Annotated in this window: 193 protein-coding genes, 1 other RNA gene and 1 riboswitch (1 of these 195 cut by a window edge); of the genes, 108 read left to right on the forward strand and 86 right to left on the reverse strand. The window is 46.5% G+C overall.

All coding sequences use genetic code 11. The features are described 5' to 3' along the window. From BUR42_RS00005 to BUR42_RS00015, 3 genes are all read left to right on the forward strand, one after another. Nucleotides 1-3,510 (forward strand): Calx-beta domain-containing protein (locus BUR42_RS00005; protein ID WP_074237052.1); only part of this gene is annotated, 3,510 nt, incomplete at its 5' end. Between the two features lie 10 nt (nucleotides 3,511-3,520). Then, on the forward strand, nucleotides 3,521-4,438 hold the full coding sequence (locus BUR42_RS00010) for a PorP/SprF family type IX secretion system membrane protein (protein ID WP_074237053.1): 918 nt from the start codon (nucleotides 3,521-3,523) through the stop codon (nucleotides 4,436-4,438). 922 nt (nucleotides 4,439-5,360) lie between these two features. Further along, nucleotides 5,361-5,573 carry a hypothetical protein gene (locus BUR42_RS00015; RefSeq protein WP_143197287.1) on the forward strand — a complete coding sequence of 71 codons (213 nt, stop codon included), beginning with the start codon at nucleotides 5,361-5,363 and terminating at the stop codon, nucleotides 5,571-5,573. On the opposite strand, the gene BUR42_RS00020 is transcribed toward BUR42_RS00015, so the two are convergent. From BUR42_RS00020 to rplU, 5 genes are all read right to left on the reverse strand, one after another. After that, the gene (locus BUR42_RS00020; protein ID WP_074237055.1) at nucleotides 5,570-6,259 is read right to left on the reverse strand and encodes a PrsW family intramembrane metalloprotease; all 690 of its coding nucleotides are present in this window, start codon (nucleotides 6,257-6,259) and stop codon (nucleotides 5,570-5,572) included. The two genes, BUR42_RS00015 and BUR42_RS00020, sit on opposite strands and share 4 nt — an antisense overlap. Next, on the reverse strand, nucleotides 6,259-7,941 hold the full coding sequence (locus BUR42_RS00025; RefSeq protein WP_074237056.1) for a PHP domain-containing protein: 1,683 nt from the start codon (nucleotides 7,939-7,941) through the stop codon (nucleotides 6,259-6,261). Before BUR42_RS00025 ends, BUR42_RS00020 begins: the two co-directional genes overlap by 1 nt. A gap of 116 nt (nucleotides 7,942-8,057) precedes the next feature. Continuing rightward, the gene (locus BUR42_RS00030; RefSeq protein WP_200798192.1) at nucleotides 8,058-8,336 is read right to left on the reverse strand and encodes a hypothetical protein; all 279 of its coding nucleotides are present in this window, start codon (nucleotides 8,334-8,336) and stop codon (nucleotides 8,058-8,060) included. A 68-nt stretch (nucleotides 8,337-8,404) separates the two neighbouring features. Beyond that, nucleotides 8,405-8,683 (reverse strand): 50S ribosomal protein L27, encoded by a 279-nt coding sequence (gene rpmA / locus BUR42_RS00035; RefSeq protein ID WP_074237058.1) that lies wholly within the window; start codon nucleotides 8,681-8,683, stop codon nucleotides 8,405-8,407. 35 nt (nucleotides 8,684-8,718) lie between these two features. Beyond that, entirely contained in the window at nucleotides 8,719-9,021 is a 303-nt protein-coding gene (gene rplU / locus BUR42_RS00040) for a 50S ribosomal protein L21 (protein ID WP_074240352.1), read from the reverse strand. A gap of 323 nt (nucleotides 9,022-9,344) precedes the next feature. On the opposite strand from rplU, the gene BUR42_RS00045 reads away from it, so the two are divergent. The 5 genes from BUR42_RS00045 (at nucleotide 9,345) to BUR42_RS00065 (ending at nucleotide 14,675) form a co-directional block, all read left to right on the forward strand. Then, nucleotides 9,345-10,844, forward strand: coding sequence for a GH3 auxin-responsive promoter family protein (locus BUR42_RS00045; RefSeq protein ID WP_074237059.1), 1,500 nt, complete (start codon nucleotides 9,345-9,347; stop codon nucleotides 10,842-10,844). Between the two features lie 113 nt (nucleotides 10,845-10,957). After that, complete coding sequence (locus BUR42_RS00050; protein WP_074240353.1) at nucleotides 10,958-12,121, forward strand: 1-deoxy-D-xylulose-5-phosphate reductoisomerase; 1,164 nt, start codon at nucleotides 10,958-10,960, stop codon at nucleotides 12,119-12,121. Between the two features lie 53 nt (nucleotides 12,122-12,174). Beyond that, nucleotides 12,175-13,509, forward strand: coding sequence for an RIP metalloprotease RseP (gene rseP, locus BUR42_RS00055; RefSeq protein ID WP_074237060.1), 1,335 nt, complete (start codon nucleotides 12,175-12,177; stop codon nucleotides 13,507-13,509). Between the two features lie 25 nt (nucleotides 13,510-13,534). Next, nucleotides 13,535-13,907: a transfer-messenger RNA gene (gene ssrA, locus BUR42_RS00060) on the forward strand. A 177-nt stretch (nucleotides 13,908-14,084) separates the two neighbouring features. Further along, the gene (locus BUR42_RS00065; protein ID WP_143197288.1) at nucleotides 14,085-14,675 is read left to right on the forward strand and encodes a hypothetical protein; all 591 of its coding nucleotides are present in this window, start codon (nucleotides 14,085-14,087) and stop codon (nucleotides 14,673-14,675) included. On the opposite strand, the gene BUR42_RS00070 is transcribed toward BUR42_RS00065, so the two are convergent. Next, nucleotides 14,672-15,028 carry a DUF4345 domain-containing protein gene (locus tag BUR42_RS00070; protein WP_084185230.1) on the reverse strand — a complete coding sequence of 119 codons (357 nt, stop codon included), beginning with the start codon at nucleotides 15,026-15,028 and terminating at the stop codon, nucleotides 14,672-14,674. The genes BUR42_RS00065 and BUR42_RS00070 overlap by 4 nt on opposite strands. Nucleotides 15,029-15,072: 44 nt before the next feature. Beyond that, entirely contained in the window at nucleotides 15,073-15,861 is a 789-nt protein-coding gene (locus tag BUR42_RS00075; RefSeq protein WP_143197289.1) for a hypothetical protein, read from the reverse strand. Nucleotides 15,862-16,013: 152 nt separating this feature from the next. Here BUR42_RS00075 and BUR42_RS00080 point away from each other — a divergent pair, with 152 nt between their 5' ends. Then, nucleotides 16,014-18,434, forward strand: a complete 2,421-nt coding sequence (locus tag BUR42_RS00080) for a TonB-dependent receptor (RefSeq protein WP_074240355.1) — start codon at nucleotides 16,014-16,016, stop codon at nucleotides 18,432-18,434. A 119-nt stretch (nucleotides 18,435-18,553) separates the two neighbouring features. Here the strand turns inward: BUR42_RS00080 and BUR42_RS00085 are convergent, their stop codons facing one another. Both BUR42_RS00085 and BUR42_RS00090 read right to left on the reverse strand, forming a co-directional pair. After that, nucleotides 18,554-20,338, reverse strand: a complete 1,785-nt coding sequence (locus tag BUR42_RS00085) for a toll/interleukin-1 receptor domain-containing protein (RefSeq protein WP_074237063.1) — start codon at nucleotides 20,336-20,338, stop codon at nucleotides 18,554-18,556. Between the two features lie 208 nt (nucleotides 20,339-20,546). Beyond that, on the reverse strand, nucleotides 20,547-20,879 hold the full coding sequence (locus tag BUR42_RS00090; RefSeq protein WP_074237064.1) for a HopJ type III effector protein: 333 nt from the start codon (nucleotides 20,877-20,879) through the stop codon (nucleotides 20,547-20,549). 85 nt (nucleotides 20,880-20,964) lie between these two features. On the opposite strand from BUR42_RS00090, the gene BUR42_RS00095 reads away from it, so the two are divergent. From BUR42_RS00095 to BUR42_RS00105, 3 genes are read left to right on the forward strand one after another with little or no spacing between them, the layout of a single operon-like run. Further along, the gene (locus tag BUR42_RS00095) at nucleotides 20,965-21,417 is read left to right on the forward strand and encodes an SRPBCC family protein (protein ID WP_074237065.1); all 453 of its coding nucleotides are present in this window, start codon (nucleotides 20,965-20,967) and stop codon (nucleotides 21,415-21,417) included. After that, nucleotides 21,398-21,721, forward strand: a complete 324-nt coding sequence (locus BUR42_RS00100; RefSeq protein ID WP_074237066.1) for an ArsR/SmtB family transcription factor — start codon at nucleotides 21,398-21,400, stop codon at nucleotides 21,719-21,721. The genes BUR42_RS00095 and BUR42_RS00100 overlap by 20 nt, the downstream gene beginning before the upstream one ends. 2 nt (nucleotides 21,722-21,723) lie before the next feature. Further along, complete coding sequence (locus BUR42_RS00105; protein WP_074237067.1) at nucleotides 21,724-22,389, forward strand: NADPH-dependent F420 reductase; 666 nt, start codon at nucleotides 21,724-21,726, stop codon at nucleotides 22,387-22,389. A 209-nt stretch (nucleotides 22,390-22,598) separates the two neighbouring features. Here the strand turns inward: BUR42_RS00105 and BUR42_RS00110 are convergent, their stop codons facing one another. Continuing rightward, entirely contained in the window at nucleotides 22,599-23,363 is a 765-nt protein-coding gene (locus tag BUR42_RS00110) for a MerR family transcriptional regulator (RefSeq protein ID WP_074237068.1), read from the reverse strand. A 141-nt stretch (nucleotides 23,364-23,504) separates the two neighbouring features. On the opposite strand from BUR42_RS00110, the gene BUR42_RS00115 reads away from it, so the two are divergent. The 9 genes from BUR42_RS00115 (at nucleotide 23,505) to BUR42_RS00155 (ending at nucleotide 35,744) form a co-directional block, all read left to right on the forward strand. Continuing rightward, on the forward strand, nucleotides 23,505-24,971 hold the full coding sequence (locus BUR42_RS00115) for a hypothetical protein (RefSeq protein WP_074237069.1): 1,467 nt from the start codon (nucleotides 23,505-23,507) through the stop codon (nucleotides 24,969-24,971). A 25-nt stretch (nucleotides 24,972-24,996) separates the two neighbouring features. Further along, complete coding sequence (locus BUR42_RS00120; RefSeq protein WP_074237070.1) at nucleotides 24,997-25,830, forward strand: isocitrate lyase/PEP mutase family protein; 834 nt, start codon at nucleotides 24,997-24,999, stop codon at nucleotides 25,828-25,830. Between the two features lie 94 nt (nucleotides 25,831-25,924). Next, nucleotides 25,925-26,335, forward strand: a complete 411-nt coding sequence (locus BUR42_RS00125; protein WP_074237071.1) for a fasciclin domain-containing protein — start codon at nucleotides 25,925-25,927, stop codon at nucleotides 26,333-26,335. 215 nt (nucleotides 26,336-26,550) lie between these two features. Then, on the forward strand, nucleotides 26,551-27,762 hold the full coding sequence (locus tag BUR42_RS00130; RefSeq protein WP_074237072.1) for a hypothetical protein: 1,212 nt from the start codon (nucleotides 26,551-26,553) through the stop codon (nucleotides 27,760-27,762). Nucleotides 27,763-27,881: 119 nt separating this feature from the next. After that, nucleotides 27,882-28,454 carry an RNA polymerase sigma-70 factor gene (locus BUR42_RS00135; RefSeq protein WP_159442181.1) on the forward strand — a complete coding sequence of 191 codons (573 nt, stop codon included), beginning with the start codon at nucleotides 27,882-27,884 and terminating at the stop codon, nucleotides 28,452-28,454. A 66-nt stretch (nucleotides 28,455-28,520) separates the two neighbouring features. Continuing rightward, a complete protein-coding gene (locus BUR42_RS00140) occupies nucleotides 28,521-29,600 on the forward strand; it encodes a FecR family protein (RefSeq protein WP_074237074.1) in 1,080 nt (359 codons plus the stop codon). 202 nt (nucleotides 29,601-29,802) lie between these two features. Further along, nucleotides 29,803-33,147, forward strand: coding sequence for a TonB-dependent receptor (locus BUR42_RS00145; protein WP_159442182.1), 3,345 nt, complete (start codon nucleotides 29,803-29,805; stop codon nucleotides 33,145-33,147). Between the two features lie 27 nt (nucleotides 33,148-33,174). Continuing rightward, nucleotides 33,175-34,728, forward strand: coding sequence for a RagB/SusD family nutrient uptake outer membrane protein (locus tag BUR42_RS00150; protein WP_074237076.1), 1,554 nt, complete (start codon nucleotides 33,175-33,177; stop codon nucleotides 34,726-34,728). Between the two features lie 2 nt (nucleotides 34,729-34,730). Next, complete coding sequence (locus BUR42_RS00155; RefSeq protein WP_074237077.1) at nucleotides 34,731-35,744, forward strand: DUF6528 family protein; 1,014 nt, start codon at nucleotides 34,731-34,733, stop codon at nucleotides 35,742-35,744. A gap of 18 nt (nucleotides 35,745-35,762) precedes the next feature. Here BUR42_RS00155 and BUR42_RS00160 read toward each other — a convergent pair whose 3' ends face one another. Genes BUR42_RS00160 through BUR42_RS00190 form a run of 7 tightly spaced genes read right to left on the reverse strand, consistent with a single transcriptional unit; the run spans nucleotide 35,763 to nucleotide 40,884 of the window. After that, on the reverse strand, nucleotides 35,763-36,740 hold the full coding sequence (locus BUR42_RS00160; RefSeq protein ID WP_074237078.1) for a GlxA family transcriptional regulator: 978 nt from the start codon (nucleotides 36,738-36,740) through the stop codon (nucleotides 35,763-35,765). 58 nt (nucleotides 36,741-36,798) lie between these two features. Continuing rightward, the gene (locus tag BUR42_RS00165; RefSeq protein ID WP_074237079.1) at nucleotides 36,799-37,209 is read right to left on the reverse strand and encodes a VOC family protein; all 411 of its coding nucleotides are present in this window, start codon (nucleotides 37,207-37,209) and stop codon (nucleotides 36,799-36,801) included. Between the two features lie 9 nt (nucleotides 37,210-37,218). Then, nucleotides 37,219-37,974 (reverse strand): helix-turn-helix domain-containing protein, encoded by a 756-nt coding sequence (locus tag BUR42_RS00170; RefSeq protein WP_074237081.1) that lies wholly within the window; start codon nucleotides 37,972-37,974, stop codon nucleotides 37,219-37,221. Between the two features lie 58 nt (nucleotides 37,975-38,032). Then, entirely contained in the window at nucleotides 38,033-39,469 is a 1,437-nt protein-coding gene (locus BUR42_RS00175; protein WP_074237083.1) for an aspartyl protease family protein, read from the reverse strand. 11 nt (nucleotides 39,470-39,480) lie between these two features. Then, nucleotides 39,481-39,894: a hypothetical protein gene (locus tag BUR42_RS00180; RefSeq protein WP_074237085.1), complete on the reverse strand. Its 414-nt coding sequence runs from the start codon at nucleotides 39,892-39,894 to the stop codon at nucleotides 39,481-39,483. Between the two features lie 22 nt (nucleotides 39,895-39,916). Further along, nucleotides 39,917-40,348, reverse strand: a complete 432-nt coding sequence (locus tag BUR42_RS00185) for a hypothetical protein (RefSeq protein ID WP_074237087.1) — start codon at nucleotides 40,346-40,348, stop codon at nucleotides 39,917-39,919. Continuing rightward, nucleotides 40,345-40,884 (reverse strand): RNA polymerase sigma factor, encoded by a 540-nt coding sequence (locus tag BUR42_RS00190; RefSeq protein ID WP_074237089.1) that lies wholly within the window; start codon nucleotides 40,882-40,884, stop codon nucleotides 40,345-40,347. The genes BUR42_RS00185 and BUR42_RS00190 overlap by 4 nt, the downstream gene beginning before the upstream one ends. Before the next feature lie 78 nt (nucleotides 40,885-40,962). Here BUR42_RS00190 and BUR42_RS00195 point away from each other — a divergent pair, with 78 nt between their 5' ends. The 5 genes from BUR42_RS00195 to BUR42_RS00215 are packed head-to-tail and all read left to right on the forward strand — an operon-like array spanning nucleotide 40,963 to nucleotide 51,851. After that, on the forward strand, nucleotides 40,963-42,606 hold the full coding sequence (locus BUR42_RS00195; protein ID WP_074237091.1) for a glycoside hydrolase family 9 protein: 1,644 nt from the start codon (nucleotides 40,963-40,965) through the stop codon (nucleotides 42,604-42,606). A 16-nt stretch (nucleotides 42,607-42,622) separates the two neighbouring features. After that, a complete protein-coding gene (locus BUR42_RS00200; RefSeq protein WP_074237093.1) occupies nucleotides 42,623-43,558 on the forward strand; it encodes an ABC transporter ATP-binding protein in 936 nt (311 codons plus the stop codon). A gap of 19 nt (nucleotides 43,559-43,577) precedes the next feature. Next, nucleotides 43,578-45,326, forward strand: coding sequence for an exodeoxyribonuclease V subunit alpha (gene recD, locus BUR42_RS00205; RefSeq protein WP_074237095.1), 1,749 nt, complete (start codon nucleotides 43,578-43,580; stop codon nucleotides 45,324-45,326). Continuing rightward, entirely contained in the window at nucleotides 45,326-48,493 is a 3,168-nt protein-coding gene (recC, locus tag BUR42_RS00210; RefSeq protein WP_074237097.1) for an exodeoxyribonuclease V subunit gamma, read from the forward strand. The genes recD and recC overlap by 1 nt, the downstream gene beginning before the upstream one ends. Continuing rightward, the gene (locus tag BUR42_RS00215; RefSeq protein ID WP_074237099.1) at nucleotides 48,486-51,851 is read left to right on the forward strand and encodes a UvrD-helicase domain-containing protein; all 3,366 of its coding nucleotides are present in this window, start codon (nucleotides 48,486-48,488) and stop codon (nucleotides 51,849-51,851) included. Before recC ends, BUR42_RS00215 begins: the two co-directional genes overlap by 8 nt. On the opposite strand, the gene BUR42_RS00220 is transcribed toward BUR42_RS00215, so the two are convergent. From BUR42_RS00220 to BUR42_RS00230, 3 genes are read right to left on the reverse strand one after another with little or no spacing between them, the layout of a single operon-like run. Next, on the reverse strand, nucleotides 51,828-52,241 hold the full coding sequence (locus BUR42_RS00220; RefSeq protein WP_074237101.1) for an SWIM zinc finger family protein: 414 nt from the start codon (nucleotides 52,239-52,241) through the stop codon (nucleotides 51,828-51,830). The two genes, BUR42_RS00215 and BUR42_RS00220, sit on opposite strands and share 24 nt — an antisense overlap. After that, nucleotides 52,241-53,128: an SMP-30/gluconolactonase/LRE family protein gene (locus tag BUR42_RS00225; protein WP_074237103.1), complete on the reverse strand. Its 888-nt coding sequence runs from the start codon at nucleotides 53,126-53,128 to the stop codon at nucleotides 52,241-52,243. Before BUR42_RS00225 ends, BUR42_RS00220 begins: the two co-directional genes overlap by 1 nt. 50 nt (nucleotides 53,129-53,178) lie before the next feature. Continuing rightward, nucleotides 53,179-54,048 carry an AraC family transcriptional regulator gene (locus BUR42_RS00230; protein WP_074237105.1) on the reverse strand — a complete coding sequence of 290 codons (870 nt, stop codon included), beginning with the start codon at nucleotides 54,046-54,048 and terminating at the stop codon, nucleotides 53,179-53,181. Nucleotides 54,049-54,190: 142 nt separating this feature from the next. Here BUR42_RS00230 and BUR42_RS00235 point away from each other — a divergent pair, with 142 nt between their 5' ends. From BUR42_RS00235 to BUR42_RS00305, 15 genes are all read left to right on the forward strand, one after another. Beyond that, nucleotides 54,191-54,913 (forward strand): RraA family protein, encoded by a 723-nt coding sequence (locus tag BUR42_RS00235; RefSeq protein ID WP_074237107.1) that lies wholly within the window; start codon nucleotides 54,191-54,193, stop codon nucleotides 54,911-54,913. A 2-nt stretch (nucleotides 54,914-54,915) separates the two neighbouring features. Next, nucleotides 54,916-56,973, forward strand: a complete 2,058-nt coding sequence (locus BUR42_RS00240) for a glycoside hydrolase family 2 protein (RefSeq protein WP_074237109.1) — start codon at nucleotides 54,916-54,918, stop codon at nucleotides 56,971-56,973. 24 nt (nucleotides 56,974-56,997) lie between these two features. After that, nucleotides 56,998-57,711: a hypothetical protein gene (locus tag BUR42_RS00245; RefSeq protein ID WP_074237110.1), complete on the forward strand. Its 714-nt coding sequence runs from the start codon at nucleotides 56,998-57,000 to the stop codon at nucleotides 57,709-57,711. Nucleotides 57,712-57,719: 8 nt separating this feature from the next. After that, nucleotides 57,720-60,527: a glycoside hydrolase family 2 protein gene (locus BUR42_RS00250; RefSeq protein ID WP_159442183.1), complete on the forward strand. Its 2,808-nt coding sequence runs from the start codon at nucleotides 57,720-57,722 to the stop codon at nucleotides 60,525-60,527. Between the two features lie 14 nt (nucleotides 60,528-60,541). Next, complete coding sequence (locus BUR42_RS00255; protein WP_074237113.1) at nucleotides 60,542-61,708, forward strand: mandelate racemase/muconate lactonizing enzyme family protein; 1,167 nt, start codon at nucleotides 60,542-60,544, stop codon at nucleotides 61,706-61,708. Next, nucleotides 61,701-62,585, forward strand: a complete 885-nt coding sequence (locus BUR42_RS00260) for an SMP-30/gluconolactonase/LRE family protein (RefSeq protein WP_074237115.1) — start codon at nucleotides 61,701-61,703, stop codon at nucleotides 62,583-62,585. Before BUR42_RS00255 ends, BUR42_RS00260 begins: the two co-directional genes overlap by 8 nt. Next, nucleotides 62,576-64,228, forward strand: a complete 1,653-nt coding sequence (locus tag BUR42_RS00265) for a sodium:solute symporter family protein (RefSeq protein WP_074237117.1) — start codon at nucleotides 62,576-62,578, stop codon at nucleotides 64,226-64,228. Before BUR42_RS00260 ends, BUR42_RS00265 begins: the two co-directional genes overlap by 10 nt. An 8-nt stretch (nucleotides 64,229-64,236) precedes the next feature. Further along, entirely contained in the window at nucleotides 64,237-64,416 is a 180-nt protein-coding gene (locus tag BUR42_RS00270; protein WP_074237119.1) for a hypothetical protein, read from the forward strand. A 7-nt stretch (nucleotides 64,417-64,423) separates the two neighbouring features. Beyond that, the gene (locus BUR42_RS00275) at nucleotides 64,424-65,152 is read left to right on the forward strand and encodes an SDR family NAD(P)-dependent oxidoreductase (protein ID WP_074237121.1); all 729 of its coding nucleotides are present in this window, start codon (nucleotides 64,424-64,426) and stop codon (nucleotides 65,150-65,152) included. 252 nt (nucleotides 65,153-65,404) lie between these two features. Continuing rightward, nucleotides 65,405-68,635 carry a SusC/RagA family TonB-linked outer membrane protein gene (locus BUR42_RS00280; protein ID WP_234979581.1) on the forward strand — a complete coding sequence of 1,077 codons (3,231 nt, stop codon included), beginning with the start codon at nucleotides 65,405-65,407 and terminating at the stop codon, nucleotides 68,633-68,635. A 21-nt stretch (nucleotides 68,636-68,656) separates the two neighbouring features. Further along, nucleotides 68,657-70,579 (forward strand): RagB/SusD family nutrient uptake outer membrane protein, encoded by a 1,923-nt coding sequence (locus BUR42_RS00285; RefSeq protein ID WP_084185232.1) that lies wholly within the window; start codon nucleotides 68,657-68,659, stop codon nucleotides 70,577-70,579. A 27-nt stretch (nucleotides 70,580-70,606) separates the two neighbouring features. Further along, nucleotides 70,607-71,782 carry a DUF5000 domain-containing lipoprotein gene (locus tag BUR42_RS00290; RefSeq protein ID WP_074237123.1) on the forward strand — a complete coding sequence of 392 codons (1,176 nt, stop codon included), beginning with the start codon at nucleotides 70,607-70,609 and terminating at the stop codon, nucleotides 71,780-71,782. A 22-nt stretch (nucleotides 71,783-71,804) separates the two neighbouring features. Continuing rightward, the gene (locus BUR42_RS00295; RefSeq protein WP_159442184.1) at nucleotides 71,805-72,854 is read left to right on the forward strand and encodes a DUF4998 domain-containing protein; all 1,050 of its coding nucleotides are present in this window, start codon (nucleotides 71,805-71,807) and stop codon (nucleotides 72,852-72,854) included. Nucleotides 72,855-72,955: 101 nt separating this feature from the next. Continuing rightward, nucleotides 72,956-74,098 carry a methionine aminotransferase gene (locus BUR42_RS00300; protein WP_074237126.1) on the forward strand — a complete coding sequence of 381 codons (1,143 nt, stop codon included), beginning with the start codon at nucleotides 72,956-72,958 and terminating at the stop codon, nucleotides 74,096-74,098. 29 nt (nucleotides 74,099-74,127) lie between these two features. Continuing rightward, nucleotides 74,128-74,916: a DUF5995 family protein gene (locus BUR42_RS00305; protein WP_074237127.1), complete on the forward strand. Its 789-nt coding sequence runs from the start codon at nucleotides 74,128-74,130 to the stop codon at nucleotides 74,914-74,916. Here the strand turns inward: BUR42_RS00305 and BUR42_RS00310 are convergent, their stop codons facing one another. From BUR42_RS00310 to BUR42_RS00330, 5 genes are all read right to left on the reverse strand, one after another. Continuing rightward, a complete protein-coding gene (locus BUR42_RS00310; RefSeq protein ID WP_074237129.1) occupies nucleotides 74,917-76,872 on the reverse strand; it encodes a gamma-glutamyltransferase family protein in 1,956 nt (651 codons plus the stop codon). It abuts the gene before it with no gap. A 223-nt stretch (nucleotides 76,873-77,095) separates the two neighbouring features. Beyond that, on the reverse strand, nucleotides 77,096-78,628 hold the full coding sequence (locus tag BUR42_RS00315) for a T9SS type A sorting domain-containing protein (RefSeq protein WP_084185234.1): 1,533 nt from the start codon (nucleotides 78,626-78,628) through the stop codon (nucleotides 77,096-77,098). Continuing rightward, nucleotides 78,625-79,803 (reverse strand): hypothetical protein, encoded by a 1,179-nt coding sequence (locus BUR42_RS00320; protein ID WP_074237133.1) that lies wholly within the window; start codon nucleotides 79,801-79,803, stop codon nucleotides 78,625-78,627. Before BUR42_RS00320 ends, BUR42_RS00315 begins: the two co-directional genes overlap by 4 nt. Before the next feature lie 73 nt (nucleotides 79,804-79,876). After that, nucleotides 79,877-81,238: an autotransporter outer membrane beta-barrel domain-containing protein gene (locus BUR42_RS00325; protein ID WP_074237134.1), complete on the reverse strand. Its 1,362-nt coding sequence runs from the start codon at nucleotides 81,236-81,238 to the stop codon at nucleotides 79,877-79,879. Nucleotides 81,239-81,579: 341 nt separating this feature from the next. Then, entirely contained in the window at nucleotides 81,580-82,449 is an 870-nt protein-coding gene (locus tag BUR42_RS00330; protein WP_074237136.1) for an acyl-CoA desaturase, read from the reverse strand. Between the two features lie 382 nt (nucleotides 82,450-82,831). On the opposite strand from BUR42_RS00330, the gene BUR42_RS00335 reads away from it, so the two are divergent. From BUR42_RS00335 to BUR42_RS00345, 3 genes are read left to right on the forward strand one after another with little or no spacing between them, the layout of a single operon-like run. Further along, entirely contained in the window at nucleotides 82,832-85,951 is a 3,120-nt protein-coding gene (locus BUR42_RS00335) for a SusC/RagA family TonB-linked outer membrane protein (protein WP_074237138.1), read from the forward strand. Nucleotides 85,952-85,962: 11 nt separating this feature from the next. After that, nucleotides 85,963-87,444 carry a RagB/SusD family nutrient uptake outer membrane protein gene (locus BUR42_RS00340; protein ID WP_074237140.1) on the forward strand — a complete coding sequence of 494 codons (1,482 nt, stop codon included), beginning with the start codon at nucleotides 85,963-85,965 and terminating at the stop codon, nucleotides 87,442-87,444. Further along, nucleotides 87,441-88,415 (forward strand): TlpA disulfide reductase family protein, encoded by a 975-nt coding sequence (locus tag BUR42_RS00345; RefSeq protein WP_074237141.1) that lies wholly within the window; start codon nucleotides 87,441-87,443, stop codon nucleotides 88,413-88,415. Before BUR42_RS00340 ends, BUR42_RS00345 begins: the two co-directional genes overlap by 4 nt. Nucleotides 88,416-88,482: 67 nt before the next feature. Here the strand turns inward: BUR42_RS00345 and BUR42_RS00350 are convergent, their stop codons facing one another. From BUR42_RS00350 to BUR42_RS00360, 3 genes are all read right to left on the reverse strand, one after another. Then, the gene (locus BUR42_RS00350) at nucleotides 88,483-88,683 is read right to left on the reverse strand and encodes a hypothetical protein (protein WP_074237143.1); all 201 of its coding nucleotides are present in this window, start codon (nucleotides 88,681-88,683) and stop codon (nucleotides 88,483-88,485) included. A 94-nt stretch (nucleotides 88,684-88,777) separates the two neighbouring features. After that, nucleotides 88,778-89,824 (reverse strand): agmatine deiminase family protein, encoded by a 1,047-nt coding sequence (locus BUR42_RS00355; RefSeq protein WP_074237145.1) that lies wholly within the window; start codon nucleotides 89,822-89,824, stop codon nucleotides 88,778-88,780. Beyond that, entirely contained in the window at nucleotides 89,821-90,699 is an 879-nt protein-coding gene (locus BUR42_RS00360; protein WP_074240358.1) for a carbon-nitrogen hydrolase, read from the reverse strand. The genes BUR42_RS00355 and BUR42_RS00360 overlap by 4 nt, the downstream gene beginning before the upstream one ends. A 127-nt stretch (nucleotides 90,700-90,826) precedes the next feature. Between BUR42_RS00360 and BUR42_RS00365 the strand changes: the two genes are divergently transcribed. The 3 genes from BUR42_RS00365 (at nucleotide 90,827) to BUR42_RS00375 (ending at nucleotide 94,271) form a co-directional block, all read left to right on the forward strand. Further along, on the forward strand, nucleotides 90,827-92,332 hold the full coding sequence (locus BUR42_RS00365; RefSeq protein WP_074237147.1) for a sensor histidine kinase: 1,506 nt from the start codon (nucleotides 90,827-90,829) through the stop codon (nucleotides 92,330-92,332). Continuing rightward, nucleotides 92,329-93,492, forward strand: coding sequence for a DUF4407 domain-containing protein (locus BUR42_RS00370; protein ID WP_074237149.1), 1,164 nt, complete (start codon nucleotides 92,329-92,331; stop codon nucleotides 93,490-93,492). The genes BUR42_RS00365 and BUR42_RS00370 overlap by 4 nt, the downstream gene beginning before the upstream one ends. 77 nt (nucleotides 93,493-93,569) lie before the next feature. Next, nucleotides 93,570-94,271 (forward strand): LytR/AlgR family response regulator transcription factor, encoded by a 702-nt coding sequence (locus BUR42_RS00375; RefSeq protein ID WP_200798193.1) that lies wholly within the window; start codon nucleotides 93,570-93,572, stop codon nucleotides 94,269-94,271. A gap of 54 nt (nucleotides 94,272-94,325) precedes the next feature. Here the strand turns inward: BUR42_RS00375 and BUR42_RS00380 are convergent, their stop codons facing one another. Continuing rightward, nucleotides 94,326-94,760 carry a hypothetical protein gene (locus BUR42_RS00380; RefSeq protein ID WP_074237151.1) on the reverse strand — a complete coding sequence of 145 codons (435 nt, stop codon included), beginning with the start codon at nucleotides 94,758-94,760 and terminating at the stop codon, nucleotides 94,326-94,328. Between the two features lie 127 nt (nucleotides 94,761-94,887). On the opposite strand from BUR42_RS00380, the gene BUR42_RS00385 reads away from it, so the two are divergent. After that, nucleotides 94,888-95,364 (forward strand): DUF4920 domain-containing protein, encoded by a 477-nt coding sequence (locus tag BUR42_RS00385; protein WP_074237152.1) that lies wholly within the window; start codon nucleotides 94,888-94,890, stop codon nucleotides 95,362-95,364. A 57-nt stretch (nucleotides 95,365-95,421) separates the two neighbouring features. On the opposite strand, the gene BUR42_RS00390 is transcribed toward BUR42_RS00385, so the two are convergent. Further along, nucleotides 95,422-96,114: an alpha/beta fold hydrolase gene (locus tag BUR42_RS00390; protein ID WP_074237153.1), complete on the reverse strand. Its 693-nt coding sequence runs from the start codon at nucleotides 96,112-96,114 to the stop codon at nucleotides 95,422-95,424. 221 nt (nucleotides 96,115-96,335) lie between these two features. Beyond that, the gene (locus BUR42_RS00395; RefSeq protein WP_074237155.1) at nucleotides 96,336-96,722 is read right to left on the reverse strand and encodes a VOC family protein; all 387 of its coding nucleotides are present in this window, start codon (nucleotides 96,720-96,722) and stop codon (nucleotides 96,336-96,338) included. 182 nt (nucleotides 96,723-96,904) lie between these two features. Here BUR42_RS00395 and recQ point away from each other — a divergent pair, with 182 nt between their 5' ends. From recQ to BUR42_RS00410, 3 genes are all read left to right on the forward strand, one after another. After that, the gene (gene recQ, locus BUR42_RS00400; RefSeq protein ID WP_074237156.1) at nucleotides 96,905-99,070 is read left to right on the forward strand and encodes a DNA helicase RecQ; all 2,166 of its coding nucleotides are present in this window, start codon (nucleotides 96,905-96,907) and stop codon (nucleotides 99,068-99,070) included. A gap of 111 nt (nucleotides 99,071-99,181) precedes the next feature. Beyond that, complete coding sequence (locus BUR42_RS00405) at nucleotides 99,182-100,210, forward strand: sugar phosphate isomerase/epimerase family protein (RefSeq protein WP_074237158.1); 1,029 nt, start codon at nucleotides 99,182-99,184, stop codon at nucleotides 100,208-100,210. Between the two features lie 11 nt (nucleotides 100,211-100,221). Then, complete coding sequence (locus tag BUR42_RS00410; protein WP_074237160.1) at nucleotides 100,222-100,560, forward strand: hypothetical protein; 339 nt, start codon at nucleotides 100,222-100,224, stop codon at nucleotides 100,558-100,560. Between the two features lie 52 nt (nucleotides 100,561-100,612). On the opposite strand, the gene BUR42_RS00415 is transcribed toward BUR42_RS00410, so the two are convergent. Continuing rightward, entirely contained in the window at nucleotides 100,613-101,395 is a 783-nt protein-coding gene (locus BUR42_RS00415; protein WP_159442185.1) for a FecR family protein, read from the reverse strand. Between the two features lie 115 nt (nucleotides 101,396-101,510). Then, nucleotides 101,511-102,086 (reverse strand): RNA polymerase sigma factor, encoded by a 576-nt coding sequence (locus BUR42_RS00420; protein ID WP_074237164.1) that lies wholly within the window; start codon nucleotides 102,084-102,086, stop codon nucleotides 101,511-101,513. Nucleotides 102,087-102,249: 163 nt separating this feature from the next. Between BUR42_RS00420 and BUR42_RS00425 the strand changes: the two genes are divergently transcribed. The 4 genes from BUR42_RS00425 (at nucleotide 102,250) to BUR42_RS00440 (ending at nucleotide 110,089) form a co-directional block, all read left to right on the forward strand. Then, the gene (locus BUR42_RS00425; RefSeq protein WP_074237166.1) at nucleotides 102,250-103,257 is read left to right on the forward strand and encodes a FecR family protein; all 1,008 of its coding nucleotides are present in this window, start codon (nucleotides 102,250-102,252) and stop codon (nucleotides 103,255-103,257) included. A gap of 241 nt (nucleotides 103,258-103,498) precedes the next feature. Further along, nucleotides 103,499-106,888: a SusC/RagA family TonB-linked outer membrane protein gene (locus BUR42_RS00430; protein ID WP_200798194.1), complete on the forward strand. Its 3,390-nt coding sequence runs from the start codon at nucleotides 103,499-103,501 to the stop codon at nucleotides 106,886-106,888. A 21-nt stretch (nucleotides 106,889-106,909) separates the two neighbouring features. Continuing rightward, nucleotides 106,910-108,727: a RagB/SusD family nutrient uptake outer membrane protein gene (locus tag BUR42_RS00435; RefSeq protein ID WP_074237169.1), complete on the forward strand. Its 1,818-nt coding sequence runs from the start codon at nucleotides 106,910-106,912 to the stop codon at nucleotides 108,725-108,727. A gap of 183 nt (nucleotides 108,728-108,910) precedes the next feature. After that, nucleotides 108,911-110,089: a proline dehydrogenase family protein gene (locus BUR42_RS00440; protein WP_074237172.1), complete on the forward strand. Its 1,179-nt coding sequence runs from the start codon at nucleotides 108,911-108,913 to the stop codon at nucleotides 110,087-110,089. Between the two features lie 56 nt (nucleotides 110,090-110,145). Here BUR42_RS00440 and BUR42_RS00445 read toward each other — a convergent pair whose 3' ends face one another. Beyond that, nucleotides 110,146-111,444, reverse strand: coding sequence for a RagB/SusD family nutrient uptake outer membrane protein (locus tag BUR42_RS00445; RefSeq protein ID WP_074237174.1), 1,299 nt, complete (start codon nucleotides 111,442-111,444; stop codon nucleotides 110,146-110,148). A 28-nt stretch (nucleotides 111,445-111,472) separates the two neighbouring features. Continuing rightward, nucleotides 111,473-114,439 (reverse strand): SusC/RagA family TonB-linked outer membrane protein, encoded by a 2,967-nt coding sequence (locus BUR42_RS00450; protein WP_074237176.1) that lies wholly within the window; start codon nucleotides 114,437-114,439, stop codon nucleotides 111,473-111,475. 593 nt (nucleotides 114,440-115,032) lie between these two features. Between BUR42_RS00450 and BUR42_RS00455 the strand changes: the two genes are divergently transcribed. Further along, the gene (locus BUR42_RS00455) at nucleotides 115,033-115,827 is read left to right on the forward strand and encodes a thymidylate synthase (RefSeq protein WP_074237178.1); all 795 of its coding nucleotides are present in this window, start codon (nucleotides 115,033-115,035) and stop codon (nucleotides 115,825-115,827) included. Beyond that, nucleotides 115,824-116,327, forward strand: coding sequence for a type 3 dihydrofolate reductase (gene folA / locus BUR42_RS00460; RefSeq protein ID WP_074237180.1), 504 nt, complete (start codon nucleotides 115,824-115,826; stop codon nucleotides 116,325-116,327). The genes BUR42_RS00455 and folA overlap by 4 nt, the downstream gene beginning before the upstream one ends. 33 nt (nucleotides 116,328-116,360) lie before the next feature. On the opposite strand, the gene dnaG is transcribed toward folA, so the two are convergent. After that, nucleotides 116,361-118,376: a DNA primase gene (gene dnaG / locus BUR42_RS00465; protein WP_074237182.1), complete on the reverse strand. Its 2,016-nt coding sequence runs from the start codon at nucleotides 118,374-118,376 to the stop codon at nucleotides 116,361-116,363. Between the two features lie 367 nt (nucleotides 118,377-118,743). On the opposite strand from dnaG, the gene BUR42_RS00470 reads away from it, so the two are divergent. Together BUR42_RS00470 and BUR42_RS00475 are read left to right on the forward strand one after the other, a co-directional pair. Continuing rightward, nucleotides 118,744-119,916: an acetyl-CoA C-acyltransferase gene (locus BUR42_RS00470; protein WP_074237184.1), complete on the forward strand. Its 1,173-nt coding sequence runs from the start codon at nucleotides 118,744-118,746 to the stop codon at nucleotides 119,914-119,916. A 79-nt stretch (nucleotides 119,917-119,995) separates the two neighbouring features. Next, on the forward strand, nucleotides 119,996-120,979 hold the full coding sequence (locus BUR42_RS00475) for a pyruvate dehydrogenase complex E1 component subunit beta (RefSeq protein ID WP_074237185.1): 984 nt from the start codon (nucleotides 119,996-119,998) through the stop codon (nucleotides 120,977-120,979). 258 nt (nucleotides 120,980-121,237) lie between these two features. On the opposite strand, the gene cysM is transcribed toward BUR42_RS00475, so the two are convergent. Then, complete coding sequence (gene cysM, locus BUR42_RS00480) at nucleotides 121,238-122,122, reverse strand: cysteine synthase CysM (RefSeq protein ID WP_074237187.1); 885 nt, start codon at nucleotides 122,120-122,122, stop codon at nucleotides 121,238-121,240. A 1-nt stretch (nucleotide 122,123) separates the two neighbouring features. Beyond that, nucleotides 122,124-122,924 carry a serine O-acetyltransferase gene (locus tag BUR42_RS00485; protein WP_084185238.1) on the reverse strand — a complete coding sequence of 267 codons (801 nt, stop codon included), beginning with the start codon at nucleotides 122,922-122,924 and terminating at the stop codon, nucleotides 122,124-122,126. Nucleotides 122,925-123,146: 222 nt separating this feature from the next. Here BUR42_RS00485 and BUR42_RS00490 point away from each other — a divergent pair, with 222 nt between their 5' ends. The 3 genes from BUR42_RS00490 to BUR42_RS00500 are packed head-to-tail and all read left to right on the forward strand — an operon-like array spanning nucleotide 123,147 to nucleotide 125,174. Then, nucleotides 123,147-124,331 (forward strand): sigma-54-dependent transcriptional regulator, encoded by a 1,185-nt coding sequence (locus BUR42_RS00490; protein WP_074237191.1) that lies wholly within the window; start codon nucleotides 123,147-123,149, stop codon nucleotides 124,329-124,331. A gap of 14 nt (nucleotides 124,332-124,345) precedes the next feature. After that, a complete protein-coding gene (locus BUR42_RS30135) occupies nucleotides 124,346-124,525 on the forward strand; it encodes a helix-turn-helix domain-containing protein (protein WP_074237193.1) in 180 nt (59 codons plus the stop codon). Continuing rightward, a complete protein-coding gene (locus tag BUR42_RS00500; protein WP_074237195.1) occupies nucleotides 124,518-125,174 on the forward strand; it encodes an alpha/beta hydrolase in 657 nt (218 codons plus the stop codon). Before BUR42_RS30135 ends, BUR42_RS00500 begins: the two co-directional genes overlap by 8 nt. On the opposite strand, the gene BUR42_RS00505 is transcribed toward BUR42_RS00500, so the two are convergent. After that, nucleotides 125,169-126,062: a MerR family transcriptional regulator gene (locus BUR42_RS00505; RefSeq protein ID WP_074237197.1), complete on the reverse strand. Its 894-nt coding sequence runs from the start codon at nucleotides 126,060-126,062 to the stop codon at nucleotides 125,169-125,171. The genes BUR42_RS00500 and BUR42_RS00505 overlap by 6 nt on opposite strands. 167 nt (nucleotides 126,063-126,229) lie before the next feature. Here BUR42_RS00505 and lepB point away from each other — a divergent pair, with 167 nt between their 5' ends. The 3 genes from lepB to BUR42_RS00520 all read left to right on the forward strand — a co-directional run bounded on the left by lepB (nucleotide 126,230) and on the right by BUR42_RS00520 (nucleotide 129,069). Continuing rightward, on the forward strand, nucleotides 126,230-127,405 hold the full coding sequence (gene lepB, locus BUR42_RS00510; RefSeq protein WP_074237198.1) for a signal peptidase I: 1,176 nt from the start codon (nucleotides 126,230-126,232) through the stop codon (nucleotides 127,403-127,405). Nucleotides 127,406-127,513: 108 nt separating this feature from the next. Further along, on the forward strand, nucleotides 127,514-128,011 hold the full coding sequence (locus BUR42_RS00515; protein ID WP_074237200.1) for a cytidine deaminase: 498 nt from the start codon (nucleotides 127,514-127,516) through the stop codon (nucleotides 128,009-128,011). Between the two features lie 47 nt (nucleotides 128,012-128,058). Next, the gene (locus tag BUR42_RS00520) at nucleotides 128,059-129,069 is read left to right on the forward strand and encodes a tetratricopeptide repeat protein (RefSeq protein WP_084185242.1); all 1,011 of its coding nucleotides are present in this window, start codon (nucleotides 128,059-128,061) and stop codon (nucleotides 129,067-129,069) included. 3 nt (nucleotides 129,070-129,072) lie between these two features. Here BUR42_RS00520 and BUR42_RS00525 read toward each other — a convergent pair whose 3' ends face one another. Next, the gene (locus BUR42_RS00525; protein WP_074237203.1) at nucleotides 129,073-131,004 is read right to left on the reverse strand and encodes an arginine--tRNA ligase; all 1,932 of its coding nucleotides are present in this window, start codon (nucleotides 131,002-131,004) and stop codon (nucleotides 129,073-129,075) included. A 135-nt stretch (nucleotides 131,005-131,139) separates the two neighbouring features. Between BUR42_RS00525 and BUR42_RS00530 the strand changes: the two genes are divergently transcribed. Then, nucleotides 131,140-131,817: an HAD family hydrolase gene (locus BUR42_RS00530; RefSeq protein WP_074237205.1), complete on the forward strand. Its 678-nt coding sequence runs from the start codon at nucleotides 131,140-131,142 to the stop codon at nucleotides 131,815-131,817. Here the strand turns inward: BUR42_RS00530 and BUR42_RS00535 are convergent. The 3 genes from BUR42_RS00535 to BUR42_RS00545 form a co-directional block, all read right to left on the reverse strand. Then, nucleotides 131,814-132,371, reverse strand: coding sequence for a porin family protein (locus BUR42_RS00535; RefSeq protein ID WP_074237206.1), 558 nt, complete (start codon nucleotides 132,369-132,371; stop codon nucleotides 131,814-131,816). The two genes, BUR42_RS00530 and BUR42_RS00535, sit on opposite strands and share 4 nt — an antisense overlap. A 98-nt stretch (nucleotides 132,372-132,469) precedes the next feature. Continuing rightward, nucleotides 132,470-133,051, reverse strand: coding sequence for a porin family protein (locus tag BUR42_RS00540; protein ID WP_074237209.1), 582 nt, complete (start codon nucleotides 133,049-133,051; stop codon nucleotides 132,470-132,472). A gap of 110 nt (nucleotides 133,052-133,161) precedes the next feature. Next, nucleotides 133,162-134,526, reverse strand: a complete 1,365-nt coding sequence (locus BUR42_RS00545; protein ID WP_074240360.1) for an OmpA family protein — start codon at nucleotides 134,524-134,526, stop codon at nucleotides 133,162-133,164. Between the two features lie 209 nt (nucleotides 134,527-134,735). Here BUR42_RS00545 and dnaK point away from each other — a divergent pair, with 209 nt between their 5' ends. Next, nucleotides 134,736-136,652: a molecular chaperone DnaK gene (gene dnaK, locus BUR42_RS00550; RefSeq protein ID WP_074237211.1), complete on the forward strand. Its 1,917-nt coding sequence runs from the start codon at nucleotides 134,736-134,738 to the stop codon at nucleotides 136,650-136,652. 52 nt (nucleotides 136,653-136,704) lie between these two features. On the opposite strand, the gene BUR42_RS00555 is transcribed toward dnaK, so the two are convergent. Then, nucleotides 136,705-137,997 (reverse strand): amidohydrolase, encoded by a 1,293-nt coding sequence (locus BUR42_RS00555; protein ID WP_074237212.1) that lies wholly within the window; start codon nucleotides 137,995-137,997, stop codon nucleotides 136,705-136,707. A gap of 55 nt (nucleotides 137,998-138,052) precedes the next feature. Continuing rightward, nucleotides 138,053-138,583, reverse strand: a complete 531-nt coding sequence (locus BUR42_RS00560) for an ester cyclase (RefSeq protein WP_074237214.1) — start codon at nucleotides 138,581-138,583, stop codon at nucleotides 138,053-138,055. A 212-nt stretch (nucleotides 138,584-138,795) separates the two neighbouring features. Between BUR42_RS00560 and aspT the strand changes: the two genes are divergently transcribed. The 3 genes from aspT to BUR42_RS00575 are packed head-to-tail and all read left to right on the forward strand — an operon-like array spanning nucleotide 138,796 to nucleotide 143,236. After that, a complete protein-coding gene (gene aspT, locus BUR42_RS00565) occupies nucleotides 138,796-140,490 on the forward strand; it encodes an aspartate-alanine antiporter (RefSeq protein WP_074237216.1) in 1,695 nt (564 codons plus the stop codon). A gap of 26 nt (nucleotides 140,491-140,516) precedes the next feature. Then, a complete protein-coding gene (aspD, locus tag BUR42_RS00570) occupies nucleotides 140,517-142,163 on the forward strand; it encodes an aspartate 4-decarboxylase (protein ID WP_074237218.1) in 1,647 nt (548 codons plus the stop codon). Nucleotides 142,164-142,186: 23 nt separating this feature from the next. Further along, on the forward strand, nucleotides 142,187-143,236 hold the full coding sequence (locus tag BUR42_RS00575; protein WP_074237219.1) for a type II asparaginase: 1,050 nt from the start codon (nucleotides 142,187-142,189) through the stop codon (nucleotides 143,234-143,236). Nucleotides 143,237-143,283: 47 nt separating this feature from the next. Here the strand turns inward: BUR42_RS00575 and BUR42_RS00580 are convergent, their stop codons facing one another. Continuing rightward, the gene (locus BUR42_RS00580; RefSeq protein WP_084185244.1) at nucleotides 143,284-144,762 is read right to left on the reverse strand and encodes a discoidin domain-containing protein; all 1,479 of its coding nucleotides are present in this window, start codon (nucleotides 144,760-144,762) and stop codon (nucleotides 143,284-143,286) included. Between the two features lie 384 nt (nucleotides 144,763-145,146). Here BUR42_RS00580 and BUR42_RS00585 point away from each other — a divergent pair, with 384 nt between their 5' ends. The 3 genes from BUR42_RS00585 (at nucleotide 145,147) to BUR42_RS00605 (ending at nucleotide 150,780) form a co-directional block, all read left to right on the forward strand. Further along, on the forward strand, nucleotides 145,147-147,234 hold the full coding sequence (locus BUR42_RS00585; RefSeq protein WP_084185246.1) for a cellulase family glycosylhydrolase: 2,088 nt from the start codon (nucleotides 145,147-145,149) through the stop codon (nucleotides 147,232-147,234). Nucleotides 147,235-147,309: 75 nt separating this feature from the next. After that, nucleotides 147,310-149,727, forward strand: coding sequence for a 4-alpha-glucanotransferase (locus tag BUR42_RS00600; protein WP_074237223.1), 2,418 nt, complete (start codon nucleotides 147,310-147,312; stop codon nucleotides 149,725-149,727). 33 nt (nucleotides 149,728-149,760) lie between these two features. Next, nucleotides 149,761-150,780, forward strand: coding sequence for a dipeptide epimerase (locus BUR42_RS00605; RefSeq protein WP_074237225.1), 1,020 nt, complete (start codon nucleotides 149,761-149,763; stop codon nucleotides 150,778-150,780). Here BUR42_RS00605 and BUR42_RS00610 read toward each other — a convergent pair. The 3 genes from BUR42_RS00610 to BUR42_RS00620 form a co-directional block, all read right to left on the reverse strand. Continuing rightward, complete coding sequence (locus BUR42_RS00610) at nucleotides 150,777-151,310, reverse strand: hypothetical protein (RefSeq protein WP_074237227.1); 534 nt, start codon at nucleotides 151,308-151,310, stop codon at nucleotides 150,777-150,779. The genes BUR42_RS00605 and BUR42_RS00610 overlap by 4 nt on opposite strands. Before the next feature lie 112 nt (nucleotides 151,311-151,422). Further along, on the reverse strand, nucleotides 151,423-151,701 hold the full coding sequence (locus tag BUR42_RS00615; RefSeq protein ID WP_074237229.1) for a hypothetical protein: 279 nt from the start codon (nucleotides 151,699-151,701) through the stop codon (nucleotides 151,423-151,425). Then, nucleotides 151,688-153,184, reverse strand: a complete 1,497-nt coding sequence (locus tag BUR42_RS00620; RefSeq protein WP_074237231.1) for a hypothetical protein — start codon at nucleotides 153,182-153,184, stop codon at nucleotides 151,688-151,690. Before BUR42_RS00620 ends, BUR42_RS00615 begins: the two co-directional genes overlap by 14 nt. A gap of 102 nt (nucleotides 153,185-153,286) precedes the next feature. Here BUR42_RS00620 and BUR42_RS00625 point away from each other — a divergent pair, with 102 nt between their 5' ends. Beyond that, nucleotides 153,287-154,510 carry a DUF6807 domain-containing protein gene (locus BUR42_RS00625; RefSeq protein WP_084185248.1) on the forward strand — a complete coding sequence of 408 codons (1,224 nt, stop codon included), beginning with the start codon at nucleotides 153,287-153,289 and terminating at the stop codon, nucleotides 154,508-154,510. On the opposite strand, the gene BUR42_RS00630 is transcribed toward BUR42_RS00625, so the two are convergent. From BUR42_RS00630 to BUR42_RS00645, 4 genes are all read right to left on the reverse strand, one after another. Beyond that, complete coding sequence (locus tag BUR42_RS00630; protein WP_074237235.1) at nucleotides 154,474-155,259, reverse strand: polysaccharide deacetylase family protein; 786 nt, start codon at nucleotides 155,257-155,259, stop codon at nucleotides 154,474-154,476. The genes BUR42_RS00625 and BUR42_RS00630 overlap by 37 nt on opposite strands. 1 nt (nucleotide 155,260) lies before the next feature. After that, complete coding sequence (locus tag BUR42_RS00635; RefSeq protein WP_074237237.1) at nucleotides 155,261-156,040, reverse strand: glycosyltransferase; 780 nt, start codon at nucleotides 156,038-156,040, stop codon at nucleotides 155,261-155,263. A 9-nt stretch (nucleotides 156,041-156,049) separates the two neighbouring features. Beyond that, nucleotides 156,050-157,213, reverse strand: a complete 1,164-nt coding sequence (locus tag BUR42_RS00640) for a glycosyltransferase family 87 protein (RefSeq protein WP_074237239.1) — start codon at nucleotides 157,211-157,213, stop codon at nucleotides 156,050-156,052. 146 nt (nucleotides 157,214-157,359) lie between these two features. Further along, nucleotides 157,360-158,715 carry an NAD-dependent succinate-semialdehyde dehydrogenase gene (locus tag BUR42_RS00645; RefSeq protein WP_074237241.1) on the reverse strand — a complete coding sequence of 452 codons (1,356 nt, stop codon included), beginning with the start codon at nucleotides 158,713-158,715 and terminating at the stop codon, nucleotides 157,360-157,362. Between the two features lie 65 nt (nucleotides 158,716-158,780). Here BUR42_RS00645 and BUR42_RS00650 point away from each other — a divergent pair, with 65 nt between their 5' ends. Next, a complete protein-coding gene (locus tag BUR42_RS00650; protein ID WP_074237243.1) occupies nucleotides 158,781-159,956 on the forward strand; it encodes an MFS transporter in 1,176 nt (391 codons plus the stop codon). A 17-nt stretch (nucleotides 159,957-159,973) separates the two neighbouring features. Here the strand turns inward: BUR42_RS00650 and pyk are convergent, their stop codons facing one another. Next, entirely contained in the window at nucleotides 159,974-161,464 is a 1,491-nt protein-coding gene (pyk, locus tag BUR42_RS00655; protein WP_084185252.1) for a pyruvate kinase, read from the reverse strand. A gap of 10 nt (nucleotides 161,465-161,474) precedes the next feature. Beyond that, nucleotides 161,475-162,455, reverse strand: coding sequence for a 6-phosphofructokinase (pfkA, locus tag BUR42_RS00660; protein WP_074237245.1), 981 nt, complete (start codon nucleotides 162,453-162,455; stop codon nucleotides 161,475-161,477). 142 nt (nucleotides 162,456-162,597) lie between these two features. Here pfkA and BUR42_RS00665 point away from each other — a divergent pair, with 142 nt between their 5' ends. After that, nucleotides 162,598-164,727: a prolyl oligopeptidase family serine peptidase gene (locus tag BUR42_RS00665; protein WP_084185254.1), complete on the forward strand. Its 2,130-nt coding sequence runs from the start codon at nucleotides 162,598-162,600 to the stop codon at nucleotides 164,725-164,727. Nucleotides 164,728-164,791: 64 nt separating this feature from the next. Continuing rightward, nucleotides 164,792-165,697 (forward strand): SDR family oxidoreductase, encoded by a 906-nt coding sequence (locus BUR42_RS00670; RefSeq protein WP_234979582.1) that lies wholly within the window; start codon nucleotides 164,792-164,794, stop codon nucleotides 165,695-165,697. A gap of 65 nt (nucleotides 165,698-165,762) precedes the next feature. On the opposite strand, the gene BUR42_RS00675 is transcribed toward BUR42_RS00670, so the two are convergent. From BUR42_RS00675 to BUR42_RS00685, 3 genes are read right to left on the reverse strand one after another with little or no spacing between them, the layout of a single operon-like run. Beyond that, a complete protein-coding gene (locus BUR42_RS00675; RefSeq protein ID WP_074237247.1) occupies nucleotides 165,763-166,683 on the reverse strand; it encodes an HU domain-containing protein in 921 nt (306 codons plus the stop codon). A 34-nt stretch (nucleotides 166,684-166,717) separates the two neighbouring features. Continuing rightward, nucleotides 166,718-168,364, reverse strand: coding sequence for a TonB-dependent receptor (locus BUR42_RS00680; protein WP_074237248.1), 1,647 nt, complete (start codon nucleotides 168,362-168,364; stop codon nucleotides 166,718-166,720). A gap of 19 nt (nucleotides 168,365-168,383) precedes the next feature. After that, nucleotides 168,384-171,452, reverse strand: coding sequence for a tetratricopeptide repeat protein (locus BUR42_RS00685; protein ID WP_084185256.1), 3,069 nt, complete (start codon nucleotides 171,450-171,452; stop codon nucleotides 168,384-168,386). A gap of 319 nt (nucleotides 171,453-171,771) precedes the next feature. Here BUR42_RS00685 and BUR42_RS00690 point away from each other — a divergent pair, with 319 nt between their 5' ends. The 4 genes from BUR42_RS00690 to BUR42_RS00705 all read left to right on the forward strand — a co-directional run bounded on the left by BUR42_RS00690 (nucleotide 171,772) and on the right by BUR42_RS00705 (nucleotide 175,313). Beyond that, entirely contained in the window at nucleotides 171,772-172,182 is a 411-nt protein-coding gene (locus tag BUR42_RS00690) for a DoxX family protein (RefSeq protein ID WP_074237252.1), read from the forward strand. 87 nt (nucleotides 172,183-172,269) lie between these two features. Then, a complete protein-coding gene (locus BUR42_RS00695) occupies nucleotides 172,270-172,677 on the forward strand; it encodes an acyl-CoA thioesterase (protein ID WP_074237254.1) in 408 nt (135 codons plus the stop codon). Nucleotides 172,678-172,698: 21 nt separating this feature from the next. Continuing rightward, nucleotides 172,699-173,946 carry a CinA family nicotinamide mononucleotide deamidase-related protein gene (locus tag BUR42_RS00700; RefSeq protein WP_074237256.1) on the forward strand — a complete coding sequence of 416 codons (1,248 nt, stop codon included), beginning with the start codon at nucleotides 172,699-172,701 and terminating at the stop codon, nucleotides 173,944-173,946. 50 nt (nucleotides 173,947-173,996) lie between these two features. Then, nucleotides 173,997-175,313 carry a dihydrolipoamide acetyltransferase family protein gene (locus BUR42_RS00705; protein ID WP_074237257.1) on the forward strand — a complete coding sequence of 439 codons (1,317 nt, stop codon included), beginning with the start codon at nucleotides 173,997-173,999 and terminating at the stop codon, nucleotides 175,311-175,313. A 157-nt stretch (nucleotides 175,314-175,470) separates the two neighbouring features. On the opposite strand, the gene BUR42_RS00710 is transcribed toward BUR42_RS00705, so the two are convergent. Continuing rightward, nucleotides 175,471-175,800 (reverse strand): RNA recognition motif domain-containing protein, encoded by a 330-nt coding sequence (locus BUR42_RS00710; RefSeq protein WP_074237259.1) that lies wholly within the window; start codon nucleotides 175,798-175,800, stop codon nucleotides 175,471-175,473. A 247-nt stretch (nucleotides 175,801-176,047) separates the two neighbouring features. Here BUR42_RS00710 and BUR42_RS00715 point away from each other — a divergent pair, with 247 nt between their 5' ends. Beyond that, complete coding sequence (locus BUR42_RS00715; protein WP_074240364.1) at nucleotides 176,048-176,767, forward strand: hypothetical protein; 720 nt, start codon at nucleotides 176,048-176,050, stop codon at nucleotides 176,765-176,767. A 118-nt stretch (nucleotides 176,768-176,885) separates the two neighbouring features. On the opposite strand, the gene BUR42_RS00720 is transcribed toward BUR42_RS00715, so the two are convergent. The 8 genes from BUR42_RS00720 to BUR42_RS00755 form a co-directional block, all read right to left on the reverse strand. After that, complete coding sequence (locus tag BUR42_RS00720) at nucleotides 176,886-177,500, reverse strand: DUF4230 domain-containing protein (RefSeq protein WP_074237261.1); 615 nt, start codon at nucleotides 177,498-177,500, stop codon at nucleotides 176,886-176,888. Beyond that, the gene (locus BUR42_RS00725; RefSeq protein WP_074237263.1) at nucleotides 177,497-177,958 is read right to left on the reverse strand and encodes a GNAT family N-acetyltransferase; all 462 of its coding nucleotides are present in this window, start codon (nucleotides 177,956-177,958) and stop codon (nucleotides 177,497-177,499) included. The genes BUR42_RS00720 and BUR42_RS00725 overlap by 4 nt, the downstream gene beginning before the upstream one ends. A 73-nt stretch (nucleotides 177,959-178,031) precedes the next feature. Then, a complete protein-coding gene (locus BUR42_RS00730; protein ID WP_143197290.1) occupies nucleotides 178,032-178,679 on the reverse strand; it encodes a DUF6597 domain-containing transcriptional factor in 648 nt (215 codons plus the stop codon). Between the two features lie 193 nt (nucleotides 178,680-178,872). Beyond that, the gene (locus BUR42_RS00735) at nucleotides 178,873-181,770 is read right to left on the reverse strand and encodes a S9 family peptidase (RefSeq protein WP_074237267.1); all 2,898 of its coding nucleotides are present in this window, start codon (nucleotides 181,768-181,770) and stop codon (nucleotides 178,873-178,875) included. 72 nt (nucleotides 181,771-181,842) lie between these two features. Beyond that, complete coding sequence (locus tag BUR42_RS00740) at nucleotides 181,843-182,727, reverse strand: DMT family transporter (RefSeq protein WP_074237268.1); 885 nt, start codon at nucleotides 182,725-182,727, stop codon at nucleotides 181,843-181,845. Continuing rightward, nucleotides 182,724-183,443 (reverse strand): polyprenol monophosphomannose synthase, encoded by a 720-nt coding sequence (locus BUR42_RS00745; protein ID WP_074237270.1) that lies wholly within the window; start codon nucleotides 183,441-183,443, stop codon nucleotides 182,724-182,726. Before BUR42_RS00745 ends, BUR42_RS00740 begins: the two co-directional genes overlap by 4 nt. 72 nt (nucleotides 183,444-183,515) lie before the next feature. Beyond that, on the reverse strand, nucleotides 183,516-184,292 hold the full coding sequence (locus BUR42_RS00750) for a 3'-5' exonuclease (protein ID WP_074237272.1): 777 nt from the start codon (nucleotides 184,290-184,292) through the stop codon (nucleotides 183,516-183,518). Between the two features lie 12 nt (nucleotides 184,293-184,304). Then, nucleotides 184,305-185,663, reverse strand: a complete 1,359-nt coding sequence (locus BUR42_RS00755) for a UDP-N-acetylmuramate--L-alanine ligase (protein WP_074237273.1) — start codon at nucleotides 185,661-185,663, stop codon at nucleotides 184,305-184,307. Nucleotides 185,664-185,991: 328 nt separating this feature from the next. Here BUR42_RS00755 and ytxJ point away from each other — a divergent pair, with 328 nt between their 5' ends. The 3 genes from ytxJ to aroQ all read left to right on the forward strand — a co-directional run bounded on the left by ytxJ (nucleotide 185,992) and on the right by aroQ (nucleotide 187,413). Beyond that, nucleotides 185,992-186,315: a bacillithiol system redox-active protein YtxJ gene (gene ytxJ, locus BUR42_RS00760; protein ID WP_234979583.1), complete on the forward strand. Its 324-nt coding sequence runs from the start codon at nucleotides 185,992-185,994 to the stop codon at nucleotides 186,313-186,315. Between the two features lie 66 nt (nucleotides 186,316-186,381). Continuing rightward, the gene (locus tag BUR42_RS00765) at nucleotides 186,382-186,942 is read left to right on the forward strand and encodes a UbiX family flavin prenyltransferase (protein WP_074237275.1); all 561 of its coding nucleotides are present in this window, start codon (nucleotides 186,382-186,384) and stop codon (nucleotides 186,940-186,942) included. A 51-nt stretch (nucleotides 186,943-186,993) separates the two neighbouring features. Next, nucleotides 186,994-187,413 carry a type II 3-dehydroquinate dehydratase gene (gene aroQ, locus BUR42_RS00770; RefSeq protein ID WP_074237276.1) on the forward strand — a complete coding sequence of 140 codons (420 nt, stop codon included), beginning with the start codon at nucleotides 186,994-186,996 and terminating at the stop codon, nucleotides 187,411-187,413. A gap of 4 nt (nucleotides 187,414-187,417) precedes the next feature. Here the strand turns inward: aroQ and BUR42_RS00775 are convergent, their stop codons facing one another. The 5 genes from BUR42_RS00775 to BUR42_RS00795 form a co-directional block, all read right to left on the reverse strand. Beyond that, nucleotides 187,418-188,101 (reverse strand): CAAX protease, encoded by a 684-nt coding sequence (locus BUR42_RS00775; protein WP_074237277.1) that lies wholly within the window; start codon nucleotides 188,099-188,101, stop codon nucleotides 187,418-187,420. A gap of 305 nt (nucleotides 188,102-188,406) precedes the next feature. Continuing rightward, nucleotides 188,407-189,381, reverse strand: coding sequence for a biotin synthase BioB (bioB, locus tag BUR42_RS00780; RefSeq protein ID WP_074237278.1), 975 nt, complete (start codon nucleotides 189,379-189,381; stop codon nucleotides 188,407-188,409). Between the two features lie 126 nt (nucleotides 189,382-189,507). Next, nucleotides 189,508-190,611: a M42 family metallopeptidase gene (locus BUR42_RS00785; RefSeq protein ID WP_074237279.1), complete on the reverse strand. Its 1,104-nt coding sequence runs from the start codon at nucleotides 190,609-190,611 to the stop codon at nucleotides 189,508-189,510. 52 nt (nucleotides 190,612-190,663) lie between these two features. Continuing rightward, nucleotides 190,664-191,512, reverse strand: a complete 849-nt coding sequence (locus tag BUR42_RS00790) for a UbiA family prenyltransferase (protein WP_074237280.1) — start codon at nucleotides 191,510-191,512, stop codon at nucleotides 190,664-190,666. 410 nt (nucleotides 191,513-191,922) lie between these two features. Continuing rightward, on the reverse strand, nucleotides 191,923-192,492 hold the full coding sequence (locus BUR42_RS00795; RefSeq protein ID WP_074237281.1) for an NADPH-dependent FMN reductase: 570 nt from the start codon (nucleotides 192,490-192,492) through the stop codon (nucleotides 191,923-191,925). 96 nt (nucleotides 192,493-192,588) lie between these two features. Between BUR42_RS00795 and BUR42_RS00800 the strand changes: the two genes are divergently transcribed. Together BUR42_RS00800 and BUR42_RS00805 are read left to right on the forward strand one after the other, a co-directional pair. After that, on the forward strand, nucleotides 192,589-192,993 hold the full coding sequence (locus BUR42_RS00800; protein WP_143197291.1) for a hypothetical protein: 405 nt from the start codon (nucleotides 192,589-192,591) through the stop codon (nucleotides 192,991-192,993). 38 nt (nucleotides 192,994-193,031) lie between these two features. Next, nucleotides 193,032-194,981 carry a TonB-dependent receptor plug domain-containing protein gene (locus BUR42_RS00805; protein WP_084185260.1) on the forward strand — a complete coding sequence of 650 codons (1,950 nt, stop codon included), beginning with the start codon at nucleotides 193,032-193,034 and terminating at the stop codon, nucleotides 194,979-194,981. Between the two features lie 119 nt (nucleotides 194,982-195,100). On the opposite strand, the gene BUR42_RS00810 is transcribed toward BUR42_RS00805, so the two are convergent. Next, entirely contained in the window at nucleotides 195,101-196,639 is a 1,539-nt protein-coding gene (locus BUR42_RS00810) for an acyl-CoA carboxylase subunit beta (protein WP_074237283.1), read from the reverse strand. Between the two features lie 24 nt (nucleotides 196,640-196,663). Further along, nucleotides 196,664-197,128: a hypothetical protein gene (locus tag BUR42_RS00815; protein WP_074237284.1), complete on the reverse strand. Its 465-nt coding sequence runs from the start codon at nucleotides 197,126-197,128 to the stop codon at nucleotides 196,664-196,666. Nucleotides 197,129-197,247: 119 nt separating this feature from the next. On the opposite strand from BUR42_RS00815, the gene BUR42_RS00820 reads away from it, so the two are divergent. The 3 genes from BUR42_RS00820 to BUR42_RS00830 all read left to right on the forward strand — a co-directional run bounded on the left by BUR42_RS00820 (nucleotide 197,248) and on the right by BUR42_RS00830 (nucleotide 200,027). Continuing rightward, a complete protein-coding gene (locus BUR42_RS00820) occupies nucleotides 197,248-198,216 on the forward strand; it encodes a LuxE/PaaK family acyltransferase (protein WP_074237285.1) in 969 nt (322 codons plus the stop codon). A 37-nt stretch (nucleotides 198,217-198,253) separates the two neighbouring features. Further along, nucleotides 198,254-199,105, forward strand: coding sequence for a hypothetical protein (locus BUR42_RS00825; protein ID WP_143197292.1), 852 nt, complete (start codon nucleotides 198,254-198,256; stop codon nucleotides 199,103-199,105). A gap of 286 nt (nucleotides 199,106-199,391) precedes the next feature. Then, the gene (locus BUR42_RS00830) at nucleotides 199,392-200,027 is read left to right on the forward strand and encodes a YceI family protein (RefSeq protein WP_074237287.1); all 636 of its coding nucleotides are present in this window, start codon (nucleotides 199,392-199,394) and stop codon (nucleotides 200,025-200,027) included. A 34-nt stretch (nucleotides 200,028-200,061) separates the two neighbouring features. Here the strand turns inward: BUR42_RS00830 and BUR42_RS00835 are convergent, their stop codons facing one another. Next, complete coding sequence (locus BUR42_RS00835) at nucleotides 200,062-202,260, reverse strand: B12-binding domain-containing radical SAM protein (RefSeq protein ID WP_074237288.1); 2,199 nt, start codon at nucleotides 202,258-202,260, stop codon at nucleotides 200,062-200,064. Nucleotides 202,261-202,355: 95 nt separating this feature from the next. On the opposite strand from BUR42_RS00835, the gene BUR42_RS00840 reads away from it, so the two are divergent. Next, nucleotides 202,356-202,910: a TetR/AcrR family transcriptional regulator gene (locus BUR42_RS00840; protein ID WP_074237289.1), complete on the forward strand. Its 555-nt coding sequence runs from the start codon at nucleotides 202,356-202,358 to the stop codon at nucleotides 202,908-202,910. A gap of 5 nt (nucleotides 202,911-202,915) precedes the next feature. Continuing rightward, nucleotides 202,916-204,157: a beta-ketoacyl-ACP synthase II gene (gene fabF / locus BUR42_RS00845; RefSeq protein WP_074240365.1), complete on the forward strand. Its 1,242-nt coding sequence runs from the start codon at nucleotides 202,916-202,918 to the stop codon at nucleotides 204,155-204,157. Nucleotides 204,158-204,218: 61 nt separating this feature from the next. On the opposite strand, the gene BUR42_RS29710 is transcribed toward fabF, so the two are convergent. Next, nucleotides 204,219-204,380, reverse strand: coding sequence for a hypothetical protein (locus tag BUR42_RS29710; RefSeq protein WP_159442186.1), 162 nt, complete (start codon nucleotides 204,378-204,380; stop codon nucleotides 204,219-204,221). Nucleotides 204,381-204,448: 68 nt separating this feature from the next. On the opposite strand from BUR42_RS29710, the gene BUR42_RS00850 reads away from it, so the two are divergent. The 5 genes from BUR42_RS00850 to BUR42_RS00875 all read left to right on the forward strand — a co-directional run bounded on the left by BUR42_RS00850 (nucleotide 204,449) and on the right by BUR42_RS00875 (nucleotide 212,232). Continuing rightward, a complete protein-coding gene (locus BUR42_RS00850; RefSeq protein WP_074237290.1) occupies nucleotides 204,449-205,363 on the forward strand; it encodes a glycoside hydrolase family 43 protein in 915 nt (304 codons plus the stop codon). Nucleotides 205,364-205,387: 24 nt separating this feature from the next. Beyond that, entirely contained in the window at nucleotides 205,388-205,924 is a 537-nt protein-coding gene (locus tag BUR42_RS00855; RefSeq protein ID WP_084185262.1) for an RNA polymerase sigma-70 factor, read from the forward strand. A gap of 58 nt (nucleotides 205,925-205,982) precedes the next feature. Continuing rightward, the gene (locus tag BUR42_RS00860; RefSeq protein WP_074237291.1) at nucleotides 205,983-207,122 is read left to right on the forward strand and encodes a FecR domain-containing protein; all 1,140 of its coding nucleotides are present in this window, start codon (nucleotides 205,983-205,985) and stop codon (nucleotides 207,120-207,122) included. Nucleotides 207,123-207,205: 83 nt separating this feature from the next. After that, on the forward strand, nucleotides 207,206-210,721 hold the full coding sequence (locus tag BUR42_RS00870; protein ID WP_200798195.1) for a SusC/RagA family TonB-linked outer membrane protein: 3,516 nt from the start codon (nucleotides 207,206-207,208) through the stop codon (nucleotides 210,719-210,721). An 11-nt stretch (nucleotides 210,722-210,732) separates the two neighbouring features. Then, nucleotides 210,733-212,232: a SusD/RagB family nutrient-binding outer membrane lipoprotein gene (locus BUR42_RS00875; protein WP_074237292.1), complete on the forward strand. Its 1,500-nt coding sequence runs from the start codon at nucleotides 210,733-210,735 to the stop codon at nucleotides 212,230-212,232. A 38-nt stretch (nucleotides 212,233-212,270) separates the two neighbouring features. Here the strand turns inward: BUR42_RS00875 and BUR42_RS00880 are convergent, their stop codons facing one another. Next, nucleotides 212,271-212,711, reverse strand: a complete 441-nt coding sequence (locus BUR42_RS00880) for an Hsp20/alpha crystallin family protein (RefSeq protein ID WP_074237293.1) — start codon at nucleotides 212,709-212,711, stop codon at nucleotides 212,271-212,273. Between the two features lie 194 nt (nucleotides 212,712-212,905). Continuing rightward, nucleotides 212,906-213,007, forward strand: a riboswitch (TPP riboswitch). A gap of 65 nt (nucleotides 213,008-213,072) precedes the next feature. Between BUR42_RS00880 and BUR42_RS00885 the strand changes: the two genes are divergently transcribed. From BUR42_RS00885 to BUR42_RS00910, 6 genes are all read left to right on the forward strand, one after another. Further along, the gene (locus BUR42_RS00885) at nucleotides 213,073-214,128 is read left to right on the forward strand and encodes a serine hydrolase domain-containing protein (protein WP_159442187.1); all 1,056 of its coding nucleotides are present in this window, start codon (nucleotides 213,073-213,075) and stop codon (nucleotides 214,126-214,128) included. 164 nt (nucleotides 214,129-214,292) lie between these two features. Continuing rightward, nucleotides 214,293-214,625 (forward strand): four-helix bundle copper-binding protein, encoded by a 333-nt coding sequence (locus BUR42_RS00890; RefSeq protein ID WP_074237294.1) that lies wholly within the window; start codon nucleotides 214,293-214,295, stop codon nucleotides 214,623-214,625. A gap of 141 nt (nucleotides 214,626-214,766) precedes the next feature. After that, nucleotides 214,767-215,300, forward strand: a complete 534-nt coding sequence (locus BUR42_RS00895) for an RNA polymerase sigma factor (protein ID WP_074237295.1) — start codon at nucleotides 214,767-214,769, stop codon at nucleotides 215,298-215,300. Between the two features lie 61 nt (nucleotides 215,301-215,361). Next, nucleotides 215,362-216,297, forward strand: a complete 936-nt coding sequence (locus tag BUR42_RS00900) for a FecR family protein (protein WP_074237296.1) — start codon at nucleotides 215,362-215,364, stop codon at nucleotides 216,295-216,297. A 12-nt stretch (nucleotides 216,298-216,309) separates the two neighbouring features. Continuing rightward, nucleotides 216,310-218,979, forward strand: coding sequence for a TonB-dependent receptor (locus BUR42_RS00905; protein WP_084185619.1), 2,670 nt, complete (start codon nucleotides 216,310-216,312; stop codon nucleotides 218,977-218,979). Between the two features lie 2 nt (nucleotides 218,980-218,981). After that, on the forward strand, nucleotides 218,982-219,866 hold the full coding sequence (locus BUR42_RS00910) for a DUF4249 domain-containing protein (protein ID WP_084185266.1): 885 nt from the start codon (nucleotides 218,982-218,984) through the stop codon (nucleotides 219,864-219,866). Between the two features lie 2 nt (nucleotides 219,867-219,868). Here BUR42_RS00910 and BUR42_RS00915 read toward each other — a convergent pair whose 3' ends face one another. Beyond that, nucleotides 219,869-220,651, reverse strand: coding sequence for a mechanosensitive ion channel family protein (locus BUR42_RS00915; protein WP_074237299.1), 783 nt, complete (start codon nucleotides 220,649-220,651; stop codon nucleotides 219,869-219,871). 244 nt (nucleotides 220,652-220,895) lie between these two features. Between BUR42_RS00915 and BUR42_RS00920 the strand changes: the two genes are divergently transcribed. Continuing rightward, entirely contained in the window at nucleotides 220,896-221,183 is a 288-nt protein-coding gene (locus tag BUR42_RS00920; protein WP_234979584.1) for a hypothetical protein, read from the forward strand. Here BUR42_RS00920 and BUR42_RS00925 read toward each other — a convergent pair. After that, nucleotides 221,180-221,815: a class I SAM-dependent methyltransferase gene (locus tag BUR42_RS00925; protein WP_074237301.1), complete on the reverse strand. Its 636-nt coding sequence runs from the start codon at nucleotides 221,813-221,815 to the stop codon at nucleotides 221,180-221,182. The genes BUR42_RS00920 and BUR42_RS00925 overlap by 4 nt on opposite strands. 96 nt (nucleotides 221,816-221,911) lie before the next feature. Here BUR42_RS00925 and BUR42_RS00930 point away from each other — a divergent pair, with 96 nt between their 5' ends. Then, nucleotides 221,912-222,619, forward strand: a complete 708-nt coding sequence (locus BUR42_RS00930; protein WP_074237302.1) for a Crp/Fnr family transcriptional regulator — start codon at nucleotides 221,912-221,914, stop codon at nucleotides 222,617-222,619. Here BUR42_RS00930 and BUR42_RS00935 read toward each other — a convergent pair. From BUR42_RS00935 to BUR42_RS00955, 4 genes are all read right to left on the reverse strand, one after another. After that, nucleotides 222,612-223,358, reverse strand: a complete 747-nt coding sequence (locus tag BUR42_RS00935) for a YoaK family protein (RefSeq protein ID WP_074237303.1) — start codon at nucleotides 223,356-223,358, stop codon at nucleotides 222,612-222,614. The two genes, BUR42_RS00930 and BUR42_RS00935, sit on opposite strands and share 8 nt — an antisense overlap. 39 nt (nucleotides 223,359-223,397) lie before the next feature. Continuing rightward, nucleotides 223,398-223,994 carry a methyltransferase domain-containing protein gene (locus BUR42_RS00940; RefSeq protein ID WP_074237304.1) on the reverse strand — a complete coding sequence of 199 codons (597 nt, stop codon included), beginning with the start codon at nucleotides 223,992-223,994 and terminating at the stop codon, nucleotides 223,398-223,400. 236 nt (nucleotides 223,995-224,230) lie between these two features. Further along, complete coding sequence (locus BUR42_RS00950) at nucleotides 224,231-225,511, reverse strand: hypothetical protein (RefSeq protein WP_074237306.1); 1,281 nt, start codon at nucleotides 225,509-225,511, stop codon at nucleotides 224,231-224,233. A gap of 39 nt (nucleotides 225,512-225,550) precedes the next feature. Further along, nucleotides 225,551-225,967: a winged helix-turn-helix transcriptional regulator gene (locus tag BUR42_RS00955; RefSeq protein ID WP_074237307.1), complete on the reverse strand. Its 417-nt coding sequence runs from the start codon at nucleotides 225,965-225,967 to the stop codon at nucleotides 225,551-225,553. A gap of 65 nt (nucleotides 225,968-226,032) precedes the next feature. Here BUR42_RS00955 and BUR42_RS00960 point away from each other — a divergent pair, with 65 nt between their 5' ends. Beyond that, nucleotides 226,033-227,211, forward strand: coding sequence for an MFS transporter (locus tag BUR42_RS00960; RefSeq protein ID WP_074237308.1), 1,179 nt, complete (start codon nucleotides 226,033-226,035; stop codon nucleotides 227,209-227,211). A 27-nt stretch (nucleotides 227,212-227,238) separates the two neighbouring features. Then, nucleotides 227,239-228,888 (forward strand): tetratricopeptide repeat protein, encoded by a 1,650-nt coding sequence (locus BUR42_RS00965; protein ID WP_074237309.1) that lies wholly within the window; start codon nucleotides 227,239-227,241, stop codon nucleotides 228,886-228,888. Between the two features lie 130 nt (nucleotides 228,889-229,018). Here BUR42_RS00965 and BUR42_RS00970 read toward each other — a convergent pair whose 3' ends face one another. Further along, nucleotides 229,019-229,447, reverse strand: coding sequence for a hypothetical protein (locus BUR42_RS00970; protein WP_074237310.1), 429 nt, complete (start codon nucleotides 229,445-229,447; stop codon nucleotides 229,019-229,021). A gap of 108 nt (nucleotides 229,448-229,555) precedes the next feature. Here BUR42_RS00970 and BUR42_RS00975 point away from each other — a divergent pair, with 108 nt between their 5' ends. Beyond that, nucleotides 229,556-229,915: a winged helix-turn-helix transcriptional regulator gene (locus BUR42_RS00975; RefSeq protein ID WP_074237311.1), complete on the forward strand. Its 360-nt coding sequence runs from the start codon at nucleotides 229,556-229,558 to the stop codon at nucleotides 229,913-229,915. Here BUR42_RS00975 and trhA read toward each other — a convergent pair. Beyond that, nucleotides 229,904-230,542, reverse strand: coding sequence for a PAQR family membrane homeostasis protein TrhA (gene trhA / locus BUR42_RS00980; RefSeq protein WP_074237312.1), 639 nt, complete (start codon nucleotides 230,540-230,542; stop codon nucleotides 229,904-229,906). The two genes, BUR42_RS00975 and trhA, sit on opposite strands and share 12 nt — an antisense overlap. Before the next feature lie 116 nt (nucleotides 230,543-230,658). After that, nucleotides 230,659-230,686 carry the final stretch of a hypothetical protein gene (locus BUR42_RS00985; RefSeq protein WP_074237313.1) on the reverse strand. 209 nt of this gene lie beyond the right edge of the window, so the window shows 28 of its 237 coding nt (coding positions 210-237); its start codon lies off the right edge, out of view; the stop codon is at nucleotides 230,659-230,661.

Below are 230,686 nucleotides of genomic sequence, written 5' to 3' on the forward strand. Positions count from 1 at the left end.
GGCACAGCTACCGGCTTTACTGTAACAGGTGCCACGGTGAACATCACGGATGCTACAGGCACCTCCGCCAACAAACAGCTGACCCTTACCCCTGATGCCTCCACGGTGGCAGAAGGTGGCAGTATCCAGGTGAAAGTAAGTTTACCAACAAACATCATCACCTCAGAAGCCCAAACCATCAGCTTAACCAGTGGTGCAGGAACCGTAGCCACTTTGCTGGGCACAGAATACACCCTGCCAGCAACCGTTACGATCCCCGCAGGCGGTAATGACGCTACCTTCACCCTTACAGCGAACACTGATCAAATTATAGAGCCCAACGAAACATTAGAGATCAAAGCCACCGCCACCATATTCGGTGAAGCGGTGACCACATCTTCCAACATAGCTATTACAGATGTAACAGCCAGCAAGTTGATCACGATCACCGGCGCTACCACGGTAACAGAAGGTAACAGTGTAACGATCACCTTCAGCCTGCCAGCAGGTACCACTACTGCAGAAGCCATAGAAATTAACCTGGCTCAGGGAACAAACACTCCTGCAGTAATTGCGGCTGACCTCAATGGTGGTATCCCTGACAAAGTGATCATCCCTGCCGGCGGCAACGATGTTACTTTAACAATCCAGGCAAATACAGATGGTGTGATAGAAACTGTAGAGAAACTGCACCTGATCCCATCCGCTGCCGGAGGATTTACCTTCAGCCAGGATGTATTATTGGATGTATTGGACGAAACACACAGCGGTACCATTACTTTCACGAGCAACACAGCGTCTATCCTTGAAGCAGATGGTGTTGCCACAATAACAGTTAGTCTCCCCGGAGTACTGACTGCAGGTAGTGATATCCAGGTGAACATCACCAAAGGATCTTCCACAGCAAGTCTTTCAGATCACAGTGCTTTACCAGCATCTGTAACTATCCTTTCCGGCCAGCATGAAACAACTTTCACTGTTTCTGCTCCATTGGACCTGATCCTGGAAGGCACTGAAAGTCTTGTACTCGAAGGTTCTGCATTGGGATATGGAGTAAGTGGCACAACCATACAGATTGAAGATTCTACACGCAGGGACCCGCTGAATACGGTGATATCATTGCATCCAAACGGAGGTAGCATCGCAGAAGGCACAACAGGACATTTCTATGTTAGCCTTCCGCCAAATGTTGAATCCGGCACACCTATAGTGGTGCAACTGGCTAAAGTAGGTGCATCCTCTACAGCTGCGGATACAGATCACACAAATATTCCGGCAAGTATTACTATTCCTGCGAATAATAATACCAGCGCTAATTTTGATATTTCCGCAGTGATAGATGGTATTATTGAACCAGTGGAAACAGTGCTGGTGGATGGTGTTGTTCCTGCAGGATTCACCTTTGCAGGTGCCAGCATTGATATCACAGATGCCACCGGTCTTACCCTGGCAAACAGGCAGATCAGCATCACAATAGATTCAACTATCCTGCATGAGGGTAATACCAGTAAAGTAACTTTTGCATTGCCAGGCGGTATCACGTCTGCAACAGACATAGCTATCAACGTAAGTGCTTATAGTGGGTTCTCTGCTGGTTCAGCCGACTTCACCCTCACACCTAATACTGTGATCCTGCCAAAAGATGTGAATGAGGTAACGGTGATACTGGAAGCAATAGCAGACAACACAGATGAGCCGGATGAACAATTGAAACTCACGGGTACTGCTACGGGCTTTACCGTGTTGCATAGCAATATTATGACTATTCCGGGCTCAGGTGCTCCGGCAGTTACGGTAACCGCTGTTAAAACAACAGATGCCGCAGAGCCTTCCACACCGGGTGTGTTCACCATCAAACTTCCAGGGAGTGCAGCTGCACCTGCAGATATTACGGTGAATTATACGGTAACAGGAACAGCGGTTTCTAACGAAGATTACGAACCTCTTTCCGGTGTGGCTATTATCAAAGCCGGAGATAACGGCATCACTATTCCGGTAGTCGTAAAAGATGATCAGATCATAGAAGGAGATGAAACCCTGCAATTGACGCTTCAATCTGCCAGCTTCGTTCATTTTGGTAATACCATTGCTGCAAGCGTTGATAATACTGGTGGAGCAGGTATGCTGATCCTGGATGATGAAAACATTGCAGAGGGACGTAAGATCTTAATCGAGAAAGTAAGCGATGCTTCCGAACCATCCAACAATGGAAGTGTAAGGATACGTTTTGCAGATGCGCAATTTACCGCTACTGTTCCTGTAACAGTTACTTACACAGTATCCGGCACAGCAACCGCCGATATTGATTATAATGCTTTATCTGGTACAGTAACAATCCCTGCCGGTGATCACGACATGATCATCCAGATTGTACCGAAAGATGATACCGATCAGGAAGGAACAGAAACCATCATTATTCAGTTAACAGGTGCCAGCGCAGGACTTCCGCTTGCAACCCAGCAGCAGGCCACAGTGAACCTGGCTGATAATGATATGATGACGGTGGAAGTATCTGCACCAGCCAGTGTAACAGAAGGTACTGTTATCCCGGTAAAAGTACGTGCATCACAAATCACCCCGGTAGATATGCCGGTGACGATCAGTCTGCAGCATGATGCCTTCAGGACGGTAACTACCAGTGCAATATTTACCATTATAATACCGGCTAACCAGCAGGAAGCCACCTTAAATGTGGTACTGGATGATAATGATATCAATGATAACAATGGTTTTGTCAACCTGGCCATTCAGCCATTTGCCGGCGTGGGACAACCATATGGAATAGGTACTAAGGCAACGGCCGCAACAATAGTTACAGACAACGATCCATTAGAGATCTCATTCAAGGTGGATACTGCCAGGGTGAAAGAAGGAAATACCGGGATCACTCCATTAGGCTTCACCGTTAAACTGAATCGTATGAGCAGCCGCGTGATCAACCTGAACTACCAGTTTGCAGATGCGTTTGAAGGAGCAGGAGCAGATAAGGATCCGATGAGGGCAAGGGCAGGAGAGGACTTCCAGTCTCACATCACCAGCCTGGCGATTGCACCCATGCAATTGGAGGCAGAGATTGTAGTGCCGGTGATCGGAGATGTGGATTCAGAAATAGACCAGCTCTTTGCTATCCGGTTGACCACAGCTACAGTGGCCTCTTCAGAAAATGCGCCCTCGGTTGTGAATCCGCTTATCGCCATAGGCATTATACAGAATGATGATCAGCCGATTGAAATGGAGATCAGAGTGAATAAAGGCTTATCGCCGAATGGTGATGGCAAGAACGATGTACTCATCATTGAGAACCTGGAAAAATATGTACAGAATGAGATCGTGATCGTGAACCGTTGGGGTGGAACAATTTATAAAACAAGTAATTACAATAACCAGTCAAACAATTTCAGCGGTCGCGCTAATACTGGCGGTGGTTCCGGAAGTAATCTGCCGGATGGTTCTTATTTCTATGTTCTGCATGTGTGGGACAGTAATGGAAATATGACACGCCACACAGGATACATAGTATTGAAACGATAAACTTATCACTATGAAAAAGAGCCTCAGAAAGCTGTTCGTAGTCGGGATGTTTTGCAGTTGCGCTTTTGCTCAACAGGTAGCCGCACAGCAGCAACCCGTATTTGCCCAATACCTCTTCAATGGTATGGTTGTAAACCCCGCTTATCCGTCTATGGACGAATTCAGCAGCGCAACCGTTGTTGCCCGTAATCAGTGGGTAGGAATGGAAGGTGCCCCCAAAACAGCTGCATTTTCTTTTTATACGCCCATCAATGCTTCTAATACAAGTATTGGTTTTATGGCTATGAAAGATCAGATCACCATCTATTCACAAACGGGTTTCCGTTTCAATATTTCCCAGAAAGTGAAAATGAATGAGAAGTTATTCCTGTCGCTGGGATTGAATGGAGGGATGGAGCAATTCTCTGACGACAATACACACCTGGGAACAGATGATCCCGTATTTGCCACTAACCAGAAATACTGGAAGTCTGACGTGGGCTTCGGAATGATATTATTCTCAGAGAAATTCTTTGTTGGAATAGGCGCCCCGGTCTTTAAAAGTTTCAACCTGGGAAGTCCTGCCAATAAAGTAGCGTTCAAAAGACATTTGTATTTGCAGGCTGGCATTATAAAAGATGTAAGTAAGGATATTAAATTCAGGCCGGGACTTTTATTAAGACAAGTTACAGGAGCAGGGCTGCAGCTGGATGTAAGTGCGGTATTCCTCATTAAGGATATTGTTTGGGCAGGAGCTACCTGGCGTACAGAAAAAACGGCCAGTGCAATGGTACAGGTACAGATACTGAAGAATTTCATGCTGGGTTATTCATATGATTTTGCATCTGCCACACATCTCAAAGGAATGCAGTCCGGTTCTCACGATCTGATGCTGAATTATCGCTTTTCCTTTAAGAAAGGGAAGACCCTCACCCCACGTTTCTTTTAGATTATCAATAGAAAACATATTATATAAAGAAATATCCGGATATGGAAATCCGGATATTCCTTTTGTACGTATATACCTCCTCAAAGAGGTACATATTTCAAAAACAGATTGAACATTTGTACCGTATATGTGTTAAGTTTAGAGATGCAGGTGAGTATGAATTTGATGTGTGATCTTTGAAAGGAATGGGATAGCGATTAACTGATGGATACGCCTGGAAGTACTAATGGCAAAAGGCTTGAGACTAACAGCCATGTGTTTTAGTTAATAGTTAGTTATCCTAACATAGAAATGTTTGTTTCTTCATTTTTTTCATATAGATTTGATTAAACGTATTTGAGAAGCAACCTTGCCAATCAATAAGTTCTTTCTAAACAAATTGAGAATACACCACTGTAAGATATTCAGTAAACTGAGGGGTTTACACAACTTTTTGTCTTAAGCTAAATTGGAGAAAAAACCGAGCCTGATGTTCGTGTCGGGCTCTTCTTTTTTTAGTAGGTCTAACTACTCATTTAGCCACAAGAAATTTAGGGAATAAGGGATTTTTGTCTTAAACTAAATTGGAGAAAAACGAGCCTGATGGTCGAATCGGGCTCTTTCTGTAAAGGGAATGAATATAATGACATTACATATATAAAAAGCCCGGGTCTATCCCGGGCTTTTTCGTTTATAACTGTAAAAAATAGTAGTATTCCTAACATAGTAAATATTTTTTTGTAGATTTAAAGCGTGAATGCTGGCCTTTGTGTGAATAATTAATCATTATCTCCCTGATATATAACTCTTTTATCCACTTTGCATTACTAGTTAATTTGGAGGATGGGCCTGATTGTCAAGTCGGGCTCTTTTTTTGCTTATATAAGAAGGCAGATTACCTACTTATACGGAAATTTCGTAAATTTCAGTAAAGCATTATCGGATGGATCTATTAATGAAAGAGGCTTTTATTACCTTATTTGCTATGCTGCATCTCTGGCTGGTAGTGAGGTTTTGCGTGCAGCATACCTTTAAGCAGTCCGATAATCCACGTCCTTACCACCTCAAATGGCTGATCCTCGTATTTTTCCTCCCTTTTGTAGGATATGGCCTCTATCTTTGGTTAACAAGAGGTTATGTAACTGAAGAGAATTAAGGTTCCTTATTCCAGCGCCGTGATATTTCCCTTTGGTGTTTTATAGCCCGGATAGACAAACGTACGGCTATATAGAAGCATAGGAGGGAAGCCAGCATCAGGTAAACACTATCTCCTATAAAGAGGAAGAAATCATAGGCCCCGTGAAACAATACAGCCCAGAAAAGTCCCGTGATTAACAAAGTTCCGCGATGTTGCGGAATGAATTTAGCCAGGCCGGTATAATATCCCATTAAAACAGCAAAGGCTGCGTGTGCAGGTACGGAAGTGAACATGCGCACCAACCCTGTTCCTATACCATATTGCGCTACATAGGTGATATTTTCTGCTGTGGCAAATCCCATCCCTATCATTACGGAATAAACAATCCCGTCAAAAGGTTCATCAAATTCGGCTTTGGGATAAGCATAGAAACGTAATACAAGGAATTTACCCAGTTCTTCACTCAGGCCTACAACACCAAATGCATATATAGCGGTATTGAGCAATCCAGGCATGGAAGCAGTCCAGCCCCGGGAGGCTGCGAATATCTGGACCGCCAGCGGGAAAGATACACTCAGTACACCCAAAAGGAAAGCGCGGATCAATAACCGCGCCGGTTCACGGTCGCGACTATCCAGGAAATAGATAAGCAGGGAAATAGCAACACCAGGTGCTACTGCGATGGCCAGAATGTGTAAGATCATCAGATCCCTTTTTGTTGTTTACGTTGTGCCAGGAAAGATTCCAGCTCATCCCGTGTTAAGCTGCTCAGGTTCTTTTCTTTCGTCAAACCTCCTTTTTGAGCAGCCAGTGTACCATATTTGATATCGTGATATCCGCTGATAGTATGGGCATCCGGGTCGATGGAGAGCAGCGCGCCTTTTTTAATGGCAGAAGGGATCCATTCCCAATCTATATCCAGCCGGCGGGGATGCGCATTTAATTCTATCACCACATGATGGGCCACGCAGGCATCGATGATCTCTTCATGATTAAGTGGATAACCGTTCCTGCTCAGCAATAGTCTGCCGGTCATATGACCGAGGATGGTGGTATAAGGATTTGAGATGGCTTTCAGCACGCGCGCCATCGCTTTTTCTTCTGTCATTTTAAGATTGGAATGCACAGAAGCGATCACCAGGTCAAAGCTGGCAAGGACCTCATCCGGATAATCCAGGCTGCCATCGTTGAGGATATCTGCTTCAATACTCTTAAATATCTTAAAGGGAGCCAGCTGACGGTTTAATTCATCTATCTGTTGATGCTGGGCAATGATCCTTTCAGGATGTAAGCCGTTTGCGTAAAAAGCGGAACGGGAGTGATCACTGATCACCAGGTATTCAAAGCCTTGTTCTTTGGCGGCTTTGGCCATTTCCTCCAGGCTCTGCAGGCCATCGCTCCATTGGCTGTGGGAGTGAATGATACCCCTGATATCAGTGGTTTCTATGAGTTTTGGCAAAGCATTAGCGGCGGCCAGCGCTACTTCTCCTTTTCCTTCACGCAGGCAGGGGAGTATGTAGGGAAGGTCTGCTTTTTCAAAGATGGCTTCTTCCGTAGCTTCGTTTCCGCCGGATGCCTGGCCGGCGTGCGCAAAAAACTGGTCCAGGAAAGCTTCCGAACCTGTGGTAACAAAAAGTTTGGTAGCAAAATGCTCCGGTTGTACCCCGTATATTTTAAGTTTGATGTGCTCTTTATATTGCATGATAACGGCATCGTCCGTATTGTCCAGCCGGGTGAACCCTTCCACTGTTTTAAGCTTTTCTGCCACCTGGTCTATAGGCACGGCTACTACGAACTCCAATTCATCGATAATGGGTTGCTGACGACGGAAATTACCTGAAACAGCTGCTTTTGCAGGAGAGAACACCTGCTGCAGTATGCCTTCCATTTCTCCCGCGAAAGCCTCTACTTCTGCATAGAGATAACGTTCACGGTTAGACAAAAAGAACTCGATGCTTTGTTTGATACTGTCCTGCGTTTTTTGTCCAAACCCTTTGAACAGGAGCAGGCGGTTTTCGTTGCAGGCATAGAGCAATTCCCCCAGGCTTTCTATTTCCAGCTCCTTCCAGATGGTGGCGATCTTTTTTGGGCCGAGGCCTTTGATCTTCATCATTTCCAGGATGCCCGCCGGGGTTTTCTGGATATAATCTTCCAATACCCCGAATCTGCCGGTCTGGAGCATTTCTATCACACTTTTCCCGGTGGATTCACCAATTCCTTTGATCTTGAAAATAGCGTCATGCGGTGTTTCCGCCAGGGGAACAGTTAATTTTTCTATCTGGAAAGCTGCATTAGCGAAGGATTTGGCTTTAAAGGAGTTATCGCCATGAATATCCATGAGCTTTGCGAGCAGGGAGAAGTTATCTGCAATGATATAGTTGTCCATAGATGGCGTAAGTTAGGGGATTCGGCCGGAATGAGCAAAGGGGAGAGGGGAGTTTACACAAAAAAAGAACCCCGATTTTCATCGGGGTTCTTATGCTACAGTTAGTAAATTCGAAATTACATGGCCGGAGCTGATGGTGCAGAAGGAGCAGCTTTTTTAGCGGCTTTCTTCTTTGGAGCTGCTTTCTTTTTAGGAGCGGCTTTTTTAGCAGCAGCTTTCTTTTTAGGAGCAGCTTTCTTAGCAGCAGCTTTCTTTTTAGGAGCAGCTTTCTTAGCAGCAGCTTTCTTTTTAGGAGCAGCTTTCTTAGCAGCAGCTTTCTTTTTAGGAGCAGCTTTCTTAGCAGCAGCTTTCTTCTTAGGAGCCGCTTTTTTAGCAGCTTTCTTAATTGTTGCCATTGTTTTTTGAATTTTTGGGTTAGTAATTAAAATTGGGTATCAAAAAAAACTTTATGGCTAACACTGCATTAAGCTTCCGCCTGTGCAGTGGTATCAAATGACTTTACGGAAACGTAGGTTCTGTCTTTCTGACCTTTTCTAAATTCCACCAGACCATCTGTAAGAGCGTAGATGGTAAAATCCTTACCAATACCTACGTTAGAACCTGCATGATAAACTGTGCCTCTTTGACGGATAATAATATTACCTGCTACCGCCACCTGGCCACCGAAGATTTTAACTCCCAGCCTTTTGCTGTGGGAATCACGACCGTTCTTAACACTACCTTCACCTTTTTTATGTGCCATTGTATTAGTACTTTATAACTTTTATCAATATAAAATTAAGCAATTTCGTTGATCTTGATACGGGTAAAATGAGTACGGTGACCCACTTTCTTTCTGAAGCCTTTTCTTCTCTTCATTTTGAAAGCGATCACTTTATCACCTTGAACGTGAGCCAGGATCTCTGCTTTTACTACTGATTTTACATCAGTGCCAACGGTTATCTTGCCGTCGTTGTCGGTCAGCAGAACTTCTGCGAATTCTACTTTATCTCCGATATTACCAGTCAATTGCTGTACAAAGATCTCTTGATCCTTAGCTACCTTGAATTGCTGACCTGCGATTGTTACAACTGCGAACATAATATTCCAAAAATAATTTCCTGCAAAGGTATTACTTTGTTTTTTAATCAACAAAGAAATTAATACTTATTGCAGTACATCGCCCCAGCGAACCGGGGCAGTACATTGAAAAATAGCTTTTTACATATCAAAGATACGGAGTTTTTAGTATTTTAGTTTTTTTTAACAATTGTTTAGCATCCCTGCTCCCCCGCGCCCTACCCTGTTATACCCCAATTTCCGCTACAATGCCCGGCTGTAGCCACTCCGAAAAACAACTATCTTGCGTACAATTTTTATACTTTTGTTCTTCACGTTGATCATTAAATTTAAAATATCGGGGCATGAAGTTTAAATCACTGCTGGCCAAACCATTTGCTTCCATTATCGCAAATAAGGTAAAGAAGGAAATGCAAAGGGCGGTGGAAGATCAGGAATCAATCTGGCAAGAACTGATAAAAACCGGCAGGAAAACGGAATTTGGCAAAGATCACCAGTTTGAGAATATACAATCCTACGAGGCCTATAAGCAGGCTGTTCCCGTTAGGGATTATGAACAATTCAAACCTTATATTGAGAAGATAAAGGAAGGAAAGCATAATATATTATGGAAAGGGCAGCCGATCTACTTTGCCAAAACCTCAGGAACTACCAGCGGGGTTAAGTATATCCCCATCACAAAGGAATCAGTAGACCACCATTTTAATACTTCCCGCAATGCGGTTTTTTGTAATGTGGTGGAAACCGGCGATACCAGTGTGTTCGATGGGAAACTTATTTTCCTTTCCGGCTCTCCTGAACTGGAACGTGTGGGTGGGATCCCCACAGGCAGGTTGAGCGGTATTGCCAATCACCAGATCCCCCGTTATCTCCGCACCAACCAGTTACCCACCTACGAAACCAATTGTATTGAAGATTGGGAAACAAAGCTGGGCAAGATCGTGGAGGAAACCATTAATGCCGATATGCGCCTGATCAGTGGGATTCCACCGTGGATGCAGATGTATTTCGACAGATTGATGGCACAGAGCGGCAAAACAGTGGGGGAACTGTTCCCGAATTTCAAATTACTGGTGCACGGTGGTGTGAACTTTGAGCCATACAGGGCTAAACTCATGGATTCTGTGGGCCGGAAAGTGACCACCATTGAAACTTTCCCCGCTTCTGAAGGTTTCTTTGCCTTCCAGGACTCGCAGGAACAGGAAGGATTGCTCCTGAACACCAATGCCGGTATCTTTTTCGAATTTATACCCGCAGCCGAAATATTTAATGAGAACCCTGCCCGTATTCCGCTGAAAGAAGTGAAAACTGGTGTGAACTATGCCATGATAGTGAGTACCAATGCAGGTTTATGGGCTTATAACATAGGAGATACCGTTAAGTTCCTGTCCACCAACCCTTACCGGATAGTGGTAACCGGCCGTACGAAACATTTTATTTCCGCATTCGGGGAACATGTGATCGGAGAGGAGGTAGAACAAAGTCTGATGGGGGTTGCCGATACCAGCGGCGTGCGGATCACCGAATTTACGGTAGCCCCGCGCATCCAGGTAAATGGGGAATTGCCCTACCATGAATGGTTTGTGGAGTTTGAGCAGATCCCGGATAACCTGGAAGCATTTGCACTCCAGGTAGACCGGCAATTGCGGAACAAGAACATTTATTACGAAGATTTGTTAACCGGTAATATATTACAACCTTTAAAGATCAGGCCCGTACGCAAAAATGGGTTTATTGACTACATGAAATCCATCGGTAAGCTGGGAGGGCAGAATAAAGTGCCCCGGCTCAGTAACGACAGGCGAATTGCTGACGAACTGGGCAACTACCTGGCAGGACGCTAATCATATTATTACGCATGGACCGGCTTCTTCAATAACAAATGCAGAAGCCGGTTTCCGCACGCATATTGAAAAAACTGTTTAAATTTAACCATAGGAGTCATTCTTGTCTGATCATGAGTAAAAAACGTATTGCAATATTTGGTTCAACCGGGTCTATTGGTCGCCAGGCTTTAGAAGTGATTGCGGCGCATCCGGATAAGTTTGAGGTGGAAGTATTAACTGCTCAGCAGAATGCTGAACTCCTGATAGAACAGGCTTTGCAGTTTTCTCCCAATGCCGTTGTGATCGGTGATGAGAGCAAATATGCTGCTGTTAAAGAAGTGCTCTTTGATAAAGGGATCAAAGTGTTCGCAGGCCCTGCGGCCATGGTGGAAGTGGCTGCCTGGGATTCCATAGATTTTATGCTGGCGGCCATTATGGGCTTTGCCGGTCTGGCTCCTACCTTGTCTGCCCTGGAACAGGGAACACCTATTGGTTTAGCCAATAAGGAAACACTGGTGGTAGCCGGAGATATTGTGATAGCCACGGCCCGTAAGAAGAATGTACCCATTATCCCCGTTGATTCTGAGCATTCTGCCATCTTCCAGTGTTTACAGGGAGAACCTTTGGCTAAAGTGGAGAAAGTGATCCTCACCGCTTCAGGTGGGCCTTTCCTGGGAAAAAAGACCAACTTCCTTTTTAATGTTAAGAAAGACCATGCCCTGCAGCATCCAAACTGGAGCATGGGGGCAAAGATCAGCATAGATTCTGCCACCCTGATGAATAAGGGCCTGGAAATGATCGAAGCCAAATGGCTGTTTGGCCTTGCCGCTGATCAGATTGAAGTGATCGTACATCCGCAATCCATCATTCATTCCATGGTGCAATTCGCAGATGGCTCCATGAAAGCACAGATGGGCCTGCCGGACATGAAATTACCCATTCAGTATGCCCTGGGATATCCTGACCGTTTGTCCAATGATTTCCCCCGGTTTTCTTTTAAGAATTACCCCTCACTTACTTTTGAGCAACCAGATACCAAAACTTTCCGTAACCTTGCTATTGCCACAGAGGTATTGAAAAAAGGTGGAAATGCCGCCTGTATCATGAACGCAGCCAACGAAGAGGTAGTGAACGCTTTTTTAAAGAACCGCATAGGCTTCCTGCAAATGACGGAGGTGATCGAGGAAACGCTGGTAAAGATTCCTTTTGTTGAAAAGCCATCCTTACAGCATTATTATCAGGCTGATGCAGCTGCCCGCGAGCATGCCGCAGAGTTAATCCATAGCCTGACCTGATACTTGTCACCTTAATTATCTACATTAGCTTAAAAGTATATATTCAATAATACATGACAACACAGGAAATATTTGTAAAAGCAGGACAGTTGATCTTGTCGCTGTCGATTTTGGTGGTCCTGCATGAATTAGGGCATTTTATCCCGGCCAAGTTATTTAAGACCAAAGTAGAGAAGTTCTACCTGTTCTTCGATCCCTGGTTCTCTCTTTTTAAATTCAGGAAAGGTGATACCGAATATGGTGTGGGCTGGTTACCCCTGGGTGGTTATGTGAAGATCTCCGGGATGATAGACGAGAGTATGGACAAGGAGCAGATGAACAAACCTCCCCAGCCCTGGGAATTCCGTTCCAAACCAGCCTGGCAAAGGCTGATCATCATGATCGGCGGAGTAACCGTGAACCTGATCCTCGGATTCCTCATTTTTACCATGCTGCTTTGGTACTATGGAGAGCAATACCTACCTAATACCGCTGTAAAATATGGTATTGTAACAGATTCCCTGACAAGGAGCATCGGTCTGAAAGATGGAGATAAGATTCTTACAGTAGCCAATAAACCTGTTGAAAACTTTGAAGGCCTTGCAGGTGAAATGATCCTGAGAGAAGCGCAAAGCATAGAAGTAGAAAGGGATGGGCAAAAGATGGAGATCAAACTGCCGGAAGGTTTTGTAAGGCAATTGATCAAGCGGAAAGGACAGTTTGCAGAACCCCGTATCCTGGCTGTTTTTGATACCGTGTACAAAGAAAGGGAAGGTTATAAAGCAGGCTTCCGCCAGGGAGACAAGGTGTTAAAGTTTAATGATACGGCTATCAGCTATTTCCATGAGTATTACAAAGCCTTACGCAGGGATACCGGCAAAGTAGCCACTATTACCGTATTAAGGGGAGCAGATACTATTCCGATCACGGCTAAGATACCTGCTGAAGGATTTGGGATGAATGTGAGGCTCAGCAAACAATTCGACATTGTAACAAAGCATTATACCTTTGGCCAGGCTATCCCTGCAGGTTTCAACAGGGCGGTAAGCACACTGGTGAAATATGTACAGCAGTTACGCCTGATCTTTGTTTCCAAAGAAGTGAAAGTAACAGAATCCCTGGGTGGATTTATGAGCATTGGCAACCTGTTCCCTTCAGAATGGGATTGGCAGAGCTTCTGGACGTTCACTGCCTTATTGAGCATTATCCTCGCCTTTATGAATATCCTGCCTATTCCGGCATTGGATGGCGGACACGTAGTATTCCTCACGTATGAGATGATCACCGGCCGCAAGCCAAGTGAGAAATTCATGGAGTACGCACAGATCGTAGGGATGGTGATCCTGTTCAGTTTGTTACTGTTCGCGAATGGATTGGATGTGTGGCGTTGGATCACTTCGAAATTTTAGTGTATCTTTGCATTCTGTAAAACATGGGGCCGACCGGTTTTGACAGCATAGGTCTTTGAAAGTGTAAGCATGTCGTGCGTTGGATAATTAGCACGTAAATCTGAATACCCAAACATCAAAAGGCGAATCTAACTACGCCATGGCTGCCTAATTAAATTAGCGCACCCATTATGGCCGCTGTGAGTTGCTGTCTGCTGTGACTTCAGCCGCTGAATCAAACCAATAGCGGAATAGGTACTCATGGTTTCTGTGAGTGGGTACCGAAACTCAAACGGATAAGGACGAGGTTGGTTTGTTTTGCCCCTGCCGAGTTCCGACAAACCAATGCAAAAATAAACATGTAGAAAGCTTTCGGTGAATATGTTTGGACCCGGGTTCGACTCCCGGCGGTTCCACCAGGAAATATCATTTCTTTAAAATATCTATCTCGAAAGAGGTAGATATTTTTTTTGCTTAAAAACTGAAGCTATCCCCTGCATTTCAATACTATTTGGCTGAATAATTTACTTTTACCAACGGGGCCTGTGTTTTTCTTTTTGTAACCAACAGCCTTCTTTCTAACGTTTTGGACAGATATGAATTCCTATCGCTTCCGTTTTAATAATAGCAGGAAAACCTCAACTATTCTGTTTTGGTTTTTTACCACCTTGCTGACGGTTTCACTAACAACCACCGTTTTACTGGCACATTCGCACCCGCTTTTCCCCGCCTGGCTATTGCTGATCTCCTTGCCATTAATGTTTATGGCCATTTACAGGCTGTTTAAAGTGGCCTCCGAAAGGCAGTCGGCAGAAATTGTTTCACTTAATAAAGAAGGCTTTACCAGTTCCTGTTTCGGGTCTGTTTTGTTTTCGGAAATACACGCCATCCGGGTTCCGGTAAGGGAAATAGGGCTATTGGGGGGACTACAGCCCGACTATTATAAAAAAACAGATGCTGATATTCCTTACCTGGAATTTTCGATCACCACCCGGGATGGAAAAATGTTAAAATGGATATTGAATGAGTGGGGCGGGCTTTATAACTCAAAAGAAGACTTTTCAATTTTCTTTAACTTTCTTACAGCGCTAACCGATCAGTTGTATCAACTCTATCACGCCAACGAACCACATAAGAGCTATCTGAAAATTCTTGACGAAAAAGGTTCCTGGGAAAAGCGAGGTTAAGTTCCATACTTCTTTAAGTTTATCAAACCCCATACAGCAAGACACAACTCTACTATAAATCCAATCAAAAAATAAATACCAGGTACTCCGTCTATAGCCATGCTTACTAACCTCCCCAGCGCAAGGCCTCCCATAAAGGCAATATTGGTAATAGTTGCGGTGACCCAGAACCTGGATTTAATAATGCCCGCAATCCAGATCAGCGACATGCCCAGGTATAAACCCATCATGGCCCTGAAAATACTTGCCAGGTTGATAGCGTCTGCATTAAAATCAAACAGCAAAGGCAGGGTCTTTTGCGGGCATAAACCATAGGCCAGTGCAACGGGAATGATAATAAGTACGGATACCATCAAATGCAGATTCCTGTAAGATGTGTGTATCAATGGTTGAAAAATTAAGGGTACAGCAGGTTTTCCCGTCCTGCAAATAAATGTTTAACAAACCCCAGCAATGCTTCACCGGCAAAGGTCACCGTCGACTCATGCGACACATATACCAGCCATTCATAATTACGATCGCAAAAAACCGTTTCATAACAGTCCAGGTGAAAATCACCGGAGGATATCTCCGTAATAATTCCTTCTTCCGTTGTTTCCAGCAAATGCGCCGCCTGGCTGCTGATAAAACCGGTAATAGCCTGAAGGTCGGCGGATGTGATGGCAGCTTTAGCGAGATATACAATTTCTACAGGAGACAGGTTGTCGATCGGATCCCAATACCCGCCATCATAATTCCAACGTTCCAGCAGCACCTGGTAAACATCGCTTTTTTCGGCATCCTCCAGCCTTCTGCGATAGGGAAGCGGCACTGTTTTTTCCAGTATTTCAGGCGTAGCCGTGTCTATAAATTGAATGAATTTATCACGTTCCTGTTGAATAGCAGCGCTTTCAATGAGATTATCCTTGCGATCGGTCAGTGAGGAGTTCGCAGACCGGCCAATTTGTATTAACGAGGTGCGGCAGTCTGTCAAAGAAGGGAATGATTTACCCACCAGTGTTTCTATTTCTCCTAACATGGCGGCAAGGATATTATACCGCGGAAACAGATCATAATCATTGTCAGAATAAGAGTATGTGGGGTAATCCTGCCCGGTACGTTCCTTTGAATACCGGGTGGCCCAGTAATGATAATGTTCCATGCAATACCGCCGTGCTTCAGTGATAAGTGCTTCTGTTGACGTCATGCTGCAATGATAGGAAATTAATGGTTTGCTTTAAAGGATTTGGCCGTTCCGAATTTCCTATCCTCACATTTCCGCATTGCGCAACTTCTTTTCCCGATTCGATTAACGGGAATGTAGCCGCCGCTATACCTTTGCCGCCAGAATTTAACAATATGCGTATTCAACTTAAAAATCTGATAGCCATTTTCTTCGCTATCGTTTGCTCCCTGCCTGTTTTGGCTGGTGTAGAACCTCTTTCCGCTATTAAGGGAAAGGTGGTTACCAACGACGGGTCGCCCGCAGCCTATGTAACTGTACAATTAAAAGAGAAGAACAGGGGAGGAATGACCAACGAAAAAGGCGAATTTGTATTCAGGAAACTGAATGCGGGCCGCTACACCGTACAGGTTTACCTGATCGGTTACAAAAAAGTTGAGAAAGAAGTAGAACTGAAAGATGATGAGATCGTAAGCGTAAACATTCAGCTGGAAGCCACCCATGCAGAATTGCAGGAAGTTGTGGTGAATGGAGAAAGGAATAAATATAAAGTAGACAAAGTATCCGGCTCCCTGCGTTTACAAACACCTATCCTGGAAGTTCCTCAGAACATACAGGTAGTATCATCTACAGTACTGGCCGATCAGCAGGTGTTTGATGTGGTAGACGGAATTACCCGCAACGTAAGTGGTGCTACCCGTACCGGGCACTGGGATAATCAATATGCTAATATTCGTATGCGCGGCTCCAAAATTCCCGCTTTCCGTAATGGTATGAACATCGAACAAAGCTGGGGGCCAACTGCGGAAGACGCTTCCATGATCGAACGTATCGAGTTCGTAAAAGGTCCTGCAGGCTTCATGCTGGCTGCCGGCGAACCAGGTGGTTTCTATAACGTAGTGACCAAAAAGCCTACCGGCATGACCCGCAGTTCCGTAAACCTGAGCATGGGTAGCTTCAGCACTTACCGTGCTGCACTGGACTTTGACGGTAAGCTCAGCAAAGACGGTAAATTGCTTTACAGGCTCAACCTGGCCGGTCAGCAAAAAGACTTCTTCACCAAATACAACTACAACAACCGTTATGTAATTGCTCCGGTATTGAAATACCTGTTTGACGAGAAAACATCGGTTACACTGGAATATACCTACCAGGCATCTAAGTACCTCGGTAATGGTAATTATACTTTCTCACGCAAAAAGCTGCTGGATGAAGATATCAAGAACGACTTCTTCTACCAGGACCCTTCCCTGGAGCCCAGCACCCTGAAGGATCACAGTGCATACCTGTATTTTGATCATGAGTTTAACGATAAATGGAAAGCGCATGCGCAGGTGGCATACTTCAATTTTGCGATGGAGGGTAGCAGCATGTGGTTGTCCAGCATTGAACTGAATGGTGATATGAAGCGTTATGTGAGCCAGGGCGATGAGGCTGGCGAAAACAGGTTCGGCCAGTTCTCTGTTAGTGGGGAAGAATATACAGGTAGCGTACGCCATCGTATCCTTGCTGGTGTGGACATGGGTAACAAGAAGTTCTGGGGCGATTTCCGTACACTGAAGAACGATATCAGACTGGCTGGTGGTGAGATCTTTAATGTCTACAATCCCAAGTATGGCATTCCTTTTGATTCCATGCCCAAACTGGACCGTAGCAGAAGTGTAAGGCAACGTGCAGCCAACTCAGCTTACATCAGCTCTGTAAACTATGCTTCTGCATATGTTCAGGATGAACTGGGCTTCTTTAATAATACCCTTCGTCTGTCGCTGGCGGGCCGTTTTACACATGCCACCATGACTGGCCGCGACCGGGCTACGGATAAAGTAGACGATGTTTTCTCACCCCGTGTAGGTTTAAGCTATTCTATCGATAAGAACACCAGCACCTATGCGCTGTACGATCAGTCATTTGTACCTGTTACCGGTGTAGACTCTTCAGGCAACGCATTTGATCCTGTGAAAGGTAACGACATAGAGTTTGGTATTAAAAGAGATTGGTTCAACGGCCGCCTGAGCACCTCTGCTACCGTTTACCAGATCAAAAGGGTGAACGACAAGGTGAACACCGGCCTGTTCGACAGCCGGGGCCAGGCTGTGATGATCCAGTTAGGGGAAACTACCACTAAAGGTATCGAGATTGATATCAATGGCGAGATCACTCCTGGTTTGAATGTAACTGTGAACTATGCGCTCACGGACTCTAAGATCTCCAGGGAGTCACCTACCATTGTTGACGAAACTAAAAAGACTGTTGGGAATATTACACCCAACACTGCCAAACACATCACCAACGCATGGCTGAACTACCGCCTGATCAATGGTAAGCTGAAAGGTTTTGGTGTATCAGGAGGTATTCAGTGGCAGGCCGAACGTGCAGTAGGTACTACCAAAACAGCTAACATTCCCAATTACTTCAGGGTAGATGGCGGTCTGAACTATCAGCTGGGTAAATACAATGTTGGGTTTGTTGTGAATAACCTGCTGGACGACCGCAAACTGCTTACACAGGCAACACTGGCTGCAAACGCCGCCGGTTATTATACTTACATCGTAGAAGCGCGCCGGAATTTCCGGATAAGCATCGGCTACCGTTTCTAGTAGATACTATTTAATAAAAAGGCGGTCTGCGGCAGCGGGCCGCCTTTTTTATGTGATGGTAACGCTTGAGTTACAGCACATCTGCCGGGCAAGCCATCTGAACCTGTACTACGTTTATGTTAAAACTTCGTTTTTTTACCTATAGCTGGTTTCTTGAATTTTGGCTCTTCGTGAATATCTCTCAATAATTCATGAATGAACTTTTCGTCAAATTGGGTATCGTCTCTCATATCAACATACTTTCTCCCTTTCAATGCAGTTGGGATTGCGTCCGCATCGGTACCACTCCTAAACAGCGGTATAAACTTTGAAGTATTGATATTGTCAGTAAATATTTCGGCAGTTATAATTGAGTACTCGTAACCAACACCTCCTGTAAGATTTTCTGTTTTCTTTTTATAGTTGGGTGTCATTACACAAATAACTCTATGCGATTTGAAGATAGATGTTTCCATAAAATGTGGCAATAGCTTGCCGAGAAACCCTATATCCCATTTATCTAAAATAGCGTCAACACCATTTTCACGAAGTTTGGTTGCTAAATTGAGAATCCAATCTTCATGTTCCGGGCTATCCCAGGAATAAGAAATGAAGACAATGGGGATTGTATCTTCTGTTTGCGTTGGCTTAATTATTGGATCAGGTACTTTTTTTACGTGCTGTCCGGGCATGCGGCTCAACGAATGCCTGAGATGTTTGATAAGGTTGATCATGGCACGATATTCGGCAATATGCGGAGCCATGGCACGGAAGGACAAGGTTACCAGTTTAGCCGGGGTGTCGGCAAATCGCTGGGCAGCATAGTAAAGCGATCGTAACCGCCTGTCTGCCTTCCATACCTTGCTCACTTCATCCGGGACGAATCGAACAGGTTCATATCTGCTACTCAAAGGTTTATTGCGCATCAGCAGTTCGGGGCGGAGCCACATGGATTCAATATAGGCTTCCACTTCAGTAATGACCTCCCGTATAAACGCCGGCGGATCGCGATGGAGGGCTAGCCGTTGGTGATAACCTTTTGATTCAAGCCAGCTTACTTCAAACCCCTTGATTAGTAAATTAAAGCTCCGCTCATCGAGAGGATAGCGTTGCGCTTCTTTTGGTACAGGCCAGTTCCAATGCCATGCCTTGGCGCTGTAGTATTTGTGTTTGATCTGTTTTTTTGGGGAAGAGAGCTGTTGTGCGGAGCGAACCGGAGGTGGTTTAGGGGGAGTATGAGACGTTTGCGTTACATCAGGTCTGCTGGCAGGTGTTTTGAAAGGTTGATGTGGCACAGCCGCTGGCTGCAAGAAGGAATTTAGCGAAAGTGCCTTCCATCCTCCCTTTGCGAAGAGAACAATGGGAACCACCAGCAACAAGCCGATGCTTATCAGGAGTATAATAATCGTAACCGTATAATTCTTATGAGCGAAGAAGCCCATGGCTATGATGGCGGCAAAAGCACCCAGGTTGGGGAACAACTTGAGAAGGGCAGAATTGCTTGAATTGCTCTTTAGCCTGGCGGCTATCTCAGCAGGGGAGGCAAACGTAAGTCTATCCAACGGCGGCATCAGCCAGGCTACAGCAATCAGTGAGAGAATGCCGCAACTGAATTGAAGCTCCAAAAAATATTCTCCCGTCATTATGCCTATGATAAAGGCCAACGCCCATCGGCCGAAAGTGAAAAACCGTCTGCCGGTGAATGATCTTGCCGTAGGTATTCTGGCAACCACGTTTCTGCTTTTGGCTTCTGCAATTACAGGCCATAAATAAAGAGTGACCAGAAAGAGCATAGCCACAGTAGCTACGGAATTGGCATGCCAATCCGGGTTAGTCTTGGATATGGTAGGGTCTATCGACATTCCAACCATGAACACAAAGACCAGGCCTGCGGAAATACGTGAGAGGAATATAATTAGGTTCATAGACAAAGGTAACAGTGATCGTAAGGTTGCCACCAAATATACATGCTATATCAACATCAAAAAATACCCCGGGAGGTCGTACGATACTAAATGAAAGTTCACAAATTTGTTTGTGGGCGTTCAGCCCTCAGCCCTCAGCCTCATTTCCCCGCCTCTTTTCACTAATAAAAAGAAGCCAGGAATCATAAATTCCTGGCTTCTTAAATAACTACTTAGCCTGTAAAGCCTGCCCTTCAAAAACAATCCCCGGCCAGCCATGCTTCATAAATTGCCTGATATTCTGGTGATCTGTCCCCTCCGGGTTAGCTAACACCGATTGATAGTGTTCAGCAAATAAGTATAATGTATCCTCCGCGCTTAGATCATTTAATTGAGCGAATGCAAATACCTTAGCACTCCCCTGGTTTTGAGTGGCCTCATTATATGCTTCCCCGTTTTTAAAAGCTGTCGGTTGATGTTGGTATTGCGTTTCAATGAATTCAATCACTTCCTTGAAAGTGAGAGCGTTGTCTTTTAGTTTTTTAATCAGTTGCTCTTTCATGCAGGCAAAAATAGGAATCTTGGGAAAAATATTTGGGTAACTTGAAAGTTACCTATATATTTGTGTAACTTAAAAGTTACTTATTATGGCAAGAAGCATAAAACACCAGTTTTTCTTCCCTCATCCACCGGAAACGGTTTGGGAATACCTGACAAGATCAGAATTAATGGAATTATGGCTGATGAAGAACACCTTTCAGCCAGTTGTAGGCACTGATTTTCAGTTCAGAACAAATCCTATCCCCAGCCTGGATTTCGATGGTATCTTTTACTGCAGGGTATTAGAGATCGTTCCCTTTAAAAAACTTTCTTATTCCTGGCAAAGCGGCCCGGGCAACGGGGAGATCACACTTGATTCCGTTGTTGTATGGAAGTTGGAGGCAACTGATAAGGGCACAGAACTTTTCCTGGAGCATAGTGGTTTCGCGAAAGAAGAAAACCTGAACTTCTATAAGGGTTTAACGAATGGCTGGTTAGAGAAATTCACAAAGATCGAGGAACTTTTAAACGCTGCACAACATGCCCACCCCAACACTTGATGTATTCCAGGTCATAGGGGACCCCAGCAGGAGAAAGATGCTGATGTTGCTCTCGTCTGATAACCTTACCATCAATAACCTGGCAGATCATTTCGAAATGAGCCGTCCTGCTGTTTCAAAGCATATTAAAATACTGTATAACGCAGGATTTATCTCTATCCAGGACATTGGCAGGGAGCGCTATTGCACACTGAAGAAAGATGGTTTTGAAGAACTGCAGGCCTGGATCTCTTACTTCGATGAGTTCTGGAAATTTAAACTGAAAAAGCTGGAAACCTTATTAAATAAAAAGCTATCCAATTAACTATGAACATAGGAATTATCGGTTCCGGTGAAATGGGAAGTTGCCTGGCGTCAAAACTCACTAAACTGGGGCATACTGTTTCGGTCGCTAATTCCCGGGGGCCTGCCCTGGAAGAGCTTGTGAAAGATAAGGAAGTCGTTATGGTGTCTATTCCGCAAAAGAACATACCACTTCTTCCTAAAGCACTGTTTAAAGATCTTCCGGTGGTTATTGACACCGGAAATTATTACCCGAACCTCCGCGACGGAAATATACCAGCCCTTGACCAGGGTGGCGTAGATAGCTTATGGGTGCAGGAGCAATTAGGCATTCCTGTAGTTAAGGTCTTTAATTCTATTCTTGCTACCAGCCTGAAAGATAAGAGCAAACCCAAAGGCGAAAAAGACCGTATTGCCTTAGCCGTATCCGGTGATGATGCAAAAGCAAAAGAGATAGTGTTTAAGTTGGTGGATGATCTGGGCTTTGATCCATTTGACTTAGGTACTATTGCGCAATCATGGAAGCAGCAGCCGGGTGCTGTAATTTATTGCAGGGACCTTAACCTGGAAGAATTGAAAAGGAGAGTGGATACGATGCCTGATTTACAGTCCGTTATCACAAAACGAAAAGCAGATGAGGTATTGATGAAAGCGGATTATCCGGCTTATCTGAAGAGCTTGCAGCACTAAAAAACTTCAGTACCTATGCTTTATCTATGCTTAATCCTTGCTTTATCCTTGCTTCATCTTGCCTGCCAGCGCGGGTTTAAGCAAGGATGGAGCAAGGATAAAGCAAGGATTACACAGAATTTGTAGTGCCATGGCGGGTTTTAGCTTTTTAGATATTGTAATTGATTGATAATCAAATATAAAGGGGCCAACCACGGCCCCTTTAACATTTATTCCAGCGTTTTAACATAATAGTCTGTGGCCTCTTTCAGAAAAAGCGCCAGTTCCTTGCTGGGCATGCCATTCACGGGCGTATAGCGGTTATCCGCTACATATAGCTCACCCAGTTTCCTGAAATACTCCAGTTTGCCCATTTCTATTTTTCCACCGCTCAGCCGGAGGATAATTTGATAGCGGCGGGCTATATGTTGCTGTACTTCCGGGCTTTTGGGATCGCCGCCCATGAGGGCCGTTAATTTGATGGATATCTCATTCAGCTCGTTCTTCAAGGCATCCATTTCGTCTTTACTGAATCCGCGCAGGGTATCCTCTGCATTTAAAATAGTATCCTTGCCCCATTTGGCCATGGCTTCCGCGCGATAGGCTTCCATTTTATCCTGGGGGATGCCTTCGTATAAATCTTCTACCTGTAACATAGTGTTGTTTTTAATTGTTACCAATGTTTTGTCTATGGTACCAACCAATGTGTTTATCCTTTCCTTCTTTGCCAGCAGCGCTTTCCTGTGCCCTTCCAAAGCCTGCTCCAGATCAAATGCAGGATCATCCAGAATGGCGCAGATGTCTTTCAGCGGAAAATCCAGTTCCCGGTAAAAGAGGATCTGCTGCAACCGCAACAGTTCTTTTTCGCTATACAGCCGGTACCTGGCCTCGGTACGTACAGAAGGTTTTAGCAAGCCCATCTTATCATACAGATGTAAGGTGCGCACACTTACACCCGCCAGTTTAGAGAGCTTTTTTACAGAATAGTTGTCCATCGTTTGGATTTATACCTTGTCGGAGCAAATATAGGGTATGACGTAAGGGGAGAGTCAAGAGAAAAGCCAACTTTTTTTTTCAGGCTTCTCCCTGTCCGAAAAGTACAATTTCCCTGCCTGCCACTTTGCTTTCTTTGTAATATGAAGCGCCGGATCACCTTTATCTTTTTATTGATATCCTGTATGCCTGTGTTTGCACAGACGGAGAGCAGGGAAAAGTTATATTCCAATATTCTAAAGGATACTGTTTATTATAACGTTGTTGTGCCGGAAGGCCGGGATATTAATGAACCTTTGCCGGCGTTATATGCACTTAAATACGGAATGATCGATGGTCCGTACATAGCTTCCCAATTACGGTATTTCAAAGGCGCCAGGTATCCGGTACTCAATATGATAGTGGTAACAGTGTTGGCCGATATGGATAGGATCGGTTTTGTGTACGAGACGGGCCTGCTGACAGAGACGGGTAAAAAGTTCCTGGCCTGCCTGAAAAATGAGATCATAGCAGATGTGGAACGAAAATATCATGTGGCTGATTTCAGAGCTTACGTGGGGCATTCTTATGCCGCGAGTTATGCAAATTATCTTTTTCAACATGAACCCGGCATATTTAACGGATACATTTTACTGGCTCCGGAAAAGGTAAATGCTCCCTTCGTATTTGATGCAAGAACGATTCACAGGAAAACCTTTTACTACGCAGCAGTAGGAGAGTTTGATCTGGAAAGGAGGCATGTTTATGCGAAAAATATTTGCAACCAACTGAAATCTGTGGATAGCAGTCGCCTTTTTACGCAGTACGACAGTATTCCACGTGGGGATCATAGTAATATTTTGACAATGGCCATTCAGCCCGCGGTTGAATTCATCTCACAATGTTATGATCCAAATGCCGATGTCGATCCCGGAAAGAATGCATGGGATGCATTTGCAAACATAGGGGAACGTATCACAAAAACATACGGCGTTAATGTAGAGAAGAACTATGTCTGGTATAGCCGGTTTGCACAGTTAGCCATCAGCCGGAAGGATTCCGCCAGCCTGATAAAACTCCTTGACCATTTCAGTTCAGATAAGTTGAAAGGATATGATACAAGAACTTTCGGAGATTATTGTGCCCGGCTGGGTCTTATGAAAAGAGCGGAACACTATTATTTATCAACTATACAAAAAGTATCAGCCATCAGGGAAAAGGAAGGATGGGAATTCTTTGTATTGAGTGATTGTTATCGTGGTCTGGCAATGGAGGTTGAAAAGAACGATCATGAAAAAGCATGGGAGTACCTGCAAAAAGCCTTGCAGGTTGCTGATGCTACCAGTAAATACGGCAGTACACCACTGGATACATATTTTGAGGTTGGACGATTTTTAATTGATAATGGCTATCGTGTGAAAGAGGGGGTTGGCTATCTGTTGAAATACCTGCAATTGAGAAGTAATACACTGGATGAAATTCACTGGGGATATGGGAAGATCCACACCAATCTTGGCAAAGGCTACTATTTACTAAAGGATTATGCCAATACACGTCTTTACCTGCAGAAAGCTTTAGCGATCGATCAGGATAATAAGGAGGCAAAGGAGTTGCTGAAGAAATTAAATTAAGCCCATGATTCCGTAACTTTCAGGAATGGAACCATCACAACACACCAAAGCTACAACCCTCAAAGCCCTCCACGGGCGGGAAGGTATTTTTGTGATACCCAACCCCTGGGATGCAGGCTCTGCAAAATTACTGGCCCACCTCGGATTTGAAGCGCTGGCCACTACAAGTGCCGGCCTCGCCTTTATGCTCGGAAAACCTGATGGAGAAGGAGCCGTAACCCGGGAAGAAACATTAAAGAATGTACAGGATATTATAGCAGCAACCACACTGCCTGTTTCTGCCGATCTGGAAAACGGATACGGAGATGAACCGGAAGCATGTGCCGCCACTATTCTGCAGGCAGCAAAAGCGGGGCTTGTCGGAGGTTCCATCGAAGACGCTACCGGGCGTCCGGATGATCCCATCTATCCATTTGAACTTTCGGTAGAGCGTGTACGTGCTGCTATAAAAGCGGCCCGCAGCTTACCGTTTCCTTTTACCTTCACAGCAAGGGCGGAAAATCTTATATACGGACGCATAGATCTGAAGGATACAATAAAACGTTTGGTAGCCTATGCAGAAGCCGGTGCAGATGTACTGTTTGCACCCGGTTTGAAATCGCGGGAAGAAATTGAAAGCGTGGTAAAAGCAGTGGCGCCAAAACCAGTGAGTGTGGTAATGGGATTAGGTAATGTTGTTTTCTCACTGGAGGAACTAAAACAAATGGGTGTAAAAAGAGTAAGCCTTGGTTCTTCACTTTCACGTGCAGCATATGGCGGTTTCTACCAGGCCGCACAGGAGATCCGGGAAAAGGGTACTTTTTCTTTTGCAAAAGATGCTATCCCATATGCAGAACTAAATAAGATCTATCACATGTAGTATTCCTGACCTATATAACATTTCCGGTAGTTACGTTTAATTAAGCTTACCTTTCCATGTTGCCGGCCATACTGCCGGCAGGTAAATCAACAAAATGTCAAACATTACACAGGTTGTTAACACAGACAAATACCTGAAAACTTTAAAGAAAGGTGTACACGCTTCAGACCTGGACCAGTTACTGAGCAGCAGAGGCCCCTTCACTTTTTTTGCACCGAATGATATCGCTTTTGAGAAATTGGAAAACGGGATGATGGAAGGTCTTCTTGAAAAGGGAAACAAACAGCAACTTACTGACCTGATGAATAATCATATCGTGAATGGAAAGATCCTTTTCAAGGACCTGAAAAATGGCGATAAGTTAAATACGCTGGGTGGCACGGTGCTGGCAGTAGAAGTGCAGAATGGAAAAGTGAGCATCGGCGGCGCTGTTATCCTGGAGCGTGAAGCAAGGATAACAAACGGTACGATACATTCCACTGATACAGTATTTGTGAAAAGCTGATAAATTCAAAAGAAGGTCAAACAGACCTTCTTTTTTTTAATTAATTCTTTCTGCCCCGCTCCACACTTTTAATATCTTCCTCCCTGTTCTTTTTAAAGCCAAAATGTTCAAAACCTGTATAACTATCCGGTACTACATGCCAGGAAAGGGATACGGATAACTCGCATGTTATTGATATGTTTCGCGGAGTAAATATAAATCATTAATTTTCAGCATTGAACTGGAAACTGCTCATATGGCTTATGTTGTTAACCGGCACTGTAAAGGCACAGGCTGAAAAATGGACCGGTACCTGGCAAATGAGCAGCAAGCCCTGGCCCCATATCCCCGCCATCATCCTTGATTTACAAATAGGCGTTCCTGAACAGGGCGTGCTTTATCCTGCAAAGATCAAGTTACAATACGGATCATTCACCGGTATTTACGAAGTACTGCTGGCAAAGAAAAACGACCAGCAACTGGGGATCGGCCGTGCTAAATACCCTTTGCTTCAATCCCCCTTCAAGCTGGGCATCTGGATGTGGTACCTGAACGGCACCCTGGACTTCCATGATGCAAAGCTCACCCTGAACCGTATGTGGATAGATGGTTTTGGCATCTGGATGCGCGGATTATATGATGATGATGAACTCTTTGTGAACACTAAAGTGATGTTGCGGGATTTCCTGTACCACGATTCCATTACCCTGAAGAAGATCAATAATCAGCCCCTGACTGATTCTTCCGTGAGGCGAATACTGCGTAAAGAAACTTCCGATATCTACTACGGCATCTATGACCGTATCTTCTCTTCAGATAGTGTGATCACCATGCAGGTGGAAGACCAGGAGAAATATGATAAGGATACCGTTACGCTGCTGCATAACAACAGGACCATTTTCAGCCGGCAGGAAATAAATGACCAGAACCGCCGCCAGCAGATACAACTGGATACAGGCCGGAACCTCTTTGTATTCTTTGCAGATAACTACGGCCGCCTTCCTCCCAATACCGGAAACCTGTACACGAAGATCGGGGAGAAGGAGTACAGTTTTGATTTCAGCCACCGGGCGAATGCCTTCGCTACTTTTGTGGTAGCAGATATTTATTATAAACAAAGAGAAGCAATCCCTCTTGCCACAATTAATGTAGACACTGCCAATATTGTACTTGAGCTATGGGATAGTGCAAAAGAGGATGGTGATAGTATTTCCCTGCGCCTGAACGGACAATGGATCATGACTGGTTTTCCTGTAAAGAATGCCCTGCAAAAGATCCCCATTAAACTGCAACAGGGAGAAAATACCCTCTTGTTTATAGCCGATAATCTTGGGTCTATCCCTCCGAATACGGCAGAGCTAAGGATCCGGTACGGAACAAAAAGTAAAACCCTGCGTCTTAGCACAGATATGAAAAAGAATAATGAGATCAGGCTGATACTCGAATAAAAGAAGTTTACTTTTATATAATACGGTTAATTAGCTATTTCTTTAACTTTATAGTAAAGTTGTGCTCCCGTCAATAATGGTCCAAATTGCCAAACGAAGTAACACATAGGGATAAGATCTTGCTTCAACGTCTCAGCGCTGGGGACGAGCGTGCCTTTACGCAATTGTATAACACCTATAAGGATGAATTGGCGCAGTTCATCGCCAGGTTCGTAAAGCTCCCCCAGATAGCAGAAGATATCAGCCAGGAAGTATTTATAAAGATCTGGCAGAACCACACCCAGCTGCAGGAGGTGGACTCCTTTAAAGCCTATCTGTTCATTGCCGCCAGGAACCATACTTTAAATATCCTGAAACGTATTGCCAAAGAGGATAGTGCCAAGGCAGAGATCATCCGCCACATTCAAAGCATCCGGATCAACAATAAAGAGGATGATCTGATCTCCGGCGAATACCAGGCATATTTAAGGAAGGTCTTAAATTCCCTGCCACCGCAAACACAGCAGGTTTTTCAACTATGCCGTACGGAGCAGAAAGGGTATGAGGAAGTAGCTGCCCTGCTGGGCATATCCCGGAATACGGTCAAGAAGCACATGGTCCGTTCTATGAAAACATTTCGCCAGGCCCTGGAAAATGGGCTTGGGATCCCCCTTCCGCTTATCATTATTCATATCCTTTCCGGTAAGCTCTGAAAAAATCTTTCACCAGGGGTACCCTCCCCATTCATTTTATTGTCTTTATAGTTGTAAGCCGGGTTTATGGACGAGAATTCATTTTACAGACAGCTGGTTCAGCGTTATAAGAACAATGAAGCCTCTGATGAAGAGATCACCCTGTTTTTCCATTTACTTGAAAATGGGAAGCTCGATGCATTTCTTTCAGAGGCCATGGACGCCGAAGTACCTGACATCAAACCAGTCCGCCGCATGTATGCCAGGTGGTGGATGGCTGCTGCAAGCATCCTTATAATCTTTTGTACAGCCGCATATTTCATTACCTCCAGGCCGGCTAAGGAGGAGATCGTAAAAAACAACGTGATTGTTCCTGGTGGCAACAAAGCTGTGCTTACGCTGGCCAATGGCTCATCCATAATACTTGAAGATGTAGAAAATGGTAACCTGGCCTCACAGGGTAATGCCCATGTCGTAAAAACAGGGGATGTTTTAGCCTATAATACAGCCCATGCCGATGCCGGCAGCATTGTGTACAATTCCGTGACCACTCCCAGGGGCGGACAGTACAGGATAGTACTTTCAGACGGAAGTCATGTGTGGCTGAATGCAGCTTCATCCATTCGTTTCCCCGCCACTTTCCCCCGCAATGAAAGGGTCATTGAATTGAAAGGAGAAGGATATTTTGAGATCGAAAAGAATGCAGCCGCACCTTTTAAAGTGAGATTGGAAGATGGTGCAGAAGTGGAAGTGCTGGGCACACACTTCAATATCATGGCCTATAAGGATGAAGTAGAAAACAGAACAACATTGCTGAAAGGAAGTATACGGGTATCAAAGAATGGGTCAAGTGAGTTACTGGAACCCGGGGACCAGGCGGTGTTAACTGGTGAAGGAAAGATATTGCTTAAGAAAGGAGCAGATATAGCAGAAGCAACTGCCTGGAAGAATGGCCTCTTCTTATTCAGAAGCGCCGATATAAAAACGCTCATGCGGCAGGCCGCCAGGTGGTATGATATAGAAATTATTTATGAAGGTGGTATCACAACCGACCGCTTTTCAGGGAAAATATCGAGGAATTCCAGTCTGCAGCAGTTTTTGAAAATACTGCAATTAAGTGACGTAAACTATAAAATCCAGGACAGAAAACTGATCATCACACCATAAAATACCACGTGTAAAAAAAAGCCTGTAATAAAAAACCGGAAGTGGTGACAACACTCCCGGCGGATTATTTAGGTCAATCAATGTACAATTTGGGATAACTGCTATCGCTGAACCTAAACAAAACAAAACTATGCAATTGACTGCAATCTGCAAGGGCTCATTTATTAAATGGGCTCCCCTAACTGCTAAAAGTTTGCTTATCATGAAACTTCTTGCCGTTTTCTTATTAGCAACCTGCCTTCAGGCCAGTGCCACTGCTTATGCGCAAAAGATCAGCCTTCGTCAGAAGAACGCATCGCTGCAATCTGTATTAGAGGAAATTGAAAAGCAAACCAGCTATCAGTTCTTTTACAATGAAAGGCTGATCAAAAGTGCGAGAAAGGTAAATGTAGCCATTCAGAACGCTTCCCTGGAAGAAGCACTGAAATTGTGCTTTAAAGACCAGCCTTTCACTTATACTATTCTTGACAAGACCATTATTATCAATAAAGAAGAAACACCTGCACAGCCTGCTGCCAACCTTATCGATATCACCGGCCGTGTTACGGATGAAACAGGGAAACCACTCAGCAGAGCCTCCGTTACTGTAAAGGGAACAAATATTCGCACTACCACCAATGAGAATGGGGAATTCAGGTTGAGTGGGGTGGAAGATAACGCTGTATTGGAAGTAACGTACGTAGGGTACACACAGAAAACAGTAAATGTAAATAGTAAAACATCGCTGACCATTGCCCTGCAGCAACAATCCAGCAACCTGGAAACCATTGTTGTAACGTATGGTAATCAGCGGAAAAAGGAAGTAGTAGGTGCCGTTTCGCAATTAAAAGCCAGCGATATCAAAGATCAGCCTACAGGAACTTTCGCAGAAAGACTGCAGGGCAAATTCCCCGGCGTACAGGCTGCACAGGTAACCGGCAGGCCAGGTCAGAGTATGGATATCCGTATTCGCGGAGCTGCATCCATCAGCGCCAGCAACCGGCCTTTAGTAGTGATTGACGGTATCCCCGTATTAGGGGACCCCGATGCCATCAATAACATTAACCCGGATGAAATTGAAACCTTCTCCGTATTAAAGGATGCAGCAGCTACTTCTCTGTATGGTTCCCGTGCTGCAAACGGGGTGGTGCTGATCACCACAAAACGAGGAAAAGCAGGGCTGCCGAAAGTTGATTTCAATGCCTATTACGGCGTGGCTACTTTAATGAAGGAGTTGAAACCGGAAGTGATGAATGCCACAGAACTGGCTACTTACATGAAAGGGTTCTATGAAGATAAAATAAGGTATGAAGGATATACCGGCGGTATTCCTGTTGAGTATCAGAACCCCGCTCAATATGGTAAGGGAACAGATTGGTATGACCTGGTGATGCAGAATGCGCCGGTACAGAACTACAATATCTCCGTTTCCACCGGAAATGAAAAGTCCGCACTCAGTATTATAGGTGGTTACTTTAACCAGGAGGGGATCATGAAAAATACAGGGTATAAAAGATATTCCCTGCGCATCAACGGCGATGTGAACATCAATAAGAACATTAAAGTGGGAGCTAACTTAGCGCCATCATTACAGGAGGAGCATAACAACCGCCAGGGCAATGGCTTCAATATTGATGGCCAGCGGAACATCCTGGCCAGCACTTTAATGATGCCGCCGATGGCTTCCGCCTATAATCCCGATGGCTCCTTAACATTGGGGTATGCAGGCGGATTTTCTAATTTATTTGTATGGCCTAATCCTTTAAGACAATTACTGGAGATCAATGATAATTCAACCAGGCTGAGATTACTCGCCAACCTGTTTACGGAGATATCTTTCCTGGAAGACTTTAAGTTCAAAACTTCCATCAGTACGGATGTGAATGGCTTTACCCGTAAGAAGTTTGTTCCTTCCACATCGAGAGGTGGATTCAACGTAGTGCCCATTGATAATGCTCCCCCGGGTAATAAGTCAGCTTATGGAGAAGCTAATATGAACAATAACTATTCCTGGATAAATGAAAATACGCTTAGCTATGAAAAAACTATACATGATCATTCAGTGAGAGCCCTGGCGGGCCTCAGCGCACAGAGGTGGAACGATTATCGTTCTAATATTGTGGGGGAAGATTTCCCGGATAACTCCATAGAATATTTAAATACCGCCGCCAGGTTCAGTACTGTGAACAGCACTTCCACCGCATGGTCCTTATTATCACTGTTCGGAACCGTGAACTACAATTATAAAGGAAAGTATTTCCTGCAGGGAAGTATCCGCCGCGATGGTTCTTCCCGTTTTGGATTTGATAACAGATGGGGTACTTTTCCTTCCGTTGGCGCAGGCTGGGTAATAAGTGACGAGCCTTTTATGAAGGGCCTTTCTTCCACTGTCAGTTTCTTAAAGATCAGGGGTAGTTATGGTTTAACGGGTAATAACGAGATCGGGGACTACACTTCCATCTCCACCGTCGGCGCCAGCAATTATGCATTCAGCAGCGGCCTGGCATCCGGTAAGGCACAGACCAATTTCGGTAACTCTTTGTTAAGCTGGGAAAAGAACAAGCAGCTGGACATCGGTTTGGAGATGAACCTCTTTAATGACCGTATTACCATCAGCTACGATTACTACAAAAAGAAAACAGATGGTTTGCTCTACCAGGTGGCAGTGCCGAGGGCTACCGGTTTTTTAAATGCATGGGCTAACATTGGTACCATCCGCTTCTGGGGCCATGAGGTATCCGTTAACTCAAAAAATTTAACCGGCACTTTCAAATGGAACACCAGCTTTAATATCTCGTTCAACAGGAACATTGTTGAAAAGTTAGGTGCCAACAATGCGCCTATCGGAGCCACGCCTACTACTGCACTATCTGACTTCACCGACTGGAAAACCGTAGTTGGCCAGCCGCTGGGTCAATTCTTCGGGTACATTTTTGATGGCGTATTTATGAACCAGGCAGAATTTGATGCAGGGGCCAAATATCCTGCAGCCAGGGTAGGAACGGTAAGAATGAAAGACCTGAATGGCGATAAGATCATAGATGCTGCCAACGACCGTACTTTCATCGGTAATCCCAACCCGGATTTCATCTTTGGTATTTCTAATAACTTTCTCTACAAAAACTTTGATCTCTCTATTGCCGCTTCCGGTACTTATGGTAATGAGATGAAGAATAGTATGACGGAAAGTCTTTATAATATGGATGGTGTGTTCAATGCGCCGAAAGAATTGATGTACCGCTGGCGTTCTGAACAGGACCCTGGTAATGGAAGGATACAAAGGACGCTTGCCGGCTCTACTGTACTATCCCGTTCGGACAATTCTTTTTTCATTTATGATGCCTCTCATCTGACCATCAACAATATTACGTTGGGCTACACCTTCAAAATGCCGCATGTTAAAAGCCTGCGCATCTACGGAGGTGTACAGAATGCTTATATCTTCACCAGTTATAAAGGCAATCCGGAAACCAGCAGCAACGCGTTGAATGGTGTGTCCCAGGGAGAAGATATAGGAGGTTACCCGGTTCCACGCACCTATACATTAGGGATCAACCTGGGCTTATAATTTACACAACGAAAAAAGATCGCTATCATGAAAAAGATATTAATACCCGTTTTTATATTCCTGTTCTTCTGTTCCTGTGATAAGTTCCTGGTAGAAAATCCGCGGACCTCATTAAGTACATCAGAATTCTTCAAAACAGAATCAGATTTCAACCTGGCCGTAAATGGCGCTTATGCAGCACTCAGGGGGATGTACGGTTCAAGAAGTGCATGGACGATGGGGGAGATGAGATCGGATAATACGCATTACGATTACAAACCTTCTGATGCGGCGCTGGCTATAACGCAAAGGAATGATGTGGCCAATTTTATGAACGATCAGTTCAGCGCGCAAACCAGCGATAAATGGAATACGGCCTATGTAACCATTTCCCGGGCAAATGCAATTATTGATCAGATCGCCGCCGCCAAATTCTCAGATTCCAGTAAGAACGCCATCGAGGGGCAGGCAAAATTCATGCGTGCATTATCTTATTTTGAATTAGTACGATTCTATGGAGATGTTCCGCTTTATCTGCATGTGGTGAACAGTACGGCAGATGTAACAAAGGCCAGAACATCCAAACAAGAGGTGTACGACCAGATCATTGCAGATGCCAGGGATGCTTCGGATAAGCTCAGGGTCCCTGTTTTTCCACAAACAGGCCGTGCTACAAAAGGTTCAGCACTTACCTTGTTAGCGGATGTGTATATCACCCTCAAAAGATTTGCAGATGCTGAACCCTTACTAAAACAGGTAACGCAGCTCAATTACCAGCTGATGCCCAATTATGCGGATGCTTTTGATCCTGCTAAGAAAATCAATATTGAATCAATTTTTGAGATACAATACAACGCCAGTCTTGCCGTACCACAGGCCAGCGAATTCATCTACAATTTCATTCCCCGGATGAGCAATTCAACCGGTATCACCGGTCTTAACCAGAATACAATCACTGACCTGGGTGGCTTCAATACACCTACGCAGGACCTTATCAGTACTTATGAAGCCGGTGATAAAAGGCTGGATGCCTCCATTGCCATTGCAGAAGGAAGCTTTAATGCCAGTAATGATTTTGTACCTTCCGTGAATACAGCCGGCGGCGCCGTAAAAAGCATTGTGGGTTACACAGCTCCCGCCGGAAAAGTAGGGCGGCCTTTTCCCAGGAAATACCTGCATACGCATACACAACCAAGGCAAACAAACGATAACTGGCCTGTTTACCGCTATGCAGAGGTATTACTGATGCTGGCAGAATGTTTGAATGAATTGAACAGATCTGCGGAAGCACTGCCTTATCTGAAACAGGTAAGGGAGCGTGCCGGTCTTGCCGCTTCTTCTGAAACAAACCAGGTAGCCCTGCGGGCCATCATTTTACATGAACGCCGCGTAGAACTGGCTTTTGAAAATAAACGCTGGCTGGACCTTGTAAGAACTGGTAATGCGGTATCCGTGATGAAGGCTTATGGTATTGCCATAAAAGCCCTCTATACCTACCTTCCCGCTAATTCTTATAATGTGGATGAGAACAGCCTGCTGTTCCCTATACCGTATGCTGAAATGCAATTAAACCCATTGTTAACGCAAAACAAAGGGTATTAACGATGAAAAGATCAGCGTTACTATTACTCGTAGTATTTGCTTACTGCGGTAAGAAAGATACGCCCTCCGCCCCGCCTCCTGTTGATGAAAAAATTGAACCGGAAGGTATGATCGTAGCAACAAACGATGCATCTAAAAGACTGGAAGTATTTGATGCCGCTGTGACCGACTGGAATAGCAGCAGTGCCATGACATGGTCGTGGAGGCCACTGGTAAGCCTGGGATTCACTACAGCAGAAGTAAATGCCTTTGGTGGCGGAACGGATGCAAAGCTCCGGAATATAGGAAATGATGCTTTTCTTGCTATAACAGATAACCGCATGGCAATCCTTATTTCTTATCCTGCAGGAGAAAAGAAATGGTCGCAGATCATAGATGGCAACCTGCATTCAGTGGAATTACTGCCCAACGGCAACCTGGCAGTTGCAGCATCCGACGCTAACTGGATCAGGGTATATGCCACGTCGCAGGGACCCGCTGCTACACGGTTTGCATCATTTTACCTCGTGGCGGCGCATGCCGTATTATGGGACCCTGCTTTGAACCTCTTATGGGTGACAGGCCAGGTACCGGGAGGCCCGCATGTACTCACAGCGCTTACGGTAAGTGGTACAGCAGCAGAACCGGTTATCGCGGAAGACCTTTCCAGGAGAAGTGAATTGCCCAGCCTCTGGGGCCATGATGTATCCCCTTACTACGGAGATGCTAATAAATTATGGGTGAGTACCAATGGGGGCACTTATGTGTATGATAAGCAGTCTAAACGATTTTCCGGAGCCCCGGGCGGTTCCAACCGGACGTTTGTAAAAGCTGTCAGCAACCTGCCATCCGGCCTCATTATCCAAACACAACCGGATGCCAATAAATCCCCAAGGCCCGCAGCTTCCTGCAGCCTGAACGATTGGAGCACCAGCACGGTGGACATTTATTCTCCGAAAGGTACCTTACAGGAAAGCAGGATCATTGCAGGCGCCTGTTTCTATAAAGCAAAAGTGCTCAGCAATAAGTATCAATAAAAATAACGGCAGGGTGTATCACATCTGATGCACCCTGTTATACTTACTCCGGTATTCTTTAGGCAGCAGTCCGGTTACCATTTTGAAAGAAGTTCTGAAAGTTTTGGTATCAGAATAACCCACTTCATACATGATGTCCGTGATCTTTTTACTGCTCATTTCCAGGTGTTTTTTAGCCGCTTCAATTTTCACCCTTTGCGTGTATTCATTGAGCGTATTGGCGGTTGCTTTTTTAAATCTCCTTTCAAGGCTTCTCTTTCCAACCGCCAGCATACCTGCCAGCTGGTCTACTGTTATTTTCTGCTGGAAATTATTCTCTATATAGATCTGTGCCTGTTTTACGGGCTCATCGTTGTGATCTTTCTGCCCCTGGAAAATGCTGAATATGGATTGGGTATGGCGGTCTGCATCCACCTGGAAGAATTTCGCACAATAGATGGCTGTATCTTTTCCGGCATATTTTTCAACCAGGTATACGATCAGGTTAAGGAATGAAATACCACCGCTGCTGGAATAGATGCCCGCTTCATCTATAATGATCTTATCTACTACCAGGTTTACGTCGGGGTACATGCTCCTGAATTCATTGGCAGCTTTCCAGTGCGTTACACATTTCCTTCCGTTCAATAATCCTGTACCGGCGAGTAAGAAAGCGCCTACGCAAAGGCTGGCCAGCTCAGCTCCTTTAATGTATTGTTCCTTCATCCATTGGATCAGCTCATGGTTGTTTTTCACCTGTTCGGCCATATCGCCATACACGGCCGGGATAATGATCAGGTCGCTTTGTTGTGCTTCTTTGATGGTGAAGTCCGTTTGGATGGTGAATAGCCCGTCATTTAATTGAATGGACTTTGACACGCCTACAAACTGGATCTTAAATATGGGAGCCTTCCCCTGGCTTACCAGGTAATCATTGATCTCCGTAAATACCTGGCGGGGAAATTCTATGTTGGATAATGCCCCGCCAGCCGGAACAACTATGGATATTAGCTTCATTCACTAAAAATACAAAATTGCCCAATACCCTTGGTTGTTGTTGGTAGGTTGGAAACGGTTATTCACCGGCATGAACCGCCACTTTGTTCCCTTCCGTATCAATGAATACAGAAATATAACCAGCGGGGATCTCAGTTCTGGGAAGTATCACTTTCCCACCTGCGGCTTCGATCTTATCGATCACGGTCTGAATAACAGGATAGGCGTTCAGGTAAACAGTAGTGCCTTCTGCTGAAGGCTTGTGGCGGGCAGATTTTACAAGCGCACCGGATACCCTGCCTGAAGAAGCCTGGATCACACCTGGAATGGCAGGGAAAAAGGTCAGCTCTTCACCTGTTTCCGGAAATGCCTGTGTTCTCATTTCAATGTCCAGGATCGTTTCATAGAATTTTTTTGCTCTCGCTGTGTCCAGCACAGGAATTTCGAACCATGTTATAACATTGGTTTCAGCACTTAATTTCTTTATCATGATGTAAAATTACTTCTTCGGGAGAGTGGATAATTGAATAAATCGGCCGTTTTTATTCTCGGCCAGTCTTTTTGGCGTAACCCCACCTGAATACTTTTTTACATCCCTGATAAAATGTGCCTGATCTGCATAACCTTCTTCCGGATACAGCTGTTGTTCTTTAAGATGATCAAACGATGCCCTGTACCGGAGGATATTACTGTAAGCTTTTAATGAAAGACCGAACCTGCTCTTAAAATACCTGCTGATCTGCCGGTTGCTCCAATGCGTGGTCTGAGAGATAGTTTCCGCAGAAACATTACCGTGGGAAGCATACAGGATAGAAAATAGTTCCTGTTTTCTTGGATCAATATCTTTTTGAACGGCGGCCCCTATATGCAGCAATGCCTGTGTTACAAAATGATCGAAATCAAAATTATCTGTCAGCGGGATATCCCAGAGTGTACCGGGTAAAGTTTCTTCTTTGTCTACTAATGCGGCAATAGGATGTTTGAAAAGATAATCCACTGCCAGCAGTTTGAAACTGATCCCGATTGATAAGCTGTGAGCAGGTACAATAACCGGCATTTCTTTTGTCCATAATCCGGAGAAGAGAACTTTATAGGGTTGATGAGAAAGTGCATGAAATATTACATCAAAATATCCATCAGGAAGAATGGAGTATGCCTGGTCGGTATCTGTAGGATTTTGTACAGACCAAAAGCATTGAATGATATCTTCCAGTGGTTTACCGGGAAGTGCATTCCTATAGATGTAACGGGCCATGGTTGCAAATATCGATGAAATTCAGCCTTTGACCAAGCCTGCGTACTTTACATTCCTCCTATGGTCTCACCTTCCTGCCAGACATCTGCTGACCATTTTGAGAAAGCTGCAGCCTGTTCACCTGCCCGGCTTTATCCAACTCAAATTGAAATGTAAGGTCCTCATCTTTCAAAAAGAACCTATGTTGCCCGATAGCTCTCAATACTCTTTTTCCGCCATTTTTTGGTCGTCCCGTCAACTGTCCGTTCTCCACTGATATCTCTACTATTGACTGGTCTTCCAATTCATATGTGCCCGTGTATACCTGCAAATGTGATATGCCTGTTTGCGGATTTGATTGCCGGAAAGCGGTTTTGATCAAAGTATTCGGCTGAAGGTAGATGTAGCTGTTTTGATAATCAATGATCGTATTAAACCGTTTCAGCACTTCATTCCCGATAAGGCTGAATGGAATATTTTCCGCACGGGAGGGAAGTTCAAGGTGGGTAGGGATGCCGGTTAAAGTATGCTCTCCGATCTGCAGGGAGGGTAACAGGGATAGCACATTTCTGATAGTATTAGGTCCTGCACCTTTAGCCATTCCATCCCCGATCTTTTCCAATGCAGCGTACAGATCATGCTGTATGGAAAATTCATCGTCCAGGCTCAGGCATCCGGCATTGCCGGTATCAAAGCAGAACCAATCTGTGATATGATCATTTAAAGTGACTTTAATATAGGGTAGCCGCCCCCTCATCTGCATATCCAGTTGGGTATAACCTGAAGGTACGGGAAATGCAGTGCCATGGATCACCATGAATTGCTGATCGTAATTGATCTCCACGATCTTGTTCTCGAATACTTTGAACCCGATAACGCCGGATGAACTTTCCCGTTCATTATATGATACGGTTACATTATCCCATTTCATACCGGCGATGGATAGCTGATTATGGCTGCTGGTAGAATCCGTATAAGTACCGCCATATCCAAGCGCTTTATAGACACCGTCAAATGAGAGGTTTACCTTATTCCTGGCAGATGAGGAAAGTATAACACCATAGGCCCCTGTATCAAACAGGAGGTCCAGTGCTTCGGAATTGTTGATGTGCCCGGTAAGATGTATCCTGTTATCTGCTCCAAGCTTAAAAGGGATAGTATCCTGTGAGGGAGTATATTTCACCGGGGCTGGCCAGCAGATCTGGGTGTAACAGGAATCTTTGCCGTTTAACAGGATGATAAAATCATAAGTATTACCTGGTTTTACCTGGAAGGATATAGAATCGATATCGGTGTAGAAGGTCATTTTTCTTTCTCTCTTAGGACCGATAGGATAAAAGCGGTCCGGCCTGATGGAAGGAGAGAGGTCCCATATTCCTTTCCGGAAGAGATCACCGTCTTTAATGTTTACGCTGGTGGAGGTAGCTTTAATAATGGGCAACTGTGCCATCAGCGAATGGCTGAGCAGGAGCAAAAGAATGCCTGCCCATGTAGGGTTGAGTGTAAAAGCAGTCATATAGGAGGATTTTATTTTTTCAGGTAAAAGAAATAAACGAGATAACTAAGCGCGATGCAGAATGCCATGATAGCCATGGAATGAATGCCAATGGGAAGTGTATAATATACCAACGTTAATCCTATGCCTATACCGGCTAATAACAGGAAGCTCCTGAAAGCCTGTACTCTGTCATCTTTATCGTTTTGCTGAAAAAATTGTTCAGGGATACCTTTCTCGAGCATTTTGGATTTAAGCCGGTGATCAAGATTTGTTTTGATAAGCTTAAGGATAAAAGAGGCAATGAGGTACATTGCCAGTAAAGTTGCCGGCAGTGTAACGAATTGCTGGGATACATAACTGTTATCCGGAAGGCGGTAGTAATCCTGCCCATGAACAAGGATAGGCAAAAGTGTTACGGCAAATATGGAAAGTATCTTTTTCATCTTTATAATGTTTGAGTAGAGTTTAATATCGGTCCAGCTGCATCATTTTCTGCTGGTAACCTTTATACATATCGGCCAGCAGGAATAAGGCCACTGCGCCTGTGGAAATAATAATAAAATAAAGCAGGAGGGGAGGAATGCCGGAAAACAAATGGGCTATATCGTTCCGGAAAAAATAAGATCCTCCTGCGCAAAGGATACTAAGTAAAATAGTTAAAACAGGGACCGGCTTTCGCGTTCTTTCAGGCACCTGTATTTTTTCCAGTACCAGCTCGCTCAGTTCAAAGTCAAAAACCGCGTCCGGCTGTGCCCTGATCCCGGCAAACAGGATCTCGTATGCAGCCGCTGCTTCTTTACAGGTATCGCAGCTTTGCATATGTGCTATGATCTGCGTACTGCATGCATTCCTGTCCAGCACATATTCCTGTATCTCTGTATCTGTCAGGTGTATCATAAGTCTTCTTTTTTATAGTGAAACGTCAGGTATTCTCTCAACGCTTTCCTGGCCCTGAATAAATAATTCTTTACTGTTCCATCCGGCAATCCTGTTATCTGGCCTATTTCTTCATAGCTCAGTTCCTCCTGGTGGTATAAAGTGATCAGGGTCTTATAAACCGGCGATAACTGATCGATGGCGGTATTTAAAATGAGCGTAACATCTTTTGAAAAAATAAACGTCTCACTTCCTTCCGGCATAACCTCCCCGGGCAGGAGCAGCTTTTTCTTCCTGAGATGATCCATGCAGGAATTATAACTGATCTGTGCTATCCAGGTGGACAGTTTGGACTGGTGCCTGAAATTAGGTAGCTGTTTATATACTTTTAAATAGATATCCTGTGCCAGGTCTTTCCTGTCTTCCGGGTCGCTGATCATCCTGCAAACAATCCCGGCTACCAGTTTCTCCGTATTTTTGATGATAACGCCAAATGCCTGCGTGTCTCCACGTAATGCCATATTGACCAGGTGATTGTCTGCCGGATTCGGATTCATTGCTTATTTGACGGATGAGGGCTGGAAATGTTGCAATAAATCTAATTTAAAAGCAGGACCTTTTTACTATATTGGTACATGTTATCGCTATTCCTCTCCATCATGCTCAACCAGGCCGGGTTTTACCCACATGCGCCTAAAGTAGCCGTAGTTACAAACTGCCCCGCAGCATCCAGATTCTACGTGATCACCGCAGATAAAAAAGACACCGTTTTCTCCGCCAACCTGGGTGAGGAAAAACAATCCACTAATTCCGATACGAAAACCCGGATAGCAGACTTTACCCAATTTAGCACAAAGGGTAGCTTTTTTATACATGTGCCGGGTGTTGGAAACTCTTCTGTTTTTAAGATCAGCGATGATGCGAACAGGGAGGTAGCCATTGCCACACTGAAGGGATATTACTACCAAAGGGTATCTATGCCCCTGGAAGAAAAGTACGCAGGAAAATGGCATCGCCCTGCAGGGCATCCGGATACAGCAGCATATATCCATCCCTCTGCAGCAGATGAACACCGTCCTGCGGGAACGATCATATCTTCCCCGGGTGGATGGTACGATGCCGGGGACTATAATAAGTACATTGTAAATTCAGGTATCACCATGGGCACGCTCTTATCTGCCTACGAAGATTTCCCTGCTTACTTTTCAAAGTTCCATACCAATATCCCTGAAAGTAATGATGCCATCCCTGATATCCTGGATGAAGTGATCTATAACCTCCGCTGGATGCTCAGTATGCAGGACCCCAACGACGGAGGGGTATACAACAAATGCACCAACGCTTCTTTTGATGGCATGGTAATGCCGGGTGTTACAAAAGCCCCGCGTTACGTAGTGCAAAAAGGAACCGCTGCTGCATTGGACTTCGCAGCAGTAACCGCACAGGCAAGCCGTGTATTAAAACAGTACAGCAAAGGTCTGGCAGATACCTGCCTGAAAGCAGCTGAGAAAGCCTGGGAATGGGCAAAACAGCACCCTGCCATGGAATACAACCAAAAAGATTTTCAACCACCTATAACAACAGGCCCATATGGTGATAAGTACTTTAAAGACGAATGGTTCTGGGCTGGGGCGGAGTTGTACATTACAACAAAGCAGGAGAAATACAAACCGGAAATCATAGAAGCCGGTCTGCCATCATGGAATAATGTGGGTATGCTTGGTTATTACACGCTGCTGCGTTTCAATAAAGAGCCGCAGCTCAGGGAGAAAGTGATCAGCATGGCCGATAGGTACGCCGCAAACTTAAGCGCGTTCCAAACCCCCATGGGCCAATCTGTGAGAGATTTTAACTGGGGATCTAATTCGAATGCAGCTAACCAGGGCATTTTGCTGATCAACGCCTACAAATTAACAGGAGATAAAAAGTACATAGACCTTGCCTTGTCCAACCTCGATTACCTGTTGGGCAGGAATGCCACGGGCTATTGTTTCGTTACAGGCATCGGCAGTAAATCTACCATGCATCCGCATCACCGCCCATCGGTAGCAGATGGTATTAAAGAACCTGTACCCGGTTTACTGGCAGCAGGCCCCAACCCCGGCATGCAGGATAAATGTAAATACGAATTCACAGCCCCCGAATTAGCTTATGCAGATATTGAATGCTCTTACGCCTCAAACGAGATTGCGATCAACTGGAATGCCCCCATTGTTTACCTGGCCAATGCTTTGGAGGCCCTGAAGCGCAGGGTAGGGTATACTCAGCCTAAAAAGTAGTATTTTTATCACCGAAATGAACTTACTAACAGTATCAGACATACAAAAGAAGGAAGGAGAGGATTTTGCACTGAAAGGGATCAGCTTTACGCAACAGCCGTTCTACAACATCGCTATCACCGGCGAATCCGGCTCCGGCAAAAGCACTTTAATGAAGATCATTGCAGGGTTGGCGCAACCTGATGCCGGCGAAGTGTATTTCGAAGGTCAGAAAGTAAAAGGCCCCAATGATAAACTGATACCCGGCCATCCGGGCATCGCCTACCTGTCACAGCACTTTGAACTAAGGAACAATTACAGGATAGAAGAACTCCTCTCTTACGCCAACAAATTATCAGACGAAGACGCCCAATCCCTCTATAAAATAACCCAGATCGATCATTTCCTGAAAAGGAAAAATGACCAGTTATCCGGCGGAGAAAAACAACGGATAGCACTGGCGCGCCTTTTGGTCACTGCACCACGATTGTTAATCCTGGATGAACCATTCTCCAACCTGGACCTCATTCATAAGAACACCCTTAAATCCGTGATCCACGATATCGGAGAAAAGCTCAGGATCTCCTGCCTCCTGGTGTCCCACGACCCACTGGATACACTTTCCTGGGCCGATGAGATCATTGTGATGAAAGATGGCGCTGTAGTACAACAGGGAAAACCGGAAGAGATCTACCAAAGGCCGGCAAACGAATATGTGGCGGGGTTGTTTGGAAAATATAACCTGGTAGGCCCCAAACGTTTATTTGTACGCCCGGAGAACTTCAAGATCGTAAAAGGCGGCAGCCTGGCGCTGGAAGGTACCGTAGAAAAAGTGGCCTTCCTGGGAAGCGCCTGGGAACTAACGGTACAATTAAGGGAACAGCGCATCACTGTGCAAACAAATCAAAATGGCATAGTCAAAGGAGATACGCTCTATATAGCCGTACCACAGGAAGGTGCCTGGTTCCTGTAAAAAGTTCTTATATTAGAATATGTTCACCATAAACGACGTTCATCAACAGTTCGCAGAATATTTTGATATCCCCGTCTTAAAGCCTTATGCTTATCTCTTATCCAAAAAGATCAGCGAGGGACATATCTGTTTGCACCTGGATGATCTGCAGGGCCAGTCGGAAGAATTACCTGCCTACTGCGCAAATATGGTACCGGGTGCAGCGGCATTGGATACAGTCAGGCTGGTAGCAAAAGATGGGAAGGATGATCAGCCTTTTGTGCTGTTTCAGGACAGGCTGTACCTGCAAAGATACTTTCGTTACGAAACCACCTTCCTCCGCCGCATTTACCAGTTCCTGGAAACGGAGAAAGTGTTGGAAGAAGAAAGGCTGGCGCAACTGGAAGAACATGCAGACCTTATAAAAACACAATTCCCATCATCCGGCAACATAACGCCGGATTGGCAACTCGCCGCAGCTATCACAGGCGTACTGAATAATTTTACCATTATTACCGGCGGCCCCGGTACAGGGAAAACTACTACGGTGGCAAAGGTCCTGAACATATTATATGGCATAGATCCTGCTCTGAAAGTGGTGCTGGCAGCCCCCACAGGTAAAGCCGCTGCCAGGCTGGCGGAAAGCCTCCGTAACTTTAAGAATGAAAAGTTTCAATCACTCAGTCCCGGTACTATTCACCGTTTGTTGAAATCAAAACGGGATAGCCCTTATTTTCATCACAATGCATCCAACCCACTCAACTACGACGTAGTGATCGTGGATGAATGTTCGATGATAGACGTAGCGCTGTTTGCCAAACTACTGGATGCCATCGGCCCTAAAACGCGCCTGATCTTACTGGGAGATAAGGATCAGCTGGCCTCTGTGGAAGCGGGCAGTTTCTTTGGAGATCTTTGCCAGGCGCAGGGTGCTATTAACCTGTTCACGCCTCAGCGCATTAAAGTAATGAATATGTTCGGTGCAAACCTTCCCCCGGAGCAGGAAAGCCAACATGACAAACATCCGCTTTTCCAGCACCTGGTGGAATTAAGAACAAGCCACCGTTTCTCAGATGACAAAGGCATCGGGAAATTCAGTAAAGCCATTATTAAGAACGACAAAGCAGCCATCCTGGAATTCCTGCAACCCGGCGCTGACGAACAGGTGGTAATAGATCAGGTATATTCAAAAGAATTATTCGAACAGTTCATTGCAGGATATGAAGCATTCATCACTGAACCGAACATCCTCCCTGCGCTGAAAAAAATGAATGCCCTGCGCGTATTATGTGCTGTAAGGCAGGGAGAACAGGGACTGTATGCTGTCAATAAAGCTATTGAGAAATACTTACACGATAAAAAACTGATCAGGGCGAATGTGGAGTTCTATGAGAACCGCCCTATTATTCTTACGAGGAATTATTACGAGCATAATTTGTTCAATGGCGATACGGGGATTATTCGTTCGGATGCAAACGGGGTATTGATGGCCTGGTTTGAAGACGGGCAGGGCGAATTAAAAGCTGTACTGCCCGGATACCTTACCGATGCAGAAACCGTATTTGCCATGACCATTCATAAAAGCCAGGGTTCTGAGTTTAACGAAGTGCTGGTAGTACTTCCGCAAACAACGGAAGTAGCTATCTTAACACGGGAGTTATTATACACCGCAGTTACAAGGGCCAGGTCAAAAGTATATGTACAGGCTTCGGAAGCTGTATTGCTCCTGGCCGCACAACGTTTTGTAGAAAGAGCATCCGGTATCGCAACAAGATTTATTGAAAGCTGATGGCATTATATCTCAAAGTTTCAAATTCGCTGGAAAGCCTGGCACAAGTGCTTTCGCAGGACCTGCAAAGGTCTGGCAACAGTGTGTTTGAGCCACACCTGATTGTTACACAAACGGAGGGGATGAACAACTGGCTCAAGATGCAGATCGCAGAACACCACGGGATTGCTGCCAACTGTCGCTTTCTGAAACCCAACGATCTTATTCATCAGTTATATTTCCTGCTGGGAGGGCCTTTTACAGAATTGCTCTCCGCGCAGAACCTAACCTGGCTGTTGTTTAAGCTGCTGGGAGAAAAAGAATTCATTAAACGTTTCCCTTCAGTATCTGCCTATTATGAGAAAAGTGGGCCCGATAAAGACCTGAAACGCATGGCGCTGGCAGAGAAAGCGGCTGACCTGTTCGACCAGTACCAGGTATACCGCCCGGAAATGATCCGGGAATGGAACAATGAGAATTTGCAAACAAAGGAATGGCAGGAGTATCTCTGGGCTAAAGCAAAGATCGCCTCCAAAAATAGCCTGCCGGATAAAACGGTCATAGGTCATTACATCCTGGATGCCTTAAAAGACCCTCATAAAAGAGAAGCCCTGCGTGAACGGATGAAAACTGTTCACCTCTTCGGGTTATCCATCATCACTGCCTATCACGTACAGATCCTGCATGAGGTATCTTCTTTCATCGATATACATTTTCATATCATCAACCCTGCGCCCGCTGTTTATTGGTTTGAAGACAAGAGCGAAAAACAACTGGCCCGCTGGAAGGATAAACTAATAGACGAAGCAGCAGGTAACCCATTGATCACTGGTTGGGGAAGAGTAGTGCAGGATACTTTCGGCCTGTTCTTTAAATACGATGCCTTTATCAATGCCTATGATGACCAGGAGATCGTAGAGCCGGTGCCGGATAGTTTATTGCATAAGATCCAGCACGATGTATTTGTAAGTGCTACGGCAGACAGGCATCCGGTCACGGCAGAAGATATCCATGATGGTTCCGTTACCATCAATACCTGTTACACAGTAGCAAGAGAAGTAGAGGTGCTTTACAATTACCTGGTATACCTGGTAGATAAAAGAAAGGAATCACTGTCACCACGGGATATTGTAGTGATGGTAAGCGATATAGACAGTTATGCACCTTACATCAAAGCAGTATTCAACAATGCACCTTATAAGTTTCGTTATACGATAGCGGATGAAAGTTATGCAGACAGTGATAACATCTTCAATGCTATTCATGCCATCCTGCAGGTGACAGAAGAAAATTTTAAAGCCGAAGAGGTATTGCAGCTGCTGGATTCCTCTTATATCCGCAACAGGTTTCAGATAGAAGATATATCCCTGATCAGGAGAGTGGTGGATGCTGCTAATATCCGTTTTGGGATGGAGGGAGAGCTGGAAGATGAAACCTACCTGATCAGCTGGAAGTATGGTCTTAAAAGGATCATGTATGGTATTTGCATGAGCGGGGGAGAAGAGTATGGGGAAGGTGCGGGCAGCTTTTACCCCATCGATGTACTGGAAGGCAGTGCCACACAGGAAGTGGTGCGTTTCTGCCATTTTGTGGAAGTATTGATGGATGCGGTGAAAGAAAGAAAACGTGCCCGTACGATCAATGAATGGGTATTGTATGTGGAAAGTATATTACACAACCTGGTATACGAACCGCAGGAAGATATTGATGAGGATTACAACGCCCTCATGCAGCAGCTTACAGATTATAACCTGCTGAATGAGTATATGAGCGACGCTGTTGCCTTTGATGTATTTGGCCATAGTTTCCTGCAAACACTTACCGGCAATACCCGTTCCGGTTTGTTTGTGAATGGTGGTATCACTTTCTGTTCGCTGATCCCTATGCGAAGTATTCCTTTTAAAGTAGTGGCTTTACTGGGCCTTAACTATGATAAGTTTCCCAGGAAGGAACAACCCGCAGGCTTCAACCTCATGGAAAAGGACCGGCAGCGAGGGGACCGGAATGTGAAAGAGAATGATAAACACCTCTTCCTTGAAACGATCCTCTCTGCAAGAGAGTATCTATATATCAGCTATGTAGGCCAGAGCGTGAAGGACAATACACGTATGCCACCTTCAGCACTCGTAGATGAACTGATCGATTATATTGCATCCGGTACTACAGAACCGGAAGAGGTAAGAGAAGAGCTGGTTACTTTACATCCCCTGCAAAGCTTCAGCCGGAAGTACAGCACTGACAAACGTTTGTACAATTACCTCAATAACAGGTCTGCCGGCCGGAAGAAGATCACGAATGATACAAAAGAGATAAGTTCCTTCGGCTTTGAAGAGATAGACCTGGAAGACCTTGTACGTTTCTTCAAGAACCCTTTTAAAGCATACTACAATAAAGTACTGGGTATTTATTACAGCGATGAACAGATCCTGCTCAACGAAACAGAGATCTTCAACCTGGACAGTTTGCAGGAATGGGTATTGAAGAATGAACTATTGCCTTTACGGGAAGAAGATAAGCCCATGCTCAGGATGCACCTGGTGAAAACAGGCGGTTTACCTTTGAAGAACATGGCAGAAGTAGCCCTTCAGCAGGCCGAAGAGAAAGCTGCGCCGGTAAGGATCATGTTCGAAGATGTTACCCGTGGCAAGGAGCCCGTGATAGTACCGGTGGAGCTGAATATTGGAGACAGCATTATAAGAGGAAATATTCAGCAGGTATACGATGGCCGGTATGTACAGGTATCCTGGTCAAAGAATGAAGCAAAATACCTGGTGGAAGCATATATCCGTTATCTCGCAGGAGCAGCGGCCGGCGTATTGAATGGCGTATGCCTGATCTCCGGTGCTAAAAGAAAAGCCGTGTATGAAGGAGAACGTTTAACGCAGCGGGAAGCGCTGCAACGCCTGAGCACCCTGATCAGTATCTACAAAGATGGCTTCAACCTGATCGCACCCTTCTCTCCTGATTTTGATATCAAACCAGAGATGGTGGAGGAACTGGATTTCCAGACCTTTACAAAGATAGTGGACAGGAAGCTGAGCGGATTTGCCTCATTCAGCGAACCCTATATCCTAAGAGCATACAACGATGGTTTATTTGCCGATCCCACAGTGCTGGAATCCTATAAATTCATTTGCACCCATTTGATCGTACCATTAGTAGAATTATTCCCCGGCTATCATGAATAGTAAGAATACATACAAGGAATTTGATGCGGCCACGGTAACGCTTGAGGGAAGTAACCTCATAGAGGCCAGCGCCGGAACGGGCAAAACATACTCTATTGCTATACTGGTATTACGCCTGGTACTGGAGCAGCAGCTTTCTGTGAAAGAAGTATTGATGGTAACTTTCACGAAAGCAGCCGTAGCAGAACTGGAAGAAAGGATCCGTTTGTTTATCCGCAGCGCGTATAAAGTAAGCACGGGCAAAGCCATCAAAGATGATAACATCACCAGCCTTGTGCAAAAGGCAATTGCTGCTTCTGATGCAAAACAGGTAGAACAGCGGCTGAAAGAAGCAGTACTATTCCTGGATGAGACCTCTGTGTTAACCATCCACAGTTTCTGCCAGCAGACCCTGAATGAATTCGCCTTTGAAACAGATCAGCTCTTTGGCGCGGAAATGCTGGAAGATCCGCAGCAACTCGTAGAGGATGAAGTACAGCGGTTCTGGCGCAAATATGTGACCACCCTCAAAGTAGAGCTGCTGCAGCATATATGGAGCAAAGACCTGATGGATAATATCGTCAAAGCATCCATAGAACACCTGAGCGGTAAGAAATACCTCAGTTATGACGATGCGAAAGACTATTCCATCACGGAAGCAGATCAGGATGAATGGATAACGGAATTAACGGCAACCACTCAGAGGAAAGAAGAAGCGGCCACTGCAGTACTGGAATACATTATCACGCACGCGGCCCGGTTAAAAACGCTCAGTGAAAGCAATGGCTACGCTAAAAAGTCATTGCTGCTCTTAATAGATACACCTGCTGCTTTCTTAAGCGAGATGCTGAAGAAGAGAACTTCCGCCTATATCCCCAAACTATACCAGGATGTACTGGACCTCGCAGACCAGGCACAAATGGCAGAAGAAGCCCATAAAGCGATCAGCAACGCCATTCACATCCGCCTGCAATGTTTTGCGATCAGTGAGGTGGCTGCCGGAGTGCAGGAGTTTAAGCAACGGAACAACCTGCTGGGATATGATGATATGATCAGTAACCTGCACAGCGCATTGGTGGAAAGGGATAACCCTGCATTGATGGCTGCCATGCAGCATAAATACAAAGCTGTTTTCGTAGATGAATTCCAGGATACAGACCGCCAGCAGTTCGAGATCTTTGATAAAGCATATGGTGCAGGCACCATCCTTTTCTATATCGGTGATCCCAAACAAAGCATTTATGCATGGCGCAAGGCAGACATCTTCACGTATTTCAAAGCCAGGGATGGTGTAAGCAACCTGTACAGCATGAACAGGAACTACCGTTCTTCCGCTCCGCTCATCAGTGCTATGAACAACTTCTTTCTCCCTGCACCAGACTTCGATACTTTTTATTTTAAGGGGGAAGAAGATGTGATAGATTACCAGGAAGTGGAGAGCCCCGCACAAAATACCAAAGGGCTTTTCTACAAGAACAATGTGGCAGATGCCCCCATTTCTATCTATAAATTACCCAATACAGAACAACTGGTAGAAGCCGTAGGCGCACAGGTAGCCCTGTTGTTGCAGCCAGGATCATACCGCATAGAAGATGAACCCATCCGCCCCTCTGATATAGGTATCCTCGTAAGGAGCCGCAGGCAGGGTATGGACGTAAAAGCAGCATTGGCCAGGTTAGGCATCCCTGCTGTTACAATAGACGATGCCAAAGTATTACAAACAGAAGAAGCTACTTACCTGCTCTACCTGATGGAGGCGATGACGGACCCGGACCGTTCTTCTATCAATCGTGCATTATTATCTCCTTTCACCGGTCTTGCAGTAGCAGAGATCCTGATCCTGGACGATGAAGCAACATTAGGCCTGTTCAGCAACTACAAGAACCGCTGGACGCAGGATGGTATCTACACAGCCCTTATGGATTTTGTGGCAGACTTTGATGTACGGAGTATCCTGTTACAATCAGAGAACGGAGAACGCATCATGACCAATCTCTTTCAGCTGATAGAACTGGTGCATCAGGCTCAGAGCCGTAAGAACCTGTCCATGGCTGAACTGATCTCCTGGTTAAAGCGCGGCATTGACGGTATGGCTACAGATGGGGATGAATACATGCTGCGGGTGGAAAGCGATGAAGAAGCCGTGAAGATCGTTACCATCCATAAAAGCAAAGGGCTGGAGTATAAGATCGTACTGGCTCCCTTCCTGGATTTTGCAGAAAGCAGGAACATTGAACTGGTGAGTTACCGCGATCCTGAAACGGGGGAGTATGTAGCTGCAGAAAAGAGCAAACTCACAGAAGATCAGGAGAAGTGGTACAAACAACAGGCTGAACAGGAAAACCGCCGTTTGCTCTATGTTGCTATCACCCGCGCAGTGTATAAATGTTACATCTTCCGTAACAGCCATTATTATGTTTCTACCTTACTGGAATTCCTGAAAGCCATCACACCGGATGATGTTTTAATAAAAGCAGAAACAGAAACGCCTGCAGCCCCGGGATACCGTTACAGGGAAAACATCCCGGCACCTGCACGTGTCAATCCTGTTCCGGTACATTTCAGCCTGAAGGAACAGTACTGGCGGAAAATGAGTTACACCATGCTGGCGGCAAAACATGAGATTGTTCCGAGAGAACGTGCACTGCCACAGGAGAATGAATACGATACATTTATTTTCAATACCCTGAGAAGAGGCGCCAAAACCGGTAACCTGCTTCACTTTATATTTGAGAAAGTAGATTTTACAGATGATACCCGCTGGGGTAAATGGCTGGAAGAAGCTGTGCGCCGTTTTGCACCAGGCCAGCAGGAATTGTATCTGCCCATGCTCCGCCAGCTGCTGGACCATGTATTGAATGCTGTGATCAATATCGAAGGAGAAACTTTCTCTTTATCCTCCGTTGCCCCCAGAAGGCGGATCACTGAGTTTGAATTTGATTTCCCTGTAGCCGCATTTGAAACAGCGCAACTGAACAACCTCTCTGATACAGCTGCCACCGTAGCGGTGAAGCTGAATAACGGAGAACTGGAAGGGATCATGAATGGGAAAATGGACTTATTCTTTGAACATAACGGAAGGTATTATATCCTGGACTGGAAATCCAACTACCTGGGTTTCTCTATGCCGGATTATTCACCGGAAGCCCTGGTTGCTGCGTTGAACGAGAACAATTATCACCTGCAATACCTCCTTTATACGGTGGCGGCAAAAAAATACCTGGAAACGCGTCTCCAGGCATTTGATTATGATACACAGTTTGGCGGTGTGATCTATCTCTTTGTAAGAGGTGTAAGGAAAGAAGGGGATACCGGCATCTTTGTTACCAAACCAGCATATGAACGTATCCTGGCATTAGAGGGCATCCTTGCCGGATAAAGGGCCGGATGCAAAATGCGCCAGCAGGATGTTCTTAAACCCTTCATAGTTACTGCCATGTGCAATAACGAATTGCCTTAATTCCGCTTCCGGAATACTGTTCACCAGTTCAATAAAATTTACTTTGCCGGACCTTCCTTTGATAGCATATAGAACACCTACCACATGTTTGCAATGTAATGCCTCATGTGGGCAGGTACAGGAAACTGCCAGTACCTCCTTTTCTTTCAGTGTAATGTTCACACGATATACTTCAGACCCCGCAATGGTTGCCTGCCAATTGCCGGGTTGTTTTTCTTCCAGGTGATGCACGGATCCTTTGCTGTAAAAAGCTAATCCTTTTTGCAGTTGCTGAAGTTCTACATGTTGTTCAAAGTTCTCTATCGTCATTATTCTACTCCTTTCACCTTCATTTGTAAGGTATACACCGTTTCAGATGCTGTTATAAAAAGTGTTTTCCTGTCCTTTCCGCCGAAGCAAAGATTGGCAGTCCATTTTTCTGGTACATCAATATGCAGGATCTGTTCTCCTTTTGGATTAAATACAAAAATACCATTACCTGCAATATACAAATTGCCTTTTTCATCCAGCGTGATGCCATCTCCGCCCTTGTTGCAGAAGAGCGCCGGATCAGAGAGGCTGCCATCTTTATTGATCTTGTATTTATATACCTTATTATCACCGATATCTGCCACATACAATGTTTTGCCATCTTTAGAACCCACAATGCCATTAGGCTTTTTAATGTTATCAGCCACCATCACCGCCTGGTTTTTACCCGGTGCCAGGAAGTAAACCCTTTGGGAATCTATCTCCGGTTTCTTACGCTCCCAGTATTTACGCTGGTAATAGGGGTCGGTGAAATAGATGCCATTTTTAGCAGTGATCCAGAGGTCATTAGGGCCATTCATTTTCTTTCCCTGGTAATCTTTCATGATCACCGTTACTTTACCGGAAGGAGTGATAGACCAGAGCTCATTGTGATCATCCGCACAGGCAATCAGGTTCCCCTTTTTATCGAAGTACAAACCATTGGAGCGGCCGGCACTGTCCAGGAAGAGAGAGAGCTTGCCATCCGTATCGTATTTCCAGATCTGGTTATTAGGCTGGTCTGTAAAGTAGATATTCCCTTTTTTATCAGGGGTAGGCCCTTCTGTAAAGGAGAACTGTTTCGATACCAGCACGGGTTTGGCATTATCAGCAACAAGATCAGGGTTTTGCTGCCCGTAAGTATAAGCTGCTAACGTGGAAAGGAGCAGTGTAATGATAATTTTCATAGCTTATTACTATTTTAGAGGACGATTTTGACTAAAATAAGCAATAAACCTTATTTATTCCGGAGGTTCTTTCTGTATTCTGAAGGGCTCAGGCTTGTGATACCCTTAAAACATTTGTTGAAGTTCACCAGGTTGTTATAACCACTTTCCAAAGCGATATTCATAATAGACAGGTCGTCCTGCCGCAACAGCTTGCAGGCATGGGAAATACGTATTTCATGCAGGAACCCTACAAAAGACTTTTGCGTTCTGTCCTTAAAATACCGGCAAAAAGCCGTGGGAGACATTTTTGCCACGCCTGCAATTTCATCCAACGCAATCTCCCGGTGAAAGTTTGTGATCAGGAACTGGTACACATCATTAAAGCGTCCGGCATCTTTTGTTGTCAGTGCATTTTTATAACCATCGCTGGCCAGGTAGTCATAATCTGCGGAATGGCAAAGCAGGTCAATGATATCCAGCAGTATAGATACCTTTTTCAATCCCTCCGCTATGGAGATCTCCCGGAGCCTGCTCAACAATACCCGGTGTGTATCGTTTTTGATCAAAAGCCCCCTGCAGGCTTTGGTGAACAGCATATCCACCTCCCGGGCGGCTTCTGTACCCGCAACGAGGTTAAGTACCATAGAGGGTGCAAAGTATAATACTGTTGCCTTTACCCGGTGATCTTTCTTTTTCTGGAAGAACATATTGTCGTTCTGCCAGATGTGGGGAAGGTTAGGCCCCATCAGCACAAGGTCTCCTTTATCAAAGTCATCGATATGATCTCCCACGATCCGTTTTCCATATCCTTCCTCTATGAGCACCATCTCACAGGTATCATGAAAATGAAAGGGGGAGTTCAGGTAATACTCATCCACGAGTTTTACCCGGAATGGCCTGTCTGCATGCAAACCGGTATCCAGTAATCTTGCTTTCATATCTACAAGGTAAATATTATTGCCATTTGTTGGTGCTTGATGTCCTATTTATGTTAATATATCTTATGTTTTTGTTAGGATCGTTATAAAACCCGGGGTTAAAGTGATCTAATTTGCCGCTACTTTAAGCTAGAAAAGATATATGGAAAAAGTAAGCGAAGGCAAGGTAGCAGGCCCTTTATGGAAAAATGACGATGAGTTGTTTTTCATAGCCAGGAATGAATTGTATACAGCCGTAGTAGGGGATATTATGGACAAGATGGGGTTGCTCTGCCAGTTCCTCCCTCCTGAAATACAGCCACTCCATACGGATATGTTTGTAGTGGGGCGTGCCATGACCGTATTGGAAGCAGATGTATTCACAGAACATGCAGAAGAAGGTCAGAACCCAATTTTAAAGAAGCCATTTGGCCTTATGCTGGAAGCGCTGGACGATCTGAAGAATAATGAGGTCTACATTTGCACAGGAGCTTCCCCTTCCTACGCATTATGGGGAGAGCTCATGAGCACCCGGGCAATGAAGCTGGGAGCAGCAGGGGCCGTAGTAGATGGTTATTCAAGAGATACAAAAGGCATTTTGCAACTGGACTTCCCTACTTTCTCCTATGGCCGCTATGCGCAGGACCAGGCACCACGGGGAAAAGTAATAGATTTCAGGGTGCCGCTGGAGATCAGGGGTGTGCGCATCATGCCGGGAGATATTGTACTGGGGGATATGGATGGTGTTTGTATTATCCCGCGTGCAGCAGAAAAAGAAGTGTTCACAAGAGCTGTCGAGAAAGCAAGAGGAGAAAAGATGGTGCAGCAGAAAATACTGGAAGGTATGAGCGCAGGGGATGCATTTGAAAAATATGGAATTATGTAATTATGCGTAAACAAGCAATGATCATACTGTTTGCTTTGCTATACCTGTCCGCCCATGCACAAACCCAACGTTTATCTCCCCGGCCGGATCATGTAGTATCGCTGAACGGCAAATGGAATTTCCAGGAACAATACCAGATCAATGTACCGGGAGAATGGGTAATGCAGGGTTTTACAATAAATGAAGGAGAAACAGCTGTATATAAACGTTCACTGGAAATACCGGTGGAATGGAAGGGACAGCAGGTGAAGTTACGCTTTGATGCAGTAAGCTCCCATGCCATTGTAAAAGTGAACAACGTAAAAGTAGGTGAACATGAAGGCGGCTTTGTGCCTTTTGAAATGGATATCACCAATGCGCTCAAGGAAAATAACAACATACTGGAAGTGGCTGTACAGGCTGGAACGATCAGTGACCGCCTCGCCTGCACTTCACAATACGCTGCACACACTGTTGGGGGGATCTTACGCAAAGTGAGCATGTTTGCCCTGCCGCCGGTGAACCTTGCAGATATCACTGTCAATACCGTGTTTGACAAACAATACAGGAATGCATCATTACAGGTGCGTACAGTCATTGCCAATGAATCTGCAGGTAATGCTGCCGTGGCTTACCGGTTCATCCTGAAAGACCGGGAAGGGAAGATCGTGCTGCAGCAAAAGACCTCTCAATACACAGTAGCAGCGCAAAGTACAGTGAACCATGAACAGCCGCTGCCCATACGTGCACCACACCAATGGAATCCGGAACAGCCTTACCTGTATGAATTGCAGGTGGAACTATTGCGGAACGGGCAACCTGTTCAGTCCGCAAAACAGCAAACAGGTTTCCGGCAGGTGACCATTAAAGGAAATGAATTACTGGTGAATGGAAGGCCTGTTAAACTCCGTGGGGTGAACAGGCACGAAGTACATCCACTTAGCGGCAGAAGTATTGCGCCCGAACTGCATAGGCAGGATGCCATCTTATTCCGTGATGCTAATTGCAACTATATCCGTACCTCTCACTATCCACCCTCGGAAGAATTCCTGCAGGCAGCAGATGAGCTGGGGCTTTTTGTAGAAAGTGAAGCCGCCCTCACCTGGATAGAACACGGGGCTTCTCCCATCTGGAGATTATGGAATTACCAGGATGAAAAATTCCTGCCCCTGATGATACAAGCCAATGCAGATAATATCATGATGGGGAAGAACCATCCCTCTGTTATTATCTGGTCACTGGGCAACGAATCGCGCTGGAGCCCTTTATGGGAAAAGGTGAATACGTTTGTAAAGAAAACAGATCCGGGAAGGCCCACTACCTTTCATGATCAATGCTGGGGAGGTTTTAATAATGCCGGCAGTAAAGCAGATATTGCCGTGTACCATTATCCTGATATCAATGGGCCTGCAGCGGCCGCAGCATCTGAACGGCCTGTGCTGTTTGGCGAATACGCGCATCTTTCCTGTTACAATCGCAGAGAGTTGATCACAGATCCCGGCGTACGCAGCGCATATAACGCACCGCTGGTCACTTTTTATGATTCCATCCACCACTATAAAGGTTGTCTTGGAGGTGCCATCTGGAGTGGCATAGATGATATATTTCATCTGCCGGACGGACGTATTGTGGGATATGGTCCCTGGGGGCCAATAGATGGGTGGAGAAGGCCCAAGCCGGAATATGCAGGTATGAAAAAAGCATATGCCCCGGTGAAGATCACCTCCGTAAAAGAGGCAGGAGATCACCTGGAAGTAGGTATAGTGAACAGATACGACTTTATTTCGTTAAAGGATATAAAGATCACGGCAAATGGTAAACCATTGACGGCGGAGAATGGAATTTTACGTGTACCTAAAAAAGCACATCTTGTTTTCAATGACCCCCGTGGTTTTGTGGCGAATGAAGAAGTGTTCGGAGAGCCTGAGGCAAAGGAAAAGGAACAACGTAACTGGGAGGTTTCCTGGTCTGAGAACGACGGAGCTATCTTTGTAAAACAAGGGCCAATCACCTACACGATCAATAAGATCAGGGGTGTAATTGAAAGTGTGCGAAAAGGCACAGATACATTAATGACGTAAGGCCCTGTGTTCTGCGTAGTGCCAATGAACAGTGAAGATGGTGGTAAACCGAATGTAGCTGGCGAAACATACCAGAACAATATTTATCCGCTGAAAACATATCCCCAGTACACGCTTTTTTCAAAGGACCTCAAAATAAGCAAAGATGCAGCGGGGGTAAAGATCAGCATGAATGTAACCTATACTACCGGCAGGGCACAACAGTCATACCTGTTTAACACATCAGGAGAACTTGTAACAACATACGAAGTGAATTACAGGGGTAATGATTCCATTCCTTATCAGTACGGCCTGCTTATGCAATTGCCACGCAGGTTCGATCGCCTGCAATGGGAACGAAAGGGGGAATTCTCTGTTTACGCCGCATCAGACATTGCGCGTAATAAAGGAGCAGCCAGGCTGAATGCGAAACAACTGAACGCAGTGGAAGAACATGGTGTTGTGCCCGTATGGCCATGGAAGGATGATGCCAATGAACTGGGATCAAATGATTTTCGTTCCACTAAACACTTTATACGGCAGGTAACACTCACAGATGCAAAGGGCAACGGCCTTGAAGTGATCTCAGATGGTAAACAGGCTTCCCGCAGCTGGCTGCAGGACGAAGGAGTGCAATGGCTGATAGCAGATTATAGTAATAACGGATCAGAACCATTTTATGGAACACCACATGCAGATGGTAAGATCAACATCAGAAGAAAAAGTATTAAAGGAACCGTAACTGTAAAGATGCCATGATAAAAAAAATGAAGTTTATCATAAGTTTATTGAGTCTTCCCGCCATGCTGCCCGCACAGGATTATATGGCTGGTGGCAGAAAAGCACTGGCGCCGGTGCCTGTAGCGGTAAGTGGTATGAAACAACCGGTGATCAGCCTTAATGGTACCTGGGAGATCAGCCTGGATGCCAATAACTGGAAACAGGTTCTGGTGCCGGGAGAGCCTGTTATGCAGGGTGTAGAACTAAAACATGACCAACCATTTAATTACCGCCGTAAACTTACTATCCCGGCAGACGCCGCTGGTAAAACACTGGCTATCCGTTTCAATGGCGTATACAGTTATGCCCGTGTATGGGTAAATGGCCATTTCATCAGGGAACATTATGGCGGTTTTACTGCCTGGGAATGTGATATCACACCTTATGTGCAACCCGGAAAGGAAGCGGAACTTAAAGTGGAAGTAACAGATCGGCTGGATGATATTTCATTTGCCTCCGGATACGCCCATCACCCTATCGGAGGCATTCTCCGGGAGGTACAGCTAATTGCGCGCCCATCTGTGCATATACAAAGATTGTATGCACATGCCACATTGGTGGATGACCTGAAAAACGGAGAGCTGGCATTGGATATTCTGTTGAACACGCCGAAAGAAAATGTGACCGTAGCCTGTACACTCACATCACCCGATGGTAAAAAGATCACTTTCCCGCAGGGAGGAACCAGGACAAAACTGATCAACCCGGAACCCTGGACGGCAGAACGACCCCGGCTTTACCGGCTGGATGTTGCTGTTACAGAGAATGGTAAGATCACTGAAAAGATCACGCAGCAAATAGGTTTTAGAAAGGTAGAAATAAGCAACGATAAACAATTACTGGTGAATGGGAAACCTGTGAAGCTCAGAGGTGCCTGCCGCCATGATATGCATCCATTGCTGGGCCGCAGCACCAACAGGCAGCAGGATAGCCTCGATGTTATCCTTGCGAAAGAAGCCAACCTGAACTTTATCCGTACATCCCACTACCCGCCTTCACAGGATTTTCTTGAATTCTGCGACCGCTATGGCATTTATGTACAGGAAGAAACAGCCATCTGTTTTGTTGGGCAGGATCGTGGTGGAGAATATAATAAACATACCTCCACCCAGAACGATACAGCATATACCAGCCGTTACCTGGGCCAGCTCAGCGAAATGATAGACAGGGATCGTAATCATGCCGCCATCATCATGTGGTCCATCGGAAATGAAAGTAACTATGGTGCTAATTTCCAGCAGGAGTATGATTTTGTGAAAAGAACAGATGCCAGCAGGCCCGTATCATGGTCATGGCCCGGCACTGCATTAAAAGACGGTAAACGTTGTTTTGATATCGCAGTATCGCATTACCCGGTATACAGCGGAAAGGGGAGTGATATGGGCGGCACAGAGAGAGATATGGTTCATCCCGATTATCCCGTGCTTGGCGATGAATGGGCACATGTGGCATGTTATAATACAGATCTCCTTAAATACGATCCGAACGTAAAGGACTACTGGGGCCGTAGTTTGGACACCATGTGGCTGAACCGTTTCGATGTGCGTGGAAATATTGGTGGCGCCATCTGGGGAATGATCGATGAAACCTTCCATACGCCTGCGAAAGTAACCGGATATGGCCCCTGGGGTTTTATAGATGTCTGGCGCAGGAAAAAAGCAGAATTCTGGAATACTAAAAAAGCCTATTCTCCTGTCCGCATCCTGCAAACACATTTTAGTACTGCGGAAGTACTGAAGATACCCGTAAAGAACAGGTTTGATCACACATCCCTTTCTGCTGTGAGCTGTAAATTAACGGCTGAGGGTAAAACTACCACATTAAAGCTTCCTGCCATAGCTCCGCATGAGGAAGGTATGATCAGTCTCAACGTTAAACAATACCGGGAATCATCCCTGCTATTGCAATTCTTTGATGAAAGAAATAACCTCATAGATGAAGAAAAGATCACCTGGGGAACGCGGCATACCCCGCAGGAAAAAATGCAGAAAGCCAGGCTAACCATTGATGAGAATGGGGAACAGGGTACTTTATCTGCGGCCATTATAAATGGAGTGCCTGTAATGACTGGCATGCCGGAGGTAGCGATCAACAGACCTGAACAAGGTAATGCCTTTAAGAACACAGCAGGCAACTTTTCAGAGAACATGAAGATCTCCGGTGTAAACGTTACACGTTCCGGCGATAAGACCATCTATCATCTAAAAGGGCAAACAGGCAACTATCCGGTGTCCTTAAGTGTTACTTTATTTCCAACCGGCCTGGTGGAAGTGAAATATGAAGCAGACAGCATCCCCCGGCACACCTGGGAAATAGGGATTAAGATCCCCGTATCTGCTGAACTGAACAGGATTGAATGGGATAGAGAAGGTTACTGGACAACCTATCCGGAGGGGCATCTTTCCGCCACCCAGGGAAAAGCAGACAGGAAATCAGGAGCTGTGGCGCACTATCGGGAAAAACCTTCCTATAACATTGCGCAATCCACAACAGACTATTACCTCGCAGGCACCACAGACGACAGCAAAGCATCAGTAGATGGTACCGAAGCATACAGAGCAAAAAAGGAGAACATCTATTCCTTTATCCTGGGCAATACTCAAAAGAAAGGCCGCATCCGTGTGATCTCAGCAGGAGATCAGGCAGCAAAAATGAATATAGATGCTGATGGAAAGCAATGGCTTGTGATCAGTGATAAATGGGACTATTGGAGCCTTTCCTGGGGCAATTACCAGGGCACCGTGAACAGATCAAAAAAGGTGAGCGGCACCGTGCGGTTCATCATTGAAGAATAAAACCAAAACAAACAATGAAGATCACAGATGTAAAAGTATGGCTGGTAGAAGGTGTAAAGTATAACTGGACCTTACTGAAGATCTATACAGATACAGGCCATACAGGAATAGGGGAAGCCACCAACTGGCCCGGTAGCCCCATTGTATATCATGCAGCAAAACACGTGGGAGAAAGGATCATTGGCCTGGATCCTATGAAAACAGATTTCATCTGGACGAAATTATATCGGGACCTCAATTGGATGGGCCCCTATGGTGCCAGCCTTTGCGCGATCAGTGGAATAGACATGGCCCTGCTGGACCTTAAGGGGAAAGTGCTGGGAACACCTTGTTATGAATTACTGGGAGGCGCTTTTCGTAAAGAGATACAATTATACGCCAACTACTGGTTCACCGGTGGCGGTCATAATGCGGCAGACTATGCCACACAGGCAAAGAAAGTGAAAGAGGCTGGTTTTACAGGACTGAAGTTTGATCCCTTTGCGCATACAAACTATTTGTACGGAGAAGACCTCTCTTCCAATCTTACCTTAACACCTGCGCAGCAGGACCTTGCATTTGATGTGAGTAAAGCTGTGCGGGATGCTGTTGGGCCAGACTTTGATATCATGATAGAAACACATGCCATGCTTAATTTCAGAGTGGCGGTAAAAATGGCGCAGCGCCTGGCAACATTGGATATCACCTGGTATGAAGAACCAGCAGGCCCTGAAAGTGCCGATACATTGCGGGCCATGAGAGAGCGTATCCCGTCCAGTGTTTCTATCTGTGTAGGCGAGCGGCATTATACACGTCATGGTATCCGGCCATTGCTGGAAAAGAATGTCTGCGATATCATGATGCCTGACATTACACGTTGCGGGGGACCATCTGAAATGAAAAGAATGGCCACTATGATGGAAGCCTATAACGTGTTGCTAGCCCCGCATAATCCCAACGGACCTTTGTCAACGCTGGCATCCGCCCATGTCTGTGCATCCGTGCCTAATTTCTTCCGGCAGGAATTTATGTTCAATGATGTTCCCTGGAGAGATACAGTGATAGATCATCCCATTGCTGAAATGGTTAAAGATGGTCATCTTCATTTGAATAACCGCCCGGGATTAGGCGTGGACCTGGTGGAAGCGGAAATGGAAAAACATCCCGGCATCCTTCAACCACGTTCCGGATTTTATGTATAGGGAATGGCAGGCAGCAGTGCTGCACAGAAGCAATACTATGCTCGGAGAAGGGCCTTTCTGGGATAGCGGAAAGAAAACGGTCATGTATGTAGATATTGAAGGAGAAAAGATCTGCGCTTTACGTACCGAAACAGCGGCTTATGGTGAGATGAAAGTGAACCGCAGGATTGGGATGATCATACCCGCCGGGCGAAATAAACTACTAATGGGTTTGCAAGGCTCAATTGATCTATTGGATACAGCATCGGGTGAACAGTGGATGGTTGCTCCTGTAGAATGGGATAAACCAAGGAATCGTTGTAATGATGGTAAATGTGATGCAGCCGGCCGGTTATGGATAGGTACCATGCATATGGATGGAGAACTTCATCAGGGTGCATTGTACCGCTATGATGGAACACTTCGGAAAATGCTTGATAATATCAGCGTGTCTAACGGTATCTGTTGGTCTGCAAACAACAGTAAAATGTATTATATCGATTCCATGGACTATAATATCAAAGCTTTTGATTTTGATCTGGCAAATGGAGAGATCAGCAATGAAAGTATCATCGCCCAAACCGGATTTATACCAGACGGGATGTGTACAGACGAGGAAGGTATGTTGTGGGTAGCCATGTGGGGAGGCGGGTGTGTACACAGGTATCATCCGGAGAGCGGAGAGATCATAGGCAAAATACTGGTAGATGCTCCGCATGTAACCTCCTGCGCATTTGGAGGCCCTGATATGAACCGCTTATTTATCACCACCGCAAGAAGCGGGCTTACCCAAAGTCAACTGGCACAGTTCCCGGACAGCGGATCTTTATTTGTGGCGGAATTGCCTGTAAAGGGAATACCTGCCCATTCATTCTCCAGTACTACGTTATGCATTTAGAACTGATAGATTACGCGATCATTGCCCTTTACTTTGTTTTTGTAGTGTCCATTGGGTTGATGCTGAAAAAGAAGGTGAGAACAGGCAACGATTTTCTCATGAGCAACCGGAGCATCCCGCTCTGGATCACCAGCCTTGCTTTTATCTCTGCCAACCTGGGAGCGCAGGAAGTATTGGGGATGGCAGCCAATGGAGCCAAATACGGTTTGTACACTGTTCACTTTTACTGGCTGGGTGCTGCCCTTGCCATGATCTTCCTGGGCGTTTACATGATGCCTTTCTACTATGGCAGCAAGGCGAGAAGCGTCCCTGAATACCTGAAGCTCCGCTTCGATGAAAAAACAAGAACTTTTAATGCACTCACTTTTGCAGGTATGACGGTATTTTCATCCGGTGTTTCCCTTTATGCATTGGCCATGCTGATGCAGGTAACGCTGGGGTGGGATTTTGATATGTCTGTCTGGCTGGCTGCAGGCATTGTACTGGTCTATATCTTCCTGGGAGGGCTCACCAGCGCGGTGTACAATGAAGTGTTACAATTCTTCCTCATTGTATTAGGCATTGCTCCGCTTGTATTCATAGGCCTGCAAAAAGCCGGTGGCTGGGAAGGTATTGTACAACATGTGGATGATGCAAAATTACACGTATGGAAAGGGCTCTCATCGCCGGAGAATAATCCCATGGGCGTGGATGCAATAGGTATGGTGTTCGGCCTTGGGTTTGTACTGGCCTTTGGTTATTGGTGTACAGATTTCCTTGTAGTGCAGCGCGCAATGATCAGTCGTAATCTGAATGATGCCAGGAGAACACCTGTAATAGCGGCTATTCCCAAAGTACTGATGCCATTGATTGTTATCCTGCCCGGTATCGTACTGCTGGCATTGCAACAACAGTTCGCAGGATTTCAGCTGCCGGTGAATGCGGCAGGCGAAACGGATTATAATATGGCATTACCGGTGATGTTGAAACAATTATATCCCAGCGGTATGCTGGGGGTAGGTATTACTGCTCTCATCGCTTCTTTTATGAGTGGCATGGCCGGAAATGTGACCGCCTTCAATACTGTTTGGACCTTTGATATCTATCAGTCCCACATCCGTAAGGATGCTTCAGAGAAACATTACCTGTATGTAGGCAAGATCACTACGGTTGCAGGTATTGCAGCATCTGTGGCCACTGCTTATGTGGCGCGTGGTTACAATAGCATTATGGACCTGCTGCAACTGGTGTTCAGCTTTGTGAACGCACCGCTCTTTGCTACCTTTTTCCTGGGTATGTTTTGGAAACGAACCACCGGGCATGGGGCTTTCTGGGGATTGATAGCGGGTACACTTACTGCTGCTTTTGTTCACGGTATTTCCGTAGCGGAAGGGAAAGGGGGATGGATAGTGCCGCTTACCGGTTTTTATTCCGGTACCAGCCAGGCGTTCACCATTGCGTGGATCGCCTTCCTGGTATGTTTGGCAGTTACCATCCTTATCAGCCTGTTTACTGCCCCAAGGGAAGAGAAAGAGCTGGAAGGCCTGGTGTACAGCCTTACGGAAAGGATAAAGGATACAGAGAAGCGCTGGTATAAGAATCCCTTGTGGTTAGGAGTGATCGTATTGGTGATAACAATTGTTTTCAACATAATTTTCTTTTAATTGCATCTATGAACAGGTTCCTGGATCTGCGTTTTGTAATAGGGCTTTTCTTTTTGCTGACAGGTACCATCCTGCTGCTGCATAAAGTATTTCACCCGGAACAGCCGGACGTCAATCTATGGTGTGGCGGGCTGTTTGTATTGTTCGGGCTGCTTATGACAATGTTGTCAAAGAACGAAAAAGAATAACATCCATATGGCACTTGCAATTGATTTAAAAGATAAAATTGTGATCGTTACCGGATCTGCATCCGGGATTGGTGCCGGTATTGCAGCTATGATGGAACAGGCTGGTGCTGTGGTGGAAGGCTGCGATATCAATGCTCCCCGATCAGTGGATGTAACGGATTTGAATGCCCTGGAAACATTTGTTGCAGATGTGATAAAAAGACGGCAGCGGATAGATATATTGGTTTCCTGTGCCGGAGCCAATGTTTTTGAAGGAGTTGCGCAATGTACCACCGCACAATGGGATAACAATATACAATTGAACCTCAGTTCCCACTGGCAGGTAGCAAAGTTATGTAAACCTTACCTGGAGCAAAACGGCAACGGTGTGATCATCATTATCACCTCCAATCATGCATATTCAACCATACCCGGTTGTTTTCCCTATAATGTAGCTAAAACAGCATTAACAGGCCTCGTTCGCAGCCTGGCCATAGAATGGGCTCCTGCCATTCGTACTGTGGGTATTGCTCCTGGTTTTATTGATACGCCCGGCAACCAGGAATGGTTCAATGCACACGTTACGCCCGATGAAGAAAAAGCCCGTACCGTAAACCTTCACCCCGTAAAAAAGCTGGGCACGCCGGAAGAGATAGGTGCATGGTGTGTGTTTCTTGCCAGCCCTTTCGCATCCTTTAGTACAGGTACTACCTATGTGATAGACGGCGGCCGTTCTGCATTGATGCAGGATAGTTGAGAATTGCTGGAAAATGCTAGGATTATTATGAAACTTGCTAAGATCGTTTATATCTAAGCTGCCGCTTCTCTTACTTTTGTTGAGCTGGTATAACTGGCAATTACTGATCAACAAATATATTCAACCAAATTAATTCAAGGCTATTGCTGTACACCTGTATGAGGTGAATGTTCTGGTATAAATATGCCAGACCTACTCTTTATTGTTTCCACTACTACCAGCTAAAATAATTCCATCGTAAACAACACATGTATGAAGAAAATGGCTACTAATTACCTATGCAAGTGGCATTTGCGCAAACACAATTTTTATCAGGCCCTGCTAATCCCATTCTTTCTGTTATTCAGTTCCGGACTGCATGCTCAATCCGCCCGGAGCATCCAGGGTAATGTGACCGATGAAAATGGCACAGGTATTCCAGGGGTAACAGTTCTGATCAAGGGAACCAAAACCGGTACCAGCTCAGATGAAAAAGGGCATTACATAATACAGGTGCCGGCAGGGAAAGATACACTCAGCTTTACCTTTATTGGTTACGTAGCTAAAGATGCAGCTATCGGCAACCGCAGCACCATTAATATGCAACTGGAACCCGCTGCTTCCACCCTGAGTGATGTGGTGATCGTGGGGTTTGGTACACAAAAGAAAACAAGCCTCGTGAGCTCTGTTACCAGCATCAATCCTAAAGAGCTGAAAGGGCCCACCAGTAACCTGACTACCATGCTGGCCGGCCGCCTGGCCGGTGTTATATCCTTTCAGCGTTCTGGTGAGCCGGGTGCTGATAATGCTCAGTTCTTTATTCGCGGTGTAGGTACTTTCGGTACCGGTAAAGTAGATCCGTTGATCATGATCGACGGTATTGAAAGTGATAATACTTCATTGGCAAGATTGCAGGCGGATGATATTTCCGGATTCTCCATTCTGAAAGATGCCACAGCCTCCTCCATATATGGTGCACGTGGGGCGAATGGAGTGATATTGGTGACCACCAAACAAGGGGAATCCGGTAAAACCCGCTTTAATGTACGGGTAGAAAATTCCACTTCTTCCAATACAAAGAATTTTCAACTGGCAGATAATATTACATACATGCGCCTGGCCAACGAAGCATCGTTAACAAGGAACGCATTAGGTGCAGCACCTTATTCCCAGAATAAAATAGATCATACGGCTGCAGGCGATGATCCTTTGCTGTATCCAAATAACAACTGGGTTAAACAGATGATCAAGGATTACACCAATAACCAGCGTTACAATATGAATGTAAGCGGCGGGGGTGATAAACTGCAGTACTATCTTGCCATGACGTATAATGTGGACAATGGAGTGCTGAAAATTGCACCCCTCAATGATTTTAACAGCAACATTAAATTGCGCAATTATTCCGTACTGTCAAACGTAACACTCAATCTTACCAAAACAACAAAAGCACTGGTAAGCCTGAAGGGGCAGTTCGATGACTATAATGGACCGGTGGGTGGCGGTGCACGTATAATATCCAGCGTATTGACGGCTAACCCTGTTTCTTTTCCAGCCATTTATCCGCAATCTTATCTCCCTTATGCCAAACATCCGCTTTTTGGCAATGCGCTTATTCCCGGAACTACCAGGGACCTGTTTATCAATCCTTATGCGGAAGCAGTGCGTGGTTATCAGCAAAGTAATACAAGTACACTCACAGCACAGTTGCAGTTAACGCAGGATATGAGCGGCATCACACCCGGCCTGAATGCAAGGCTGATGGGTTATACCACCCGCTATTCCAGCTTTGATGTGGCTCGGCAATACAATCCCTTCTATTACCAGGTATTTACGGAGGATGGAAAAACACCAGCGGGCATTTCTCACCTGAATAATAATATTCCAGGTATTGGACAGATTGGAGGTCAGGCGCCTACTGAGTACCTGGATTATCGCCCGGGGGAACGCAAGCAGAACACAACTACTTATACGGAGCTGCAATTGAACTATGGCCGCACCATAGGCCAGCATAATGTAACCGGCATGCTGATCGGGCGGATGTTCAATTATCTCACAGGCGGGGCTACCGATCTTCAGTTATCATTGCCTAAAAGGAACCTTGGCGTAAGCGGCAGGTTCACCTACGGCTTCGATGACCGTTACCTGTTTGAATTTAACTTCGGATATAATGGCTCTGAAAGATTTGCTACTAATAATCGTTACGGCTTTTTCCCTTCTGTAGGTATCGGTTGGGTAGTTTCCAATGAACAGTTCTTTAGCGGCCTGAAAGATCAGATCAGCAATCTTAAATTCAGAGCTACCTACGGTCTCGTAGGGAACGACCAGATCGGCAGAGACGCGGATCGTTTCTTTTTCCTGTCGCAGGTGAACCTTAATGATGCCAGCAGGGCAGCGATCTTCGGAGAACGATTTGGCTACATCCGCCCCGGTGTTTCCACTTCCCGTTATGGGAATAACAATGTTACTTGGGAAAGGTCCAAACAACTGAACTATGGAATGGACCTTACTGTGTTTAAATCATTGACGCTGATAGTGGATGGTTACAGGAATAAAAGAAGGAACATTCTCATGACACGGGCAGATATACCTTCCACAGTAGGCCTGCAAACAATTCCACAAGCCAATACCGGCGAAGCAGAAAGTAATGGGATAGACCTTGCACTGGATTATAAGATCGCACGCGGCAGTGATTTCTGGCTTACTGCCCGGGGCACCTTTACCTACGCCACCAGCAAATTGCTGGTGAACGAAGAGCCAGCATTTGGCCCTGACCAAAGATATCTCTCCCGAGTTGGCTGGTCGCTGAGGCAACAGTTTGGTTTCATCGCAGAACGTTTGTTTATTGACGAGAAAGATGTAGCGAATTCGCCCAGGCAATTTGGTGACTATATGGCCGGCGATATCAAATACCGTGATATTAGCGGAGATGGCCAGATCACCAACGACGACCTTGTGCCGATAGGTTTACCTGATTATCCGGAGATCCTTTATGGATTTGGTTTTTCACTCGGGTTCAAAAACTTTGATCTGAGCATGTTCTTTCAGGGTTCTGCCCGTAGTTCATTCTTCGTCAATCCTTCTGCTATTTCTCCCTTTGTGCTGAATCCTGTTAACCCGCTTAACTCTAACCAAACATTAGGTACAGGTTATCAGAGCGGCTTGCTGGATGTGATCGCAAAAGATCACTGGTCTGAAGATAATCGTAATTCATATGCTTTCTGGCCAAGGCTCAGCAATACTTATGTTCAGAATAACCTGCCCGCATCCACATGGTGGATGCAGGATGGCGCATTCCTTCGCCTGAAAACAGCAGAGCTGGGCTATAATTTCCCTAAGAACCTCACCCGCCGTATAGGATTGAACAGCGGCAGGTTATACATGAACGGATTAAACCTGCTTTCTTTCAGCAAATTCAAATTATGGGATCCAGAAATGGGTGGCAATGGGCTGGGGTATCCTATCCAGCGTGTATTCAACGTAGGTGCCCTGATCGGGTTTTAATTATTCCAAAAAGTTATTGACATGATAAAGAAGAAATATAAACACTTTATATACGGATTGGCCGGGTTGTGTTTTGTAACACTTTGGATCCCCGGATGTAAAAAAGCATTCCTGGATGTAACACCGGATAATATAGCCACGGTAGAACTTGCATTTAATTCACAGAGCGAAGCGGAAAAATACCTGTTCACCTGTTACTCCTATTTACCTAATGACGGAGAAGTGCAGGAGAATCCTGCATTTATGGGCGCAGATGAAATGTGGATGGAATTTCCTACAGTAAGGATCAGCAGCTATGTCTGGAACATCGGGAGAGGTAATCAGAACAAGGCTGCCCCATTTGTAGATTACTGGGGAAGCAACACTTCGCTTTACAGGGCTATCAGGGATTGTAATGTTTTCCTGGAAAATGTGCAGGACCTCAGTAAAGTACCTGATCTTGGGATAGATATGCGTACGCGATGGATAGGTGAAGCGCAATTCCTGAAAGCATATTACCACTATATCTTATTAAGGAACTATGGGCCTATTGTGATCGTAGATAAGAACCTTCCTATCGATGCACCCATTGCTGAAATGCGTGTAAAACGCATGCCGGTTGATTCCGCAGTAAATTATATCAGCGCACTCCTGGATACAGCATCCACAAGATTACCGGAGCGTATCCAGAATAATGCTACTGAAATGGGGCGTATCACCAAAGTAATTGCAGCCGCGGTAAAGGCTAAGTTATTACTCATGGTGGCCAGCCCTTTATACAATGGCAACCCGGATTTTGCCACCTTCAAAAATAAAGACGGGTCTTTATTATTTAACCCCACTTTTGATATCGCTAAATGGCAGCGTGCTGCGGATGCCTGCAAGGCTGCTATCACAGCTGCGGAAGCAACAGGCAGTGCCTTATATGTGTTCCCACCATCTCCTGAGTTTAATATTAAAGATACTACCAGGATACAAATGAGCCTGCGGGGAGCTGTTTCAGAACCCCTCAACAAAGAAGTGATCTGGCCGCTCACCAATTCCACCACATTCAACTTACAGGCATTCTCAATGGCACATACAGACCCTGCACAGTCTTCTAACACAGGCTCTATTGCCGTAATGGCACCTACAATGAAAATGGTGTCCTTATTCTATACAAAGAACGGTGTACCTATCGCAGAGGATAAAACACTCAGCTTTGTTAATCCAACCGAATTGAGAACGGCCGTAAGGGCGGAGAAATATAATATCATCGAAAACTATAGAACTGCCCGGATCAATTTCGACAGGGAACCCCGCTTTTATAGCTCCCTTGGGTTTGACGGTGGCGTTTGGTACATGTCTAACAGTACCTCCAACTCAGATGATAACACATGGACGGTGCAATCCAAAAAGGGACAGTTTGGTAGCGGCCTGGCAACTCCTATTACAGGGTATTATCCCAAGAAACTGGTGAACAGGAAATTCATCTGGCAGGCGAACAATGCCATATTTGTGGAGAACTACGCATGGCCGGCAATTCGCCTGGCAGATATGTACCTGATGTATGCGGAAGCGCTGAACGAAGCGCAGGGGCCTGTAGCAGATGTGCATGAATATATCAACAGGGTGAGAACAAGAGCAGGCCTCAGATCGGTAGCAGAATCCTGGAGTAACTTTTCATCCAACCCCTCCAAGTATTCCTCAAAAGAAGGCATGCGGGCTATCATCCGCCAGGAACGTACAATTGAACTGGCATTTGAAGCCAACAGGTTCTGGGACCTGAGAAGGTGGAAAGAAGCAGGGCAGCAGCTGAACGGGAATATACAGGGCTGGGATGTGAACCAGTCAGACATCAACCTCTATTATAAAACACAAACATTCTTTACACAAAAGTTTGTAGTACCACGTGATTACTTCTGGCCCATCGGAGAAGCGGATATGCGTGTGAATCAAAACCTGGTACAGAACCCTGGCTGGTAATTATTCTTTCTCAAAAACTTTAATCACATGACCAAATATATCTTAGTACTAATGTTCCTGCTGGCCATATCCTGTAAACAGGAAGTGTTGCATGAGCCGGTAGAAAAAGGGCAGGGCGCACCCGGAGAGGTTTCTAAAGTAGAGGTGCTGAATAAGAATGGGGTGGCTGAGATCACTTATACTTTGCCATCCAACCCGGACCTGTCTTATGTGAAAGCAGTATATGAAGTTGGTAAAGGTACCAAACGGGAGATCAAAGCCTCTTATTATACCAATCGTATGGTGTTGGATGGCTTTGGTGATACGCTTGAACACAAGGTGGAGCTCTATGCAGTGAACAGGGGAGAACAGGTATCCAAGCCTGTTGTTGTTACAGTGAAACCATTGGTGTCTCCTATGACGCTGGCATTCCGGGACCTGCGTGTAGTGGCAACTTTTGGCGGTATCAATATCCAGGCGCTTAATAAATTCCGTTATCCGCTGGTGATCATGCCTATGAGAGATACAACAGGAAATGGAGCCTTTGCCAATCTGGATAACATATACACGGAAGATTCCATTATCAACCGCAGCATCCGCGGGCTCGATACTGTTGCTACTAAATTTGCATTCGCTATCCGGGATCGTTTCCTGAACTATACAGATACCCTGTATGCAACGCTCAAACCGATCTTTGAGCAAATGCTGAACCGCCTGGATTTTTCAGCCGTTAAATTGCCCAATGATGCTGTGTACGTATATGGCACCAACCAGGAAATGATGTGGGATGGCCGCGCCGGTAACGGATGGCCCAGCGCATTCACAGATGAGGCAGCCGGTTCTCCTCAGTCCATCACCATGAACCTGGGAAAAGCAAGTGTGCTGAGCCGCCTGCGGATCCGGCCCTACCTTGAAATTGGCAACAACTTTTATATCAGGGGTAACCCACGCTATTTTGAGATCTGGGGTTCCAACAATCCTAACCTGAACGGCGATTGGGCCAGCTGGACAAAACTGCTGGATTGTGAAGTAATAAAACCTTCAGGTCAGCCCTATGGTACAGAAACAACGGCAGACCAGGAAAAGGCCAGGATCGGTTGGGAGTTTGATTTTCCTCCCGGAACACCCGCCTACAAATATCTCCGCATCAGGGTATTGCGCACCTGGCAGGGGCAGTTCGGCTTCTGTATTTCCCAATTGCAGATCTGGGGTGCACCATTGTAATGCTTAATTAAAAAGAATGTACATGAAACAAAAATATATAAGGCGCTCATTGTTCATCTTAGTAGTTATACTGGCTGCTGCCTGTACAAAACGGGATGATTACAAAAAATACCAGGTGAACGGGGAAATCTCTTACCCCGGTATTATGGACTCTGTAAAAGTAATGGCCGGAAAGAACAGGGTACTCGTAACAGGGCTTTTTACTTCTGATCCCAAGATCACTATGTACCGCATGTTCTGGAACAGCAGGCAGGATTCCATAGAAGTACCTGTTGTCAGAAAGGGGGATGTGGACACTACGAGAACAATCCTCAGCAACCTGGTAGAAGGAGCCGTGACAGTGGAGATCAGAACTTACGATGCTAAAGGTAACAGGTCTATTCCTGTGTTCACTGTCGGCAATGCATATGGCGTACAATATGAATCCGCTATTAATAACCGCAGTGCTACTGCCATGACGGTCACAAAAGCAGGATTGAATATTACCTGGGCAGCGATTGCGACCAACAGTCCTTTCACCAGGCTCACCTATGCCAGTACTGATGGAAGCACAAAAATGATCAGGGTGCCCGGAGCAAATGTGAATACGCTCGTGGCAGATTACAGGTATGGTACAAAAATACTGGTGCATTCCGGGTATCTCCCGGAACCCACTGCCATTGACACATTTTTTGCCACAAAACCAGATACACTTAAAAAAGAGAACGCTCTGGCCGGTGTATATGTGAGCGGGGGGCTTAGAACAAACTATACAGGCGCCGTGGCTAATAACGTAGTAGCAGGTACTACTGTGCTTTCCGGTGATAAGACCAGTACAGAACTCAGTGCAGATAAAATAGAGGTAGATTATGCGAACCTGGGCGGCAGTGGCTGGAAATATGTGTTCACTTACGATGGTACCACTATCTCAGTAGCGCCTAATGCCACCATGATGGCAGGCATTGCTCCCGGTTCTTTCATCATACAGGGCCTTACATTTAATAGGGCTACAGGTATTATAGATGTTAAGACCGTTTATACCAATACCACTGGTGATGCAAGAAAAGTAGAAGAGACTTTGACTATGAAATAATATACTGTACACTTTCAATAAAGGCCGTCTCATTTTTGGGATGGCCCTTTATTTTTATTGTTATTTTAGCAGAAGATTTTGACTAAAATAAACAATATACCTTGCAGATTTCTTCAAAACTTCCAAATACCGGCACCACCATCTTCAGTGTAATGAGTGCCCTGGCAAACGAGTATAAAGCAGTCAACCTGGGTCAGGGGTTCCCGGACTATCCCATGAATGAAGCCCTGGTGGCAAAAGTGAATGAAGCCATGCAGGCAGGGTTTAACCAGTACGCCCCCATGCAGGGCTATCTTCCTTTGCGTGAAGTATTGGCAGAAAAGGTACATTTCCTCTACGGCACCACTATTAACCCGGATACCCAGATCACCATTACCCCCGGCGGTACTTATGGCATCTATACTTCACTTACCACCGTATTGCAACCCGGTGATGAAGTGATCATCTTTGAACCGGCATATGACAGCTATGTGCCCAATGTACTGGTGAATGGTGCCATACCCATACTGATAGAACTGAAATTCCCTGATTATAAAATAGATTGGGAAGAGGTACGCAGAAAGATAACGCCCCGCACAAAGTTCATTATGCTGAACACCCCGCATAACCCTACAGGCGCTGTATTGGGTGAAAGTGATGTTCGGCAGTTAAGGTCCATTGTGGAAGGCACGAATATATTTATACTCAGCGATGAGGTATATGAACACCTCATCTACGATAATATCCCCCACCAAAGCATACTCCGCTATCCGGACCTGCTGGAGCGTAGTTTTGTGACTTTCTCTTTCGGGAAGTTATATCATTGCACCGGCTGGAAGATGGGCTATTGCATCAGTTCACCTGCCTTAATGCAGGAGTTCAGAAAAGTGCATCAGTATAACTGTTTCTCCTGTCATACCCCTTCGCAGGTGGCACTGGCAGGGTTTCTGAAAGACAAAGACTCCTATTTGCAGTTAAGCGGTTTTATGCAGGCCAAACGTGATTATTTTCACCGGCTGATGTCCGGCACCCGTTTTTCTCCAATGCCGAGTTACGGCAGTTATTTCCAGTGTTACCAATATGACAGGATCAGTGAAGAAGGGGATGCGGATTTCGCAGTGCGCATCACAAAAGAATTTGGTGTAGCCACGGTGCCTGTATCTGCATTCTATCAATCAGGCAGGGATCATAAAGTGATCAGGTTCTGTTTTGCGAAGAAGGAGGAAACATTGGAAATGGCTGTAGAGCGCCTGGTTAAAGTATAGTTTTCATTCACCCCAAAAGCACCAATTAAATGGCAGCTAATACTATTGATGAAGTCATCCTTCAACTGGAACAGTTAATTGAAGAATGCATTGATACGAACAGCCGCATCGGTTTTTTCGCTTCCCTTTATTACAAAGTAACGGTAAGAGTGAAGGAAGGGATCCTCAATAATGAATTTGAGGATGGCGCGCGTATGGAAAGACTGGATGTTTTTTTTGCCAACCGCTACCTGGAAGCAGTACAGCAATGGAAGGCAAAAAAGCCTACCTCCGGCCCATGGGCATCTGCATTCAGTGGTACAAAGAAACCCACCGTGATACTCCTGCAGCAATTGCTGCTGGGCATGAACGCACATATCAATTATGATCTGGGCATAGCGGCCGTGGATGCAGCAGCAGGGCAGGATATACAGTCTTTGCATAAAGACTTCATCAGTATCAATACCATCATCGGCTCTCTCACCTTTGAGGTAACGAATGCCATCAGCCGGATCTCTCCTTTGTTATCGCTGGTGGGTATGCATGCCAATAACGGAGAATCCATCCTTATTCAGTTCAGTATTTCCAATGCACGGGATGGGGCATGGAGTTTTGCAGAGGAGTTGGCTGGTAAAACAGGAGAGGAGAGAGCAGCATGTTTGGCCGCCAGGGACCAGAGCATCACAAAGTTGGCTGATGCCCTGAAAAGCCCTAAAGGTTTTGTGAAGATCACCACCTTTATCATTTTCCTCTTTGAATGGAAAAGCCCCCGCAAGATCATACGGGTCTTATATGATTATAAGAAGAAGTTCTTTCATTATAATAAGAAAGCGGCATAACTACCAGCCTATGCCATAATCTTCCCCATGATTACTGCTGCCTCCCCAGAGACTGCCATGTACCCTGTCGAAGAAGATGGCATTGATGGGGCCGCTGCTCCGTGCTACAAAATTGAGCTTATACCCCATGTTCTGTAAAGCTGTTCTTGTTGTTTCCGGCGTATTGGTATTGAGCAGAATGCTGCCCGGTTTTGGCTGTCGTTCTTTGATGGTCATACCACCCAGGGAGAGCCATAACTGATTGCTGTTGATATTTGCTGCTTCCGTAGCCTGCTGAACCGTCATACCAAACTCTACCATGTTCAGGAAGAACTGTAAAAGATTTTGGTCCTGTGTATCGCCGCCTTGTACCGCGAAGGAGAGGAAAGGTTTTCCATCCTTCAATGCCATGGAAGGCGTTAGGGTAACACGGGGTCTTTTGCCTGGTGCCAATACGTTAAAAGGGCTTAAGGCAGAATCCAGAACAAAGCTCTGCAAACGCTGGCTCATGCCAACACCTGTGCGTCCTGCAATGCAGGCCGGCATCCATCCGCCGCTGGGTGTAATGGATACTACCCATCCCTCTTCGTCTGCTGCTTCCACACTGGTAGTGCCGCGCCACAAACGGTCCATGTAGAGACTGTCTGCCTGTTGCTGATAGGCCATTTCATCATTGGCACTGCTGCGATGCAAATGTTCTGCTACAGCATCATGTTTTGGTACAAAACCATCCGGCTTTTTATTCCCTGTAGAATCAGTGAAGGAAGCTCTTTCCGGCAGCAGGTACAACACAGGATTCTTTTTGCCCTCAAAAGGATAGGGATCCCCTGGTTGCGCATCCGGATTGTTTTTAGCAGGGTCGATGAGCTTAGCCCTTTCTTTTGCATAGGCTTTACTCAGTAATCCTTTGATAGGCGGCTTCTTCAGTGAAAAATTAGGATCACCATAATAGAAATCCCTGTCCGCGAAGGTCAGGTTCATGGTTTGGTAAAGGGTATGAATATAGGCCGGTGAATTATAGCCCATGCCTTTCAGATCAAAGTTCTCCAGGATATTCAGGCTTTGCAGTAACATGGGGCCCTGCGTCCACTCCTGTAACTTATATACTTCAATGCCTTTGTAATTTACATGCAGTGGTTCCTCTTCAATGGGTTTCCATTTAGCGAGGTCTTCCATGGTGATCAGCCCTCCCTGTTCTTTACTGCCTCTTACAAATTCAATGGCGATATCTCCTTTGTAGAAACGATCGTAAGCAGCCATGATCGCTTCTTTACGGCTCTTTTTTTGCTTCAGTGCATTTTGTTCTGCCTCCACCATTTTAGTGAGTGTGGCCAAGAGGTCCTTTTGCACAAAGATCTCTCCTGCATCAGGGGCTAACCTTTCCCTTTCCGGATGCGTAAAGAAAACTTTTTTACTGTAAGGCCATTCCTGGATATATTTCCTTTCACGTTGTATACTGTTGGCTGTTTGTGCTTCTATGGGATAACCTGCTGCCAGTTCCATGGCAGGTGCCAGTACTTCTTTCAGGCTCAGTGTTCCATACTGCGCCAGCATATAACAAAGCCCGCCGGGTGTACCTGGTGTGGTAGCTGCCAAGGGGCCATATTCCGGAGGAAAACTATATCCTTTCTTTTTAAAGAATTCAACGGTAGCGCCTGTTGGTGCAACACCCATGGCATTGATCGCAATTACCTTCCCGGTTTTAGGATGATAGATGAGCGCCTGTGTTTCCCCTCCCCAGCTCAGTACATCCCACATGGTACAGGTTGCAGCCAGCATGGCGCATGCAGCATCTACTGCATTGCCTCCTTTCTGAAAGATCATAGCACCAGCCGTGGCAGCAAGTGGTTTGCCGGTAACGGCCATCCAGTGTTTACCGTGTAATGGTGGTTTCTGGGTTTGGGTTTGCGTCTGTTGGGCATTACTGGCTAAAAAAGCAGGTAAAAGAACCAGGATAAGCAGGAAGCAGCGGTACATGTCAATTTAGATAATGATTGGTACTAAATTAAGAAAATACCAGCCGATTATCAGTAAATTTTAAAAGCCTTCAATTCCCGCAGTCCTGTTGATCCTTCCAGGGAAGAGGTACCCGTTTGGGTAGTTGGTTTACAGGAATTGGCTGTAACCATTTTCAGGAGTAGGGAACGCAGTGGCAAACCGACTCAGGTTCATGTTAGTAAATATTAGATGAACAGGCAAATTATTTCAATATCACCACCTTGCTCTTGTGGATGATCATTCCCGTTTCCTTATGGAAGATCACCAGGTAATAGGTAGCAGCGGGTAATCCGGTAACATCTACATTCAGCTCCTGGTCTATATCATATTGATATAGTACCTGCCCCCAGGTATTGGTGAGCTGCATGCCCTGTTTGCTGAGATATCCATTCACCCTTACCTTGAACCTGCCATGGTTTGGATTGGGGAAAACCTGCACATCGCGTTGCGGTGGCACCGGCCTGATCTCTGAGTACACAATGGACCCATCTCTCAGCATTGCTTTAATACGGTAATAGCTCCATCCCCGGAAATCATTGAGATCGATCGTGTTGTAGTCCAATGCCCGTAATTCAATATTGCCAATACCTTTGGATGGCATTTCGCCCACCTTTTTGAAAGTGGTTTCATTCTCCAGTCTTCTTTCAATTTCAAAACGAAGGTTGTTCACTTCATACCAGGTAGTCCATAACAAGCCTACAGAAGAAGGATTGAGCCGGTCTGCCGCAAAACGGAGGAACATTAATTTTGTTCCTTCCAGGTTTTTGCGTGTAGCCTTGGCAAAGAATTCGCTGGCACCGGCATTTAATTGCACTGCATGTTTTGTAGCTGCCTGCTGCATAGTGGCGGTACTGAGATCACCGGTGGAAGTAGTGGTGAGCTGTTGTTCCCATGCATTGTTAACAAAATGGTTCACGAAACTGTTTGCACGGTTAGCCATATATATGGCAGATTCTGTGGCATTCATATGTTGAAAGGATAGGGAAAGAGGACTACTGTTCCTCCCGCTGATCCTGCCTATATTCCATGTTTTATAAATAAAGGTATCCGGCATGGCATTACCGGAAACGGCGTATTGATATACATTATCAAACACCCTTGCGCGGAAGGTTTCTACCCCCTGGTTTTGCAGGGCGGCAGGCGCATAATTGTTTTCATCCGTACCTATCGGGAAAGTAAGCGTATCGCCGCGGAGGTAAAGATATCCGCCTGCAATGTCTGTTCCGGTTACCACAAACCGCCGGTCGCTGTAACCGGTAATATTTCCGGCTGAAAGGTTCCAGCCATTTAAAAAGAAATGTCCATTCTGAAAATGAAGTGTATTGCGTATGCTGGCATCTTCCAGGTCTCCCAGTTCAACACCTGCTGCGTTATCTATCACCAGGTTAGGAAAGCTGCTGCCTGTATTGCCCGCAACATTATAACCTCCATACAATGTTTGCCGGCCGGTATTTGCTGCAAAGCGGAACATACCGCCTGTACCGGTAAAGCCGCCTGCGCTTTCATCTGTTAACACGGCCCCTGCACCATTCGTCCATTGCTTTCCCAGGAAATAAAGATTGGAACCGGGAATGGATCCCAGCAATCCATCATTGCGTGTATTCTGCCAGAACGTTACCGGCAGCACACCTGATATAGCCACCTTGCCTCCGGCGGGGATATAGATCCCCTGCTGGGCGAGGCTGCTTTGCAGGCAGCAGCAGATAAAAAACATAACAGACAGAATGTACCTCATAAAGCAGTCGTGGAGTTTACAAGGATGATCCAGCGGGTGCCGATTGATTGTACTTTTAATACGGCATTGGCGTTATAGGTGATGGGGCTGCCTCTCAAAGCATCACCACTACCTATGGCTACTACAACGTTGCCACTGCCACCTGTATATTCTCTTACAATAGTGTATTCTCTGCCTATGCAGGTAGAAGCTAAAGGAAGTGTGACAGTCATATTTCCGCTACCGCTGGCCCGGCGGAAAACCACCACATTGTGTGTTTCGTTCAATGTAACATTACCAGGGGTAAGAACGGTTACGTTGGTGGCAAACGAACCGCCTGCATGTAACGTGCTGGTAGGAGCATTGGTACCCACTCCTAAGCGGTCATTGGGATTATCCCAGAATAATTTATCTGCCTGCTGTTTTACTTCTGTATTGGAGTCGAATGATTTTTCTGCAAATAGCAACCCGCCCTGGACGAAATTAAGGTCCCCGTTCATCGTCACTACTTTGTACCAGATATTACCGTCTTTGTGTGTTACGGGAGCGTTGTTGCCCACCCATTCTTTAACAGCCAGAGTACTCTTATCAAAATAAAGCTGCGTAGTATATCCTGCTCCTCTGAATGCCAGCACGTTCCAGGAGTATGCATCTGTACCCAGCGGCCCGCTCAGAACAGTGCCTGTACCCGGACTGGCCCAGATCTTCATCCTGGCGTCATCATCAGGGGTATCAGCATTATAGGCATTATTATCAGGCAATGTAGCATAGGTAACCCCGAGACCATTATCCATGGTAGGTTCCCAGAGATTGGTAACACCGTTCCATTTTAATACATCTCCCGTAGCAGGTGCTGTATTTGCGATATTGCGGTTCTGGATCTTATTGGCATTCCAGATATTGTTGGTGTAATCACCTACCTTTTCCCATACGCCGTTGCGTTTATTATACATGATCTGTTCCCCGGCGTCTGTAACGTAAACCAGCATGCCATTATCAGCATTAAATAATTTACCGCCAGATAAGATCTGTGATTTCAATACACGTGGTAAGAGTAATCCCTGGTTGGTGCTATTCAGTTCCAGCACCGCGTCTTTTTTCACAACAGAGGGATTGTCACCTAATTTCAATTGCTGGGCAGCAGCGGGAAGGGATAGTAATAACAGGCCACAACTCAGGGCTGTAAGGAATTTCATAGTGAGAATGTTAGATCAAAAGGAATAAATAAACAAGGGGGTTGGCCAAAGGAGTTTGGCCAACCCCTGTTAATTATTTTCTGATGATATACCAGTTAGTTCCGTCTGATTGAATAGTAATAAATGTCCAGTCGTTGTAGATAACAAAGTTAGCGCCGCCTTCGATCAAAGCAGTGCCGGCAGGTGTTACCGTTACATCATGATCGATACCACCGGTGCCTATTTTTTTGATCGTGTACATCCGGCCAACGGCTGCCGCTGGTAAATTGATGACCAGGGAAGAAGCCGTAGCATTTGCCAGGATGGTATTGTCTTTATCATTCAGGGTATAACCTGAAGTGGCAACAGTTTTAATGGCCATGGCAACAGAACCGTCTACGTTCAGGGTAGAGTTACCGGTAGTTGTATTACCTACAGTTACATTCGCGGCAAAGTTCTTATCACCGCCAAAAGCCTGGGTGGCAGTAGATACACCTCCCGGGTTGGTGGCATCTGCAGCATGCAGGATGATCTCGTTATTGTCTGTTCCACCAATACTTAAACCTTTTGCATCAGCAGTGGTAGAGAATACACCTGCTACCATTTGTTTCTGTGCATCCTGCAGTTTTTCCCAGTCAGCCAGGGAGAGCAAACCGCGGGTGATACCCGTACCTGCTGTCGGGATATTGACGGTATGCTCACCGGTAGCGGCATTAGTGGCAATATTGAGGTCAGTACCACCGGAGCCTGCTACCAATGTTTGCGCAGCTATGGAAGATCCGTTAAAGCTGGATACAACAGTGTTAAAGGCTGCGGCAGACATGGTTCTGCGGTTCACTGCACCGGTTGCCTGATCTATCACCAGTACTTCTACCAATGTGGTGCTGGCAGCTACGTTGTGAAGGTTCACATTGTTGGCAATATCCAGGCTGTTAGCTGTAACGGAACCGCTTACTTTGGTATTACCGGTTACATCCAGTTTTTCAGTAGGCGCTGTATTACCAATACCTACCCTGCCGTCTGCAGCTACACGCATAGCCTCTACGTTATTTGTTTTCACAATAACGGCAGCGGAGTTGGTGGACCCGATGAAATCAGTAGCTTCGTTCACTGCGTTACCAGCGCGATTCCAGTTCAGGGCAGATTCATCCAGGGTAGCGAGCTTTACCCAGGTGCCGTTTTTACGCAGGTATAATACCTGGTTCTGTTTGGCGGCATCTTCCACTACCACCACCATACCATCAGGCGCCGTATTCAACGGAACGGCCGTTAGCATGGCAGGTTGTACGCGCGGAAGTAAGAGACCCTGACGGTCACTTTCCAATTCCAATACAGATGCTTTGTTGATTGAGTAGGGTTTGTCACCCACTTTCATTTGTGCATTAGCTTTAGATGCCACAATGAAAAGGCCGGCCGCGAAAGTTACGCGCGCGGCAATACGTAGAAAACTATTCATAGGAACAGAATAAGGGATAAATAGGATAAATAAAGAAACGAAAATGTATGTCTTAACTGAATTGTTCACCCATGCGGGAAGGCTGCCAACCTCCTAAATGCTTAAGAACCAAGTGATCTCTTACAGAATACAAATATAGAAAAATATAATATATTAAGAATGCTACTTATGTGTTATTTCTTGAGAAGAAGATATAAAAAGAAAAGTCCCAGCCCGTGTTTGCAAGGAAACTTACGGCTGGGACCAGGAATATTTAAAAGCAATATTTACAATATCAATTTGTGTCTGGTAAGTTTAGAGAACTGCAAGGGATAAATTATTCCACATGAAGATAGAAAACCCTATGCTACTTTATTGTTGTCTTTTACTTTCTGTGGTACACCCCGAATGTCCCAAACTATACCAAATAATCCCAGCATACGGAGAATGTAATAAGTGATGTCGATCTCCCACCAATAGAAGCCCTGCCGCGTTGCGCTCTGGTAATAGTGGTGGTTATTATGCCATCCTTCGCCAAGTGTTATCAGGGCCAGGATCAGGTTGTTTTTGGATTCATCGCCCGTTTTGTAGCGCGGTTTGCCGATCTTATGCATCAGGGAGTTAATGGTAAAAGTACCATGGAATAATAAGATGGTACTCAGGAAGAAACCGATGAACAAAGTAGAGAGACCAGCCTGCCAGTCGAACCAACCTGCGCCATTTACTTTATTACCAACAAAATATACCAGGGCAGCCAGGATCACCGGCGGTACCCAATGGTATTTATTCAGCCAGAACAATTCTTTTTCCTTTACATCCTTGATGAGGTCGAAACGGGTAGGTTTATGTTCAGGTCCCATGATCCAGCCGATGTGCGCATACCAGAATCCATAGATCTTAGCAGAATGCGGATCTTCAGGCGTATCACTGTGCTTATGGTGAATGCGGTGATTGGCTGCCCACCAGATAGCACCCTTCTGAAAGCTCGATTGTGCGCCAAATGCCAGGATGAACTGGAAGAATCGCGAAGTCTTATACGATCGGTGAGAAAAATACCGGTGATAACCACCCGTTACAAAAAACATGCGTACCACATACAATACAGCACATAGGATCCAGTCGAATGCCGTTACATGCGTAAAAAAGGCCAGCAGGGGAACGAGGTGAATACCAATGAAATCCATTTCGTGCAGCCAGTTTATTCTTTCTCTTTTTGCCAGGTTAGTAGTCATAACCCAAAAGTATAACCCTATTTTTAATTGACCAATGATTTAAGTCAATGTAAAAGCTGCTAAAGTTCTTGCTGGAGAACGAATTAGGCGTTTTTTAACATTAAGTTAACGATTGCAGCACAGGATAAAGTCCGTTTATCACTTTTAAACGCACTTTAAAACATAAGTCTACAAAATTCATAGACTAACTTGGTTATATTGTTAAACGTCTATACATTTGCATCGTAAACAAGGTGTATTCCCCGGCATAGGGGGATGTGCATCAACTATGCTGTACCGGAATGAGCCAACCACTCTTCCTCTTCTTTCTTTCATAATACATACAGGAAAAATTTGCGGTCAGCAAACCGCCAGGAAATCTATTGCCTAAAAAGAATCTAAAATGAGAACATTTACATGCTTAATGACATTGCTGTTTGCATTGCAATGGGCACATGCGCAGGATAGACGTGTTCAGGGAACTGTCCGCTCCGGCGACAATGTTGCACTCCCCGGCGCCAGCGTTCGCCTGAAAGGCACACAAACCGGAACTGTAACGGATGCTTCCGGCCGTTTTTCCATACAGGTACCCGGTAAAGGAGCTGTATTAATATTCAGCTACACCGGTTTCCAGACCCAGGAAGCCCCGGTATCTGATACCTCAGTAAATATCACACTGTCCGGTGCAGCTACACTCAACGAAGTGTTAGTGGTAGCATATGGTACCGCTAATAAAATATCTTATACAGGATCCGCTTCTACGGTGAGCGCGAAAGACCTGGAACGGCAGCAGGTATCCAGTATCAGCAGGGCTTTGCAGGGTACGGTACCCGGTGTGCAATCTGTTTCTTCCGCAGGGCAGCCTGGCAGTAATGCCACAATCCGCATCCGGGGGATCGGTTCTATCAATGCATCGAGCGACCCTTTATATGTGGTGGATGGCGTGCCTTTCTCCGGAAATATCAATTCTATTAACCCGGCCGATATTCAATCTATCAGTGTGTTGAAAGATGCAGCCGCCAGTGCATTGTATGGTTCACGTGGTGCAAACGGTGTGATCATCATAGCTACCAAACAGGGCCGCCTCAATTCCAAACCCGTAGTAACGCTGAGTGCCAGCACAGGATATTCCAAACGTGCGGTGAAAGACTATGAAAAACTGGATGCGAAAGAATATTTCGAATTACAGTGGGAGGCATTGCGTAATAAACAACTGGACCTTGGCAGAACTGCTGCAGTAGCGGCACAGTATGCTACAGATAACGTAGTGAGCAGCTTAAAGATTAACCCTTTCGGCTCTCAATATCCTAATCCCATTGGTACAGACGGTAAATTAGTAGCCGGTGCAAAACCTTTCTGGACAGACGATTGGGGAGAATCTACCCAGCGTACCGGGATCCGCCAACAGATAGATCTGAATGTAAGCGGCGGCAGTGAGCAAAGTAAATATTTTGTATCTGCAGGTTACCTGAATGATGATGGGTTTATCATCGGATCAGGTTATACGCGTTACAATGGCCGTGTGAATTACACAACCAAAGTGAACAGCTGGTTTGAAACCGGTGTGAATGTTGCTATCAGTTCGGCCAAACAGGATGCACCACCACAAAGCGACAGCGACCAGGGCAACCTTGCTAACTTCGGCAGGATCGTAGCTAATATCTATCCTATCTACGAAAGGAACCCTGATGGTACGTTGAAGCTGGACCAGAACGGCAATAAAGTATATGATTTCGGTAACTACCGCCCCAGTGCTGCAGCTACCGGTAACAACCTGCTCGGTTCTTCTTTGTTGAACAAATACCTGAGCCGTTTGGATAACCTTACTTTCCGTGGTTATATCCAGATCAATGTGCTCAGGGACCTGAAACTGAAGAGCAGCATCAATGCTGATTACAACAATACGCTTACGCATAACTACACCAATCCTGTATTCGGTGGAGGTATAAGTACCCGCGGTTCTGTCAGCAAAGGAGAGACACGTTTTCTGGCTTACACGGTGAACAATATCCTGGATTATACTTTTGCTTTCCGGCAACATCATTTTAATGTACTGGCAGGGCAGGAGGTATACATCCTGAATACATCTTCTCTCTCAGGCAGCAAAAGTAATTTCGGCTTCCTGGGTAAAGATGAACCTAACGCAGCTTCTTTGCTGACTGGTTTCAGCGGTAGTTCCGATAACTACAAGCTGGCCAGCTACCTCGCCAAAGTAGATTATGATTTCGCAGATAAATATTTCCTCTCCGGTAGTTTCCGCCGGGATGGTTCTTCCCGTTTCCACCCGGATTCCCGCTGGGGTAACTTCTGGTCTGTAGGTGCATCCTGGAATGTAACAAAGGAAGAATTCTTCCATGCACCTTCCTGGCTGGATGTACTGAAACTCCGTGCCAGTTACGGTGCGCAGGGTAATGATAACTTAGGAGGTTATTATCAGTACCAGGACCTGTATTCCATTTATAACAGTCTGGGTGAAGCAGGTGTGATCACTTCCCGCCTTCCAACACCGGGCCTTAAATGGGAAACCAACCTGAACTTTAATGCCGGCGTGGATGTGGCATTCCTGAAGAACAGGATCATTCTCTCTGCCGAATATTTTGATCGTAGTTCAAAGGACCTGTTATATCAAAGGCCGCTTGCACCATCACTGGGTTTCCCGGCCATTGACGATAACATCGGTTCACTTACCAATAAAGGATGGGACCTGCAATTGCAAACCACACCTGTGTTAACGAAGGATTTCAAATGGGATGTGGGTGTGAACCTCAGTCATTTCAACAATGAGATCACTTCCCTGCCTGCAAAGGAAATTGTACCGGCTAATACTTCTGTAATAGGCCCCACCAAAAAACTTACCGTAGGCGGTTCTGTATACGACTTCTTTATCCGCGAATGGGCGGGTGTTGATCAGGCAACAGGTTTGCCTTTATGGTATAAGAACACTTACGAAACATTGCCTAACGGAGAAAAGAGAGTTACGGGCCGCACTACTACCAGTGTATATGCACAGGCAGACCAGTATATTGTTGGTACTTCCTTACCTGACCTCACCGGAGGAGTGAACACCGTGCTGAACTACAGGGGCATTGAACTGAGCGCACTGCTGGCCTTCAGCATCGGTGGTAAAATACTGGATTACGACGAGGTGATGTTATCTCATAATGGTAACAGCGCAGGCCGTACCTGGAGCAAAGAAATACTGGACCGCTGGACGCCTGATAATAAGAACACCAATGTTCCCCGCCTCACTACGGATGCAACCAGCTGGAACAGTGCTTCCACCCGTTTCCTGTACGATGCTACCTATGCAAGGCTCCGGAACATTGGATTAAGTTATGCTTTACCCGCTAACTGGACCTCCCGTTTACGTTTGCAGCAGATCAGGGTATATACACGCGGAGAGAACCTGGTTACTTTTTATAAACACAAAGGGCTGGACCCTGAGCAGGCCTTGGATGGTGTAACCTTCTACCGCTACCCTGCACAGAAAACTATCTCCTTCGGTTTTGATGTTTCATTCTAAAAGACAGTACGATGAAAAGAGTTTATATATTACTTACAGGAGCTGTGATATTACTGGCCGCTTGTGGTAAATCATTCTTCGAAACTTCTCCTTCCGGCAGTTTAACCGGTAAAGAGTTGTATGCATCTACCAAGAACATAGACGCATTGGTGAACGGCACCATCCGTTACATCATGGAGAGTTCCACCTCTCAGGATAACCCCGGTTATTCTGCTATCATCCTTTCACAGGAAGCAATGGGCGGAGATGCCGTATTACGCGATGGTGTATATGGTTTCCTGGCCACCTACGGTTTCCTGGATCCTTCTGATAATACTACCCGCCGTGCGCTTTTCTTCTGGACCTTCCAGTATAAAGTGATCGACAACTGCAATAACATCATTGCTAATGTGGATGCGGCTTCCGGTACAGACAGTGAGAAAAAGTTCCTCAAAGGCCAGGCGCTTGCACTGCGTGCTTTCACTTATCTGAACCTGGTACGTCAATACCAGTTCACTTATGCGAAAGACAAAAATGCGAAAGGTGTGCCTTTATACACCACTCCTACCAATCCTGATTCCAAACCACAGCCAAGAGCTACGGTAGGTGCCATCTACGACCAGGTGATCGCAGACCTGAGAGAAGCAGATGGATTGCTGCAGGGCTTTAACCGCACCGTAAAGAACCGCCCTAATCAACAGGTGGTAAGAGGTTTGCTGGCACGTGCCTTCCTCACACAGGAGAACTGGGATTCTGCTGCGGTACGTGCAAAACAAGCCAGAACAGGTTTCCCTGTCATGGAGCCGATAGAATACCTCAAAGGGTTTAGTGATGTAAGTAATGTGGAATGGATCTGGGGCCATCCGCAGGCTACCGATCAGAACCTGGGGGGCGCATCTTATTTCGGTTATATTGATGTAACGCCGCCAACGGGTTACAGAAGTGTAATGGCAGACCCTCACTTCAGAGAACTCTTCACAGATGGTGATATCCGTAAAACATTGTTCAAACCCGTAGCTGATACTACGGACCCGCTGTTAGGATGGCTGAAGTATACCAAGTTCGTGAACAAAACAGATCAGTCCGGGCACATTGTATTAATGCGTTCCGCTGAAATGGTATTGATAGAAGCGGAAAGTAAAGCCCGGCTCAATAACATTGGCGGTGCTTTTGATGCACTCAATGAATTAAGGGTGAAAAGAAGTTTGCCCGCCCTGCTGAATGGCTCACTTACACAACCACAATTAATAGAAGAGGTCCTGAAAGAAAGAAGAAGGGAATTGTGGGGTGAAGGATTTGCACTGCCTGATATCCTGCGTTTGCAACGTACGCTGGTGCGTATACCTTCTACAGAAATACTCAGGGTGCCAAGGGCAGACGGCACGTTCAGGGATGTTCCTTTAAAAGGGCATCATCAGCTGAAGTTCCCGGATAAAACAGACTTTGTTCCGAACAGTCAGTATTATCTCTTCTCCATTCCCATTAATGAAATAAACGCTAATCCAAATCTATGATACGTTCTCTTTTAAGCATCGTATTGCTCTCCGGCACTTTATCTGCCAACGCGCAGAACTTTGCCATCACGGGTACCGTAAAAGGTGTGAGTTCAGGAAAGGTTTATCTGCAGCGCTTTACGAATAAAATGTTCTTTACCATAGATTCCAGTAATATCACGGATGGTAAGTTCCATTTTGCAAAGAAGCCCAAACTGCCTGAACTGTACGGCATCACGCTGAATCCTTCAGCCAGCCCCTTATTTATCTTTTTAGAAGATAAAAAGATAGAGGTAGAACTGGATTCAGCGGTCTACTACAGCAAGTCTGTGGTAAAGGGCTCTGATGCGCAGGACCTGTTCACCACATACAGGAACAGCCGGAATGTAAAAGTGGATGAATTCATTAAAGCGAATCCATCTTCCATTGTAGCCGCTTATGTACTGTACCGAGATTACTCTTACCGTTTAACACCGGATGAGATTGATAATAATGTAAAACTGTTAAGCCCTTCATTGCAAAAGACACAATATGTGAACGTGCTGAGGGAACTTTCCCCCACTTTGCGTAAAGTAGGCATCGGTGAAGTAGCACCAGAATTTACATTGGCAGATACAGATGGCAAACCGGTGAAGTTTTCCGGCCATTCAGGTAAATACCTGCTGCTGGATTTCTGGGCAGGATGGTGCGGCCCTTGCAGAAGGGAGAATCCCAACCTGGTAAGAGTATACGAAAAGTACAAAGGAAAAGGCTTTGATATTTTTGCAGTGTCGCTGGACAAGCAGAAGGAACAATGGGTAAAAGCGATAGCAGATGATAAGCTCACCTGGACGCATGTTTCAGATCTCAAATTCTGGGACAGTGCGCCCGCCAGGTTATACGGTGTAAGGGCTATTCCTTCCAACGTATTGATCGGCCCGGATGGGAAGATCCTGGCGCGGAACCTGAGAGGGAAGGAATTAGAAGAAAAACTGGCAACGCTGTTACAATAGAAAAAAGAAAGGGGCTGTATCAAAATGATACAGCCCCTTTCTTATATGTTGACTGATGCGAAATTTTTTAAGCCAGTTGCTCCTGCACCATATGATTAGCTCTTCTGCCAGCCTTTCTTGCCTGCTTATCCATTTTACGGTATGCGTTCCTTGCCGCATCCTTAATATCATTGAGTGCGGACTCTGCACGGCTGCGATTCTTCATTAACCAGAATGCACCTGCTACGGCTGTTCCTACTATGGAAGCTGCGATGATTATCTTCTTCATGACTCTTTGATTTGGTTCATGTATAGTAAAACAATGGTCGTGCCAAAAAAGGCCGCCCCTTGAGAGACAGCCTTTTACTTTTTTTAATATTTTGTTAAACAGCCGGTTCCTGCTGGCTCAGGCAATGAAAACTCCCCAATCCCCAGATGATCTCCGTAGAGTCGATGCCGATCACCTCCCTGTCTTTAAAACAACCGGAAATGATCTGCAGTGCTTCATCGTCCTTTTTGCACTGGAAGGTGGGCACAATCACATATTTATTGCTGATATAGAAATTTGCATAAGAAGCGGGTAAACGCTGCTCATCGTAAATAACCGCATCTGGCATGGGCAGCTCAATGATATTCAGCTGTTTGTCATTGAGAAGGCGCATTTGCTTCAGCTGGCGCAGGTTCTGTTGCAGCAGTTCGTAATTGTCGTCCTGCTTATCCGTTTCCACCACCGTGAGTACGGTATCTTCATTCACAAAACGGATGGTATCGTCTATATGGCCGTCTGTATCATCTCCTACAATACCGTCTTCTACCCATAATACCTGGTCTGCTCCGTAATACTGGTGCAGGTATTCTTCCACCTGGTCCCGGTTCAGATGCGGGTTACGGTTCTCATTCAGGAGGCAGCAGGTAGAGGTGAGAATGGTACCTTTTCCGTTGAACTCCACGGAACCGCCTTCCATAATAATTCCGGGGTGAAATACCGGCAGTTTATAATGATTGGCAATGAGGGTAGGGATCACATCGTCCTGCTCAAAAGGAGGGTATTTACCGCCCCAGGCGTTGTAATTCCAGTCTACCACTACCTTCTTTTCAGCCGCAGCGGGATTGATCAGGAATGCAGGGCCATGGTCCCGGCACCAGGCGTCGTTGGTAGGGTGCAGAAAGAATTCCACATTGGCGAGGTTCACGCCTTCCGCCTGCAAATGCCCGGTGGCAAATGCTTTCATCGCTTCATCCAGTACATTGATCCGTACTTTCTCACTATCCGCCAGGTATTTTACAAAACGGCTGTAGTAAGGGAAGATGGTATGGATCTTTCCCGGCCAGCTGGCTTCTTTATGCGGCCAGCTTAACCATGTGGCAATATGTGGATGAAATTCTGCGGGGAAATAATAGCCAAGTTGCTTGGGAGTAGGTTGCGTCATGCTTCGTCGTCAATATATCTTTTGGTAATAGGTTGGTAGGAATCGATCCTTCTGTCGCGCAGGAATGGCCAGTGCGTGCGGTACCTGTCTGTTTTGGAAAGGTCCAGTTCCAGCACCACGGTTTCTTCCTGGTCGTGCGGGCTGAGGTGCAGCAGGGAGCCAAAAGGATTGGCAATGAAAGAGCCCCCCCAGAACTTCATCAGTCCATCCTGTTCCAGACCTACGCGGTTCACGCTCACTACGTGAATGCCGTTGGCTACAGCATGGCTCCGCTGGATGGTCTGCCAGGCATTGTATTGTTCCACATTGGTGGCTTCATCCTGGCTGGTAGCCCAACCGATGGCGGTAGGGTAGAAGAGGATCTCTGCACCCATCAGGGCCGTGATACGGGCTGCTTCAGGGTACCATTGGTCCCAGCAGATCAGTACACCTATCTTCGCGAACTTCGTCTGGAATACCTTGTAACCCAGGTCGCCCGGTGTGAAATAGAATTTTTCGTAATAGGCCGGATCGTCCGGGATGTGCATCTTGCGGTATTTGCCGAGATACTTTCCATCCGCATCCAGCACGGCAGTAGTATTATGATATAAGCCTTCTGCTCTCTTTTCGAACAGGGAAGCAATGATCACTACCCCCAGTTCAGCAGCTACCTTACCCAGGGCCTCTGTGGAAGGGCCTGGAACAGGTTCTGCCAGTTTGAAGTTCTCGTAATCTTCTACATCGCAGAAGTAAAGAGAAGTGAACAACTCCTGCAGGCAAATGATCTGTGCGCCTTTGGCGGCGGCCTCTCTTACTTTTTCGATGGCTTTTGCCAGGTTCTGCGCTTTGTCTGCAGAACAGCTCATCTGTACGATTCCTGTTTTTACTTTTGCCATGATACCCATTATTAAACGGGTACAAAGGTATAAAAAACCAACCTTCATCCCATATTCCTGCATTTTCGTACCATTTAGCCCCACTGGCCCCGGTTGTTTATTAATATTGCATCAAATAATAGTATTCATGGAAAAATTCAGGAAGGCAGAGTTTTGGATCGCTACGGGGTTTTATCTCCTGGTAGTGGTGGCAGTACTCTTTCCCTTTTTATTAAGCGGCGAAGAATCCGGAACTTACTGGATAGCAAGGACTTTTGAGAATAACAACATGCATTTCGATGTATTCATACACGTGCTGCTGCCTAAGCTCACCATCGCTACCTTCAGTTACTTTGCATTCCTGATAGTCAATAACTGGGTAGTGCCTTCCTTCCTGGAAAAGAAACATTACTATGCGGGGGTACCTTTAGTTATCGCGGCATTTGGACTATTGTTCCTGTTTACGATGATTGCTTTTACTTATCGTTACGGCTATCAGCTGGGTTATAAAGAGATGCATGCATTCCATGTTGCTTGTGCCAGGAGGGCTTTGGGTGCTACGCTGGTTTGTGCTATCGCCTACGCCTTTTATTATGCGCTCAAATATCTTTATTTCACTTATTTGCACGGATGGTTCCAGAAGAATAATATATGGCGTAAAATAACAGTAGAGATCGTGTTGTTCTTCCTGGTCTGGATCGTATCACTGGTGATGGTGTCGCAGGATAATAATGGTACGATGTTCGTGTTCATCCTCTTTACAGGATTTTTCTATCAGCTCACCTATATTGTTGCTTACTACTTTGTTTTCCCTCCCTTCCATAATAAACGCCATGGATGGGGCATACTTTGGAGAAATTTACTCATCACAATAATGTTATCATGCGGCCTTACCATCTTCATGGTGGGGATTAGTGCCAGCTCGAGATCAATGGAGGCGCTTGCCTTCATGATCCTGCTGGGAGAGGTGATGTTTGTATTTCCTATTGCATGGTGGCTGTCGAAATTACGTTCAAAGCAAAAAGATGAGGTGTTAGTTTTGGAGAAAGCATTGGGTCGTTCTTCCGCCAATCTGGACTTTCTGCGCTCCCAGATTAACCCTCATTTTCTTTTTAATGCACTCAATACCCTGTATGGTACTGCCTTGCAGGAGAATGCTCCCCGTACCAGTGAAGGTGTACAGAAACTGGGTGATATGATGCGCTTTATGCTGCATGAGAATCACCAGGAAAAAATAGAACTTAGCAAAGAAGTAGGTTACCTGCAAAACTATATTGCCCTGCAGCGCCTGCGGATCCAGGAATCCAATGATATTAAGATCGCCGTGAACATTACTGAGGATGAATGTGATCACCCCATTGCGCCGATGCTGCTGATCCCTTTTGTAGAGAATGCTTTCAAACATGGTATCAGCCTCCGTAACCGTTCCTGGATAGTGGTATCCCTTTCCTGCGATGCCAATCATATTTACTTTGATGCTTACAACAGCGTGCATGTGAAACCAGAGAATGATCCGGAAAAAACAAGCCTGGGTATTGGGTTGAATAATGTGAAGAACAGACTGGCCTTGCTCTACCCGCGTAAGCATGATCTGAGCATCCGCCAAACCGCCACCGAGTTTTTTGTACACCTCACAATAGAGATCAATAAATGAGTCAACAGCAAAAGGAACCGGATGGTTTCAGTAAATTCCTGTGGTGGCTGGCTACCGCAGACGCAGAGATCTTAAAGGATTGTAAAGTAGATAAGGAAAGGTATCGCATAATAGGTATAGCCGTGCTCGTTACCTGGTTGTTTGCCACACTTGCCTGGGGATATTTCTTCTCCACCGTAGTGAAAGACGACCTGGTGATAGCGGGCCTGGCGCTGTTCTTCGGCTTCGCCATATTGTCTATAGACAGAAGCCTGATCGCTGCTATGAGCCGTAATGGCAGCAAACCGCAGTTCCTGCCGGTGGCCTTTCGCCTGCTGCTGGCTATTACCATTGGCCTCTTCATTTCACAACCTGTGGTATTGATGTTGTTTAAAAAAGACATCGATGCACAGATGGTGCTGGACAGGCAAAGTAAACTGGACCATTTCCGGAAGGAACAGGCTGATCTGAACCTTGTACGTACCAAAGAGCTCAGGCAACAGCTCAATACCCTCAACAGCCAGCAAACGCAAAAAGAAGAACAGGTAAAAGAGTATAAAGACGGATATATCCGGGAAACAGATGGTACCGGCGGTTCCGGCAAGATCGGGGAATCTGCCATCGCGAAAGTAAAGAAAGGGGAGTACCTGAAATCGGAAGAAGAGTTGCGCAAACTTAAAAAAGAACTGGAGCCTGCGCGCCTTGAAAAAGAAGCACAGCTGGCCACCATGTTCTCTGAAGATAGCCTGAAAGAACAGGCCTATATGGCTACCTTAACAGATGGTTTCCTTTCACAGACAGAGGCCCTCAACACCTTAACAGAAGAGCATCCACCGTTAAAACAACGTTACCGCCTGATCGTATTCATTATTACATTGATAGAGATCATGCCCCTGCTTACCAAACTGATGATGCCCAAAGGAGAATATGAAGAAAAACTGGCAGCGATCACAGCAGGCAGTACCAATGAATCCAAAGTGCAGCAGGGGTTACAGGAACATTACCAGGCCGGTGCTGCTGTAGCAGATGGGCAGGTAATAGATCATCTGTTCAATCTGACAGAAGTCCAGCGCAGGAAAGAAGCAGAGAAAGTAGTGAAGGACTGGGAGGCTGCAGATGGCCGTAGTTTTAAGAATTTATGGGCTAGTGCAAGGAGATTGTTGTTGCTGCATAAGGTGTGATCAGTTCCAATAAAAAAACACCCCTCCGGCACCGGAAGCTTTATACTGATAAACCGTAATTGACGTATCTTGTTTATATGAAGATGACCGCCATAGCGATCGATGATGAGCCTGTAGCCCTTTCCGTAATAAAGGCACACGCAGCCAAAGTTCCTTTTATGGAATTAAAAGGCACATTCACCAATGCCTTTGACGCCATGGAACTATTACGTAAAGAAAAAATAGACCTCCTCTTCCTGGATATTAAAATGCCCGATATCTCCGGACTGGATTTCCTTTCCAGCCTGCACGAACCACCCATGACCATTTTCACCACTGCCTATTCAGAACACGCCGTACAAAGCTTTGAACTGGACGCAATCGATTATTTACTCAAACCTTTCTCACTGGCCCGTTTCCTCAAAGCATGCAATAAAGCACACAGCTTATTACAGCTGAAACAGGAACGCCCGCAGAACCCCGGATACATCTTCATCAAATCCGGTTATGAACAGTTTAAAGTGCAGCTGGATGAAGTACTCTACCTGGAAAGCGCCGGTAACTACGTAAATTTTGTACTGCAGGATAAAAAAGTAATGTCCCGCCTGTCCATGCAGGAAGCCATGGCATTATTACCCATAGCTAATTTCACCCGCGTACACCGTTCCTTCATTGTAGCCAATCATAAAATAGACCGGATAGACCGCAGCTGCATTTATATCAGGCAAGTCGTGATCCCTATCGGCGCCGCATTTGGGGAAGCTGTGAACAGGATCTCCGGTGGAGGGGAAGAGGAATAAAAAAACAGGCGCCGCAAATGCAGCACCCGTGTCCTGTATGTGTATTCGTTAACACTACTTCTTAAAGATGGTCGCCACCGTTGCCCTGGTAGTAACCCCATGCACCACAATGATCTGCGGCTCAGAAAAACTCATTTCTCCCGCATGGATATAATCTATCCTGAAATCATCGCTTCCTGCACCGGTACAGCTGGGATTAGGTGAAATCACAATGGAACGCCCATTGATCCTGTAAAAATTCACCTCCGCCGCCTGGCCATGATCTACAACATAGACGGTATCACTTTCCCGGAAAGCAACGTAATCGCCTTCCACAAGGATGTTAGTGGTATCTCTGATGATCTGACCTTGAAAAGTGGCTGTAGTGACCTGGTAAGTGGCTTTCCATTGACCCGCAATAGGGCCAAGGGTTCCCTGGTCTTCTTTTTTACAGGCAGTAGCAAACAGCGCCAGGCATAAGGCGCCAGCCAGCAGTTTGGTGATTTTCATAGGAAGGGTAATTTCTACGGTAAATATACATTAAAATATAATACAAATTAAAATAATATTAATGTGTGTGGTCAGAGAGGCCCGCGATAGCCGTAATTGCTTATATTTGAGGCAATAAAATCTAATTATGAGAAAAACGTATTTGCTGTTGCTGGCTGGTTTATTTGCTGCCACAGCCTCCATTGCCCAGACAAACATCACCCCTGCCCAGGCGGGTGTTACTTACGGAAAAGCCATCAATGCAGAACAGGCTATTGAAATGGCAGACCTTCATCAGAAATTACAGTCAGACACTATTTATACCGGTAAAGTAGAAGGAAAAGTAGTGGAAGTATGCAAAAAGAAAGGCTGTTTCATGAAATTGGAAAGAGCTTCAGGCGAGCCTGTGATGGTAAAGTTCACGGATTATGCCTTCTTTATGCCACAGAACATTGTAGGAAAAACAGTGGTGGTAGAAGGTGTTGCCAAAGTGAATGAAACCTCCGTAGAGCGTTTAAAACACTTTGCGGAAGATGCCGGTAAAAGCAAAGCAGAAATTGCAAAGATCACCGCACCCAAGAAAGATATCGTGATTGTGGCAGATGGTGTGGTAGTTGTAAAATAACTATAGGAAGCGTTCTTTTATAAAGGGCCTGCCTGGTAAACGGGCAGGCCCTTTACTTTATAAGTTAATGGCGGACCGGATAGCCTGTACCAATACCCCGCAATCTACCTTTTCCAGTGGATGTTTCACCCCCGGCAATATGGTCATAGACCCACGGGGCAGACTTTTAAAAGCAGCATTGGTTTCTTCTATGCTGACCATTGTATCCAGCTCTCCCACCATTACCCTCACGGGTATGGTTATGTTTTTTAAGGTCTTATTTGTTAATGGAGGATCGTCTCCCAACTGCTGCATCAGGGAAGCTGTACCCGCCAAAAGCAGTTCCCAGCCCGGTTCACCGTGTAATGTTTTCAATTGTTCTGCAAAAGCAGGCACCTTTTCCTGTAATATTTTTGCATCCAGCATGCGGGTTTCTTTTGCGGCTGTTTCCGGCGTCCAGTTGAATTTGGTGGCCAGTGTGCCCACTTTCAGGAAAGCATCCGGCTGCCGCAATGCCGCAGCTAATGCTACATAGCCACCCATACTATACCCGAATACGGCAACAGGCGCTAACTTGTTTGAATGGATGTAATCCAGCAGCTGTTGTGCAAAAGCGGCGATACTAATACCTTCTGCAGGGTATTCAGTACGTCCGTGACCGTAAAAATTGAATTGGTGAATGCTGTACTGCTCACTTAGTGCGGGTGTTATGGTATCAAACTGCTGTGATGCTCCCAGGGCACCGTGCAAGAGAAGTAAGGTCGGTTTCATTTTTTTAATGGGGTATAAAAGATCGAAAAATATTAGCGAATTTAGTTTATATTTAGACTCTGAACCTTTGCTTCTAACAAGACTACGCCGAATCTTATTTTCTATAAACTTATTATCGTCTAAACAAAATTGTCCTCGAAAACCCAGTTGTCGCAGCAGGAAAGTGAGTAAAAATGGATAATAGCCGCAGCACAAAGTGCTGCGGTTTTTTTTGTATCGTATCAGGCAGAGATCTGCTGGCCGAATTGCAGCAGGTAGCCGTTGTTATCGTAGATGCCGAATTCACGCATGCCATAGTCGAAATCCTGCACAGGAAAACATACTTCGGCTTTGTCTTTTACCTTCTCCCATAATTCGTCTATGCCATCTATATGAATATAGATAGCGCCGGTGAACACAGGTTCATCAAAAGGGCCGGGACTGCTGCTGAAAGGAAATGTTGCCTGTGGATGCACCAGCTGCATCGTTACATTGTCTTTGTTAATAGAAGCGAACTTCGATTGATCATCCATGGTTTTGCAGGTGAAATCCAGTACGGAAACGTAAAAGTTCACTGTATCCTGTAACGATGGGGCGGTCAATGCCGGAATGGGCTCGAGTAGTTTCATACGTGTAAAATTGTTTGGGCCAAAAGGTGAATAACAGTTGTGTATTAATTTAGAATGACTCTCTTATAAATTTAATAAAATAATTTACCTGCCAATGGCTGTTGGCATTTATTTTATTAACATTTTTCCCATCTCCTCAAAAGCCTGATTTATTCTATCTTTACCGCTTCGAGGTAATATCTATGCAACAATCATTGTTAACTCTGTTAAAGCATCATTTCGGCTATACACATTTCCGTCATAACCAACAGGCTATCATCGAAAATGTGCTTCAGGGCAAAGATACCATGGTATTAATGCCTACCGGCGGTGGTAAATCCATCTGCTATCAGCTTCCTGCGCTTGCTTTGGGCGGAGTCACCATCGTAGTTTCCCCCCTGATCGCTTTGATGAAGGACCAGGTGGATGCCCTTACGCAGAACGGTATCCCGGCTGCCTTCCTCAATTCCACACAATCCGTTGCCCAGCAGCAGATCATTATCCGCCTGCTACGGGAAAAACGGCTGAAACTCCTGTACCTGGCGCCGGAACGCCTGGTAGGGGAGGGCAATTTCATGCAGTTCCTGGAAGAGCTGGACGTATCCCTTTTTGCGGTGGATGAAGCTCACTGCATCAGCCATTGGGGCCATGACTTCCGGCAGGAATACCTGACGCTGGGCCAGCTGAAAGACAGGTTCCCGAACATCCCGGTGATTGCCCTTACGGCCACAGCAGACGGGGTAACCAAACAGGATATTATCGAAAAACTTAACCTGAAGAACTATACGGTCTACGAAAACTCTTTCAACAGGCCGAACATCTTCTATAGCATCCGCCCTAAAAAGAATCATTACGATGAACTGACTGCTTACCTGGAAGCGCATAAAGAAGACAGTGGTATCATATACTGTCTTTCCCGTGCTTCCACAGAAACCCTGGCATCTAACCTGCAGGGAGACGGGTATGCTGCTGCTGCCTATCATGCCGGGCTGGACCGTCATGTGCGGGAAGAAAGGCAGGAACAGTTCCTGAGGGATGAAGTACGCATCATGGTAGCCACCATTGCCTTTGGCATGGGTATCAACAAAAGCAATGTGCGTTTTGTGGTGCATGCAGACCTACCCAAGAACATAGAAGGCTATTACCAGGAAACAGGCCGTGCCGGAAGGGACGGACTGGCCAGTGAAGCCATCCTGTATTACAGCTCGGGGGATGTGTTCAAAATGAAAAAGTTCGCCAGCGTAGAAGGTAATGAGGCTCAAACAGCCGTGATGCTGAAAAAGCTGGACCAGATGGCCGGCCTTGCAGAAACCCGCCAATGCCGCCGGCAGTATCTCCTGCAGTATTTTGGAGAAGAAGCGCCGGACCATTGTGGCAATTGCGATATCTGCCTGGGCCAGTTTGAACGTGCCGATGGTACCATTATTGCCCAGAAGTTCCTCAGTGCCGTTTACCGTTTGCAGGAGCGGTTTGGCATGAACTACGTGGTGGATTTCCTTCGGGGCAGCGCCACCATCAAAGAAGTGCACAAGGAGATCAAAACCTACGGCATAGGGAAGGATATCACCAAAGAACAATGGAAACAATACGGAAGGGAACTCATGCAAATGGGCTACCTCCGGCAATCTGCAGGAGAATACCCTATCCTGCAATTAACAGATATCAGCTGGCGGATATTAAAAGGAGAAGAGAACGTGATGCTCACCGTACCTGCCAAAGCCACACAAACGGCAGCCCCGGCTCCCACCAAACAATCCGCAGAAACAGATAACCCGGTATTATTCCAGGAACTGAAACAGCTCCGCCGCCAGTTTGCGGACAGGGATAATGTACCCCCTTATATCGTATTCTCTGATGCCACGCTCGCAGAGCTGGTTACCTATTTGCCGTTAACACCCACAGATATTGCAAAGATCTCCGGCTTCGGGGATGCGAAACTGGCCAAATACGGGGAGGCCTTCCTGGATGCGGTGCAAACCTATTGCATCCGTCATGGATTAAAAACGCAGATGCAGCTGAAAGCACCCAAACAAAAAGCCCGTAAATCCGTTAAGTCAGATGCAGGGAGCAGTCAGCGCCAGAGCCTTGAACTATTCCTGGAGGGCAACGCTGTAGAAGAGATAGCCGCCAGGCGTAACCTGGCCCAAAGTACCATAGAAAGCCACCTGGCTGAATTTGTACGCAAAGGGGAACTGGATATCCGGGAAGTGGTGCCGGACGGGCAACGGGTGCAAACCATTCTCCAGGCCGTGGAAAAAGCAGGCGGATATGCCGTAGGCCCTATTAAAGAATGGTTGGGTGAAAACTTTAGCTACGGAGAGATCAGGATGGTGATGAATTATTATTTCTGGTTGCAGGAACAATCCTGAGGCGGAAGTTTTAAGTTTTTTCAGTACTTTGTTATATGCTTCCACGTTTTAAGCGTTAAGCGTTTATTCATCACTGTTATGAAATCATTACCTAATCCAAACTATTGATCCATGTCATCATCCACGAACCGCAGACATTTTTTACGGCAGCTGGGACTTTTTACCGCTGGCGCAACTTTAGGACCCGCTTTTCTGACAGCTTGTAACAGCGCAGGCACCAACTCCGGCGCAGATTCTGCAAAAGCAGACAGCGCAGCCGGCGCCGGTACTGCAAAAGACCTGTTCTTCAAGATCTCTCTCGCAGAATGGTCTTACCACAACGCCATCTTCAGCGGCAAAATGACCAACCTGGACTTTGCCGCAAAAGCAAAGAACGATTTCGGAATTACCGGTGTTGAATACGTGAACCAGTTCTTTAAAGACAAAGCAAAAGATAAAACCTACCTGGCTGATCTCAAACAACGCGCAGATGATAATGGCGTACGCAGCGTACTCATTATGTGCGATGGAGAAGGTGAGCTGGGAGACAGTGATGAAAAGCTCCGCAAACAGGCAGTAGAGAATCACTACAAATGGGTGGAAGCAGCACAGTTCCTGGGTTGCCATTCCATTCGTGTGAATGCTGCCGGTACCGGTAAAGCAGAAGAAGTAGCTAAACATGCAGCAGATGGCCTTGGCAAACTCGCTGCTTTTGCCAAAGACTTTAACATCGGCGTGATCGTAGAGAACCATGGTGGTTATTCCTCCAATGGTATCTGGCTGAGTGATGTAATGAAAGCCGTGAATAATCCTAACCTTGGTACATTGCCTGACTTCGGGAACTTCTGCATCAACCGCAGCAAACCTGTGGATGCCAGTCCTGAAGCATGGGCTAAAACCACCTGCCTCGAAGAATATGATCGTTACAAAGGTGTATTGGAACTGATGCCTTTCGCAAAAGGGGTAAGTGCCAAAACACACGATTTTGATGCAGAAGGCAATTGCATAGAAACAGATTATAATAAAATGCTGAAGATCGTAAAAGATGCCGGTTACACCGGATACATCGGGATTGAGTATGAAGGTGCAAAAGATTCTGAAGACGAAGGTATCCGTAAAACACTGGCACTCTTGAAAAAAGCAGGTGCATCACTCAGTTAAATGTTACCCATATGGAAACAAAACCGGAAGGAATGACCACACTGAGCCGTGTACTGGAAGTACTCGCAGAACGTGGTTACGATAACGAATTCAGGTTCATGGAAGACGGACGGCTGGAATATGTGAACAACGGCCAGTTGTATGACCAGGAAGGCCTGAAGATCATCCGAACCTACCGTTTTGAAGGAGATTCCAATCCTTCTGACTCCGCGGTGCTGTACCTCCTGGAAAATCAATATGGCCTCATCGGCTATATTATTAATGCATACGGCATGTACAGTGATTTTGAAGGAGATGGTTTTGATAACTTCATACGAAAGCTGCCCGTGGAAGAACGGGAGTTTGAATAAAAGAAAAAGCCGCCTCATTGCGAGGCGGCTTTTTCTATAAAGCAATGTCTTTTTAAAACCTGATCACCACTTTCTCCCGTGTGATGCGGTAACTGAAATCCACACTATCTCCCAGCGCCTTCAGCATATCCTGAAGAGAATCACTGTGGAACACACCTGAAATGCCCTGTGGTGGGGTGTCCCGGCCCTGCACCACCATTTCCACCCCAAACCAGTCTTCTATCTTTTTGAACACCGTATGCACCGGTGTGTTATTGAATACGAGTTTGCCTTCCAGGCAGTCCTGCTGTTCTGCCAGTGGAAAAGTTTCTTTTTCCATCAGGTCTATATCCTTGTTAGCCAGGATCATTTCCCCTCCCAGCAGGTTTTCCGGTTGATTATCTGTAGTGGAGTGGTAGGATTTTGTTACCAATGCTGCGCCGCTTAACAGGTAAAAGGTAGCGCCGGACTGCTTTTCCAGGGAGCGCATCCGGAAGGTACCTTCAGCAGAAACGGTTTTCAGTTTATCTGTAGTGAGTACAAATGCTTCATTGCCCATGTTGTGTACACGGAAGAACGCTTCTCCATCCAGGATCACGTTACGCCCTGATTTCGGATAATCAGCAGGTACATAAAGGCTTGAACGTGAGTTGAGTAATACCGTGGTACTATCTGCCAGCGTAATTGTTTTCCTTTCGCCGTAAGGGCATTGATAAACAGTATATTGCCGGCCTGTTTCCAATATGGAAGAACTGGTGTGATGACGGCTGGCTGTGTAATACAGCACACCGGACGCTATAAGCATCACCATGATCAACGCCAGGGCAACAGGTTGCCAGTTGCGTCGTTTTTTCATATACAGTGGAAGCCTCGGCCGCCGGAATTGCTTATTCGCTGCATTCATTAATGTGGAGTAAAGGATTTTGGTGTAACTGTCCGTCCAGCTTACAATATAGTAAAAATCGGGAAATCTATATCTTTACTCTCCTGGATACCTCCATTTCCAGCGTGAAACTGATAGCCTTGGTAAGTTTGCGTAAGGCGATCGCTAATTGGTTCTCTACAGTTTTGGCGGACAGATCTAAGATGCTGGCTACTTCTTTATAACGCAATCCATATTGTTTCACTAAGATGAATACCTCTCTGCATTTAGGTGGTAAGGCTGATATAGCCTCTTCCATTCTCCCCATCATTTCATTGGTGATCAGCAACTGCTCCGGGTCCGGTGTAAGATGTACCTCATAGTCCTCTTCTTCAGAGAGTTGCACATTCCGGTTGGAAGATTGTTTGCGCATATGATCTACCACGCGATGACGGGCAGCTACAAAAAGATATACCGCCGGATTACGTACATGCGTCAATTCCCGGCGTTTCTGCCAGCATTGAACAAATACATCATGCGTAATCTCTTCGGCTATTTCCCGCTCTTTGGTTAAAGAGCAGGTGAACCGGAATAACGTCACAAAAAAATGATCATAAAACTGCCGGAAAGCAAGTTGGTCATTTTCTACCGTCATTTTCCTGAATAAGGTTGCAGTGTCAATCATACCGGCTGCAATTTATCATACATACATTACGCTAAAGTTAACAAATTCTAAACAGCAAAAAAATAATCTGAAAGCTTTGGGGGATTTTTGACCAGGCCCCCGTCCTTCTGGTGTAAAAGGAACAATACTGATGAACGAGATGCACGAAAAAATTTACACACTAATGTCCAGGAAGGTAGCCGGAGAGGCTACTGCAGCCGAACTAAAGGAGCTGGACGATCTGTTGTCTGCCAACCCGGAACTGCAATATGCTTTTAATATCGTAGAAGAACTTTCCTTTCCTTCCAAATTTGAAGAAAAACCAGATGCAGATGAGCTGGAGCGCAAACAAAAGGGCCTGAATAGGCTGGGATCCATGATGGACGAGGGGGAAGCCCCACCCGTTAGGAAAATAGGGGGGGACTGGTACAAATGGTTGGCTGCGGCGAGCATAGTGCTGTTTGCAGGCCTGTCTGTTTTATTATATATAAACAAAAAGCCCCGGAGCCAGGATAGCCTGGTGGAAACCGCCCATGGCAAAACAAAGAAGGAAATACAACTGCCGGATGGCACAACCGTGATCCTGAATGCAGGCAGCCGCCTGCAATACGACGGGGAGGCATTACGGAAAGGTAATAGGGTTGTAACCCTGTACGGAGAAGGGTTCTTTAAAGTAAAGGCCGATGAAAATCATCCCTTTATGATCAAAACAGGTAAAGTGGAGGTGCGGGTGCTGGGAACTGTTTTCAACCTGAAAGCCTATCCGGAAGATAACCGGGTGGAAACATACCTGATCAGCGGGAAAGTGGAAGTAGCCTACAATAAGAACCGCACGCAATTGAAACCCAGGGAACGTTTTGTGATCAACCTGTCTGCAACAGAAAAACAACCTGCCGCCGCCACCCAGCTCCTGAAGCCAAAAGAGCAGGAAGCACCGGAAGATGCTGTTGTAGAACCAGCCTGGATGCAAAGCCGCCTGGAGTTTGAGAATGTAACTTTTGAACAGCTCACCAACGAACTGGAAAGATGGTACAACGTACGGATAGATATTAAAAATGATAAGCTGAAAGGAGAAGTATTCTCCGGTGCATTTAATGATAAGCCATTACCGGAAGTATTAGAGGCATTACAATACACGCTGCAGTTCAAATATAAGATCAGCAAGGATTCAGGCTCGGTAGAGCTCTGGTAACATTATTCAACTGGTTAAAATAACGCCTATGTAAACAATTAAACGCCATTACGGATAGCCATAAAAAAAGGGAAGTGCGCTAACACCCCCCTAATGTTGATGGTCAAAAAAACTTCGCCGCCTGTCTCGCAAACATGGGATGGCTCATTTATTCAACCGACAATTCAAAAATATGAAAAAAAATCATTCGTGCATTTTACGACCCATACCTGATGAGTTAATAAAAAAAATACTACTGCGTATGAAAATGATTTCCTTCCTGCTGCTGGCTGCTATTATGCAGGTGAGCGCAAATGGATATTCGCAGGAAAGATTAAGTCTGGACTACAGCAACATCAACATTAAAAAGTTGCTGAACCTGGTGAGTAAAAAGAGTGATTACACCTTTCTGTACAGGAACGTCACCATACCGGATAAGAACATCACTATCCGTGTAAAGGATGCGCATGTACTGAAAGTGCTGGAAGAAACACTGGCCGGCACTTCCCTTTCTTATAAAGTACTGTCGGGCAAACTGGTGGTGATCATGCCTGCCGGTGAAACAGTGGAAGAACGCCCTGTGAAAGGCCGCGTTACAGATAACGATGGCCAGGTACTTCCTGGCGTTACTGTGATGGTAAAAGGTTCTCAGAGAGGAACACAAACAAATGCGAATGGCGAATACACCCTGGAAGTACCAGAGAATGCGGTACTGGTTTTCTCCTATATAGGGCATGAAACACAGGAAGTAATGCTGAAAGCCGGCCAGCAGGAATACAACACTACCCTGAAAGCCGGCGCCAGCGGCCTTACAGAAGTAGTGGTGGTTGGATATGGCGCACAAAAAAGGATCAACCTCAGCGGTGCGGTAGACATGGTTTCCGGCAAAGCTTTGGAGAGCCGCCCTATCACCAATATGGGTGCTGGTTTGCAGGGGCTGATACCCAACCTGAATATCGGGTTCACCAGCGGCCGCATCTCCTCACAACCTTCTTTCAATATCCGTGGTTATACTTCCTTAACGGGAGGAGGCCCTTTCATCCTGGTGGATAATATCCCTTCTACCGCAGAAGAACTTTCCCGCCTCAATCCCAGTGATGTAGAAAGCGTTACAGTGCTGAAAGATGCTGCCTCTGCTGCTATCTATGGCGCCAGGGCTGCATTCGGCGTAATATTGATCACTACAAAATCCGGTGCTTCCAAAAAGTTGTCCGTTGCTGTAAATACGAACTATGCTATACGCACATTGGGTAAAGTACCGGAAGTGGAACTGGACCCATACATTGTAATGGATTACAAACACAAGGCCGGTACACCTTTGTATAATTTATATCCTGACGCGGTAAGAGAGTATGCAAAGAAACGGTCCGCAGATCCTTCACTCCCTGCTGTGATCGTTGATCCCAATAACCCTAATGCATACGCTTATTACGGTAGCACTAACTGGCTGGATGAAACCTATTACAAAACCGCACCGGCTTCCAATACCAGCTTTTCTATTTCCAAAAAAGACGATAAGCTCGCTTTCTATTTATCCGGTGAATATTATCGTTATGACGGGCAGCTGAAGTATGGTAACGATATCTATAACCGTTACAGCCTCCGTGCAAAAGCAACCTATGACCTGACAGACAGGTTAAAAGTGGGCGCTAATACAGTATTTTCCAGTAGTGATTACAATGCACCGGTATTTATTGATGGTGACTTCTTTCATAACGTGAACCGTACACCTTCTCTCTCTGTTATCCGCAACCCTGACGGATCATGGACGCAGGATGGTGCCAGCTTGTTTGGCCGCCTGCAGGATGGCGGACGTTCAAAGAATTACCTGAATGAATTTACAGCTACCCTGAATGGAGAATACGCCATCATAAAAGATACCTGGAGCCTTAAAGGAGATGCTACTTTCCGCCGTTCCAATAATACAGTGAATGCATACGATATTTCCATCCCATACAACAACGGTCCTAACCAGCCTTTGAAATATACCGGCGCAAATCCTTCCTATGCACGTAACGGGGCTGATGCTATACGTTACAACGTTTTCAACGTGTATACGGATTTTCACAAGACCTTCGCTAAAAAACATTTTGTACAGGCGCTGGCAGGGTTTAACCAGGAGTACCGTTATCTCAACAGTTTCTCTACCACCCGCCAGGGGCTGATCAGCACTTCTTTACCTAATCCGCAGCTGGCTACCGGAACTATCACACAGTCTGCCAGTATTAACGACTGGGCTGTGCGTGGTTTGTTCTATCGCCTGAATTATATCTACAATGATAAGTATATCGTTGAGCTGAATGGCCGTTACGATGGTACTTCCCGTTTCCCTAAAGAAGACCGCTGGGGCTTCTTCCCATCCGCTTCTGCTGCATGGGTGCTGAGTAATGAGGAATTCTTTAAACCCATTGCGCAGGCTGCAAAAATGGACCTCCTGAAATTCCGTGCTTCTTATGGCACATTAGGTAATCAGGTTGTTACGGATGGTGTCAGGGAGATCTACTATCCCTATATTCCAACCATGGGTTCCGGCCAGATCGGTCAGATCCTGGACGGCGCCAGGCCACAGGCAGTAGGCCAACCCGGTGCAGTTTCTGCATCCTTAACATGGGAAGAAGTACAGACCATGAACTATGGTCTGAACCTCGTATTCTTCAATAACCGTTTAAGCGCGGATGCTGATATGTATACCAGGCGCACAAAGGGTATGCTGGTAAAAGGCAAAACGCTTCCCAATGTTTTCGGTACAACAGAACCCAGGCAAAATGCAGCTGATCTTGAAACAAAAGGTTGGGAACTCAGCCTCCGTTGGAGCGATAAGTTCAACGTTGCACATTCACCTTTGAATTATTCCCTGCGGTTTATCCTGGCAGACAGCCGCGCTTATATCACCAGGTTTGATAACCCCGCCCGTTTGCTGAGCGATTATTATGTAGGTCAGGAGATTGGGGAAGTATGGGGATTAACGAATGAAGGTTTCTTCCAGAATGAAGACGAACTGAAGAACCATGCAGATCAGTCAGCTGTAGGTTCTGATGACCAGGGATATAAATTTTATGTTGGAGATCTGAAGTTCAAAGATCTGAACGGTGATAAGAAAGTGAATTACGGAAAGAATACCGTAGATGATCCGGGAGACCGCAGGGTGATTGGTAATAACCGTCCCCGCTTGCCTTACAGCATTGATCTGAGCGGTGACTGGAAAGGCTTTGACCTTCGTGTGTTCTTCCAGGGTATCGGCAAACGCAAATGGTATCCTAACCCCGGCAATCACTATTTCTGGGGTGTATTTGCACAACCATGGACGAATGTGCAGAAGTTCAACCTGGATAGCTGGAGCCCTGAAAATCCGAATGCTTACTTCCCCCGTGTAAAATCTTACATCGCAGAAGATGCTTCAGAATTAGGTGCGCCACAAACTGCTTACCTGCAGAATGCCGCCTACCTGCGCCTGAAGAATATCACTGTTGGTTACACATTACCTGCATCACTCACCAGGAGAGCGCATATTGAACGGGTACGTTTCTATTTCAGCGCAGAGAACGTTTTCACAAAGACCAAACTGAAGGGGAATCTTGATCCGGAAGGATTGGATGGCAGTGTATACCCATTCCAGAAAACTTACTCCGGCGGTCTGAATCTGAATTTTTAATCGGGAAAGAAAAACATTATTATGAAAAAGATCAAACTCTGTATATACTTCGGCATGCTCGCAGCAGCAACAGTATCCTGTAAAAAGGATTTCCTGGACAGGTTCCCGCAAACGGATGTTACCAAAGAAGTGTTCTTTAATAATCCGCAGGACCTGGAAACATACAGCAACGGTTTTTATGGACAGGTATCGGCTGGCTGGGATGATATTAACTCTGATAACATCAGCAGCTACAGCGGCAGCGGTGAGGTGGATGTACTGGTACGTGGTACGATCGATCAAACGAATGTATCCGGATGGGGTGGCTGGGATAAGAGTACCTGGGGCACTCTCCGGAAGATAAACTTCATGCTGGACAATGTGGGCAAAACTCAGGGAGACCCCGCAGCCATCAAACATTACATCGGCATCGCCCGTTTTTTCCGTGCCTGGTTCTATATGGATAGGATGGCCCGTTATTCTGATGTGCCCTGGTATAATACTGCACTGGCCACTACAGATGAAACCATGTATAAAGCAAGGGATCCCCGCGCATTGATCGCAGATTCCATCCTGAACGATCTTAGCTATGCTGTAGAGAACATTAAACCGGACGAAGGCAACCGCACCAGGGTAAGCAAATGGACCGCACTTGCGCTGATGGCACGTTTTGGACTATCAGAAGGTACCTGGCGTAAATACCATCCTGAACTGAACCTCACCAACGATCATAAACGTTTCCTTGAAAAGGCGGTATGGGCAGCAGATCAGCTGATGACCAGCGGACGTTTTGTGGTGCATAATACAGGAAAGGGAGCAGAGGATTATCGCGCACTTTTTTGCAGCCTCACGCTCAGCGGTAATAAAGAAATGATCCAGTGGGTAGATTATCAGCAGTCGCTCGGAGTAGGGAACAATACCCACGTAACGTTAGGATGGACATGGTCGCTGAGCCACAGCCTTGCATTGACCTACCTCATGAAAGATGGTACGCCTTTCACCGCACAACCCGGATACAATACAAAGAACTTCGTAGATATCTTTACCAACCGTGATCCACGCATGGCTGAAACCATTGCGCCTCCCGGTTTTTCTCCTAACCTGGATGGTAAACCTTATATCGCCAAACCCAACCTGGGTGGCTACGACCAGGTGAAGTTCTATCCCCGTAATCCTTCACAAAGGCAGGGATGGGTACTGAACTACTCCGGGCTTCCGGCCTTCCGTTTTGGAGAAACATTACTGATCTATGCAGAAGCAAAAGCAGAGCTGGAAACCATTACACAGGCTGACCTGGATAAAACCATCAACCTGCTCCGCACCCGTGTGCAGATGCCTGCTATGAGTATGGCAGCAGCCAATGCGCAACCGGATAATGCCCTGGCGCTTCAGTTCCCTGATGTAACCGGTGCCAACAAAGGCCTGATCCTGGAGATCCGCAGGGAACGCAGAGTGGAAATGGCCTGCGAAGGACAACGGTTCGCAGACCTGATGCGTTGGAAAGCAGGTAAACGTTTGGAAGATCAGCAAGGTGGTATGTACGTACCCGCACTGGGTGCATTGGATATCACAGGCGATGCAGCACCTGATATCGCTATCCTCGCATCCCCTAACGATGAATCACCTATTGCCGGTTTACCTGAAAGTGTAAAAGCATCCCTTTCCAAATTCTACCTGAAAGATGCCAGCGGAAAGGATAACAACTTCTACCTGAAGAACGGCACATCCGGCAACATCCTGTTCATCCGCGACAGAGACCAGCCACGCAGTTTTGTGGAACCTAAATATTACTACCGCCCCATCCCGCAGGATCAGATCATTCTGAATAAGAACCTGAAGCAGATCTTCGGTTGGGAATAGATTAAGTTTTTGCGGCGGAAAGTAATTATATTCTAATTTTTCCCTTCATTTTTTCAGGGCTAACTAAAAAGTAACAATACTTTTTAGTTAGCCCTATTATTTATAGGGAGGTATGTCAGAAAACTATCATGAGTTAAGGGGCTTTTTTGTTAGAACAATCCCATCCCCTTAACTTTGCCCGCCATGGAAAAGCAGCTATCGTTATCATTCGAGAATACAGCCATTGCCTTTGAGCATATGTCAAACGGTGCATTGAAAAGGGCCAATTTCCTGTTCAGTAATATCGGTAAACCCTGGCTGGTAAAGCTGGGCGCTTTTGCCACGCCTATTGCTTTCAAACTGCGACTGCCCATTAAAGGCATCATCAAAAGCACCATCTTTAACCAGTTTTGCGGTGGGGAAACACTGGATGAAGCCGTACGGGCAGCAGAAGAATTGGGGAAATTTGGCGTAGGTGTAGTGTTGGATTACAGTGTAGAAGCTGTGGAAGGAGAGGAGAATTACGATAATGCCGTTCCGGAGTTCTTAAGGGCCATCCAGTATGCAACCGGTAAAAAGCATATTCCATTTATAGCCATAAAAGTAACGGGTTTTGCACGTTTCGGCCTGCTGGAAAAGATCCATGCAGGAGGAACACTAACTGCAGAAGAGCAGGCAGAGTTCAAACGGGTGCATGATCGTATCCATACCATCTCTGCCGCTGCCGCCAAAGGAAAAGTAGGTTTGCTGATAGATGCGGAAGAATCCTGGGTACAACAACCGGTAGATGATCTCGCAGATGAAATGATGAGCCTGTTCAACAAAGAACAGGTGATCGTGTACAACACCTTTCAACTCTATCGCCATGACAGATTAGAATTCCTGCAGGCTTCCTATGATAAGGCCAAAGCGGCAGGCTACCTGCTGGGTGCCAAACTGGTACGCGGCGCTTACATGGAAAAAGAACGCAAACGCGCAGAGGAGGAAGCATACCCTTCACCAATTCAACCCAATAAAGCAGCAGCTGACCAGGATTATGATACGGCCATCCGTTTCTGCCTGGACCGCCTGAACGATCTGGGCCTTTTTATCGGAACGCACAACGAAGACAGCTGCATGTTGGCTGCACAATTGCTCCATGAAAAAGGTATCGCGCACAATCATCCGGGAGTAAGCTTTTCCCAGTTATATGGTATGAGTGATAACATCACTTTTAACCTGGCACATGCCGGTTACAATGTTTCCAAATACCTGCCTTATGGCCCTGTAAAAGATGTGGTGCCTTACCTGATCCGCCGTGCGCAGGAAAATACTTCCATCGCCGGAGCGATGGGCCGGGAATTAGGATTGATCCGTTCGGAAATGAAACGAAGAAAGATATAACGCATTGAAAAAGCCGCCCCCGTTACAGGAGCGGCTTTTTTCTTTCTATACAACCTCTAATTCGCCTCTGTTAAAGGTATCGGGTATTTGTCCCACACTTTATCTCCAGGCCTTGTGTTCGGCAATTCCGCCAGCCTGTTGTACCTGCGCATATCTACCCATCTGTGCCCTTCGGCAAAGAGAGAGAACCTTCTTTGCCGCAGCATTTCTGTGATCAGTGCTGCCGGGGTAACGGCGCCTGCATAAGGTGGCAGGTTATGACCTATGCGGATCCTGTTGAGTGCCACAATACCATCGGGTATTGCATTTGACTGGATCTTGGCTTCTGCATAAATGAGGATCAGCTCTTCGTTCCTGATAATAGGGAAGAAGGAGGTATTGGTTGTAACAATCCACACATCCCTGTTGGAAGTAAGGTTATCCAATGTTGGTGCATCAGCACGCAGCGTTGCTTTTGAAATGCGGTCATCTCCCGGTGTGATGTCTGTTGCATAAGAGGGATGCGCCAGTCTCTTTTCGCCCGGGCTGTTCTGGGGAAGGAAGAGGGGGTTCAGCAGGTCTCCGCTTGATCCGGAGAATTCATGCGAAATACCTCTTGTAAAGGAACCATTTAAGTCAAAGAAAGATTCATTCAGCGCAGTTAATGCGGCGGGCCACAATGAGCGGTAAACGGCTACCCTTGCCGCCAGTGCACGGTTGAACTGGATCAGCCCTGCTGCAGTTTTGAATCCTGTAAAACCGGAAGATAGCGGAAATATAATTGCACTGCCGGTGAGATCAGCTTTTGCTTCATCCAGCAAAGCCGCAATGTCTGCTAAGGCTTCCGGGTTAGGTTTGAATGGCCCCAGCTTTTCAGGATCTTTTACATCAGTGCGGATACCATTGCTGTAGGTCATGTTCAGGTTCATCAGCAATTGGTAAGCCATAATGGTTTTGGCAAAACCAATATATCCTTTCTTTTCTTCTGCAGTGAGTACCACAGAATTAGTAGCGGCATCAATGAGGATATTTCCCTGGCGCACTACGCGGTAGCGGGATGTCCAGGGGTTGGTGGTATAGAAGGTGTTGTTATCCAGTTCGCCGGTACCCATCATTTCAGTTGTCCAGCGGGGCTCAGATCCCGAGAAGCGGTAGACCTCACGGCCCAGGATGCTTACACCATCATAATAAGTGGCAATACTTAGCCGTGTGCCGGATTCGAGCCCTACTACCAATGTGGCAAGTTGTTCCTTTGTAGCTTTTCTCACAAGGTCGCCCACAACAGGTGTGTTCAGGTTGGGGATCTCTCCCTTCTGGCAGGCCAGTGGCCCCAGCAGAGCGATACATATAATGAGCAGTTTGATACGATGTTTCATGGTTCAATGATTTAATGTTACACGTTGATCAGAAGGTTACAGACAAATGCAGTGATGCACGTTTGGAAGCAGGATATGGTGTTACTTCCACACCGGTGGAAACACCTGTACTGCCGCGGGTTGTAGCGGTAGACAGTGTGTTGCTGCCAAAGTTGGAAGACTCCGGATCATAACTCTTGTAGTCTGTAATAGTGAACCAGTTATTGGCAGAAGCACCAATGTTCACAGCCTGTATGTACCTGTTCTTCCGGATAGGAATATTGTAATACAAACCTATCTCACGGAGCCGTACATACGATGAGTTCTGTACACGGATGGCTGCTTCGTTCTTACCCGCTGCAGTCATACGGTCCACCCCGTCTTTTATACCATTGCCATTGGCATCTGCATCATAATCGTGTGAGGTGCCGAAGATATCTGAAAGGTATTCTGTTAGGTTGATGTTCTCGCCGCCTTGTTTCCAGTGGATCATGAAACGCAGGCTCAGATCACGGAACAGGGTGAGATCGTTCAGGAAGCTCATCTGGAAGTCAGGCTCTGCATTTCCCAGCACACCTACACCTTTACCGGTACCCAGTGTACCTATGATCTGTGTGGCAGATTTTCCCTGCTCAATGAAGAAGTTACCCAGCGTATTACCAAAAGCACCCAGCGGGAAAGCAGGGATAGTAAGGCGTGTAATTTCTGAAGTGTTCTTCCAGAAGTTAACGGTAGTACTCCAGCGCACATTTTTCCTGTTGACAGGAAGGGCATTGATACCTATTTCTATACCTTTATTCTGCAGGTCGCCCCCGTTCACCCACTGCTGGGCAAATCCGCTGGAAGGCTGCAGGTTCCTACGCAACAGCAGATCAATGATCTTTTTGTTATAGTAAGTAGCTTCCAGGCTCAGCCGTCCGTTGAAGAAGCTTACATCCAATCCAGCTTCAAATTCATTTTGCCTTTCCTGCTCAATATTCTCGTTGCCATATTGGGTATCCACGAGTGATCCCGGCTGCTGACCTGTATTGCTGGCCGTTACTGCCAGGAAGCGTGCGCCATACGGAGCTACGTTACCTGCGGCACCATACGCTGCCCGCAATTTGAAACTATTGATGGACTGAATATTCCAGAAAGGCATCTTGGCAAGGTTCCATGATAGGGATGCTTTGGGAAGTATGAAGTATTTTTTATAATCCCCGTTGTTGGTGGAACGGTCGAAACGTATGCCCGCAGAGGCTGTGATCGCATCCATGATCAATACTTCCTCCTGTACGAAAATACCGTTATCGCGGTACTTTAAACGGAACTGCTGCAGGTTGGAATTGGAAGCCTGGTCCAGGTTACTTTGCGAAGGAATAAGATTGGTAGCTGTTGAAATGATATTATCCAGGTAACTGGTTTCCAATGTGGCACCTACGGAAGTGGTGAAGTTCAGGTCTGGTGTTGCCATGAATTGATTCACCAGTATGCCAGCCAGGTTAGTGTTCAGGTTATTGGTATTACCCTGTATGGAAGCACCTTCCAATCCGCCTTTCATGAATTGAAGGGAGCGTGGAAAAAGCGCCTCTGTTTTCAGGTTGAAGAAGTCTATACCACCCCGTACGATCAGTTTGGTATTGGTCTTATCATTCTGATGTAACATGGCCCTGATCTCACCACCTGTGATGAAGCGATTGGTGGTTTCGTTATTCCGCATCTTGTCCCTTGTTTCCAGGGGATTGGCAGCGTTAGGGTTCACGGGATAATTCCCCTGCGCGTCCGGATGTAATTCCAGGAACTGGGGAACGGTAGCAAGCGAAACACCATAGGTCACACTGTTATTGTCGTTATTGGTTAAACCACGATCTGCCGAAGTGTTCATGTAGGCGAACCGCAAACCTACGCTGATGCGGTCTGTGAGTTTATGATCCACATTCAGGCGCAGCGCATTGTTGAGGTAACCGGAGTTCTTAATGATCCCTTCTTCTGATTTACGGTTGGCAGAAAAATAGAATCCCGTTCTTTCATCTCCGCCACTCACACTCACGCCGGTATTCAATATCAATCCTTTTTCCCCATACATCTCTTTTTCGTAATCGTATAATTTACCGGCATCCCGGGCTGCAATGAAATTGGCCCTGGCAGTAGCACCACCAAGGTCAAATGCAGTCTGCTCTGTGAACTGCCTTACGCCCAGTAGTTTGCGTGCCACATTCACACCCACTTCCTGCCGGAAACGCACGGTCGTTCTTCCCAAAGAGGAACCTTTTTTAGTAGTGATCAGTATTACGCCCGCCGCTGCTTTGGAACCATAGATAGCTGCTGCAGAAGCTCCTTTCAGGATCTCGATGTTCTCAATGTCGTCCGGGTTCAGGTCTGCAACACGACTGGAAGGGTTATCCTGGTTCTGCGGGTTACCGGCACTGGCTGCAGCAGTGATCAGGTTCAGACCGGCAGGAACGCTCACGTTGCTGATAAACACACCATCCACTACATACAGGGGTTGGGAGTTACCGAAGATGGAAGTAACCCCTCTCATTTTTACAGAGATCCCGCCACCGGGTGCGCCGGAGTTGGCAGTGATCAATGCACCGGGGATCTTACCACTCAGCGCTGCATCGAAAGTTTGTGCAGGTGCCACACCATATAGTTCTTTGGCAGAGATAGTAGCTACCGCATTCGCGAGATTACTTCTCTTTACAGAAGTAGCGAGGCCGGTGATCACTACCTCATCCAGGTTGGCATAGTCTTCCTGGAGGGTAACATTTACCGTAGTGCCGTTTACCACTACCTGGTATGTTTTGTATCCGGTAAATGAAAAGGAAAGGGTGTTGCCGTTTGCTGCGTCCAGCGAATAACGGCCATTTACATCAGCAATGGTACCGCGATTGGATTGCAGTATCCGGATGGTTACTCCGGGAATACCATTTCCTGCCGCATCTGTGACCCTTCCGGTCACTTTTTGCTGAGCGGCAGCAATGAGGGTGCTGCATAACATCATGAGCAGCAGCATCAAATGTTTGATTCGAAACATGTTCTGGCGATTTTAGAGGTTTAAGAATGATAAGGTTGATAAGAAATGAAATGGATAGGAGAGCGGGGCCATATAGGCCAGGCCCCTTAATGAAGTGCATTAAGTTGCATAGTGAAGCATTTTAGAGGTTGATAAATGGTTATAATGAGCAGGGTCAACTACGTAACGATGCCGAATAGCTGCTGTAAATAAACTGTCAGGTTTATGAACTAACTGAAAACAGGATTTCTTTCTCCGGAAAGATTGGGTTCTTCCATACTAAACTGTGTGCTCCGTTTTGTTGTAACTGGACCGGGTTAATTAATAAATCTGTGCTCCATTCATGCTGTTGAATTCGCTGACCTCACAAAATAATTTTGGCTGATGATAACCGGGTTTTGGTCTTTTTTCTATAAGCTGTTTTGATCTAGTTTTTCTGATTTAGTTTTGCGGTTTATGATTGTCTGCTTTAACACTGATATGGTCTCCTCAATTTATGCAGATTACTGAAATTTGCTGTAAAGTAGATTTGTTTCTTTTATCGATTTATTTTATATTATTACTTCGTGTAATCTGAACGCTTTGTTCAGCTAAAAAAAGTAATTTGCAGGGTCATGCAACAATACCTGAACTTATTACAAGATATCCTGGATAAAGGAAACGATAAAACAGACCGTACAGGCACCGGTACCCGCAGTTTGTTCGGTTACCAGATGCGTTTCAACCTTCAGGAAGGTTTTCCGATGGTCACCACTAAAAAGCTGCACCTTAAATCTATCATATACGAACTGTTATGGTTCCTGAAAGGGGACACGAATGTGAAGTACCTGCAGGAGCATGGTGTGAAGATCTGGGATGAATGGGCGAATGCAGAAGGAGAGCTGGGACCTGTATACGGCAAACAATGGCGCAGCTGGGAAGGTGCCAATGGCAAAACCTTCGACCAGATCACAGATGTGGTGAACCAGATCAAAAAGAACCCCGATTCCCGCCGCCTGATCGTGAACGCCTGGAACGTAGCAGATCTGCCTGATATGGCCCTCAGCCCATGCCACTGCCTCTTCCAGTTCTACGTAGCAGACGGAAAGCTGAGCTGCCAGTTATACCAGCGCAGTGCAGATGTATTCTTAGGCGTGCCTTTTAATATTGCCTCTTACGCATTGCTCACCATGATGCTGGCCCAGGTCTGCGATCTGCAGCCTGGTGATTTCGTTCACAGCTTCGGGGATGTACATCTTTACAATAATCATATGGAACAGGCCGCGCTGCAACTTACCCGCCAGCCCTATCCCTTACCAACGATGAAGATCAACCCCGCAGTGAAGGACATTTATGGTTTTAGGTTTGAAGATTTCGAACTCGAGAACTACACCTTCCATCCACATATCAAAGCCCCGGTAGCAGTATGAGTGCAAGCCCCATTATTTCTATCATAGTTGCGGCCTCAGAGAACAATGTGATCGGCATTCAAAACCGTTTACCCTGGAATCTTCCCGCAGACCTTCAATATTTCAAGAACACCACCTGGGCGATGCCTATCATCATGGGCCGGAAGACCTTTGAATCCATGGGCCAACCCCTGAAAGGAAGACAGAATATTGTGATCACGCGCCAGAAGGATTATACCCAGCCGGGCATCACTGTAGTTTCTTCTATTGATGAAGCTATTGCCGAAGCGGAGAAACAGGAGGTGAATGAGATCTTCATCACAGGCGGTACAGAAATTTTCCTGCAGGCTTTTCCAAAAGTAAACCGCATCTATATCACCCGCATACATGCACAGGTAGAAGGTGATGCATATTTCCCTGAGATAAATAAAGATGAGTGGGAACTAAAACAAAGTGAACCACACGAAGCGGATGAGAAGAATAATATGCCTTATACCTTTGAGGTATGGGAGAGGAAGTGACAATTTGAAAGTTTAACTTTCAAATTGCACGCTCTACTTAAAGATCACCATCCCCAACTGCAATGTAAGGTCCCGCTCTATCTGCTTCAAATGCACCGCCATTTCCAGGCAAGCCATCTGATCCGCAAAATTCTCCGCCCTTTCACCTTCCTGCTGATTCTCAATGATCAGTTTTTTGATCTTACGGAGAATGAGATAACTTGTTGTTGAACGGGTGTCTTTAAGATAAGCATTATCACCATACACCGTCTTTATCTCAAAACGGTCCTTCCAGTTGGCACTGAGGTCCGCTTCTTTATCTTCGAGTATCTGCGCAACGTTCTGCGCTATCTCCGCATCCTGGTGATAGAGGAACCATTTTTTATCCAGCGGAGAACCCTGATCGTATTGTGATTTGTATTCACGGAGGATCTTCTTCACCACTTCACTATCCGCCAGTGATTCAAAATCATAAGGGAGGTGAAAGATGTAATCTGCCACTGTTTGTTTTCCTTCCAGGTTATCGGGGTTTTCTTCTTCCTCCTCACTGAGGGTGAGATAAGGTTTATCACCAAAACGCAAAAGTATCTTCACCAGCTCCCTTTCCTGTTTCTCATCTTTATTGAAAAGGTTCTCAGTACCGGAAGAAGGCGCTTCATCCTGGAAGTGTTCAGGATACAACTCTGCGAGAGAAGGCCCGTCACTGTCCTGCTCCTGGAAGGATTGTTGCTTACTCTGCTGCGTGGCCTGTTTGGTAAGCCTGTCACGAATATATTTGTTGACGAGGGTAACCATGCCCTCTTCATCTATTTTCAATAACTGGCTGCATTGGCGGATGTAATCCTGCTGTTTGGTGAAATCTTCCACCTTATCAATGCGCGCGATAGTTTCCGCTATCTCATTTACCAGCTGGGATTTTTTGGTAGTATCGTTGCCTGCTTCTTTTAAAGAAACCTGCAGTTTGAAGAGGATGAAGTCCTGTTTATTTTCTGCAATGAACTGCCGGAAACCTTCGGCGCCTACTTTGCGCACATAGCTGTCCGGGTCTTCTTTATCAGGAATGAGTGCAAGCTTTACGTTGAGGCCTTCTTCAATGGCCATGTCCAGTCCGCGGAGTGCTGCTTTTACACCTGCATTATCACCATCATAAAGAATGGTGAGGTTGTTGGTGTATTTTTTTATCAACCGGAGCTGGTCCGTAGTAAGGGAAGTACCACTGGAAGCCACCACGTTCTCAATACCTGCCTGGTGAAGGGAAACCACATCCGTATATCCTTCCACGAGGAAGCATTCATCCAGCTTATCGATCGCATGACGGGCAAAGTAAGTACCATACAGCACTTTACTTTTTACATAGATGTCGTTCTCAGGAGAGTTGATGTATTTGGGCGCCCGGTCTGATTTCACCAGGATGCGTGCGCCAAAGCCGAGTACTTTACCGCTTTGGTTGTGAATGGGGAAGATCACACGGCCACGATAGTTATCTGCCAGTTGTTCATTCCGCATTGCCACGAGCCCTGTTTTCTGCAGATACTCCGCATTGTATCCTTTACCAAGCGCTGCTTTTACGAAAGCATCGCGTTGATTAAGACAGTAACCCAGCTGGAACTTACGCACGGTTTCTTCCGAAAAACCTCTTTCTTCAAAATAACTGAGCCCTACATTCTGCCCTTCTTCCGTTTCAAACATCGTTTTCACGAAATAGTCGCGGGCGAAGTTGTTGATGATAAAGAGACTGTCTGCCAGTTGCTGCTGGAGTTTTACCTCCGGGCTTACTTCTTTTTCTTCGATCTCTACATTGTACTTCTGGGCCAGCCAGCGTAATGCTTCCACATAGGAGTACTTTTCGTGCTCCATGAGGAAGTTGATGGAATTTCCGCTTTTCCCGCAACCGAAACATTTAAAGATCTCCTTACTGCCCGAAACGGTGAAGGAAGGGCTTTTTTCATTGTGAAAAGGGCAGAGGCCAAGGTAATTGGCACCGCGTTTCTTCAGCTTCACAAAGGAGCCGACGATCTCCACGATGTCTATCCGGTTGAGGATCTGTTGTATGGTATTCTGAGAGATCAAATCTTAAATGAATATTTGCTGGTTTTAACCCAAAATTGGGAAACGGTTATTGATTTGTAAACTGCTGTGTCATACCCCAGTACAGATGAATAAAACCTCAAAAGTACGGCAGGTTTATAAAATACCTGCTGTATATAAACCCAACCGACTGCAATGAATTGGTTATTCAATCATCCGAAATGCTGCTGGGATAAAACCCAGCAAATTTACCCTAAAAAAGTGACTTTAATTTTGGGAGAGAAGAGGAATGTATAGCGTTTTATAAAATGCTTGTTTCAATTTCAATCTCCTTACCACTTTTTGGCGCCCGTCTCACAATTCCTTAAATTTGGAGATTGTCCAAACGATTCACCAAAACAACAAAAGAATGAAAGAGGTATTTATTGTATCCGTAGCCAGAACGCCGATAGGTAGCTTCAACGGGGCTTTGGCAGGAGTGCCTGCCACAACATTGGGGGCTACGGTGATAAAGGCAGCGCTGGAAAGAGCAAAAGTGGCGCCGGAACAGGTGCAGGAAGTATATATGGGAAATGTGATCAGTGCAAATGTAGGGCAGGCACCTGCCAATCAGGCCAGCCTCTATGCCGGCCTTCCCAATACCATTCCCTGTACCACCGTGAACAAAGTATGTGCCTCCGGTATGAAAGCCATTATGCTGGGCGCGCAAAGCATTATGCTGGGAGACAATGATGTAGTGGTAGCAGGTGGCATGGAAAGTATGAGCAATATTCCCTACTATCTCGATAAAGCACGCAGCGGGTACCGTTTAGGGCATGGGGCTGTAATTGATGGTATCCTGAGGGACGGGCTCTGGGACCCCTATAAAGACTTCCACATGGGCAATGCCGCGGAAATTTGCGCGGCGGAGTACAAGATCACCCGGGAAGACCAGGATGCCTATGCTATCCAAAGTTATAAAAGAGCCGCCGCGGCAACAGAGAAAGGATATTTTAAGAACGAAATAGTACCCGTAGAAATTCCCGGCAAACAAACCATCACTGTTACGGAAGATGAGGATGTGAAAAAAGTGAACTTCGATAAGATCCCCACCCTGAAGCCAACTTTCCAGAAAGATGGTACAGTAACGGCAGCCAACGCCTCCAATATCAACGATGGAGCAGCAGCGGTGGTATTAGTGAGCGGAGAGAAGCTGAAAGAACTGGGACTCAAGCCTTTGGCGCGGATCGTGAGCTTCGCGGACGCTTCCCAGGCCCCGGAATGGTTCACCACCACACCCGTGAAAGCGATCAATAAAGCGCTCGCCAAAGCAGGACTGACCATCGCAGACATGGACTTTTCTGAGATCAATGAAGCATTTTCCTGCGTAGCCCTTGCCAACGAGCGGGACCTGGGCATTAAACCGGAAACATTGAACGTCTGGGGCGGCGCCGTAGCTTTAGGGCATCCTATTGGCTGCAGCGGCGCAAGGATCCTGATCACCTTAACTTCCATTTTGCAGCAGGAAAATGGCCGCTATGGCGTAGCGGGTATCTGTAACGGAGGGGGTGGTGCCAGTGCAGTAGTGATAGAGAAAATGTAAATGCTTTGCTTTTTGGCAAACAAACGATATTTTTGCCCTGCCTTTTTGCAAAATGTTCTAATAATACTTAAAGAATCAAATGCGTCAGATAGCCTTCAGACAAGCCTTAAGAGAAGCCCTCCAGGAAGAAATGCGCCGCGATGAGCGGGTATTCCTGATGGGTGAGGAAGTGGCAGAATACAACGGAGCTTATAAAGTTAGCCAGGGAATGCTGGATGAGTTTGGACCACGTAGGGTGATCGACACGCCTATTGCCGAGCTTGGTTTTACAGCTATTGGCGTTGGTGCCGCTCAGAACGGCCTTCGCCCTGTGTTGGAATTCATGACCTGGAACTTTGCCGTACTGGCATTGGACCAGATCCTCAATACCGCCTCCAAAATGCTCGCTATGAGCGGCGGCCAGGTGGGCTGTCCTATCGTTTTCCGCGGACCTAACGGTTCTGCCGGTCAACTGGGCGCTCAGCACTCCACAGCCTTTGAAAGCTATTATGCAAACATTCCCGGCCTTAAAGTAATATCTGTATCCAACCCATACGATGCAAAAGGTCTCCTCAAAGCCGCTATCCGCGATGAGGATCCCGTTGTTTTCATGGAAAGTGAGCAGATGTACGGCGATATGGGCGATGTTCCTGAGGAAGAATACATCATCCCTATCGGTAAAGCAGATATCAAACGCACTGGTAAAGATGTTACCATCGTTTCCTTCAATAAAATGATGAAAGTAGCGCTCGGCGCTGCGGAAGAACTGGCTAAAGAAGGCATTGAAGCGGAGGTGATAGACCTTCGTACCATCCGCCCGCTGGACTGGTTCACCATCCTGGAATCCGTTAAGAAAACAAACCGCCTGGTGATCGTGGAAGAGCAATGGCCATTCGCCAGTATCTCTTCTGAGATCTCTTACCGTATCCAGAAAGAAGGATTTGACTACCTGGATGCTCCTATCCGCAGGATCACTGCCGTAGATGCTCCTATGCACTATGCACCTAACCTGGTGAAACTGTACCTCCCCGATGTGGAAAGAACAGTGAAACTGGTGAAGGAAGTGATGTACATGAAGAAATAAGGTATATTTGTATATACAGAAAAAGGGTGTGCCGGTTACCGGTACACCCTTTGATATTATTTTAACATTCCTTCACATAGGCTTCTCCTTCTGTTCTCCTTCGCTTCGTGTATGCTTCAGCTTGTACTCCTAAAATGGTTAAAATAGTATGATAAAGGCCACCCGAAGGCAGCCTTTACTATATAAGGAAGTTAAATGGTGTCAACTCAATCAAACAGATCCGGGTTCAGTGCTAACCTCCGGGCTGCTGTTATCAACTCAACCAAACAGGTCAGAACTCAGGTAGCGATCTCCCCGGTCGCAGATAATACAAACGATCACCCCGCTTTCCAGCTCCCTGGATAACCTCACCGCCGCCGCAACAGCCCCTCCGCTGCTCATGCCGCAGAAAACAGCTTCTTCCCGGGCCAGCCGGTTAGTCATGATCCGGGCTTCTTCTTCCGCAATATCCATCGTTCTGTCTATCCGCTGCCTTTCGAAGATCTTGGGCAGGTATTCTTCCGGCCATTTGCGGATACCGGGTATTTTAGAGCCTTCCGTAGGCTGGCAGCCTACTATCTGTATGTTGTTATTCTTTTCTTTTAAGAACCTGCTTACGCCCATAATGGTGCCCGTTGTGCCCATCGCAGAAACGAAGTGGGTAACACCGCCATCTGTATCCCGCCAGATCTCCGGGCCGGTAGTGCGGTAATGCATGCCATAGTTGTCAGGGTTGGCAAACTGGTTCAGCATATGGTAACCGCCTTTGGCCAGTTGCGCATGTGCATAGTCGATTGCGCCTTCCATGCTTTGCTCTTTGGGGGTCAGTATCACTTTTGCGCCGAAGGCTTCCATGGATAATACCCTTTCCCGGGTAGCATCTTCGGGCATTACCAGTTCAATGGGTACTGAAAAGAGGCTGGCTATCATGGCCAGGGCTATGCCTGTATTGCCGCTGGTAGCTTCTATCAGTTTGGTGCCGGGTTTGATCTCTCCACGGTCCAGCGCACCTTTGATCATGCCATAAGCGGCCCTGTCTTTCACGCTGCCGCCGGGGTTATTACCTTCTAATTTGGCATAGATCGTAACGTTCGGGTTTTCGGGAATTCGTTGCAAGGCCACCATCGGGGTGTTACCTACTAAGTCCAATACTGATCTCGTCATGTTAAACTACTTTAATACTGCCGTCTGCTTTATAATAGATCCGGGAGTAAGGCGCTGTTGATTTGATCAGCCATACGTTCCCGCCAATAATGCTATGATGCCCTATGATGGTATCTCCGCCCAGGATGGTAGCCCCTGCATAGATCACTACATGGTCTTCTATGGTAGGATGGCGTTTGTTCTGGGCCATGGTTTTATCAATGCTCAGCGCACCGAGGGTAACGCCCTGGTAGATCTTCACGTGCTGGCCGATCACGGTGGTTTCACCGATCACCACACCACTGCCATGGTCTATGCAGAAGTAAGGTGCTATCACAGCAGCCGGGTGTATATCAATGCCGGTCTTGGCATGTGCAAATTCTGTGATCACCCTTGGTAATAAAGGGATGTCCAGGTTATGCAGGCCATGTGCCACGCGGTAAGCGGCAATAGCATAGAAACCCGGGTAGGCACGTATCACTTCGTAGAGACAGGTAGCGGCAGGATCCCCCTGGAGGATAGCTTCCGCATCCTTTGTGAGATCACTGTAAATGCCAGGTACCAGTTCCATGAACTGCCGGCTGGTGGTGGCCGCATCCTGTGGCAGGCGGGAACCCATGTTCTGCAACAGTTCCCTGAGCTGCGCTTCTAGCTGAAGCGCATACTGTTCCAGTTGTGCATCGTCCATCACCCTCCCTGTATGTTCAGGGAATAACCAGTTCACCAGGTCCCTGCAAAAAGCCCATACCTGTTCGGATGAGGGATATGCGTTTGCTGCAGCGGCCTGGTGGCGCTTTTTGAGTTGCTCCAATAATTGCTTCATAATGCTGAATAGTTACCTGCTACGTTCTGTCATAACGTGCCTTCTGAGAATAAAATTACACAAATTTGGTAGACTTCTGCGTCTTAAAGTCAATGCTGGCAAGTAATTATTTATTTTACTGCGGTTGAATGAGAGTATTTTGTTGTATCATTCTGAAAGATGAAGCTGGCTTTCATCTTTTTCTTATTTTTGGCGCTGACTGTTTAAAATATTAGACAACCTATGGCCAATATATTGATTATAGACGACGAGAAAAGTATCCGTAAAACGCTCTCCGAGATCCTGTCCTATGAAGGATATAAGATCGAAGAAGCTGCCGATGGGGCTGAAGGTTTCAAAATGTACAAGGAGAAAGCATATGATGCCGTGTTGTGCGACATCAAGATGCCGAAGATGGATGGCCTCGAATTCCTCGAAAAAGCAAAAGAGATCAACCCGGATGTTCCCATTATCATGGTATCCGGTCACGGTAATATAGATACTGCGGTGGAAGCCGTAAAAAAAGGCGCGTACGATTACATCTCCAAACCGCCGGACCTGAACCGCCTGCTGATCACCTTGCGGAATGCACTGGATAAAACCACCCTGGTGGCAGAAACCAAAACACTGCGCAAAAAGGTGAACAAAACACCTGAAATGATCGGGGAGTCCAGTCCTATCCTCAAAATAAAAGACACCATCCATAAAGTAGCACCAACCGATGCCCGTGTACTGGTTACCGGGGAAAACGGGGCAGGGAAGGAGCTGGTAGCCCGCTGGATCCATGAGTACAGCAACCGCGCCAGTGGCCCGATGGTGGAAGTGAATTGTGCTGCTATTCCCAGCGAACTGATAGAAAGCGAATTATTCGGCCATGAAAAAGGCTCCTTTACTTCTGCTATCAAACAACGCATCGGCAAGTTTGAACAGGCCAGTGGCGGTACCCTTTTCCTGGACGAGATCGGCGATATGAGCCTCAGCGCACAGGCTAAAGTGCTGCGTGCTTTGCAGGAAGGTAAGATCACCCGCGTAGGCGGAGATAAAGAGATCAGTGTGGATGTACGTGTGGTGGCAGCTACCAATAAAGACCTGCTGAAGGAAGTGGAAGACAAGAATTTCCGTCTTGACCTCTACCACCGCCTCAGCGTGATCCTCATTCACGTACCCGCGCTGAACGACAGGAGAGAAGATGTGCCTTTGCTGGTAGATCACTTCCTGGACATTGTTTGCGCGGAATATGGAATGGCACGTAAATCTGCGGATAAAGATGCAATGAAAGCTTTGCAGCAGCATAACTGGACGGGAAATATCCGTGAGCTGCGGAATGTGGTGGAAAGGCTGGTGATCCTTTCAGGGAAAACCATTTCGGCGGATGATGTGGAGAATTATGTAATTCCCAATCACGAGAAAAAAAAAGCCACTACCTGAATGATGAACTGCTGGTGTTAACCCGGCTGCATGCCTTCCGTGATGAAGTTGAAAAGATCTTCATAATATTTATGCTGAACAAGAATGGCTGGAATGTGTCTAAAACTGCCCAGGAGCTTGATATTCAGCGTAGCCACCTATACAACAAGATGGAGCGGTACGATATTCGCAAATCCGCGGAAGACAATGAGTAACAAACACATTTACCTGATCAGCGGACTCGGGGCTGATGAAAGGGTGTTTCAAAACCTGGAATTTCCGGAAGGTTATGAAACACATTTTCTCCCCTGGATCAAACCACTGAGCCACGACGAGCCCATAGAAGAATATGCGGCCCGCATGGCGCGGCGCATCCTGCATCCCAACCCCGTAATGCTGGGCCTTTCCTTTGGTGGTATGATGAGCATAGAAATAGCCCGTCAGCAACCGGTGGAAAAGGTGATCCTTTTATCCAGCATCAAACACAAACGGGAGCTGCCACCTTATTACAACAAGCTGGCAAAACGGCTGCTGAAAAACCTGCCGGATAAACTCGTATTCGGCCAGCGCCAGTTCATTGTTCGGCTGTTCATGCAAACTAGCACGGAACAGGAAAGGCAGTTGCTGCAGGATTACCTGTACAGTCAGAATAAAGACCACTTCTATATGCGCTGGGCACTGAACGCGGTGCTGAGCTGGCAGAATGAATGGGTGCCACCTTCTCTCATACATATTCACGGGAGTAACGACCGGCCTTTCCCGCGCAGATTTGTTCAACCTACCCACACGATCATAAAAGGCGGCCACTTTATGGTGATGAACCGCGCCAGGGAAATTAACAGGATACTGGAAAGGGAATTATAAGACCACCTTGCGACGCACATATTGCAGCACTTCTTCCATAGACATTAAAAGCGTCACATTGTCCGGCAGGGGCGGTGTGATCCGTACAATCTGGGGGCCGGAGATCGTAACCGGGATGCCGGGGAAAAGCCTTCCCAGGTCCCGCACAAAATTATCCAGCGCTCTTTGCGGGAAATTAGAGATGATATGGGTGTAGATATGGTCCACCTGTTTGCGTTCCGTGTAGAAGGAAAGGTCTTCCAGGGGTACATTGGCTCCGAAATTGACCACGGCGCAGCCATGTTTCTTGAGCATGTAATGGGTGAAAAGGAGAGGTACCTCATGAAACTCGCCTTCCGGGAGAAAGAGCAGGAACTTTTCATCCCCTTCCTTGGGCAGGTCCAGCCCGTCTATGGCTACCATCAGTTTTTTACGGATGATATTGGCGGCAAAGTGCTCCTGTGCAGGGATCACGCAGTCTACCAGCCAGAGCAGGCCTATGCGCTCCATATAAGGGTAGATCACTTTGAGGATGGTTTGTTCAAAACCCATCCGGAGCAACACGTTATGGAAGATCTTTTCAAATTTGGTCTGATCAAAATCGATCATGGCCTCCACTAACTGATTGATATACACCTGGTGCAGGTGCGAACCTTTCTGACCGCCTTCCTCCAGGGACAGTTGCTTGATCTGCTCATCCGTCATCATGGCGATCTTGGAGATCTTGTAGCCATGACGATATAAGTACGCAATGCGCATGATATGTTTAAGATCACCGTTGTCATATACCCGGTGGTTCGTATCTTTCCGTTTAGGCCGCATTACATTATAGCGCTGCTCCCATATTCTGATGGTGTGCGCTTTGATGCCTGTGAGGCTTTCCAGGTCCTTTATGGTGAAACTGTTCAATGTAGCGTGTATAGTAATTAAACAAAAATAGCTATAAACTGTTTGACCTGCGCGTTGATTTTACCGAACTATCGTGGGATTTTTTTATGAAAACTTTTGCGAAGGAAAACTAGCTTACAATTGGTAGAATATTATATTTGTTCTTTCAACTAACTAAACGATATCGAATGAACCTGGCATTTTGGAGAAAGAAGGATGGTCAGCCTAAGAAGAAAAAGTCTGCGGTACGCGAATGGCTGGATGCAGCTTTATTCGCCGTAATAGCGGCTACGCTGATCCGCACCTTCATTTTTGAAGCATATACCATACCTACGCCTTCAATGGAAAAAACCTTACTGGTGAATGATTTCCTGTTCGTCAGCAAAGTTAGTTACGGTCCCCGCATCCCCATGACACCATTAGCAGTACCCTTTACACATCATACCCTTCCCCTAACAAAATATACCAAAGCCTATTCGGAAGCGGTTTCCTGGAAGTACAGGCGCATGCCGGGTTTTGGTGATATCAAAAGGAACGATGTTGTGGTATTCAACTTCCCTGAAGGAGATACCGTAGCCCTTGAGCATCAGGACGAAAGCTATTACGAGCTGGTTCGCCGGATGGGCAGGGACGAAGTGTGGAGACAGTTCCAGGTAACCTCCCGCCCGGTAGATAAACGCGAAAACTACATTAAACGTTGTGTAGGTATTGCCGGAGATTCCCTGGCTGTGAAAGACGGTATCGTGATCGTGAATGGCAGACCTGAAACACCACCGCCGGCCAGCCAGCGTTTTTACCATGTAACCACTTCGGAGAATCAGACCCTGAACCCGATGCGCCTCGAAGAAATGGGAGTGGACAATACACCGGAAATGAAAGTAGCAGGCAGGATGAGTTATAACCTTACGCCTTCGGAAGCCAAAGAGATCGGTGCTTTCCCCATCGTGAGCAATAACATCCAGCCGTTCCTGGATAACACGGAAGATGGCGTTTGGCCGCAGGATACCGCGCATTTCAAATTCACCATCGATAACTTCGGCCCTATCTATATTCCCCAGAAAGGTGCTACCGTATCACTGGATAGCAGCAATATTGAGTTATACCGCCGCATCATTGCCGTGTATGAGAATAATACCCTGGAAACCAAAGGTGGCCAGTTTATTATCAATGGCAAGGCCACTAATATCTACACCTTCAAAATGAACTATTACTGGATGATGGGGGATAACCGCCATAAATCCCTGGACTCCCGTTATTGGGGATTTGTTCCGGAGGACCATGTGGTAGGGAAGGCCTGGCTCATCTGGATGAGCTATGGTAAAGGTGGTATCCGCTGGAGCCGCCTGTTCAGGACCATCAGATAATTACACTCAAAAGGTTAATAACCAGCAGGGAACAGCATCGTTGAATTTCGAAAAGCATTACCTTCGGAATCCGGCATTTGCTGTTCCCTGTTTAATTAAACCCAATGTATGGAACTGAGATCCCAACAGATCATATTTGAAGAACACACGGACATTTCTTCCCTATCCCCGGCCGATGCTGCCCTGCTGCGTGCAGCCAGGGAAGCCACCAAACACGCTTATGCTCCATACTCTCATTTCAGGGTAGGAGCGGTATTGCAGTTAGCCAACGGCAAACAGGTGATAGGTACCAACCAGGAGAATGCTTCCTACCCGGTAGGGATCTGTGCGGAAAGAACAGGGCTTTCGGCCGCTTCTTCCCAATATCCGGAAGTACCGGTGCAAACCATCGCCGTCAGTTATCATAATGAGCAGGGAGACAGTTCCCGGCCCATCAGCCCCTGCGGGCTATGCCGGCAAACCCTGGCGGAATATCAGCAGCGCTTCAAGGCTCCCATCAGGCTGATCCTGTCCGGCCTTACCGGAAAGGTGATCGTGATCGGGGATGCCCTCCAGTTATTGCCCCTTTCCTTTTCCTCGGATGACATGAAATATTTTTCTTTATAAATTAATCTTTATTTATATTTGTCAAAGCGCGTAAAGTGCTTTTTTATATGTTCCTATACCGTATCCTACACCTATGCACCTTTGTGCTGGCTATGTTTATTATTGTGCCAGCCTTTGCGGGATCACCGTCCGGTGATAACCGTGCCAGGAAATTATATAAGGAGGGATTGCAGCTCAAGAAGGATGGCCGGCTGGACGAAGCGCAACAGCGTTTTATGGCTGCTATCGCGGTTGATGGTGCTTTTGCGGCGGCATATATAGAACTGGCCGGGATCTACCGCCTGCAGCAGCAGCCGGAGCCGGCTAAACAACAATTACTCATTTTACTGGAAAGGTCTCCTGAACATCCGGCTGCGCTGGAAACGCTGGCGGGCATCTTTTACGAGCAAAAAGCGTATGAGGATGCACTGACCTATGCTTACCGCGCGCAACAACAGGGCTGCCGCAATATGCACAGGATCATCGGGTTAAGTTATTCTTACCTCGATCATCCGGCAGAAGCTATCCCTGCGCTGGAAAACGCCTGTAAGGAAGAACCGCGGAAGGCAGACTTGCTCTGCCAGGTAGCGCGGTTGTACGCCCAGCAGGAAGATTATAAACAAAGCATCCGTTATTACGAGTTATCACTGCAGGGAGACAGTAGCTCACCGGATGTATATTACGAACTGGGAATGATGAATTTCAATATGGAAAACTACAAAACCGCCGCGGGGGCATTTGAGCAGGCAGCCAGGTTAGGGCGCCCCGTTGACGCAGATCTTTATTTAAACCTGGGTATGGCCCACCTTAAACAGGCCGCTTATGATGATGCCATACGTAACCTGCTCTCTGCTTTAGCATTAAGACCTAAAGACGTTCAGGTAATGACGAACCTCGCCAATGCCTATTATAAGAAACAGGAATTTAAGAACGCTATCACACAATGGAATAACATCCTCCTGCAGCAGCCATTGAACGGCTTTGCCATGTTCATGCTGGGGAAATCGTATATCTGTTCCGGTGAGATTGCCCGCGGGCAGGCCATCTGCGATCAGGCTTTAACCTTAGGGGAGCGGTGATCATTACATCCGCTCCGGTACCGCAATACCCATGAACTTCAAACTTTGTTTGATGGTGTTCGCCGTAAGGGTGGCCATCTGCAGACGCAGCTTCTTCTTATCCTCATTTTCTGCATCTCTTACAGAGTAAATATATTTACCCTGCTCCTTTTTAGCATAAAAGGAATTGAACGTTTGCGCCAGTAAAAATGCATAATTGGCAATCACAGCCGGGCTCATTTCCTTTTGTGCTTCCAGCAGGATAGTATCGAACTGTTCACATAACATGATCAGTTCTTTTTCCATGGGCAGCAATGAGTCGTTATGCGTGTAAGCTGTCAGGCTTTCCAGGTCTGCCGTGCTGAATTCACGCAGGATAGACTGGATACGCGCATAGCTGTATTGTATGAAAGGGCCGGTGAAACCGTGAAGGTCGATAGACTCTTCGGGGTTGAACACCATTTTCTTTTTAGGATCTACTTTCAGCAGGAAGAATTTCATGGCGCCCAAACCGATGGTTTCATACAACTCGCGTAATTCTTCTTCAGAAAAACCTTTCGTTTTACCTAGTTCTTCCGTTTGGGTAGCGGCGGTTTTCACCATTTCCTCTATCAGATCGTCTGCATCCACTACTGTGCCTTCCCTGCTTTTCATGCGGCCATGCGGTAATTCCACCATGCCGTAGGAGAGGTGGTAAATGCCATCTGCACAAGGTTCCTGCAGCTTCTGTAAGATCAGTTTCAATACCTTGAAATGATAGTTCTGTTCATCCGCTACCACGTACAGGCTTTCTTCCATCTGGTAGTCATCGTACTTCAAACGTGCAGTACCTAAGTCCTGCGTCATGTATACGGATGTACCGTCTCCGCGGAGCAGTAATTTCTCATCCAGCCCGTCTGCCGTAAGGTCTATCCAAACGGAGTTATCTTCTTTACGGAACAGCACACCTTTCCGCAACCCTTCTTCCACCAGGTCTTTCCCAAGAAGGTAGGTATTGCTTTCGTAATACATTTTGTCGAAATCAATGCCGAGGCGTTTGTAGGTTTTATTAAAACCTTCGTACACCCATCCATTCATGGTAGCCCAGAGTGCGCGTACTTCCGGGTTGCCCGCTTCCCATTGCTGCAGCATGATCTTAGCCTGCTGCATGATCTCTGTTTTATTACGGCTCAGTTCTTTGATCTCATCCTGTACTTTAGCCAGCTTCTCTTTATCTGCCTGCACTTCCGGTTTATGTGTGGCATTGTGCAGCTTTTCTATCTTATCTTTTTCTGCGCCTTCAAAATCTTTCAGGTTACCTTCCAGCACGCGGGAAATGATCGGCTCTGCCTGATCGCGCAGGATCTTTTCAAAATGTACATAGTAATCACCTACCAGGTGATCTCCTTTGATACCGGTAGTTTCAGGTGTGTCGCCATGTGCAAACAACTGCCATGCAAGCATGGATTTGCAGATGTGGATACCACGGTCATTCACCAGGTTGGCTTTGATCACTTCAAACCCGTTCGCTTTATAGATCTCTGCTACGGAGTAGCCGAGGAAGTTATTACGCAGGTGCCCCAGGTGTAAAGGTTTATTGGTGTTGGGAGAAGAATATTCCACCATCACTTTGCGGCCATTGGCAGGCTTCTGGCCAACCGCCTTATTACCATGTGCATTTTGCAGATACCGGATCCAGTATTGGTCCTGGATCTGGAGATTGAGGAAACCTTTCACCACGTTAAAGCCCGCAAAAAGCGCAGGATTGTTGGCTAAAAGGTATTCGCCCAGCTGCTTGCCGGTTTCTTCCGGTTTCAGGCGGCTGAACTTTGTGAATGAAAATACGACAACAGTATATTCCCCTTCGAATTCTGGCTTGGTTGTGTTAACGGACACATCGTCAGCAGTGAAATTCTGCTGATATAGTGCCTGGATGGCCGCTGCTGCGGCATTTTTGATAGCAGTAACTACACTCATTCTGAAAAATGTTAATGCAAATTTAGACAGCAAAGGTAGTTTTATTAAACCTAATTTAACAGCCTGCTCCCGGATGGCAGGGCAATTTTGCGTAACTTTGCGATACCTGGATTTGTGAACCCGTAAACAGGAACCATGTTGACTACAACTATTACAGACACACAACCGTTCGGGAAGATGGCCATTTTTGATATGGACAATACCCTTCTCCACAAAAGTTTTATTTACACGGCTGCTGATCAGCTGGGATTTATGCCGGAATTGCGGGCTATTGTACAGGCCGGTTATTCAGATGTAGTACGCACCCAAAAGATCGCACAATTGCTGAAAGGCAGGACCCGGGAAGAACTGATAGCAGTCGTACGATCGATCCCGTTAGTGGAGGATGCTGTGAGTGTGATAAAGGAATTAAAAGAAAAAGGATATGTATGCGGCATCATCAGCGACAGTTACACCTGTATCACTAATTATGTAAAGGACCAGCTGGGCATGCATTTCTCCTGCGCCAATGTGCTGGAGTTCCAGGATGATATCGCTACCGGCGTTGTAAGTATTCCCGCTGATTTTTTAAAGCTGCCGGATAATGACTGTAACCATGATTACTGCAAATGTAACATGATGCAGCACGTTCGTAGTCATTATGCCATAGAAATGCAAAATATCCTGGCTATAGGAGATGGAATGAATGATATCTGCATGGTCCGCAAAGCCGGTATTGGTATTGCTTTTAATACGGAACACGATAAGCTGAAGGAAGTGGCGGATCACATCTTTGAAGAACGCACTTTCATGCCATTGCTGGGATTGGCTTAGAACAGGTAGTTCACACCCAGTTGTAATACTTCATTGAAATCCTTCTTAGCCAGTGAAGAGGCACGTATGGTTGTAACTCCCTGGTTGAACCTTACATAAGCGGATACATGCCGCGTGAATTTATACCCTGCACCAAACGCCAGCGCCACATCAAAAACATTAGTATTGTTATCCCTGTAAGGATCTTCAGATTTTATCTCAAAAGGTTTTGCGTGGCGGTTCACCAGTGCGGCAAGCTGCGGCCCTGCTTCCACAAAGAAGCGCTGTTTGAACCGGTATTGCAGGAGTACAGGAAATACAAGGTAGTTATTGTTCTCCTCCTGTTCTCCCTGGGCAGAAAAATATACTTCCGGCTGCAAACGCCAGCTGTCATTTAATCTCAGATGGATCAGGGCACCCAGGTGAAAGGAGTTGCGATGTGTATTGGAAGCGTAATTATCAGAAAGCCAGGTGTGGTTTAATCCGCCTTTGATACCAAAATTGAATACCTTTTTCTGGGCAGGGGCGGGGATGGACAGGCATAGCATACAGCTGAACAGCAGTACTTTTTTCATATAGCAGGTTTATATACCTATTGAAACGGAGAGGATTTAGAAAACGTTACAGCTGTAAATAAAAACAGCAGCACTAAATGCTGCTGTTTCAACAATCGTTATTTTTTTAATTTCCCGAAAGTGTAATACAATCCGAACTGCGCAACAGAATTCTTCTGGCTCTCATCTGATTCAAACACATCCGTTAATCCGAAATTATACCGGGCGCCGATCCCTAAACCAAAGTCAAAGTCATACCCCAGGCCAAAACCCAGTCCAAAGTCTACACCATTCGTCTGGTCTTTAATATCCACGGTTGTTTTACCGTGTTTGTTTTTGGCAGCTACCATAAAGCCCAGTTGCGGGCCTGCTTCCAGGTAGAATTCAGGAATGAGGTGGTACTGTACCATCACGGGCAGGTTGATGTAGTTCAGGCGTACCTTGTATTCTCCCAGGATGGGAACATCGTATTTGAATCCTTGGCCGGAATACAGCAGTTCCGGCTGAATGCTCCAGCTCTCATTCAGACCTACACGGGCAAAACCGCCAAGATAAACAGAAGCCCGGGTGCTTTCGTCCCCGAAGATGGTGTTGGTAACTTTAGCGACGTTCAGGCCGCCTTTTGCGCCAAAAGAGATCTCTTGTGCGCTGGCTTGGGTGAACAGCCCCCCAAATAATGCCAGAAAAGCAAATTTTTTCATAATATGTTATAGTTAGCAGGCTGTCTTTTGGCAAATAGTATGCCGCAAAAAAGGGTGCCGAACTTATATCGGCACCCTTTGGTATGATGACATGTAAAACTGTCAGATTATCAATAGATAGTGAACTCAACACGGCGGTTCTGCTGGCGTCCTGCGGCTGTTTTATTGGTCGCAATCGGCTGTGTTTCACCGTATCCGGTAGCTTCTATCCGGCTTGGGTTCACGCCCTTGCCAACGAGATAGGCTTTCACGGATTCCGCCCTGTTCTTAGACAGGATCATGTTGCTGGCATCTTTACCTACATTATCTGTGTGACCTGCCAGTTTCAGGCTCAGGTTCTTACGTTTGATAAGGTCTGCCACTCTATCCAGTGAAGCAAAGGAACTTGGTTTGATATCGGCCTTGCCGGTAGCAAATTCCAGGTTGGCAATCGCTTCCCTTACCAGGCGGCGGTCGTCTTCCGTAATGATCACTTTTACTTCCGGTTTCACGGTGTCTGGCTTAGGCAGCGGGCAACCGGAACCGTCTACCTTATCGCCGGCAGGGGTGTTCGGGCATTTATCAAAGAGGTCAGAAACACCGTCACCATCACTGTCTGCCTGCAGCTTAGCTACACTGGCAGCCAGTTTGGCGTTGTTTTCCTTCTCTGCGTCCAGTTCCAGCTTCAGTTGATTGCGGGAAGCTTCCAGCTGATCATACATTACTGCAGGGGCATTATGCCATTGCAGTTGCGGTTTGCTGCGGCTACCCAGGCTGAATTCCAGCCCTGCATAACCATAGGCATATTTATCCTTGGAAGGCGCTTTGTTATAGCCGTCCAGGTTATCCCCATCCAGGTAATGCATCGTATAGCCGAGATCGAGGTTCACACCTTCCGAGAGTTTGAACTTCAACCCGGCCCCGACAGGTACAAAGAACTCTTTGATAACACCGCTGGGTTTGTATTCGGTGGTAACACCACCCGGCGTGGTCACTTTCGGGTTATAACCTGCCAAACCGCCACCTACAGATACATACAGTGTAGCGGCGCTTTGTTTGTGCAGCCAGTTAATAGTGGCTAAATTGAAAACGGCATTTAAACTACCGGACCATTTAAGGGACGTTTCGAACGATGCGTAAGGACTGTTTGGTGCCTGGCCATTACCCAATTCACGGCTGTTGTCTGCCTTTAGCTTACCCGCTACAAAGTCCCCCCGGAGGGCGAGGAAGTGCAGTAATTGCCATTTAAGGTAGGCGCCATAGCCATAATTGACCTGCCATTTGGAGAAATCATTGCTGCCGCCGGTAGCAACAGAAGGTATCAATACACCGCCATTAATACCTATGGAAAAAGTCCGGAAGTTCTTACTTCCGCCAAAAACGCCGCCGGAGGATGGTGTGACCTCCGCGGTTTCTGAGGTGGTTGACGGGGTCTGCGCCATGCTTGCGAGGGGTAATACGGTCAACAAGTAAACGACCCATTTGATTTTTTTCATATGATTACGGTTAGTGATACCCATGGAAAACAAATTTTGCGCCACTGTGTTCTACCAAAAAGACATAGTTTTTATTGATATACAAGATCTGGCCAGAAAAACTGACATAATTGCATAAAAGCTGGCTTGGCATAATCATTGACTAACCATGGTCAAGGTCCGGAAACAGTCCGGGCCACACTGTTTCACAAAGGAGAACATTAATTATTATGGGAAAAATCATAGGTATTGACTTAGGAACTACCAACTCTTGCGTTGCCGTAATGGAAGGTAACGAACCGGTAGTTATTGCCAACGATGAAGGCCGCCGTACAACGCCTTCCGTTGTTGCATTTTTAAAGAACGGCGAAAGGAAAGTAGGTGATCCGGCTAAACGCCAGGCCATCACTAATCCTATTAACACTATCATGTCTGTGAAGCGTTTTATGGGTCGCCATTACGATGAAGTATCCAGCGAACTGAATCACGTGAGTTACAAAGTGACAAAAGGCGATAACAACACTACACGTATTGATATAGACGGCAGATTATACACTCCGCAGGAGATCTCTGCCATGATCCTGCAAAAAATGAAGAAAACTGCGGAAGATTATCTGGGCCAGGAAGTAACAGAAGCTGTTATTACTGTTCCAGCGTACTTCAACGACGCGCAACGCCAGGCAACGAAGGAAGCCGGTGAAATTGCCGGTCTTACCGTTCGCAGGATCATCAACGAACCTACCGCAGCTGCATTGGCTTACGGTTTGGATAAGAAACACAACGACAGCATGATCGCCGTGTTTGACCTTGGTGGTGGTACTTTCGATATCTCTATCCTCGAACTCGGTGATGGGGTATTCGAAGTAAAATCTACCAACGGTGATACGCACCTGGGTGGTGACGACTTTGATAAAGTGATCATGGACTGGCTGGCAGATGAATTCAAGAAAGACGAAGCAGTGGATCTGCATAAAGATCCAATGAGCTGGCAACGTTTGAAAGAAGCTTCCGAGAAAGCGAAGATTGAATTGTCTTCTTCCCAGGAAACGGAGATCAACCTGCCATACATCACTGCAGTAGACGGTGTACCTAAACACCTGGTAAAGAAACTTACCCGCGCTAAATTTGAACAGCTGAGCGATAGCCTGATCCAAAGAACGCTGGAACCATGTAAGAAAGCCCTGGCCGATTCCGGTCTGGACCTTTCCAGGATCGATGAAGTGATCCTCGTTGGTGGTTCTACCCGTATTCCAAAGATCCAGGAAGTAGTAGAGAAATTCTTTGGTAAAAAGCCGAACAGAGGCGTGAACCCGGATGAAGTTGTAGCCATTGGTGCTGCTATCCAGGGTGGTGTACTCACCGGTGAAGTGAAGGATGTATTGTTGCTGGACGTTACACCATTGTCCCTCGGTATCGAAACCATGGGTGGTGTGTTCACCAAACTGATCGAATCCAACACTACCATTCCTACCAAGAAGAGCGAGGTATTCTCCACCGCTGCTGATAACCAGCCAAGCGTAGAGATCCATGTACTGCAGGGTGAAAGGCCTTTAGCTTCTCAGAACAGAACGTTGGGTAAATTCATCCTGAACGATCTGCCACCTGCACAACGTGGTGTGCCTAAGATCGAAGTGATCTTTGACATTGATGCCAACGGTATCCTCCATGTAACAGCTAAAGATCAGGGCACTGGTAAATCTCAGAATATCCGTATCGAAGCAGGTAGCGGTTTGAGCAAGGAAGAGATTGAAAAGATGAAAGCAGAAGCGAAAGCCAATGAGTCTGAAGATAAACTGGCACGTGAGAAGATCGAAAAAGTGAACCAGGCAGAAAGCTTAGTATTCCAGACAGAAAAACAACTGAAAGAATACGGCGATAAAATTCCTGCTGAGAAGAAAGCGCCTATCGAATCCGCACTGGAGAAAGTACGCGAAGCCGTGAAAACGCAGGACCTGGCACAGATCGATGCTACCACTGCAGAATTGAACAATGCATGGACAGCTGCTTCTGAAGAAATGTACAAAGCTACACAAGGTCAGCCAGGCGCTGATGGTGGAGCACAGGCAGGGGCACAACAAGGTGGTGCTGGTCAGCAAGGTGCTGCCGGTGATACCGTAACAGATGCAGAATTTGAAGAAGTGAAGTAAGGAATTTCTGAATATTTTAAAAGCCCGGACGTTTATTACGTCCGGGCTTTTTTTATTTCTTCTTATAATCAAAAACGAGATTACAGAATGCCTTCACACCCACATCCAGCATACTATCGTCTATATAAAAGTCCGGCGTATGATGGCTGGGCGCCTGTTTGGGATCTTTGCCTTTGGGCATGCCACCCAGGTAGAAAAAGAAAGCAGGTGCTTTAGTGCCATAGAAGGAGAAGTCCTCTGCACCCGTTACCCAGTTCATGATACTCACTTTGCCGCTGCCTGCCGCTTTCTGTAAAGAAGGAAGCATGCGGGACACCAATGCGGAATCATTAAAGGTGACCAGTGTTTTCTTATCGATCGTAACAGTGGCCTGTGCATTGGAAGCTTCTGCTATTTTAGTGGCCGTGCGGCGGATACGTTCATGCACGTCTGTTTGCATCTTGCTGTCCAGCGTGCGGATAGTACCTTCCAGTAATGCTTCTTCCGGAATGATATTACTCCTTACGCCGGAATGGAATTTACCTACCGTGATCACTACCGGCGCATCAACAATATTTGCCTGGCGGCTTACAATAGTTTGCAGGCCGTTGATGATCTGCGTGCCCACCACAATAGGATCTATACTGTTCCAGGGAGAGGAGCCATGTGATGGTTTACCTTTAATGGCAATGGTGAACCAGTCAGAAGAAGCCATCATAGCTCCTTGTTTATACTGGATCTTTCCTATCTCAATGGAAGAGCTGATATGTAATCCGAATATGGCATCTACCACAGGGTTTTCCATCACCCCTTCTTTCACCATCAGGGGAGCGCCACCTTCTTCTGTGCCCGGAGGGCCTTCTTCTGCTGGCTGAAAGATGAATTTAACGGTACCGGGTATATCTTTCTTCATAGCCGCCAGCACCTCTGCAGTGCCCATTAAAATGGCAACATGGCTATCGTGCCCGCAGGCATGCATCACGGGAACCGTTTGCCCCAGGTATTCTGCAGTAACGGTGGATTTAAAAGGAACATCTGCTTTCTCCAATACAGGCAGTGCGTCCATATCTGCACGCAAGGCAACAACAGGCCCGGGTTTGCCACCTTTCAGCAAACCTACTACGCCGGTTTTGGCAATGCCTGTCTGCACTTCAATACCTAAGCTGCGCAGGTGTGCTGCAACATATTCTGCGGTTTTGGTTTCGCGGTTAGAAAGCTCCGGATGCTCGTGAAGGTATCTCCGCCATTCAATAACCTTAGGTAAAAGCGCAGTGGCCTTTTGTGCGATCTGTGCCTGGAAGTCTTGTGCCTGCAGGGATAAGGAAGATAAAAGAAGGGTGATCAGGATGGTTGATGATCTGTTCATATAGTTCGCGTTGGCTTATGATAATAAAATAAGCCAGTTCTGCGAATTATCCTAATTATTGCGCCAACCCTATCTGTTTCAGGATCCCCAGGTTATCGAAGAACAGGTATTCTTCCTTCATCTTTCCGCCCTCCCAATGCCCGATGGTGACCATGGGAAACTTAAACCGCTTTCCTGTCGGAGCAATCGTTTTATCGCCGCCTGCAGGCATAACATTGGAGAAAGTACCTTCCACAATACCTACCACACAGGTCCATTCCCCGGTACCAAAGCGAATAGGGTGGGCGGTTACCTTTGTGTCCGGGGCAAACACGAACTGTGGTTTCAGTAAGTCTATATGCGCCGGAAAAAGGCCCTGGGATGTGGTGCCATCGGGATAGAATACCTTGATGTCGTCCGTATGGCTGAGGCTCAGAGAGTCCCACAGCTGGTTACTATAGAACTGAAAATCCAGGGAGTCCATGCGGATGAGGCGTTCTGCCGTGACTTTTTCAGCCGCTTCGTATGCATCGATTTTCTTTTGTAATTCATGCACTTTACTGCCATTACAGGATATAAAGGCCAGTGCTGCCAGAAGATATTTCATATAAATGTATTTACAGGCAGAACAACCTTAAGGGCAGTAAAGTTTTTAAACATCATATTGAGTAAGTATTTACCCAATATGTGCGTTGATTTGAACAATTATGCAGGCAGCATGTTTAGTTAAAGCACGGGAGGCGGTACTTGTTCCCCCCTGGTGAAGTTCGTTAATCTTAAACAGGGGTTCCCTTCAAGCCCCGGGCATAAACATATCTTATGGATTGGTTCGTTATTACCCTGCGGCAATATCCTGAATTAGCCGTTTTCCTGACCCTCTCACTGGGCTATTTTATAGGAAGTTTTAAAGTCGGGAGTTTTTCCCTTGGAACAGTGACCAGTGTTTTGCTGGTGGGTGTTTTAGTGGGTCAGCTGGATATTGCCATCTCTGCAAATGTAAAGTCTGTCTTCTTTCTGATGTTCCTGTTTGCAGTAGGTTACAGCGTTGGGCCCCAGTTCTTTGGAGGTTTAAAAAAGGATGGTTTGCCGCAGATGTTATATGCAGCTATTGTTTGTGTGTTCTGCCTCATCTTCCCATTCCTGATCGGTAAATTAATGGGCTACGATATGGGGCTAACAGCAGGTATGCTGGCCGGTTCTCAAACCATTTCAGCTGTAATCGGGGTAGCCTCCGATACCATTAATCACCTGAACATTCCCGCAGACCAGAAAGCATCCCTGATCAATAAGATCCCGGTGGCCTATGCGGTGACCTATATTTTTGGTACAGCAGGTTCTGCCTGGCTGCTGGCTTCCATTGGTCCCCGTTTACTGGGAGGTAACCTGGTTGAAAAAGCAAAGGAGCTTGAACTTAAACTGGGGGGAAGTTCCATCGGAGATGACCCGGCCATTGCTTCTGCATACGACAGGGTGATATATAATGCTTACCAGATAGCCGGACATTCATATGCCTGCAATAAAACGGTGGCACAAACAGAAGCAGAACTGCAAAGTAAAGGAAGGCGTTTATTCATACAACGTATACGCAAAGGGAAAGAGATCAAAGATGTGACGCCGGATACCATTATTGAAGAGAATGATGTGATTGCTTTGGGCGGGAGAAGGGAGTATATGATGAATTATGTGGCGGTAAACGAAAAGGAAGTACTGGATGCGGAGCTCTTAAACTTTCCATTGGAAGTACTGAGTGTAATGATCATCAGAAAGGAAGTGGTAGATAAAACGCTGGCTGAATTGCGCCAGGCAGACTATATGCATGGTGTGGTAGTAAGAACTATAAAAAGGGCCGGGATTGAAATCCCCGTTCTGCCTAATACAAAGCTGAACAAAGGGGATATGATTGAGCTGATAGGTACTAAAAGGGATGTGGAAGCAGCTATCGTACATATTGGTTATGCGGACAGGCCAACCAATACAACAGATATGATCTTTGTGGGGCTGGGTATTTTACTGGGTGGTTTGTTTGGGGCTATATCACTGCGGATAGGAGGCCTGCCCATCAGTTTGAGCACCAGCGGCGGAGCATTGATCTCGGGTTTGATCTTCGGCTGGTTAAGAGGGCAGCACCCTACATTCGGGCGTATTCCTGAACCTGCTTTATGGGTGATGAACAATGTAGGGCTTAATATGTTCATTGCGGTTGTAGGCATCACTGCAGGCCCCAGTTTTGTAGAGGGCTTTAAAGAGGCCGGCTGGGGCTTGTTCATAGCAGGTGCAGCAGCTACGGCATTACCACTGATATTTGCCCTGTTGCTGGGGCGGTATGTTTTTAAGTTCCATCCCATCATTACGTTAGGCTGCGCAGCAGGTTCCCGTACTACAACTGCTGCCCTGGGCGCTATACAGGACGCCGTTAAGAGCAAGACCCCCGCTTTGGGTTATACCGTTACATATGCTGTTGGTAATACATTGCTGATCATCTGGGGGGTGCTCATCATTCTTTTAATGAGTTAAACCATTAACCTTCTAATACATTATTTATGGCAGTTGATATTTCTAAGATCAAAACGTCAAGGAACGTTGAGAAAACGCTCGAAACCCTGAGCCCTTTTGAAATTAAGAATGAACTGATCCACCTGGCAGAAGAGAGTGCCTTAAAATCAACAGCATCCATGCTGAATGCAGGCAGAGGTAATCCCAATTGGATAGCCACAACACCCCGGGAAGCTTTTTTCCTGTTCGGGCAGTTTGCATTGGAAGAGTGCCGGAGGAACCTTGAGGCCCAGGGTATCCTGGCAGGCATTGTTCAGGATAAGAATGGGATCGCGGAGCGTTTTGAGGCTTTTTTAAGCAAACAGAAAGATGTACCGGGAGCTGCACTCCTGGATAAAACATACCGGTATGGAGTAGATAAACATGCCTTTGATGCCGATGCCTGGATCCGCGAGTGGGTGGAAGCCGTGATCGGTTTTAACTACCCGGTACCGGACCGGATGTTACGCCATATAGAAGTAGTGGTACATGATTACCTGATACAGGAAATGTGCGGAGGGGAAACAAAGGCTGGTAAGTTTGATCTCTTTGCGGTTGAAGGCGGTACCGCAGCTATGTGTTATATTTTTGATTCCCTGATGCAGAATCACCTGGTTGAGCGGGGAGATAAGATTGCCCTGCTTACCCCAACCTTTACACCCTATATTGAAATCCCGCAACTGGAACGGTATAATTTTGAAGTGGTGTATGTAGAAGCAAATACCACTGGCGAAAATGGTTTTCATACCTGGAAGTATCCGCCGGAACAACTGGATAAACTAAAAGACCCTGCCGTTAAAATAGCGTTTGTAGTGAATCCCAGCAATCCACCTTCCTTTGCCATGAGAAAAGAAACGCTGGATTATATTGCCGGGATCGTGAAGAATAACAACCCGGAATTAATGATCATTACAGATGATGTATACGGCACTTTTGTTGATAATTTCCGTTCCCTGATGGCTATCGTGCCCTTCAATACCATCACGGTATATTCTTTTTCGAAATACTTTGGTTGTACCGGATGGCGCCTGGGTACGATCGCCGTTCACCAGGATAATATCTTCGATAAAAAGATCGCTCAGCTGAGTGATGTGCATAAAAAGGAATTACACAAACGGTATGAAACCCTCAGTTTAAAACCGGAGGACATTAAGTTTGTTGACCGGCTGGTGGCAGACAGCAGGCAGGTAGCCCTGAATCATACTGCCGGTCTTTCTTTACCGCAACAATTCCAGATGATGCTTTTTAGCGCCTTCTGTGTATTGGATACACAGGATGCCTATAAAACCTTAGCCCAGTCCATCATCCGTAAACGTTTCAACCTGTTATGGGAAGGAATAGAAGTAGTGCCTCCGGAAGACCCTACCCGTGTAGGTTATTATTCTGAAATTGATGTGATGGTAGCTGCTAAACATTTTTACGGAGATGAATTTGCGGCCTGGCTCAAAAAGAATTTTGAACCTGTTGATGTACTCTTCCGCCTGGCAGAGAAAACATCCATTGTGCTTTTAAATGGCGGCGGATTTGCAGGGCCGGAATGGAGCATCAGGGTTTCCCTTGCAAACCTTCCTACAGACAGCTACCTGATACTGGGTAAAAGCATCCGTAAGATATTGATGGAGTATGTGACCAGCTGGGAGAATTCCGGTAAATGATCTTTCACTATAATCTTAACCGAATGAAATTACTATTCATTTTATTCACGTCTTTTTTATGCAGCGCGGGCCTGTTTGCCCAGAAATTGCCAAGGATCAAGATCCTTGCCACAGGTGGTACCATTGCCGGGAAAGGAGCTTCTGCAGATCACTCTGCTTATACTTCAGGAGAACTGCCTGTTAAAGACCTGATAGGCGCTGTTCCGGGGATAGAAAAAGTAGCGGACATTACAGGTGAGCAGATCTCCAATGTAGGAAGCCAGGATATGAGCGTGGCCATCTGGATAAAGCTAAACAAAAGGATCAATGAGATCTATAAGAATAATGAAGCAGACGGGATTGTGATCACACATGGTACGGATACACAGGAAGAAACGGCTTATTTCCTTTCCCTCACAGTACGTTATGATAAGCCGGTTGTGATCACAGGTTCTATGCGCCCTGCTACCGCTATCAGTGCTGACGGGCCAAAGAACCTGTACGATGCAGTTACACTGGCTGCTTCCAAACAGGCAGCGCATAGTGGTGTATTGCTGGTGTTTAATGAATATATTTTTTCAGGCAGGGAAGCTGTGAAAACCAGCACCACCCATCTGAATGCTTTTACCGCGCCTAACAGCGGGCCTGTTGGGCAGGTATACGATGGTAAGATAGTGTTATATGAAACACCTTTAAGAAAAACGAACAAGGCTACACCTTTTGATATTACAGGTTTAGCCTCACTGCCGGAAGTGGCAGTGGTAGAGTTGTATGCAGATGCGCCCGCCACAGCCATGAATGCATATGTTGCAGCTGGTGCAAAAGGTATTGTTACCGGCGGCCTGGGCAATGGCAATCTGAATAAAGCCAATACAGACGCTGCAGTAGCTGCTATTAAAAAAGGTATTCCTGTGGTGAGGGCATCCCGGGTTCCCACAGGAAGGGTAACACTCCTCGATGAAACGGATGATGAAAAGCTGGGGACCATTGTGTCTGACGACCTGATGCCGCAAAAGGCCCGGATCTTATTAATGCTGGCCCTTACCAAAACAAACGACCGGAAAAAAATACAGCAATATTTTTTCGAGTATTAGATACATCAGGTTGAGCAGGCATTGCTCAACCTGATGTACGCACCTTATCAAAGCTTCTGTAATTTCTTAGAAACAGACCTGCCCCCATGCTGTAACTGTAGAATGTATGATCCAGCCGGTGTTTCCGCACACTTGAAGGGAATAGTATGTTTACCCGCCGGTAAGTTCCCGTTCACCAGTACCGCTACCACCTTGCCTGTGATATCATATACTGCCAGCCTCGTCTGCCCGGCAGTTTTAAGATCAAAGCTTACTGTGGTTTGCTGCGTGAATGGATTAGGTGTAACATTTAACGCTTCGGAACTTTCTTCCTCTGTTTTACCCACACGCGAAACAAAACTACTTCCATTCAATACCTTGATCTCCGTATAACTGTTCCAGGCGTTTACAGTATTGCCATGCCCTACAATACGCACATATTTGGCAGACACCGGGGAGAAGTTAAATGTTTCCAGCGCATTGCTGGTGCCGCTGCTTTGCAGGCCGGTAGCTACATTCGTGAAAGAAGTACCGTTCGTTGAAACCTGGATATCAAAGTTAGAGCGGCGGGCGGTACCATTATAAAATGCGATCTGTACGCCGGACACTGTTTGTGCAGCACTCAGGCAAAGCTGGATCCATTGCGGGTTACCGGAAGCAGACCAGCGGGTGTTGAGATCATTGTCCAATACATTGGCAGGTACATTACCATCGTCTGTGCTTGCAGATGCCGGAACACAGGCGGCCCCAACATCGCTGGGGCAGAGGTTGGCAGTGCCTTTTGTAACACAGATATCTGCGAGGCGGATGGTTTCGTCACGGAGGTAAGAAGGGCTGGTGAGGCTGCGGTAAAAACCGAATTTGGGTGCCCCATAACCTGCGCCGTCCTCCCACATATCCAGGTTGTTGTTGGTGTAAGACAACAACGTTACACCATCACTCAGTCTTTTTATCACAAATTCCAACGTGCCGTTATTATCATGTTTGATCTTTACATAAGCTTCTACCCAAACACCTTTAAACAGGCTCAGATCGGCAGTAGCAACTGCGCCACCCAGGCCGGTATGGCCTATTTCCATTTTGTTGTTATAACGCGGCGTAAGGGTAATGATAGGCGCGCCGCTGCCATGACCATTGCCATATGCTTTCAATTGCATGATATGGCAAAAGTTGGGCGACTCCTGGAAACCTGCATCCAGTTTAAACTTCCAGCGATAGTAACTGGTAGAACCTTGTGTGCCTTGTTGCTCGCTTCCTTTACCTCTCAGTTCAATCCGCTGCCGGTCTGTTGCACCGCAGCGGTCATCATCCAGGTCGCGGTGCAGGGTGAAAGCAAATACATATTTGCCAAGCTGGGTGTCCATGATCTCATTGATATGTTTCACCGCATGGCCGCAATCAGGGGATTCAACATTGTATCCCTGCTGGTCCATTAACTCATAAGTATTGCCGGGGCCGTCAGCAATTACTGTTACCTGCGCCTGTACAGCAGCCGAGGTAAATAATAGTAAACATAATAAGCAACGAATAAAATACGCCTGCATCATGGGAAGAGGGTTTTAAATGATTAACAATGATCCTGCAGCGTTGGAATATAATAATCAGAGATGGCGGAAATTGAAGCAGCTAGCCTGTTACAGGCCTTTTTAGATCTTGGATCGTTTTCATAAGTGGAATTATTGTTCTACTACTAATTTAGATTATTTTTTCCCTGTTTGTATCAAATTTCCTATATTTATGCAAACGATTGCACTTTTGATCAGAATTTGAGTGAAGGCCCGTTGATCTTTAACACGTTATGAAGCCGTTGTCAGTACTTACACTACAACCTTCCGCATCTCCTTTTAATTATCGCGATTGTCCTCAACAGGGACGGGGCATTGTATTGCCTTCAACCGAAGACTAAATCGTAACCCTTAATATGAACCTTTATGAAAACACATTTATCCTTTAAACTATTGCTGGCATTGTGCCTGTTATCTGTTACCCATATCCTGAAGGCACAAACACCTGTTGCGCAGAACGGACAGTTGCAGGTGATCGGTCTGAAATTATGTAACCAGTATGGCAACCCTATCCAATTGCGTGGTATGAGCACGCACGGCATCCAATGGTATGGATGGGGGAGTTGTTTAACAGAAGCTTCGCTGGATGCCCTGGCATATGATTGGGGTGCTGATATCCTGCGTATTTCCCTCTATGTGCAGGAAGGTGGTTATGATACTGATCCTGCAGGTTTCACCGCGCAGGTAAGCCGTTTGATAGACGAAGCTACAGAGCGGGGCATGTATGCGCTGGTTGACTGGCACCAGCTAACACCCGGCGATCCCAATGCCAACCTTGCCAAAGCGAAAACTTTCTTCACCGCTATTGCCAATCAGCATAAGAACAAGAACAACATCATTTACGATGTATGTAATGAGCCAAACGGGGTTACCTGGGCAAGGATCAAAACCTATGCAGATCAGATCATTCCTGTGATCCGTGCGATCGACAGCGATGCGGTGATCCTGGTGGGTACACATGCATGGGGTTCTATGGGTATTTCAGACGGGCGTTCCGCACAGGATATTGTGAGCAACCCTTTGAGCTTTACCAATATCATGTACACTTTTCACTTCTATGCAAAGTCTCATGGCAGTGTATACTTAAATGAACTGAATTGGGCATCGGACCGCCTGCCGGTGTTTGTAACGGAGTTTGGTTCACAGGAGGCCAGTGGTGACGGACCAAATGATTTCACAATGACACAGCAGTACATTGACCTGATGCGTACCAAGAAGATCAGCTGGACTAACTGGAACTATTCTGACGATAACCGTTCCGGTGCGGTATGGCTTAGCGGAACCTGCTCTGCCGGCCCATGGACCACAGCCCGCCTGAAACCTGCAGGCACCTGGATCCGCCAGCGCATGTTAAGCCCCGCAGATGATTTTCCCGGTGGCAGTACTCCTCCTGTTTGTTCGCCGGCAGCAGCCAGTGCAGATGATGGCAATGTACCTGCGAACGTGCTGGATAATAACCTTAGTACCCGCTGGTCTGCCAGTGGAGACGGGCAATGGATCCAATTCTGTTTGAACAATATTGTAACAGTAACGGGCGTAAAGATCGCGTTCTATAATGGCAATACGCGTAGTTCAAATTTTGATATCCAGGTTTCAACCAACGGTACTTCCTGGACGAATGTGGCTACCGGTTTGAGCAGCAGCGGTACATCCACGGCATTGGAAACCTTTAATTTTACTGCGGCATCTGCTAAGTGGGTGCGCATTGTAGGGCATGGTAACAGCGTAAATGCCTGGAACAGTTATACGGAAGTACAGGTGGTGCAGCAAACTTCGCCTCCCTGTGTGCCAGCCTCTGCCAGTACAGACGATGGTAATGTACCCGCCAATGTATTGGACAATGATCTCAACACCCGCTGGTCTGCTTCCGGTAACCCGCAATGGATCCAGCTTTGCCTGAGTGCTACGCAAACAGTGTCCGGTGTGCAGATCGCTTTTTATAATGGTAATGCGCGCAGTTCTAATTTTGATATCCAGGTTTCAACGAATGGCACTTCTTTCACGAATGTAGCTACAGGCCTGAACAGTAGTGGTACTTCCACAGCACTGGAAACATTTAACTTCTCCCCGGTGTCTGCCAAATATGTGCGTATTGTAGGGCATGGTAATAGTGTGAATGCCTGGAACAGTTATACGGAGATCAAGGTATTGAATGGAAGCAGTTTTGTTTCGCGTGTGGGTAAAACAGAGGAAGAAAGTTCCGAAGCGTTAAATGTTACACCTAATCCATTCACGCAGCAAGCCACGGTGAGCTTTGACCTGAAAGCTGCGGGTCAGACAAAGCTGGCAGTATATGATATCAATGGTAAGGTGGTAGCGGTACTGGTGAACGGGAACTTACCGGCAGGTAAACATACCATTCCCTTTAAATGTGCGGAAACACCGGCAGGATCATATATCCTCCAGTTACAACATGACGGGAAATCTGTTTCCCGGAAACTGCAAAAGTTATGAGCACTGATCAATAGTCAAACTGAACAATGCCTGTACCTTTTGGTGCAGGCATGTTTTTTTTCGTAATTTCCGTGCATGACGCTTCACTTGTATGTTCGTTTTTCTTCTGCCTGGGGGCAGGAGCTTTATGTAGCTGTTTGCCATGATCAGGGGGAAACGAAGTTGCTGATGGAGTATTACAACGCTTCCTGGTGGCGGCTGACGGTCCATTTGGATGATCCGGCTGTATTCCGTTACAGGTATTACCTGGGTACACTGTCAGAAAGGAATACCCGTGCTATTTATTGTTTCCCTTCTGATAAAGAACTAACGGTAAGGGACATCTGGATATGGCCGGGTATGGTAGAAAATGCCTGGTTAACCGCTCCTTTCAGTGAAGTGTTCTTTAAACGGGAGGCCGCTGCACTTCCTGCTCCTGCACTGTATACTTTCAGGGTGCATGCTCCGCTATTAAAAGCAACAGAAACTGTTTATATCATTGGTAATATTCCGGAGCTGGGAGCATGGAATGTAAAGCAGGCAATTCCTTTAACATACACAGCAGAAGGTGATCTAATAACGGTAGCAGATATTCCCCGCGGCCTGTTGATCGAGTATAAATATGGGAAAAAAGAAGGTGATCAGTTCATCTATGAGGAAGGAGAGAACCGGGTGATGTTCACCGGTGAATTCAGCATACACGGCCGTACGATTATCCACGACGGGTTTGCACGGTTCAATATTACACCCTGGAAAGGCGCGGGTGTTGCAGTGCCTGTATTTTCACTTCGTTCTGAAAAAGGATTAGGCATCGGAGAGTTTGCAGATCTGAAATTGCTGGCAGACTGGGCGGCCGCTACCGGCCAGCGCATCCTGCAGCTCTTACCGGTGAATGATACCACCGTGAATTACAGCTGGACGGATTCTTATCCCTACGCCGCTATTTCTGCATTTGCATTACATCCCGTTTATATTCATTTACCGGCTGTAGGTAAAGTAAAGGATTACAAAAAGCATCAGGCAAAACTGAACGAACTGCCATCGCTGGATTATGAGCAGGTGATCCGCATTAAAATGGAAGCGCTGAATGAATTGTTCACTGCGTTTAAGCCCGACAGTGATTATCATACCTGGGTAGCAGCTAATCAGCATTGGCTGGAACCTTATGCCCGCTTCAGTTGTGAGCGGGATAAGGATCTGCAGCTTACCGGCCGGCCAACAGAAGCGGCTTTTTATTTTTTCATTCAATATCAGTTGCATAACCAGTTACTGGATGCAGTCAGTTACGCACACAGCAAAGGAGTGGTGATCAAAGGCGATTTGCCAATTGGAGTATTCCTTCAAAGTGTGGAAGTAAAAGAAGCACCGGAGCTTTTCGATACAAATGTGCAGGCAGGCGCTCCGCCGGATGATTTTTCAATGAAGGGGCAGAACTGGGGATTCCCTGTATACAACTGGGCGCAGATGGCAGCAACAGGGTATCGCTGGTGGAAGGAAAGACTGGCGCACATGGCATTGTATTTTTCTGCTTTCCGTATTGATCATATCCTTGGGTTCTTCCGCATCTGGCAAATACCCCGTGATACTTTCGACGGATTACTGGGATACTTTGATCCTGCCATACCTTTTACCATAGATGAATTACAGGCGGCAGGTATTCCATTCGACCGTTCCCGTTATTGCCAGCCTTATATCACAGACGCAATCCTCTACGATACTTTCAGCGATGCCACACCTGCCGTAAAAGGTATCTACTTTGAACGGAACGGCGATGGTACCTTCCGGCTGCAAGCCTCCTACACTACCCAGCAGTCAGTGGCAGATGAGCCGGATCCCTTTATCCGCCAGGGATTACTGCACCTGATCACGAATGTATTATTCCTTGAACCGGTGGATGGTGAATTCCATCCGCGCTTCCATATGCACCTCACCAGTTCTTTCGAAGCACTGGAACCTGCTGTGCAGCACAAACTCCGGGTTTTATCTGACCAGTATTATTTCCACCGCCATGATGCTCTTTGGGAGCAGGAAGCCCTGAAGAAATTACCGGTATTGCAACAGGCTACAGATATGCTGGTTTGCGGCGAAGACCTTGGTATGGTGCCCCATTGCGTACCAGGCGTGATGCAATTACTGGGCATCCTCAGCCTGGAAGTACAGCGTATGCCTAAGGGGGAAAACAGTACCCTTGCATCCGCTCCCTATCTTTCTGTTGTAACGCCTTCCACGCACGACATGAGCACGATCCGTGAATGGGCAGAAGGGGATTATGGTTCACTGATTGAAGAACATTTACAGTCACCTGCCATGTGGTGCATCTTACAGCTGCAGGACTGGCTGGCGCTGGATGAAAGCCTTCCCCATACAGGACCTGCGGAGGAACGGATCAATGTACCGGCTGTTACTCCCTGGTACTGGCGCTACCGCATGCCACTCAGCCTGGAAACGTTGCTGAAAGCAGAGGGGCTTACAACAACCATTCGCGGGATGATCAGTATGGCAGGAAGGGGTTAGGAAATATCATCTTACATTGTGTATATTTAAATTATGGAACTAACACTTTATCCCTTCGAGTTAAGATTCCGCCACACGTTTACTATTTCGAGAAAAAGCAAGGATGTACAACCGCTATTGGTAGCAGAACTGCAGGAAGACGGATGGAGCGGCCTCGGAGAAACTGCCGACAATTCTTACTACAATATTACGGTACCCATACTGATGGCAGCTATCAATGCCCATCGCCCTTTTATTGAATCTTACAAACTGGATACGCCGGAAGCCTTCTGGGAAGCCATGTATCCTAAGTTATCAGATAATTTGTTCGCGCTCTGTGCACTGGACCTTGCTGCGCATGACCTCTATGCGAAACGGCTTGGTAAAAAGCTGTACGAGGTCTGGGGGCTGGAGCCTTCTCATAATCCTTTAACGGATTACACGATCGGGATCGATACGGTGGAGAATATGGTGAAGAAGTTACAGGAATTCCCCTGGCCCATTTACAAGATCAAACTGGGTACCAAAGATGATATTGCCATCATCACGGAATTACGCAAACACACCAAAGCTATTTTTCGTGTGGATGCTAATTGCGCATGGGGTGTGGAGGAAACCCTCCGGAATGCAGCCGCTTTTAAAGAGCTGGGTGTTGAATTCATTGAGCAGCCTATGCCCGCAGCAGATTGGGAGGGCATGAAAAAGGTATACGAAACCTCCGCCTTACCGCTCATAGCAGATGAAAGCTGTATTGTGGAAGCAGATGTAAAGAACTGCCATGGTTATTTCCATGGCATCAATATAAAGCTCACCAAATGCGGCGGCATCACACCTGCCCGCAGGATGATCCTGGAAGCGAAGCAGCTGGGCATGAAGGTAATGACGGGTAGTATGAACGAAAGCACCGTTGGTACTTCTGCCGTAGCACACCTGCTGCCCTATCTGGATTATACTGACATGGACGGCCCGTTGCTGCTGGCAGAAGATACCGCAGATGGCGTTAAGATCCGGAACGGCAAGATCATCTATGCCAACCGGAATGGTACAGGCGCTGAGTTATACAGGGCCTTTTAAGGCTTCGCGCTTAAAGAAACCAGCACTTTCTCCGGCTCTTTTTCGGGCTCCTGCTTCATACCGGAGAAGCTGTACAACCGGTTATCTATATCATTCGTAGCGAGCATATACCCGTTGATGATATTCGGCTCCCGGATAGAGAAATAGGTTTTGTTATTCAGCAACCACTCGTGCGGCTGGCAGATGAGTTTATACGGCGTACCGTATGCGAGGTCCGGCTTCATGATGAAGTCGTACCCTTTGCGTTCAGCCAGCAAGCCTTTGATGCGGCAGACTTCCCGGCGGGAGGGGTGGTAAGTGGTGTCGTTTTCAAGGGAACCGAAAAAGAACATCCCATGCGCACTGTCTATGTGCAACACGTAACGCAAAGTGCCTCTTTCTGATTTGAAGGATACCAGGTATTTACCCAGGAGTGCAGCGGTTTTTTGCTGCATGATACGATTAGGCTGACTGTTTCCCTGCAGGGGGATACATAACAGATATGCTGCAAGAACAAGAACAGTCTGCCGGATAAGAGAATGGCGGATCATATCGACAGGTTTTTGTTACTATAAATTTACACGCTAAATATGGCTTTTGCCAACAATATGGACGGATGGGTTAAACAGGATTAATTGGGGCCGGGGATTGGGGTTAAACGGCTTATTCTTTTGATCCTGCTTCTTCTTCCGTGATCTCCTTCCAGGTTTTTGCAAAGAAAACGTAACTGCTCTTACGGCCCTGAGCCTCAATGTATTTCCCCGCCAGGGCGGCCAGGGGATTATCCATAAATGGATTACCCCCTGCCGGCCGGATGAGGAAGGTGCCGTCTGCCGTTTGCAGGTACACACCTAAACTTTCGCTTTTAGTGGTTCTCGCGAAAGTCTTTAATATAATTTGCCCTTTTACCTTTTTAGGCGCTTGTTTCTTATCGTCTGACATATTCTCTGTATCCCATTATTTCACCGTTCTTTTCCTTTACTACCAGCACTTTGGTTTTCTTATGTTTACCGCTGACAGAAGAAGATGAATATACGTGAAATTTCACCGGCGCGTTGAATGCCTTCATGTCCCGCGTCAACGCATTGGGTTTCGGTGCTGTTTCAAAAACCTTTTTGGTGGCCTTTTCTGAGAATTTTTTATCCTTCAGTAAAGACCGCACATTTGCTGCAAATTCTGTACCCTCTTTTTTAGTGCTCACTAAAGTAGGTGTTGCAATAAAGTTGCTGAGGGCAGCACCTTTGGAGATCATATTATCCCGGCTGTTCCTGCGGGCATTCAGGGATTTGGATGCAGGAGCGCTGGCCACCGGTACCACCGATGGTTCTCCCAAGAGGTAGAACTGTGCAATGGTCTTCAGTTCATAAGGGTCCAGGGTAGGGCCCATTTTATCCAGGAAGCTTTGCCGGGCTTCCAGTAAGGCCCGCCCGGTAGAAGCACCTTTGATGGTATTGATAAGGAATTCCTGCGTGAGGATGTCCGCCAGGCCCTGTCCTTCTGTAGGGCCATAGGCGATGGTGGAACTTCCCATAAAGGCAATGGCGTGATTGATCAGGTAGGTATTGGCCACACTCATCTGGGGCGTTTCTGTTTCATTGGGATCATAGAGTTGCGCCCCGTAACAGCATTCTGCGGCCGCGATAGTGCCTTTGCTGATCATTTTAGCCAGCATGCTGGCATTTACGGCTTCGGGGTAATTTGAGCCTTTCTGACCATAGTAACAATGATCTTCGAGGGAGCCATGGCAATTGATAAAATGTGTTTTTGGTTTCATCTGTGCGGCCGTCCATTTGGGGCCGCTGATAGGAGAGATCTGCATCAGCGCATTCTCACCAAAGATATTATGCAGGCTTTCCTGGGTAGACAGGCGCCATTCGTATACACTCACAGAGAAGTATTTGCGGTACTCTTTATCTTTCACGGGTTTGCTGGCCAGCACATCTTTTACCAGGGAATGGAAGTATGCGGGGTCTTTGCTGCCCGGGATGTCTGGCAAACGGCCCACCACACGGGTAGGAGCAATGAACTTACCCGGATCTGTATGATAAGGAGCCTCGCAGGCGTAGGGAAGATCGCTGGGGATCAGCTCATCCTCATCATCATCGCTGGATAAAAGGTTATGCAGTTCCTGGAAAGGGATCACATCCTGCGCTCCTGCAATCACCAGGTAATCCGGCTGAAAGTGTTTGTACAAGGCATCGATGGCAGCTTTGTTCTGGCGCTGATCTTCCGGGTTTTTTACCGGGGGGACCTTGTACTTTTTCATAGCTGTGGCATCGTCAAGGAATACGATCTCGGTGCTCAGTTTCCGCTTTTTATCAAAGTCTTTGATAGCGGTGAGGTCTTTCAGGAATGTTTTGTGTTTACTGCCGTATTTTTTAACCAGGGCAGACCGGTTGGAAACGATCAGTTTATCCTTTTTCATTTTGGGGGTATTTTGGGTGTTAATTAACCCTGTTAAGGTAAGGAAAGGTTATTAAATGTAAATGGGAATGAGTAATTTACTTCATATTCAATCGATTTCCATATGAGATACCCACGTTATGTGTTATTACTGGTTTTGCTTATGAGCACCTTATTTTCACAAGCACAGCTGCTTGGCCGCATCACTGTTAAAGCAGGGCAATATGCGCGGCATAATACGATTATCCGTGTTGCACTGCCGCAATTCCATATTCAATTGATGTCTGCCGAGTTATTAAATGTTGAAGGGGGGAAGAAGATCGTTACCCCGGTACAAATGGAGGGAGAGCATACTATTGTATGGAGACTGGAAGGAGATCTGCCGGCAGGAGCAGAGCGCGTGTATGAACTTTGGTCGAAGAAGGACTATGATCGTGTTGCTAAAGTAACGGTGCGTACAACAAATACCGCTTATATTGTTGAAAAGGATAACAAACCGGTACTGCAATACAACTATGCGGTAATGGAACCACCGGCAGGCGTGGATACCGCTTTCAGGAGGAGTGGTTTTATTCATCCTGCATATACGCCTTCCGGGAAAGTGCTCACCAATATCCATCCCAAAGATCACTATCATCACTTCGGTATCTGGAACCCATGGACGGATACGAAATTTGAAAACGATACGGTGGATTTCTGGAACCTGAAAAAATTATCAGGTACGGTGCGTTTTTCCCAACCTGCGCGTACAATGAATGGAAAGGTATTTGGCGGTTTCCTGGTAACGCAGCAACACGTGGTGCTGAGCAAACCGGAAAAGACTGCGATGGTGGAGTTCCTGGAGGTACTGGCGTATGATGGAAAAGATAAGGAGCAGGTTTGGGATTATAATTCCAGGTTACGTTGTGCGGGCAAATCCCCGATAACATTATTGGAATACAGGTACGGAGGAGGTTTTGCCATCAGGGGAGCAGGTGAATGGAATAATGAGAACAGCGCGGTGCTTACTTCTGAGGGAAAGACCCGTAAAGATGCAGACAATACCCATGCCCGCTGGTTCAAGATCGCGGGCGCATTGAACGGAGGTAAAGGAGGTTTGCTGGTACTATCGGCGCCGGATAATTTTAACTCCCCGCAGCCGGTACGTATATGGCCGGAGAAAGATCAGAATGGCCAGGTGTTTGCGATGTTCAGTCCTACTAAAGACCGTGAATGGGTATTAACCCCCGGTAATGAATACCCGCAGAAATACCGGGTGATCACTTTTGATGGCGACCTTACCACTGCACAGGCGGAAGCTTACTATAACGATTATGCTTTTCCGCCGGAGTGTACTTTCTCTAAATAATCACTGTGTGATATAAATTCTCCCCTGGCACTGAGATAAGCTAAAAAGCGCCGCATCTTGTTATGCATCTTTGTGCCGGAAACACTTTTCACTACCAAAGGTAGCTTGTAGGAGCTAAGGTCTTCCAGTTCCCAGGGGTGGAAGTAGAAAGAAAAATAGTCTTCTTTCTGCAGGATCCTGCGGCTGCAATACCGCGTGAACCATAAAGGGAAGTTCTTCACGCTTAACCAGAACACCGGTAACCTTAAACGGGGTGTAACGGAAGAAGGCATCACCCATAATGCTTCTTTGCGATGCACATAACGGGGTTGTTTGCGGTTATTGTAGCGCCCGGGGATCCAGGTTGGGTTGAGGGAAGCATCATAAGTATAACCGGCCTTTTCGAGGGATTCCATATTCACTGGTTTCAGACGCGGCATACGGAAGCCTTTTACCTTCTGCCCACTGATATATTCCAGTTCATTCCGTGAATCCAAAAGATCTGTTTCTTCAAAAACATCATGGTAAAAAGCATGAGAGGCGATCTCATGTTTGGCTGCCATGCGTTTTACCATGTCAGGAAAATTCTGTGCCCAGTAAGCAGTGATGAAAAAAGTAGCGCGGATGTTCAGTTCCTCGAACAGCGTCATCGTTTTCACTACGCCGCGATAGGATACGAGCAGCTTCTCCTGTAAGGGGATCTTCTGCCCGTATTCTTCCGGAATATCAAATTCCTCTACGTCTACGCTGATCAGTATTTTATTTTTCATCTTAACTCACAATGAGGATGGCCATGAAGTTAACGAATTCCCGCAGCAATACTTTTGATCTGAATTCAGAGAAGCAGATGCCTGGCCTGCAAACGATCGGTATGGTACGGATCTTCAGGGATTTGTTCTTTCCTGCGCGGTGAACAAATTCACTGTCGTATAAAAAGCCATTAATGCGTGTGGCCAGGAATTCCCTGCGGCCTTTGCTGTTGAATCCTTTCAGCCCTGCCTGTGCATCTGCTACCGGCAAATGCAATAAGTAACGGTTCATGAAGCGGTTTACCGTGGTGATCATTTTCCGTTTACGGGGCAGCAGTTTTACATACTGTTCACCACGGATACCGGCCACCACATCTGATCCATGCAGCAATTGCTCAAAGGCCTGCTTTACAGCTTTTACGCCGAAAGGGAAATCAAAGTCTGTACATACCTGGTAATCGCCGGTGGCAATGGCTACGCCTAAACGAACGGCATATCCTTTTCCGCGGTTCACGGGATGATTGATGATGCGCACGCCGGGAATGCCCTCTGCCAGTTGGCGAAGATGAGCGTTGGTGACGTTGCGCACGGAGCCATCATTCACAAGGATCAGCTGGATCCCTGTTTCCGGCATCATGTCCTGTAGTTCCCAATAATCTGTGACCATCTGCGCTACCCATCCTTCCGGAGGGTTGCAGCAGGGGATCACCAGGTCGAGATAATGTGTTACCCTGTTGCTTTGAATCGTTAGGTTGTTAATCTGAACAGGGAACGTAGTAGGTTCTGGTGTTGCTAGTTGCATAGTTAGTTGTTAGGTTACATGTGCTTCAACATGTTGTTTGATCATCATCCCTGTGCGCCATTGTAAGTAAAGCAGCACAGCAAAACACGGTAGGGCTTTCACGCGATAATTAACGGCGATCACGTTGATCGCTTTCGGAACGAAGTCCGTTGGACACAGGCAGGTGACCACAAAAGTGGTGCAGAGTAAAATGGTGGTCCATTTGTTATAAGGGAGCAGGAGTAAACCCATCCCTACGCCGGTAACGGCCATGATATAGGTAGGTGATTCGGTGCTTTGATTGAATATTACGATCCATATGAGCAGGTAAGCGGCAGTAAGCCATGGTGTGATGGCATACCTTCTTATCAAACCTGTGGTGAATATAGCCGCCAGGCCTGCGAGGGCCGCCAGCAGAAAGATGGTATCATCCACCCGCCATATGGTATGCAGGAAACCCAGCAGGGAACCATCTTCTTTTATGGTACTGCTGGTGAGCAGTTCTACCCAGGAAATGTAATAACCGGTAAGTGTTTCCGGTGATACAAAAAGTAAAGGCAGCAGGGTACCTGCAATGCCAAACAAAAGGCAATACTGTATGTAATGCCATTTCTTTGGATAGAAAAGGAATACCAAACCTATCACTGCGCCGTAACCTTTGATAAAGAAAGTAAGGCAGGTGAAGAATGCCGCTCTGCCCGGATTGCCTTTATCCAGGTGTACTACGGTGAGCAGCATAAAGGCCGTCATGGCGGGGTTGGTCTGTGAGGATTGCAGGGCATTGCCTAATTCCAGTAGCAGGAACCAGAAAAGCGCTGTGCGGGCATTGCCGCTAAGGGGGATTTTACTGAGCGCATAGAGGAAAATGCCGGTGCTGAAAAGAAGCCACAGGAGCAAACCCATCTGCTGCGGGAATATTGCGAAAGGAGAAAAGAGAACAGGGAAACTCGGGTGATAAAGAAAGTAGTCGAAATACTCACCATTGTACAGATCATACAGCGGTAAACCTGCGGTGAGGTGCCGCCAGGAACTGCGAAAAATGATGAAGTTATTATATCTGCCTGTGAACACGGATTGCAGGTACAAGCCCACGGCCACAAGTAAGTATATAATTACTATGCTGGAGGTGGAATGCCACCATCCCCGCCGGCCAGTTTCCATGGAAGAAACCGCCGATCCGGCTACGTTATGCATGATGTTAGGTTAAATGAGCACGTTTAATATATACGTGACTACGATATATAGACGCCAAAGGTAAAACTTACCCCCATTTATTGCATATAATTTCTCAAAATACAACGTTCGTTTAACGTTGCTGAGCCAGAGGGTGTTACATAGCTTTACTGGATATAAACGGTTTTTATATTAAGGAATTCGTGCACGCCTTCCAGTGATAATTCCCTGCCGTGACCGGAAAGCTTTACACCGCCAAAAGGCAGCCTTGCATCGGAACGTACCATGGCATTGATGAATACATTACCACTATCTATGAGTGTGGCGAGGCGCGCGGCTTTTTCTATGTCCTTCGTCCAGAGGGAGGCGCCTAAGCCAAAGGGTGTTTGATTGGCCAGGCGGATGGCGGCACCTTCATCATTGGCTGTGATGATGGTTGCCAGCGGGCCGAAGGTTTCTTCTTCAAAAGCAGCCATACCGGGCTGCACGCCGGTTAATAATGCAGGTGTGAAATTGCAGCCGTCCTGCTCGCCGCCTGCCAGTAACTGGGCGCCCTGTTCTATGCTTTTATCCATCTGCCGGCCCAGCTCTTCTGCCAGGTCCGGGCGTGCCATAGGGCCGGTATCTGTATCTGCTGCAAAGGGATCTCCCTGCTTTAAGGAAGTGATGAGGGACTGCACCTGCTGGGTGAAATCATCTGCAATGGCTTTATCCACGATCCAACGTTTGGCTGCAATGCAGGACTGCCCGGCGTTTTGCATACGTGCTTTCACGGCGGTCTTTGCTGCCTCTGCAAGATTGGCATCTTTCAATACAATGAAAGGATCGCTGCCGCCCAGCTCCAGCACAGTTTTCTTGATGTATTTACCGGCCAGCTGCGCAACACTCATGCCGGCAGGCGTGCTGCCGGTAATGGTTACGCCCTGTATGCGGTTGTCGCCGATAATAGGTTCTATGTCTTTGGAAGAAACAAGCAGGGCCTGAAAAGTGCCTTCCGGGAAACCGGCTTCGCGGAATACTTTTTCCATGGCAAGTCCGCAGCCGCTTACATTACTGGCATGTTTCAGCACTACGGTATTGCCCGCGAGTATATTGGGAATGGCAAAGCGGAACACCTGCCAGTAGGGAAAGTTCCAGGGCATGATAGCTAGCACGATGCCTTTCGGTTCAAAGGCTGCATAACTTTTCTTCGCATCTGAAGGAATGATGCGGGGTTGCAGCATGGCGCCGATATTGGCGGTATAATATTCTGCGGTAGCAGCACATTTCAATACTTCTGCTTTGGCCTCTTTTAAGGTTTTGCCCATTTCCCGCGTAATGAGCGTGGCGTGTTCCGTTACCTGGTCTTTGAGCAGGGTGGCTGCCTTTACCATCCATTCCGATCGTTGTTCGAGGGTTGCCTGTTTCAGGGCGGCAAATGCCTTCCAGCCCTGCTGCAATTTCTTCTCCAGTTCCTCTTTTGTATGGGCAGGATATTCTGCAATGGTTTCCTGCGTATACGGATATATGCTTTTGAACGTCATGTTATAAAGTTAAGGATTTTACGGGGGCGGTACACTTGTTACAAAAGGCATAACTTTGCAGCCTTATGTCGTCGTTAAGTAAATGGAATATAGCCATCATGGCGCTGTGTACGGGCCTGATCGTAGCTAATATATATTACTGCCAGCCACTGGTGGTTTTGATCAGCAGGGAGTTTGATGTATCAGAGAGTAATGCCGGGCAGGTAACCTTCTTTACGCAGATCGGGTATGCATTGGGGTTATTGTTCTGTGTGCCCCTGGGCGATAAGCTGGAACGTAAGAAGCAGATCCTGTTCATGACGGGTGCAGCAGTAGCGGCACTCTGTGCGGCGGCCCTTTCCGTTAATATCGGCATGCTCAAGATCACGGGGCTGATCATCGGTTTTACTTCCATCGTACCGCAACTGATCCTGCCGCTGGCAGCCAGCCTGGCAGCGCCGGAACGCCGTGGTAAGGTGATCGGTGTGATCATGAGCGGATTGCTGATAGGCATCCTTTTATCCAGAACATTAAGCGGTATCATCGGCCAGCATTTCGGCTGGCGGGCCATGTTCTGGATTGCAGGAGCAATGACCTTTGTGATGATGATAACGATCCTGTTCACATTCCCGCAAAGTAAACCTTCCTTTAACGGCAGTTACGGTGCATTGATGCGTTCTGTATTCACCCTTATCCGGGATCAGCCTTTGTTAAGAGAGGCCTCCACCATTAATGCCTGCGCTTTTGGTGTTTTCGGGCTGTTCTGGACCACTTCCGTATTCCTCTTATCCAATCCTCCCTACAACTTTGGCAGCGACGTAATAGGTCTTATGGGGCTGGCAGCGGCAACCGGTGCGCTGGGTGCTCCGCTGATCGGGCGCATTGCAGATAAAAAGAACCCGCGTATTGCTATCGGGTATGGTATTGCCTGCATCCTGGCAGGATATATCATCTTCTGGTTCTTCCGTAATTCCCTGGTGGGTGTGATCATTGGTATTGTGTTGCTGGACCTGGGTTTACAGGGTGTGCATGTATCCAATCAAACAAGGGTTTATGCGCTGTTGCCGGAAGCACGTAACCGGATGAACACCGTATACATGACGATGAGCTTTATCGGTACTTCGCTGGGTTCAGGTATTGGCCTGCTGGTGTGGGATATCAATAAATGGGCAGGTGTTTGCCTGGCCGGGGTGGGGATCACGTTTATCGCGATATTGATCTATGGTATTACTTATAAAAAAGAAAAGGCTGTCGTTTTGTGACAGCCTTTTCTTTTTTATTATTCAGGTACTCTTGTAATCTTCAGCATGTTGGTGGGTAAGTGTTCCGCGATTGGCGTACTACCAGTGTTCACCACTACATCATTTCCTTTGATGAACTTCCTTTCACGCAGGATGTTGATCTGATCAGAGAAGATATCGTCCAGGCTTTCTTCTTCCGCATAGTGGAAGGCACGTACACCCCAGCTGAGGCTCAGCTGGTTTACCAGCGTGCGCTCTTTAGTGAATACATACAGCGGAGATTTAGGGCGGTAGCTGGACAGCATGAAGCCGGTGTAACCGGACTGCGTCATACCGATCAGGCCATCTGCTTCCAGGTCTTCTGCGATCTTACAGGCGTTGTAGCACAGTGCATCGCTGAGGAAGGTAGGAGAGTGGCGGTGAGGGATCAGGTTACGGTTGTAGATGATCTCTTCTTTCTCTACTTCACCGATGATCTTACGCATGGTTTGGATCACCAGGGTAGGGTGCATACCGGTAGCGGTTTCACCACTCAGCATCACTGCATCTGCGCCTTCCAGTACCGCGTTGGCCACGTCAGTGATCTCACTGCGGTTAGGGCGGGAGCGGTCTATCATGCTTTCCATCATTTGTGTAGCCACAATAACGGGCTTGGCACGGTGGATACATTTGCGGATAATATCTTTCTGGATCATCGGGATCATTTCAACAGGCAGTTCCACACCCAGGTCACCACGGGCGATCATTACGCCATCGCTTTCCCAGATGATCTCTTTCAGGTTCTGGATCGCTTCCGGTTTCTCGATCTTGGAGATGATCTTCATTTTGGAATTACGTTCTTTCAGGCGTTTGCGCAGGAGGCCAAGGTCTTTTACGTTACGCACAAAAGAAAGGGCCACCCAGTCGCACTCCTGGTCGATGATGAATTCCAGGTCTACCACGTCTTTTTCTGTCAATGCCGGCAGGGAAACTTTAGTATCAGGCAGGTTGAAGCCTTTTTTGGAAGAGAGTACGCCACCCAGCAATACTTCCGCTTTGATCTCATGCTGTGGTGTTACTTCTCTAACGATCGTTTCAATCTTACCATCGTCCAGGAGGATCTTCTGGCCGGGACGAACATCTTTATGCAGGTCGTGGTAAGAAACATAGATACGCTCCATGGTTCCTACGCATTTTTCGTTTACGAAGGTGAGGATGTCTCCGGCTTTCAGCGGCAGTGCATTATTTTCAATGTCCCCTACACGCAGTTTGGGTCCCTGCAGGTCTGCCAGGATGGCTACGTTGTAAGGTTCAGTTTTGTTGATTTGGCGGATGTACCCGATGATCCTCAGCTTATCCTCATGGCTGCCATGGGAAAAGTTTAGGCGGAATACGTTCACTCCGGCTTTTACGAGTTCCAATAATTTCTCATAGGTATCGCATGCTGGTCCTACGGTGGCTACAATCTTCGTTTTTTGCTTAGAATGCGCCAAAGCGGCTTCGTTATCCATACTACTGTGGAAGTATTTGGACAGATCTTTTGTACTCATAGACGTTTATTTAACTCGCAAGAATTTTGACAATCTTAAACCATTCCGCATCGATCTTCTGTTTAGCTTTTACGGCTTTATCGAGCGGGGTGTACTGAATTTTATTGTTGACGATACCGATCATTACGTTGTTATTGCCTTCGATGAGGGCGTCCACGGCGGCATACCCCATTCTGCTGGCAATGAGCCGGTCTATACAGGTGGGTGATCCGCCACGCTGGATGTGCCCGAGGATGCAAACGCGGGTATCCAGTTGCGGCATTCTTTCTTTTACGTGACGGGCTACTTCGTTGGCACCGCCAAACTCATCTCCTTCGGCTACCACAATGAGGTTCACCATTTTGCTGCGGCGTTCGTTGGCCAGCAGCTGATCGATCACGTCGTCAATATCTGTTTTGCGCTCAGGGATGAGGATGTGTTCCGCACCGGTGGCAATACCGCTGTGGAGGGCAATGTAACCGGCATCGCGGCCCATTACTTCTATGATGAAGAGGCGGTCGTGTGCGTCCGCAGTGTCCCTGATCTTGTCGATCGCTTCTACCGCAGTGTTCACCGCCGTGTCGAAACCGATGGTGAAATCGGTACCGGCAATATCTTTATCGATTGTTCCGGGAAGACCAATGCAGGGAATATCAAATTCCTGGCTGAATTTCTGTGCGCCTTTGAAAGAGCCGTCTCCCCCGATCACCACCAGCCCGTCTATCCCGAACTTCTTAAGGTTCTCGTAGGCTTTTTTACGGCCTGCTGCTTCATAGAATTCCTTGCAACGCGCAGTTTTAAGGATAGTGCCGCCACGTTGAATGATGTTGGCCACTGATTTGGATTCCATAGGAAAGATGTCGCCGGTGAGCATACCCCGGTAACCATACATCACGCCGTATACATTCAAACCATGGTAATTTCCCGTCCTTACTACCGCCCTTACGGCTGCGTTCATACCCGGAGCATCGCCCCCGGATGTAAGAACTGCGATGTTGTTCACTTTTTTCATAGTAATTTGCCTAAAATTGGTCCTTTAAAAGGGCGCACAAAATTAACTTTTTTTAATAGTTTTCTATCAGATATTCTATGAATTAACCTAAAAGTTTAAAATTAATCAAATAAGAGGCAGACTTTTTTTAAAAAACATATGTATGTCTAAAATTAACCATAAGCATGTTGCCATGAGTGTAATGATGACTTTTACGGCGGGCAGTTTGGCAGCACAGCAGAACGCTCCATTAGTTTATCCCGTTACCAAAAAAGTAGACACGGTAGATGATTACCACGGGAAAAAGATCGCAGACCCTTACCGCTGGCTGGAAGATGACCATAGCGCAGAAACAAAGGAATGGGTAGATGCACAGAATAAAGTGACGCAGGATTACCTGGCCACCATCCCTTTCCGGGGTAAAATAAAACAACGCCTGGAGGCTTTATGGAACTATCCCCGGTACGGATCTCCCTTCCGCGAGGGCCAATATTATTATTTTTATAAGAACGACGGTTTGCAGAACCAGGCTGTTCTGTATCGCCAGTTAGGGCTGGATGGCGCCCCTGAGGTGTTCATTGATCCCAATAAGCTCTCTGATAAGGGCACTGCCGCCCTGGGCAGCCTTAGTTTTTCCAAAGATGGCAAATACCTGGCCTACCTGGTGGCCAAAGCAGGGTCAGACTGGCAGGAAGCCTTTGTAATGGATGTGGCTACCAAACAACTGCTGGGCGACCGGCTGGATTGGATCAAATTCTCCGGTCTTTCCTGGAAGGGAGACGGTTTTTACTATAGCCGCTACGATAAACCGGACGAAAAGAGCAAACTCTCCAAAAAGAACGAGTTCCATAAAGTGTATTACCACAAAATGGGCACCACGCAGGAGCAGGATGAGCTGATCTACGTGGATAAAGAACATCCTTTGCGTAATGCCGGCGTGGGTTTAACGGAAGACGAACGTTTCCTGATCCTCAGCACTACAGAAGGCACCAGCGGCCGCGAACTCTGGTATCGCGATCTGCAGGATGCTGCCCAGAAGGATTTTGCCCTGCTGGTGAAAGGCTTTGATTATGATCCCGGTGTAATTGAAAATGTGGGGGACAAACTGCTGATGCGCACCAACCACGATGCACCTAATTTCAAAGTAGTACTGGTAGACCCTAAGCATCCCGCTAAAGAAAACTGGAAAGTGGTGATCCCTGAACAAAAAGAGGTATTGCTGGGCGTAGGTACGGCAGGAGGCAGGCTGTTTGCCAATTACCTGAAAGATGCTTCCTCCCGGATCGAGCAATACGACTTCAGCGGTAAGCTGGAACGCAGCATCACCCTGCCGGGTATTGGTACTGCAGGAGGTTTTGGTGGAAAGGCAGAGGATAAAACCCTCTTCTATACCTTCACTTCCTATATAGCACCGCCTACTATCTATAAATATGATATCCAGTCCGGCGCATCCGAAGTTTTCCGTAAAACAGAGGTAAAGTTCAACCCGGCTGATTATGAAACAAAACAGGTGTTCTTTACCAGTAAGGATGGTACCAAAGTACCGATGTTCCTCTCTTATAAGAAGGGGATCAGGCAGGATGGCAAAAATCCGGTACTGTTGTATGGTTATGGCGGATTCAATATTCCTTCCACGCCTTCCTTCTCTGTTTCCAACCTCTTCTTTATGGAACAGGGGGGCATTTATGCAGTGGTAAACCTCCGCGGCGGTAATGAATATGGTGAAGCATGGCACAAAGGCGGTATGCTGGATAAGAAGCAGAATGTGTTTGACGATTTCATTGGTGCGGCAGAATACCTGATCAGCACTAAATATACTGTTCCCGGTAAACTGGCCATCCGTGGAGGATCTAACGGTGGATTGCTGGTTGGTGCCTGTATGACGCAGCGCCCGGACCTGTTCAAGGTAGCTTTGCCTGCCGTGGGTGTACTGGATATGTTACGTTACCAGAAATTCACCATCGGCTGGGCATGGGCAGTGGAATATGGTTCCAGTGAAAAACCGGACCAGTTCCAGTACCTGGTGAAATACTCGCCGCTGCATAACCTGAAAAAGGGTACGCAATATCCTGCTACCCTCATCACTACAGCTGATCATGACGACCGTGTGGTACCTGCGCACTCATTCAAGTTTGCTTCTGCACTGCAGGAGGCGCATAAAGGCAGCAACCCGGTATTGATCCGCGTGGAAACGCAGGCAGGGCATGGGGCTGGTAAACCTACCTCTAAACTGATAGAAGAGGCTACGGACATCTGGGCCTTTGTGATGTATAACCTGGGTATGAAGATGTAAATAAATTTAAAAGAAAGACGCCGCGTAATACTATGTTGTTACGCGGCGTTTTTAGTATATTAACATGATGAAAGTATTAATCACAGGGAGCAACGGGCTCCTGGGGCAATACCTGGTAGAACTCCTTTCCAGCTTACCGGCATACGAAGTAATTGCTACGGGCAGAGGCGCCAACCGGCTACGGATGCAAAAAGGCTATCAATATGAATCTGTAAACCTGGCAGATGAATCTGCCGTAAAAAGATTAATAGAAAGAACGGCCCCTGATGTGATCATTCATGCCGGCGCCATGACGCAGGCGGATGACTGTGAACGCAGTAAAGATGCCTGCTGGATGGTGAATGTAACGGCTACACGTTACCTGCTGCAGGGTGCAGAGAAAGCAGGTGCTTTCTTCCTGTTCCTTTCCACAGACTTTGTTTTTGATGGTCTCAGCGGCCCATACAAAGAAGAGGATGCCGTGAATCCTGTGAATTATTACGGTGCCAGCAAGGTGGCGGCGGAACGCATTGTAAAACAGGCGAAAGTTCCCTGGGCCATTGCAAGAACAGTACTCGTATATGGCGTGGCCGACGATCCCCGCCGCAGCAATATCATTACCTGGGTAAAAAGTAACCTGGAACAAAAGAAGAAACTGAAGGTGGTAAATGACCAGTGGCGTACCCCTACACTGGTACAGGACCTGGCGGAAGGATGTAAACGCATCATCGATAAAAAAGCAGAAGGCATCTTTCACCTGTCAGGAAAAGATATGCTTACCCCTTATGATATGGCCATGCAGGTGGCTAATTACCTCAACCTGGACACGAAGTTGTTTGAGAAGGTAGATGCTTCCAGTTTTAAACAACCCGCACAAAGACCTGCAAAAACAGGGTTTGTGATCGATAAGGCAGAGCGCGAGCTGGGATTTGCGCCGCGTAGTTTTGAAGAAGGATTGAAGCTGGTGATAGAACAATTGCCTGAGAAGTGATGAAGCCGGAACGGTGCGCTATAAATTCTAATAAAAAAGGCCGGTCAAACTGAGACCGGCCTTTTTTATTCTTCTATGCGGATGGCACTTTTCGGTACTTTGAACCGGTGCTCCACGGAATCTTTTGCCATGGTAGTATCTGCCGGTAAGGTCCGGAAAGGTACAGCCAGGTTATATGTAGCGGAATCTTTGGCAGTGAACATAACCACTTCATTTTGTTCCCACCTGATCCGTTTTTCATACATTTTCTGTGCTTCGCCCTGGGTCCTGAAGGTCTGGAACACTACATAGTAATTGATAGAATCACTTACCGGTTCAGGTTGCATAGCGGGCAGGGAATCTGTTACAGGTGCAATGGCCTGCTGGCTGGTGGTATCTTTCTCCGCAGGTACGATTGAAGCAGACTGCCATTCATCTTTCAGCAGGTAGATAGCTATGCCCCCTGCGATCAGGAGCAGGGGCACTATTACCCACCACCATCTGAAACGGCCCTGGCTTTCAAACTCTTCGGGTATGGCAGACATGTGTTCCACTACTTCGTGATTCACCACTTCTGTAGTGCCCTGCAATACCTTGGGGGCAGATTCAGGCCGTAATACCTGCTGCAGCGCAATGGGCTGCCAGGCATCCGGTAATTCCTGGGGGGTAAAGCGGATCTGTCCGAAAGGGTCCAGCCGGAGGGAACCCACACCCGGCAGATCGATGGGCTGGCCGGTTTGCAGGCTTTCCCTGAATTGTTGCAGGTACTTGTCCAGCTTGAGGGAAGCTACGGCATCCACGAGGTTTTCTTTTTGCGAGATCCAGTGCAGGCAGGAGCCATCATCTTCCCAGCGGGTATCAAAGTTCACTTGCTGGCGGGGAGGTGTTAACACCTGGTCCACCACGGAAAAGTGAGCGGGGATATGCTGAATAGTAAAGGTGCCCACCTGCGGAACAGAGCAGGATTGCTGTTTGAAAAGTACTTCTGTGATGTATTGCTGTAGCATTGCGGCCAGGTCAGTTTGAGTGCAAGTTTACGATTTAAAACTTAATCGTTATACCACCCAGTACGTTTAACCCGTAGGATTGATACCCGTACCACCGCTGGTACTTGGAATTGAACAGGTTATTGGCGTTCAGCCAGATATTGAAATTCTTACCGATATCGAAGGTGGCACCTGCGTTCAGGTCCTGTACAGACTTCGTTTTGGCGAAGTACCCGGTGGGCAGTACATAATAACTGCCGTTGAGGGTGAACAGGTTGGCATTCAGGTGCAGCTTTTTGGCGATGGTGTATTGTGCGTACAGGTTAGCCTGGAAGGGTTGCACATGCCAGGGTTTCAGTTCGGTCTTCTGTTTGGTGAAGTTGAACCAATCCAATGCAAGGCGCACCTGGAACTTTTCTTCCTGCTGGTAACCTACTTCAACATGCGCCTGGAAAGCACGCAGCTCTTCCTCATTACGCATGTAGAACTTCTTACCATCTATGGAGTCGTTCACGAAGAGTGGCAGGTCGTACCAGGTAACAGCGGCAAACTTGGTGTTATAAGTAAGGTGGCTGCCCAGCGTTCCTTTGATACCCGTGTACTTTTCTTCCACACGTGTGTTCCTGATCCCAACAGGGTATTTTTCGATGAAGGGATTTTTGTTGGCCAGGTTGCGGAAATTGTTCTTGTCTATATAAGAGATCCAGCCACTGCTCAGGATGAGTTTTTTACGGATCAGGTGTGATTCGTTCACGATGTCCGGCAGGAGGTAGAACTTATCGTTTGTCCATGTAGGGTTCACACCGGCATGGAGCATAAAGCCCGGCTTGGTTACCTCTACGGCAGGGTGAACGGCCGCTACGTTGTTATTGATCTGTTCGTTATTGTCCTCTTTAAAATTGCTGAGGTCCAGCAAACCTTCTGCCCTGAACCAGATATCTTCAAACAATTGCTTGCGCACAGGTGCTTTCAGTACAAAGGTGTTTTCCATGCGTTTGTAGGAATCGCCGAATACAATGAACTCTGCCTGCGGCTGGAACTGGAATGCCCAGTCGTTCTGCGGCCGGTTCTTAGCGCCTACTTTGGCAATCACTTCATTAAAGCCCTGTTTTACATCGCCTTTGCTAAAGGTATAAAGGCTGTGGTCATACCCGTAGTAATGCACCTGGTTGCGGTTGTAACCAAGGCTGGCATTGAATTCAAAAAGAGGGGAGAAGTAGGTGCCGGAGCCCAGTACATTGATATTGGTGTAGTCCTGGTTTTCGATATCTCCCTGTGAGGAGGTGTAATTAAAGTAGAGGCCGAGGTTGTATTTATCAGCCCTGCCTGTACCAAAACCTGCCTGTACCAGCGGGGTCTGGAAATTCCCGTAGCCCAGTTTTATATAGTTATTCTGCAGTTGCAGGGAAGAAGTATCCTTTCCTAAAGCCAGTGGGCGGATGGGCACGGGCTGATACATAAAGTAGAGGTTCAGCGCAGGCACCTGGTAGCCCAGCTTGGGCCGTGTGGTATCCACGGAAGGTAAGGAGGCGGTAAGGTTCAGCTTGGCCGCATCCCGCAGTTTAGGCTGGTATTTGGAAATGATGTCGATCGTTTCCTGTTTGAGTGTGTCTTTCTTCTGAGCCGTGGCAGCCTGTTGTATGAGTAAACCTGCGCCAAGTGCCAGGAAGAATTTCGTTGTATGTTGAATGGTAAGATTCATATGCGTTAGATGCTATAAATTATTTGATCTTGGAACCTGCTTTTTCTTCTGCTTCTGCTTTGGCCAGTTTGTCTTTGGCTTCTGCCTTCAGCTCAGGGATCGGACAGTTTTCCGCAATGCTCTGGAAGGTAGCTTTTGCGTTGAAGTAATCTTTCTGGCGGGCGTATACATCTCCTAAGAGAATGTAGGCTTTAGCTGTCCAGAATTCGTAAGAAGAAGTATTCTTGATCACATCAAAGCCTGCCTTTTCCGCAGCAGCCAGATCATTTTTCAGGAAGTAACAGTTGGCGATGCCGTAACGTGCTTCTGCTCCTATTTCTGATTTGGTGAGCCCGGCGGCTATTTTATATTCATTGATGGCTTCGTCGTACTGTTGCTTTTCCTGCTGCGCTTTACCAAGGTAGAAGTGACCGATGATCTGGTCGTCTGTACTGATATTGCTGGCGGATAACAATTGTTCTGCCTGGATGCTCACATCATCCCAGCTCTTCAGCTGGTAATTGCTCCGCAGTAACCCGCGGTTGGCAGCGAGTGTGTTTTCTTTGTTGGTGGAAAGGCCCAGCAATTGCTGATAGTATTCTTTTGCTTTGGCATAATTCTTCACCTGGTAATAGTTCAGGTAAGCAGCCTGTAAAGCAGAGCGTTCCGCAAACGGGCTGGCACCACGGGTGAGTACGAATTCGTAAGCAGGTAATGCGTTGGTGTAATCTTTATTGTTATAGAGGCATTCTGCTTTATAGAAGCTGGCCTGTAAAGCAAACTGGCCATTCGGATATTTCTGCAGGTAGTTGGTAAAGGCTGTGATGGCTCCGGCATAGTCTGCATTGCTGAAGCGGGTTTCAGCAGCGGCGTAGGTGATGGAATCTTCTGCGGAAGCAGATACGGATTTGCCGGATGCTTTCAGCAGGGCCAGGTAATCGTCTGTTTTGCCTTGTTCTACATAGATGGTGCGGATGCTTTGCAATGCTTCATTGGCTTCTGTGGAGTTCGGGAATTTCTCTACCACCTGGCGGAAGTATTGCAGCGCGGTATTATCCTGGTTGGTATTGAAATAAGCAAGGCCGAGCTTCACCAGTGCTTTGGGAGCATTAGGCCCGTTCGGTTGCTTTTGCAGTACGTTCTTGAGATAAGGGATGGCTTCATTGAAACGTTCATCGCTCAGGTAGGTATCGGCAATTTCCATTTCAGATTCATTCGTGAAGTTGGAGCCGGGATAACTGGTGGCCAGTTGTTTCAGCAGGGCCAGTTTATCGTTGTGTTTACCCTGGATACCAAGGATGATGCTTTTCTGGTAAGTGGCGTAATCGGCGCCGGGTTCGTTGGCATTGATGATCCGGTCGTACAATGCGGTGGCTTTGGCAAAGTCGCGCAGCATATAGTAGCAATCTGCAGCCCGTAGTACGGCATCGTTGGTGATGCGCCCTGCATTGGGCCCGCTGGCCCGCTGTGCAGATTCAAAATAAGGTAAGGCCGTGGCGTATTGTTCTTTTTTCAGCAGGCTGTATCCCATGTTATAGCTGGCCGTTTGTGTATTGGCTTCGCCGGAAACAGGGGTGTTGCCTGCATCAAAATAAGCCTGCAGGCTGTTGATGGCTTTGTCTGTATTGTTCTGGCGCAATGCTATTTCTGCTTTCCAGAACTGGGCCAGCTGGCTGATCTGTTTATCGTATGGATTGGCCAGGGCAATATCCAGCAGGCGGTCTGCTTCTGCCAGCTGCTGGTCGTTCACTAACTGTGTGGCGCGGCCGTAGGCTACTTTCTGATAAGCTTTTAATACGGCAGGGCTCTTTTCCGGCAACTGTTCCAGGATAGCGATGGCCTCTTTGTAGTTATTGGTATTGGCAAACAGCTGCACGAGTATTTCGCGGGCCTCTTTGTTGTATTCGGAGCGGGGGTAATTGTTCACGAAGGTGGTCAGCTCCGTGATCGCCGCATCCTGGTAACCTAATTCAAAAGAGAGTTTGCCATAGTTGAAACGGGATATTTCCTGTTGCTTCGGGTTGGAGCTGTTGCGCGCGCAGAAGGCAAATGCATTCCTTGCATTGGCTTTCTGGCCGGTGCGGAGGTAACAGTCACCCAGCAGGTACATGGAGTTCTGACCCAGGGAGTCTTTTTCACTGCTCAGCTGTTTAAAACCTTTGATGGCCTTATCCAGGTTTGCGGTCTGGTAGTAAGCATAGGAAAGCTGGTATACATCTTCCTTCCTTATTTCGTCCGCATTCTCCTGGTATTCCTCCAGGTAGGGCAGTGCTTTTGGATAGTCCTTCTTTTCAAAATAAGCCTGGCCTACCAGTTGCTTCAGTTCCGCTTCATAGTAAACGTTCCCTTTGCGGATCAATGGTTCTGCGTAAGAGATCAGCTGATCTTTTTTACCCTGGAAGTAGTAGATCTCTGCAATATAGTAAGGCACCACCGCATCATATTTCGGATCGCCGGTTACACGTTTGAAGCTGTTGAGGGCAGCGTCGTACTGTTTATTGTAATAGGAGATAAAGCCGTAGTAATAGTTGGCGGGGATGTAATATTTGTTCTGGATTTCTTTGATGGAGGCAAAAAGCGGTTGTGCTTTTTTGAAATCCTTTACATTGAAGTAGCAATAGGCCAGCTCGAATTTGGCATCGGCAATATCTTCATTGGAAAGGTTGTCGATACTGGCGGCTTCATAATAAGGGATGGCTTCCGTGAACTTGTTCCGATGGAAATAGAACCGGGCCAGCTGATAGCTCACCATTTGTTCCCGGGCGCTGTTGTTGAAGTTTTTGATAAAAGCCAGCGCCTTCTTCTCCGCGTCTTCATTCTGCAATTTCAGGGCGCACATGGCATAATAGTAATGTGCGTCCGTATTCACGAGGGAACGGTTGGTTTCCTGGAAATAGCTGATATCGTCTATTGTTCTCTTGAACAATTGCATGGAAATGGCATATTTCCCGTCGCGGTACAATTGCTGTGCTTCCTTGAAAGTTTTATCCGGCTCAGTGTAAATGCGTGTTTGCTGCGCGTGGACGGCGGCGGATCCTGCGATCCCTGCCATGAGGAAGAATACATGCAAAGGTGGAAGAGAGAAGTTCTTTCGAGTGAATAGCTTCATGCTGTATGTTATTTCGAGTATTATTTTGTTTAAAACGGTTTCAGATTGAAATTATTTCAAAAGCAAGACAGTGCCGGATTTTCAGGCCCCTGCTCCCGAATGCTAAACTTGGCAATAGATTGAGGTTGACAAACTTGGCAAATATATATTTTTATAGTTTTTAACCCCCTTGCAGGTTATCTACCCTATGTGGATAAACTATTGAGTGTGGATAACTATTTAGTGATCATATATATTAGATTCTATCTAAATTTGAGCACAAATCCTGTATTTTTAAAAAAGCTGTTATACTTAACAAGAATCAAACCAATTATCTACTATGAAAAAACTCTTATCTGCCCGTTTCAGTAATGGCCAAGTTAATTTAACACTGCTGATCCTGCGTGTTGGTTTTGGTGCGATGGTAATGCTTCGTCATGGCTGGCCTAAGTTAAAAGGGTTTTCCACCTATGCCAGCCAGTTCGCTGATCCGTTCGGCATTGGTAAAACCGCTTCACTGGGATTAACGGTATTTGCGGAATTCTTCTGCGGGGCCTTGCTGGTGCTTGGTTTGCTGACACGCCTTGCTACCGTTCCTTTGATCATTTGTTTTAGTGTGATCGTTTTCATGATCCATAAAGCAGATGGTATGGAGAAACAGGAGTTTCCCATTCTTTTCCTGTTAGCCTTTGTTGCCATCCTGATCTCAGGCCCTGGTAAGTATTCTATAGACGGAGCGATCGGTAACTAAACCGGAAAAAATAAAAAGTAAAAAGGGAATTTGTTGGTGGTAGTAGGAATATCCTACATTTACACCTTCAATTTCCCTTTTTGCATTATGTACAGTACTACGATAGATATTCGCGTTCGTTATGGCGAAACAGACCAGATGGGTTATCTCTACTACGGAAATTATGCATTGTATTATGAAGTAGGCCGTACCGATGCTATCCGCCAGCTGGGCTTTACTTATAAAGAACTGGAAGATCAGGGTGTGATCATGCCGGTAGCGGAATTGCAGGTGAAGTACCTGCGCCCTGCTTATTATGATGATGTGATCACAGTGAAAACCACCCTGAAAGAATTAACAACCAATCATAAGATCCAGTTCCACTCAGAGTTATATAATCAGAAGGGAGAGTTGTTGAATGTGGGCGTTACAACACTGGCCATCATCGATGCCAAAAACAACACGCGCATGACGCTGCCTGAAGTTATGAGAGAGAAACTGGCGGTATATTTCTAAGCAATACAAAATCACATCAGCATGGAAAAGATCTACGCCAGCCTCATCACCATCGGAGATGAGTTGCTGATAGGCCAGACCATTGATACCAATTCCGCCTGGATGGCACAGCGGCTGAACGAGATAGGCATCTGGATCCAGAGAAGGGTAGCCGTGGGAGACGACAAAGCTGCTATCATCAAAGCGCTGGAAGAAGAAGGAAAGAATTCCCGGATCGTGCTTATTACCGGCGGTTTGGGACCAACGGCAGACGATATCACCAAACCGGTGCTTTGCGAATATTTTGGGGGCAAACTGGTACAGGATGAAGCGGCTTTACAGAACGTGCTGCAATTGTCTGCCATGCGCGGGCTGCCTGTGCTGCAACGGAACCTGGACCAGGCGCTGGTGCCGGACGTAGCGACTATCATACAGAATAAAAGAGGGTCTGCACCCGGCATGTGGTTTGAAAAGGGAGGAAGTATCTATGTATCTATGCCCGGTGTGCCGCATGAAATGAAAGGCATTATGGAGCATGATGTGACAGGCATGCTGCAGGCCCGTTTTGAAACACCTGCACTGCTGCATCATACATTGATCACGGCAGGTATGGGAGAGTCCTTTGTGGCAGAGCGGATCATGGATTTTGAAAACAATCTGCCCAAACATATCAAGCTGGCTTACCTGCCTAATTACGGGTTACTAAAACTGCGGCTCACGAGTATTTCCCCGGATAAACAATCTGCTGCAAACGAGCTGCAGCACGCCTTCGATACCCTGAAGTCCCTCGTGGGAGACATCCTCGTAGCAGAAAAAGATGTTACCATGGGAGAGGTGTTGGGAGAAGTACTGAAAGCAAAAAAGCTGAAGGTAGGTACAGCGGAGAGCTGCACCGGCGGCAAGATTGCCAGCCTGATCACAGCCATTCCCGGCAGTTCTGCCTATTTTAACGGCAGCGTGGTAGCGTACTCCTACGAAGTGAAACAGCATGTATTGGGTGTGCAGGCGGAAACATTGGAGAAACATGGTGCCGTAAGTGAAAAAACAGTGCGGGAAATGGCAGAAGGCGCATTGCGGGTATTAGACGTAGATTGCGTAATGGCAGTGTCTGGTATTATGGGGCCGGATGGGGGAACGGAGGAAAAACCGGTGGGATCTGTATGGATTGCTGTAGGTGGCAAAGGGAAGATCGTTACCAAACTGCACCGTTTCCGTTACGACCGTGCCCGGAATATTGATATGACCTGTGTGGCTGCCATGAACGAATTGCGGAAATGGCTGGAACTTTAATTTACCTTATTTTTGTCCTCTACTAAAAAATAAAACACTAAAACACTTTTATGGCAATAGTCGAACTGGTGATGCCCAAAATGGGAGAAAGCATAATGGAAGCTACGATCCTGCGTTGGCACAAGAAGCCCGGTGATAAGGTGAAGTTAGATGAAACGGTGCTGGAGATAGCAACTGATAAAGTGGACAGTGAGGTGCCTTCCATTGCGGAAGGGGAGATCACCGAGGTCCTTTTTAATGAAAACGATGTGGTGCCCGTAGGTACTGTGATTGCACGTGTGCAGACAGCAGCAGGTGCTGCCGTGGCTGCTTCCCCTGCTACGCCATCCCCGGCGGCTGCAGCTCCCAAAGTTGTTACCGACTCGCATTTCCAGACAGCGCCTGCCCGTGCAGAAGCAGTTGCGCCTGTTTCCGGAGAAGCACGTTTTTATTCTCCTCTTGTACTCACTATTGCCCAACAGGAAGGCGTGAATTTCGCAGAACTGGAAAAGATCCCCGGTTCCGGAACTGAAGGCCGTGTTACCAAGAACGACATACTCGACTATATCGCTAACCGCAGCAATTCTACCTCCACACATATCCAGGAACCGGAAGTGGTAAGGGAAGCTCCAAGGCAGCAGGAAGTAGCTACAGTACCTGCTTCCAACAGCTATGGCGGTAATGTGGAGATCATTGAGATGGACCGCATGCGTAAACTGATTGCTGAGCATATGGTGCGCAGCGTACATACCAGCCCGCATGTGACCAGTTTTGCCGAAGCCGATGTTACCAATATGGTACGCTGGCGCGAACAGGTGAAGAAGGATTTTGAAAAACGCGAGGGAGAGAAGATCACCTTTATGCCTTTGTTTGTGGAAGCAGTGGTGAAATGCATTAAGAAGTTCCCGCTGGTGAACTGCTCACTGGATGGAGATAAGATCATCCTCAAGAAAGATATCAATATTGGTATGGCCGCAGCCCTGCCAAGCGGAAACCTCATAGTGCCGGTGATCCGCAATGCGGATACACTGAACCTGGTAGGCCTTACCAAACAGGTGAACCAGCTGGCCAATGCAGCCCGCCAGAACCGCCTGAAACCGGAGGATACGCAGAACGGCACCTTTACCATCACCAACGTAGGTACTTTTGGCAGCCTTACCGGTACGCCGATCATTAACCAGCCGCAGGTAGCTATCCTGGCGGTAGGGGCTATCAAGAAACGCCCGGTAGTGGTAGAAACGCCCCAGGGCGACTCTATCGCCATCCGCCATATGATGTACCTTTCCATGTCCTACGACCACCGGATCGTGGATGGTTCGCTGGGTTCTACCTTCCTGAGCGCCGTGGCGCATGAGATGGAGAATTTTGATCCAGGCAAAGAATACTAAGCATAATTGAAAAAGCCCCGATGTTCCGGGGCTTTTTTTTAGCCTGTTTTGGCTTTAATGAGGTAAGGGGTTCAGCGATACCTTTTCATGGCATTAAAGGGCAAAAAAAAGGCCTCCATGCCGGAAGCCTTTTATTGCGTCGATGAGTAATTTAGTATTAGTAACGACCACGGCCACCGCCGCCACCGTATCCACCACCGCCACCACGGTTTCCACCACCTCTGTTTCCACCACCGCCATTGGCTTGTTTAGGACGAGCTTCGTTCACCATCAGTTGCTTGCCTTCCACTTCACTACCGTTCAGACTCTCCATCGCTTTAGTTCCTTCTTCCTGGTTTGCCATTTCTACAAATCCGAAACCACGTGAACGACCGGTTTCATGATCTTTGATGATTTTTGCAGAGGTAACTGTCCCGAATTCGCTAAAGATTTGGTGAAGGTCCTCATCGTTCAACCTGTAGTGCAGGTTGGCTACGTAGATGTTCATGATAAAAAAATTAAAAAATGAAAAATAATATTGAAGTTAAGGAATTAACTGAATAAAAAAAATGCTCCCTTGTTTTTTCAATGTTTTGCCTTATGGGAGGGGTATGGCGGAATAGCATCAACCATTGTACAGCAAAGGGTTAGGGGCCTTATATAATGACCATAAATATGTGACCCCGGGGCTTTTGATGCTAGATATTAAAGTTTTTCGTAACTTCAATAAGGGCCGATCTAAACGGCCGAAAGCTATGAAGGCATTGAGTGAGACGTGGTTCGCAGAAGGATTTATAGATTTCGAATTAAAGAAATATACCCTTCTCGCCTACCTCCAGGAGATTAACCGTTACTTTAACGAGAACAAGCTATACCCGCAACTGAGCGATGTGATCTTCCATTACAATAACCTGCTGGCATTCAAAGAGAACAAACAGTTCCTCCGGCAGCAGTTCCCCAAACAGCTTACAGCCGTGAATTTAGAGCGTTTGCAACTGCTGTATGAACAGATGATCGCAGACGATGAAATGATGGAAGAACTGGAGAGCATTATGCAGTTTGCCCTGCTCAAAATGAACCGTACGATCAAGGAAGGCGCGGAGATCTATGATTTTGTGGAAGAGAAGCTGAACATAATGCCGGTAGGGATCATTCCGCTGGATATCCAGGAAGGGTATATGCTGTTGTGCGACGGGAAGTTCAGCGATACGGAAGTATATCAGTACCGCCTGACGATCTTTGAAAGGCATGATGAAAAGTACAGGGGCATTCATACCAAACATATCGGCACCTATATCCGCAGCCTGGCACATACTTATCAGAGCATCAAATCAGACCTGATCCGCCATCGCAGGGAGTTGCCCAATCCTGCGGTGTATACGATACAAACGGAACTGGTGTTCCCGGTGCAGGAAACATTGCTGCCGGTGGCGAAACGCTGTTTGGTGAAGTATATTACGGCAAACAGGGCGTAGAGGAGTTGAATTTGTAAACCCGCCATGGTAGCTTAATCCTTGCTTTATCCTTGCTCCGTGTTGCCGCCCGGAGCGGGTTTGAGCTACTTTAAAGCAAGGATAAAGCAAGGATAAGACCTTAATCCAGCTTCAATACTTTGCCCGGTTCATTCCCGAATTTCACTTCCACTTCATATCCCAGGGGCTTGTAATAATTGCCGATGATCTGGCGGATCTTCTCTTTACTTTGCTCGATGTAAATGTTGTTCTGCTTTAATTGTTCGCGGGAAGTTTCGTACAATTTCTTCTGTACGTCTGTATATGTTTCATCATCAGAAAACATCAGCCAACCCTTTTTATTCGCCGTTTCCATCTGGTTAAGGCGCAGCTCGTAACTCAGCAATGCAGGGGCCGGAAGCTGTATTACCACCCGTTTTTCTTTCAGTGTAACCGTGAAGTTCTTATCATCTATATTCACACCATATTTAGCGGTATAAGGAACAGTTACCCAAACCGTATTTTCTGCAAGCACCTTACTGAGGTTATCCCACCAGCCACCGCTGTTATCCACATTGCTGCGTTTGATGGAAGCATTTCCCTGTACTTCAAGGCTAGCCAGTTCGGCGATCTCGCGTACGATCAGGCTATTGGACAATATAGACTGGTTCACTTTTTTAGAGCCGAACCACTGGCCCAGCCAAAAGATGAATACAATAAGCAGAATAACTACGATCCACTGAATGATCTTTTTCATGATGATCTTTTCATGTCTGTATAAGTGCCGTTCATTTGTTTGCCCATTACACGATCCGGATGCGGGAGCGCATCAAAACCAAACTGTTTGTACAAACCATGCGCATCCTGCGTGGCCAGCATAAACCTGCGAAGCGTTGTCAGATCAGGATGTGCGAGGATCACTTCCATCAGCCATTTGGATAATCCCTTGCCACGGTGAGCAGGCAGCACAAATACATCTGCGAGATAACCGAAGGTGGTAAGGTCAGTGATCACCCTTGCAAAACCGACCTGTTCTTTTTCATGATAGATGCCAAAACAGAGAGAATTGGCTATGGATCTTTCCACGAAACTGCGGGGGATATCCTTTGCCCAATATGATTCTTCAGATAAATACCGATAGATCACATCTATTTGTAACTGGCTTTTGTCTGTACTGATCCTGTATCCTTTGTGGGTTGTTTCAATATGTATCATGCCTAAAAATAAATAAAAACGCCGGATACATGGACCCGGCGCTTTAAATATTCCGTACTCTAAAATGATCTGTTTAAGCGTAACGTTGCCTGCGCAGTATCCTGGAGTATAATTGCGGTGTAAGGCCGGTCACTTCCATAAACTGGCGTTCCAGTGTATGGCGACTGGTTTTGAAGCGTAAAGCCAGGTCCAGCATTTCCACCTGTCCTTTTTGTGCGGCGAGATAATCTACCATTTCATCTACCTGGCGTAATGCAGGTTTTTGTTTTGGCAGCAGGTCTTCCAGCACTCTGTCCAGGATGTTCTGGATAGTGTCCAGGTTATCAGCATTGTTCAGCGCTTTGGCAGTGAATTGCCAGCTGCTGTCTACTTTAGTAAGGTCGCGGAAGTAATTGGTAACGGACTCCATGCTGATACCCATCAGCCTGTGGCTGGCGTAGGCATTGAGTTGTACTACTACTGCATTCAGCGGGCCTGTTACACGGGCATTTACTGCGCAGGTAAAAGGGCCTGTTACAGACGCTTCCGGTAATTCAAAAGATGCATGATCATTTGGTTTGAATGCCAATGCGCCTTTTTGAATGAATACCAGGTACTGTTTACCTAATGTAAAAAGCTTTTTCTGAGCAATGTCTGCAGCTGATGTGATGTTTTGCAGAACAATATACTGTTGCACAAAAGGTTGCAAAGTATCTTTAGGACGAAGGTAATAGGTGTTCATAGGATTTAGCGGTTTTGTCTGTGATCTATCTCCGCGATAACTGATGTAAATATAGTTATTTTAGTATATGCAAGAACATTTTAATTAGAAAAATTCCCGAATAAATTAGAAACCATTGAAAATCTTCCACTTAACTACAAAATAACAAAACCGGGAGCCATGCCCCCGGTTTTGCATATTAAGATGTTGATTATCAATAGTCAAATCCCCAATTCTTTCCCTTTTCCGTGGCAGGAACCCCCTTGCTTAACCATTGCGGGGCAGGTGCTCCTTTTAGAAAATGATCAAAGAACTGCTGTTCCCGGATCTGGATATCTTTCCGGTTCTGGCGTTGTATGAGGTTGTGTGCTTCATTATTATAATTGAGCAGCCAAACCGGTTTGCCCAGGCGGCGGAGACCGGTGAACATTTCAATTCCCTGGTACCAGGGCACGGCGCCATCAGCGTCGTTGGACATAATGGCCAGCGGCGTGGTTACTTTGGGCAGGTGGAAGAGCGGGGAGTTCTCTATATATAACTCCGGTTTTTCCCAGAGGGTAGCGCCGATCCGGCTTTGGGTATGTTCATACTGGAATTGGCGGTTCATGCCACTTTCCCAGCGGATGCCTCCATAAGCACTGGTCATATTCGCTACCGGCGCCCCGGCCCATGCTGCTTTGAACAGGGTAGTGGCCGTGATCAGGTGACATACCTGGTAACCTCCCCAGCTTTGCCCCTGGATGCCCATATTGCTGCGATCTATCCATGGATTTTTAGCTAATGCTTCCGCACCGCTTACAATATAATCGTAGGCGCTCTTACCGGGCCGGCCGTTTTCATAACGGATATCCGGCGCCAATACAACGTATCCGCGGCTTACAAAGAAAGAGATGTTCAGTCTTGATGGCGTGGGAGCCGGAGCCTGGTAGGTATACAATCCATCTGTGAGTTTCTCATAGAAATAGATCAGTACCGGGTAACGTTTGTTAGGATCAAAGTCTTCCGGTTTGTAGAGGATCCCTTCTGTGGTTTTGCCATTATAAGTATCCCATTTGATCAGTTCCGCAGTACCCCAGTTATATTGTTGCTGTTGCGGGTTGATCCGGCTGATGCGTTCTGCGGAAGCAATATTGGCGCCTGCAAATACATCCGGGGATTCAATATAATTAGCACGCTGGAAAAGATATACATCTGCCTGTTTTGCCTTTTCTGTTCCCTGGTAAGAATAGGGGCCCATCACAATTAGCTGCGGGCCTTTTTTATCATTCAGTTTGAGGGAATAGAAACCGCCGAATTTGGAAGAATCGCTTTGTGCTTCCAGCAGCAGGGATTGTTTGGGTTTGAAGAAACGATCTTCCCGGTTGAGGCGTACATTACGGAGTACGGTTTTTGTTTTCCGCCCTAATCCATTGGTGATCATTACCGGCGTTTCTTTACCTGTCGGGTCTGTTTGCCAGATATCATAGCGATCGTTGATGTACACATACTTATCATTTTCCAGCCATCCGCTGATGCCGTATGGGCCCGGATAGTCCGGCATGTCCATTTCCTCATCTGTGATCTGTACAGGAATAGCAGCGCTGATATCGCTCGAATTGGCAGTGGCGATCTCATAGCAGAACCATTTTCCGAAAGGTTGAGAAAACCAATAGATGAAACGGCCTTTCGGGGAAATGAAAAAGTTCCCGTCCAGTTTTTCTACCACCATGCGGCGCTCGCCGGTATTGATGTTCACAGCATAAGCTGTTTTCAATGTGCTGCCCGTCCACTGTAATGCTACACGCTGGCCTTTGTCTGTAGTGCCGAGGCCGTATGCTGCATTTCCTTCATCTGCAATAACAAATGTTTCCATTTCCTGGTCACTTAGCTGCACCACGCGGTTCTGCTGCGGGAAGTACACAGCTGCGTAATTCTTTTTCAGATCACGGTCCAGGTTCTTTAACTGCATCGGTTGCAGGTAGTCATCCTGGTAGTTCCAGATATCCACTTTTGCCACTTCAAATTCCACGATGGTGGTATCTTTTGGTGGTTGGATCGGCGCGGTGCCAAAGAACAAACGTTCTCCGTTCTTAGAGAAACCGGGTATGCCATCCTCTGAAACGCCCCACTTCTGCGGGATGCCTGCGGTGGATCTTGTAACAGCAATGTGCGCACTGTCCTGCGCAGGTTTGTAATAATATAAGGAGAAGGATTTCTGTAAAGCTTTTGCACTGTCGCGGCTGCCAAGGTATGCTACCTGCTGCCCTTTTTCATCAAATACGAACTGTACAAAGGAGCCGTGTCCGCGGCTTAGGGTATCTGCTTTTCTGCCGGCCACATCCCATAACCATACACCTGGTTTGGCGAGTGAATCTTTTTTAGGCGGATTGGTTACGAGTACGATCTTGTTACCGGGTTTGCTGATGGTATAGCTGGTAACGCTTTTTACAGTATCCTGCGGGGCATTGCTGCCGAGGTAATGGATCACCAGGTCTCCTGCTGTGGAGCCGGCGCTTCCACCCGGAGTATCTTCGTCAGCATCAGCGGCAGTAGTACCTGAGTTGCGGGGGATGTCTTTATCTGCTGCCGTGCCTGCCGGTTCGCCTGCACCGGTTTTAGCGGGTGCTGGTTTTTTAGCACCTTTTGCTGCAGCAGTATCCGTCTTGGGTTTATCTACCAGGTAAGCCAGCAGGCCACTCCCTTTTTCAGGTGTTTTAAAGGATTTTACAGCAGCTACTTTTGTAATACTGGTTTGCCCTAATTCAATGAACCCCAGTGAGTCCTTTGGCATTTCATCCGGTTTCTTTTTCTTGATCCGGGCCTGCCTTACCTCTTTGAAAAAGGGTTTGATCGTGAATACCACAAAGCGGGAGTCTTCTGTGATCACGGGGGCCGTGCCCCGGGGAACATCAAGCTGCTGCCCGTTCTTCAGGTTACGGATCACCAGGGTAGCGTCTCCCTCCTGTGGTGTGATCGTATAAATTGCCCATTGCCCGTTGTTGCTGATGGCTTTGGTGCCAATGCTCTGCCAGCCGTCATACACTGTATGGTCCAGTGGTTTTTTGGATTGGGCCAGTGCTCCTAATGGTAACAGTACGGATAGGGATACGAACCATCTTATAGATCGTTTCATAAGCCATTTAGATTTTATGTTTCACAAAATAATAATTCCTGAGAGAAAGGGGGCGGGAAGGTGGATGAATGGTTAAGCAAGCTTGCTGCGCCGGTTCTGCCGGAACACCCTTACCATTTGCAGTGCTACAGAAAGTAAGATCAGGCCCAGGCCCAGGTAGAATTCGCTCCGCAATAATTTGTTCTCATGAAAAAGGATAAATGCCAGGATGATGCTGTATAAAGGCTCCAGGTTGAAACAAAGGTTCACCGTAAAGGCGGAGATCTTTTTAAGCGCATTCATGGAGAGGGTGTACATAAGTACCGTGCAGAACCAGGCCAGGACCAGGAGGTATACAAGGTCCATGAAAGAAGGGACCAGGGATGCCACCGGAAAGGCATGCAGGTAAAAGGGCAGCAGGAGGGACAGGCCAAGGAAACCAATGCCCAGTTCATAAAAGGTGATGTTCTCTGTATTGTATTTCGCTACCAGCCGTTTGTTGAATACGGTAAACAGGGCGGCAAACATGGAAGAGATAATACCGAGTATGATACCCGTGCGGTATTGTGTATCAAAATGAAAGATCAGGAGGATGCCGGCCAGGGTGAGCAGGCTCAGCAGCATTTCCACTTTATCGAAAGCCCGCCGGTTGATCAGGGGATCAAAGATGGCGGTAAATAAACTGGTGAGTGAAAAACAAACCACACCGATGGATACGTTCGCATATTTGATGCTGCCGTAAAAGAAGATCCAGTGCATGGCTACGATGAACCCGGTGCCGCCTATACGTAAAATAGCCTGCAGCGGCAGCTTTTGCAAACGGCCCTGCCAGCGGAATAATACGAACATGGTCACCGCTGTGAACAGTAAACGGTACCAGACCAATAAACCTTCGTTCAAAGTAATGAGCTTACCGAGGATACCGGTAAAACCAGCTAAAAAAACGGAGAGATGAAGTTGTAAGAATGCTTTTTTCATTTGCCAAACAGGCTCTGCCACTGGATCTTCAACACACCTAAAATGCCTTCTTTCACAATGCCTTTGCTCATTTTAGAATAGCCTTCCTTGCGGTCAATGAAAGTGATAGGCACTTCCTTTATTTTAAAGCCCAGTTTCCAGGCGGTGAATTTCATTTCTATCTGGAACGCATATCCCACAAACTGGATCTTATCCAGTTGGATCTTTTCCAGCACCCGGCGTTTGTAACATACAAAACCTGCGGTGGCGTCTTTCACGGGGATCCAGGTGATGAGGCGTACATAGATGGAGGCCCCGTAGGATAGTACGGCACGGTCCCAGGGCCAGTTTTCTGTATTGCCTCCTTTTACATAACGGGAGCCTACGGAAACATCTGCTCCTTCTGCTGCACAGGCATGATGTAAGCGAACAAGGTCTGCCGGGTTATGGGAGAAGTCCGCATCCATTTCTGTAATATACTCGTAGTTTCTTGCAAGGGCCCATTTAAAGCCATGGATATACGCGGTGCCAAGCCCCAGCTTGCCACTGCGTTCTTCCAGGAATAACTGCCCCGCATACTTTGTTTGCAGTTCTTTTACGATGTTGCCGGTACCATCCGGAGAGCCATCATCTACAATAAGTACATGGAAATCCTGCTGTAATGCGAATACCGCGTCAATGATCCGGTGGATATTGTCCTTTTCATTGTACGTTGGTATGATAACTAATTTTTCCAATTAGCAATTGCGATTTTAAGGATGGCGAAAATAGGGAATATCCGGCTTAATATTACATCGTTAACGAAAACATTAGGGTTTTTTTAGCATCATACTGTGATATATCTCTGTCAGTTTCTGCTTGGTGTTGAGGGGAAAGTCCGCTTTCATCATCCAGTCATAATACTGCGGCTCTATCTTCAGCACATCCCTTACAGGCCGGCCTTTGTACTTACCGAAGTTGAATAGTTCAACGCCGTTCTGGATGGTCATCCTGCGGGCAAAGTCCACATAATCATCCTCTTTGGTGAAAGTGGCCAGGGCTTCTACTTCCGGTTTCAACTGCTGCTCATACCTGGCCAGCTGTGCTTCCAGGATCTCGTAAGTAGCGATGGCATCAGCTTCTGCGCTGTGGGCATTTTCCAGGTCCTTATCACAATAGAACTTATAAGCGGCGCTGAGCGTACGTTTTTCCATGAGGTGGAAGATCTTCTGTACATCTACGAACCTGCGGCTTTTAATGTCGAAGTTCAGGTCCAGGCGTAGGAATTCTTCTACAAGCAGCGGTACATCAAACCTGTTTGAGTTATACCCGGCTATATCGCAGTTTTCGAGGAATTGTTTGTATTCATTGGCTACCTGTTTAAAGTAGGGAGCATCTTTCACATCTTCGTCCGTGATCCCATGAATGGCTGTAGTAGCGGCAGGAATGGGAATGCCGGGGTTGATGCGTTTGGTTTTATTGAGAACGGACTTGTCCGGCATCACTTTTATGACAGCTATCTCAATGATACGGTCCGTTGCCACATTGGTGCCTGTAGTTTCAAGATCAATAAAGGCAAGCGGACGGGTGAGTTGTAATGCAGACATGTTCTTTGGGTTCTAAACCGTTAAGTATTTTTTTAATCCTCCAAAATCCAAACCTTCATAATCGCCGGAGCTCATGAGGAGGACGTTAGTATTATGAAAATCCTGCTCACCGAGGAAGGCTTCTAGGGCAGCCCGGTTATTCAGTATAACAAGATCTTTATTGGCAAAACCTTCCCGGATGATTTCGGGGCTGAGGTCCGGCATGCGTTTTATTTCCAGGGCATGTGCGCTGTAAAATACGCCTGCCAGGTCTGCGGGGTCCAATGCGCCGGCATATTCGCTCATAAAAGCGGCATTGAGGCTGCTGTACGTATGTAACTCCAGTACGGCAATAAGTTTGCGGTTCGGGTATTGTTTACGGAGCGCCTGTATGGTAGCCTTTACTTTGGAAGGGGCATGGGCAAAGTCGCGGTAAAAGGCGGTCTGCTCATTTTTTGCCACCAGTTCCATCCTTTTGGCAGCTCCTTTAAAGGTAGCAATTGCCGCCAGAAAATCAATGTCACCAATTCCTAAAGCTTTGCAAACCAAAAGGGCTGCATGGATGTTAAGTAGGTTGTGTTCCCCGAAAACCATCAGGTCTGTGGAAGCATTCCCAAAACGAACACGGGTGAGGCCATTAATAATGGTATGTTCCGGTACCCCGTAAGGGATGCATTCCAGGTGGCTGCCTTCTTTGGCTACCAGTTGCCGGAGGGTTTCGTCCGTTTGGTTGTAGATCAGTTTACCGCCGGGTTCCATGGTACGGAGGAAGATGGCAAACTGCTCCAGGTAGTTTTCAAAAGTGGGGAAAACATTGATGTGGTCCCATGCAATACCACTCAGCACCGCGATGTGAGGGTGGAGGAAGTGGAACTTGGGCCTTTTTTCCAGTACAGAAGCCGGGTATTCATCTGCCTCGCACACAATGAGCGGGGCATCTGTAACGTTTACGGATTGGGAAAAACCTTCCAGCTTTGCACCCACCAGGTAATCGAATTGCCGGTGGCATTGTTGTAAAACGTGCATGATCATGGAGGTAATGGTGGTTTTACCATGACTGCCGCCTATGGCCACCCGGGTTTTATCCTTACTTTCCTGGTAAATATATTCCGGGAAAGAGTAGATCTTTAGTTGGAGTTCCTGTGCTTTGATCAGTTCCGGGTTATCTGCCCGGGCATGCATGCCCAGGATCACCGCATCGAGTTGTGGGTAGATGCGGGCAGGGTCCCAGCCGAGGGAGGCGGGGAGAATGCCTGCTGTGGCGAGGTTTGACCTTGAAGGTTCAAAGATCTCGTCGTCGCTGCCGCTTACTTCGTAACCTTTATGCTTGAGGGCGATGGCCAGCTGGTGCATAACACTGCCGCCTATCGCTATAAAATGTACTTTTGCCATGACAATTCCCGGTTCTTTGTGTATTAAATTTGCAAACGAAATACCATAATTAACAACACATAGGGTTGTTTTTTATAATATAAACATATATATTTGCAAATATAAGGTCACAAAATACGAATCACAAAGTGCAAATAATTCAAGCCTATGAAATTTCGTTTATTTACTAAAATGGAGAATATGAAATCAGGATACCGCTTGATCGGTACATTTTGTGTAATGGCAGTGTTAGCTGTCATGTTTTCTTCCTGCGCTTCACAGAAGCTGGGATGCCCCATGAAGATCACTAAGGTGCAGCACGAAAAGGATAAAAACTGCTAGTACTATTATGTGGATCGACCTGGAGAGTGAAGAACAATTGAATACGATACAGTCCCGTTCATTTGAACAGAAGACGGTAATTTTCAAACACAGTACCCGCTGCAGTATTAGCAGTATGGTGAAATCCCGCCTGGAAAGGTCGGTGGCGCCGGAGGGTATTGCGTTCTATTACCTGGATCTGATCAGGTACAGGAACATTAGCAACCGGGTGGCGGAGATGTACAGCATTCCGCACGAATCGCCGCAGCTGTTATTGATCCATAACGGAGAGTGTATATACGACGAGAGCCATATGGCTATCAGGATGGAAGAATTGGAAGAGATGAGTTGAAAAATAATTAAGAGGGCTGGCCGCTGTGCCGGCCCTTCCTTATTGTTAATGCCTTAGCTTTGCGGTATGAAACATCGTATAGTTGTGGCAGTAACCGGTGCCAGCGGCTCTATTTATGCCAGGCAGCTTTTGAACAAGCTGGCTGGGCTGAAGGAGCAAGTGGACCAGGTGGCAATAATACTCACGGAAAATGCCCGCACTGTTTGGGAAACGGAGCTGGGCGACCGTGGCTTTGAGCACCTTCCTTTTCCCGTTTTTACCCAACATGATTTCCATGCCCCTTTTGCTTCCGGCAGCGGGCGTTACAATACCATGATCATCTGCCCCTGTTCCATGGGCACCCTGGGCCGTATTGCCGGCGGAATTTCCAATGACCTTATTACCCGTGCGGCGGATGTGGTATTGAAAGAAAGGCGGAAGCTGATCTGTGTGCTGCGGGATACACCTTATAACCTCATCCACATCCGTAATATGCAAACGGTAACGGAGGCAGGCGGTATCATCTGCCCGGCCACTCCTTCCTTTTACAGCAAGCCTTCTTCTATTGAGGAAGTGGCTGCTACGGTGGTAGACAGGGTGATTGACCTGGCAGGGCTTGAGCAGGATACTTTCCGCTGGGGGGAATAAATTTTCCCCTGAAATTTGTATCCTTGTTATTCATTTATCATTCTATCATTCATGAAAATAGCCATCATCAACGGGCCTAACCTGAACCTGCTGGGAAAGCGGGAACCGGAAGTTTACGGCAGCCTTACTTTTGAGCAATACCTGGAAACGCTGAGAGCGCAGTTCCCCGATGTGCAGATCGATTACTTTCAGAACAATGTGGAAGGGGAGATTGTGAACCATTTGCACAGCGTTGGTTTCAGCTATGATGGTATCCTGCTGAATGCGGGCGCTTATACACATACTTCCGTTGCTATCCGTGATGCGATTGCCGGTATCAAAACACCGGTGGTAGAAATTCATATCAGTAATATTTATGCACGGGAAGAGTTCCGGCATACCTCCCTGACAGCAGCGAAAGCAGTGGGTGTGATCTGTGGATTGGGTATGAAGGGGTATGCGCTGGGAGTGGGGTTCTTTTTGGAGAAGTAAGTAATTAAAGATCATCTATCTTATCCAGGATCACATTCATGTGATCTAATCCATATAGCAAAGCACTTTCATTGATAGACATCCAGTTGAATAAATTGAGGATAAGCCTGTAGTGTTGCCGGGCATAGGTTGTACTTCTTACCGATAGGCCATCTGAGAAACATATTGGTTCATGGTGAGCAATTCTGTTCCTTATACCGTTTATTTTCTCCAGCTCTCCGAAAACAAAGGTGTTATCATAATGATGGACAGGAGTGCTTCTTGGTTTGGCAGGAAAAATTGCCAGCAGTGTTCTTCCTAACGCTGTATACTGGTGCCGGGCAAACATATACCGCCAGAATCCAAAATCCATTTTAGCTATCAGTTTCGGGTGGCTGTAATGCAGGCCCAGATCTGAAACAGCATTGTTAATTATGAAAGGGGTTTTACCGCACCTGGGAATATTCAGGGCTCCTCCGGTCCATGCGGCATCCTTAAGCCAGTCATTGCCCCGGACAACCTTATAATGCTTATCTATTGCATTTCTTAAAGCAACTTCAAAACAGGAAATAATTGTAAACATTCCCTGGGAAGCCTGCAGGTTTAAACGATATAATTTCATGGCTTTTCGGGTAATTCCACCCACTGCAGCCAGATACCTGCCCAGCCGGTCTTTAGACATTATTGCTTCGAAATCTTTGTATCTCATTCCGATGGGTTAACTTTTCTTTGCTGATTGACAGAATAATGTTATTTTTGTTGTATAGTTCCCGGTTGTCCCTGGCTTGCCAAACTTCCGGGTTTTTTTGTGCCCTTACCAGAGGCTATTTTGAGTTAACAGGGTGCGAATTAACCAGATAAAGGTTGAATGAAAAGTTAAACAGTAGTTAAGAACATAAAAAGAACGGGAGCCTAGAAGGCTCCCGTTCCGGTATAAAGAGAACGTCCGGATCACTTATATGATCCGGACGCTTTTATATTAATTGTGCCATAGGTTGTGGTACAATTTTTTTCTTAATGTACGTGTACATGTTCTTCTTTAAAAGCTTCTCTCGGCTTCAGCCCCAGCAATTCGAACATCATATGATCTTCTTCGAAAGAGGGGTTTTTAGTGGTGAGCAGCTTTTCTCCGGTGAAGATGGAGTTGGCGCCTGCCATAAAACACATGGCTTGTTCAGAAAGGCTCATTTCAGCTCGGCCGGCACTCAGGCGCACCATAGCTCCCGGCATGAGGATGCGGGTAGTAGCGATCATGCGTACCATATCCCAGAACTCTACTTTCGGTAAGTGTTCCAGCGGGGTACCTTTTACGCGGGTGAGTGCATTGATGGGAACGGAATCAGGATGGCTGGGCATGTTAGATAAAGTGCGCAGCATATTGATACGGTCTTCGTGAGATTCACCCAGGCCGATGATACCGCCGCAGCAAACGGTTACGCCTGCTTTGCGTACATTATCGATTGTTTTGAGACGGTCGTCGTATGTACGGGTGGTGATGATCTCACCATAATAATCATCGGAGGTATCCAGGTTGTGGTTGTAGGAGTACAGCCCGGCATCAGCCAGTTTCTGTGCCTGTGATTCGGTGAGCATGCCTAAAGTGCAGCATACTTCCATACCGATCTCATTTACGCCTTTCACCATTTCGATCACCCTGTCAAAATCCCTGTTATCGCGTACTTCGCGCCATGCGGCACCCATGCAGAAACGGGTGGAGCCTGCGTCTTTCGCTTTCTGGGCGTAAGCCAGTACTTCGTCCTTTTTCATCAGGGCCTGTACATCAATACCGGTATTATATCGGGCTGCCTGGGGGCAGTAAGCGCAATCTTCGGAACAACCGCCTGTTTTGATAGAGAGCAGGGTACATACCTGTACTTCCGCTGTATCCTGGTACTCCCGGTGCAAGGTAGCAGCACGGTACATGAGTTCCAGCAGGGGGGTATTATAGATATCCTTTATTTCTTCAAGTGTCCAATCGTGACGGATCATAATACTTCAGATTTGACGGCAAACCTACAAATCAATTGCGAATTTACCATTACGAATTACGAATTAAATTATATTTTCTTGTGTTAACGCTTCATTCGTAGTGTTCAGCTGCTAATTGAGGGTGGTTTACAGGTATTGGAAATTGGTTTTCGGTGTAATATTGAGCAGGGTCTGATAGATCAGCTGGATGGTACTCTCGATATCATCTTTCTTGATCATTTCCACGGTGGTGTGCATATAGCGCAGCGGGATGCTGATCAGGGCAGAAGGTGTACCATCGTTAGAATAGGCAAAAGCATCTGTATCTGTACCGGTGCTGCGGCTTACGGCATGCAGCTGGTAAGGGATCTTTTCTTTCTGCGCGGTTTTGATGATCAGGTCGCGCAGGATATTGTGTACGGCAGGGCCGTAAGTGATGCTGGGGCCTCCGCCGCATTTGATCTCTCCTTCAATGTTCTTGTTGATCATCGGGGTGGTGGTATCGTGTGTAACGTCTGTGATGATGGCTACATTTGGTTTGATGCGTTTAGCGATCATCTCTGCACCACGGAGACCAACTTCTTCCTGTACGGCGTTAACGATATACAGGCCGAATGGCAGGCGTTGTTTATTTTCTTTCAGCAGGCGGGCTACTTCGGCGATCATAAAACCACCGATACGGTTATCCAGCGCACGGCAGATAAAGTAATCGTAGTTCAGTTCTTCAAATCCATCGTCAAAGGTTACTACGCAGCCTACGTGGATGCCCAGGTCTTCTACTTCCTTGCGGGAGCGGGCGCCACAGTCCAGGAAAATGTTCTCTACTTTCGGATGTGGTTCTTTTCCATCTCCGCTGCTGCGCAGGCGGGTATGGATAGCTGGCCATCCGAATACAGCTTTCACGCTGCCGGCTTCTGTGTGAATGTTTACGCGCATGGAGGGAGCGATCGCCTGATCGGAGCCGCCATTGCGGATCACATAGATCAATCCTTCGGGTGAAATGTAGTTCACAAACCAGGATATTTCATCTGCATGGGCTTCTATTACTACTTTAAAAGCCGCGTCCGGGTTGATCACACCTACAGCGGAACCATATGGATCTACGATGGTGTCGTCTATATAAGGTTTAAGATATTCCAGCCAAAGTTTTTGTCCTTCCTTCTCAAAACCAGTAGGGGAGGGATTGTTGAGATAAGTCTTCAAAAAGGCCAACGATTCCTTCGTTAATATTGATTTTTGTTTCTTAGACATCTTTGTTCGATTAATTATCCTGCAAAAATACGGATTCCCGGCATTCTGCGCGTTATATTCCGCCGGCGCTCACCCAAAGAAGATGCAGCAGGGCGGAGAGCATCATCAGCCCATCCAGGAAAAAATAGTACAGGTAATCTGAGTTGTGTTCCTGCGCGTATCGTTTAATCATAGCCGTTATGGTAACAGGTACCAGTAAACTGAACAGTACAAAGATGGGAACAGCAGGTGCGAGCAGTAAGGCAAATATGGCCGCTAAAAATACGGAGCCGTAATACAGTTTATCCAGCTGTGGATCCGGCAGCAATGTGATCAGGCTGCGGATGCCCTGTTCACGGTCCTGCTCCCTGTCCCGGTAATCAAAGAGGATGCAGATGGCATATATAAGGAAGAAGCGGTGACAGGTGAGGTAGAGGATTTCCAGGGTATCTGTATCGCCTGCAATAAGGGCTGGGAGAACAGTGGTTACATAGGTCCATACGAAAGCAAGGAAGATAGTTTTGCCGATAGCAATTCTGCTCAGCCAGCTGAACATTTTATGCGGCACTTTTGGTGCGGAGTACAGGAAGGTAAGCAGTACGGCACCACTTACCGGCAGCCAGTGTTTTAAGAGCGGGAGGGCAAACCAGCCGGCACCGATCAGGCCAATGGCGCATCCGAGCAATTGCAATTTCCGTCGCCGCAGGTTCCAGCTGAGCCTTTCCGAGTTATTAATTGAACCGGGGGTAAGGTACCAGTGGAAGTTGTAGCTGCAAATGGTAGCGAAGAACACGAAGCAATAATAGTTCAGGCTATCGTACCGCAATTGCAGGATATGGTCGGTCTGCCAGGTCATTATTACCGCGCAGATGGCGATATACAGTGAGCTGAACAGGATAAAATTAAAGAGGCCCCGAATCATGGGCGCTAAATTAGGAAATAGCTGAGGATATCTCATATGAGCCAGGTCATGTGGTAGTTATTGGACAGGAGGTAAGGGGTGGGGTGGGTAGAATAGGCTGAGTGAGCCAGATCACCTGGTGTTATATCATAGCGAGGTAACAGGTAGGGATGAATAAGCCATAGGGAACGGCAGGAGGGCGGATGGGAGGTAGTCGAAGGGATGTAGGGGGGATGGTGGACTTAATGTGGAGATAACGTGGACTTAATGCGGACTTAAGGTGGAGGTAACGCGGACTTAAGGTGGACTTGATATGGAAGGTTATTTGGACAAAATAAACACAGCTAATGGATTCAGCCTTCCAGATAAATGCTGAATCCATTATTTATTAACCGGTAACATATTGAAAATAATTCCACTGATACCCCGCACTATTTATTCTCTTTAATGAGCTTCAATCCTTTCGTCCATCTCACCAGTTCATTCAGCATTACCTTCGCCTGCTTTTCCGCAGATTCCGTGGGCACAAATACATCTTCATCATTGATATACTGCGCAAAGAACGGGAGATGTACTGCTTCCGTTAAAGCCACCATTTTAAAAGTAGCCAAATCGTTCTTCAGGCTGTTAGCGGCCCTTGTACCTGCAGAAACTCCACCATAGCTCACTGTACCTGCTGCTTTATACCCCCATTCATGATAAAGGTATTCCAGTGCATTTCGCAGGGGAGCGGGATAGTTATAATCATATTCGCCGGTTACAAAGATGAATGCATCTGCGGCGTCGATGGTTGCGCTCCATTTTTTGGTGTGCGCATGCTCATACTTTCTCATGCTGGGATGATGTGGCTCAGACATCATCGGGAGGTTGATGGCTGCGAGGTCCAGCACTTCTACTTCAAAGCTGCCGTGTTGTTTGGCCAGCTCAGTGATCCAGTTGGCTACGATGGGGCCTTTACGGCCTTCCCTCACTGTAGCGATGACGATTTTTAATTGGTACATGGCGCAAAAGTAGTTTTCTTTTGAATGAGATGGGAGGGGAGTTACCTGGAAGTTAGTGGGGAGGAATGTATTGGCTGTTTTGTATATTTGTTCACTATGAAGTGGCTGCTCGTTCTATTTGCAACTTATATGCTGGCGCTGCCTTGCATTCCCTGCAATGCGGCGGAGGTTTGTTGTTTGAAGGAGGATGTATGTGCTGCGGAAGAGCAAGACTGCCATGAAGATGAACGGCCTTGTTCTACAGAAGATTCCTGTACAGAAGAAGCATGCTCTCATCATGAACATTCCTGCCCGGAAGGAACGCCGGACAAACATGAACATTCCGCCACCTGCCCCTGCTGCCCTTCTTTTTCCTGTAATACCTGTCACTCTATCATAGTATCCAGCCTGGTACTGGAAGACCCCATCATATCTGCCTGCAGTTTTGATAACATCTCTTTTGCAGAGAAACCGCTGGCTAATTTCTCCGCCATTATCTGGCAGCCTCCCAAGGTCCTTTAGTTTCCTATGTATACCTAAAGAACCTAAAATCATTTATTATGAAAAAAGCGATCAGCTTATCACTATTGCTTTGCGCAGGCATTCTATGTTATGCGCAGCAGGTGCCTAAGCCTGTTGATACAACAAAGATTGAAGAAAAAGAACTGGAGGAGGTTGTGATCTCCTCTACCCGTAGTACCCGTACCATTCAGAATATCCCTACGCGCGTTGAATTCATCGGGGGAGAAGAACTGGAAGAAAAAGGCAACATGAAACCGGGAGACATCCGCATGATGCTGAATGAAAGCACCGGTATTCAAACCCAGCAGGTATCTGCCACTTCTGCGAACGCCAGCATCCGCATACAGGGGCTGGACGGGCGTTATACCCAATTGCTGAAAGACGGATTTCCTTCGTACGCTGGTTTCTCCGGCGGGCTTGGTTTACTGCAAACACCTCCGCTGGACCTCAAACAGGTAGAAGTGATCAAAGGATCTTCCTCTACTTTATATGGTGGCGGCGCTATTGCAGGATTGGTGAACCTTATTTCAAGGGTACCTGCGGAAGAAAGGGAATTACGTTTCCTTGTCAATGGCACTTCTGCGGGAGGGCTTGACCTGAGTGGTTTCTATGGCCAGAAATTTGAAAAAACGGGGTTTACTTTGTTTGCCTCGCATAATGCCAGCAGGCCTTACGATCCCTCCAATACCGGGTTTACAGCTATTCCTAAAACAAGCAGGTTTGTATTTAATCCTAAACTGTTTGTTTATTTCAATCCCAAAACTACCCTGAGCTTTGGTGTGAACACCATCTTTGAAGACCGTACAGGAGGAGATATCCTTTATATCAAAGGAAAGGGCGATAATGTGCATAGTTATTTTGAGAAGAATGAAAGCAAACGCTTTTCCACGCAATTATCGCTTACACATCAGTTTAATGAGCACAGCGGTTTAACGGTGAAGAATTCCGTGAGTAATTTCTCCAGAACTATCAGTGTACCTGATTATGTGTTTGATGGAAAGCAATGGTTCAGTTACACGGAAGTAGCCTATCATAAGAACGGGGAAAAGATGGATTGGGTAACGGGACTGAATGTGAATACAGACCTCTTTCGTGAGGTGCCGGATACCAGGAATTATGAACAATATACCATCGGCGGTTTTGTGCAGAACACCTGGCAGGCGGGTAACTGGCTGGCATTGGAAACCGGATTACGTGTAGATCATGTGATGGAAATGGGTACTGTTTTCCTGCCACGTATTGCTGCATTGTTTAAAATAACACCTGAGCTGACTTCCAGGCTTGGCGGAGGATTGGGGTACAAAACGCCTACCATGTTCACAGAAGAAACCGAGCGGATCCAGTACCGGGAGGTGGAATCTCCCGCAACGCTGCCTCCTGTATTTGAAAGGTCTTACGGCGGTAATTTTGATGTGAACTACAGTACCTCGCTGTCTGATAAAGTAAACCTGGGCATCAACCAGCTTTTCTTTTATACAAAGATAAAAGATCCGCTGCTGCTGGTGTTTGAGAATGCTTATCCAAAATTGCGCAACGCCGTGGGATTTATTGATACCAAAGGTTGGGAAACGAATGTAAAAGTTGGGTTCGGAGATTTTAAGCTGTTTGTAGGATATACTTTTACCGATGCGCAACTGAAGGATGGAATGGTTAAAAAGGATAATCCGCTGACGGCGCGGCATCGTTTGAATAATGTGCTGATGTATGAGCTGGAAGAGAAATGGAAGATAGGGCTGGAAGCCTATTACTATAGCGAGCAAACGCTGAACGATGGCACTAAGGGTAAACCTTACTGGATCTGTGGGTTCATGGCGGAGAAGCTGTGGGAGAAGTTTTCTTTATTCATCAACTTTGAAAACTTCCTGGATGCACGGCAAACGAAATTTGATACCATCTATACCGGTACGGTTACAAATCCTGTGTTCAGGGATATCTATGCGCCGTTAGACGGGTTTGTGGTGAACGGCGGTATTAAGCTGAATTTATAACAACAGCTGAAGTGTGCGACGCAACGGCGGCTAAATTAAAGAACAACCGCCTGGTACATAAAAAGAACCGGCGCTTAAGTTAAGCGCCGGTTTTATATTTTTACAGAGGAATACTTATTTTACAAGGGAATATTTCCGTGTTTCTTCCGTGGCATATTCACCACTTTATTCTCCAGCATCTTATATCCCCTGATCAGTTTACTGCGTGTTTCTTCCGGCATCACTACTTCATCCACATATCCTTTCTCTGCTGCCAGGTAAGGGTTTGCAAAACGTTCCGTGTATTCCGATACCAGTTCATTCATGCGTGCTTCCGGATCAGCGGCAGCATCTATTTCTTTCTTGTAAATGATCTCCACTGCGCCTTTAGGGCCCATTACGGCAATCTCTGCCTGCGGGAATGCAAAGTTGAGATCAGCACCGATGTGTTTGGAGTTCATCACGCAATAAGCGCCACCATATGCTTTCCGTGTAGTAACAGTGATCTTTGGAACGGTGGCTTCGCTGAGGGCAAAGAGTAATTTGGCGCCGTTGGTGATGATGCCATTCCACTCCTGGTCTGTTCCGGGTAAGAAACCGGGAACGTCTACCAGTACCAGTAAAGGAATATTGAATGCATCACAGAAACGGGTGAAGCGGGCACCTTTGATGGAAGCCTTGATATCCAGTACCCCGGCCAGGATGGCAGGTTGATTAGCTACAATGCCGATGCTTCTGCCGGCAATGCGGGCAAAACCTACGATAATGTTATCTGCGTAATCTTTATGTACTTCCAGGAAACTGTCTGTATCCGTGAGTTCCGCGATCACTTCCTTCATATCGTAAGGCTGATTGGGATTCTCAGGGATGATGTTATTCAGCACGGGGCGTACTTCATTGCCTAACTCATATGGATACACGGGAGCGGTATCCTCACAATTCTGCGGCATGTAGCTGAGCATCTTTTTGATGTTCTGGATACATTCCACTTCATTGGCGCAGGCAAAATGAGTAACGCCACTTTTGGTAGCATGGGTATGGGCTCCGCCGAGTGCTTCAGAGGTCACTTCCTCATGTGTTACCGTTTTTACCACGTTAGGGCCGGTAACGAACATATAAGAGGTGTTCTCTACCATGAGGATGAAATCCGTGATAGCAGGAGAGTATACAGCGCCACCGGCACAGGGCCCCATGATAGCTGATATTTGAGGGATCACGCCGGAGGCGCGGGTATTGCGGTAGAAGATATCTGCATAACCTGCCAGGCTAACCACACCTTCCTGGATCCTTGCACCGCCACTGTCGTTCAGGCCAATGAGGGGTGCGCCGTTTTCCATGGCAAGATCCATGATGCGGCAGATCTTTTTGGCGTGTGGCTCTGAAAGGCTGCCGCCATATACCGTGAAGTCCTGGGAAAAAACATATACGAGGCGGCCATTGACAGTACCGAAGCCGGTTACCACGCCATCTCCGGGGAATTGTTCCTGTTCTGTGGTAATTCCTTTGTTCCGGTTGTGTACAAACATGCCGAGTTCTTCGAAAGAACCTTCGTCCAGCAGGAGCTGGATCCTTTCGCGGGCTGTAAGTTTACCTTTCTTATGTTGTGAATCGATGCGTGCCTGTCCACCGCCCAATTGGGCTGAGTCAATCTTGGACTGTAGTTCCTGTATTTTACTCATACGTGTAAAAATACGGAATGCGGTCTAATTGTGGATAGCTACTTTGGGAAGTACTAAAGTATCGCTGCTGTTACCGGCATTATCGAGTACAAAAACCCTGTACTGCATGGTGTCCGGATTGGTGACAGCAGGAGGGATGCCATCTCTGAGGCGCATGCGAACATCCATTCCGTCGCTCACATACAATTCTACTTCTGCCTTCAGTTTGGTTCCTTTATGGCTTTCCAGCAAGGGGAAAAGTACGTCTGTATAAGTGGTGTCGTCAGGGTTATCGCGCCATAAACGGGAATCGTGTACCCACATAGCTCCTTCCGTATCCCCGTTGGCATCCTGGAGTTCAAAGGTATAGACCAGCAGGTCCTGCCCCTTCGCCACATCCAGTGTAGACACTGATTTGAACTTGAGCACAGGTTTATCGCCTTTCGGATCATCCTTTTTGCAACCCAGAAAACCTATCAGTACGATGGATAAAGCTACAATTTTCTTCATATAACAAACCTACATTAAATTGACCAAAAGGCAAAGCCTCCAATATAATAAACGCTCCCTTCCCCGGGTTTGTTACATGTTGTTTCCGGTATTTTAAGAAGGATCGTAAATTTGCCCCGATGAACGATTCTTTTGCAGACCGGATATTTACAGACAAGAGCCCGGAAGTGCTTGTGCCAGAGCTTTTTCGCTTCCAGTACCTGACCAATTCCCTCTACAGGGCATATGTGGATGCTTTGAAAATAGACCCGGCGGGGGTACAGGAGATCAGCCAGGTACCCTTTCTGCCTATCCAGTTCTTTAAAAGTCACCGGGTGATCTGCGGCGAATTTGAACCAGAGGTGGTATTTGAAAGCAGTGGTACCACGCAAACCCAGAACAGCCGCCACCTGGTTAAAGATACTGCCATCTATACACGAAGTTTTATGGAAGCTTTCCGCCGGTTCTACGGACCGGTGGAAGACTTTGTAGTACTGGGGCTGCTGCCTTCCTACCTGGAAAGGCAAAACTCTTCCCTGGTGTACATGGTGCAGGAAATGATCCAACGCAGCGGCAAACCGGAAAGCGGCTTTTACCTCTATGAACATGAGAAGCTGGCGGAAACGCTGCAATCCCTGCAACAGCCTGTACTGCTCATTGGTGTTACGTTTGCGCTGCTGGATTTTGCAGAACGCTTTCAGCTTAAGCTCCCCAATGTGATCGTAATGGAAACAGGTGGCATGAAAGGCCGCCGGGAAGAATGGACGCGGGAAGAGCTGCATGCATACTTAAAAGAAAGACTGGGTGTAAACACCATTCATGCGGAATACGGGATGACGGAATTACTTAGCCAGGCTTACTCCAAAGGAGAAGGCGTCTTCCGCTGCCCGCCCTGGATGAAAGTGCTGGTACGGGATGAAAATGATCCTTTCCAGTTATACAGCGCCAATGCTTCCGGCTTGATCAATGTGATAGATATGGCTAATATCCACTCCTGCGCATTCATTGCCACAGACGATATCGGCCGCCTCCATGCAGATGGAAGTTTTGAAGTTTTAGGGAGAATGGACCATTCCGCTTTAAGAGGTTGTAGTTTAATGGTGAATTAAGATAATATGTTTATCTTTCCGGCAGAATACTTATCCTATGAAAAGACTTTTGCTTTTGGCAATGGTATTATTTTTCTGCATGCCGGAAACGCAGGCCCAGTTACTGAAAAAGATAACGGGCAAGAAAAAGGAGAAGACGGAAGAAACCGAAGAGATAGAGGATTCCTATCCACAGGCCAGGCCCAGATCCACAGCAGCCAATCCGGCTTTGATCATCGGCGGCGATGAAAAAGTACGCGTTGATTCCTCTTACGAATATGATATGGCAGTATACCAGGAAAGTGAAGCTTTCCAGGGCAACCAGCGTGTAATAGACGGGGGAGAAGATATTGTGATCTATTACAGCAGTACGGAAGCTGCTTTCTGCATTCAGTTACAAAGCCGGAGTACCGGCACCAAATATCATTTTTACGGGGACTTTGCCAAGGAGTCGCAACTGATGCTGGCAGGTGTTGGAGGGATTGCCAGCGGCGACAAGATCAAACTGGAACTGGAGGGTATGGAACCTGTATACCCCGGTGAAATAGGTTACCTCAGCCAGCTGCAGCGTACCGGTTCCAAAAAAGTGATCTCCGGTGTGGCCTGTGAAGAATATGTAGCCCACAACCTGCGCAGGGACCCGCGTGTAGTGAATACCAACCATGCAAAAGTAACGGCTTATGTATGGATCCCTATGGACCCGCATTCCGTTTTTCCCGGTTACAGCCTGATGCCCAATCACTTTAAAATGCAGATCGAAAAGATGCGCATTGATGGTTCCTACCCACCGGTGGTGATGCCGCTGGAAATGTTCCTGGAATATGGGAACGGGGATAAGGTATATACTTATACTACCATGATCATTGTGAATGAAAGAAGGAAAGTAATGCTGACGGACATCAATAAATAAGTAACGGCCGGGAAGGCCCGGCCGCTAATGGTTTCCGTTGCATCTTTTAATTGCTAACAGGGTAGTTCTGGATATTGGAGCCAAAAACCTTGGTAGAAAGGCCCTTAATTCAGGGATAGAATGGCGATTCTTTATGCTAAAGTAATAGCTGAATTGCAAAACATATGGTAAATGTTTGTGAAGCAAATGTGAAAATTGAGAGTAGTCCACAGGACTAATAGAGAATTGTGTTTTTTAATGTATTTTCGTAAAAATTGAGGCACAATTAAATCTTAAACCATTCACTATGCAACGTTTAGCGGCATTTTTATTTATCGGTGGCGCCACCATCCTGATGTCTTTTGCGAACCCTACCACAGAACCAACCAGCAAAGTTGTTGTAGTTGCTCCCCGCGCTACTGTTTACCAGGTAGATAATGCTCAAAGTACCCTTAGCTGGACAGCTAAGAAAGTAACCGGTTCCCATTCCGGCAACATCTCTGTTTCTTCCGGTAAACTGGAAGTAGACAAGAACGTTTTAAAGGGTGGATCTTTTCAACTGGATACCCGTTCTATTACGGTAACAGATATCAAAGATGCCAGCTCGAATGGCAAATTGCTCGGTCACCTGAAAAGTGCTGATTTCTTTGATGTTGAAAAACATCCTACTGCTTCTTTCGTGATCACCAGCGCAACTGCTAAAAGCGGAGGAAGTTATGACGTGAATGGTAACCTTACTATCAAAGGGATCACCAAGCCCATCTCTTTCCCAGCTACTGTAACAGTAGCGGGTGGTAAGGTAACAGCTAAAGCTACTATCAAGGTAGACCGTACCAAGTTCGACATCAAGTACCGCTCCAACAATTTCTTCGAGAACCTTGGAGACAAAGCGATCTATGATGATTTTGAACTGGATGTAACACTGGTGGCTAACGCACAGTAAAACTTATAAAGGCCGGAAACCCTCCGGCCTTTTTTTATAATTTGAGGAGACCGTATTTATACAATGAGTTAACAGGTTTGTTATCCCAGAAAAGCTCAAAGTCCTCCAGCCCCGCTGCTTCATAACTTTCCATCACTTCCTGCAAAGTATAGGTTTTAGGATTGTTGATAGACAACTTTTCCAGTATGCCGGCAAACCATTCGCCATGTGACTGGTTTACACTGATCGCGTATTTTTCTTTTTTATCCTGGAAAGTGAAAGAGGTCATTTCCCATTGATTACCTTTCTTGGATTTTGTGAAGTTCTGCACGGCGGGTTTCCGGCCCAGCCAAACAACCTTTGCTGTAGGTTTAGCGGCAACGAACTGATCTTCCTCCAGTGCTTTTTCAATATAGTCAGGCGGGATCTTTGTGCGTGGTACTTTGAACTCGAACCATTTCTGCAAAGGATCGTCCAGGCAAATGCCATGCATGAAGTTGAGCAGGGATTTCTTTAAACCGAAACTGAACAGCTCATGTTCTGCGCCGGTTTCATCGATATGTACTATGTCGTTGTTGGCGAAGGTGCCAATAGCCGCTGATTCTTTTTTTACCATGAACTTTTCCGGGTTCAATCCTACGGGACTGTGGGCCGTCATAGTGAATAAATGCCAGAAGGCAGATTGCAGGATGCCCATTTTGAACATCTGCCGTACCATTTCCAGCGAGTCGATGGTTTCCTGTGCGGTTTGTGTGGGGAAGCCATACATCAGGTAAGCATGTACCATAATGCCGGCCTCTGTGAAATTCCTGTTCACCTGTGCCACCTGCGAAACGGTAATACCTTTCTGGATCATTTCCAGTAACCGGTCTGATGCTACTTCCAATCCTCCTGAGATCGCAATACAACCGGATGCTTTTAGCAGGAAACAAAGATCGCGGGTGAAACTTTTCTCAAAGCGCACATTCGTCCACCAGCTGACGGTGAGTTTCCTTTTCAGTATTTCCAATGCCAGTGCACGCATTAAAGCAGGTGGTGCTGCTTCATCCACAAAGTGGAATCCGTTCTGGCCGGTTTGTTTGATGATCTCTTCCATCCTGTCGCACAGCAGGGAAGCAGCGATGGGTTCATAGAGGCGGATGTAATCCAGCGAAATATCGCAGAAGGTACATTTGCCCCAGTAACAGCCATGCGCCATGGTGAGTTTATTCCAGCGGCCATCACTCCACATGCGGTGCATGGGGTTCACTACTTCTATGGCAGAGATGTATTGGTCCAGCAGAAAATCACTATAGTCCGGCGTGCCTACCTGGCCTTGTTTATAATCGGCACAGGCTTTATTGTTGTAATAGGTGACGGTGCCGTTCACTAAAGTGAAAGTGCGTTTGAGTTCCGTAATGTCTTTCTTTCCTTCTATATAAGCTATGAGGTTTTCTATGGGTGCTTCTCCATCGTCCAGCGTAATGAAGTCGTAAAATTCAAATACGCGCGGATCGGAAAGGGAGCGGAGTTCTGTGTTCGCAAAACCGCCACCCATGGCTATTTTAACATCGGGGTAGTTGGCTTTGATCCACTGGCCGCAGCGAAGGGAAGTGTAGAGGTTGCCGGGAAAAGGAACAGAGATGGCCACCATTTTAGGTTGTACACTTTCCATCCTTGCCTTCAATATATTGATCAGGATCTCGTCTATGAAGGTGTATTCCTGTTGCAGGGCATCGTAGAGTTCATCAAAACTATTGGCAGAACGCCCGAGCCTTTCTGCATAACGGCTGAAACCAAAATGTTCATCCACACATTCCATGATGAGATCGGAAAGATCTTCCAGGTACATGGTGGCGAGGTGTTTGGCTTTGTCCTGGTTGCCCATGGAACCAAAAGCCCAGTTAAGGTCTTCCAGCTGTGCAAAACGGCTGGCCTCCGGTAACAGATCGCGTTTGCAGATCCTGTGGGCGAGTGTGGGATTCTTTCCCTGCAGGAACCGGATCACGTCATCTATTGTATAGATGTAGTCTTCCTGTAAGGAAACGATGCGGGCAGCATTATCTGTGAGTACTGTAGTTTGTTCGTTGATACGTGCAAAAAGCTCTTCCAGGCCTTTTTGGGAAAATAAAGCAAGGGTTACTTCAATGCCAAGGTCGGCCTGGAAAGAAGAAATGTTCTTAGTGTTCAGAAAACCTTTCAGGTAAGCTGTGGCCGGGTAAGGCGTGTTCAGCTGTGTGAAAGGCGGAGTAAATAAGAAAACAGAAGCACTCAAATCGGTTGTTTTAAAGTGCAAAACTAACCCTTATTAATTTAAGCTTTGTATACTTACTGGTAAGTAAGTATATTTGTGCCCTATAATCCGGGAATATGTCAGATACAAAAGACAAAATTGTAGAGATGGCAGACCATTTGGTAAGGACCAAAGGGTTTAATGCCTTCAGTTACAAGGACATTGCGGACCCTATGGAGATAAAGAATGCGGCCATTCATTATCATTTCCCTGCCAAGTCTGACCTGGGGATCGGAGTGATTGAAGCTGAGATAAAGAAATTCAGGGAAAATGTGGAAAAATGGAGGAAATTACCGGAGGACAGGCAGCTGGCAAAACTGGTGGACGTTTTCCACCGTTATGGAACCAATGGTTTCATTTGCTTAATGGGCTCACTCGCAACTGATTTTGAAACCTTTACAGATCCTATGAAAGCCAAGGTGCAGGAAATGGGAACAGATATTGTGAACTGGCTCAGTGCCTGCCTTGAGAATGGAAGGGCCGGCGGCCGTTTTCATTTTGAAGGAGAGGCGTATGACAGGGCGCTGCTGCTGATCACTAATTTACAATCATCATTGATATTATCGAGAGTATTGGGGCCATCCGTATTCAACCGGGTAAGCAACAGGATATTAAAAGATTTAAAGCCATGAAAACTATGAAAAGAGTTGTTGTAACAGGCCTTGGAGCCGTAACCCCGCTTGGTAATGATGTGAGCTCCTTCTGGGAGTCTTTAACAGCCGGTAAAAGCGGTGCGGCCACTATTACCCGTTTTGATGCTTCCCGTTTCAGAACACGTTTTGCGTGTGAGCTGAAGGGCTTCAATGCGGCGGATTTTATTGATAAAAGCGAACTGCGTAAAACAGATCCATTCACACAATATGCCCTCGTAGCTTCTGACCAGGCCATCAAAGATGCAGGCCTGGATTTTTCCGGTATGGACCCTTTTGCTACCGGTGTGATCTGGGGCTCAGGACAAGGTGGTATGCAAACATTTGAAGAGCAGGTAACGGAATATGTAGAAGGTGGTTTCAACCCGCGGTTTTCTCCTTATTTCGTTCCCAAGCTGATCACCAATATGGCATCCGGCATGATCTCCATGCAGCATGGATTGATGGGCATCAATTACACTACCGTTTCTGCATGCGCCACTTCTAATACCGCCATTATGGATGCATTCAATTATATCCGTCTGGGTAAAGCGAAAGTGATCATCACAGGAGGTTCCGAAGCGCCAATAACGCCTGCTTCAGTAGGAGGGTTCTGTGCCATGAAAGCAATGTCTGTGAGGAATGATGATCCCGCTGCGGCTTCCCGGCCTTTTGATGTGAACAGGGATGGATTTATAATGGGCGAAGGAGCTGGTGCTTTGGTACTCGAGGAATACGAACATGCCAAAGCACGTGGTGCAAAAATATATGCAGAGGTTGCAGGCGCGGCCATGACGGCAGATGCTTACCATATGACCGCTACACATCCTGAAGGACTGGGTGCTTTGCAGGCGATGAAGTTTGCTTTGGAAGATGGCGGCCTGAATGCAGAAGAGGTGAACTACCTCAATGCACATGCTACTTCTACGCCTGTTGGCGATCTGAGTGAGATTGCAGCCATCCGTAAAATGTTTGGCGACACAGCAGGTCATTTGCATATCAGTGCCACCAAATCCATGACAGGGCATTTGCTGGGAGCGGCGGGAGCCATAGAAGCGATTGCGAGTGTGATGAGTATTGTTAAAAGTGTGATCCCGCCTACGATCAATACAACGGAATTAGACCCTGCTATTCCTGCGGAGTTACAGATCGTGTTAGGTTCGGCTGTGGAAAAGGAAGTGAAGGTAGCGATGAGTAATACCTTTGGGTTTGGGGGACATAATGGTATTGTGGTATTTAAGAAGATTTAAAGAACATTAACACGCGCCCATAAAAAAGCCCCGATGAATAACCGGGGCTTTTAATTTTTTATCAGCTGCCTCTGGCACCGCCTGTTTTAATAGGCTTCTTTGAAATATTTGTTTGTTTGCCCGGCTTCAAAAAGGAAGAGTTGTTCACCCCCGGCGTATTGTTCTTGCCCTGCTTATTATCCCTTTTGCCGCCTTTCTTGTTACTGTTATTTAATAATGACATAGCTTTTAGAATTGGTGCAAAACAAATATAGCAAAATTTTGCAGTGATATTCTGCTATCTTTATTTGCATGAATACCAGGTATTTATTTTCCCTGCTGCTCTGTTCCACGCTGGCAGCCAATGCCCAGACCCTCACCAACCCGGTGCTGGATAAAGATTTTCCCGATCCCACGGTGATCCGCGTCAATGGAAAATACTATGCTTATGCCACGCAGGGCCGTGGTCACATACAAGTGTCCGTTTCTGAGGATCTGCAGCACTGGAGCGATCCGGGGGATGCGCTCCCGGTAAAGCCCGTTTGGGCAGATAAACATTTCTGGGCGCCGCATGTACTCTATGATCCCTCCATTCAGAAATATGTATTATTCTATTCCGGGGAATCTACGGATACTACAACCGGCAAATGTCTTGGTGTGGCTTATGCCACGCAGCCGGAAGGGCCATTTACAGATAAAGGCTCTCCCCTGATCTGTGGAGAGGGCTTTGAGCATATAGATCCCATGGCTTTTATAGACCCGCAAACGGGCAAAAAGCTGCTGTACTGGGGCTCTGGTTTTAAACCGATCAGGGTGCAGGAAATGAAGGACGATTGGTCTGACTTTAAACAGGGGTCCAAACCGGTGCCCGTTGTTTGGCCGGGCAGGGAAAAGAATTATACGCGGCTGATAGAAGGCGCCTGGCTGGATTATCATGCAGGGAAATATTATCTCTATTATTCCGGCGATAATTGTTGCGGGAAGGATGCGAACTATGCCGTGCTGGTATCAAGAGCGGATCATGCGGAAGGGCCTTTTGAAAGTCATGGGGTGATACTTGAAAAGGATAGTGTTTGGCTGGCGCCGGGGCATAATTCTGTTTTTAAAGATGCCCAGGGGAATGATCATATCGCGTATCATGCTATTCACCGGCAGAAGGGGGGAGGGAGAGTATTTTGTATCAGTTCCCTGGTATATAGTAATGGATGGCCGGTGGTGAAGCCATAAAAGTAATTGCTTAACTTGTGTATCATGAGGGAGTCTGTTTTCCGGATGAATACGTTGGCAGCGGAAGCGCTGTTCAGGGAATATTATACCCGCCTCTGCCACTTTGCTTATCAATTCACAGGCGATAAAGAAGCGGCCAAAGACATTGCGCAGGAAGCATTTGTTAATTACCTGGCGCAACAGGAGCGTGTTTCCGACCATCCTGTGGCCATTAAAAATTTCCTCTATTCTTCTATCCGCAATGCCTGCCTGAATGCACAACGCCATGAAAAAGTGGTGAAGAAGTTCGCGGAGCAAAAAGCCGCAGAGCCTGCTGTGGATGCCAGCGTTGTACAAGCTATAATTAAGTCTGAAGTATCAGGCGCTATTCACCAGGCGCTGCAATCCCTTCCGGAAGAATGCCAGCGCATTATCAGGATGGGATATATTGATGGTTTGAAGAATAAAAAGATCGCGGAATTACTGGATATCAGTATCAATACCGTTAAAACCCAGAAAAAAAGAGGTTTGCAGCTGCTCCGGCTGCGCCTGCCGCCTGAATTGTATACTTTTTTCCTGTAGGGGATATTTATTTTCCATCCTTTTCACCCGTTTTCCTCCCTTGCGTTTCTTTACTTACATGGAACCCGCAGAACTGATCATTAAATACTTTAAAGGAGAACTCAGCACTGTTGAAAAGCAGGAGCTGGAAGCATGGCTGGCTGCGGATGAACAGAACAGGGCGCTCCTGGAACGTTTTCGTGATCAGCGGCAACTGGCGGATGACATGGCATTCTTTGATGGAATAGATGTAACGGCAGACTGGGAAGCAGTAGCTGTTCGTGCAGGATATGATACCAGCGCACAACCCAAACGCCGCAGGATGGTTCTTTGGAGTGCGGTAGCTGCCAGTATCTTACTGGCCACCGGCCTGCTCACTTTTAAAAAGGAAACGCCGCCTGCACCATTGGTAGCAGCAAAAGTGAACGATATACAACCGGGCAGCAATAAAGCGGTATTGCAACTCGCAAACGGGCAGACAGTTACACTGGGCCGGGCTGATACCTCGCTGGATGCAGACGGTGCAAAGATCAGGCAACAACAGGGTGCATTGGTATACAAAGGAAAAGAAGAGGCCGCAGCAGCCGTACAATATAATACGCTCAGCACTCCCCGCGGCGGACAGTTTCAACTGGTACTGGCAGATGGCACGGCGGTATGGTTGAATGCCTCCTCCTCCATCCGCTTCCCTACACGGTTTGAAGGTAAAGAGAGGATTGTGGAGTTAACGGGAGAAGGATACTTTGAAGTAGCAAAAGATCAACACAAACCATTCCGGGTAAAAGTGAATGGGGTGGAAATAGCCGTATTGGGCACGCACTTTAACGTGATGGCTTACCAGGGCGTTACCAAAACAACACTGGCAGAAGGGTCCGTAAAGATACAACTGGCAGATAACCGTTCATGGTTGCTGAAGCCAGGCCAGCAGGGTACCGTAAAGGAAAACCAGGAAGTGAATATTGCAGCCACCGATGTGGAAAAAGCATTGGCCTGGAAGAATGGCTTGTTCTATTTTAAGGACGATGAAATAAAGGATATCGTAGCACAGCTTGCACGCTGGTATGATGTAGACATACAGCTCAAGGGCACGATACCGGCAAAACAGATCAGTGGTAACATCCGCCGCCAGGCCACTTTATTGCAGGTGCTGGAAATGCTGAACTATGTAAGCGGGGCTAAATACACCCTCGATCAGAAAAAGGTAACCGTTAGTTTTTAACAGATCAACCAATATTTACTCATTCGCTTTTAATCAAAAGTAATCAGATGATGAAAAAAATGACTTTCGCAAAGCGGGCGGGGATGCTACGTGTATTACTCCTGCTCCTCATCTGCATGCGTGTATCTGCCACGGCATATACACAGCAGCAGATCTCCTTATCTATGCGCAATGCTTCACTGGAACAGGTGTTTGCCGCCATCAAGCAGCAGACCGGTTATTATTTCCTGTACAGCAACGACATTGTGAAGAAGGTAGGCAAAGTAAATGTAGATGTAAAGGATGCCAGCATCGATAAGGTATTGAAAATTTGCCTGGCCGGCCAGCCGCTGACGTACAAGATCATTGATCAAACTATCACCATCAAAGAAAATGCACCGGAACCACCGGTATTGAAAACGAAATCTGTAGCAGCAGATACGGTGATCACGGGAAAGGTAACGGACCAGCAGAATAATCCGCTGCCGGGTGTAAGTGTTGCTGCAGAAGGTACTTCGCAGGGTACGGTTACTAACGCGGAAGGGAACTTTTCTTTTCGTTTACCATCCGGTGCCCGCGCAATTGTTTTCTCTTTTATGGGGTTTACACCACAAAGAGTGGAAATAGGCAGTAATACAACACTGGATATTAAACTCGCAGAAAACGCCAAGTCCCTGAACGAAGTAGTGGTAACAGCACTGGGTATTAAAAGGGAAACAAAAGCATTGGGATATTCTGTAACCGAATTAAAAGGCTCGGAGCTTTCACAAGGTAAAGAAGTGAATGTGGCGAATGCCCTCTCCGGTAAAGTAGCCGGTATACAGGTGAGCCGGGCTGCTTCCGGCGCAGGCGGTTCTTCCAAGATCGTGATCCGTGGTAATAACTCTTTGCAGGGGAACAGCCAGCCATTATATGTGATTGACGGGGTACCTCTGGATAACCAGAACATCAAACCGGCCAGCAGTACTGGTGGTATTGATTATGGTGATGGTATCTCCAACATCAACCCTGAGGATATTGAAACCATTTCCGTACTGAAAGGGCCCAACGCTGCCGCTTTATATGGCCAGCGGGGAAGTAATGGCGTTGTGCTGATCACTACTAAAACAGGCCGTTCCGGTAAAGGATTAGGTGTGCGTTTCGGTTCTGACCTTTCAGTAGGCTCTGCTTTGGTAACTCCTGATTTCCAGGATGTATATGGCCAGGGCCTGAATGGTGATTTTACACACTTCAGGGTAACGGATGGCAGGATCGTTACGATGGCAGATGCCAAGGCACAGGGTTTACAGGGCATGCCTAAAATGAGTGCCGGCCGGGACAGGATCACGCGGAGTAGCTGGGGCGCTAAAATGGAAGGGCAGGAGTATGAAGACCAATGGGGGAATATCCTGAAGATGACTCCACAACCCAATACCTACAAAGATTTCTTCAACACAGAAAAACAACTGATCAATAACCTGAGTGTGGATGGTGGTACGGATAAAGTGAATTACCGTTTCTCTTATTCCAACACACATGTGAACGGATATGTGCCTACCAATACACTGGACAGGAATACTTTCAATCTCCGCACACAGGCAAACATCACGCCTAAGCTGCAACTGGATGCGAAAGTGAATTACATCTTCCAGAAAGGGCAGAACAGGCCTACTTTATCTGACGCCTCGGATAACCCGGCTTATCTCTTTATCAGCCAGCCCAGGAGCATGCCGTTGAGTACACTCGCTGCATATACCTGGACGGCACAGGATATTGCCAGGCAGTTTGGTTACAGCGGCGTGGCAGTTGGCCAGGAGAAAACATATGCTACCAACAGCTCTACTGCCAACCCCTACTGGACGATCAATAATACCCGCAATACTGACCGCAGGGACCGTATCATAGGCATGCTACGTTTGTCTTACGATTTCACTAAATGGCTGAAACTTTCTGCACGCGGCGGTACGGATTATTATACGGACCAGCGTTTGCGTTACAGGACCATCGGTACCTATCAAAGCCAGAACAGGAATGGTGATATGGAAGAACAGGTGATGCGGGTGCGGGAAGATAATTTCGATGTATTGCTGAGCAGTAATTTTAACCTGGGTAAAGACATCACATTCGGTTTGAATGCAGGCGCCAGTCACCAGCAACGTTTCATGCGTTTAACGGGTAATACCGGCAGGGAATTCATTGTGCCGAAATTGTATGTGATCAACAACACCCTCACTAACAGTTACCTGTTCGATTTGCAGGAATCAGAGATCAACTCTGTATATGCCTCCGGCCAGTTCGGTTTCCGCAACTACTGGTTTGTTGATCTCTCTGCGCGTAACGACTGGTCTTCCACCTTATCCCCTAAGAACAATTCTTTCTTCTATCCTTCCGTGAGCACCAGTTTGATACTTACAGATGCACTGGATATCCAGAGCGATGTACTGAGCTTCCTGAAAGTAAGAGGTTCCTGGGCACAGGCGGGCAGTTCCGGTAATCCTTATCAGCTGACCGGTTCTTACAGCCTGGACCAGTTTACACATGGTGGTCAGCCAATGGCTTCTTTCTCTTCCACCATCCCTGATCCTAATCTGAAGAATGAATTAACCACGTCTGTAGAATTTGGTGCGGATGTACGTTTGCTGGATAATCGCCTGGGACTAAGTTTCACTTATTATAACGCTTCCACCAAAAACCAGATCCTGGATGTGCCTTTACCGCCTTCCGCAAAATTCGAGTTCCGCCGTATCAATGCCGGAGAGATCCGCAATAAAGGAATCGAATTAACACTGAGCGGTACACCCCTGAAACTGGATAACGGTTTTACATGGGAAAGCTCCTTTAACCTGGCCCGTAACAGGAATATGGTGGTATCCCTTACAGAAGGTGTGGAAACCTTCCTGTTGGGGGCAGACAGAGGGGTGAATGTATTAGCGCAACCGGGTAAACCTTTCGGTGTACTGGTGAGCAATGGTTTTGCCTGGCTGAAAGATGAACAGGGCCGTCGTTTGATCGATCCTGCCACCGGGTTGCCTTTACGTACCTCCGGCAGGGTGCAGGTGGAATTGGGAAATGTAATGCCGGACTGGACGGGTGGTTTCTTTAACAGCTTCCGTTATAAAGGATTTCAGTTAACCGGGCTGATAGACATCAGGCAGGGCGGTATGTTGTATTCCCAAAGCAACCGGGAAGAACTCATTTTTGGTACAACAAAGAAAACATTAGCAGGCAGAGATGGTACTTATGTGGCTTCCGGTGTGGTAGCTGCAAAAGGTACGAACGGAGAATGGACCGGCACCGGGCAGGCTAATACCAAACAGGTGAAAGCGCAGGATTACTGGAACGTGGTAGCGAACGATAAAGAAAGCGTAGTATCTGAAGAAATGATGAACGATGCAAGTTATGTGTCTATGCGCGAGATCAGTTTAGGTTACCAGCTGCCCTCATCGCTGCTGGCGGGTAAGTTCATCAAAAGAGCTGCTATTGGTTTATACGGCAGGAACCTTTTCTACTTCCAGCGTAAAACAGATGGTTTCTCTCCGGAGGCAGCAGCTTTTAATGTGAACAATTCATCGCTGGGGCTGGAATCCACTTCATTGCCTATGATGCGCAATTTTGGTGTTAATCTGAACATTGAGTTTTAAAAACAAAGACAATGAAATATCCTACATATATCACGGGCTTGCTGCTGATACTGCTGGTAAGCTGTACCAAAGATTTCGAGGAAATGAACGTGCCACCTACTTCCGTTACGGATATAGATGCAGGCCTGTTATTATCCAAAGTGCAGAAAGATGCTGCATTTGTGGAAGGGAACGAACGCGCCAATATTGAATTCGGTTCCTGGATCCAACATTGGGCAGGAGGGCAGGTAGCACCGGTTTCCCGTTATATTCAACAGCCTACAGACGGCGTATGGTCTGCACACTATACTTTATTACGTAACCTTGGGCAGATCAGGAACCAGTCTTTGAAAGGGAAAGAAGATGATCCCACCGGCAGAACAAAACTGGCCATTGCACGCATTATGGAGATCTCTGTATGGCAAAGGCTCACAGACCTCTTCGGGGATATTCCCTTTTCCGCTACCACAGAAGATGCAGGGGATGTGAACAACAAGCCAACATACGACAGTCAGAAGGATGTGTATACCAAACTGATCGCAGACCTGGATGCTGCTATTGCTAAACTGAATGCAACAGACCTTTCTTATGGGAATGCTGATTTCTATTACAAAGGAAGCGTGGATAAATGGAAACGTTTCGGTAATTCCCTGAAGCTGCGTTTAGGTTTACGCATCCGTTATGCGGATGCTGCCCTGGCAGAGAAAACAGTAAGGGAGGCCATGGCACAACCTTTACTGGCCAGTAATGCAGATAATGCTGCGGTACCTACATTCAATAATGCACAGACCACCAATGCACATCCTGTACTGCAGCAATTCATTGGTGGCAGTTCTGACCTTCGTTACCTTGCTGCTGCCCTGGTCAATACCCTTAAAGCGAAAAAGGACCCACGCCTGCCATTGATCGCAGAGCCTTCTGTGACTTCAAAAGCTGCGGGCACACCGGATTATTTCGGAATGGGCGTTGCATTAACGGATGCACAATTGCTGGGATTGATCAAAGACAACTTTTCCACTGCGGCCATGAGTACTTATTTCAACCGCACCCTGGCCACACCTATTCCCTGTTATGTATTCACCTATGCAGATGTTAGTTTCTTTAAAGCAGAAGCGGCATTGGCGGGATGGGGTGCTACCGTGGCAGATGCCGAAACGTTTTACCAGGATGGTATCAAAGCAGCAATGGCCATGTTGCCCTATAACATTACTACGGTACCGCCGGCTTATGTAACTGCGGAGTTCTCCTTTGCAGGACTTACGGAGCAGCAGAAGCTTGAAAAGATCATGACGCAGAAATGGATCATGTTGTTTGGCCGTGATTATGAAGCATTCTCAGAATGGAGAAGAACAGGGTATCCTGTGCTGACACCCGGTGCTAACCAGGGTTCTACCAATGGCACCATTCCACGCAGGGCAGTGTATTCTTCTCTTGAAGGCCTGCTGAATTCCACGAATTACAAAACTGCTGTGGCTAACCTCACCGGAGGAGATAATTATACATCCAGGGTGTGGTGGGATAAAAGACCATAAAATAAAAAGAGGCGGTATCTGAAATACCGCCTCTTTTTTTAATTGATAGCAATCTCTTTTGTTGCTTTCGTTTGCGCTTCGCTTTTGGGAATACTGAGCTTCAATACACCATCTGCGTAGCTGGCGCTGATCGCATCATCCTTTGTATTGTCCGGCAGTCTGAAAGTGCGGGTGAAAGAACTGTAACTGTATTCTCTCCGGCTGTACTGTTTGTTATTGCCATTTTCAGATGACTCCTGTTTTGATTCCGCATTGATGCTTAATACATCGTCATCTACCTTGATCTTGAAATCTTCTTTCTTAAATCCCGGCGCTATCACATCTACGCTGTACTGTTTATCATCTTCGGAAATATTCACAGCCGGTAGTGACTTTGACTGTCTTCCATTCTCAAAAGGGAAGAAGCTTTCCAGGTTAAAGAAATCACGCCATGGGTCGTATGCTTTCAGACCCTTGTCGGTCCTTTCCAGATTTTTCATATGAACCTCCTTTTTTAGAAAATTTACCGGAAAAACCAGGCCAGCGCCATCCTGCCTATCAACTATGATCTAATATGCACGGTATGTAGAAAAACGTGGAAATAAATTCCTGCTAAAACAGCTGTAGCTGCGGATTGTATTGATATTCAACCACCTGTTTTTCTGGCACAATTATTTATATATAGTATGCAGAAGTTTCTTAGTAAGAGGTGGTCTGACACCATGCAGACCTGAGATCATACTCTTAATGACCTGATCTGGATAATACCAGCGTAGGGAACAAGAAACATTCAGAGGCTCCGGCAATCCCGGAGCCTTTTTTATGCATGCAACCTTTGGAGAAAGGTATCGTCCTTATAACATGAGATACCTTATACTATTATTGCTGATATCCTCTGCTTCATACGGGCAAATGAAGTACTTCTCCGGTAAACAGCTTGATAAATTCCTGAAGGTACAGATGAAGTCCCTGGGCCTGCCCGGGCTCTCCATTGCCGTGATCAGGAATGGGAAGATTGTTTACCACAGGGCTTTGGGCGTAACCAATACAACTACGCCTGCTAAAGTGGATGAGCAGTCTATCTTTGAAGCGGCTTCTTTATCCAAGCCTGTTTTTGCTTACCTGGCATTGAAAATGGCAGATAAAGGTTTGCTGGACCTTGATAAGCCCCTGTATCAATATCTCCCTTTTCCTGAGCTGGAATATGATCAGCGTTATAAACTGATCACAGCCAGGATGGTGCTGGACCATACAACCGGTTTTCCCAACTGGCGCTGGTTTGATCTGGCGGATCCTGCACGGCAGATCAAACGGGGCGATATGTATATCAAGAAAGATCCCGGGACTTTCACCTATTCAGGAGAAGGTTATCATTACCTGGCTAAAGTACTGGCCCATTTGAACCATTTGCCGCTGCATACGCTGGATTCCGTCTTCCGGCAGGAAGTAGCTGTTCCTTTGGGTATGCAGTATGCCTGGTTCACTTATAATGATTTTATGGGGCAGCATAAAGTAACAGGGCATAAAGATGGTAAAGTAGAAGGAAGAAGATGGCCGATGGCATTCCCTGATGAAGATTCCACTTCCTTTGGCGCTGCCGGGAAATTACATACGGAGGCAGTGAGTTATGCACACTTCCTGATAGGATTGATGAACGATGAAACACATGCGGAAATGTTTAAAGCGCAAACATCCGTTCCTGAAAACTATAATGAAGGTGTGGTTGCCTGGGGATTAGGCCTGGCTATAAGACCTACAAAGTATGGTATTGCTTATCAGCATGGGGGAAACAACGGTAATTTCCAATCCGGCTGCCTGTTCTATAAAGAGAAGAAAAGCGGTTACGTGTTCTTCACAAACTGCAATAAAGGCGATGTGTTTAACGAAAGATTGCAGGTGTTTTTAGAGATCTTATAGTTGTTATTTTGGCACAATTATTTCTATATAATTATCAGAAGTTTCTTTGGAAAATGATATGGGTCAAACCAACATAAGAAAAAGAGATCTTCAAAGTCTCCGGAATTTCCGGAGACTTTTTTTATGGGCATAGTGTTTGTTTTTTTGAGGTAAAAGCATACGTTATGAGTTACCATCAATATGAAGCATGCATAAATGCCTGTTTAAGATGTGCCGCCATTTGTAATCATTGTGCCACCGCCTGCCTGGAAGAAGATGATCCTAAAATGATGGTGGCATGCATCCAGCTGGATATGGAATGCGCTGCCATTTGTTATGCCACAGCGCAGGTGTTGAGCCTGGGTGGTTCCCAATCTACAATGCTGGCTGCTATCTGTGGAGACATTTGTGAAACATGCGCAGATGAATGCAGCAGGCATGATAATGATCATTGCAGGGAATGTGCTGCTTTTTGCAGGGAGTGTTTAAAAGAATGCAGGGCCATCAGGAACCGTTAAATGGAACTTGCAGACATCATCATTGAAAAGATCAGGAAAGAGGAGCATGAAATAAAAGATAAAGGGCAACCTGCTGCAAAAATGTACATATCTGTTAATAAAATGAGTTTAGTATCTTAGCTGCCAATTGCTTACGCCCACATGGCAAAACCTGACTTAGAACTATGGCAGCAGATACGCTCGGATGACCTGGAGGCATTCGGTGAACTATATGAACGGCATTGGGAAATGTTGTTCGAAGCTGCCTATCGCAGGCTGTATGATAAAGATGCTGCCAAGGATATTGTGCAGGAGGTGTTCATCTACTGCTGGCAGAAAAGAGACCAGATCCATATTACGGACTCCGTTGCCGGCTATTTAAGTACGGCCGTACGATTCAAAGTACTCAACCACCTTAAGTCGGAAAATACCCGCCTGAAGTATGAACAGCAGGCCGGAGCAGTATTGCCGCAGGTGACGCATATCCCCAACCAGGACCTCCATAACAGTTACCACCGTGAGCTGGAAAAACTACCCCCTAAAATGCGGGAGGTATTTATGGACAGCCGGGAAAGCGGACTGTCTATTTCCGAGATCGCGGAAAAACGCGCTTTATCTCCACAAACAGTTAAGAATCAACTATCCGGCGCCTTAAAGAAACTACGGGAAGGCCTGGGGAATTTCTTCATGGAATAATTTTTTTCAACCGGCATAGTACCACTGCTGGTTGAGTATTGTCTATTAAACGTAACAGCACATGAACAAGCCGGAAGAGCATATCATTCAATCTTTGCTGGAAAAGCATGCACTGGGTATCTGTACCCCGGAAGAGATTGCCGTATTGCATGAATGGTATGATGCTTTCCCTGATAAAGGCCCTGCCTTTGCAGACGAAGAGGAAAAGAAGTATTGGAAGAACGATATAAAGACTGCTGTGATGGATAACATCCAGCCCTGGAAAGTGAGGAAGATCAATTGGTGGCAGATAGCTGCCGCCGCGGTAGTGGTTGTAGCTGTAGCTACTTTTCTGCTGAAACCCTGGGAGCCGGAATACATTGGTGTAATGGCACCAAAGGGAAAAGGCGTGATGAGGATTGAACTGCCGGACAATTCCATCGTGTGGTTGCAGGCAGGCTCTACCCTACGTTACGAAGGCCGGCATGTGGAATTGATCGATGGGATAGCAGGCTTCTCTGTAGTACAGAATAGTGATGAACCTTTTACAGTGCGTACTGTTTCCGGGCTGAATGTAAAGGTATTGGGCACTGAGTTCACCGTAAAAGCATTGAAGGAGTTGCCGGATGTGAAGGTGTATGTGGAATCAGGGGCAGTGCAGATCTCAGACAGCAGCAATGCAAATATTGCAGTGTTAAAAACGGACCAGCAGATCGTATATAATATTGCCACGCATCAGTTTATACAGGATAGTGTGCATGCTGCTGAAGAGGCCAGGTGGAAAACGGGAGAATATACATTGGATAATGCTCCTTTTGCAGAACTGGCCAGGATATTAAAGGACCAGTTCGATACAGAGATCAGGTATAATGAAAGGATAATGGCGCCTTATCGTTTCAATATCAGGATTACACCCGTTTCAACGTTGCCGCAGATCCTGGATATGCTGCACGAGATCAGCGGAGTGAACTATACCATTAACGGAAATCATGTTATCATTACAGGCGTAAGCCAATAACCTATGTACTTTATGGATTGCATAACGAACCGGCATGCCGGTAAGGGGAAAGTATTGTCACGATCATTTAACCTAAGCATGTTGCTGTGTCTCTTTCTGAGCTGGCACACTACTCAGGCGCAGGATAACAATCCCCGCCTGAGTATTAACATCCCTGCCACTACATTGGATGTGGCACTGCGCATGCTTGAACAGCAAAGCAAAGTGCCGCTTTCCTATGAGAACACCCGTGTGCGGAATATACCTGTAAAGGCCCGCCATTATACAGGTACGCCACTGGAAACAATTTTAAAAGAGCTACTGGAAGAAACGAAGATGACCTTCCTGAAAAAGAACGGTAACATACTTATTGTACCAAGACCAAGGCAGCCTGGTACACTCAGCGGGTATGTGGAAGATCAGGCCTCCGGAGAAAGATTGATCGGGGTATCATTAGCAGTACCGGAATATCAGGCTGGTACTACTACCAACAGCTTTGGTTTTTTCAGTATCACTATTCCTGCGGATAGTATCCGGATCAGGCTTTCTTATATCGGTTATCAGCGTGTGGATACCATGATCCTGCTGAGTGCAGATACCCGCCTGAATTTTAAGTTAGTGCCTGACAGGAGATTGCTGGATGTGGTAACGGTACGTGCTGCCAGGGAAGAGCGCATACAGGAAACTTCCCAGATGAGTATGATCAATCTGCCTGCAAGCCAGATTGCGGCGATGCCCCGTTTTTTCGGAGAGGCCGACCTGTTGAAAACATTACAGTTATTACCGGGTGTAAAACAAGGTGCAGAAGGTACCAGTGCAATACTGGTGCGTGGTGGTACACCTGATCAGAACCTGATCCTGCTGGATGGTGCGCCTTTGTATAATCCTTCACATCTGCTGGGTATATTTTCTACTTTCAATACCAGTGCACTGAAAGATGTTACTTTATATAAAGGCGCATTTCCTGCGAGGTATGGTGGCCGGCTTTCTTCCGTAGTAGATGTATCTACAAAGGACGGAGACATGCGTGAGCTGCATGGTGATGTTTCTATTGGCCTGCTGGCTTCGCAGGTAACAGTGGAAGGGCCTGTTAAAAAAGACAAAACATCCTTCATTATTTCCGGGCGCCGCACTTATTCAGACCTAATTGCCAAGCCCTTTATAAAGAACAGCTATGACAGGGAGATCGATAAGTTCGTCATGTATTTTTATGATATAAATGCCAAAGTGCAGCATGTGATTTCTGATAAAGACAGGTTGTTCTTTAGTTTATATCATGGCCGGGATAAAATGCGGGTGTCAGAAAAATTAGAGGTGAAGACCCCTGATAACTATCGCAGCGCATCAGATCTGCTGATACAATGGGGGAATACTACAGGCACCGTTCGCTGGAACCACGTTTTCTCCAAGAACCTTTTTGCGAATACGATGCTGCTGGGCTCCCGCTATCAGTTTAAAACAAACACTTATAATGAGAACCTCTACCAGGGAGAATTTATTGCAGACAAACTGCAGCTGAATTCCGGTATCCAGGATTATGGTGCCAAGATAGACTTCGATTACAGACCACGCCCTGCACATTCTATACGGATGGGATCGTCTTATATGTTCCGTGTATTTACACCCGGCACCATCCGGAAAAGGCAAACGGAAAACGGAACAGTGATCCTGGATTCGCTCAGTGATAACCGCAACATACATGGCTCTGAAATAGACCTGTATGCAGAAGATGACTGGACCATTCATAAGAAATTCAAAGTGAATGCCGGGCTGCATTGGAGTGCATTTCTCGTGCAGGGACGTTTCTATAATTCATTGCAACCCAGGATAAGCATGCGCTACCTCTTACCTGGCGACTGGGGCCTGAAAGCTTCCTATACGAGAATGACCCAATACATCCACCTGCTGGCGAATAACTCTATTACATTACCAACAGACCTCTGGGTGCCAGCCACAAAAAAGATCTTACCCCAGCAGGCAGATCAATATGCGATAGGTATAGCACGGAATGTTTTTCGTAACAAATTTGAGTTCTCTGTTGAAGGGTATTACAAGCGCATGCAGAACGTGATAGAGTATAAAGAAGGAGCGGATTACGTTACCAGCAGCAGGAATGAAACCTGGCAGGACCAGGTGACCAATGGAACAGCAGAAGCTTATGGCCTGGAAGTATTACTGCAAAAGAAAACCGGGCGTTTCACCGGATGGATGGCATATACCTGGGCATGGTCCTACCGTATTTTGCCTGAAGTGAATTTCGGCAAAAAGTTTCCTTATAAATATGATCGCCGCCATGATCTGCATCTCGTAGGGATGTACAAACTGCGGAAGAATATTGAGCTAACAGGTGTATGGACCTACCAAAGTGCACAACCTTTTACTGTACCACTGGCAGAATATGAAATAGTACAGGACCCGGTACGTTATGCTAACTGGTATACCTCCAACAACAGCATTGAATATGTGAACGGCAGAAATAACGTTCGCATTGCCTCTTATCACCGGTTGGACCTGGGTGTTAATTTTATCCGCCACAAACGGAATGGTAACATCCGTACCTGGAATGTAAGCATTTTGAATGCCTATAACCGGAAGAATGCCTTTTTCTATATGCTGGATATTGCTCAGGGTGGGGAAGCACAGCTAACAGGTACAACACTTCTTCCCATTATGCCCAGCTTTTCATATAACTTAAAATTCTAAACATGCGTTACTTACACTATATACTTTTACTGTGCATGGCCACCTGCTTTTGGGCCTGCGAAACAGAGGTGGTTGTTAAAATTCCTTCTGAAGCCAATAAACCCGTGATCAATGTACTGATGAATAAAGACAGCATCATTTATGTAAGGCTCACTTTGTCCGGCACGGTCGCGTATAGCAACACGTTTCATGATATCACAAATGCGACAGTGCAGTTATTCGATAATGGCCAGTTAAAGGAAACATTAACACTGCGCAAGGTAGGCTTGTACAACTATTTTTGCAGTACTACCAAAATGGAGGCAGGGCATACTTATAAAGTAAGGGCTGATGTAGACCATCTGGATGTGGCTGAAGGTACCGATGTGGTGCCGGACAGTGTTGTGATCGGAGAGCTGAAACGCATTGAAGTGCCAATTAATGCTGTAGATATGGACAACAAAGTGATATTACAACTGCATGATAAAGCAGGAGAAAGGAACTATTACAGGATACGCATTTTTGGCGCTTTCGTTGGAGCTGCCTGGCCGGATACTACCCCCATTATCACGAAATATGGCCGTCCTGCTTCTATTAAATCAGATGATCTTTCATTTGAGCTTTTTGATGAGGGTGAAAATGAAGCGATCTTTATGGACGATAAGTTATTTGATGGCAGAAGCCCCCGTTTTGTGTTTAACCTGGAAAGTAAGTCTCAGATACAATATCTTATTGTGGAAGTAAGCAGCTTAAGCTATGATAGTTACCGGTATCTGAAAACATCTTACCTGGCGGTGCGAAAAGTAGATAATCCCCTCACGGAGAAAGTACTGGTGTTTAACAACATTAAGAACGGTTTGGGAGTGGTAGGCGGTATAGCCCAGAGAGAATATATACTGCCGAGATAATGCTACATACCGGGTAATTTAATGCCACCCTGCTTTAATGCAGCAATCACTCTTTCATGTAATTCAAAACGGGTTTCATCATATAAATCACTGTCCACCCATGCATATACCACCAGCTTCCAGCCATCAGGTTCCAGGCCTGATACGCTTACGACAGCTGGTGGTTCTCTTGTAAGGTTCGTCATATCTACTGCTTCTTTCAATATCAGTGGTTTTACCTGTTCCAGGCTGTAAGCATAACTGAGCTTCAGTTCAATATCTATACGCCTGTTGGAAGACCGGGTTTGATTGATGATCACTTCATTCGATAATTTCGAATTAGGAATGATCACGTATTTGTTATCAGCTGTGATGATAATGGTGTTAAACAGCTGTACCGAACTTACTTCTCCCGTTTGCCCCTGCGCAACAATAACATCGCCGGCTTCATAAGGTTTTAACAGCAATATCAATACGCCGCTGGTGAAGTTCTGCAAGGTACCGGAGAGTGCCAGGCCTGCTGCTACGCCAATAGCACCTACCAGGGCAGCAAAGATGGTCATCTGGATATTGAGGAACTGGATCACGCCTAATACAAGCCCTATTTGCAATACTGCAGCTATCAGGCCCGTGAGGAATGGTTTCAGGGTATCGTCTGTACCCTTCTTATGCATTTTCCGGAGGAAGTATCTTTTGATCAGCAGGATCAGCCATTGCCCGCCAATTAAGATCACTATGGCCAGTACGATCCGGAGGCCATGCAGTTCTATCCAGTGATAGGCATTTTGTAACATCTGTTCGATCATGCCTTATACAATGGAAATATTATGCCAGTTAATCCCTGGCGAAAAGTGATATTTTTCAATTATTTAATTGCAAATTGTCATCTATAGCGGGCGTTTTCAAAAGTACCTTTGTTGTATGAAGGGATCAAATGGCCAAAGGAAATCCGGATTTTTTACCAGTATCTTAAATAATAAATGCCCCAGGTGCAGGAAAGGAAAATTATTCAGAACAGATAACCCCTATCAGTTAAATCATGTCCTGGATATGGAAAAACACTGCCCGGTATGCGGGCAGGAAACGGAGCTGGAGGTTGGTTTCTGGTATGGTACCGGTTATATCAGCTATGTATTGGCGGTATTCTTTTCTGCACTTAACCTGTTATGGTATTGGCTGATATTCGGTATTACCTGGAAAGATGATAGTATTGTCTACTGGCTGATCGTCAATGGAATCCTGCTTGTTTTATTTATGCCTGTACTTATGCGTTTATCCCGGATGGTATACCTCAATTTCTATGTTTATTACGATCCTGAAACGGATAAGCCGGATTAATGGGAAGCTTTTATCCAGTATTTTAAAAGATGGCCATTTGTTGAAGCTGCTAACTGATAACCTCCGGGTGCTTCTTCATCAGAATTGTGATAGGTGACAAGCCTTGTGCCTGCCGGCATTTTTTCCAACTGATCATAAAGGAACCTGTTATATTGATCGTAGAGATGCCTGGAATAGGTGAGCTGATCATCTATTTTATCTGTTCCCGGCAGGTTCTCGTAGAAGGAATTAAAGAAATAAAAATGATCGAATTGCGAAAAGTCGAGATGCAGCAGGTTGCCGTTCAGGAATGTGACATTGTTAAGCCCCAGCATTTCTTTTGTGATAGCGGCGCAATATACCAGGTCATTCCGTTGCTCTATCCCATAAAAGGAGGCTTCCGGATGGTGGTATGCGCCAGTTAAACAGAATTTCCCGGGCCCGCTTCCTATATCCAGTATCTTATCTCCGGGGGAGGCTGCCAGGAACATGGCTGCCTTTTTTGCTACTTCAACCGGTGTCCAGTGTAATGGAGCCAATTCTTTTATATAGGGAGGATAGAGGCTATTGAAAGCTTCATCTGATCTGAACCAGCTGTCTGTACCGGAGAGGACGGGTGATAATTGCTGCCATGCCGGATCGGTGTTCTTCATACCGCAAAGGTATTACCCGGAAAAATTTCCTGCAGTATACTTTATCACTTCAAAAAGTGAATTTTATCAATTACAAAGGGACTAACTTTGATCATTATGAGCATCAAAGGTATTTTCCCAATAGATAAATGGGATTTCAAAAGTGAGTCCATCCTGATAGATCTGCCAAAGGAAGATTTTGATCTGCTGATGGCTCACAGTAATGAAAAGCTGTATAAAAAGAACGAAATACTTTTTAGAGAGGGAACTTATGCTTCCGGCATTTTTTACCTTGTTAAAGGAAAGGTGAAGAAGTATAAGGTGGATGAAGAAGGGAATGAGCAGATCATATACCTGGCGCATACAGGTCAGCTGATAGGTTATCATGGCATCTTTTCAGGGGATCACTACCTGGACTCCGTAGGGGTGATGGAAGATAGCCGGATCGTATTTATACCTAAAGAGGATTTTTTACGAACACTGCAGCGTTCCTCTATATTTAGCAACCGCCTGTTAAAGACACTAAGCCATGAATATACGGTGCTAACAAATAGCCTTAGCGTGCTTGCTCACAAGACCGTAAGGGAAAGGCTGGCATTACAACTGGTGGTGATCCGTGAAAAATATAAAGTATCAGGTGCTGAAGGAAAGCCCATTGAAGTGAATATCAGCAGGGAAGACCTGGCTAACCTTGTAGGCACGGTGAGGGAGAATATTGTGAGGATATTGACGGAGTTTAAGGAAAGCAATATCCTTGAAACGAAAGGAAGAAAGATAATCATCAAGGATGTAAACAAGCTGATACAGATCGCCAATTTCAAATAGCAGGTGTTTGCTTTTCCCGTACTTTATAACGGCGCATGAATTTATTGAACCTTATCCGGAAAGTATCATAGAATAAAGCGATTACCAGTACGGCAGCCGGCAGGTAGAAAGTATAGTATTTAAACCTGAGCCAGATATATCCGCCAATGATCCCCCCGGCAAGAAAGAAACCTATAATAATAAGATGCAGCGTTATTTTGTTTTTAACCCCGGCAGCATTTTTATGGGGAGTGGAAATGAGGGCGTAGAGTTCTATGCCAAGGTCTGTAAACATCCCTGTTAAATGTGTTGTTCTTACAGTGTTCCCTGAAATAGTAGATACCAGGGCATTCTGCATGCCCATGGCAAACAAAAGACTGCCGGCGAAGTATTCTGTTTTCAGTATAGAGTGATCAAAAGTATATCCAAAGCCTGCTGCAAACAGTAGTATTATTATTTCGATGATAATGGGTAAAGCGTGTCTTGCGATTTTACTGCGCCCTGTTCTTCCTATGCAGAAACTGGAGAAGAAAGCGCCTGCAAGAAAGAGAAAAAGCCATAACGCAACCATGCGGGCGGCACGCAGATCGCCCGTTGCCAGTTTTTGGGCCAGCAACCCGGCATGACCTGTAACATTGGTTGTTAAAACAGAAAAGGCAAATAGACCTGCTGTATTCACCATCCCGGCAGTAAAACATAACAGCGCAGCTAATCTGACGTTGTGTTTAAAATTCCTTTTTCTTCCGGTATGTCGCAGCATATATTTCAGTTATTGACTATCTGCAAACAATTCGTTCCTTTATCTTTTTATCCACATCTTCAGGTTAAGATCAAGTGTAGCATCCACCAGCTGGTAACAAGGTGGTACTTCATCCTCCAGGCTGTGGAAGGTTACCAGTCTTGTGCCATTTCTTTTGCCTTCTAATATTCTATAAAGATAGCGTGAATAGTAATGATATAATTCTGTGGAATAAGGTAATAATTGATCAATGTGCCCGTCGCTGACGAGGTTTTCAAAAAAGGCATTGTAAAAATAGAAATGATCAAAACGGGAATGGTCAAGCTGTGTAAGATTTCCAAAAAGGAAGCTCACATTTTTTATGCCGGTTATTCCTTTAGCGGACAGGGCAACCTGGTGAAGGTCTTTCCTTTGTTCTATGCCATAGAAGTAGGATTCCGGGAAATGACAGGCACCGATAAGGCAAAATTTTCCTGCACCACTTCCTATATCCAGGATTTTTGTCCCGGGTTCAGCCGCCAGGAACCGGGCAGACTTTTTGACGATCTCCATGGGCGTCCAGTGTTTCCCGGATAATTGGCGGATCCTCTCAGGATACAACTTGTCAAACTCAGTATCACTTATTTGCCATAGCGGTTCTGATATATTTTTATTCATAGCTTATCTGTCCTGCATGCTGCGAAGTTAAAAGCAGGCGGCTTCCTGATAAGTGATATTTGTCAATTTTCAGAACGAAATAAATGCTTATGACGGGATAAATGCTTTGGTAGGGCCAGGTATGGAGAAAAGATGTGGAGGGCGGTTTCAAAAGTTTTGACTTTCCATGATTGCGGAACATGCACAAGAACTGAAATAACCCCAGGGTAATTACCTCCCGGGGGTGTCATCGCAGCCTATTTGGTGAGGTCTGCAATGGTAACAGGGTTGCTGAGCAATGCCCCAAACTTTTCCCAACGGGCGCTGTCCCCGATATATTTTTTAACAAGGTCTAAACCGTAGTTGTAATTGATCACATAACTGCGGTTGTTCCTGATAAAGCTGATGGATTTGATGGCAGATTCCTTATTCAATAAAGTATAGTCCATGAGCCAGCGCAATGCTTCTTCCTCTTTCATATTTCCGCTGAGCAGGCCGCGGGCCACTTCATTGCGGGAGTAGTTCAGTTCTCCTTTGATGGCGAGGGCTTTGAAATAGAGATCGAGATCTGTACTGTCCAGGCCGGCTAAGGGTAATAGCACACTGCGGGTGTACACATTCTTTTCTGTGCCGGGGAATGCTAATTCAATGCCGTAGTTGGCACTCCCTTCTGCAATGAGGGACTGCGGGCTGAATAAGGGATAGAGGGAAATTTCCACCCATCCTTTATCGCGGTAGAGGTTCTTTTCCAGCATCATGTTATACACATGATGCCCGGGATAACCTTCGTGGCAGGCAAGGTCTATGGCTTTTTCAATAAAGATCTGAAGGTCTTCGCTGATCTGGATGAGGCTGTTGTAATTGCCTTTGTACCAGTTGTAGCCGGACCATGATTTGCCGGTTACATATTCCAGGGAAAAGTTTTCATGTGCAGGAAGCTGGTAATGTTCCAGTGTACGTTTGCGGGCTTCTGCGATAGCCGTTTTGAAAACAGTGTCCAGTTTATCTTTAGGAATAATGAATTTATTGGCCAGGCGCTGGAACTTGTCCGCCACAGGGCCTTTGCCGGGTAACAGGCTATCCATTGAAGCAATGAGCGTTTTGAAATGTGCTTCGGGATATACAGGAGCTGTTACACCAAAGAGTTCTATGGATTCTTCATCGAAGGGTTTGAGTTCTCCTGTGAAGATTTTTATCCTTCTGCCGAATGCAGTGAGTTGTTGTATGATCCAGTTGGCGCGGATGCGGGTAGTGTCGTTTGATACCTGATCTGCCAATGTTCCCAGCTCTGCTTTCAGGATGTCTACAGAGGCGAGCAGGGAGTCTTTGGGAAAGGTGTCACTTTTTGTTTTTGGTTTTAATGAGTCCGGCCCATAGTAAGCATCCACAAAAGAACTATCATATTGCCCGATGGTTAAACCAAGGCGTACATATTTTTCTGCGAGGGCATCGAGCTTGTGCTGCTCTGTTTGTTTCTCTGAGTAATAATTACAGGATGCAAAAAGGATGATGGCTAAGAAAAGGAATTTTGCTTGCATATATGCCGCTAGGTTTTTATAGTATAAATATATCGCTTTTTACAACTGCTTTTTCAGGCGTGCGGTATATGTTTTAATGGTGCCTGCCTTGTCTTTCTTCAACTGGGCAAGGAGGTTTTCCGGTTTAGTGCTGGTGCCTTCAAAGTGTTTGCTGCCCCATAACACCATTTCGGCGATAAGGGGGATCAGGTCTATTGCTTTTTCCGTAAGCGTATAAATGAATTTGGACCTGTGTACCGGGGAGACCTTCTTTGTTACAAGGCCCTGGGATTCCAGCAGTTCAAACCTGTCCGCCAGGATATTGGTCGCTATTTTTTCATCAGATGCCGTGCATTCTCCGTAGGAGGATTTCCCCTCGAAGATCATATCCCGGAGGATGAGCAACGTCCACTTATCCCCGAAGAGATCAAGAACGTTGCTGATAGGGCATACTGACCTTGTTTTAACCTGTTTCATACACTACTTGCATTTTGCAAGTGATTTATATTACCTTAGCACTTGCAAAATACAAGTGCTAAGGTATGAAAAAATTGTCGTTTCCATTGATTATGCTGTTTGCTGTGGCTGCGGGCCTGGCAGTGGCCAATGTTTATTTCGCGCAGCCGCTGCTGGATGCCATGGCGGATACTTTTGGGATCTCGCAGGCGGCGGTGGGTATTATCATAACTTCTACCCAGGTGGGGTATGGGTTAGGATTATTGTTACTGGTACCCCTGGGCGACCTGGTGGACAGCCGGAAACTGATTGTGCTGCAACTAGGATTGCTGGGATTATTCCTGTTGATAGTTGGGCTGGCGCCCTCTGTTTTTGTTTTGCTGGCAGGCATGATCATGATGGGATTAATGGCGGTGGTCACGCAAAGCCTGGTAGCCTTTGCCGCCAACATGGCTGGCGATGCAGAACGGGGGCGGGTAGTGGGAACAGTCACCAGTGGTATTGTGATAGGCATTCTTTTGGCAAGAACAATTGCCGGGGCCTTGGCTGACCTTGCCGGCTGGCGCACGGTGTACTTTGTTTCTGCGGCATTTACCTTACTGATCGCAGGTGTATTGTACCGTATTGCGCCTGTAGTGGAAAAACGTTCTGCAGGCGGCACCTATCCCCAATTGCTTAAATCTGTTTTTGTACTCTTTGCCAGCGAGCCGGTGCTGCTTACCAGGGGGATTATTGCCATGTTGCTATTTGCAGCCGGCACTGTATTATGGACGCCCATGGTATTGCCTCTCAGTGCACCGCCTTTCTCTCTTTCGCATACGGAGATCGGATTGTTTGGATTAGCCGGCGTGGCCGGAGCGTTAGGAGCTGCAAGGGCCGGGCGTTGGGCGGATAATGGTTATGCGCAATGGACTTCCGGCATTGGATTAACATTGGTATTGTTGTCCTGGATCCCGATCGCCTGTATGGGATACTCCCTCTGGGGATTGATCATCGGTGTGATCATTTTTGATTTTGGCCTGCAGGCAGTGCATGTAACCAACCAGAGCATTATCCTTAAAGTAAGGCCGGAGGCTCGGAGCAGGATCACAGGTGGATATATGGTGTTCTATTCTGCAGGCAGCGGAGCAGGGTCCGTGGCTTCCACCATTACGTATGCGCATTTCGGATGGACGGGTGTATGCATCCTGGGTGCTGCGATCAGCGCTGCGGGGTTATTGTGTTGGGGGCTTTCTGAGAAAAGTTATAAATTAGGAGCAGCGTAGCATTTTTCTATCCCTTAAATCTGTAAAATGAACCCCATAAATGAATTGCTGGAAAAAGCACGGAAGTTAAATGAGGATAAAAGGTATAAGGATGTAATTGATCTCCTTACTGTAACGTTACTTGCATCCTACGATAACCCGGAGCTTTCCGCAGAAAAGGCCAGGGCGCATCTTAAACTGGGAGAAACTAAGCTCTTTTTTATAATAGCAGACAAACTGAGATCTCAGAAACCGGAGTTGTCAGAGGAACTGTACAATGAGGCCATTAAACACTACAACAGTATTGTTAATGCAGCGCCGGACAAAGGAGGCATCTATCATTCTATTGGTGTAGCTTATCAAAGGCTTAAGCAATTTGAAACATCCATTGAATACTTTGATAAAGTAATTAAGATCAAACCAACTGCCATCGCCTACCATGGGCTGGGATATGGTTATAAAGAACTGGAACAGGTTGATAACGCTATTCTCTTCTACAATAAAGCGATTGATCTGGATGCGGGCCTTACGGAGGCTTATCTCAGTTTAGGAATTATTTATAAGGAACTTGAGCAATACGATAAATGCATTTATTACTATTCCAAAGCTATTGAGGTAAACCCGGATTATGATAGTTCGTATTATAACAGGGCCTTAGCATACAATGCAAGGGAAGAATACAGGAAAGCATTGGCTGATTATGAAAAGTATGTAGAACTGACCAAGGATTCTCCTGATTATTTTACCACATTAGCCCAATCCAAGATCATTGAATTAGAGAAGTTAATAGACAACCCGGACGCTATTAATATTAACGAACTGATCAACAGTATCAAGAAACTCCTTTTATTCAATGATACAACTGTTACGCATTACACCAGCCTTTCCGGTGCAAAGGCTTTGGTTTTGGATAACAGCCCGTTCAGGATCTCTGAAGGCGCCTATCTCAACGATACTTCAGAAGGCCGTGAACTTTTTAACTATTTGTCGTTTCACGTAAAATCAAAAACCTATCACGATACCATTGCAGAGCCTTTTGCTATAAAACCCTTTATTGGAAGTTTTGTGGCGGAGAATAAACATAATGATCTTACCTTATGGCGGATGTATGGAAAGGAAGCAAAAGAAGAAGCAAAAGGATGTGCTATCACATTCAGAAAGGATGAGTTCCTGGATAACCTGAAAAAGAAGCTGACTTCAGACCGTAAGAATCCGCTTACTGTGAACAGCGATGAAGAGTTTAGTTTTTACAGGGTAGCATATTACAGCAATGATCAAAAAGATAAGTTTGTGATCCCAGGGGCTTCAGAACAGGATGAAGAAGCATTGAATAAATATATGGAAGACCTGGCTTTTAACATACAGGGTTTTAATAAGAATAAACCAGATCTGAACAGTACCCAGCACATACTTAAAATGCTGAACGAAATAGCTTATCTGTTCAAAAGCGCAGCCTACCAGTATGAGCATGAATTAAGACTGGTTGTAAACGGAATTGGTATTGATAAAATGATCCTGAAGGACTTTACACCACCTAAAGTATTTATAGAACTGATAAACATCGATTCCGTTCTGAAAAAGATCACGCTTGGTCCCAAGGTAGAAAGGGCAGATGAATGGGCGGCGGCCTTCTTTTATAAATTAGATAAAGATGGTCATCATCCTGAGATCCTGATCTCTCACCTTCCCTTCAAATAAATCCGTATCTTTGATACATAGGTTGTTCCGGGAATGGGACAACCTATGTTATTTTAACACTTCCCTCCGAACGAAGCCCAGGCGAACCTGTAACGAACCTGTACCGAACAAATGATATCGCTGCCGGATGTTAAAATGCTACCAGTTTCCTGAAATTCCTGGCCAGCGGATAGAGGATCAGCGCCTGCAGGATTCCCGTTAATTCAAATATTATATCATTAGGGGCCTCGTATGTGGGCGGCGGAAATAACACTTTGAAAAGGGAAGAATTGCCTGTAAAAGGAAAAACGATATTTTTGATCAGGTGATTGTATACGCCTTCATACAGTCCGATTCCCAGCATGGGAAATAGCAATACTGCCAGCAGATAGGAAACCAGTAATATCCTCCCGGGCCTGCGGGCATAAAGATAACCCAGTGCCAAAACGAGGAGCATTGCAGGAACAGCAAAGAAAATAATGTGTAAACGCCAGGGGGTATCATAAATGATGGCGCCGTATACATGATGAATGCAGGTAGTGAGTAATAAAAGAAAAGTGAGGAATGTGGTCCTTTGCATAATATTGTTTTTTTTGACAAAGGTGGAAGTTATCTGTTGGAGAAGAGATAGGTAACCAAAAGCTCACCTGGTCCCTTTTATTGTTACTTATTTGAAAATCAATTGATCATGAAAGAAGAGATCCTGATATATCCGCCGGCATTATGCCCTTTTGCCCTCACTGTGCAGATCATCGGCGGGAAATGGAAACCATTGATCCTCCACCTGGTATCCAGTGGAGCCAACAGGTTCAGCCTGCTGGAAAAACACCTCCCCGGTATCAGCCGGAAAATGCTGGCAAATCAATTACGGGAAATGGAAAAGGATGGATTGCTCACCCGCGAGATCTTTGCGGAAGTACCGCCAAGGGTGGAATATAGTTTAACAGAAATGGGTACATCCCTGCTGATAGCTGTTGAGCCAATGCTGAAATGGGGAGAGAAATATTTAACGCCGCAGTATAAGCGTCATACAGCACTACATAGTTAAAAGCACTGCTACATAATGGCACACAGCTGCTGCCAATACCAGGCCATGCCATATCGCATGTGTATAAGTGCGTTTATCACGGATGTAAAAATACACACCGATAGAATATAAGGCACCACCAATGCATAACAACGTGATCACAGAAACAGGCAGCGTTGTAAAGAACCTTCTTCCGCCTACAACCAGTATCCAGCCCATAAGCAGGTAGATAATGGTAGAGATGATATCAAATTTGCCCGTAAACCATGTTTTGAAAAAGATGCCCACTGCCGTTAATCCCCATAATACAGAAAGCAGTGTTATACCGAAGGCATTATTCATATATACCAGCAGGAAAGGGGTGTAAGTACCTGCAATAAGGAAGTAGATACTGATATGATCAAAGACGAGGAACAACTTCTTTACAGCTGGTTCCTGCGAGAGATGATAGACCGTGGAACAGGTGAAAAGCAGGATGAAACAAAAACTGTAGATGCCTGCTCCCACAATACCCGGTGTATTACCATGTGTGGCAGCAATACCTGTTAATACCGGGAGGGCGCTTAGTCCGAATACGATCCCAAAAGCATGTACCAGTCCGTTTACGATCTCCTGTTTCCGGTTATATTTAGTTTGCTGCAGTATCATTGCCGTGTCGGTTTTGGCAAATGTACCCACAATTTAATAACGCTGATTGTATCCGGGCAAGTTGCGGTTACTTTAACAATTTTGCAACATTTGCCAAGGGAAGTGCAGTGGTGTATCTATTCTTCCTGCATGTCCAGTTCCAGC

It is taken from the genome of Chitinophaga niabensis (assembly GCF_900129465.1).
In the GTDB taxonomy this organism is placed as follows: domain Bacteria; phylum Bacteroidota; class Bacteroidia; order Chitinophagales; family Chitinophagaceae; genus Chitinophaga; species Chitinophaga niabensis.

Coding starts and splice junctions, on each gene's coding strand:
- BUR42_RS00010 (WP_074237053.1), top strand. CDS start 3,521: ATGAAAAAGAGCCTCAGAAAGCTGTTCGTAGTCGGGATGTTTTGCAGT.
- BUR42_RS00015 (WP_143197287.1), top strand. CDS start 5,361: ATGGATCTATTAATGAAAGAGGCTTTTATTACCTTATTTGCTATGCTG.
- BUR42_RS00020 (WP_074237055.1), bottom strand. CDS start 6,259: ATGATCTTACACATTCTGGCCATCGCAGTAGCACCTGGTGTTGCTATT.
- BUR42_RS00025 (WP_074237056.1), bottom strand. CDS start 7,941: ATGGACAACTATATCATTGCAGATAACTTCTCCCTGCTCGCAAAGCTC.
- BUR42_RS00030 (WP_200798192.1), bottom strand. CDS start 8,336: ATGGCAACAATTAAGAAAGCTGCTAAAAAAGCGGCTCCTAAGAAGAAA.
- rpmA (WP_074237058.1), bottom strand. CDS start 8,683: ATGGCACATAAAAAAGGTGAAGGTAGTGTTAAGAACGGTCGTGATTCC.
- rplU (WP_074240352.1), bottom strand. CDS start 9,021: ATGTTCGCAGTTGTAACAATCGCAGGTCAGCAATTCAAGGTAGCTAAG.
- BUR42_RS00045 (WP_074237059.1), top strand. CDS start 9,345: ATGAAGTTTAAATCACTGCTGGCCAAACCATTTGCTTCCATTATCGCA.
- BUR42_RS00050 (WP_074240353.1), top strand. CDS start 10,958: ATGAGTAAAAAACGTATTGCAATATTTGGTTCAACCGGGTCTATTGGT.
- rseP (WP_074237060.1), top strand. CDS start 12,175: ATGACAACACAGGAAATATTTGTAAAAGCAGGACAGTTGATCTTGTCG.
- BUR42_RS00065 (WP_143197288.1), top strand. CDS start 14,085: ATGAATTCCTATCGCTTCCGTTTTAATAATAGCAGGAAAACCTCAACT.
- BUR42_RS00070 (WP_084185230.1), bottom strand. CDS start 15,028: ATGGTATCCGTACTTATTATCATTCCCGTTGCACTGGCCTATGGTTTA.
- BUR42_RS00075 (WP_143197289.1), bottom strand. CDS start 15,861: ATGACGTCAACAGAAGCACTTATCACTGAAGCACGGCGGTATTGCATG.
- BUR42_RS00080 (WP_074240355.1), top strand. CDS start 16,014: ATGCGTATTCAACTTAAAAATCTGATAGCCATTTTCTTCGCTATCGTT.
- BUR42_RS00085 (WP_074237063.1), bottom strand. CDS start 20,338: ATGAACCTAATTATATTCCTCTCACGTATTTCCGCAGGCCTGGTCTTT.
- BUR42_RS00090 (WP_074237064.1), bottom strand. CDS start 20,879: ATGAAAGAGCAACTGATTAAAAAACTAAAAGACAACGCTCTCACTTTC.
- BUR42_RS00095 (WP_074237065.1), top strand. CDS start 20,965: ATGGCAAGAAGCATAAAACACCAGTTTTTCTTCCCTCATCCACCGGAA.
- BUR42_RS00100 (WP_074237066.1), top strand. CDS start 21,398: ATGCCCACCCCAACACTTGATGTATTCCAGGTCATAGGGGACCCCAGC.
- BUR42_RS00105 (WP_074237067.1), top strand. CDS start 21,724: ATGAACATAGGAATTATCGGTTCCGGTGAAATGGGAAGTTGCCTGGCG.
- BUR42_RS00110 (WP_074237068.1), bottom strand. CDS start 23,363: ATGGACAACTATTCTGTAAAAAAGCTCTCTAAACTGGCGGGTGTAAGT.
- BUR42_RS00115 (WP_074237069.1), top strand. CDS start 23,505: ATGAAGCGCCGGATCACCTTTATCTTTTTATTGATATCCTGTATGCCT.
- BUR42_RS00120 (WP_074237070.1), top strand. CDS start 24,997: ATGGAACCATCACAACACACCAAAGCTACAACCCTCAAAGCCCTCCAC.
- BUR42_RS00125 (WP_074237071.1), top strand. CDS start 25,925: ATGTCAAACATTACACAGGTTGTTAACACAGACAAATACCTGAAAACT.
- BUR42_RS00140 (WP_074237074.1), top strand. CDS start 28,521: ATGGACGAGAATTCATTTTACAGACAGCTGGTTCAGCGTTATAAGAAC.
- BUR42_RS00145 (WP_159442182.1), top strand. CDS start 29,803: ATGAAACTTCTTGCCGTTTTCTTATTAGCAACCTGCCTTCAGGCCAGT.
- BUR42_RS00150 (WP_074237076.1), top strand. CDS start 33,175: ATGAAAAAGATATTAATACCCGTTTTTATATTCCTGTTCTTCTGTTCC.
- BUR42_RS00155 (WP_074237077.1), top strand. CDS start 34,731: ATGAAAAGATCAGCGTTACTATTACTCGTAGTATTTGCTTACTGCGGT.
- BUR42_RS00160 (WP_074237078.1), bottom strand. CDS start 36,740: ATGAAGCTAATATCCATAGTTGTTCCGGCTGGCGGGGCATTATCCAAC.
- BUR42_RS00165 (WP_074237079.1), bottom strand. CDS start 37,209: ATGATAAAGAAATTAAGTGCTGAAACCAATGTTATAACATGGTTCGAA.
- BUR42_RS00170 (WP_074237081.1), bottom strand. CDS start 37,974: ATGGCCCGTTACATCTATAGGAATGCACTTCCCGGTAAACCACTGGAA.
- BUR42_RS00175 (WP_074237083.1), bottom strand. CDS start 39,469: ATGACTGCTTTTACACTCAACCCTACATGGGCAGGCATTCTTTTGCTC.
- BUR42_RS00180 (WP_074237085.1), bottom strand. CDS start 39,894: ATGAAAAAGATACTTTCCATATTTGCCGTAACACTTTTGCCTATCCTT.
- BUR42_RS00185 (WP_074237087.1), bottom strand. CDS start 40,348: ATGATACACCTGACAGATACAGAGATACAGGAATATGTGCTGGACAGG.
- BUR42_RS00190 (WP_074237089.1), bottom strand. CDS start 40,884: ATGAATCCGAATCCGGCAGACAATCACCTGGTCAATATGGCATTACGT.
- BUR42_RS00195 (WP_074237091.1), top strand. CDS start 40,963: ATGTTATCGCTATTCCTCTCCATCATGCTCAACCAGGCCGGGTTTTAC.
- BUR42_RS00200 (WP_074237093.1), top strand. CDS start 42,623: ATGAACTTACTAACAGTATCAGACATACAAAAGAAGGAAGGAGAGGAT.
- recD (WP_074237095.1), top strand. CDS start 43,578: ATGTTCACCATAAACGACGTTCATCAACAGTTCGCAGAATATTTTGAT.
- recC (WP_074237097.1), top strand. CDS start 45,326: ATGGCATTATATCTCAAAGTTTCAAATTCGCTGGAAAGCCTGGCACAA.
- BUR42_RS00215 (WP_074237099.1), top strand. CDS start 48,486: ATGAATAGTAAGAATACATACAAGGAATTTGATGCGGCCACGGTAACG.
- BUR42_RS00220 (WP_074237101.1), bottom strand. CDS start 52,241: ATGACGATAGAGAACTTTGAACAACATGTAGAACTTCAGCAACTGCAA.
- BUR42_RS00225 (WP_074237103.1), bottom strand. CDS start 53,128: ATGAAAATTATCATTACACTGCTCCTTTCCACGTTAGCAGCTTATACT.
- BUR42_RS00230 (WP_074237105.1), bottom strand. CDS start 54,048: ATGAAAGCAAGATTACTGGATACCGGTTTGCATGCAGACAGGCCATTC.
- BUR42_RS00235 (WP_074237107.1), top strand. CDS start 54,191: ATGGAAAAAGTAAGCGAAGGCAAGGTAGCAGGCCCTTTATGGAAAAAT.
- BUR42_RS00240 (WP_074237109.1), top strand. CDS start 54,916: ATGCGTAAACAAGCAATGATCATACTGTTTGCTTTGCTATACCTGTCC.
- BUR42_RS00245 (WP_074237110.1), top strand. CDS start 56,998: ATGAACAGTGAAGATGGTGGTAAACCGAATGTAGCTGGCGAAACATAC.
- BUR42_RS00250 (WP_159442183.1), top strand. CDS start 57,720: ATGAAGTTTATCATAAGTTTATTGAGTCTTCCCGCCATGCTGCCCGCA.
- BUR42_RS00255 (WP_074237113.1), top strand. CDS start 60,542: ATGAAGATCACAGATGTAAAAGTATGGCTGGTAGAAGGTGTAAAGTAT.
- BUR42_RS00260 (WP_074237115.1), top strand. CDS start 61,701: ATGTATAGGGAATGGCAGGCAGCAGTGCTGCACAGAAGCAATACTATG.
- BUR42_RS00265 (WP_074237117.1), top strand. CDS start 62,576: ATGCATTTAGAACTGATAGATTACGCGATCATTGCCCTTTACTTTGTT.
- BUR42_RS00270 (WP_074237119.1), top strand. CDS start 64,237: ATGAACAGGTTCCTGGATCTGCGTTTTGTAATAGGGCTTTTCTTTTTG.
- BUR42_RS00275 (WP_074237121.1), top strand. CDS start 64,424: ATGGCACTTGCAATTGATTTAAAAGATAAAATTGTGATCGTTACCGGA.
- BUR42_RS00280 (WP_234979581.1), top strand. CDS start 65,405: ATGAAGAAAATGGCTACTAATTACCTATGCAAGTGGCATTTGCGCAAA.
- BUR42_RS00285 (WP_084185232.1), top strand. CDS start 68,657: ATGATAAAGAAGAAATATAAACACTTTATATACGGATTGGCCGGGTTG.
- BUR42_RS00290 (WP_074237123.1), top strand. CDS start 70,607: ATGACCAAATATATCTTAGTACTAATGTTCCTGCTGGCCATATCCTGT.
- BUR42_RS00295 (WP_159442184.1), top strand. CDS start 71,805: ATGAAACAAAAATATATAAGGCGCTCATTGTTCATCTTAGTAGTTATA.
- BUR42_RS00305 (WP_074237127.1), top strand. CDS start 74,128: ATGGCAGCTAATACTATTGATGAAGTCATCCTTCAACTGGAACAGTTA.
- BUR42_RS00310 (WP_074237129.1), bottom strand. CDS start 76,872: ATGTACCGCTGCTTCCTGCTTATCCTGGTTCTTTTACCTGCTTTTTTA.
- BUR42_RS00315 (WP_084185234.1), bottom strand. CDS start 78,628: ATGAGGTACATTCTGTCTGTTATGTTTTTTATCTGCTGCTGCCTGCAA.
- BUR42_RS00320 (WP_074237133.1), bottom strand. CDS start 79,803: ATGAAATTCCTTACAGCCCTGAGTTGTGGCCTGTTATTACTATCCCTT.
- BUR42_RS00325 (WP_074237134.1), bottom strand. CDS start 81,238: ATGAATAGTTTTCTACGTATTGCCGCGCGCGTAACTTTCGCGGCCGGC.
- BUR42_RS00330 (WP_074237136.1), bottom strand. CDS start 82,449: ATGACTACTAACCTGGCAAAAAGAGAAAGAATAAACTGGCTGCACGAA.
- BUR42_RS00335 (WP_074237138.1), top strand. CDS start 82,832: ATGAGAACATTTACATGCTTAATGACATTGCTGTTTGCATTGCAATGG.
- BUR42_RS00340 (WP_074237140.1), top strand. CDS start 85,963: ATGAAAAGAGTTTATATATTACTTACAGGAGCTGTGATATTACTGGCC.
- BUR42_RS00345 (WP_074237141.1), top strand. CDS start 87,441: ATGATACGTTCTCTTTTAAGCATCGTATTGCTCTCCGGCACTTTATCT.
- BUR42_RS00350 (WP_074237143.1), bottom strand. CDS start 88,683: ATGAAGAAGATAATCATCGCAGCTTCCATAGTAGGAACAGCCGTAGCA.
- BUR42_RS00355 (WP_074237145.1), bottom strand. CDS start 89,824: ATGACGCAACCTACTCCCAAGCAACTTGGCTATTATTTCCCCGCAGAA.
- BUR42_RS00360 (WP_074240358.1), bottom strand. CDS start 90,699: ATGGCAAAAGTAAAAACAGGAATCGTACAGATGAGCTGTTCTGCAGAC.
- BUR42_RS00365 (WP_074237147.1), top strand. CDS start 90,827: ATGGAAAAATTCAGGAAGGCAGAGTTTTGGATCGCTACGGGGTTTTAT.
- BUR42_RS00370 (WP_074237149.1), top strand. CDS start 92,329: ATGAGTCAACAGCAAAAGGAACCGGATGGTTTCAGTAAATTCCTGTGG.
- BUR42_RS00375 (WP_200798193.1), top strand. CDS start 93,570: ATGAAGATGACCGCCATAGCGATCGATGATGAGCCTGTAGCCCTTTCC.
- BUR42_RS00380 (WP_074237151.1), bottom strand. CDS start 94,760: ATGAAAATCACCAAACTGCTGGCTGGCGCCTTATGCCTGGCGCTGTTT.
- BUR42_RS00385 (WP_074237152.1), top strand. CDS start 94,888: ATGAGAAAAACGTATTTGCTGTTGCTGGCTGGTTTATTTGCTGCCACA.
- BUR42_RS00390 (WP_074237153.1), bottom strand. CDS start 96,114: ATGAAACCGACCTTACTTCTCTTGCACGGTGCCCTGGGAGCATCACAG.
- BUR42_RS00395 (WP_074237155.1), bottom strand. CDS start 96,722: ATGAAACTACTCGAGCCCATTCCGGCATTGACCGCCCCATCGTTACAG.
- recQ (WP_074237156.1), top strand. CDS start 96,905: ATGCAACAATCATTGTTAACTCTGTTAAAGCATCATTTCGGCTATACA.
- BUR42_RS00405 (WP_074237158.1), top strand. CDS start 99,182: ATGTCATCATCCACGAACCGCAGACATTTTTTACGGCAGCTGGGACTT.
- BUR42_RS00410 (WP_074237160.1), top strand. CDS start 100,222: ATGGAAACAAAACCGGAAGGAATGACCACACTGAGCCGTGTACTGGAA.
- BUR42_RS00415 (WP_159442185.1), bottom strand. CDS start 101,395: ATGAAAAAACGACGCAACTGGCAACCTGTTGCCCTGGCGTTGATCATG.
- BUR42_RS00420 (WP_074237164.1), bottom strand. CDS start 102,086: ATGATTGACACTGCAACCTTATTCAGGAAAATGACGGTAGAAAATGAC.
- BUR42_RS00425 (WP_074237166.1), top strand. CDS start 102,250: ATGTCCAGGAAGGTAGCCGGAGAGGCTACTGCAGCCGAACTAAAGGAG.
- BUR42_RS00430 (WP_200798194.1), top strand. CDS start 103,499: ATGAAAATGATTTCCTTCCTGCTGCTGGCTGCTATTATGCAGGTGAGC.
- BUR42_RS00435 (WP_074237169.1), top strand. CDS start 106,910: ATGAAAAAGATCAAACTCTGTATATACTTCGGCATGCTCGCAGCAGCA.
- BUR42_RS00440 (WP_074237172.1), top strand. CDS start 108,911: ATGGAAAAGCAGCTATCGTTATCATTCGAGAATACAGCCATTGCCTTT.
- BUR42_RS00445 (WP_074237174.1), bottom strand. CDS start 111,444: ATGAAACATCGTATCAAACTGCTCATTATATGTATCGCTCTGCTGGGG.
- BUR42_RS00450 (WP_074237176.1), bottom strand. CDS start 114,439: ATGTTTCGAATCAAACATTTGATGCTGCTGCTCATGATGTTATGCAGC.
- BUR42_RS00455 (WP_074237178.1), top strand. CDS start 115,033: ATGCAACAATACCTGAACTTATTACAAGATATCCTGGATAAAGGAAAC.
- folA (WP_074237180.1), top strand. CDS start 115,824: ATGAGTGCAAGCCCCATTATTTCTATCATAGTTGCGGCCTCAGAGAAC.
- BUR42_RS00470 (WP_074237184.1), top strand. CDS start 118,744: ATGAAAGAGGTATTTATTGTATCCGTAGCCAGAACGCCGATAGGTAGC.
- BUR42_RS00475 (WP_074237185.1), top strand. CDS start 119,996: ATGCGTCAGATAGCCTTCAGACAAGCCTTAAGAGAAGCCCTCCAGGAA.
- cysM (WP_074237187.1), bottom strand. CDS start 122,122: ATGACGAGATCAGTATTGGACTTAGTAGGTAACACCCCGATGGTGGCC.
- BUR42_RS00485 (WP_084185238.1), bottom strand. CDS start 122,924: ATGAAGCAATTATTGGAGCAACTCAAAAAGCGCCACCAGGCCGCTGCA.
- BUR42_RS00490 (WP_074237191.1), top strand. CDS start 123,147: ATGGCCAATATATTGATTATAGACGACGAGAAAAGTATCCGTAAAACG.
- BUR42_RS00500 (WP_074237195.1), top strand. CDS start 124,518: ATGAGTAACAAACACATTTACCTGATCAGCGGACTCGGGGCTGATGAA.
- lepB (WP_074237198.1), top strand. CDS start 126,230: ATGAACCTGGCATTTTGGAGAAAGAAGGATGGTCAGCCTAAGAAGAAA.
- BUR42_RS00515 (WP_074237200.1), top strand. CDS start 127,514: ATGGAACTGAGATCCCAACAGATCATATTTGAAGAACACACGGACATT.
- BUR42_RS00520 (WP_084185242.1), top strand. CDS start 128,059: ATGTTCCTATACCGTATCCTACACCTATGCACCTTTGTGCTGGCTATG.
- BUR42_RS00525 (WP_074237203.1), bottom strand. CDS start 131,004: ATGAGTGTAGTTACTGCTATCAAAAATGCCGCAGCAGCGGCCATCCAG.
- BUR42_RS00530 (WP_074237205.1), top strand. CDS start 131,140: ATGTTGACTACAACTATTACAGACACACAACCGTTCGGGAAGATGGCC.
- BUR42_RS00535 (WP_074237206.1), bottom strand. CDS start 132,371: ATGAAAAAAGTACTGCTGTTCAGCTGTATGCTATGCCTGTCCATCCCC.
- BUR42_RS00540 (WP_074237209.1), bottom strand. CDS start 133,051: ATGAAAAAATTTGCTTTTCTGGCATTATTTGGGGGGCTGTTCACCCAA.
- BUR42_RS00545 (WP_074240360.1), bottom strand. CDS start 134,526: ATGAAAAAAATCAAATGGGTCGTTTACTTGTTGACCGTATTACCCCTC.
- dnaK (WP_074237211.1), top strand. CDS start 134,736: ATGGGAAAAATCATAGGTATTGACTTAGGAACTACCAACTCTTGCGTT.
- BUR42_RS00555 (WP_074237212.1), bottom strand. CDS start 137,997: ATGAACAGATCATCAACCATCCTGATCACCCTTCTTTTATCTTCCTTA.
- BUR42_RS00560 (WP_074237214.1), bottom strand. CDS start 138,583: ATGAAATATCTTCTGGCAGCACTGGCCTTTATATCCTGTAATGGCAGT.
- aspT (WP_074237216.1), top strand. CDS start 138,796: ATGGATTGGTTCGTTATTACCCTGCGGCAATATCCTGAATTAGCCGTT.
- aspD (WP_074237218.1), top strand. CDS start 140,517: ATGGCAGTTGATATTTCTAAGATCAAAACGTCAAGGAACGTTGAGAAA.
- BUR42_RS00575 (WP_074237219.1), top strand. CDS start 142,187: ATGAAATTACTATTCATTTTATTCACGTCTTTTTTATGCAGCGCGGGC.
- BUR42_RS00580 (WP_084185244.1), bottom strand. CDS start 144,762: ATGATGCAGGCGTATTTTATTCGTTGCTTATTATGTTTACTATTATTT.
- BUR42_RS00585 (WP_084185246.1), top strand. CDS start 145,147: ATGAAAACACATTTATCCTTTAAACTATTGCTGGCATTGTGCCTGTTA.
- BUR42_RS00600 (WP_074237223.1), top strand. CDS start 147,310: ATGACGCTTCACTTGTATGTTCGTTTTTCTTCTGCCTGGGGGCAGGAG.
- BUR42_RS00605 (WP_074237225.1), top strand. CDS start 149,761: ATGGAACTAACACTTTATCCCTTCGAGTTAAGATTCCGCCACACGTTT.
- BUR42_RS00610 (WP_074237227.1), bottom strand. CDS start 151,310: ATGATCCGCCATTCTCTTATCCGGCAGACTGTTCTTGTTCTTGCAGCA.
- BUR42_RS00615 (WP_074237229.1), bottom strand. CDS start 151,701: ATGTCAGACGATAAGAAACAAGCGCCTAAAAAGGTAAAAGGGCAAATT.
- BUR42_RS00620 (WP_074237231.1), bottom strand. CDS start 153,184: ATGAAAAAGGATAAACTGATCGTTTCCAACCGGTCTGCCCTGGTTAAA.
- BUR42_RS00625 (WP_084185248.1), top strand. CDS start 153,287: ATGAGATACCCACGTTATGTGTTATTACTGGTTTTGCTTATGAGCACC.
- BUR42_RS00630 (WP_074237235.1), bottom strand. CDS start 155,259: ATGAAAAATAAAATACTGATCAGCGTAGACGTAGAGGAATTTGATATT.
- BUR42_RS00635 (WP_074237237.1), bottom strand. CDS start 156,040: ATGCAACTAGCAACACCAGAACCTACTACGTTCCCTGTTCAGATTAAC.
- BUR42_RS00640 (WP_074237239.1), bottom strand. CDS start 157,213: ATGCATAACGTAGCCGGATCGGCGGTTTCTTCCATGGAAACTGGCCGG.
- BUR42_RS00645 (WP_074237241.1), bottom strand. CDS start 158,715: ATGACGTTCAAAAGCATATATCCGTATACGCAGGAAACCATTGCAGAA.
- BUR42_RS00650 (WP_074237243.1), top strand. CDS start 158,781: ATGTCGTCGTTAAGTAAATGGAATATAGCCATCATGGCGCTGTGTACG.
- pyk (WP_084185252.1), bottom strand. CDS start 161,464: ATGAGTACAAAAGATCTGTCCAAATACTTCCACAGTAGTATGGATAAC.
- pfkA (WP_074237245.1), bottom strand. CDS start 162,455: ATGAAAAAAGTGAACAACATCGCAGTTCTTACATCCGGGGGCGATGCT.
- BUR42_RS00665 (WP_084185254.1), top strand. CDS start 162,598: ATGTCTAAAATTAACCATAAGCATGTTGCCATGAGTGTAATGATGACT.
- BUR42_RS00670 (WP_234979582.1), top strand. CDS start 164,792: ATGATGAAAGTATTAATCACAGGGAGCAACGGGCTCCTGGGGCAATAC.
- BUR42_RS00675 (WP_074237247.1), bottom strand. CDS start 166,683: ATGCTACAGCAATACATCACAGAAGTACTTTTCAAACAGCAATCCTGC.
- BUR42_RS00680 (WP_074237248.1), bottom strand. CDS start 168,364: ATGAATCTTACCATTCAACATACAACGAAATTCTTCCTGGCACTTGGC.
- BUR42_RS00685 (WP_084185256.1), bottom strand. CDS start 171,452: ATGAAGCTATTCACTCGAAAGAACTTCTCTCTTCCACCTTTGCATGTA.
- BUR42_RS00690 (WP_074237252.1), top strand. CDS start 171,772: ATGAAAAAACTCTTATCTGCCCGTTTCAGTAATGGCCAAGTTAATTTA.
- BUR42_RS00695 (WP_074237254.1), top strand. CDS start 172,270: ATGTACAGTACTACGATAGATATTCGCGTTCGTTATGGCGAAACAGAC.
- BUR42_RS00700 (WP_074237256.1), top strand. CDS start 172,699: ATGGAAAAGATCTACGCCAGCCTCATCACCATCGGAGATGAGTTGCTG.
- BUR42_RS00705 (WP_074237257.1), top strand. CDS start 173,997: ATGGCAATAGTCGAACTGGTGATGCCCAAAATGGGAGAAAGCATAATG.
- BUR42_RS00710 (WP_074237259.1), bottom strand. CDS start 175,800: ATGAACATCTACGTAGCCAACCTGCACTACAGGTTGAACGATGAGGAC.
- BUR42_RS00715 (WP_074240364.1), top strand. CDS start 176,048: ATGAAGGCATTGAGTGAGACGTGGTTCGCAGAAGGATTTATAGATTTC.
- BUR42_RS00720 (WP_074237261.1), bottom strand. CDS start 177,500: ATGAAAAAGATCATTCAGTGGATCGTAGTTATTCTGCTTATTGTATTC.
- BUR42_RS00725 (WP_074237263.1), bottom strand. CDS start 177,958: ATGATACATATTGAAACAACCCACAAAGGATACAGGATCAGTACAGAC.
- BUR42_RS00730 (WP_143197290.1), bottom strand. CDS start 178,679: ATGAACACCTATTACCTTCGTCCTAAAGATACTTTGCAACCTTTTGTG.
- BUR42_RS00735 (WP_074237267.1), bottom strand. CDS start 181,770: ATGAAACGATCTATAAGATGGTTCGTATCCCTATCCGTACTGTTACCA.
- BUR42_RS00740 (WP_074237268.1), bottom strand. CDS start 182,727: ATGAAAAAAGCATTCTTACAACTTCATCTCTCCGTTTTTTTAGCTGGT.
- BUR42_RS00750 (WP_074237272.1), bottom strand. CDS start 184,292: ATGTCTGCATTACAACTCACCCGTCCGCTTGCCTTTATTGATCTTGAA.
- BUR42_RS00755 (WP_074237273.1), bottom strand. CDS start 185,663: ATGGCAAAAGTACATTTTATAGCGATAGGCGGCAGTGTTATGCACCAG.
- ytxJ (WP_234979583.1), top strand. CDS start 185,992: ATGTGGATCGACCTGGAGAGTGAAGAACAATTGAATACGATACAGTCC.
- BUR42_RS00765 (WP_074237275.1), top strand. CDS start 186,382: ATGAAACATCGTATAGTTGTGGCAGTAACCGGTGCCAGCGGCTCTATT.
- aroQ (WP_074237276.1), top strand. CDS start 186,994: ATGAAAATAGCCATCATCAACGGGCCTAACCTGAACCTGCTGGGAAAG.
- BUR42_RS00775 (WP_074237277.1), bottom strand. CDS start 188,101: ATGAGATACAAAGATTTCGAAGCAATAATGTCTAAAGACCGGCTGGGC.
- bioB (WP_074237278.1), bottom strand. CDS start 189,381: ATGATCCGTCACGATTGGACACTTGAAGAAATAAAGGATATCTATAAT.
- BUR42_RS00785 (WP_074237279.1), bottom strand. CDS start 190,611: ATGTCTAAGAAACAAAAATCAATATTAACGAAGGAATCGTTGGCCTTT.
- BUR42_RS00790 (WP_074237280.1), bottom strand. CDS start 191,512: ATGATTCGGGGCCTCTTTAATTTTATCCTGTTCAGCTCACTGTATATC.
- BUR42_RS00795 (WP_074237281.1), bottom strand. CDS start 192,492: ATGTACCAATTAAAAATCGTCATCGCTACAGTGAGGGAAGGCCGTAAA.
- BUR42_RS00800 (WP_143197291.1), top strand. CDS start 192,589: ATGAAGTGGCTGCTCGTTCTATTTGCAACTTATATGCTGGCGCTGCCT.
- BUR42_RS00805 (WP_084185260.1), top strand. CDS start 193,032: ATGAAAAAAGCGATCAGCTTATCACTATTGCTTTGCGCAGGCATTCTA.
- BUR42_RS00810 (WP_074237283.1), bottom strand. CDS start 196,639: ATGAGTAAAATACAGGAACTACAGTCCAAGATTGACTCAGCCCAATTG.
- BUR42_RS00815 (WP_074237284.1), bottom strand. CDS start 197,128: ATGAAGAAAATTGTAGCTTTATCCATCGTACTGATAGGTTTTCTGGGT.
- BUR42_RS00820 (WP_074237285.1), top strand. CDS start 197,248: ATGAACGATTCTTTTGCAGACCGGATATTTACAGACAAGAGCCCGGAA.
- BUR42_RS00825 (WP_143197292.1), top strand. CDS start 198,254: ATGAAAAGACTTTTGCTTTTGGCAATGGTATTATTTTTCTGCATGCCG.
- BUR42_RS00830 (WP_074237287.1), top strand. CDS start 199,392: ATGCAACGTTTAGCGGCATTTTTATTTATCGGTGGCGCCACCATCCTG.
- BUR42_RS00840 (WP_074237289.1), top strand. CDS start 202,356: ATGTCAGATACAAAAGACAAAATTGTAGAGATGGCAGACCATTTGGTA.
- fabF (WP_074240365.1), top strand. CDS start 202,916: ATGAAAAGAGTTGTTGTAACAGGCCTTGGAGCCGTAACCCCGCTTGGT.
- BUR42_RS29710 (WP_159442186.1), bottom strand. CDS start 204,380: ATGTCATTATTAAATAACAGTAACAAGAAAGGCGGCAAAAGGGATAAT.
- BUR42_RS00850 (WP_074237290.1), top strand. CDS start 204,449: ATGAATACCAGGTATTTATTTTCCCTGCTGCTCTGTTCCACGCTGGCA.
- BUR42_RS00855 (WP_084185262.1), top strand. CDS start 205,388: ATGAGGGAGTCTGTTTTCCGGATGAATACGTTGGCAGCGGAAGCGCTG.
- BUR42_RS00860 (WP_074237291.1), top strand. CDS start 205,983: ATGGAACCCGCAGAACTGATCATTAAATACTTTAAAGGAGAACTCAGC.
- BUR42_RS00870 (WP_200798195.1), top strand. CDS start 207,206: ATGCTACGTGTATTACTCCTGCTCCTCATCTGCATGCGTGTATCTGCC.
- BUR42_RS00875 (WP_074237292.1), top strand. CDS start 210,733: ATGAAATATCCTACATATATCACGGGCTTGCTGCTGATACTGCTGGTA.
- BUR42_RS00880 (WP_074237293.1), bottom strand. CDS start 212,711: ATGAAAAATCTGGAAAGGACCGACAAGGGTCTGAAAGCATACGACCCA.
- BUR42_RS00885 (WP_159442187.1), top strand. CDS start 213,073: ATGAGATACCTTATACTATTATTGCTGATATCCTCTGCTTCATACGGG.
- BUR42_RS00890 (WP_074237294.1), top strand. CDS start 214,293: ATGAGTTACCATCAATATGAAGCATGCATAAATGCCTGTTTAAGATGT.
- BUR42_RS00895 (WP_074237295.1), top strand. CDS start 214,767: ATGGCAAAACCTGACTTAGAACTATGGCAGCAGATACGCTCGGATGAC.
- BUR42_RS00900 (WP_074237296.1), top strand. CDS start 215,362: ATGAACAAGCCGGAAGAGCATATCATTCAATCTTTGCTGGAAAAGCAT.
- BUR42_RS00905 (WP_084185619.1), top strand. CDS start 216,310: ATGGATTGCATAACGAACCGGCATGCCGGTAAGGGGAAAGTATTGTCA.
- BUR42_RS00910 (WP_084185266.1), top strand. CDS start 218,982: ATGCGTTACTTACACTATATACTTTTACTGTGCATGGCCACCTGCTTT.
- BUR42_RS00915 (WP_074237299.1), bottom strand. CDS start 220,651: ATGATCGAACAGATGTTACAAAATGCCTATCACTGGATAGAACTGCAT.
- BUR42_RS00920 (WP_234979584.1), top strand. CDS start 220,896: ATGGAAAAACACTGCCCGGTATGCGGGCAGGAAACGGAGCTGGAGGTT.
- BUR42_RS00925 (WP_074237301.1), bottom strand. CDS start 221,815: ATGAAGAACACCGATCCGGCATGGCAGCAATTATCACCCGTCCTCTCC.
- BUR42_RS00930 (WP_074237302.1), top strand. CDS start 221,912: ATGAGCATCAAAGGTATTTTCCCAATAGATAAATGGGATTTCAAAAGT.
- BUR42_RS00935 (WP_074237303.1), bottom strand. CDS start 223,358: ATGCTGCGACATACCGGAAGAAAAAGGAATTTTAAACACAACGTCAGA.
- BUR42_RS00940 (WP_074237304.1), bottom strand. CDS start 223,994: ATGAATAAAAATATATCAGAACCGCTATGGCAAATAAGTGATACTGAG.
- BUR42_RS00950 (WP_074237306.1), bottom strand. CDS start 225,511: ATGCAAGCAAAATTCCTTTTCTTAGCCATCATCCTTTTTGCATCCTGT.
- BUR42_RS00955 (WP_074237307.1), bottom strand. CDS start 225,967: ATGAAACAGGTTAAAACAAGGTCAGTATGCCCTATCAGCAACGTTCTT.
- BUR42_RS00960 (WP_074237308.1), top strand. CDS start 226,033: ATGAAAAAATTGTCGTTTCCATTGATTATGCTGTTTGCTGTGGCTGCG.
- BUR42_RS00965 (WP_074237309.1), top strand. CDS start 227,239: ATGAACCCCATAAATGAATTGCTGGAAAAAGCACGGAAGTTAAATGAG.
- BUR42_RS00970 (WP_074237310.1), bottom strand. CDS start 229,447: ATGCAAAGGACCACATTCCTCACTTTTCTTTTATTACTCACTACCTGC.
- BUR42_RS00975 (WP_074237311.1), top strand. CDS start 229,556: ATGAAAGAAGAGATCCTGATATATCCGCCGGCATTATGCCCTTTTGCC.
- trhA (WP_074237312.1), bottom strand. CDS start 230,542: ATGATACTGCAGCAAACTAAATATAACCGGAAACAGGAGATCGTAAAC.